This is a genomic window from Halomonas sp. SCS19 (genome assembly GCF_040147015.1).
Classification (GTDB): Bacteria; Pseudomonadota; Gammaproteobacteria; order Pseudomonadales; family Halomonadaceae; genus Halomonas; species Halomonas litopenaei.
In genome coordinates, this window is sequence record NZ_JAMSHN010000001.1 from 3,376,960 (window position 1) to 3,607,645 (window position 230,686).

The following is a 230,686-nucleotide window of genomic DNA, read 5'->3' on the forward strand; positions in this document are numbered from 1 at the left end:
CCCGGCAGATCGCACAGACCGCAGCGGACCCAAGTGACGTCGATATCGACGTGCTGGTAGCCGGTGAGGGCGTCGCGGGCATCGCCGAGGCGGCGGCAAGGCTTGAGGGCGTCAGCCGGGTACGGCTGGCCGATCAGGCGAGCCTTGCCCATCAACTGGCCGAGCCCACGGGCGATCTGGTGGCGGCGCTGGTCGGGGACTACACCCACGTGCTGGCGGCGGCATCGACCAGCGGCAAGAACGTGCTGCCGCGGGTAGCGGCGCTTGCGGATGTCGCCCAGCTCTCCGAGGTCATCGCGGTCGAGTCCGCCGATACCTTCAAGCGGCCGATCTACGCCGGCAACGCCATCGCCACAGTACAGAGTCTGGACCCGGTCAAGGTCATCACCGTGCGGGTCACCGCCTTCGAGGCGGTGGCCGAGGCCTCAAGCGCAGCACCCATCGAGTCCGTCGACATCGCCATCGTCAATCAGCGCTCGCACTTTGTCGGCGAGACCCGGGCGGTGAGCGAGCGCCCGGAGCTGGGCGCTGCCAGGGTGGTCATCTCCGGTGGTCGCGGCATGGGCAGCGGTGACAACTTTGCCCTGCTCGAAGGTATCGCCGATACCCTTGGCGGCGCCATCGGGGCGTCGCGGGCGGCGGTGGACGCCGGCTTCGTGGCCAACGACCTGCAGGTAGGGCAGACCGGCAAGGTGGTCGCGCCGGAGCTGTATATCGCGGTGGGTATCAGCGGCGCCATCCAGCACCTGGCAGGGATGAAGGACTCGAAGGTCATCGTCGCCATCAACAAGGATGAGGAGGCGCCGATCTTTCAGGTCGCCGACTACGGTCTTGTCGCGGACCTGTTCCAGGCTCTGCCCGAACTCGACCAGGCACTGGCCGAGCGCTGACGCGGCTGGCCACAGCTCCGCGCTTAACGGCGCTGGCCATTTAACCCCTGAATATCATCCATCCCGCGGGCGCCGATGACGGCGCCGGCACCACCGAGCATCGCCCCCGCGGGCGGTGCTCATCGCAAGCCCCACTGGAGACACAACATGAACAATCCCAAGGTGGCAGCCCCTCCGCGCAGCGCTGGCGTGACCTCGCTGGTCGGCAGCCTGATTGGCCTTTGCATCTTCTTTTTCCCCTTCCCGACGGCAGATGGCTCGCTGAAGATCCCGCTGGTGATCATCATCGACTATCTGAAGTCTTCGCTCGGCGGGGCCCTCGAGTATCTGACGCTTGGCCTGGTCGCCCTGTTGTGTGTGACCTGGCTGCTGTCACGCCTGGTGGCTTCCTCCGTGTCGTCGTCTCCATGGCGCCGAGCCGTCGCCGCCTACCATGAGAAGGACGGCACGATGACCGGGCTGACCTTCCTGCTGGCGGCAGTGTTCACCTTCATGCTGGTGTTCCAGATCGGGCCCGACTGGCTGCTGCACAAGGATGTCGGTGGGCTGGCGCTGTATCTGGGGGGCAGCGTCTTTCTGACCGTGGCCATCGCCGGCCTGTTTGTGCTGTTTCTGACCGAGTTCGGCTTCCTGGAATTTGTCGGCACCCTGATGGAGCCCTTGATGCGTCCGCTCTATCGTCTGCCGGGCAAGTCTGCGGTGGACGCGGTTGCCTCCTTCGTCGCCGCCCCGGCGGTGGGCATCTTCATCACCAACAAGCTCTATCTGGAAGGCCACTATACCCAGCGGGAGTCGGCCAGCATTGCCACCAACTTCAGTATCTGCAGCCTGGGCTTCTTCGCCCTGCTGGCGTCCATCGGCGGCATCATGGCCTACCTGCCGCACATGATCATCGTCTCCTTCATCATCAACTTCACCCTGGCGGCGCTGATGGTCAGGATTCCGCCGTTGTCGCGCAAGCTCGACGTCTACCATCAGGGCAACACCCAGACAGCCCAGGATCTTGAGGTTTCCAGTGATGGACACATCCTGGCCCGGGCCTGTGGCGCCGCCGCCGAGCGCGCCTCCCAGACTCGGCTCGATGTGTTCTACAAGGGCTTCTGGGAGGCCATCACCTTTGCCCAGAAGATCGTCGCCTACATCCTGGCCATCGCCACCCTGGCGCTGCTGCTGGCGACCTACACCCCGGTATTCGACTACCTGGGCGTGCTGGTGGAGCCGTTGATCTCTGCGCTTCAGTTGCCGGATGCCGGTGCCATTGCCCCCACCGTGCTGGTGTCGATCGCCGAGATCGCGCTGCCGGCGATCATCATCTCCGGCGCCGACGTCGACCCCATGGCGGTGTTCTTCGTGTGCACCCTGTCGTCGGTGCAGATCATCTTCTTCACCGAGAGTGCCAACGCCATGCTGGAGTCGGACATCCCGCTGACGGTGCGTGACCTGGTCGTGGTATTCCTGCTGCGCACCCTGGTGGCCATGCCCATGGTGGCGCTGGCGACCCACCTGCTGTTCTAAGGCTTGACCAAAGCCTAGGCCTCGTCTCTTTGCATCGCCCATTGGCGCTTCCGTCCTCCGTCGGCAGCGCCTTTTTTTGTGTCGGGCGCAAGGCGCAGGTCATACGCCAGGGTCGGGATAGGCGAGGCTGCCGGCGTGGTGCAGGCGATGGCTTTGCAAGAAAACCGAAAACTGATTGCGGTGCTTGCCGGCTTATCGTCGGCACAGGGCTGCACTAGCATGGGGGAAAACATGTCGCCGCACCGTTATCCGGTGACCGGCGCCGCCAGGAGATTGCCATGAAGACGATATTGATCACCGGGTCCACCGATGGGATTGGCCTCGCCACCGCCAGCGAGCTGGCGCGCCAGGGCCATCGCGTCATCCTGCATGGACGTAATCCGGACAAGCTCGCGGCGGCCCGTGAACAGCTGGCAGCGATCTCGCAAGGCGAGGTGCCCGCAGGGCATGTTGCCGACCTGTCACGCCTGGCCGAAGCGGCGGCGCTGGCGGCGGAGGTCGAGCAGAGCGACGAGCGCATCGATGTGCTGATCAACAACGCCGGGGTCTACCGCACCCCGGACACCCGTACCGCAGACGGCCTCGATGTGCGATTTGCCGTCAATACCCTGGCCCCCTATGTGCTGGCCCGTCGCCTGGCGGCTTTGCTCGGAGACAAGGGGCGGGTGGTCAATCTGGCTTCTGCCGCCCAGGCGCCGGTGTCGCTGGCGGCGCTCGCCGGCACCGCCGACGCCGACGGTGACTTCGACGCCTACGCCCAGAGCAAGCTGGCGCTGATCATGTGGACCCGCGACCTGGCCGCCAGGTCCAGTGCCGGTGATCCCATGGTGGTGGCGGTCAACCCCGGCTCCTTGCTGGCCAGCAAGATGGTCAAGGAAGGCTTTGGCGTGGCCGGCAACGACCTGTCCATCGGCGTCGACATCCTGGTCCGGGCAGCATTGTCCGAGGAGTTCGGCAACGCCGGCGGCCAGTACTACGACAACGACGGCAAGGGCTTCTCGTCACCGCATGCCCACGCCATGGACGATGGCCGATGCCGTCGCCTGGTCGAGGCCATGGAAGAGGTGCTGGAGCACTGCCTGGGCTAGGCCTTGGTTGTTTGGCCCCATTGCACAAGATAAAGCCCCCGCTCACCGTGAAGGCGAGCGGGGGCTTTTGGTTGCCTGCTGTTGGTGACGGCTCAGGTGGTCTGAAATTCGCCGCTGGAGGTGGTCGTTTTCTCGGCGGGCGGGGTCGTGCGCCAGATGGCGATATTGGCGTAGCCGTAGAACAGCGAGATGGCGATGACCAGCATGTGATACCAGAGGAAGGGCAGGTAGGCCATGGTGGACACGCCGAGGGTGGTGGCCATGAACACGCCGCCATCGGTCCAGGGCACCATCGGGGTGGTCACGGTGCCACCGGCTTCGGCGTTGCGCGACAGCACCCGACGATCGATGCCCTGATCATCGTAGTTCTTCTCGGTGATGGTGCTGGCGGTGATCAGCGAGACGTAGGCGGCGCCCCCGAAAAAGTTGCCGAAGAAGCCACCGAGCATGGTCGACAGGGTCAGCCGGCCCGGGTTGTTGGCCCAGCGCAGGAAGCCGTTGCTGATCGCCTTGAGGATGCCGACCCGGTCCATCAGGCCACCGAGGCCCAGGGCGAAAAGGATCAGTGCCACCACGCCGAGCATCGACTGGATGCCGCCGCGATTGAGCAGTGTATTGAGGAATTCCACATCCGAGGCCATGGCGTTGCCGTCATAGGCGATGCGAATGGCATCGACCGGAGACACGTCCTGGGCCCACCAGGCGCAGATGCTGCCCAGCACGGCGCCGAAGGTGATTACCGGGATGGCGGGGAATCGGCGCGTCAGCAGGCCGATCACAATCACCGCCGGCAGCAACAGCCAGGGGCTGATGGTGAAGTGGGTCTCCAGCGCCTGCATGGCGACAGTGGCACGGGAGGTGTCGACGTCGCCGTCGATAAAGAAGAAGCCGACCACCAGAAACAGCACGCCGGCGATCAGGATTGCCGGTGCACTGACCAGCATCATCGAGCGGATATGGTCGATCAGGTTGACCTTGCACAGCGAGGCGGTCATCACGGTGGTATCGGACAGCGGAGACATCTTGTCGCCGACGTAGGCACCGGAGATCACCGCGCCGGCGACCAGCGGCAGCGGGATGCCGAAGCTGTGGCCGATGCCCATCATGGCGACACCGGCAGTGCCTGCGGTACCGAAGGAGGTACCGGTGGCCAGCGAGGTGAGGGCACAGATGATGAAGGCAGCGAACAGGAAGATCTGCGGGTCCATCACCGTCAGACCGTAGTAGATGATGCTCGGCACGATGCCACCGGCGATCCAGGTGCCGATCAGGGCGCCGACGGTAGTCAGCACCAGTACGGCTTCCATGCCGTTGTGAATGCCGTTGATCAGTCCTTCCTGCATGCTGGCGTAGCGGATCTTGAGCCTGACGCCCAGCGCCATGACCAGAAACCAGGAGGCGAACAGGGCAAGCTGGATGGGCAGGCCAAGGACATTGATGCTCAAGAACATGATGGCGATGAAGCCGATCATGACGGCCAGTACCTCGGCCATGCCGGGTAGGCGGATGGGGGTGGAAGACGACGTCATGGGATCTCCTTTGGTGTTGTTGTGGGTTCTGCGGTGCAGGGGCCGAGCGGTCATGCTCAGAAGCGCTCGAGCCGATAGGGCGACAGTGGCGGGAGTGGCGATAGTGGCGGGAGTGACACCGGACCGGATCCGGTCGCTGGGCCCGTCCGCCCCGTCGCCAGGCGGGCGACAAGCTGTGCCGTAACAGCGGCCTGGGTCAGTCCCAGGTGGTGGTGGCCGAAGGCCAGCAGCACGCGGCCGTCCCGGGCGCTGTCGATGATCGGCAGCGAATCGGGAAGGGAAGGGCGAAAGCCCATCCAGGGCTTGGCATCGGTGGCGTCCAGGTCGTGGTCGAACAGACCCTGGCTCAGGCGGTGGAGCTGCCAGGCGCGGGCCATGTTGGGGGGGCGCTTGAGGCCGGCGAATTCGACAGTGCCGGCCAGGCGCAGGCCGTCACTCATCGGCGTCATGATGAAGCGGCGCTCCAGCGAGGTGACCGCCACCGGCAATCGGTGTCGCTCTGCCGGCAGCATCAGGTGATAGCCACGCTCGGTATCCAGTGGCACACGGCGACCGCTGAGTTCGGCGGCCAGGCGGGCCGAGTGGGCGCCGCAGGCCAGCAGTACCCGTTCACAGTCCAGCGCCCCAGAATCGGTCTGGAGGCTGACGCCCTGGCCATGGACACGGGCAGTGCGTACCTCTGCCGTGGCGAAGGTAACGCCTTCCTGGCGGGCGGCGTCGACCAGGGCAGCGGTGATGGCGGCGGGGGCGACCACATGAGCGGTGGCGGGGAAGAATAGGCCACCACGGAGCTTGGCCGAGAGGGACGGCGCGAGCTCGCGTATGGCGTCGCCCGACCAGGATTCGAGGGCTACGCCCTGGGCCGACATGGCGGCGGCCAGCTGGTCGATCCGGGGCTTTGATTGGTCCTGCTCATAGACCAGCAGCGAGCCGTCTTCCTTCATCAGATGGCGACCATCGATCGAATCGAGCAGCTTGCGCCAGGCGTCCAGGCTGGCCTCGTTGAGGGCACGAATCCCGGCCACGCTGTTGGCGTAGGGGGCAGAGCGCAGGTTCAGCAATAGACGAGTGAACCAGGGCAGGGCGCGGGGCAGGTAGCGCCAGTCCAGTCGCAGCGGCCCCATCGGATCACGCAGCATGGCGGGAAGCTGCGTCAGGATCGAGGCGTCGGCGATGGGAAAGACCTGCTCGGTGGCCATATGCCCGGCGTTGCCGTATGACGCCCCCATGCCGGGAGCCTGACGATCCAGTACCTGCACCGAAAAGCCCTGGCGGCGCAGCTCGAGTGCGCAGGCGAGGCCGATGACGCCAGCACCGATCACGGTAATGCGCGTGTCGCCGGGTTGGCGGTCTTGTCGCGAGCCGGGTGAACCCATGGTTTGCCTCTGCAGCGTTTGTCTTTGTCGATTGTATAAAATATAAGATAGGTGCCCTTTCGGATCAATAGCGGCGATATTCAACGTTGGCGTTATCCGCTGGACGGTCTGCATGGGCGACGCACCGAGGGGGAGCGCATGAACGACGTGCTGGGGCCGGAGCGCAAAGGAATGCGCCGTGTTCGGGGCGCAGAGAAAGCCGCGCCGTGTTCGGGGCGCCGAGAAAGCTGTGCTGGGGTCGGAGCGCAAAGGAACGCGCCGGGTTCGGGGCGCCTGGAAATCCGCGCCGGGTTCGGGGCGCCGAGAAAGCCGCGCTGGGGTTGGAGCGCAAAGGAATGCGCCGTGTTCGGAGCGCAGAAAACCTGCCAAGGGGATGGAGCGTCAGGACGGTGCGTTCAGGGCAGGGCCTTGAACAAGCCTGCGCAGGGGGGAACCTTGATGCCAGGCGGCTGGCGACGACGGGGGCGATAACGCCACTGGCAGGCCAAGGGCGACGACAGTGAAAGCGGGCAGCTCATCCGCGGACGTTCAGGGGGCTATGGCGTTGACGCCAGGGTTCTAGCGAGTCGGCGCCCGCAAGGCGCCGACAGGGTAAGCACAAGGGGAGGGATGGCGCTTCAGTCGGCGTCGCCGCGCTGGGCGCGTTCTTCGAGCAGGGTCACGATGCCTTCACAGGCTTCCTGAATATGGCGCTGGAGCAATTCGCAGGCCTCGTCGGCCTTGCCCTGGCGGGCGAAGTCGAGCAGCCCATGGTGTTCGCGCTCGGCCTTTTCGATCTCCTGGGTGTAGAGCAGTTGCATGCGGATGTAGCGATCCGACTTGGTGTTGAGCTGACTGATCAACGCCAGGGTTTCGGGCAACCTGGCCGGTGCATAGAGGGCCTGGTGGAAGGCGAAATTGTACTCGCTCCAGTTGTCGATCTCGCCGCCGCTGTTCAGGGCATCGTCGTACTTCTCGAGGATGCGCTCTGCCTTGAGCAGGTCGTCTTCCGTCAACTCGCTGATGGCATGGCGCAGGACGTAGGTCTCGAGCAGCACCCGCAGGTCGAACAGCTCGCGAATCTTGGCGACCGACAGTTCGGTGGTAAAGGCACCGCGGTGGGCATGGAACTCGACCAGCCCTTCGGACTCCAGGGTCAGCAGGGCTTCGCGCACGGGAATACGGCTGACGTCATAGTCCTTTGCCAGGGCATCCTGGCGCAGCTGGGTACCCCCCTGGAACTCTCCGCCCAGGATACGCCTGCGCAGGTCATCCGCGACGAACTGTGCGCGTGTCTTGAAAGTCGCCATAGCCTCTCTCTGCCCATCGGATGTTATTGCACACTGTATACAAACCGCGATGAATGTCCATGGGCAGGCGGCGGCCCCCGGGGGCCGCCGCCTGGGCAAGGGACCTGATTCAGGCCTCGCGCTTGCCGTCGACCAGGCGGCCAAGGGCCCAGGGGTTGTCGTCGCGCAGTGCCTGGGGCAACAGCGCTTCGGGCAGATCCTGATAGCACACCGGGCGCAGGAAGCGCTGGATCGCGGCGCTACCCACCGAGGTGGTTCGGGCGTCGGAGGTGGCGGGGAAGGGGCCACCATGCACCATGGCGTGGCATACCTCGACCCCGGTTGGCCAGCCGTTGACCAGGATACGTCCGGCCCGGCGTTCGAGGATCGAAAGCAGGCCGCGGGCCGTCTCGGTATCGCCGTCGTCCATCTGCAGGGTGGCGGTCAGCTGGCCCTCGAGACCTTCGGCCAGCGCCTTGACCTCACTTGTATCGGCACACTCCAGCACCAGGGAGGTCGAACCGAATACCTCGGCCTGTAGTGCTTCGTCGCCGAGAAAGTCACTGGCCGTGGCCACGAACAGACCCGCCTGACACTGATTGACACCTTCGCCTTGCGGCCCACGTGCGATTTCTCGGACCTCGTCGCTGTCGCCAAGGGTCTCTACGCCCTGGGTGTAGGCGTCATGAATGCCCGGGGTCAGCATGGTCTGGGCGCCCGCGGCCTTGACGGCTTCGGCGGCCGACTCGATGAAGGCGTCCAGGGCCTCGCCCTTGACCGCGATCACCAGCCCCGGGTTGGTGCAGAACTGTCCGGCGCCCATGGTCAGTGAGCCGACAAAGGCCTCGCCGAGGTCCTTGCCGCGGGCCTTGAGCGCCTCGGGCAGCAGGAATACCGGGTTGATCGAGCTCATCTCTGCGTAGAAGGGGATGGGGTCCGGTCGGCGCTGGGCGCTTTGCCACAGGGCCATGCCGCCAGAGCGAGAGCCGGTGAAGCCGGCTGCCTTGATTCGGCGGTCCTCGACCAGCGCCTGGCCTACCACGCGGCCGGAGCCGAAGATCAGCGAAAACACGCCTTCGGGCAGCTCGCACCGGGCCACCGCCCGTTGTACTGCGCGGCCGACCAGCTCCGACGTGCCGGGGTGGGCCGAGTGAGCCTTGACCACCACCGGGCAGCCAGCGGCCAGGGCCGAAGCGGTGTCGCCGCCGGCCACCGAGAAGGCCAGCGGAAAGTTGCTGGCACCGAACACCGCGACAGGCCCCAGGGCGATCTGACGCTGACGCAGGTCGGCACGGGGCATGGGCTGGCGTTGTGGCTGGGCAGGGTCGATGCGAACGTCGAGCCATTCGCCCGCGCGTACGGTGTCGGCAAACAGTCTGAGTTGTCCGCAGGTGCGTCCGCGCTCTCCGGCAAGGCGGGCCTGGGGCAGGCCGGTTTCCTGCATGGCGCGCTCGATCAGCGCATCGCCGAGTGCCTCGATTTCCGATGCGATGGTCTCGAGAAAACGGGCGCGTGTCTCGAGCGTGGTTTCGCGGTAGTCATCGAAGGCGGCCTCTGCCAGGGCGCAGGCGCGCTCCACCTCGGCCTGGCTGCCGCCCGGGTAGGCCGGCTCCAGGCGCTTGCCGGTGGCGGGGTCGATGGCGTGGATCGGCGCCTGGCTGCCAGTCACGGCGTCCTGTCCGATCAGCATCTTGCCTTCCAGTGTCATTTGACTCTCCTGTCGAGGGGGAAGTGCGGGAAGCAGCATGGGCGAAAGGGGGGTTGTGCCAACGCCCCTGTCGCCCATGCCGAAAACAACAGGAGGCCCGGCGTCGAGCGAGCCTCCCCGGTGGTTTCAGGACATATCGGGCTTCAGGACAGGTCGAGCGAGGCTGACCAGCCGGCGTACCAGGTGCGGAAGAGGTCGTACTGGGTCTCGACGTAGCGACGCTGGGCATCACTGAGGGCGTCGCTCTCGTTGAAGTGCAGGCGATACTCTTCGTCACCGTTGAGCACCATCAGGTGCTTGTAGTAGAGCACCAGGTCGGCACCTTCATCGAAGGAGGACAGCACCCCCAGGGCCTGCTCGAGTTCCTGGGCCCGGCGGCGGGCCTCGACATCGCCCTTGGCAGCCTTCTTGCTGAGGGCCACCAGCGTCAGCACCTCGTGGGGCAGGGCGTTACCGATGCCGGTGATGGCGCCGGTGGCGCCGCAGTTGACGAAGCCATGGAAGACGGTGGTGTCGACGCCGACCATCAGGGTGACCTGATCATCCTGGGAGGTGATGTGCTCGGCGGCGTAGCGCAGGTCATCGGCGCCACCGAATTCCTTGAAGCCGATCAGGTTGGGATGCTGGCGACGCAATTCGAAGAACAGGTCGGCGCGGGTGGCAAAGCCATAGTAGGGGCTGTTGTAGATGACCGCGGGGAGGTCCGGCGCGGCGTCCAGGATCGCGGCGAAGTGTGCCTTCTGGGCGGTCACCGAGGTGCCGCGAGACAGCACCCGAGGAATCACCATGAGTCCATGGGCGCCGACCTTGGCGGCGTGGGCAGCGTGGGATACCGCTTCGCGGGAATTGACCGCGCCGGTGCCGACGATGGTGGGGATGCCGGCTTCCACCAGGCGGGCGACGCCTTCCTGGCGCTGGGCCTCGGTCAGCAGCGGCCAGTCGCCCATGGAGCCACAGTAGACCACGCCGCTCATGCCGGCCTCGATCAGTTCACGGCCCTTGGCGACCAGGGCGTCGAAGTCGGGCTGGCGGTCCTTGGTGCACGGGGTCATCAGGGCGGGGATGCAGCCGGTGAAGATATTGTCGTTCATGTCGGGTCCTTGAGTGGGACGGTGTCACGGGGTCAGGGAGGCGCCGCCCTTCTTGGGCAGCCGCCGGTGGGTAAAAACGTCAATGGCCGTCGTCGGGTACTGGGGCGCCAGCCGCTGGGGCTTCAGCCGCCGATGCCCCAGGCGAAGGGGTCTTGCTCGTCGATCAGCAGGGTGCTGTCGGCGCTCATGAAGGCGCGTCCGGTGATGCTGGGGCGAATCTGATCGCCCTGCCATTCATAGCTCGCCTCGAACAGGCCGCCGCAGACGCTGGCCTGGCGCCAGCGTTCGCCGGGAGCGAGCTTGCCGTCGGCGGCCAGGCACGCCAGCTTGGCGCTGGTGCCGGTACCGCAGGGGGATCGGTCGTAGGCCTTGCCGGGGCACAGCACGAAGTTGCGGCTGTCGGCCTCGTCGTCATCGGCGAACAGCTCGATGTGGTCGATTTCGCCACCGTCATCGCCGGTGAAGCCCTGGCCTGCAAGCGCCTGACGAATGGCCCAGGTATAGCCGGTCAAGGTCTCCACATTGTTCAGGGCGATGCGCTGGCCATGGTCGCTGACCAGAAAGAACCAGTTGCCGCCCCAGGCAATGTCGCCATGGACCATGCCGTGGCCGGGCACTTCCACCGCGACCTGCCGGCGGTAGCGGTAGGAGGGGACGTTGCGTACGGTCACGGCACCGTCGGCATGCAAGGTCGCCTCGACCTGGCCCACCGGCGTGTCGATGCGGTGGTCGCCGGGGCTGAGGTGGCCCAGGTGATGCAGCGAGGCGACCAGGCCGATGGTGCCGTGACCGCACATGCCCAGGTAGCCGGCGTTGTTGAAGAAGATCACCCCGCAGGTTGCGTCCGGAGATACCGGCTCACAGTAGAGTGCGCCGACCAGCACGTCGTGGCCGCGGGGTTCCAGCATCACCGCGCGGCGCCAGTGGTCGTGTCGGTCGCGCAGACAGTCGCGTTTCTCGGTCATGGTGGCGCCGGCAAGCGTCGGAAAGCCGTCCATGACCAGGCGCGTGGGCTCGCCGGCGCTGTGGGAATCGATGACGTGTACGCGTTGCATGGAGTACCCCGGTTTGTTGTCGGTTGTGGTGATCGACGATCATCTGGGCGTCGTTGATCAGGTTTTATATTTTATACAATCTTCAAGAGGCGTTGTGAAGTCATCAAAGAGGATTCTTTGCGGGGGCTGGCGCGAGCAGGAAGAGCGGCAGGCACAGGAAAGACCGGGAGGCCGGCGCGGAAGGACAGCGGTGGGGTACGAAGGGCGAGCAGCAGGCACAAAAAAGGCGAGGGGCAGGGCCCTCGCCAAGTCGTCAAAAGGGGGGGCTGGTGTCATTGAGCGGTGATCACGCTCATCACCAGGTTGCCGTCGACCTTGACCGGGCCGTCTTCGCTGGCGCCCAGGGTGTATTCGAAGATGCCGGTCTGCATGCCGCCGTCCTCGCCGTGGAGCATCAGCATCAGATGTTCGCCGCTGCTGACCTCTTCAGTCAGGATGGCCGCGATATCGGTGTTCTCACCGGCCTTGAGCGGGGCGTGACCGACAACGCGCCCTGGTTTGTGGCTTTCGTCGGTACGGTGGACGACCAGCCAACCGTTGTTCTCGGCGACGATGCGATCGGCGGTGACGGTGCCGCTCTCCACCGACTGATCTTCGGCCCAGACGCCGAGATGGCCGGCTTCGTCCATCTCTCCATGGTGGGCGGCCTGGGCGCCGGTGGCCAGGGTGGCCGCGCCGACGAGGAGGGCTGAGGTGATGAGGGTACGTGCTGCCAATGGCTTGAACATGGTGATGGTCTCCTGGTGTTGCTGATTGGCTTGCCGAAGGTGCTCCACGACAGGATGGCTGCCGAGTTGATAACAGCTACGTGCCGATGCCACGGTGGGTTTCAGGTCATCGAAAAAAAATGTTGTGCCCTGACGCCAAGGCGAGAGCCGACGTCCAGATAAAAAAGGCCACTCGAACGAGTGGCCAAGCAGGGAAGTCGTGGTGCGGGGCGTACGCCTCGAGGGTGTCGAAACGCATGCCCGCCACGATGACCCCGCCATCGGCCGTTGCCGGTGGCGGGGTCATCGACTAGCTACGCAGGGGAGGCGAAAAGGTTTCAGTGAGGACTGAAATTCTCAGAGACGCTGGCCGCCGCTGGGCTCGGTGGGGTACAGGTAGCCGTGGATAGCGGGGCCGGTAGGCTGGCCGGTGGGCGAGCCACCCGGAGGCTCGACGCTGATGCCAAAGGTGGCATGCTTCAGCAATTCAGGTTCGTAGTCGCGCAGGGCGGCCTGGTCGAGGCTCAGGTCATCGTCGAGTACACCGACGGACCGGGGAGCGGAGCCCAGATCATCATGCTTGATCCAAAGTTGATAGGAGCGGTCGGGCAGAGGTTCGGCGCTGACCGGGCGGACATGCAGGCGGCGCTGCTCCAGGTTGACGCTGAGCATGAAGGCGGGCTGGCGATCGTCCTGCTGGAACACCGCCACAAAGTTGGACTCACTGGTGGACGGCGACGGCTGTGCCAGCAGCACCGCCGCCAGGATGACCGCCGCGGCGCTGGACAGGCCGGTGGCGGCCTTCCAGAAGGCCAGGCGGCGGTGCAGCGGCGTGACGCTGGCGGTGCTCGGGGGGGCGTTGGGCGCCGTATCGCCACGCGCGGCGTCCTCGATGGCCTTGATGCGTTGCTGGATAAGCGGCAACAGGTCCGGGCCCGGGGTGAGGTCCTGGATCTCGTCGGCCAGAGGCGCCAGTCGGCTCTCCCATTCACCGATACGCTGCTCGAGTTCGCTGTCGTGTTGACGCTGGCGGCGCACCCTGTCGCGCTCGTCACGATCCAGGGTGCCCAGCACGAACTCGGCGGCCAGCATGTCCTTGTCGTCGCGGTCGCTCATGATCCCAGGCACCCCTTGAGTTGTTTCAGTGCACGATGCAGCCAGGTCTTGACGGTATTGACCGGCTGGTCGAAGTGGCTTGCCAGTTCGGCCCGCGACCAGCCCTCCAGATAGGCCAGGCGCACCATTTGCTGCCGGCTCTCTTCCAGTTCATCAAGGCACAACGTCAGCTGTGTCGACGTCTCGTCCTGGTGACGCTGATCGTAGGCGGAGGGCGTCTCGGCGACCCAGTTCTCGAGGATACTGTCGCTCTCGGTGGGCCGTGTCGGTGCCTTGCGTAGCTCGTCGATGGCCGCATTGCGGGCGATGGTCACCATCCAGGTGATGGCGGAGGCGCGCTCGCTCTCGAAGCGTCCGGCCTTCTGCCAGATGGTCACGTAGACCTCCTGGATGACATCGTTGGCCCAGGCCTGCTGCTTCAAGATACGTAACACCGTGCCGAAGAGTTTCGCCACGCTGGCCTCGTACAACTCGGCGAAGGCCTCCCGGTCCTTGTCGGCGACTCTGGACAGCAGATGAACCAGCCGCTCCGGGGAGGACAGCGGCGGGGATTCCTGGTGCGCCGGGGGCGGGGCGCGAAAGGCATTGGACATAGCGGCGATCTCTGCGCTGCGGAGTGTTGTTGTCGTGGTGGCTGAAGGGTGACGCTGCCTGACCGGCAAGGTCAAGCAGCCTGTATCGACGGTATCGGGCTGCCGTTTAGACGATGCCAGTGGGGTGGGAAGGTCTGCCTTCAGGCTCGAGCCCGGATAGGCGGGCCTCGCGCACCGGCGTATCCCGGGTGACGTGTCGGGGTTCCGCTGCGGCCGCTGCCACGAGGTGACCCTTGGCCAACAGTGCCTTGAGGTCTTCGGCCGGGACCGGTTTGCTGAACAGGTAGCCCTGGTACTCGTGGCCCTGCAGCTGGCGGATAAAGGCCAGCTGTTCTTCGCTCTCGACACCTTCTGCGATGATATGAAGCCCCAGGCACCTGGCCAGCGAGATCACCGCCTGGACGATGGCCGCGTCCTGTTCGCAATCGACCACGCCTTGCATGAAAGTGCGGTCGATCTTCAGACGGTCCACGGGCAGATACTTCAACTGGGTCAAGTTGGAATAGCCGGTGCCGAAATCATCGATGGACAGCAGCACACCCATGTTGCGCAGGGTACTCAGTACTTCCAGGGCGCGATCAGGGTTCTGTACCAGGGTGCTTTCGGTCAGTTCGAGTTCCAGCAGGTGAGGGGGAAGCTCCGATTCGGCAAGCGCAGCCTCGATGGTGGCCACGAAGCCGCGATGATTGAGCTGAATGGCCGAGATGTTGACCGCCACCGGCAATGGCTCGCCGGACTCCTTGAGCCACTCGCTCGAAAACCGGCAGGCGGTGCGTAGCACCCATGCGCCCAGGGGAAGGATCAGGCCACAGTCTTCGGCGACGGGAATGATCTCGTCAGGAGTGACCTGGCCGAGTTCCTCATCGTGCCACCGCAGCAGCGCTTCGACGCCAGAGACCTCACCGCTGTCGACGCGGATCTTCGGTTGATAGGCCAGGCTCAGGCGATCCTCCTCGATGGCCTGGGTCAGGCGTCGCTCGAGGGTACTGCGACGGTCCGCCTCGGAGGTCATGTCCAAGGCGAAGAACTGGAAGTTGTTGCGTCCCTGCTGCTTGGCGCGATACATGGCGGCGTCGGCGTGGACCATCAGGGCATGCTTGCTGCGCCCGTGGTCGGGGTAAAGGCTGATGCCCAGGCTGGTGGAGACCTTGACCATGCTGTTGCCGATCTGGAAGGGCTTGTCCAGCGAACTGACGATGCGCTGGGCCAGCGCTTCAGCGTCGCCGCGCCTGGCAACCTGATGGGTGACCACCATGAATTCGTCGCCGCCCACCCGGGCGACCAGGTCGCTGTCGCGCACCGCCATCTGCAGGCGTCGGGCCGCGCCCTTGATCAGCTCGTCACCCACATGGTGGCCGAGGCCGTCATTGACCTGCTTGAAGCGGTCCAGGTCGACGAAGAACACCGCGAAGGTATCGATGTTGTCCTCGAGCAGTTCATCGAGGTGCTCCTCGAGCTTCAGTCGGTTGGGCAGTTGGGTCAGGACGTCATGATGGACCAGGTCCTTGAGCTCCTGATTGGCCTGCTGTAGCGAACGTGCCAGCTGAGCATTGCGCGAGGACAGATGGGCGTCGTAGATCGACATCATCAACGCTGCCAGCATGATGCAGGTGGCGATCAGCGCCACCACGATGGCCAGCCGGTCGGTGCCGATGCCCGGGGCCGAGGCCGAGTAGCTCAGAGTGCGGTAGCTGGTGGCGGCCATGCCGGTGTAGTGCATGCCCGAAATGCCTGCGGCCATGACCAGCGAGGCCAGGCCACGTTGCCACAGCGGGGAGCGTCCCCCCACCGGGTTGAGTCGAAAGGCCAGGCTGAGGGCGACCGCCGAGGCCAGCACGGCGATGACCACGGACAGGGCAAACAGGTCCGGTCGGTAGCGCAGGCTGTCTACCGACAGCATGGCCTCCATACCGATGTAGTGCATCAGGCAGACGCCGCTACCCATGATCAGCGCGCCGACGGCCAGGCGAGGACCGGTGAGGTGGCCTGACTGCACTGTTGCCAGTGCCAAGGCGGAAGCGAGAAGGCTCGCCAGCAGGGACGCCAGGGTAAGGGGGATCCCGTAGGCGAAGTGCGAGTCGGGGTCCATGGCCAGCATGCCGACGAAGTGCATCGACCAGATGCCGGTGCCCATGGCGAAAGCACCGCCGGCAAGCCACAGGTGGCGGGCAAGGCCCTGGCTCGCTCTGACGCGTCCGGCGAGATCGAGGGCAGTGAGCGAAGCGATGGCGGCGATGCCAAGGCTCAGGGCGACCAGTGCCGGGTTGTAGGACGCAAGCGAGTGGTCCATGCAGGTGAGATCCTTGAGAGTAAAGTATTAGTATCGGCCAGGTGTCGCATTCACTTTACCCTCAGCCTTGTGCAGGAGGTGAGGCAATCTCCTGAAAAGCCAGCTTTTCTTAAGTTTCTGACGGAGTCTGGAGGGGGATCTGTGGGTCGGTGGGGGCGCCGCAGGCCCTGCCGGGTATCCTCGGCGGGACGGGGTAGCAGGAGATAACCGTGCTCCCCGGGAGAAGGCTGCGCTTCTCCCGGGGGACTCAGGGTGTGTACACGCTAGCCATGGGCGGTGCACAGGTACTTGGTCTCGAGGTATTCCTCCATGCCCTCGAGGCCGCCTTCACGACCGAGGCCGGACTGCTTGACGCCGCCAAAGGGGACCTGGGGCCCGGTGATATCCATGGTGTTGGTACCCACCATGCCGACTTCCAGACGTTGCTGGTAGCGACGGATGCGCTGCTGGTCCTTGGCATAGACGTAGGCGGCCAGACCGTAGACCGTGTCGTTGGCAGCGGCGATGGCCTCGTCATCGCTGTCGAAGGCGCGCACCGGGGCGAGGGGCGCGAAGGATTCTTCACTGGCGATGCGCATATCATCGGTGAAGTCGGCCACCAGGGTCGGCATGAAGAAGCGTGGCCCTGGGGCCTGGTCCTGGCCGCGACCGAGCACGCGCGCCCCCCGGGATCTGGCGTCCTCTACCAGTTCGCGGGCCTTGGCCACCGCGTCGCGGTTGATCAGCGGGCCGATCTCGATGTCCTCATCGAAGCCGTTGCCCACCGGCATGTCATTCATGCGCTGGGTGAAGCGCTCGATGAAGGTGTCGTAGAGAGAACGGTGGACGAACAGGCGGTTGGCCGCCACGCAGTCCTGGCCGCTGGTCTGGAAGCGGGCGGCGATGGCGCCTTCCACGGCGGCGTCCAGGTCGGCGTCCTCGCAGACGATGAAAGGGGCGTTGCCACCCAGCTCCATGGCGCTGCGCTTGACCGTGTCGGCGGCCTGAGCCAGCAGCGTCCGGCCGACCTCAGTGGAGCCGGTGAACGACAGCGCGCGAACGCGATTGTCGTCACAGACCTTTTCGGAAAAGCGCTTGCCGGGGCAGGTGAGGACATTGAACTCGCCCCGGTTCAGCCCGGCCTGTTCGGCCAGTCTGGCCAGGGCAAGTGCGCAGAAAGGGGTCTGGCTTGCTGGATTGACCAGGGTGGTGCAGCCCGCTGCCAGCGCGGCCCCGACCTTGCGGGTAATCATCGCCAGCGGGAAGTTCCAGGGGGTAATGATGGCCACCACGCCGACCGGCTGGCGCAGCGTGCCAAGCGAGATGTCGGGGTCATCCGAGGCCAGGGTATCACCGGCGATGCGTCGCGCCTGGCCGGCAAACCAGCGCAGGAAGCTGGCGGCGTATTCGACCTCTCCGCGGGCCTCGGCCAGGGGCTTGCCTTGCTCCAGGGTCATCAGGCGGGCCAGCGCCTCGGCGTTGTCCTGCATCGCCTGGTACCAGGCCATCAGCGCGTCGGCGCGCTCCAGGGCGGGGGTGTCACGCCAGCGCTCGAAGGCCTGACTGGCGGCGTCGATGGCCTCGCCCAACTGGTCCTCGGTCAGCTGGGGCACCTTGCCGATGGTCTTTTCGGTGGCCGGGTCTTCGACCTCCCGGGTCTTGCCGTCACTGGCCTCGACCCAACGTCCGCCAAGATAGGCATGGTCTGTCATCAGCTGGTTCTCAGGGGTGTGCATAGGGGCAATCTCCTGAAGAAGTTCCGTTTCCGACCTCCCCAAACTACGCTGCAACGAGCATGTCCTCAAGCCGGGTTCGGAGTGGTAGGGTGGGGACGAATCGACACCGGACGTCCCTGTGGATCCCCCGCAGGGGCGATGACAGGAGGTCCCATGAACGTTCGCAGTGAAGGCGTGGTGATCGTAGGTGGTGGTGCCGGCGGCCTCGAGCTTGCCATCCGGCTGGCCAAGGCAGGCCACAAGGACGTATTGCTGATCGATCGTAGCGCCACCCATGTGTGGAAACCGCGGTTGCATGAGCTTGCCGCCGGTTTTCGGCGCGGCGAGGTCGATGAGCTGGACTACGCAGGGCTCGCCGAGCACTGGGGGTTCGGCTTCGAGCGCGGTGAACTCGCGGACATCGATCCCGAGGCGCGTACCCTGACCCTGGCCGAGTGGCGCGAAGACGACGGTCGGGTGAGGGTGCCCGGTCGCTGCATCGGCTACCAGGCGGTGGTGCTGGCGATTGGCGGGGTGACCCCGGACATGGGCGTGGACGGCGTGCTCGAGCATGCCCTGATGCTCGACAGCGAGGCCGACGCCGAGCGACTGTTCGAGCGCTTCTCGACGGGGCTGCTGGCGCATCGCGCCGGGCAGCGCAGTGATCCCTTCCATATCGCCATCGTCGGTTCAGGGGCCACCGGGGTGGAACTGGCAGGGCTGCTGGCCACCGAGGCGCGGGCCTCGAGTGTGGCCCCACGAGAGTGCCAGCCCAGGGTCAAGGTGACCCTGCTGGAGGCGACCGATACCTTCATGCCGGGCATGGAGGATGAGGTGCGCCAGTCCATCCGCAAGCGCCTTTTGAATGTCGGCATCGACATTCATACCGAACAACAGGTCAGTCGCGTCGATCGCGACCGTCTTACCACCGATGGCGGCGACGAGTTTCCGGCGGACCTGACCATCTGGGCGGCCGGACGCGTGGGGCCGCCGGTGGCCGATTCGATCGACGCGCTGGCGACCAACAAGAAGCGCCAGTGGCGGGTGAAGCCGACCCTGCAGAGTGTCGACAGTGATCACGTCTTTGCGCTGGGTGACTGCTCGGTTATCGACGACGAGCCCGCACCGCCCACCGCCCAGGCGGCCAGCGAGCAGGCAGAACATCTGGCCAAGGAGTTGCCGCGTTTTCTCGCGGGGGAAACGCCGGCGCCCTTCGTCTACGAGGACAAGGGTACCCTGCTGTCGCTGGGTGAGGCCGGCAGCGTCGGCGAAGTGAAAGGCTGGTTCGCCGATGACGTCCAGTTGCGCGGGCGACTCGCGCGGGCGGCCTACCAGGGACTGCAGCGCCAGCACCAGTTCATCCTGCTGGGGCCGCTCAAGGGTACCGCCGAGGCGCTGAGCGACGTCCTCGGCCGCTCGGTCGGGCCACGCCTGAAGATCCACTGACCACGCGTTGCGTGCGCAGGCGGCCGCCACGCCCCTGGCAAAGCGTCGGCGGCCGCTCGACTCAGCTCGGATCGATGGTCAACAAAAGGCGCGTCTCCCCTGCCTGCTGCGCCGGGCTGCGATGTACCAGTCCGCGGCCCTCGTTGCCGCTCCAGCCGTCTCCCTTCAACAGTGCCAGGTCGCCGGTGCCCAGCCGCTGAATGGCATGGGCCTGGCGAAGCGTCTCGGGCTTGTCCGGCGAGGGTGCGCCGAGCCCGGCGCGATTGACCGCAGACTCGGGCAGCCATTCGCTGCCCGGCCCCCGATAGCTGGTGACCAGTCGCACCGGCAACTTGTCGCAGTGAAAGCGTGGACACATGGCGCTGTCCAGCAGGCGCAGCCGTATTCCCAGAGTGTCGGTGTCGAACAGCATCGCCATGGCCTGGGTCAACAGCACGACGTCGTCTACCAGGGGGCAGGCTTGCTCCGGGGCGGGCATGCTGCGCCGGAGTTCTCGCTTCATGGCGGCGTCGGGAACTCCCAGCCACTGAAAACTCCAGCGACGCTCGGTATCGCACTGTGCCTGGATGCTGTGTTCCAGGCTGGGGGACAGCGCGCGCTGCATCACCGCGATGGTGATGCCTTGCTCGAAGATGCGCGGCAGGATCGAGGCATCGATACCCTGGGCCCAGTGGACACTTGGCTGCGACTCGCAAGACGCGGTCGGGGCGTCTCCGTCGACGCAGGTGGACAGTGAGCTGGACAGCGACATCTTGGCGTCTCCATGGGATGTGTTTACAATGTTATAACGTAACATTTAAAACAAGGAAAGCGCCTCGTGCAGAGAGGGGCTTTCCTTGGCGAGAGCACATGGGGAGAACAGGTTCATGAATGATGCCAGGTTGCCGGTCACGGTACTGTCAGGCTTTCTGGGAGCCGGCAAGACCACCTTGCTGAATCACCTTCTGGCCAATCGCCAGGGGCGTCGGGTCGCGGTCATCGTCAACGACATGAGCGAGGTCAATATCGACGCCGCCCTGGTGCGCGGTGGGCCAGGGGCATCAGACGAGCTGGAGGACCGGGTCACGCTGAACCGCGCCGAAGAGCGCCTGGTGGAGATGAGCAACGGCTGTATCTGCTGCACCCTGCGCGAGGACCTGTTGATCGAGGTCCGCAGGCTGGCCGAGGAGGGGCGCTTCGACAGCCTGGTGATCGAATCCACCGGGATCTCTGAACCCCTGCCGGTGGCGGAGACCTTTACCTTCGCCGATGAGGACGGTCAGTGCCTGTCCGAGATCGCCAGACTCGATACCCTGGTCACCGTGGTCGATGGCGCCAATTTTCTGAGCCAGTACGCTGAAGCCCGCTCCCTCAAGGAGGCGGGGGAGTCGCTGGGCGAGGACGATGAGCGCAATGTTGCGGACCTGCTGGTGGACCAGATCGAGTTCTGCGATGTGCTGGCGATCAGCAAGTGCGACCTGATCTCGGCGCAGCAACTGGCGGAGGTCGAGGCGGTACTGCGCGCCCTCAATCCCGAGGCCGACATCGTCCATATGGTCCAGGGCGAGGTGGCGCTGTCGCGGGTGCTGGATACCGGACACTTCAGCTTCGAGCGGGCCCAGCGGGCGCCGGGCTGGCTCAAGGAGCTGCGCGGTGAGCATGTGCCGGAAACCGAGGAGTACGGTATCTCGAGTTTTGCCTATGAGGCGCGCCGCCCCTTCCATCCGCGCAGGTTTCATGAACTGCTGCATGGCGACTGGTTCGGTGGCACCTTGCTGCGCTCCAAGGGGTTCTTCTGGCTTGCCAGCCGTCCTCAGTTCGCCGGCCAGTGGAGTCAGGCGGGAGGCATCGCTCACCACGGCCTGGCGGGTCGCTTCTGGCGGGCGGTACCCGAGGATCAGTGGCCCGAGGACCCGGAGTATCGCGAGGCGATTCTGGCCAAATGGCAGGAGCCCTTCGGTGACATGCGCCAGGAACTGGTGTTCATCGGCCAGAACCTGGCGGAGCATCGCATTCGTCAGGCCCTGGATGAGTGCCTGCTGAGCGAATCGGAGCTGGCCCTCGGCATGGACGCCTGGGTCGACTCGGATGACCCTTTCCCAGCCTGGTAAAACCAGGCTATCGACGCTGGCTCAGTGAGTCAGCCCAGGCTGTCCGATCAGGCCATCCGCTCAGCCAATCAGGCCTGCTAGAGGGGCCACCTGCCGGCTGTCGGGAAAGACCTGCTCGGCCAGGGGATCGAGATCGAGGCCAAGGTGGTCGCGCAGCACACCCTTGAGGACGGCGCGGGTGTCCTGGGCGGCGATCAGATCACGGTCGTCACGCAACCTGGCGAGCCCCGGCCACTGGCCATGGACGCGCCCCCCTCGAATGGCGCCACCGGCCAGCAGGATGCAGCTGGCGGTGCCATGATCGGTGCCGCCGGTGCCGTTGACGGCCACCGTGCGGCCAAACTCGGTGATGACCACTACGGCGGTGTGCTGCCAGCGTTCGCCGAGCTTGCCGTGCAGCGCCGCAAGCCCGCCATCCAGCTGTTCAAGCTTGCGTGACAGCACCGCATTCTGGCGAGCGTGGGTGTCCCAGCCGTCGTCTTCCACCATGGCGATCTGGGGGCCATCCGCGACGGCCAGGAACTGTGCTGCCGCCGCCAGGGTGTCCTTCAGGAGGCCACCGCTGTCGATATCGGTGGGGGCCATCTGCTGCATCGCCAGGGCGCGTTCGAACACCGGGCCCAGCCGGGGATCCTGTCGATAGAGCGCGGCGACCCGCTGGGCCAGTGACGGCTGGGTGGTGCCGTGCGCCGACGGCGACCAGGTGGCGAAGGGGGCCGGCCCACGGATCAACAACGGGCGGGAGGAGGTGAGGCCCAGTCCCTGGGTGTCGCCTAGGCTGCCCACCGCACGATTCAGCCAGCCGGTGCGGCTTCCTGTGGGGGTGGCGGTGCCGTTTTCCAGGCACTCCTGGGCGTCGAAGTGCGAGCGTCCCTGATAGGGCAGTCCGCAGGCGTGAACCACGGCGAAGTCGCCGGCCTGGTAGAGACGGTGGCAGAAGGCCAGTGACGGATGCAGCGAAAAGGTCCCGTCCAGTCGTGGTGCAACGACTCCTTCCTGCGATGCCAGGCTACCGCGCAAGCGCTGGTAGGCGGGGTCGCTGTCGCAGGGGACGGCGGCGAGGCCATCGAGGGCACCGCGCAGCAGCACGACGACCAGGCGGCGCTTGCCGAGCGGGGAGTCGGCCGCAGCCAGCGAGGGCCACAGCAGCAGGCTGGTGCCTGCGCCCAGTGCCTTGAGAAACTCGCGTCGGTTGAACATGGCGGATTCCATTGGGTGGTGTCGCGACGGCGCTCAGCGCCACTGAAACTCGGGGCTTGCCAGCACCATGGCGAGCGCCTGGTTGCGGGGCGCCTGACTGAGCGCCACGGCGGTGGCTTCACGCAGGCGAGGGCCCAGGCTCTGCTGGGCCAGCTCCATGGCTTCGCCGCTGGCGTCACCGGCGTGGCGCTGGGCCACCAGCAGTCGCTTGTTCAAGGCGTCGGCACCGATCCAGTCGTTGGCATCATCGCTCCATCCGGCCGGGGCGCCGGCGAGAAAAGGTGGCTGGCCCAGCAGTCGAAGCTGCTGGCCCCAGTCACTGCCATCGGGCGAGGGTGCCTTGCCCAGGGCGCGATAGAGCGCGACGAGATATTCCTGCGGACGGCGAAACTTGAGCGCTTGCGGCTGCCACGCCTGGGGGTGGCTGAACAGGGTGCGAAACAGCGCCGACAGGCGACCGTTCTCGCGCTGGAAGGTGGAGGCCAAGGCCGATACCAGCTCACCGGGTGGATCGTCGGCGACAAAGTGACGGGCAAGCTTGGTGGCGACAAAGGTTGCGGTGGCCTCCTGGCCGGCCACAAAGCGCAGCATGTCACGCCCCTGCCTGGCCCCGCCTGCAGCGAAGCGCCGCCCCAGCAGTTCTCGCTCGCCGCCTTGATGGGCCGCGCCATGAAACAGGCTGCCGTAGGGTCCGAGGGCCGGCGCCTCGGTCGATGGCGGCAGTTCGAGCCGTGTCCGCCATCCGGTGATGGCCCTGGCCAGTTCGACCACGTCCTGCTGTTGATAGGGGCCGTCGACGCCGAGGGTATGCAGCTCCAGGATTTCCCGCGCCAGGTTCTCGTTGAGCCCGAGCCGTCCGGCAGAGGCTCTGGCACTTCTGGCCAGCGGCGAATCGGGGCCCACCGACGCTGCATTGTCGAGATAGAGCAGCATGGCCGGATGCTGCTCGACGCCCAGCAACATGGCCGAAAAGCTACTCGACACATAGGGCCGGATGGCCTCGCGCTCGAAGGCCCCGGGCAGCAACTGTACGCCGCCGCGGTCGGCGGACACGGTGAAGTGGTTGCTCCAGAACATCACCCAGCGCTCGAGTACCGGAAACGGACTCAGACACTGCTGGCGCCCCCTGGCCTGGATCTCGGCCTGTTTCATCGCGCCAAAACGCTCGAGCAGGGTCGGCAGGCTCTGTGTGGGCTTGTCATTGGCGGCGGCCTCGCTCATGCGTCGACGGGCGGCCGCGTGGTCGCGGCGAAAGCGATCAAAGCGCTCCAGGTAGGTGATGGTGGATGGCAGGGCGGCGAGAGGCTCGATCAGTGGCGCTCGTTCGGCCTCGTCGATCTGCGCCAGCACCCAGCCCTGGGGGTCCTTGGCGATCTCGGCAAGCTCACCTGGCCCCGCGCCGAGGCCAAAGCGATTGGCGGCGATTTCCGCCTGAACGAGGGTGGTGGTCACAGCTGACGCCTCCTGTTGGCATGGCTGACGAAGCCTGGGGCAGGATGCCGGGGGCCGGCCCTGGGGTGAGGTGCCGGGGATCGCCAACAGTTTGGTCGGTAGGTGGCGGGGGCGTTCAGCCGAGCAGGGGGGGATGATCGAGCAGGCCCAGGTCCGAGGCCAGGGCTACGCTTGCACCGGCCTAAGGCGCACCTTTCGTGCATTTTCGATAGGCGTGTCGCGCCAACTCCAACGCCAACGCCAACGACAACGCCTCAGGTCAGAGCCTTCGGTGGGGGCGCAAGCCGTAGGCTTAGGGGGTGTGCAGGGCAATACTCAACAGCACCCGCTTGCCCTTTTCGATTTTCGAGACGCTGTGCTGGTAGAGGTCGGGACGAAACAGGATCACCCGGTCGAACAGGTTGAAGATCACCTTTTCGGTCTCGAATACCCCGCCGGCCCGAGGGGCCTTCAGGATGAGGTTCAGCTTGTAGTAGCGGCCGCCACCCATGGGGTCGTTGTGGCGATAGACGCTGTGGCCTTCGGGGTAGGTGACCAGGTTGGCGGTCAGCCGCCCCAGATCCAGCAGGGTTCGATTGGTGACGCTTGCCATGGGGACTCCTTGGAAGGGCGCGGGACGACTCGGTGATGTCGTGGGTGGACGCCATTCAAACGCATTTTGAGTAATTGCTCAATAACGGGCGGTCGCTCCGTGCAGGCTGGGACCATCAGGACGATGTCTCGGGGGCGAGCCGAGCCGGCTGGCTGGCCGGTAATGAGGGCGAACGGCGGCGTGGCCGAGCCCTGTGGACTGAACTAGGCTGAAACGAGCCAGGGATAATCGTCCTTCGGCTCCCGGGACTGCCGTCGACAGCGACGGCAAGGGGGAAGCATGTCGGGTCAGATGATGTATCGCCTGCCGGTGGAAGCTGTCGAGCGTGTGCACATGCGCCGCTACATCGCTGCACTGGGCGCGTCCAAGGCTCGACAGGATAATCGAGGCTTCTACCACTACGCCGGCATCCATGGCGCCCCGGGGCGCTGGTGCTGGCATCATCAGTTCTCGCCTCGCACCAGCCTTAGCGCCAGGCTGTTTCTGCCCTGGCACCGAGCCTACCTCCATCGCCTGGAGCAGTCGCTGCAGGATATCGATGAAGAGGTCTCGATCCCCTGGTGGGACTGGACCGAAGGCGAGGGCATTCCCGAGGCCTTCGATGTTGCGCTGATCGATGGCGAGGAGAATCCGCTTCACTCCTCGCGCATCCAGCTTTATCCCCCCCAGGTGCCCGAACCGGTGGACCTGGTCACCGAGCGCAATCCCGACGGCCTGTTGCCGGTGTTTTCCTTTCCAGTGGCCGACGTGAACGGCGATGGCCGGGCGACGCTGGGCGAGATCGCGGCCTTCCTGGTGGAGCGGGTGGACACCTTCGAGCAGTTCAACGACCTGATCGAGACGGTGCATGATCAGCTCCACGTCTATGTCGGTGCGACCATGGCCAGCACCACCTACGCCGCCTATGATCCGATCTTTTATTCTCACCACTGCATGATCGACCGGCTCTGGTCGCTGTGGCAGAAGCGCCACGGCATCACCAACTTTCCCCCGGGGCTCGAGGATATCGTGCTGGAACCCTTCGGCCTGACCGTCGGTGAAGTGCTCAATGTCCAGTCGCTGGGCTACGAGTATGCCCGTTCGGTGGCGGACCTGACCCTGGCCGGCAGCGGTCTGGAGGAGGCCTGATGATCGAGCAACGCTATCGCCTGCCGCGGCTCGACCTGGGCGCGCTTCGCGCCGATGAGTTCGAGGAAGCCTTCGTCGAGCTTTATGGCATCCACCACCTGCGCCCCAGCTACACCGCCTGGCTCTTCTTCAGCGCGCGCCTGCCGGCCAGGGTGACCCCGCAAAGCCGGGGCTATGCCGGCACCTTTGCGCTGTTCGGCCACGCCGAATGCTGGGGCTCGCCAGGACACTGCCATGGCCCGGATGGTCTCAGACGTTTCGATACCCGGCCTTCCCATCCGATGACACCGGCGTTCAAGCGGGTACCGGTGACCCAGGCCCTGAAGCGCCATCTGCACGCCGGCAAGAGCACCCTGGACATCCAGATCTACGCCTATACGCGCGAGGCCTGGCCCGATCGTGGCGACAAGTCACTGGTGTGTTGCAGCGGGGTGCAACTGGTCACCTTGTGATCGAGCGCAGGCGCAGTTTCGGTGTGCGCGGCAGGCTTGATGCTTTCTGGCTTGCCGAGCTGGCTTGCCGAGGCACTGTCCGAAAAGTCGACGAGCGCAGGCACTTTTCAGACAAGCCCTAGGCCTTGGAGGACTGGGCCCATAGATTGACCCCACCATCCACCGCGTAGCGGTCGATGTCGGCCAGCTCCTCGTCGCTGAAGTCGAGGTTGTCCAGGGCCTCGACGCAGTCGCTGACCTGATCGGGGCGGCTGGCGCCGATCAGGGCGCTGGTCACGCGGCCGCCGCGCAGCACCCAGGCAATCGCCATCTGCGCCAGACTCTGGCCACGCCGCTCGGCGATGGCGTTGAGCGCCCTGACACGCTCGAGGTTGTCGTCGGACAGGTGCTGTTCGCGGATCGCACCACCGCGAGCAAGACGGCTGTCGTCAGGCACCCCACCCAGGTACTTGGCGGTCAAAAGGCCCTGGGCCAGTGGCGAGAAGACGATCGAGCCGATGCCTTCATCGTCCAGCACATCGAGCAGCCCGTCGTCCTCGATCCAGCGGTTGATCATCGAGTAGCTGGGCTGGTGGATCAGGCAGGGGGTCCCCAGTTCGCGCAGCAGGCGAGCGGCCTCGCGGGTGCGCTCAGGGCTGTACGACGAGATACCGGCGTAGAGCGCCTTGCCCGAGCGTACCGCCTGGTCCAGCGCGCCCATGGTTTCTTCCAGCGGTGTCTCGGGATCGAAGCGGTGAGAGTAGAAGATGTCGACGTAGTCCAGATCCAGGCGCTTGAGACTCTGGTCGAGGCTCGACAGCAGATACTTGCGGCTGCCCCACTCGCCGTAGGGGCCAGGCCACATGTTATAGCCCGCCTTGGTGGAGATGATCAGTTCATCGCGGTGGCCGGCGAAGTCGGTCTTGAGGATGCGCCCGAACATGGACTCGGCGCTGCCAGGCGGCGGGCCATAGTTATTGGCCAGGTCGAAGTGGGTAATGCCGTGATCGAAGGCGGTACGGCAGATCTCGCGAGCGTTGTCTTCATGGGCGTTGTGGCCGAAGTTGTGCCACAGCCCGAGGGACAGGGCGGGCAGCTTGAGGCCACTGCGACCGCAGCGGTGATAGCGCATGCGTTCGTAACGGTCTTCGGCGGGACGATAGCTCATGGTGGTCTCCTGTCAGGGCGCACGGGCGCCGAGGCTGTCGTCTCAGCACTTTAGCTGTGTTTGTCGAGGTATCCAAAAGGGCCGCCCCGAAAAAGCCAGGTGAAGGCGGGCAGCACGCAGGCAAGGGCGCAGTGCGGGCAAGATGGTGAGCGCCTGGAAAGGCGAGCGGGAGAAGACTCAGGGGGACTCAGGCGACGGTGAAGCTGCGGGCATGAGAAGCCGTGAGGTAACCCAGGGCGCCATGTGCCAGTTAGTGGGCACATGGCGCCTGGGGCGTGACGCCAGGGGCATGACGTCAGGGGGCAGGGGTCAGCCGCCGGCGTTCATGGTCTCCGGCATGGCGGCCAGGGTAGCCTCGTCGGAGAGCAGGTCGTGCAGGGTCTGGGACGCCATCTGGGAGTTGCCGTCCATGACCCCGTCGAGCCATACCAGCGCCTGCTCACGGTTGGCGTTCTCCAGGCCATTGGCGGCCAGGTAGGCCTTGGCCAGCGCCAGCCGCGCGGTCTCGTGGCCCTGACGCGCGGCCTTGAGCAGGTAGTCGGCGCCCTGGCGGGTGTCCCGCTCGAGGTTTTCGCCACGCAGGTACTCGCGGCCGAGGCTGGCCTGGGCGCCGGCGTGTCCCTGGTCGGCGGCGCTGGTCAGCAGCTGTTCGCCCCGGCTCGGGTCCTGAGCCAGGCTCTGGTCGCCTCGCACCAGGGCGGTGCCAAGCAGGGCGCGTGCCGACAGGCTGCCGGCGTCGCTGGCCCGGGTCAGCCAGCGCTCGGCCTCGGCCGGGTCGGCGCTGACGCCATTGCCTTCGAGGTAGGCCTCGCCAAGGGTCTGGGCGGCATACTCGTTGCCGGCCTCGGCGGCTTCGCTCAGCAGGCGACGACCCCGCTCGGGGTCGGCTTCCACGCCGTTTCCGGTCAGCAGCATGCCGCCCAGGTCAGCACGCGCGCCGGCGTGGCCACCGGCCACCGCCACCTGGAGCAGTTCGGCGCCCTTGGCCGGGTCGCGGGCGACGCCTTCACCGTCGAGGTACATGCGGCCAAGCGCGGCGGCGGCGCCTGGATGACCCTGGCGGGCGGCACGCTCGAGCCAGCGGCTGGCCTCGGACAGGTTGCGCCCGACGCCCTGGCCGTCGCGATAGGCGCGGCCGAGGTCCGCCATGGAGTTGACGTTGCCCTGACGGGCAGAGGCGATCAGCGCCTGGATGTCACCGGCCTGGCCGCGATCGCGCTGGGTGCGCATCAGCGCCTCGGCGGCGGAGGGGTGGCCGGCGGCCTCGGCCCGTTCGAGCCACTCGGTGGCCTGGGCAAGGTCACGGCTCACCCCGGTACCGTCGCGGTAAGCGCGGCCGAGGACGACCATGGCGTAGGCGTCGCCCTGCTCGGCGGCGTTCTCCAGAAGGCGCCGTCCGTGATCCACCCGAGAATTTCCTCGCTGGGTCGAAGCACCATCGGCCACGGCCATGGCGTCGCCGCCCGGTTCCTGGGTGGGGTTCGGGCCTGTCGTCTCGGGGCTCAGCTCGCCGCTCAGCTCGCCAGTCAGATAGGCCTCGCCCAGGCGGGTGGCGGCGCTGGTATCGCCGGCTTCCACCGCCTGGGTCAGCAGGCGCTCCGCCTCACGGGGCTGATAGGGCAGGGGGCCGTCCTCGGCCAGATAGGCTTCGCCGAGGGTGCGCAGGGCGCCGCTCTGCCCCTGGTCGATGGCCTCGCGCAACAGCCGTTCGCCCCGGGCTGGATCGGTGGCAACGCCACGGCCGCTGAGGTAGAGCGCGCCCAGCTGTTCGGTGGCAAACGGATGGCCCAGCTCATGTCCGCGCTCGAGATAGCGGGCGGCGATCACCGGCTGGGTCGGCACCACCTCGTCGGCCAGGTAGGCCTGGCCGAGCATCGCCAGTGCCAGCGGATCGTCGTGTCGGGCGGCCTGCTCGAGCAGGCGGATGCCGCGCTGGGGTTCCGCCGGCAGGGCATCGCCTTCCAGCAAGGCGCGACCCAGGGTCACGCGGGCGTCGACCGAGTCCTCGTCGATGGCCTTTTCGAGCCAATTGCGTGCCTCGATTGGCCGTGCCCTGAGGCCGTCGCCCTCCAGCAGAATCCGGCCCAGGCGCTCCATGGCGTCGACGTCACCGTTCTCGGCCGCCTGGGTCAGCAGGGTCACGCCCTGTTCGGCGCGGCCGCTGTCGAGCATCTCGCGGCCCGCCTTGGCCACCGCGTCGGGGTCACCGGCCTGGGCGGCCTGGGTCAGCCAGTGCAGGCGGCGATCGTCGTTGCCGGCCAGCAGGCCGTCGGCCGAGTACAGCTCAGCCAGTTCGGTCATCGCCTTGATATCGCCGCCGCCGGCGCGCTCGCGCAGGCCTTCGGCGTAACGCTCGGCGTACTCGCGCGAGCGTGCCTTGTCGGTGTCGAGCCAACCGCCCTCGGCGTAGGCGTTGGCCAGTGCCAGGATGGCATCCGGATTACCGTTGTTCGCCGCCTGACGATACAGCGCCAGGGCGCGCTGGGGGTCCGCCGCGACGCCGTCGGCGCCGCGGGCCAGCAATGAGGCCATCACCACGCCTTCGTCACGGCCGATTTCCTCTTCCATGGCCTGCTCGAGCAGATAGTAGGCCAGTACCGGACGATAGGGCGCACCCTGCTGTTCCAGGCTCAGCTTGGCCAGGTTGAGCGATGCGTGGCCAAGGATATAGGACGGCGTGCGCACGGCGTCCTCGTAGTAGGCAGCGGCCTTGGCGGGGTCCGCCTGGATGCCCTTGCCCTGATCCCAGATCTTGCCGAGTTCGTAGTAGGCCTTGGGGATGTCCTGGGCGGCCAGCCCCTTGAGCTTGAGGATCGCCTCTCGGGTCTGGCCGGCAGCGACGAGCTGCTGCGCCTCTTCCAGGGTGTTGTCATGCATCCATTCGGGGTTGCGCGGCTGCTCCTTGTCGAAGAAGTCCTGATACTCGGCAGGCAGCGGGTCGACGCCGGTACTCTGGAACTCGGTACCGGGGGCGGCGCAGCCGCCGAGCCACAGCGCCACGGCGACCGAGGCGGTGAGCGGAAAGGCCCGGGACCAGCGTTGGCCCTGGGCGGTGTGGGGGCGAAAACGGGGGAGCATCATAAGCAGGCCTCCTGGTTGATCGTGTGCTGTCACTGCGACGCGCTGTCGTCGTCGAGACCCTCGAAGGCGGTGGTCTCGCGCTCCTGTTCATCGACGACGAGGTGCTGCTGCGCCTCGGGTGACATGAAGTACAACGTCTGGTAACCGCCGGCGCTGCGGTTGTAGACCGGACGCACCTGGGCCAGGAACCGTTCGATGCGCGGGTCATCGAAGCGGCTCTGATAGATCTCCATCCAGGCGAAGTACTGGTTGTCCTTGAGAAAGCCGGTGTACTGCTCGTGGGGCGCCAGGTCTCCAAGCGCCTCGGGATCGTTGAAGATGGTCATGGCGAAGTCCACGGCGTCGTGGATGTCGTGGCCGTTGATCTCGAGTTCGAAGATGTCATAGCCCTGGCGTGCGATGACCTGCATGTTGGTGATCAGGTAGAGCAGCGCATAGTTCTGGTAGTGGGTGGCGCGACGACCACGCTCGATCTCCAGCGGAAAGGCGCCGCGCTCGGTCATGTCGGAGAGCGCCGAATGGATGGCGCTGACGCCGAAGCGAAACAGCTCATCGTCCTCGGTAATCACGCCGATCATGCTGGCGTAGAGGGCGCGGCGGTAGAAGTGGTTGTTGCAGCAGCTGTTGCCGGGCTGCCCTTGAATGGCGGCGTGCTTGTGGGCGAGCCGGTTGAGCCACTGCTCGACACGTTGCTTGGCCTGGTCGCTGCCCTCGACGCGGGGACGCACCACCGAGTAGGCCATGCCCGCGGCGAAGATCATCGATTCGGTGGCGAACCAGGCCTGAGGCTCCTTGGGATCGTAGTGGAAGTCGGTCAGGGCATCGTGCTGGGCCCATTGATCGAGAAAGGTCACCAGGCAGTCGGCGTAGTAGGTGTCGCCGGTGGCCACGAAGGAGCCGGCGAGCATCGACACACTGTCCTCGAAGTCGAACAGGGGTTCGGATGCCAGTTCCCACTCCTTGGGGCTGGGATAATAGCCGGGGATCCGCAGGCGCGTGGTAATCGGCTCCTGGGCCAGCAGTTGCTGGCAGCTGGGTCCGTTGGTCAGTTGATCGAGCTCCTGCAACAGGATCGAGTTGTCGGTGTCGGCCAGTGTTTCCATGCGGGCCTCTACATCGAAGTAGGAGGCGTCAGGTCTGGTCACTCGGTAGTCGCTGAGGTCCAGCTCGGCCCGTTCTTCCAGGGTCATGGCGTGCGCGGACGATACCAGGGCGGCACCCATCGTCAGGCCGAGCGTCAGGCCCGTTGCCAGCTTTCCCGACAACCTGGCCGTCGGCCATCCCATCACTCTGTGTGCCAGACGCTTGAGCGGATTTGCCGAGCGTTGGTCGAAGTGGTGGCACCGGCCGGATTCGAATGCCGGCATCGATGGGCCCAGGCCTCGGGTGGGGAGGGGACCGGGGGATGAGCCATGGGATGGGTGCATCAAGCGTCTCCTTGGCGGCGCCCCTGGGGGCGCCGCGATCATGAACGGGGGGCGTAGAAACGGAAGTCGGCAAAGTCGGCGTGCTGGTCACTGGGGGTGCGCCAGTCCTCACCGTGGCCACCGAAGAAGGTCGAGAACATCAGGCCATCGATGTGCACGTCGTCGTCGGTACGGTAGGTGAGATTGGTCTGCTCGAGCACCGGCCGACCATCGACCCACACCCGGGCAATGCCGTTGGCCTTGCCGGGGTCGTTGAGGATGATCTCCTGCTCCAGGGTGACCCACTGACCGGTGGGGAAGGTGAAGCGGCCTCGGGCCACCGAGTCGCCGTAGTCGCCCTCGCCGCCGACCACGTATTCGTAAAGTTCACCCTGGCCGTCTTCGCGCCACATGTAGCGCATGGAGAAGCCATTCTCGCCGGTGACATCGTCACCGCCGCTGGGCGCTTCGCCGCCGTAGAGCCCCGGCAGCTTGCCGCCCTTGACGAAGTTGAACCCGCTCTCGAAGCGAACCCGGTAGCTCAGGCAGGCGTGATCGCGCCCTTCGAGCGCGGAAGGCTCGGTGTAGAAGCCGGCGCCTCCGGTGTCGGTGTCGCCGGGCGAGGAGGTGTCCTCGGGATAGAGGACCCTGAGCGCCGGTGTCGCCGAATGACCCGACAACAGCTCGACGTTCTCCTCGGTGCCCCAGGTACGGGTGGTGTCGAAGCCTTCGCGGATGGCGTCGTGGGCGCTTTTCTCACCCAGCGCAGGGGCGGGTGAGGCGACCAGCGGATGGCGCGCCGAGCAGGCGGCGACCTGGGGGACGCCGGGGCTCTGCTGATCGGCGTCGCTGTCATTGGCGCCGTTGTCCGCCAGGGCGGGTTGGGTAGCGCAGATGGCCAGCAGGGTGGCGGACAGGCGCGTCGTCAGTGTCGACATGGCGTTCGATCTCCTGTTGGCTCACGACCACCGCGGTGGTCGTGGCAAGTGGGACGGATACGTGTAAAGAAAGAGCGTGGCTCAGCCGGCGGTGTCGGCGGCGTCGTTGTCACCAATGCCCGAGAACAGCTGGCTGGCCTGCTGGACCACCCGGCGGCCGCTCTGCCAGATCCACTCGGCGGTGGCGCCCAGCAGGGCCTGTTCGGTAAAGCGCACGTCCACCGGAGTACCGACGCTTTCCACCGGCAGCGGCTTTTCCGGTACCAGCAGCACGCTGGCGACGTTCTGCTGTTGGCGTACCCAGCTCGGGAAGCCGGCGCGCGGCTGGCGCTCGATGTCCAGCGCCACGCTGCGCACCCGAGCGCTGATCGGGCCGGAGGCGTTGGGCAGCGACAGATAGGCGAGTTGATCGGGCTCGATGCGATCGATGTCGTCCATATGCACCAGCGCCTCGACCATGACCTCGTCGTCGCCGGTACGCATCAGCGTCATGATCTTTTCGCTTTCGTTGATATAGGTGCCGTCGGAGCTCGACAGCGCCCACGCCACCAGGCAGTCGCAGGGGCTGTAGATCTCGTTCTGGGACTGGCGCGCCTGCAGCGCGGTGACCCTGGACGCCTGGAAGTCCCGGGCGGTCTCGAACTGATCGATACGTGCACGAGCGATGTCCGGGGACACCGTCTCGAAGCTCACGGCGTCACCGTTGCCGGGCTCGGCGGAGTTGGCCAGGCTGACCTGTCCGCCATTGGCGCCGTCGAGGTTTTCCTGAAGGTTCTCGATCAGTTGGCTGTTGTAGCGCTGGGCGGCCTCGGCCAGGATCAGGTCAGACTCCAGATCGACGTCCTTGACCCGGGTGAGCTGCTCGTCCCGTGTGACACGGTCACCTGCCTTGAGTTCGTGCGCCATCAGGATGCCGGGGCTCGGTGCACGAATGTCGATGCGTGGCGCGGTGACAGCGGCGAAGTTGGGCTCGATCAGCATGAAGTTGCGATAGGCGGTGGCCGCCGCGACCACCGCGAGCACCGCGAAGCCAATGAACAGCGCCACGTAGCGGCCCATGGGCCTCGGCGGACGAGCCGCCGCCTGGGGCGTGCTGCCGGTGCCGCGACGCTTGCGTGGGGTCTGGGCATCCTCGCCCTGGACCATCTGCTCGACGTCCAGCGGCCGGCCGGCCAGATGGGCGCGGACCACGCGGCGCAGCAGCTCAAGGTGGGAGGGGGAGATGTCGGTGATCTCGAAGCCGGCGTGGTGTGCGCCACCGCGACCTTCCAGCGCCAGGCTATGGCGGCACTGGGCGCTCACGGGTACCAGTAGCTCGCCGCTGGCGGTGGTGATGGCGATGCTGCCGCGCACCCTGGCGTCCTGGCGCATCGGGCGCGGGCTCTCGATGGCGAAGCCGCCCTGGGACAGGTCCAGCCCGCGGAAGCGGTTGCCGTCATCGAAGCGCACCTCGAAGGTCGGCGAAACGCGGATGTAGCGGCGCTCATCGCGGCGCTCATGGGCCAGTCCCGAGCCTGCCGGTGCCTCTTCTTGGCGCGGCTGGGAGCGCGCATCGCCCAGATGGGGTTCGGCGCGCGGTGCGGGTTCCGGCTGGTGTGTGGGCTCGTGGCGAGGTGTGGAGGTGTCCTTGTCGTCGAAGTAATCGCTCATATCGGTGTCCTGAAGTCAGTATTCGCTGAGCCGTGGCGGTGTCTGGCCGTACATGCGGCTCAGCGACAAAGTGTGGCCGTGTCGTCGTTGTCAGCCGTGGCGTGGCTGCACCTGGATGCGCAGGTCACTCAGCGACAGCCTGGTGTCGTGAAGATCAAGCGAGCAGCGCTGCTGGTCGGTGCAGCTCAACAGATCGCCGGGGGCTGGAGTGGTGCCCTGGGCGTCCTTGAGGCGGTCGATCAACGCCGGCGGGACCTCTAGCGTGGTGCCCTGGGGGCTGCCGCTGAGATTGGTGGCCTCGCCGATGCTGCTTGCGCCCAGGCGTTCGATCAGCCGATCGCTGATCCGCAGCTCGCCGGCAGGCAGGCGCAGCTCGCCCGAGCCATCCTCGATGCGGCTGGCCAGCCAGCGACTGGCGTCAGGCAGCGCGGCACTGTCGCTGGGCACCGGGCCTGCACGCTCGAGGATCTTCAGCGAGGTAGCGTCAGGTACCTTCAGTACGCCGGTGGCCAGGGTCAGCACGAACAACATCAGGCACACATGAAAGCCATGCAGCAGGTGACCCATGCGACGCTGGCGGCGAACCGCCTTTTCATCACCTGGCTCGCCGGCGGAGATGCCCTGGCGTGACCACTTCTGACGGTTGAAGCGAAAGCTCACGTAGGTCTTGAGCAGGGCGCCGTAGACCTGGTTGTAGTAGATCAGCGGGATCCACAGAAGGCTGAAGCGACCACGCTGCCAGGCCAGGATCGAGGTGGAGATCCCGCGGGTGAACAGGATCCACAGGGCATAGGCGAAGATGAACGACGGCCGCACAAACAGCGTCACCAGGATCGCCACGATGGGGCCGATCAGGGTCGTCCACATGGACAGCCGCTGGTCGATCAGGCTCCACCAGGTGAATAGCCCCATCGGCCTCGGCCCCAGGGCAATGGCGCGACCGCTGGTGCGCAGCATGTTGCCGTACCAGCGACGCATCAGGTCGGTGGTCGAGGCGAAGAAGCGCTTGCGGTCCGGCAGCTCCTCGAATCCCGAGACGTAGACATCGGGCAGGTAGAGCATCTTCCAGCCGTTCTTGAGCAACCAGTACCAGGTCGACTTGTCGTCCCCGGACAGGAACTTGAAATTGCCGAAGCGCCAATGCTCGACGTGGTCGTTCTCGACCATGTCGATAAAGTCCGGGTGGGTCGCCAGGTCGGCGCGGAAGGCGCTGTAGCGGCCGGTCAGGACCAGCAGCCGCTCGGACACCGACATCGAGCTCATCACCAGATGACGCTGGGCGTAACGCAGGTCGTACCACTCCTTTGTGGCGTCGTTGCCGGTGACGATGGCGCTGTTGTTGGTGGTCAGGGCGCCGAGATCATCGCGCAGGGCAAAGAACGACAGCGAGCGCTCCAGGGTTCCGGGCTCGAGCAGGATATCCCCGTCCATGGACACCAGCAGGGCGTCGGGGGCCGGGGCCCGGCGCGAGATCGCACGCAGCACCTCGGCCATCGCCGAGCGCTTGCCGTCGCCCTTCTGGAACATGTAGCGGACCTCGATGTGCGACGGCCAGCGGTGTTCCTGCAGTACGTGGGAGATGATGTCCACGTCGGTCTGGTCCGAGACCGAGGCAAAGATGGTGGTCGGCACGCCATAGTGCCGCGTCTCCTTGATCAGCGCGTCGTAGACCCGGAAGCAGACGTCGGGGTCGATGCGAAAGGAGGTGCACAGCACGTAGAGCTCTGACGGCTTGCCGGACTCTCCCAGGGCGTCGGCCTCGGCCCGCATCTGTGGAAAGACGCGGCGGTTGTACCACACCGATCGCAGCGCCTGGACGAACCACCATGAATAGCGCCACGCACCGACCGCGCCAATGGCGAAGAAGAAGCTCTTCGACGCCGGCGAGAACACCTCGGAGGGCAACTCGCTGACCAGCACGATCAGCAGCGACAGCAGCAGCGCCAGGGTGGTCAGCTCCGTGGCCTTGCTGGCCACGGAGGTGTGCTTGGGTAGCGATGACATGGTGGCGTCCTTACACCCGGGGGTGTTGCAGGGAGGCGCCGCGACCCATGGCGTAGTATTCGAGACCCGCCGCTTCGACGTCCTCGGGTGAGAAGAGGTTGCGTCCATCGATCACCAGCGGGTGATTGAGGGTGCGCGCGATCTTGTCGAAGTCGACGGTGCGGAAGGCCTTCCACTCGGTGCAGATGACCAGGGCGTCGGCGCCTTCCAGGGCAGCGTCACGCTGCTTGGAGAGACACAGGTCCGAGCGCTCGCCGTAGATGCGGTGACACTCGGCGGAGGCCTCGGGGTCGTAGGCCTGGATCCGGGCGCCGGCTTGCCACAGCTGTTCCATCAGTACCCGGCTCGGCGCCTCGCGCATGTCGTCGGTGTTGGGCTTGAAGGCGAGTCCCCACAGGGCGATGGTGCGGCCCTTGAGGTTGCCGTGGAGCGCCAGTTCCAGCTTGTCGAACAGCCGCGTCTTCTGGGCGTCGTTGACCGTTTCCACCGCCTGCAGCATGCGGGCGGGGGCGCCGACCTCGCTGGCGGTGCGAGCCAGTGCCTTGACGTCCTTGGGGAAGCAGGAGCCGCCGTAGCCACAGCCGGGATAGATGAAGTGGTAGCCGATACGCGGGTCGCTGCCGATACCGTGGCGGACCTGCTCGACGTCCGCACCCAGGTGCTCGGCCAGGTTGGCGATTTCGTTGATGAAGCTGATCTTGGTGGCGAGCATGGCGTTGGCGGCGTACTTGGTCAGTTCGGCGCTGCGCACGTCCATGAACATCAGCTTGTCGCGCTGGCGGCTGTAGGGGGCATAGCACTCGCGCATCAGCTTGCGGACCTTGTCGCTGTCGGTACCGATGACGATCCGCGCCCCCCGCGAGAAGTCCTCGATAGCCGCGCCTTCCTTGAGGAATTCCGGGTTGGAGCAGACGTCGAAGTCGACCTCGGCCTCGGCCTGGCGTCCCTCCAAGGTATCGGCCACCGCCTGATGAACCTTGTCGGCGGTCCCCACCGGGACGGTGGACTTGTTGATGATGACGCGATATCCGTCCATGTGCTGGCCGATGGTACGGGCCACGCCAAGCACGTGGGTCAGGTCGGCGCTGCCGTCCTCGTCAGGGGGCGTTCCCACCGCGATGAACTGCAACAGGCCATGGGCCACTCCTTCCTCCGGGCTATCGGAGAAGGTCAGGCGCTCGTCTTCCATATTGTGGCGGATCAGATCCTCGAGGCCTGGTTCGTAGATCGGTACCTCACCGCGCTTGAGGCGGGCGACCTTGACCTGATCGACGTCCACACACATCACGTCGTGTCCCACATCGGCCAGGCAGGCGCCGGTGACCAGTCCTACGTAACCCGAGCCGTGAATCGTGATTTTCATGAACTCACTCCTTGCCGTCGCTTGTGATATTGGCGGCCTTGCCTCGGGCGTCGGAGGGACGCCGGGAAAGCCTTGTTCTGACCGCAATGAGGGCAAGGATCGATCCAGTTATCTTTTTGTATTTTAAAAACAACAACTTATTTGGATGCGTGCTCTAGTGAGCGTTCTCCGGGATGACCGATGGTCGGCCGGAATGTCGCCATTAACAGACAATGGTGCGCGACGTTCGTATAAAGCATTTAAAATCAGCTAGTTATATGTTGCTCTATGGATACGCCAATGATTTTTTGTGTGATAAGCTTTTGAAAATAAAGTGAAAACACTGTTTTTTTACGTTTCGCCGATCAGCACCCGATCGGAGCATCATGCTTGAGACGGTTTTTGCGGCATGACGATCGCCATGCTGACGTTGTCGACGCCGAGTAGCGGCAGGTCTGCCAGGCGTCGAGCCGCGGCGAACGTCGAGCTGGATGACCCGGCAGTGAAACAGCGCCATCAGCGAATGAGGGGAGGAATGCTTTGTTGAACAGTGGCTTAGGCTTTGAATGTGGGCCGGACAGGGGTGCCAGGAGGGACCGAAGCTCACATGCGTACACAGACGAGTATGAAGTTTCTCGCCATCATTGGTGTTAGTTAAGTGTTAATAGAATGAAGTTATTAGTGTTAAAGGTGTAGGAGAAATATTTAAGGTTTTGCACTAATCTGCACTTAAAAGCAGTGTTCATCAAAATACTGTACCTCAGTCCAATGCTAGTCATAAAAAAGCTTCGCTAATACTGCTTCCACAGTGTGCCGATAAGGTGCGTTATCGAGGGCAGAAATATCCTTGGGCGCGCTCGATAAACGACAACGAGCATCAGGGGAAGCGACATGAGCACGGCGACGGTGGTGATGGTACAGGGGCAGGCTTTTGTTCAGGGCACCGATGGTAGCCTTCGCGAACTCAGGCCGGGAGACGTGATCAGCGACGGGGAGCGCCTGGTGACGTCACAGGGTGGTGAAATCTCTATTTCGCCCGGTGGCGTCGGCGACCCCGTGACACTTTCCGGTAGCGGACAGGTGCGCCTGTTGCCTTCCACCACCGAGCCTGCCGGCCCTTCGCTGGTCGATCAGGGGATTGTGCAGACCACCGACGACTCGGCGCCCATTGCTGCACCCGCGACCCCTTTGGGCAGCCCGGTGACGGCCGGCGCGGCTGTCGGCATTGACGCACCGGTACCCGAGGGAACCCAAGCGTCCGGCTCCACGGACGCTGAGCTCGCGGCCCTCGCCCAGATCGCCGAGCAGGCCGACAACGTGCTGGGTGACGAAGAGCTCAACGAGCTGTTGGCCGCCATCGACTCCGGCGAAGGCGACCTGTTCGATGATCTTGAGGATCCGGCGGCCGGCGGCACCGGCGGGGGAGGGGACGACGAGGGCAGTGGTTTTGTCCGTCTGTTGCGCATCGTGGAGACGGTGGATCCGCTGGCCTTCCAGTTTGGCCTTGAGGGGCGCGATGGTCCCATCGAGCGCGATTTCACCGGTGTCGACGCGGTGGATCCCGGCGATGACGACGAAGGTGTCACCCTGACCGGTCTCGATGGCCCCGAAGATCCCACTGGTCCCGGTGGTCCTGATGGCCCCGGTGGTCCTGACGGCCCTGGTGGTCCTGACGGCCCTGGTGGTCCTGGCGGCCCTGGCGAGCTGCCGATTGGCGCCGCCGGTGCCGAACAAGTGCTGTTCGAAGCAGACCTGGCCGGCGGTAGCCGTGGCGACGCCACCCAGCTGGTTCGCACCGGCTCCTTTGGGTTTGATTCACCTGACGGCCTGGCCACCCTGACGGTGGGGCCGGTTTCCCTGACGCTTGCCCAGCTTGATGCCCTGGGGACCTCGCCGGTCACCATCGTCACCGATCATGGTGTGGTGACGCTGACCGGCTTCACCGGTTCGGCCGCAGGGGGCACCGTCAGCTACACCTATGAACTGACCGACAACGTCGACAATGACAGCGTTGCCGGCGCCACCGATGGCGGCTATCTCGAGAGCCTGAATGTGCAGGCGGTGGACGTGGACGGCAGTAGCGCCAGCGGCTCGCTCGACATTTTGATCGTGGATGACGCGCCCCGCGCCGAGGACGATCCTACCGTCGAGACCACCGACGATACGGCGGTGAGTATCAATGTCATCACCAACGCATCAGGCGCCGATACGCTTGGTGCCGATGGCGCCGAGCTGACCGCTGCAGAACTGGTGGACAGCACCGCCGGCAGCCTGGACTTCGACGCCGACGGTACCATCACCTTTACCCCGGCGGCGGGTTTCGAGGGGACCGCCGAGATCCTCTATACCCTGACCGACAACGACGGTGACACCAGCCAGGCGACCTGGCGGGTGGAGGTGGAGGACGACGAGCCCGAGATCGAGATCAATCCCGAGTCGCCCAATGCCTCGGGCAACAGCGAGGTCGACGAGGCGGGTCTCGATGACGGCGGCAGCAAGGCGCAGACCAACCTGGAGACCACCAGCGGTGCGATCAACATCGACACCGGCAGTGACACCCTGGCCTCGCTGAAGATCGTGGACAAGGATGGCACACAGGTCGACGTGACCAATGGCGGTACTGTGCAAGGCGTCTACGGCACCCTGACGGTGACCGAGTCGAACGGCGACTACAGCTACAGCTACACCCTGGCTGACAACACCGAAGAGCACTCGACCCAGGGCTCCGCCACCGACGGGATCAAGGACGACTTCGCGCTGGTGATCGAGGACAGCGATGGCGACGTCAACGACAGCGCCACCCTGACCATTGACATCAAGGATGACGTGCCCGAGGCCAAGGATGACGAGACTATCGGCGCGTCCGACAATGCTCCGGTCATGTTGAACGTTATCAACGATGGGCCAGGCGCCGATACGCTCGGTGCCGATGGCGCCGAGCTGACCGCTGCAGAACTGGTGGACAGCACCGCCGGCAGCCTGGACTTCAACGCCGACGGTACCATCACCTTTACCCCGGCGGCGGGCTTCGAGGGGACCGCCGAAATCCTCTATACCCTGACCGACAACGACGGTGATACCAGCCAGGCGACCTGGCGGGTGGAGGTGGAGGACGACGAGCCCGAGATCGAGATCAATCCCGAGTCGCCCAATGCCTCGGGCAACAGCGAGGTGGACGAGGCGGGTCTCGACGACGGCGGGAGCAAGGCCCCCACCGACCTCGAGACCACTCTGGGGTCGCTCACCATCGACACCGGCAGTGACAGCCTGGCCAAGGTGGAGATCGATGGTATCGATGTGACCGACGGTACCGAGGCCAATCCGGTCGAGGTCGACGGAGACCTCGGCACCCTGGAGGTGTGGAAGGATAGCGCGGGGACCTATCAGTATCGCTATACCCTGACCGACAACAGCACAGACCACACCAGCCAGGGCACCGCCAGCGACGCTGTGCAGGACGCCTTCAGCGTGGTGGTGACCGACTCCGACGGTGACGCCAGTGATCCGGCCACCCTGACCATCGACATCAAGGACGACGTGCCCGAGGCCAAGGATGACGCCGCCGAGACCGACGAGAACCAGCCGATCACCGTCAATGTGCTCGACGGTACGGCGGGCGAGCCTGACGTGGCCGGGGCCGACGGTGCCTACACCTTCGTCACCGACAGCGTGAGCCTGGAAAGCGGCAGCGGCACCATCACCAACGTCGACGCCAACGGCAATATCACCTTCACGCCGGCCGACGGCTTCGAGGGTGACGCGGTGATCAACTACTCGATCCGCGACACCGACGGTGATATCAGCAGCGCGACCCTGACGATCACCGTGGACGCCACGCCCGAGGTCGAGGTCAATCCCGAGTCGCCCAACGCCTCGGGCAACAGCGAGGTGGACGAGGCGGGTCTCGACGATGGCGGGAGCAAGGCCGCCACCGACCTCGAGACCGCTCTGGGGTCGCTCACCATCGACACCGGCAGCGACAGCCTGGCCAAGGTGGAGATCGATGGTATCGATGTGACCGACGGTACCGAGGCCAATCCGGTCGAGGTCGACGGAGACCTCGGCACCCTGGAGGTGTGGAAGGATAGCGCGGGGACCTATCAGTATCGCTATACCCTGACCGACAACAGCACGGATCACACCAGCCAGGGCACCGCCAGCGACGCTGTGCAGGACGCCTTCAGCGTGGTGGTGACCGACTCCGACGGTGATGCCAGTGATCCGGCCACCCTGACCATCGACATCAAGGATGACGTGCCCGAGGCCAAGGATGACACCGCCGAGACCGACGAGAACCAGCCGATCACCGTCAATGTGCTCGACGGTACGGCGGGCGAGCCTGACGTGGCCGGGGCCGACGGTCCCTACACCTTCGTCACCGACAGCGTGAGCCTGGAAAGCGGCAGCGGCACCATCACCAACGTCGACGCCAACGGCAATATCACCTTCACGCCAGCCGACGGCTTCGAGGGTGACGCGGTGATCAACTACTCGATCCGCGACGCCGACGGTGATATCAGCAGCGCGACCCTGACGATCACCGTGGACGCCACACCCGAGGTCGAGGTCAATCCCGAGTCGCTCAACGCCTCGGGCAACAACGAAGTGGACGAGGCGGGTCTCGACGACGGCGGGAGCAAGGCCCCCACCGACCTCGAGACCACTCTGGGGTCGCTCGCCATCGACACCGGCAGCGACAGCCTGGCCAAGGTGGAGATCGATGGTATCGATGTGACCGACGGCACCGAGGCCAGTCCGGTCGAGGTCGACGGAGACCTCGGCACCCTGGAGGTGTGGAAAGATAGCGCGGGGACCTATCAGTATCGCTATACCCTGACCGACAACAGCACGGACCATACCAGCCAGGGCACCGCCAGCGACGCCGTGCAGGACGCCTTCAGCGTGGTGGTGACCGACTCCGACGGTGACGCCAGTGATCCGGCCACCCTGACCGTCGACATCAAGGATGACGTGCCCCAGGTGTTCTCCGAGGCGGAGCACGCCCTGGAGAGTGGCAACGGCACTTTGGACTTCGGGCCCAACGTCGGAGCCGATGGGGTCGGGGAGGTGGTCTTTGCCGCCGCCCTCGACGGACAGCCGGCGACGGATAGCCAGGGCAACGCGCTGCGAGTCGACGGCAAGCCGCTGAGCTATCGTTTGAGCGCTGATGGAACGACGCTGTATGCCGAAAGCGCCGACGGTGCCGAGGACGGCTTCAGCGTCACGCTCAACGCAGCAGGTGACGGCTACAGCGTCGAGGTGATCGGTGCGATCACCAATGGCGAGGCGTTCGACTCAAGCCCGGCAGATGCCCAGACGATCGGTGACTACCTGGCCTTGCACGCCGGTGATGACGTCGCGGTCAACGACCTCTTGCTGTCGGGAACGACCGACCAGGATAGCGACGGCCGTATCGCCCTCGGTACCGACGGGACCCTGCGCATCGATGCGCTCAAGGGCGTTACCGCTTCCGGGGCGACGCCCGAGTGGCAGGACCACGTTGGCCTGACGAGCTATTCGCAGAAGGTCCATGTGACCAACGGCGTCACCGCCGCTCTGTTGCTCTCTGCCGTCGTGTTCGATGCTGAAGGCGCAGGCAGCGGTGATCCAGGGGCGACCAGCGGTGCCGCCATGGATCTGAGCGTCGATGACGTCAAGGTGTTCGACGCTCGGGGCGTGGATGTCACGGGAAGGGTGTCGTTGGTCGATACCGGCGATGGCATTGAGGTCGACGGCCTCAAGGATGGCTGGGAGGTGCGCTTGAGCACCGGTGACGATCGCCCCTTCGAGGCGGTCTCCATCGAGGCGGAGCAGAGTGGCAGTGAGTCCCCTGGCGATCTGTCACTGGGTGACATCAACCATCGCAGCGGCGAGCAGCGCGAGGACTTCGAGGTGCCCCTCGGTCTGGTCGGTGTCGATGGCGACGGCGATCGACTCGAGAGCACCCTGACCCTTAACGGAGAGGCGCCGGATACCCTGTACGTGGATGACAACGACAACAGCGAACAGGCCGGTGGTGATGGCGACGACGTGCTGATCGGCGACGCCGGCGGGGTGGCCCAGGCGCAGCCGGAGAATTACAACCTGTCACTGATCATCGACAGCTCGGGCAGCATGGGCAATGCGTCGGGCACCGCCGGCAAGACGCGGATGCAGCTGGCCAAGGACGCCCTGGAGAATCTTCTTATCCATCTCCAGACCTACGGTGGGACCATCAATCTGCAGATCGTGGACTTTGACTCCCTGGTGAGGCCTGGGCTCGACGGCACAGGTCAGACGGTTGATTCGCTGATCATTGAGAACTTCGGCCCTGATGATCTACAGGATGCCATTGATTATATCGAGGCCATGGTGGCTTTCGGGGGCACCAACTACGAGGCTGGGTTCAACGAATCCGAGACGTTCTTCGAAGGTATTGCTGGCTCGACCTCGGGTTACAAGAACCTCGCGCTGTTTCTGACCGATGGCGAGCCGACTTACCATGTCAATAGCTCAGGTGGCTTCAGCGGCCCCGGAGGCAACAACAGCACCGCGGTGATGACGCAATCGATCGCCGCCTTCAATGACTTGGTCGCCAATGATGTCGAGGTGGCCGCCATCGGCATCGGCAACGGGATCAACGAGGAAACGCTTGAGTACTTCGACAACAGCAACGTCGATGGCACCGGAGGCCTGACCATTGGCGGTACGACGTTTAATGATCCGGTCGGCCAGGTTCAGATCGTCAACGACGAGGACGGTCTCAACAGTGCCATCCAGGAAGCCGCAGGAGGGCTTCTGGCACTTGGCGATGACGTCCTGTCGGGCGGAGGCGGCGACGACATCCTGATCGGCGATGTGCTCAACAGTGACCACCTGGCCTGGACGAATACCGACACCGGTGAGGTCTTTACCGCGGGTGGGCATGACGGTCTGGGCTACGAAGGGCTCTACGAATACGTCAAGTGGGGAGTCAATGGTGGTACCGAACCCACCGATGGCGAAATGATCGGTTATATCCGGGACAATCTCGATGACCTGATTGACGAGTCGCGTGATGAAGGCGGGATCAACACCCTGGACGGCGGCGACGGCAACGACACCCTGATCGGCGGCGCCGGGGGGGATACCCTCCTTGGCGGCGAAGGTAATGACACCCTGGTTGGTGGCAAGGGCAACGATACGCTCGATGGCGGCGCGGGCAACGATATCATCGATCTGGGCACCGGCGCCGATGTGGTCGCCTGGAATGATGGCGACGCTGGGACCAGTGCTGCGCCTGCCAGTGATGAGATCAATGACTTTACCCTGGGAGACGTCGGCAGTGACGCCGAGGCCGATCGCCTGGAGATGGCGGACCTGCTCGATGGGGCGACCGAGGCCAGCGTCAATGACTACCTCTACGCCGAGGAGGACGGTAGCGGCAATACCGTGTTGTACGTGAAGAGTGACGGTGGCATCGGCGCTGGAGGGGGGGATGCCGATCAGGTCATTACCCTCAACGGTGTCGGCATGGGTGGGCAGGACTCGGCGGCCTTCCTGCAGCAGATGATCGATAACGAACAGCTGCAGGTGGAATAGCAGGTTGAGTTGCAGGGCCGTGGTCTCTCTCGGCGCATCCGGGGGAGGCCGACGCCGGGCCGGGGCGTCCGGTCTCGGCGAGTGAAAAGGAACAGAGCCCGGCTGGCGTCGGGCTCTGTGTCGTCGGGTCGAGGGCGTTTGTGGCGCGGGTGCCTATCGTCGCTCGCGGCGCTTGCTGGTGTCGGGTGTGCTCAGAAGTCGATGCCGCGGCGGGCCTTGAGGCCATTGGTGAAGCCGTGCTTGACCTCCTGCATCTCGGTCACGGTGTCGGCCATGGCAACCAGTTCGCGATGGGCGTTGCGCCCGGTGATGATGACCGTCTGCTCGGCAGGCCGGTTGGCGATGGCCGTGCGCACGGTGTCGATGTCCAGGTAGCCGAACTTGAGCATGTAGGTGATCTCGTCGAGCACCACCAGGTAGACCTCAGGATCGGCCAGCATGCGGCTGGCCTCCTGCCAGACCTCGCGGCATGCCTGGGTGTCCGACTCGCGATTCTGGGTATCCCAGGTGAAACCGGTGGCCATGATCGCCACCTCGAGGTTGTCGTCGGCCTCGAGACGGTCGCGTTCTCCGCACTCCCACAGTCCCTTGATGAACTGCACCACGCCCACCCGGTAGCCGTAACCCAGGGCGCGGGTGACGGTGCCCCAGGCGGCGGTGGTCTTGCCCTTGCCGTTGCCGGTAAACACCAGCATCAGCCCGCGCTCCTCGTCGGCGGCGGCGACCTTGGCGTCGACGTGGGACTTGAGCTTCTCCATGGCCTTCTTGTGTCGGGTGTTTCTATCCTGCTCGCTCATGCCGGCTCCCGCTGTCTGGTCAAAAGCGCAGGGTAGCCGAGGCGGACGCCGGCGTCAGCCCGGATATGCCTTTCCGCCTCAGCCGGGATCATTGGCTGGAAGGCTCTGGCGTCCCGCCTGGGGCGAAGCCGTGTTAGCCGAGCGTGCCTGTCGGCGCGCCTCCATGCGCCTGGCGAAGACCTCCATCAGGCGATCGTAGAGCGCCGCACCCAGCACGCTGTCCTCGATGCCCGCATCGATGTTGGGATTGTCGTTGACCTCGATCACCAGCACACGGTCGCCGACCTGCTTGAGGTCGACACCGTAGAGGCCATTGCCGATCAGCCGGGTGGCCTTGAGCGCCGCACGCAGCACGGCGGCCGGCACCTCGTCGATGGGGTGGCTGCTGAAGCCGCCGCTGCGGGTGCGAGAACCGGAATGATCGTAGATCTGCCAATGGCCACGGGCCATGTAGTAGCGGCTGGCGAACAGTGGAGCACCGTCGAGCACGCCGATGCGCCAGTCGTATTCGGTAGGCAGCCATTCCTGCAGCAACAGCAGGTCCGAGCTCTTGAACAGGGTATCGGCTTCCCGAGCCAGCGATTCGCTGGACGTTACCTTGACGATGCCACGGGAGAAGGCGCCATCGGGGACCTTCAGCACCCTCGGGTAGCTGAGACCCTGCGTCTGCTCGAGGAGACGTGCTCGATCCGAACGCTTGAGCAACAGTCCCTCGGGAGCGGCGACCCCCCGGGTGCGAAGCAGTTCATGCAGATAGACCTTGTTGGTGCAGCGCAGAATGTCCTGGGGCGCGTCGATGACCACCAGGCCTTCGTGTTCGGCACGTCGGGCCATGCGCCAGGTGGGGTGGTCGAGGGCGGTGGTCTGGCGCAGAAACAGAGCGTCGAACTCGGCCAGCCGGGCGCTGTCGCGATGGGTGATCAGCGAGACATTGATGCCCTGGCGCCGACCGGCGCGGATAAATTGCTTGAGCGCGCCCTTGTTGCTGGGCGGCAGGTGTTCTTCAGGGTCGATCAACATGGCCAGGTCGAAGCGATAGCGCCTCCGCGCCCTGGGGGTACGCCAGATCTTCAGCGAATGGCGATTGAGGGCGCGAGCGAAGGCGTCCTGCTCGTCTTCTTGAAGCCGCCCAAGCGCAAGCGGACGCAGCCGCACCAGTCGATAGCCCTGGGCGGTGCGATTCAGGCGCGCCTCCATCAGCGGACAGGGCAGGCGCTCGAACAGGCGGCGGGCGACGCGTGCCAGCAGGGGCTCGACGCATTCGCCGAACAGCACCCTGAAATGGACGTCATCGCCGAGTCGCTCGACTGCAGCGGGCCGGCTCAGCTCATCGAGCAGTCCGGTAAGGCCCTCGAGCTGCATGTCGGTGGTCGACTTGCGGCGCAGGGAGTTGAGGGTATCGACACTGGGGATCACTCTGGCGCCTCGCGCCTGGGCGAGCAGCGAGACATAGTAGCCTCGGCCCAGGTAGCCGAGGTCGGAACACAGGTTGATGACCTGTGCGCTGGTGGCGCCCGAGGTGGCCTTGGCATCGGCGATGTCCGCGGCGTCGACATAGTGGTCGGCGTCGATCACATCGTCACTGGGGTGGTAGGGCTGCCAGTCGCGCTGGCGGTCGACAACGATACGCAGGGCGCACATCGCAAGAATTCCTCGGCAAGGGGCGAGATAGGGGCGAGACAAGGGGCGAAACTGGTACGAAACTGGGACGAGACAACGGCGGAGCAAGGGCGAAGCAAGGCCGAAACAAGGTGATAGCCCGAAGCCGGAGGACACCGCACGAGTCGGGGGAGAGGTCAGGGCCGACGGTGGCAGGATGCGCCTGGGTTGGCGGCAAAGCAATACGGCAAGAAAGTGAAAAATATTCATTCTGTCGGCGGCTGACAGCGGCGTGTGGGCCAGACAGAATCAACAGATAACACACCTCGCCCGAGTCGGGCGTCGGGCTGCCGAGACGGGACCTCTCACTATGCCACTTGCCTTGCGTTCGGCCACCCCAAGCGATCTCGATGCCCTGGAGGGACTGGAGAGTCGCGGTTTTTCGGGGGACCGCTTCACTCGTCGCCAATTGCGCCACCTGCTCAAGCGCGCCCATGGGCTGACCCTGATCGCCGAGGACGCCACCGGCTCCGTTTTGCCGCTCGGCTACGGTACCTTGCTGTTTCGTCGCAACAGCCGCGCAGCGCGCCTCTATTCGCTGTGTGTGGCCCCCGAGGCGCGTGGCCAAGGAGTGGGAAAGGCCTTGCTCGAGGCGCTCGAGCGTGACGGGTGCAAGCGTGGCTGCGAGCGCATGACGCTGGAGGTGCGGGCCGACAATCGTGTTGCTCTCGGCCTCTATCGACGGGCGGGCTTTCGCTTGGCTTGCTGGCTCGACGACTACTACGAGGATGGCTGTGCCGCCTGGCGCATGGTCAAGTCGCTGGGCCTGTCTCGAGAGCAGCCTGCCGTCGTGCCTCGGGGTTCACCTTCCGTGGCAGCTCCAGCGACATCTTCGGCGCCGTCTTCTACACCACCTTCCGAGCCGTCCTCCGTGACATCCGGGGAGGACTCGGTAGTGACACCCTGCGGGTCGCCGTCGATGGTAGACTAGCGTTTTTGTCAGCGGAGCAGAGCGAGCATGCCCTCTTTCGATATTGTGTCCGAATTCGATCGCCACGAAGCCCAGAACGCCGTGGACCAGGCTAACCGTGAGGTCCAGGGGCGCTTTGACTTTCGCGGTGTCGACGCCGGTTTCGAGCTGTCCGATGAATCCGTGGCGTTGCACGCCGAGGTCGACTTCCAGCTCAAGCAGATGCTCGACATCCTGCGCAACAAGCTGATCGCCAGAAGCATCGACCCGCGCATCATGGACGTTCAGGACGCTGAGCTGTCCGGCGTCAAGGCGCGTCAGACGGTCGCCCTCAAGCAGGGGCTGGAGCAGAAGGAAGCCAAGGACATCGTCAAGCGCATCAAGGACTCGAAGCTCAAGGTCCAGGCCCAGATTCAGGGCGACAAGGTACGCGTGACCGGCAAGAAGCGCGATGACCTGCAAAGTGTGATGGCACTGCTGCGCGCTGATGAGGGCCCTGATCTGGCGCTACAGTTCGACAATTTCCGCGACTGACAGGATCGGCGGCTGACATGTCTCTGTTGCCGGCATCGTGAGGCGAGTGGCCCTGCGGATTCGGCAGGCTACTGGCCTGATAGCGGCGTCCGATTGGCCTCGTCGCACCTGCTGCGTTTCAATAAGTGAATTCTTGACCAATTGGCGTGGCGAGTGCGCCGCCGGAGTTCGCCCTTGATTTCCACCACCCGTCGCCTGGCCTGGCAGTTGCTGGCCTGGACCAGCTTTGCCCTCGGTGTCATCGGGGCCTTCGTGCCGCTGTTGCCCAGTACCTGCTTTCTGCTGGTGGCGGTGTGGGCGGCGTCGAAGGGGTCGCCGCGGTTCGCTCGCTGGATTCGCAGTCATCCTCGGTTCGGCCCTGCGGTGGTGGCCTGGGAAGAATCCGGTGCGATTCCCCGTCATGCCAAGTGGATGGCGCTGGCGATGCTGTCACTGTCGGTGGTGGTGCTGTTGATCACGGTGTCACTGTGGTGGTTGAAGCTTGGGTTGACCGTCATGCTGATAGGGATTGCCATCTGGATCGTGACCCGGCCCGAGCCCGCCTCCTCGTCCTGACGTCTTCCGCCTTGATCCGTTTCGCCTGATGGTTCCGACGTGCTCCGGGTCGCGCCGGTTCTTTGAGCCCGGCACGTCCGTACCCGTACAATATCGTCGACTTTTCTGATTGGAGCATCCCCGATGTCCGACCCCCAGCCGATCCATCTGAGCGACTATCGTCCGCCGGCCTACCTTGTCTCACGCACCGAGTTGACCTTCGACCTGGCGCCTGGCACCACCCGCGTCAAGGCACGCCTGCATCTGGAGCGTCATCCCGAGCGCGAGGCGGGTGCACCGGTTTGGCTGGATGGCGAGCAGCTTTCGCTCAAGGCCATCGCCATCGATGGCCAGCCGCTGGAGGAAGGCGAGTACGAACTGACCCGCAAGGGACTGTCGATTACCGGTGCGCCGGAGGCGTTTGTTCTGGACACCGAGGTCGAGATCTCGCCCGAGGACAATACCGCGCTATCCGGCCTCTACCGTTCCGGTGGCATGTTCTGCACCCAGTGCGAAGCCGAAGGGTTCCGCCGCATCACCTTCTACCCGGACCGCCCGGACGTGATGGCGACCTTCTCGACCACCGTGATCGGCGACCTGACCCGCGAGCCGGTGTTGCTGTCCAACGGCAATCCGGTGGAGCGAGGAGAGCTGCCGGATGGCCGCCACTTCGTGACCTGGGACGATCCTCATCCCAAGCCCGCCTACCTGTTTGCACTGGTGGCCGGTGACCTGAAGAAGGTCGAGGACCGCTTTACCACCATGAGCGGCCGCGACGTCACCCTGCAGATCTGGGTCGAGGAAGAAAACCTCGACAAGACCGACCACGCCATGGGCTCACTCAAGCGTGCCATGCGCTGGGATGAAGAGGCCTACGGTCGCGAGTACGACCTGGACCTGTTCATGATCGTGGCGGTCAATGATTTCAACATGGGCGCCATGGAGAACAAGGGGCTCAACATCTTCAACTCGGCGGCGGTGCTGACCCACCCCAACACCGCCACCGACGCTGCCTTCCAGCGGGTCGAGGGAATCGTCGCTCACGAGTACTTCCATAACTGGTCGGGCAACCGCGTTACCTGCCGTGACTGGTTCCAACTGTCGTTGAAGGAAGGCTTCACCGTCTTTCGCGATCAGAGCTTCTCGGCCGAGGTCAATTCCGCACCGGTCAAGCGCATCGAAGAAGTGTCGTTCTTCCGCACCGCCCAGTTCGCCGAGGACGCAGGCCCCACAGCGCATCCGATTCGCCCCGACTCCTACATCGAGATCGGCAACTTCTACACCCTGACCATCTACGAGAAGGGTGCCGAGGTGGTGCGGATGCTGTCCAACCTGGTGGGGCCGGAGACCTTCCGCAAGGGCTCGGATCTGTACTTCTCGCGCTTCGACGGGCAGGCGGTCACCATCGAGGACTTCGTCGACTGCATGGCCGAGGTGTCCGGGCAGGATCTCGAGCAGTTCATGCGCTGGTACTCCCAGGCGGGTACGCCGGAGATCGACGCCTTCGGGGAGTACGACTACGCCAACTCCCGCTACCGCCTGATCCTGCGTCAGCGCACGCCGGCCACCCCCGGCCAGCCGGAGAAACAGGCGCTGCATATCCCCATTCGCCTGGGCCTGGTCGGCACCAAGAGCGGCCGCGACCTGTCGATGACCCTGGACGGCGAGAGCCTGGGTAGAGACGCCGTGATTCATCTGCGTGAAGACGAGCAGGAGTTCATCTTCAGCGATATCGAAGAGGCTCCGGTGCCCTCGCTGCTGCGCGGGTTCTCGGCGCCGGTCAAGCTGTCCTTCCCCTATTCGCGGGAGGATCTGGCCTTCCTGATGGCCCACGACAGCGATGGCTTCAACCGCTGGGACGCCGGCCAGCGGCTGACCCTGCTGGCACTCGATGATCTGATCGCGGCCCACCGCAATGGTGTCGAGAAGGTCATGGATACGCGCCTGGTCGAGGCCTTCCGCGCACTGATCGAGGAAGGCAATGACGACAAGGCGGTGCTGGCCGAGATGCTGCAATTGCCGAGCGAGGCCTACATCGCTGAACAGCAGCCGCTGGTCGACGTGGACGCCATCCACGCCGCGCGCACCTTCATCCAGCAGTCGCTGGCGCAAGAGCTGCGTGACGAACTGTTGGCACTGTATCGCGACAACCAGAGCGACGCCGCCTACGCGCCCACGCCCGAGCAGATCGGCCAGCGCGCCCTGAAGAATGTCGCGCTGTCCTACCTGATGAGCATCGAGGACGAGGTGGCGATCGAGCTGGCCCAGGCCCAGTTCGAGGCCGACCACAACATGACCGACGTGCGCCATGCGTTGACCCTGCTGGTCCACAGTAGCCGCTCGGATATCGCCGATCCGGCACTCAAGGCCTTCGGGCGCAAGTGGTCCCGCGATCCGCTGGTGATGGACCAGTGGTTCAGCCTGCAGGTGACCCGTCCCCAGGCGGACGCCCTGGATCGGGTGCGCTATCTGATGGAGCACCCGGCCTTCTCGCTGAAGAACCCCAACAAGGTGCGCGCGTTGATCGGTGCCTTTGCCGGGCAGAACCGGGTCAACTTCCACCGCCTGGATGGCGAAGGCTATCGCCTGCTGGCCGACGTGGTGATCGAGTTGAACCGGCTGAATCCCGAGATCGCCGCACGCATCATCACGCCGCTGACCCGCTGGCAGCGCTTCGACGAGGCTCGCCAGGCGCTGATGCGCGCCGAGCTGGAGCGCATCCGTGGCGAGGAACTCTCACCCAACGTCTACGAGATCGTGGAAAAGGCGCTGGCCTGATGTAGCGACGACGATCGCTGCTGGAGCCACCGTCATGAATGCCAACGCCGCCCCTCGGGGCGGCGTTGTGCTGTGTGCTACCGGCTCGGCTGGCCTTGAAGACCGTCCCGCGTCAGGGCAGCAGCATGCCCAGGGTCAAGAGGCCCAGCAGAGCCCACAGCAGGGCGGCGATGGGGGAGCCTGTGAGGATCGCGCGTAGACCCCGCCAAAGAAAGAAAAGGCCCAGCACCAGCAGCGCCAGGGTGAAGAAGGTCGGTGCGATGCCCAGCGAGCGAGACAGGCCGTCGATAAAGCCGGCGGCGGCGTCATCGATGCTGTTGAAGAAGGTGCCCAGAGTATCGACCACAAAGCGAATCAGGGTGCCAAGGGCCTCGCCCAGCCAGGTAAAGACGTCTTCCACCGCCATGCATCCTTGTCGTGGAGCTTGCAAAGGGCCTCGGCGCGCGCCTTGAGCACGAGCCTTGGCCATGGGAGCCCCGAGTATCCGCATCCGACCTGTCCACGGCAAGCCCCGTGGCCGAGCGCGTCTGGGTGTTGCACAGGTCTGCGCGCGCCACTTGCTAGGGCTTGTCTGAAAAGTGCCTGCGCTCGGTAATACGGCGTTAAAAATCGGATCAAAATGCTCATTTACACCCCGTAAACTGCGCTGTCTCACCGATTTTTGCCTTGTCTAACCTTCGCTCGTCGACTTTTCGGACAGCGCCTAGCCGAGTTGTTCGGTACGCGAGATGATTCCCGCTTCCTCCGCCGCACTGTCGGCCAGGGCGCGGCCGGCCTCGTCGTAGACGTGGTAGACCGCGTGGGCGCCCAGTTCGCGGATGGTGTCGATCTCCTCCAGGTACTCGACCACGGCGGTGATCTTGCCCGGGAAGTGGCGGCTTCGCAGCTGCTTCAGGGCGAACAGGTTACCTGCATGGTGGGGCATCGCCAGCACCACCAGTTCTACCTGAGAGGACATCAGCATCTTGTCCCAGAAGTCCGAGTCTACGGCGTCGCCCTCGACGATATTGAAGCCCTTGTCGGCCAGCATCTTCACGCTCTTGGGATTGGAGTCGACCCCCAGCACCTTGAGTCCATACTCCTTGGTCAGGCGACGGTAGACGCTGCGACCGATACGGCCCATGCCCAGCACCACCGCTTCGGCGTCGCCGACCTCGATGGGGCGGTCGCTGGGGGACAGCGACGCCTCGTCGACCGGTGGCAGGCGTGGCTCGAGCCAGCGGTAGAACTGCTCGCTGACGGCATTGAGGATCGCCGATACCACGAAGCTCAGCGCGACCGCGAGCGACACCACCACCAGCCACTGCGGCGCCAGCCAGCCGCTGGATACCGCGATGGCACCGACGATCAGACCGAACTCGGAATAGTTGCTCAGGCTGAGGGTGGCCAGCACCGAGGTACGGTGGCGCATGCCGAAACGCATCAGAATAAGCTGGTAGAGCAGGCTCTTCAGCGGCAACAGCGCCACCAGCAGCAGGGCGATGCCGAACAGCGACCAGCTGGGCAGGGCGGTAAGGCCGATGCTCAGAAAGAAGCCGACCAGCAGCAGTTCCTTGATATTGAACATCGAGCGCGACAGCGTCTGGGCGGCGGGGTGGGGCGCCAGCAGCATGCCGATGATCAGCGCCCCGAGATCCCCTTTGACGCCGACCGCCTCGAACAGGCCGTAGCCCAGCACCAGGGCCATCACCACGCCACACAGCATCTGCATCTCGCCGTGGCCCATGCGGTCGAGCAGCCGCCGCAGCAGCGGCGCCAGCGGCAGCAGCGCGAACAGGCCCAGGGCCCAGGGGCTCGGCAGCTTGCCGGTGGAGGCGGTGAGAAAGATCACCGCAAACAGGTCCTGCATGATCAGGATACCGATGGCCAGGCGTCCGTAGGCCGCATGGGTCTCGCTTCGCTTTTCGAGGACCTTGACCACGAAGACGGTACTGGAGAAGGACAGGGCGAACGCCAGCACCAGCAGCGTCGTCAGGTCGAGTCCGGCGAGCAGACCGTTGGGTGACGTCAGCCAGCCGAGGGTGACGATCGCCTTCAGGACAGCCAGAATACCTACGAACAGCACGACGCTTGCCAGCATATGCAGGCTGGCGCCTCCCCAGACGTCCGGGCGCAGCAGGGTCTTGACGTTGAGCTTGAGACCGATGGTAAACAGCATCAGGGTGACGCCAAGGTGGGCGATCAGCGTCAGGACCGGCGTTTCGTCGTAGCCGAGAGCATTGAGGATGAAGCCACCGGCGAGAAAACCCACCAAGGGTGGTAGTCTGAGGGCCATGGCGGCCAGGCCTGAAACAAAGGCGGTCAGCACAAAAATTGGTTCAATCATGCAGGAACTCGGTCGCAAAGGGGGGCGTGTCTTGATCAATTGTAAGGGAAATACGGGTCAAGTCAGCGCTATGGCTGCGATTGTGCCCGTCCCGCAACAGCATAGGTGCGGCGTCGGCAGCAGGACGTGGCTGGAGGCCGGCAGGTATCGGATCGCCGCTGCGGGCCTCCATGCCGGGGGAAGGATGTGATGAAATAGGCGCCGCACAGGGAGGATGTGCGACTTTCATGAACCTCATGTGAAAAAGGAAGCGTCAGGATGACCCAGCCGCCGGGCACCAATCGGCTGATCCTCAACGGACAATCGGCGCAATTGCCGGAAGTGCGAAGCGCTGTCTTCGCCTGTCGGCGAGGCGGCCTCGATGTCGATGTGCGTGTCACCTGGGAAAAGGGCGACGGCGAACGCCAGGCCACCCAGGCTGGACGCGATCGGGTCAAGCGGGTCATCGCCGGCGGTGGTGACGGTACCGTGCATGAGGTGGTCAACGGGCTGATGCAGTTGCCGCGCGAAGAGCGTCCGGAGCTTGCCATCATGCCGTTGGGCAGCGCCAACGACCTGGCCAAGTCCCTGGGCCTGCCGCTCGGCCAGGCAGCGTCGCTGGACGCCGCCTGTCGTCTGCCCAGCCGCTGGGTGGATGTGCCAAGGATGAACGATCGCTATTTCATCAACATGGCCACCGGTGGTTTCGGTGCCGAGATCACCACATCGACACCGAAGCCACTCAAGCGCTTGATGGGCGGGGGAGCCTACTCGGTGTTCGGTGCCTTCAAGGCCTGGCGCTATCAGCTCTACCAGGGCCACCTGGCCTGGGATGGCGGGGAGAGTCGAGCGGGCATCTTTCTGCTGGGTATCGGCAATGGCATCCAGGCCGGTGGCGGTCAGCAGTTGACGCCGGCGGCGCGACTGGACGACGGCCTGTTCGACGTGCTGCTGGTGCGTGACTTCCGCTCGCTGCGCCAGCTTCGGGCGATGATGCAGGAACTGCGGGCCAGGCCCTACCATGGGCAGTACGTCGACGCCTTTCGCAGCGCCTGGTTGCGCTTTGAAGCCGATGGCGAGGCGCGCCTGCCGCTGACGCTGGACGGCGAAGCCTGCTATCAGCGCGCGTTCGAGGCCCGGGTCATGCCGTTGGCGCTGCGTCTGACCATGCCCGACAGCTGTCGCATGGCCTCACCCCGGGGAGAATGATCAGGGCGGGAGCAGCCATAGACGTCGCCCGATAGGCGAGATTGCGGCGTGCTGCAGCGTCAACGCAAGTTGCGTGGCCGGGGTGGCTTTGGTGCAATAGCGCGCGATCAATCATGGAGATTGGGCGCATGGACAAAGGCTTTATGGAGAGAAGACGATGGCAATGACCCCTCGAATGGCGGCGGCCCTGGTGGCGCTGAGCGTACCGCTGTGGCTGGTTGGGTGTGATGGCGAGGAGCCCCCGGCGTCTCAGAGTGAGCCTTCCGCTGTTCAGGAAGAGCCTTCAGTTACTGAGGAAGAGCCCTCAGCTACTGACGAGGAGCCGTCAGCGACTCAACAACAGCCATCCGATTCCGAGAGCGGGATGTCCGCAGCCCAGTCAGAGTCATCGAGTGAAGCGGCGTCGAGCGGGGCCGACGGGGCGCAGAGCAACAGTGACGCCGATGGGGCCGATGTAGACCTCGGCAGCAGTGCCACCGACACCCTGGAGCAGGGCCAGGCGCTGCCGGGGGAGAGCACCGAGTCAGATGTCGATGCCATCCTGGAGGAGACCGAGCGTCGCTTCGAGGAAGCGCAACGCAAGATCGACGAGACCTATAAGCAGGCCGAGGCAACGAGCGCTAGCCAAGGCACACCGGACAGTGAAGGGCAGCAGAGCGACACAGGCGACGGAGAAGCCTCGGTGCCCTCGGTGCCGGACCCTGTCGAGGAACCGGTGCAATTCGAGGGATCGAGCGAGGAGGTCGACGCCATCCTTCAGGAAACCGAACGCCGGTTCGAGGAAGCCAAGCGCAAGATCGACGAGACCTTCGAGCAGGCCGAGCGCCAGGTCCCCGAGGAGGTGCCCGCCGACGCGGACGCGTCCTTCGATGCCGACGTCAACGCCGAAGGCGACGTCGAGACCCGTACCGACAACTCGCCCTGAGCTGGTATTGGCAGGGCATCAGGTCCGGGTGGCTTAATCATGGCTTAGTCATGGGCCCAAGGCGTGCTAGCAAGCTCTTACGGCATCCGATCGGCCCCCCGGCAGGCTCTGCCGACCAACAAGAAAGGCCCACCGTATGGTGGGCCTTCTTGTCGCATGATCGAGGATCGTCACAACTTGCGGCAATCCTGCTCAAGCGCTGTTGCTTCACGGGGTGGCTAGATCACGCAGAATGCGATCTCCCCGTGACAAGGTCAGACAGGCACTAGGCTCAGTCGGCGACCTTGATGTTGGAGGCCTGAAGGCCTTTCTTGCCCTGAGTCACCTCGAAGGAGACCTTCTGGCCGTCCTGCAGGGACTTGAAGCCTTCAGCCTGAATCTCGGAGAAGTGGGCGAACAGGTCGTCTCCGCCGTCGTCCGGAGAGATGAAGCCGTAGCCCTTGGTATCGTTGAACCACTTGACAGTGCCAGTTGCCATTGTCGATTTCCTTAACTCGCTAAATGATGGTGCAGGCTCAACCACCCGGGGAGCTTTTCTCCCGTCGTGTGGTCTGAACCCTGTTGCGTGGGCATGACAAGAAAGAAGGGCGCATTGCGTGTTTCGACAATAGAGCGATCGAACTACCACTGCTGACGTTTCTACTTGCTGTCCTACGCTGCGGTCGAGTTGGCGATTCCGATTACCCGGGAAACGACACCTCTGGTGTCGACCACCCCTGGCAGGCGAGAATGGCTTACCTCGACTCGCCAAGTTACTGTAGATCGAAAGGCCAGCAGCGTCCAGCCGGACGCCCGTTGCTGCCTCTTAACGGAAAAGATGACACAAGGAATTCACATGACTGCCCCCGTGATCCATAGCGACGATACCCACTCCAAGGTGGTGGGCTACCTGTTGTGGCTGTTCGGTTTCCTCGGCGCCCACCGGTTCTATTACGGCAAGCCGGTGACCGGCACCATCTGGTTTCTGACCCTCGGACTGTTCTTCATCGGCTGGATCATCGACCTGTTCTTGATCCCGAGCATGGATCGCGAGGCCGACCTGCGGTTCCGCGGTGGTCCCACCAACTACACCCTGGCCTGGGTGCTGCTGACCTTCCTCGGGGTATTCGGCCTGCACCGTTTCTACATGGGCAAATGGGTGACCGGCATCATCTATCTGCTCACCGGTGGTCTGTTCTTGATCGGCATCCTCTACGACTTCTGGACGCTCAACGACCAGATTTCGCTGAAACACTCCGATAGCCTCGAGTCCGTGCGCTGATGGAAGGCTGGATCGATGCCCAGTTGCTGGGCTTCGTGGTGGCGATCACGCTGTTGAGCGTCACTCCCGGGGTCGACACCTTGCTGGTGATTCGCAACACCGCTCGGGGCGGTCTGCGCGACGGTGTGCTGACCAGCCTGGCGATCTGTTCGGGGCTGTTCGTCCACGCCACCATCTCCGCCCTGGGGGTATCGCTGATCCTGCTGCAGTCGGCCTGGGCGTTTTCGGCGTTGAAGATGATCGGGGCCGGCTACCTGGCCTGGCTGGGAGTCGCCAGCCTGCGTCAGGCCTGGGCCGGCAAGGGGCTCGCGGTGTCGGCGGCGAGTGGCGCCCGCCGCCAGCGCGTATCGCCGTGGCGGCCGCTGCGCGAGGGGTTGCTGTCCAACGTGCTCAATCCCAAGACGGTGGTGTTCTACATGGCCTTTCTGCCCCAGTTCATCGCCCCCACGGATCCGGCCTTGCTGAAGTCCCTGTGGCTTGCCGGTATCCACTTCGTGATTGCCAACCTGTGGCAGATCCTGGTCGCGGTATTGGTGGGCAGCGCCAGCCACTGGCTCGCTCGGCCGGCGTTCTCGCGCGTGCTCAACGGCTTGACCGGCGGTGTGCTGGTGGCGTTCGGGGTCAAGTTGGCGTTGACGCGGGCGCCGTCCTGAGCCGATGCGATTGGCGCGGAGGTCAATAGCCCGAGACACAGGCCAGCGAAGCTACCGCAAAAAACCGGACCTCGACAGCAAGAACCCCCGACCACAGGCCGGGGGTTCTTGCTTTGCGAGGCGATCTCACCTCATCGACGTGCCGGGGCTCCGCCACATCATCGACGTACCATGGAACCGTCGTAGCGCGAGCTCTTCTCGGCCGCTGTCAGCACCTGCACGCCCTGGGTCGAGCCCTGGGCCAGGCTCTCGAACACTACCCGGTACTCGAGCACCGCGCGGACGTAGCGGCGGGTTTCCTTGAAGGGGATCTCCTCGACGAACAGGTCGAATTCGCCCGGCGCGCGGGCAAGCCAGGTGTCGACCCGGTGGGGGCCGGCGTTGTAGGCCGCCGCCGCGGCGATACGGTTGCCGCCGTAGCGCGCGATCATGTCACGGATATAGGTGCTGCCCAGACGAATGTTGGTGGCCGGGTCGAGTACGCCGTAGGGTCCAGGATCACCGATGCCCACCTGGCGTCCCACCAGGGCGGCGGTACCCGGCATCAACTGCATCAGGCCCCTGGCCCCGGCGGGTGATAGCGCCTCGGGGTTGTAGGCGCTCTCGCGACGGGCGATCCCCATCAGCAGGTAGGGGTCGACGTTGTTGGCCTGGCCCCAGCGGCGGAAGTCCTCCCGGTAGGCTTCGGGAAAGCGCCAGGGCAGGGCGTCGAGCATCTTGCCGACGATGGTCGTCTGCACCAGGCGTACGTGCCAACCGCGTCCTGCGGCGTAGTCCGCCAGGCGCCGGGCATCGGTGGGGCCTGCGCTGCGTACCGCATGATTCCACTCGAGGTTGGCAAGCCCTTCCTGTCCGACGCGCAGCAGCGCCTCGGTGCGACGCACCGTCGGCCAGCCGGCGACCTGGGCGCGCTCGGCCTCGCTGAAACGCGTGTCTTCCATGTTGAGATCGTAGGGCTGGCCAAGGCGGTCGGCGGCGACGAAGCCGAAGAAGTCGCGTTGACCCGCTGCCCGGGCGTAGGCGGCCTGCGCGTCTGCCTGCTGCCCGCGCAGGGCCAGCGCGCGGCCCAGCCAGTATTGCCAGCGCGCCTTGGCCTGGGTCTCGGCGGGCATGATGCCAACGGTCCGCTCGACGGCGGCCCAGTCGCGATCGCGGATGGCCAGGCGTGCACGCAGTTCGAACACCTCCGGATCCTGCTGGCCGGCCAGGGCGCCGTCGATCCAGCCGAGCAGGCTGCGCTGGTCGCGGCGCAGGGCGTAATAGATGATCTCGCGCTCCAGCGCCTGGCGAGACTGGGCCGGCAGGCTCACATTGCCGGAGACCTGCTGCCAGGCGGACAGCGCCGCCGCCGGGGATGACTCTGCAGTGGCGATGATGGCGGCCCGCACAAAGGAGGCGGTGCCGGCGCAGTTGGGGCCGACGCAGCGCGCTACGCTTGCCAGCCGCGACGGATTGGCGGCCACGCTTTGCTGTGCTGCTGCAGCGGAGCTCCAGGCGGGTCCCAATTGACGGCCAAGATAACTGACCAGTCCGTCTTCGCCGTTTTCCCAGGCCAGCATCATGCGCTCGAAGATTTCCGTGCCACCGATCTCGCCGCGGGCGCGCAGGGTGGAGAATAGCGAGTCGCAGGCATCCGGCTGGGAGCGACCCACCAGCCATAGTTCGCGGCCGCCCTGAGCGGCGACGGCGGGGCTCTGACCCAGTTGCGCGGTGTAGTAGTAGCACTGCTCGGCGGTGGTCTCGGGAACGCCGCCGGCGACGGCCAGCAGGTCGCCGTAGCGCCCGGCCTTGCCGTAGCGCAGGATGGCCTGCTCACGCATCCAGTCACCCAGCGGTGCATCGGCATTGGCCGAGATGTAGCTGAGAACTTCCTGAGGGCTGGCGTTGGGCAGGCGGTCGCGCAGACGATAGTACGCCACATAGCCGGCCAGTTCGTGGCCACGAATGGCGGCGTCGTTGATGTTGTGGAAGTTGCCGCTACGGGCGGCTTCCAGGGCGCTGCGCATGGCGCCGTCACTGCCCTGGGCGGTAGCCGTCAATGGCATGCACAGTGCCGTGGCTGCCACCAGCGGCACGAGGCGACGAAACAAGGCGAATGGCATGGAGACCCTCCTGGTCTGTGAAGAAGAAGACATTGCTGCCTTTTTGTGCCGTAGACGGCGAATCGATGTCGGATCGAAGCCACATGGTGACCGAACCGGCGGGCCTTGAACAGTTGCCCGGCCAGGTTACGAGACTTGACCCCGGTCAGCTTCGCCCCCATGTTGCGATAAGACGACGTCGACGCCATGAAGATAGCCGTTGACACCCGATAAATACCATCGGCAATCGTTGGTGCTGAATTGAGTCGAGGAGACTATCCATGGCCCTGTTTGATCGAATCCCCGTTATTGGTCGCTTTACCCAACGCACCCGAGCGTTCAAGCATATAATGCGGGCGCTCAAGCTGTTTATCCCGATGCTGCAGGACGTGCTCAGCGGTCGCTACCGCCCGGTGCCCTGGGCGGCTTTCGGCTGGATGGCGGTGGCCTTTGCCTATCTGGTGTCACCGCTGGATCTGATTCCCGATGTGCTGCTGCTGTTCGGTCTTCTCGATGATGTGGTCATCGTCGGCTGGTTGCTGACCAAGGTGGACAATAGTCTGGCCGACTATCGCGCCTGGCGTGGTATTGGCGAGGACGATGCTCCGCGGGAGGAGCGGGATATCCACGACATCTAAGGTGCCTTGTTCTTGATTTTCTGGCTCGAAGTGTGCGGATTCGAGCTTTTTGCGTTTGCTTCAGGGTACGTCGTCTGTTTCTGACGCTTGGCGAGCATTTGGCGGGTAAAAGGTAAAAATGCGGACCAAGGACCTATTGTGGCGTCGGCGGGCTGGGTCTAGATTGTCAGTCAAACGTTTGAATTCGAGCCCGCTCATGTCCTCCTCGCACCGCACCCTGCAGCCACCCTCCGTGTCGCTCTGGCGGCAGGCGCTTCAGCGCTTTGTCGATGTCATTCCACATACCCAGGCGCTCGGCATGCGCGTCGTTGCGGTGGATGCCAGCGGCGTCACCCTATATCTGCCCGGGGGCGCCGAGTTGTGCGGTGATCGCTCGAGAAGCCTGGTGCACAGCGGGGTGCTCAGCGTACTGCTGGACACCGCCTGCGGTGCCTCGGTCCTGCCGGCACTGCCAAGTCCTGAGGTCTGTCCCACCCTGGATCTGCATATCAGTCATCGTCGCCCTGCCTGTCAGGGGGCGTCATTGTGGGTACGTGCCGAAGTGGAGGCCATCACCGACTCGGTGGTGTTCACCGAGGCCCGGGCCTGGCAGCACGAAGGACAGGTGGTGGCCTGCGCCCGCGGGCACTTTGCCCGGCTGGGGCCGCGCAACACGCCAGCAGGTTTTGCCGAGGCCATGTTCGCCGGTCTTGTGGAAGACGAGGGCGATCCCCTTATCGAAGAGAAGGCCCCAGTTGGCGATGCCGACAGTGGTGCGATAGCGGCGGCTCCACACGAGAGTGTCAGCGGCTTGCTGGAACGTGGGCGTGCCAGCGGTGAGATCAACGCCTGGCTTGGCGAGGTGCCCTACGCCGACTTCATCGGGGTGAGGGAGGACCGCGATGAGCACGGCAGGCGCTTTGTACTGGAGACGCGTCCCCACAACGTTGGCAATCCGATGCTGCCGGCGCTGCACGGTGGTGTGGTGTCGGCCTTTCTGGAGACTGCTGCAGCGCTGGATACCCTGGCGCAGACCCGTGAGCCGCGCCTGCCGAGGCTGGTCAACGTCACCGTGGACTACCTCAGTTCGGCCGGGGTGAAGCCAACCTTCGCGCGTTGTCGTCTGGTGCGCGAAGGGCGGCGCATGGCCAATGTCGAGGCATGGGCGTGGCAGGACGACGAAGACGCGCCGGTTGCCCGGGCTCGCTTGACCTACGTGCTGGGGGCGCCGGCGTAGGTGAGAGCCGGCCTGGGCAGCCGTTAGCCGGGTGACCACGGCCAGGGACGTCGGCCCAGGTCTGGCCAGCCTTGATGTGAAGGTGCCAGCCTTGACTTGGTGGCGCCAGCCTTGAAAAGCGCAGCGCGGACCCCATATCGATTGTCATCTTGAATGACGTGCGGCGCGAGCCGTGCACTCTGGACCGCCAGCGACCCATCGCTGGCCCGGAAATCGCCATGTCGAAAGGGGTTCGATCTACCATGACCACCGCTACCCACGAAGAAACCCTGGGCTTTCAGACCGAGGTCAAGCAGCTTCTCAACCTGATGATCCACTCGCTGTACTCCAACCGCGAGATCTTTCTTCGGGAGCTGATCTCCAACGCCGCCGACGCCTGCGACAAGCTGCGTTATCAGGCGCTGGACAATGATGCGCTCTACGAGGGCGACAGCGAGCTGCGCGTCGAGATCGAGCACGACAGCGAGGCCGGCACCGTCACCCTTCGTGACAACGGTATCGGCATGAACCGCGAGGACGTGATCGCCAACCTGGGCACCATCGCCAAAAGTGGCACCGCCGAGTTTCTCAAGCAGCTTTCCGGCGAACAGCAGAAGGACGCCCGGCTGATCGGCCAGTTCGGGGTCGGCTTCTATTCAGGCTTTATCGTCGCCGACGAGATCACCGTGCGTACCCGCAAGGCCGGTGACGCCGCCGATGCCGGCGTCGAGTGGCGCTCGAAAGGCGAGGGCGAGTTTGTGGTCGCCGAGATCGAGCGCGAGAAGCACGGCACCGAGATCATCCTCCACCTCAAGGAGGACGCCAGGGAGTTTGCCGACGACTATCGCCTGCAGAGCCTGGTGCGCAAGTACTCCGACCATATCGAAGTACCGGTGAAGATGCCGCGTACCGAAAAGGCCACCGACGACGATGGCAACGAGGTCGACGGTAGCGAGGTCACCACCTGGGAGACCGTCAACGAGGCGACCGCGCTGTGGGTGCGGCCCAAGAGCGAGGTCTCCGAGGACGAGTACAAGGCCTTCTACAAGCACGTGGCCCACGACTTCTCCGACCCCCTGACCTGGAGCCACAACAAGGTCGAGGGCAACCTGGAGTACACCAGCCTGCTGTACGTGCCGGGCCGCGCACCCTTCGACCTGTACGAGCGTGACGGTGCCCGTGGGGTCAAGCTGTACGTCCAGCGCGTGTTCATCATGGACGACGCCGAGCAGTTCCTGCCGCTGTACCTGCGCTTTATCAAGGGGGTGCTGGACACCCGCGATCTGTCGCTGAACGTATCCCGTGAGCTGCTGCAACAGGACCCGAAGGTAGAGAAGATCAAGTCCGCGCTGACCAAGCGTGCCCTGGACATGCTCAAGAAGCTGGCCAAGGACAAGGAAGCCTACCAGACGTTCTGGAACACCTTCGGTTCGGTGCTCAAGGAAGGTCCGGCGGAGGACTACGCCAACCGCGACAAGATCAGCGGCCTGCTGCGTTTCTCTTCCACCCACACCGACAGCGCCACCCAGGATCAGTCCCTGGCCGACTACGTGGAGCGGATGAAGGAAGGTCAGGACAAGATCTACTACATCGTCGCCGATGGCTTCAACGCCACCAAGAACAGCCCCCACCTGGAAATCTTCCGCAAGAAGGGCATCGAGGTGCTGCTGCTCCACGATCGCATCGATGAGTGGCTGATGAGCCATCTCACCGAGTTCGATGGCAAGAAGTTTGCCGATGTTGCCAAGGGCGATCTGGACCTGGGGGACGTCGAGGACGAGGACGAGAAGAAGGCCCAGGAGGAGACCGCCAAGTCCAAGGAGGATCTGGTCAAGCGGGTCAAGGAAGCGCTCGGCGAGGAGGTCCAGGAGGTCAAGATCACCCACCGCCTGACCGATTCACCTGCCTGCGTGGTGCTACCCGAGCACGAGATGGGCTTCCAGATGCGCCGTATCATGGAGGCTGCGGGCCAGAGCCTGCCCGAGGTCAAGCCGATCCTCGAGCTCAACCCGGACCACGCCCTGGTCGCTCGCCTGGAAGGGGCCGACGGTGACGGCTTCGGTGATCTGGCGCGGATCCTGCTCGATCAGGCGATCATCGCAGAGGGTGGTCATCTCGACGATCCGGCCGCCTACGTCAAGCGTCTCAACGCCCTGCTGAGTGCCTGACAAGCTGGCTGCCTAACTCAAGAGCTCAAGCGCCCCAACGCACTCTGTTGTGGGCGCCTGCCCGGCGGGCAGCCACTGTCTGCATGCCAACAGCGACGCCACCTTCGGGTGGCGTCGCTGCGTTCAGGCAACTGCAAGGCGACGTCCTTGCCGCGCCGATGGCGGTTGTTCAGTGTTTCAGGCTGGCGAAGAGGTCGGGGCACTGGCGCTGAAGCTCCCTGTCGTCGAGCATGGCCTCGCGCTGGCGCTGGATGGCGTGGCCTCGGCGCTTGAGCACCGCATCGATGTCATCGCCGCTGGCGCAGCTCACCTTGAGCAGGTTGATCAGTGCGTCCAGCCGCTGGGGAGAACTCGCCAGGGCCGCCTCGATATCCGCCCGGGCCCTGTCGTACTGGCCCAGGCGGTAGTAGGCGTAGCCGCGGTAGGAGAGCGCGTCGTTGTTGTTCGGGTCGATCGCAAGCGCCCGGGTGTAGTCGGCCACCGCCCCCTCGAAGTCGCGCTCGATGCGTTTTTCACGTCCCGCGCTGACCTGCTGCTGGGCCGACTGCATGGGGGCCTGGCGGGTGATGATGGTCAGGTAGCGCGGGGCCACGTCGCTGCCGAGGGCCAGTGCGGCCTCGAAGTAGCTTCGAGCCTTGTCGAGCTCACCGGCGGAAAAGGCGTTGATGCCAGCGTTGTTGAGGGTCTTCAGGCGCACCTCACGCAAGCCGCCATGACCTTGACTCGCCCTGAGCGCCTGCTCGAACAGCGCTGAGGCGTCGGCGTGGCGGCCTTCCCGATACAGAATCCAGCCCTGGGCGTTCAAGCCTTCCATCCGGGCCAGCGGATCAGGACTTTCGAGCAGAGGACGTAGTTCGCGCAGGGCGGCCTGGTTGTCACCCTGCTGCAACAGCGCCTTGGCCCTGGACAGCGGGGCCTGCTGGGCAGCCACCGGCCACGCCACCCCGACGCTCAGCAGCACGATCAGCAGGGCGTTTCTCGTAGACGTGGGGTGGCGCCGTCGTTTTCCCTTCGCTGGCCCGGCCAGGGCTGTCGCCATCGCGCGCGACGCCAAGGCGCCCTGCCTGTTCTTCATTAGAAGCCTACCTGCGGAGAATCTCGCTCCGCTGCAGCGATGACGTCGGCCAGTTGGCTCTTCAAGGCGTCGCGCTCCTGCTCGATGGCGATCAGCCGGCCGTGCAGATCGTTGTTCAAGATGCGCAGCACATTGTCGTCCTGGACCTTCAGCACGACCGTGCCCCGGCCATCCAGCGGCATGTCCCGCTCCTGCAGACGGATGACCGGCAGCACGCCTTCCGGCGGGGCGATGGAAAGATTGACCTGGCTCGAGGGTTTCATCATCGCCATGGCCAGCCCACCGACGAAGAACAGCAGACTCAGCGCCATGAACAGCCTGGCGTTCTTGGAGATCTCCTGCAAATAGCGAATGCGCAACTCGGTGCCCTCTCGGGTCTCGCCAGAGCGCTCGTTTAGCAACAGGGTGTGGGTCTTGTTGAGCAGGTGGTAGCCGAGGATCAGCAGCACCACGGCGAAGCCTGGCAGACCGTACTCCAGTAGCGTGGGAAAGCTGTTCATCACGGGCACCCGGCGGTGGGACAGGGCTCAGGCCTACGTATGCCCTTGTCAGCATAGCGCAGGCGGCCGTCCTCGCCGCGCGAAATTGGCCTGGTACAGGTTTCTTGGCCGCTTCGCTCGCGCTGTATCGCCGTCCCGTGGCGCCATGATGCGGGTCAAGTAGGGGCGACGAGACTACTGCTAAGGTCGAATTGTGCTCTCGAGGGCAGGTGTTTTTTCGCCGATCGAGAAGCGTGCAGCACACCCGCCGCCTCCGATGCGGCGACCGCTGCTGCCACCGAACAGGCGGGTCGGCTGCCATCTCCGAGGGATGGCCGCCGCTCAGCATGCAGGACTAGCGTTGTCATTTACTCTGTTGAGGTGCAAGTCGATGAAAGAGCAATTCGCGCAAGCGTGGGAAGGGTTTGCCGGGGGCGAGTGGAAGAAGGACGTCGACGTACGAGACTTCTTGCTGGCCAACGTGACCCCCTACGAGGGTGACGAGCGTTTCCTGGTCAGCGAGCCGGCGGCCAGCACTCGCGAGCTATGGGACACTGTGATGGAAGGCGTCAAGAAGGAAAACGCCACCCATGCACCGCTGGACTTCGACACCTCGCTGGTCTCGACCATCACCGCTCATGACGCCGGCTATATCGATCAGCGTCTCGAGACCATCGTCGGACTGCAGACCGACGCGCCGCTGAAGCGGGCGATCATGCCCAACGGCGGCATCAAGATGGTGGAGGGCTCATGCCAGGCCTACGGTCGTGAACTCGATCCTCAGGTCAAGAAGGTCTTCACCGAATTTCGCAAGACCCACAATCAGGGGGTGTTCGATGTCTACACCCCGGACATCCTCAAGTGCCGCAAGTCAGGGGTGCTGACCGGACTGCCGGACGCCTACGGGCGTGGACGCATCATCGGTGATTACCGCCGGGTCGCCCTTTACGGCGTCGACTTCCTGATGCGTGACAAGCAGGCGCAGTTTGCCTCGCTGCAGCAGCGCTTCGAACAGGGCGAGGACCTGGAGGCGGTGATCCAGCTGCGCGAGGAAGTCGCCGAGCAGTATCGTGCACTCGGCCAGCTCAAGGAAATGGCCGCCAAGTACGGCTTCGACGTCTCGGTCCCGGCTGCCACCGCCCAGGAGGCCATCCAGTGGACCTACTTTGGCTACCTGGCGGCAGTGAAGTCGCAAAACGGCGCCGCCATGTCACTGGGACGTACTTCCAGCTTCCTCGATATCTACCTGGAGCGTGACCTGCGCCAGGGCGTGATCGACGAAGCCCGCGCCCAGGAGCTGGTCGATCACTTCATCATGAAGCTTCGCATGGTGCGCTTCCTGCGCACCCCTGAGTATGACGAGCTGTTCTCCGGCGACCCGATCTGGGCCACCGAATGCCTGGGCGGGATGGCACTGGACGGACGCACCCTGGTCACCCGTACCAGCTTCCGTTTCCTCAACAGCCTCTACACCATGGGCCCGAGCCCGGAGCCCAACCTCACGGTGCTGTGGTCCGAACAGCTGCCCGACGGCTTCAAGCGCTACTGCGCCAAGGTGTCCATCGACACCTCATCGATCCAGTACGAGAACGATGACCTGATGCGCGTGGACTTCGCCTCCGACGACTACGCCATCGCCTGCTGCGTGTCTCCCATGGTGATCGGCAAGCAGATGCAGTTCTTCGGTGCCCGGGCCAACCTGGCCAAGACGCTGCTTTACACGATCAACGGCGGCGTCGACGAGAAGCTGAAGATCCAGGTCGGCCCCAGGAGTGAGCCGATCGCCACCGAGGTGCTCGACTTCGACGAGGTGTGGGCGCGCATGGATGGCCTGATGGACTGGCTGGCACGCCAGTACGTGACCGCCCTCAATGCCATCCACTACATGCACGACAAGTACAGCTACGAGGCGGCGCTGATGGCGCTGCACGACCTCGACGTCAAGCGCACCATGGCCTGCGGCATCGCCGGGCTGTCGGTGGCGGCGGACTCGCTGTCGGCGATCAAGTACGCCAAGGTGCGCCCGGTGCGTGATCCTGACGGCGTGGCGGTGGACTTCGAGATCGAGGGTGACTACCCCTGCTTCGGCAACAACGATCCGCGCGTCGACGATATCGCCTGCGAGCTGGTCGAGACCTTCATGAACAAGATCCGCAAGCTCAATACCTACCGTGGCGCCGAGCCGACCCAGTCGGTGCTGACCATCACCTCCAACGTGGTCTACGGCAAGAAGACCGGCACCACGCCCGATGGTCGTCGCGCCGGTGAGCCCTTCGCACCGGGTGCCAACCCCATGCACGGGCGTGACACCAAGGGTGCGGTGGCCTCGTTGACGTCGGTGGGCAAGCTGCCCTACGCCCACGCCAAGGACGGGATCTCGTATACCTTCTCCATCGTGCCGAGGGCGCTGGGCAAGGACGAGGGCGCCCAGCGCAGCAACCTGTCTGGCCTGCTCGACGGTTACTTCCACCACAGCGAGCGTCAGGAAGGCGGACAGCACTTGAACGTCAACGTGCTCAACCGCGAGATGCTCGAGGACGCCGTGGTCAATCCGGACAAGTATCCTCAGTTGACCATTCGCGTGTCCGGCTACGCGGTGCGCTTCAACTCCTTGACCGCGGAACAGCAGCGCGACGTGATCTCCCGGACCTTCACCGAAACGCTCTGAGCCGACAGTCGTCTCGCCCGGGGCCGCGACAGCGGTCCCCTTCCGGGCTCCGGGTCTCTCCCGGAGCCCCTTTTCGTGAGGAGTCTCGATGATGATCACTGGCCGTCTCCATCACCTGGAGAGCTGTGGTGCCGTGGATGGCCCAGGCATTCGCTTTCTGGTGTTTCTACAGGGCTGCGTGATGCGCTGTCAGTACTGCCACAACCGCGACAGCTGGGATCGCCAGGGCGGACGTGAGGTGACGGTGGACGAGATACTCACCGAAGCCAGGACCTATCTGCCGTTTATGCGGGCGTCGGGGGGCGGCATCACCTGCACCGGCGGCGAGGCGCTGCTGCAACCGGCGTTTGTGCGTGACCTGTTTCAGGCGGCCAAGGCCGAGGGCATGCACACCTGCCTCGACACCAATGGCTACGTCTGCCACTACGATGAGGTCCTCGACGAGTTGCTTGCCGCCACCGACCTGGTGCTGCTGGATCTCAAGCATCTCGACGAGGGCGTGCACCGCGAGCTCACCGGTATCCCCCGACGCCGTCCCCTGGCCTTTGCCCGTCATCTGGCGGCGATCGGCAAGCCCACCTGGATTCGTCAGGTGATCGTGCCTGGCTTTACCGACAGCGAGGCATCCATGCACCTGCTGGGGGAGTTCGTCGAGACGATGGACAACGTCGAGCGTATCGAGCTGCTGCCCTATCACGCACTTGGCGAGTACAAGTGGCAGGAGCTGGGAGAGCACTATCCGCTGGCAGGAGTGGCGCCACCGAGTGGCGAGATCATGCAGCGCCTGGTGACGATCGCCTCGCGGTATCATCCGGAGGTCATCGCTGGCTGACGTGGTGTCGTCGCCCGCTCGAACAACACAGCGAGCCCCTCTCAACCTTTGGTGAGAGGGGCTCGCTGTCGTTTCAGAAGAGCTGTTGTTTCAGGAGATGAGCAAGCGTGGCAGCGCCTCTGGGCGTCAGTCGCTCAGTTCGCCCCTGCGGCTGGCGGCGGCGGTGAACAGCACATCGGTGGAAGAGTTCAGGGCGGTCTCGGTGGAGTCCTGGACCACGCTGATGACGAAGCCGATGGCGACCACCTGCATCGCCACGTCGGCGGAAATGCCGAACAGGCTGGCGGCCATGGGAATCAGCAGCAGCGAGCCACCGGCCACGCCGGAGACGCCGCAGGCGGCCAGGGCGGAGACCACGCACAGCAGCAGGGCGGTGACGAAGTCCACGCTGATGCCCAGGGTATGGGCGGTGGCAAGGGTCATGACGCTGATGGTGATGGCGGCACCGGACATGTTGATGGTGGCGCCGAGCGGAATCGAGATGGAGTAGGTGTCCTCGTCCAGCTTCAGACGCTTGCACAGCTCCAGGTTGACCGGGATGTTGGCTGCGCTTGAGCGGGTGAAGAAGGCGGTGATGGCGCTACCGCGCAGACAGCTGAAGACCAGCGGATAAGGGTTCTGGCGAGTGGCCAGGAAGACGATCAGCGGATTGGTCACCAGGGCGACGAACAGCATGCAGCCGACGATCACCGACAGCAGTTGGGCGTACTCCAGCAGCGCACCGATTCCGGCTTCGGCCAGGGTGCCGGCGACCAGTCCGAAGATACCCAGCGGCGCCAGACGAATGACCCAGCGCACCAGGGTCGATACCGCCTGGGACAGGTCCTCGATCATGCCCTTGGTAGCGGCACTGGCGCTGCGCAGCACCAGGCCGAGGCTGACGGCCCACACCAGAATGGCAATGAAGTTGGCGTTCATCAATGCGCTGACCGGGTTGGCCACGGCGCTCAACAGCAGGTTGCGCAGGATCTCTACCACGCCGCCTGGCGGATTGCCGCTGGCCTGAGCGGTATTCAGGGTCAGTTCGGTGGGGAGGGCGAAACTGGCCACCACCGCCACCAGCGCCGCCACCAGGGTGCCGATCAGATACAGCACCAGTACGCTGTGGATCTGGGTCGGCTGGCCGCGCTGATGGCCGGCGATGGCGGCCATCACCAGCACGAAGACCAGCACCGGGGCGACGGCCTTCAAGGCCGAAATGAACACCTGGCCGAGCAGCGATACCGAGGTGGCGAGCTCGGGGGACAGGGTGGCGACGGCGATACCGCAGAGGATACCGATCACGATCTGAGGGATCAGCCCCAGACGATTCAGCGCCTTGAAGGGGGCGCTCAAGGAGGTGGACATGGCTCTGGTCTCGAAGCGTGGAGTGTGCATCGACCGTCGCGTCAGGACGGATGGGCGTCGGCTTGTGGCCGGAAGGAGGGCGATTCTATCACCGTCGGCCACACCCAACGGTTCGACTTAAGCATGATATCAGCAGTAAGAATCTGGCATGGATCAGCAGTTGCATAGATGGTGTGGCTGCATTCCAGGTGTCCGCTGAAAATATTGACTGGGTCGGGGAGATGTTCGGCCCGGTGGCAGCAAGCCCCGCCTGATCGGCGGGGCTTGCGTGGGGAAGAGAGGCTTCCCGGGAGTGGCTTGGCGCAAGGCCTGGCGTGAGTCTCCTCGAGGCGTCTTTCTGTCGAGCAGACGCCGACAGGGCCTTTGTACCGGGATCACGCGATAAGGGGTTCTTTACCGGGGTTCTTGACCGGGGTTCTTTGCCAGGGCTTAGCGGGCGCCGGTCAGCGCCTGGGCCAGCTCGCGCGTCAATTCGAGCACGGCTTGGGTACCTTCGGCGGGAGTGTCGCCGCTGGCCTGGGCATCGATCAGCGCCGAACCTACCACCACGCCGTCGGCGAAGGCGCCGATCTCTCTGGCCTGGGCGGCGGTGCGAATACCGAAACCGACGGCGATGGGAATATCGCTGTGCTCGCGGATGCGGGCTACCTCCTGTTGCACGCGTTCGGCGCTTGGCGCAGCACCGCCGGTGACCCCGTTGCTCGAGACGTAGTAGAGAAAGCCCGAGGTATTGGTGAGCACCCCCGGCAGGCGTCGGGCATCGGTGGTGGGGGTCGCCAGACGAATGAAGTTGAGCCCGGCTTGATTGGCAGGCAGGCACAGCTCGTCGTCATGTTCCGGCGGCAGGTCGACCACGATGAGACCGTCGACGCCGGCAGCCTTGGCCTGATCGAGAAAGCGTGTCACGCCACGGGCGTAGATGGGGTTGTAGTAGCCCATCAGCACGACCGGTGTCTGTTGATCGGTCCGACGCAGTTGGCGGACCATCTCGAGGGTCTTGTCCATGGTCTGGCCGGCATCCAGCGCCCGGCGGGTCGCATGCTGGATGGCGGTGCCGTCGGCCATGGGGTCGGTGAACGGCATGCCGAGTTCGATCACATCGGCGCCGGCCTCGCCCAGGCCCTTGAGAGTCGCGAGGCTGGTGTCATAGTCGGGATCACCGGCGGCGATGTAGGTCACCAGGGCGGCGCGTCCCTGCTGGCGAGTCTCGGCGAAGCGACGTGCGAGGCGCCCCTCGGCAGTAGTGGTCGTGGTCATGGTCTCTCTCCTGGAATCCGGGGTGTCAGTCCTGCTGGTCGGGCTTTCCCAGGCCCAGTTCATCGGCAAGACATTCGGTGGCGGTGGCCATGTCCTTGTCGCCGCGGCCGCTCAGGTTGACCACCATCAGATGATCCGCCGGCAGTCGCGGGGCGCGCTTGATCACCTCGGCCAGGGCGTGGGAAGACTCCAGCGCCGGGATGATGCCTTCCTTGCGACACAGCAGGGTGAAGGCGTCCAGCGCCTCACGATCGGTGGCCGCCACGTACTCGGCGCGCTCGATGGCATGCAGCCAGGCGTGTTCGGGTCCGATGCCGGGGTAGTCGAGGCCGGCGGAGATGGAGTGGGCGTCGCTGATCTGGCCCTCGTCGTCCTGCAGCAGAAAGGTACGGTTGCCGTGTAGCACGCCGGAACGTCCACCCTTGAGGCTGGCCGCATGGCGTGGGGTGTCGAGGCCTTCGCCGGCCGCCTCGACGCCGACCAGCGCCACTTCAGGGTCGTCGAGGAAGGGGTGAAACAGGCCCATGGCGTTGGAGCCGCCGCCGATACAGGCGACCAGCGAGTCCGGCAGGCGTCCTTCCTTGGCGGTGATCTGGTCGCGCACCTCTCGCCCGATCACCGACTGGAAGTCGCGCACCAGCGCTGGGTAGGGGTGGGGGCCGGCCACGGTGCCGATGATATAGAAGGTGGAGTCGACGTTGGTGACCCAGTCTCTCAGCGCCTCGTTCATGGCGTCCTTGAGGGTTCCGTCGCCGGCGGTGACCGGAATCACCTTGGCGCCCAGCAGTTGCATGCGCTGGACGTTGGGCTGCTGGCGATGGATATCGGTGCTGCCCATGTAGATGACGCAGTCCATGCCGAAACGTGCGGCGACAGTGGCGGTGGCCACACCGTGCATGCCCGCGCCGGTCTCGGCGATGATGCGACGCTTGCCCATGCGACGGGCGAGCAGGATCTGGCCGAGGGCGTTGTTGATCTTGTGGGCGCCGGTGTGCATCAGGTCTTCGCGCTTGAGATAGATGCGCGCGCCGCCCAGATGCTCGGTCAGGCGCTCGGCGAAGTACAGCGGGCTCTGGCGACCGACGTAGTCGGCCGACAGCGAGGCCAGCTCGTCAGCGAAGGTCGGGTCCTGGCGTGCGGCGTCGTATTCCTGCTCGAGATCCAGAATCAGCGGCATCAGGGTCTCGGCCACGAAACGACCGCCGAAGTCACCGAAGAAACCACGAGGGTCGGGTCCGTGACGGAGGCTGGGAGTTGGGCGTTGCTGGTTCATGACGGGCTCCAAGGCTGACCAGGCGCGATCTGCGCCCCGAATGGCATGGACAGCAGCGTAGCGCTGCATGCGGCCGGAAAAAATCGAAATAACAGCCAGGATGTGTGAGAAAATCTCACCAGTTGAGGAGCTGCAAGACCACTCGGCCCTTCACTGTGGTCCCGAATGCGGCCGTAAGCCGTGCCCCGGAAGTCCGCCCTGACAGCACGCGGTGGCACCATCAGCTGACCTCTGGGCGCCGGGGCACACCAGGCCCAGCCCAGCCCAGCCCAGCCCAGACAATACAAGACACCCCATGCCAAGCCGGGAGAGACGTTCGCCATGACATCGCACAACCAGGACGTCCCGTTGCCCTCGCTCAGGGCGCTCAGGGCCTTCGAGGCGCTGGGGCGCCACGGTAGCGTGTCGCGGGCGGCGGCCTCGCTGCACCTGACCCATGGTGCGGTCAGTCGTCAGATCAAGCTGCTCGAGGACCAGTTGGGGGTTGCCCTGGTCGAGAAGGAAGGGCGGGGGTTGAGACTGACCGATGCCGGCCGTGAGCTGGCCGACGCCGCAGGATTCCATCTTGGCGCCCTGGCACGGGTCTGCGCCGAGGTCGCTCGCACCAGCGTCCAGTCGCCCTTCGTGCTGAGCTGCCCAGGCTCCTTCCTGGCGCGCTGGTTCATTCCTCGACTGGCCCGCTTGAAGCAGGCTCTGCCGCAGTTGGAGTTGCATCTGACCGCCGGTGAGGAAGGTGTCGCAACGCTATCCGGGGTCGATGGTGTGCTGCGCTTTCAGCGCTTGCCGGAAGGGGAGCCGCCGGGCGAGGTCACCCGTATCCTCGGGCAGGAGCGCATCGGTCCTGTGCTCAGTCGTGAGCTTGAGCTGCATCGGTCCGGCGGGGCTACAGCAAGCCCGCCCGACCCGCGGGTACTGCTCGGCCAAGCGCTGTTGCATACCCGTTCACGTCCCTCCGCCTGGGGCGACTGGAGTCGCCGCCAGGGGATCGCGCCGGAGCGGCTGACGATGGGCCAGGGCTTCGAGCACCTCAACTACCTGCTGGAGGCGACCCTGGTGGGGCTTGGGGTCGGCATTGCGCCGGACTACCTGGTGGAAGAGGACGTGCGCGCAGGGCGCCTGGTGGCGCCTTGGGGCTTTGTCGCCACCGACGCCTGCCTGGTGCTGGAACTGGCTGCCGGGCCTAGGGGGGCGCGCCATCCGCTGGCAAATGATCTGGCCGACTGGTTGGCGGCAGAGCTGGCCGAAGCGCCGGCGCTGGGCTGATACGAGGTGCTGGGCTGATACGAGGTGCGAGCCGGCAATGGCGCGGCTCGCCGCGCTGTGAACGGGTGCTCGGTCACGCTGCTGCGTGCTGATGGTAGAGCAGGATGTCCGAATGCAGTCGTTGTTAATGTTATGTTATAACGTAGTTTTTTATCAGACTGAACCGGCGGTGAAAGGATGAATGACGCACAGATCGAGGCCAGCCAGGCCGTCAACGACACAGTCAGCGATACGGTCAACGACACGGTCAGCGACACAGACGCCCGGGGGAGGGAGCCCATCGACGATCCACAAAGGCTGTCGGATGTGGCCGTGCAGCAGGTGAGCCAGGGCGTCGCCCTGGACTGGGTCGGCATGGAGGGCATCGCGCTGCCCGTCGAGCTGGCGGGACAGCGGATCGAAGCCAGGGTGAACGCAGGGGTCAGTCTTGACGCCCCGGAGGCCCGCGGGATTCATATGTCGAGGTTGTACCTGGCGCTTGACGACCTGACCGAAGAAGCGCTGACGTTGCCTCGACTGGACGCCTGCCTGGCGCGCTTTCTCGACAGGCACGAGGGTCTCTCCCGGTCTGCCAGTCTGTCTCTCGAGGGACGTTTGCTGTTGAAGCGTCCGGCGTTGGTCAGTGACCTGGCTGGTTGGAAGGCCTATCCCTTTCACCTTGAAGTCGAGCAACGAGGTGGCCAGCGGTCGGTAGTCCTGCGTCTGGAGGTGGGCTATTCCTCCACTTGCCCCTGTTCCGCGGCGCTGGCGCGTCAATTGATCCAGCAACAGTTCAACCGTGACTTTGCCGCAGAGCCTCATCCGGCCCGTGATGAGGTGCACCGCTGGCTGGGGCAGGAGTCGGGGATCGTGGCGACGCCTCACAGCCAGCGCAGCCAGGTGATCATGGCGCTCAGGCTGGGCCTCGAGGTCGAGGACGTCCCCATGGTCGAAGTCATCGACAGGGTGGAGCAGAGCCTGGGCACGGCGCTGCAGACCGCGGTCAAGCGTCCCGACGAACAGGCCTTTGCATTGGCCAACGGGCAGAACCTGATGTTCTGCGAGGACGCCGCACGTCGTGTGCATGGTTGCCTGATGACCATCCCGGGGATCGATGGCTTCGAACAGAAGGTGATCCATGCCGAGAGCCTGCACGCCCACGACGCCGTGGCCCGCAGCAGTTGGCGCTGGTAGCGTGGGCAAGTACCTGAAGCGGCCTTGCCCTTGTATGGCCGGCCGGCAGGCTAGCGAGGATGCGTGCTGTGATCTGGTAGCGTGGGCAAGTACCTGAAGCGCACTTGCCCTTGTATGGCCGGCTGGCAAGTTCGCGAGGATGCGTGCTGTGATCTGGTAGCGTGGGCAAGTACCTGAAGTGCACTTGTCCTTGTATAGCCGGCCGGCAGGCTAGTGAGGATGCGTGCTGTGATCTGGTAGCGTGCGCAAGGGCCCGAAGCGGTCTTATCCTGGTATGGCCGGCTGGCAAGCCAGTAAGGATATGTGCTTCGGCACGCGTAGGAGACCACTTGGTGGGAGGGCAGGTCGAAACAGGGGTTTGAGACGTGGTTTTATAGGACGGAACACACCGTTCAGGGCGTGGTCATGACAAGGCCATGAAACATCCATGACGTTGCGAAAACAGCAGGCCATTGTTGCCTGGTGGGTAGACGCGTCCGTGTCGACTGGTGTCTCCCGAGGGTCGTCTTTCACCATGGAAGGGTAGTAGAGAGGCGCTTCAGGTTTCTAAACGTGACGGTTTGTGTCTTTTGCTTTACTCTTTTCACATCATCGGTAGCTGATTCAGCATATAAGCGAAGATTGCTTCCACGCCCAAGCAGGAGGCCATAGGGGGAGATGTGAGATATTGCTGGCGACTCATGGTCCTGGGGCTGACACTGGCGTCGCCCCTGTCGATGGCGCTCGAACCGCCCTCGGGCACGCCTTTGTTGAAGGTGTCCGGTGACATCGGGGTCACCAATGTCGGTGATCAGGCCTGGTTCGACCGCGACATGCTCGAGGCGCTACCCCAGGGCACGATCACGACCCATCTCCCCTGGTTTGACGGTGCCTCTGTCTATCAGGGGCCTCTGCTCGAGGGGCTACTCGATGCGGTCCAGGCGCGCGGTACCGAGCTGCGTGTTTCCGCATTGAACGATTTTGTGGCGTCGGTTCCGGTGCAGGATGCCTCGACCTTCAACCTTGTGCTGGCGATGTGGCGCGATGGCGAGCGCCTGGAAGTGCGCAATCAAGGGCCCCTGTTTGTGATTTATCCCTTTGATCAGCACCCTGAAATCTACAACGCTGTCTACCTGACGCGGTCCGTCTGGCAGGTGGAGTCCATCGATGTCCACTGAGCCGCCGGTGGCCGAGGTCAGATTATGCTGAAACTGCCGTATCGCTCGAGGGTGGCGGCCACCGCAACGGTGCTGTTTTTTGTGGCGGCACTGGTGGCGGGAGGCCTGACCTTCGATCGGCAGCAGGAATTGCAGCATCGCATCCTCGATACCGTCACCTGGAACCTCTACCAGTTCGATCGCATGGTGCGCGAAATGCGCATTCAGGCCGCCGAGGTCAGCGCGGATGATATCGATAGCCTGGTCCTCGACTACGAGATTCTGCACGGACGAAGCGACTTGTTGCGTCAGGGGCAGACTCGGGACTTTCTGCGTCAGACCAGTGCCTCCCAGGAACTGTATCGGCGCGCGGAGCAATTGATCGACGATCTGGGGGGGCGAGTCGAGCCTCTGGAGCAGGGGGGGCGCCTGCTCGACGACGACAGGGATGCACTCAAGCAGACCCTGGGGCAGTTGCAGAACGTCAGTCGCGACATGCTGTTGCAACACAAGGCCAGTGTGGCCGAGTTGCGCACCCAAGATACCCAGTCGATGCTGCGTCTGTATGGTGTCGTACTGGCCTGCATCGTGCTTATCATGGTGACCGGTACCGTGCTGGTGCTGGCGCTGATGCGTGAGGGGCGTGCCCACACCCTCAAGGCGGAGTTGCTGCAGGCCCAGTCGCGAGCACTGAAGGAAGCGGTGGAGCGTGCCGAGAACGCCAGTCGCGCCAAGTCCGATTTCATGGCGATCATGAGTCATGAGATGCGCACACCGCTCAGTGGCGTCATGGGCATGACCGATCTGCTGCGCGACGAATCCCTGAGCGATCAGGGCAAGCGTCATATCGAAGGCCTGGAGGCCAGCGCGACGGGACTGCGCTCGGTGATCAACGATGTGCTCGACTATACGCGGCTGGAGACCGGCCGGATCGAGGTCGAGCGCGAACTGTTTGCGCTGCGCCATATGCTCGACCAGACCACCCTGGGCTATCGTTCGCAACGCCTGGGCGATGTGCAGTTTCTGATGCGCCTGGCCCCGGACCTGCCCGCTTGCGTGGAAGGAGATCAGCATCGACTGCGCCAGGTACTGCAGAACCTGTTGAACAACGCCTTCAAGTTCACCCGCCAGGGGTTCGTGATGTTGAGGGTTTCCTGTGCCCAGGATCAGCGCATTGCCTTCGTCGTCTACGACACCGGGTGCGGGATATCTCAGCAGGATGTCGAGCGCATCTTTGAGCCCTTCGAACAATCCGATCCGGTGATGGCCAGGCGTCATGACGGTGCCGGTCTTGGCCTGCCCATCGCACGTAGCCTGGTGCGCGCCATGGGGGGCGACCTCAAGGTGGACAGCCAGTTGGGCAGCGGTTCCAGATTCTGGTTCGAACTTCCCTTGCCGGCCAGCGATCAGAAAGAGGAGAAGGTCGAGGTGGCGTCTGCCCCGGCGCCGCTGGCGCCGCACCATGTGCTGGTGGTGGACGACAACCTTCTCAACAGGGAGCTGGTGGCCAGTATGCTGGCCCGCCTGGGCCAGTCCTGCGAAGTCGTGTCCAACGGCGAGCAAGCGCTGCAGGCGCTGTCACAGCGTGACTTCGATCTGGTGCTGATGGATCTGCAGATGCCGGTCATGGATGGTCTGGAGACGACCCGGCGCTGGCGCGAGCGGGAAGCGGCGATCCACCGTGGTGATGGCGACGACGACGCTCGGCTGCCGATCATCGCGGTGACGGCCAACGTTCTGCCGGAACATCGCCGGGCCAGCCGCGAGGCGGGGATGGATGACCTGATCGGCAAGCCTTTCACGCGTCAGGATCTAGGCCAGGTGCTTGGTCGCTTTCCCTCTCGGGTCTATCCCTCTCTCGACCCCGACGAAAACTTCTGGACGCCTCCGAGTACATCCGCCCACGAAGGGGCCTCCGCGCCCAGCCAGACGGCGACGGAAGAAAGAGTCGCCAGTGCCGACCTGCTGTCACGAACGACGCTTCAAGAGTTGCGCTCGATGGTCTCGGCGGATGCTCTGGAGCGCATGGTACGCGGCTACCTGGCCCGCTTTCCTGCTCGCATCGCGAGGCTCTACACGGCCCACGAAGAAAGGGACTTCGACATGCTGGTCGGTGAGGCCAGGGAGCTTCATCATGCGTCAACCACCCTGGGGTGCACGGCAGTGGTCGCGGTGGTGGAGGCAATCATCGAGCACGGTGAGATGGGCCGTCACGAGCCGCTGGTGCCGCTGATCAAGGAACTGGAGGACATCGGCACCCGCACCGGTCTTGCCTGGCGAACCACCGGAGTGCTCGACAGCTTTCGCTGAATCCTGAGCGTGAATGCCTTCCCTGGCCGTTGAACTGGCAGTAGCATGTCGCTGGTACGGCAAAAATTCGTCGAGAATGCCGATTTTCAATGGGAGAGGCGTAATGGGATGGCGAACCATCGCGTTGGTGATGCTATGGGGAATGGTCGGACAGGCTCTTGCGCTGGACGCCCCCGGTGGCAGGGTGATCCTCGAGGTGGGTGGGCGCATCTCCGTGACCAATGTGAGTGATGAAGCCCACTTCGACCGCGCCATGCTCGAGGCGCTGCCCCAGCATGTCGTGGTGACCGGCAATCCCTGGATCGATGGTCAGTCTCGCTTCGAGGGGCCGCTGCTCAGCGATGTACTGGCGGCGGTGGAGGCCGAGGGCGACGAACTCAGGGTGGCCGCCATCAAGGACTACGAGACGCTGATGCCGGTGAGCGACGCCCACGAACATGGTGTGATCCTCGCCATGCGCCGCGATGGAGAGCGCATGAGAATCCGCGACAAGGGCCCCTTGTTCGTGGTCTATCCTTTCGACGACCAGCCGGAACTCAAGACCAATATCTACTTCAGTCGATCTGTCTGGCAGGTCGCCCGCATCGACGTCAACTGAGTTCTCATGGCCCATCGTCTGCGCATCAGGATTCCTGCGATCGCCGCCGTCGTCTTCATTGTCGCCGTGATGGTGACAGGAGGGCTGATCTATGACCGCAACAAGGCGATCTACCACCGAGACGTCGACACCGTCACCTGGACCCTGTATCAGTACGATCGCTCGCTGCGCGATCTGCGGCTGGCCATCTGGGAGCGCGGCGATAGCCGGCTGGACGAGACCCTTTTGGATTTCGAACTGCTGTACGGGCGCTTCATGGTGCTGCTGGAGGGCCAGACGAGCAACTTCCTGGATCGCTACGCGACCGGTCGTGAGCTGATCGACGAGCTGGATCGTGGCATGCAACGGCTGGATCGACGCTTCATTGCGGTGGCCGATGGAGACGTTGCCTATGACGCTGCACTGCGACGCGAACTGATAGAGCGTCTCGGCGAAGCGCAGGAACTGAGTCGGCAATTGATGCTGCATCATGGTCGAATCGCCGCGGAAGAGCGCAGCGCGGACATGGGCGTGCTCGGGCGATTGTACATCGCGGTGCTGATCTCGATCCTGCTGTCGCTGATCGCCGGTGGCGTGCTGATTCGTGCGCTGGTGAAGGAGGCGCGTCAGCATCGTCACAAGACCCATTTGCTCGAATCCCAGTCCGAAACCCTGCGCGAGGCCTATCAGCGCATGGAAGTGGCCAATCGCGCGAAGTCCGACTTCATGGCCATCATGAGCCATGAAATCCGTACGCCACTCAACGGCGTGCTGGGCATGGCCGAGCTGCTGCACGACGAACCCTTGAGTGATCAGGGACGCCGCCAGATAGAAGGGCTGCGTGACAGCGCCGCTGGGCTGCGTTCGGTGATCAATGACGTGCTCGACTACACCCGTATCGAGGCAGGGCACCTGGCGGTCGAACGTCAACCCTTCCACCTGTCGAGAATGCTGGAGCAACTCGCGACCGGTTATCAGACCCAGAGCCGCAGCGGGGTGCAGTTCCTGATGCGTGCCGCTCCCGCCTTGCCCACCTGGGTCGATGGCGACGTGCATCGGCTGCGCCAGGTGCTGATGAATCTGCTCAACAACGCCTTCAAGTTCACCGAAAGTGGCTTTGTGATGCTCAGGGTCTCCGACAATGGGGACGGCCGGCTGACCTTCATGGTCTATGATACCGGCTGCGGTATCGCCCAGCAGGACCAGCAGCGCATCTTCGAGCCCTTTGCCCAGACCGATACCGCCCTGTCACGCCGTCATGAGGGTGCCGGCCTGGGGTTGGCGATCTGCTCGCAGCTGGTCGCGGCCATGGGCGGAGAGCTCAAGGTGGAAAGCCAGCCGGAGTCCGGCAGCCGATTCTGGTTCGATCTTCCCTTGCCGGTGGTGGCGGGGGTGGAAGAGGGTGCTGCCAGCACCGGGCAGCAGGAGCCGCTGGAAAGCCAGCACGTGCTGGTGGTCGAGGACAATGCCCTCAATCGTGAGCTGGTGGCCGCCATGCTGACCAGACTGGGACAGACCTGCGAACTGGTGGGCAATGGCGAGCAGGCGTTGGAGGCCCTGGGCCAACGACGGTTTGATCTGGTCTTGATGGACATGCAGATGCCGGTGATGGACGGGCTGGAGACCACGCGTCGCTGGCGCCAGCACGAAGAGGCTCTACGCGAACAGGGCCAGCGGGTCCAGCGTTTGCCGGTGATCGCGGTGACCGCCAACGTCATGCCCGAGCATCATCGCGCCTGTCTCGATGCGGGAATGGACGACGTCATCGGCAAGCCGTTCTCGCGCAAGGAGCTGTCTGCTGCGCTGCGCCGTTACAGCCGGGTGCACGCGGCACCGAGCTCCGCTGACGCGAGTCCATCAGGTGGCGACAATCCCGGCAGGGGTTGCGATGGCAGGGCGAGTGGTCCGGACCGCGGCCTGGATAGCGAGACCTTAGGCGGCACTGTCGAAGCGGCACCCGCCGTCGTTGCCCCGATGCTCGAGGATCGGCCCCGGATCGACGAGACGCTGCTTGCCGGAGACACGGTAGAGGAGCTGCGTCAGGTGATGTCGCCCCAGGGCCTGAGTCGCATGGTGGCCAACTATCTGCAGCGTTTCCCGGAGCGGCTCGAGCAGATGCGAGAGGCGCTGTCGGTCGGCGACCACCAGGCACTCGGTCAGATTGCTCATGACGTCAAGGGCGTCTCTGCTTCGCTGGGCTGCCAGGCCCTGGAGGCGCAGGCCGCCCGAGTGGAGCGCATGGCAAACGACGGCCAGCAGGCGGAACTCGAGACACAGCTCGAGATACTCGCCCGGCTGGGCCCGGCGACCGGCCAGGCTCTGCGATCGGCGGGGCTGTTGCAGACCTGAAAGCGGCCCTGGGCGGGACCCTTCGATGAGGTGACGTCCCGCCGCTGGCGGGGCCTAGACGTCGCCGGGAGCCACGCCGCTGGCCCAACGTTCGTCCGGATGCACCTCATTGGCCGGCATCACCGGATCGTAGCCCTCATGGCGCAGGGCCTCGATGACCTCTCGGGTATGTTCGCTGCCCAGCGTCTCCAGGGTGGCTTCGACCTCGGTGGCGCGCAGCGACAGGTCGGTGAAGGTACGCTGGTGGGTGATGCTGATGACGTTGGCACGCTGCTCGGCGAGCAGTTGGGTCAACTCTGACAGCGAGCCGGGGACGTCGGAGATGCCCACGCGAACGCGCACGATGCGACCAGAGCGCACCAGGCCGCGCTGGATCACCGACGACAACGCCTGCATGTCGATATTGCCGCCGCACAGGACCAGCCCCACCTTGCGACCGCGGAAGCGCTCCGGCTGGCTCAATACGGCAGCGAGTCCCGCCGCACCGGCGCCTTCCGCGACCGTCTTCTCGATCTCCAGGAACATCAGGATCGCCCGCTCGATGGTGGCCTCGTCGACCAGCAGGATGTCACTGACGTGCTCGCGCACCAGTTCTCGCGTGATCTTGCCGGGCTGCTTGACCGCGATCCCCTCGGCAATGGTAGCGAGGCTGCAGTGGATCTTTTCACCCGCCAGCGCCTGCTGCATGGCGGGAAAGCGGGCGGTCTGCACCCCGATGATCTCGATGTCGGGATTGAGTCCCTTAGCGGCCACGGCGTTTCCGCCGATCAGGCCGCCGCCGCCGATGGGGATGACCAGCGCATCCAGATCCGCCACGTCTTCGAGCATCTCCAGCGCGATGGTGCCCTGGCCGGCAATCACGCGCTCGTCGTCGTAGGGGTGGACGAACACATAGCCGTGCTCCTCGGCCAGGCGAGCCGCGTAGTCTCCGGCCTCGTCCACCCCATCACCGACCAGGTGCACTTCGGCGCCAAGGGCCCGGGTATTGCTGACCTTGAGATTGGGAGTGTGGCGCGGCATCACGATGACCGCCCGGATGCCGAGCCTTGAGGCGTGGTAGGCCACCGCCTGAGCGTGGTTGCCGGCCGACATGGCGATGACCCCCCGCTGGCGCTCGTCTTCGGACAGGGACAGCAGGTGGTTGAGGGCGCCGCGTTCCTTGAAGGCGGCGGTGAACTGGTGGTTCTCGAACTTGATGTACAACTCGCAGCCGGCCAGCCGCGACAGCGTGGCGGAATGCAGAAAGGGAGTACGGGCGATATGGCCGACGGTCGCATCGGCGGCACGTCGAATGTCTTCAAGGGTCACACTCATCCGGGATCTCCAGCGGGTAACAGACAGATGGCCGGAGGTCGTCCGGCACAAGGTGTCGCCGGCGGGGTCGCCGGCTCGATCCGAGAGCCAGGCGTGGCCGGCATTGCCGAGGGGAAGGGCGGCGCTCAGTCGGTGGTAGCCGGGTGAGTCGCCGCCTGGCGCATTCGACGGCGCAGGGCGGCCGCCAGGCCGAAGACGTGGTCGTCTTCGCCACCCATGGCGTGCAGGGCGTCTGCCAGGTGCAGCAGGTAGTCTCTGTTGGGGCCGCTGGGGCCATGGGCGTGGGCGATCTGCTCGGCAATGCTGTCATCGGAGGCATCACCGAGATAGGCCGGGTTGGCATCACCGGCGATGTAGACCAGCCCCTCGGCGGTCCTGGCGGTGGTCAGGCCGTCATCGTCGAGCGGGTCATCGACATCAGGCTGATCATTGTCGGCGAGATCGTTGTCCAGAAAATGCAGCGTGACACGCTCACGCAGATAGCCGTTCTTTTCACGCAGGTCCAGGGGGGCCAACACCTCCGGCCCGATCAGGTAGGCCATGCCCAGGCACCGCGAGCCCGGCTGGTGGATCAGCGTCGCGACGCGACCAGGAGCCTCAGGAGTGCCGCGATGATCGTGGGAGCCCTGCCAGAACCGGCGGGCGTAGCCTTCGATCAGCGCTGGACGACGTGCGCGATAGGCGAAGTCCGCCTTCCAGATCAGCGAGCCGTAGCCGAACAGCCAGATCGCCTCGCGAGAGCCGAAATGGTCCTGGCGTCGATTGGCTTCCCGGGTGTCCGCGCTGACAGGCGTTGGCCGGTTGGAAGGGGAGTCCTGCGGGTGCATCGAAGATCCTTGTCGAATGAAGTCAGACGGACTGGTGGTGCTCGAGTCGATACCGCCACGCCGTCACTGCGCCGGGCAACCGGTTTGTCAGTACAGGAGGCGCGGGTATGATGGTGAGCGCCACGCAAGAAGCCACGAGGGCCAGGTTCCTTGGACCGCCAATAGGCAAATTATCAGCTCCGAAGGCCAGGATGAAGCCCGAATGTCCTGGTCCCTCTTTCGGGTAACGGCCGGTGGCGGCGTCCTGGCACTCCGACAATGATTCATGCAAGACCGAGAAAAAGGAAATGAGGCCATGAGTTTTACCGTCTATCTGTCCGGTGAGATCCACACCGACTGGCGTGAAGAGATCAAGCAGGGAGCCAGAGACGCCGGGCTCGACGTGGTGTTCACCCAGGCGGTGACCGACCATGATGCCAGCGACGCCGCCGGAGACATGCTGGGCGTGCCGGAAAGTGGCTTCTGGCGGGATCACCAGTCTTCCAGGGTCAACGCCATCCGGACCCGGACCCTGATCGAGCAGAGCGATCTGGTGGTGGTGCGCTTCGGTGACAAGTACAAGCAGTGGAACGCGGCCTTCGACGCCGGCTACTGCTCGGCTCTCGGCAAGCCCTATGTGACGCTGCACGGCGAGGACATCGTACATCCGCTCAAGGAGGTCGATGCGGACGCCCAGGCCTGGGCCACGACCACCGACCAGGTGGTAGAGATCCTGCGCTACGTGCTGCGGGACTGATGCCGGCGCTGCCTCGAGCCTCGCACGATGGCATCCACTGGCGAGGGTGGGCACTGCCATTGCCCAAGCCCGTGGCTTCAGCGATAACGCTCGGGGCAGTAACGACATGGCCCGGAATCCTTAAGGAGGATCCCGGGCCATGTTTCAGGGGCCTTGGCCCCTGGCTGGACGTCCCGTCTGGTGACGGCAGAGGTCGACAGCGCTGTATCAGGCGTTCTGGTCGATGAACTGGGTCAGCTGGGACTTCGACTGGGCACCTACCAGGGATGCCACCTTGGCACCTGACTTGAACAGCATCACGGTGGGGACGCCACGCACGCCCTGCTCGGCGGCGATTTCCGGGGCATCATCGACGTTGATGCTGACGACCTTGAGGGCGCCGTCACGCTCCTCGGCGACTTCATCGACCACCGGTGCCATGACCTTGCAGGGGCCACACCAGGGAGCCCAGAACTTCAGCAATACCGGGGAGTCGGCCTGCAGAACTTCCTGCTCGAAGTTGGCATTGGTGACATCGACATTGTTAGCCATGTGTTTCTCCATCTACGTTGCGCTTCATCGAGCGGAATGTGGGACATGTCTGCCATGTCCGGTGGGACGATGGTAGCGGTCGGCCCATACGCTGGCAAATATTGGGTCGATAGTTTCTTAGTCAGCTTACGAATCGCTGCATCTCATCTCATTATGCTATAAAGTAATCACAAAGGTGGTTTTTTATGGCGCTTTGGCATGTTGTCATGTCCGAGGTCCAGTGCTTGAACCCGGGCAAGGACGCTGTCACGCCGCCAACGCGATGGCTCCAGTCTAGTCCGCTTCCGCGACCACCGTGCCAATCCGTCGACTTCGGACGAGGTAAGCCCCGGCCATGAAATTACAGCAGCTGCGCTATATCTGGGAGGTTTCCCGCCACAACCTGAATGTGTCGGCTACCGCTCAGAGTCTTTTTACCTCTCAGCCAGGCATATCCAAGCAGATTCGTCTGCTGGAAGACGAGCTTGGCGTAGAGATCTTCGCGCGCAGCGGCAAGCACCTGACTCGCGTGACACCCGCAGGGGAGGCGATCATCGAGCTGGCAGGCCAGGTGCTCAGGCTGACCGCCAACATCAAGGATGTGGCCCAGGAACACAGCGACGAGCGGCGGGGCAGCCTGTCCATCGCCACCACCCATACCCAGGCGCGCTACTGCCTGCCGCCGGTGATCCAGAACTTTACCCAGCGCTACCCGGACGTCGCTCTGCATATGCAGCAGGGGACGCCCAAGCAGATCGCCCAGATGGTCAGCGAGGGACAGGCCGACTTCGCCATCGCCACCGAGTCGCTGGAACTGTTCAACGACCTGGTGTTGCTGCCGTGTTATCGCTGGAACCGCTGCATCCTGGTGCCGCGGGATCACCCCCTGGCCGAGGTCGAGCGTCTGGGACTCGACGAACTGGCCAAGCACCCGCTGGTGACCTACGTGTTCGGTTTCACCGGACGCTCGCAGCTCGACGACGCCTTCCGTGCCCGTGGACTCTCTCCCAATGTGGTGTTGACCGCCGCCGACGCCGATGTGATCAAGACCTACGTGCGTCTGGGGCTGGGGGTCGGCATCGTGGCGCACATGGCGGTGGACGAAGTGCTCGATGAGGATCTGGTAGCGCTGGACGCCAGCCATCTGTTCGAGAGCTCCACGACCAAGATCGGTATCCGCCGCGGCACCTTCATGCGCGGCTACATGTATGACTTCCTACAGCAGTTTGCCGACCATCTGGACCGTGATCTGGTCGACGCTGCCCTGGCAGCGGGACCGCGCCATGAACACGCGCTGTTCGACAAGATCAGTCTGCCGGTGCGCTGACCGCGGCGAGGTGGCGCCAGGCGAGGTTCACTGACGTCGTCATGAACGGCGTCGTCATGAACCGAAAGGCCCCGGACTCAAGCGAGTCCGGGGCCTTTGCGATCTTGTGAGGCTGTGCAGCCAGATACCTCAGAACGTCAACTGGTGGCCGCCTGGGGCAGGTTGAGGGCATGCAGCCCGCATTCCTTGCCACCCTGGTCTTCCCACCACCAGCGACCCTCACGTTCATGCTGGCCCGGCAGAATGGGGCGGGTGCAGGGGGCGCAGCCGATACTGACGTAGCCCTTTTCGTGCAGGGCGTTGTAGGGCACATCGAAGGAGCGAATGTAGTTCCACACGTCTTCGCTGGTCCAGTGGGTCAGCGGGTTGATCTTGTAGAGGGGTTGATCGTCACTGCCGAAGGCGGTGTCGCGCTCGGCGATCTGCAGCTTCGAACGGGTGCCCGGGCTCTGGTCCCGACGCTGGCCGGTGACCCACACCGGCAGGCCTGCCAAGCGCTGGCGCAGCGGCGCGACCTTGCGGATGCCGCAGCACTCGTGGTGACCGTCCTGATAGAAGCTGAACAATCCCTTCTCGCTGGTCAGCGCCTGCACTGCCTGCTGATCGGGGAAGCGAATATCGAGCTCGATATCATAGTGATTGCGGACTCGTTCGAAGAACTCGTAGGTCTCGGCGTGCAGACGCCCGGTGTCCAGGCTAAACACCTTGACCTTGTCCTTGGGCGCGACCTTGAGCGCCAGGTCGACGAGCACCACGTCCTCGGCGCCGGAGAATGACACGGTCAGTTCGCCGAAGGCCTCGTAGGCGGCTTTCAGGATATTCTTGGGTGTCGCCTGGTCATTGGCCAGGACGAACGCATTGGGGTCAAAGGACGTCACGGCGACCTCCACTGGGGGTTTTGCCGATACCCTACCAAAACCCGCCGCCATCGCCCCAATATCGATTGGTTCGGTTCTTATATAGCGTTTATCGATTAGCGGTAAGGTTTCTTATTACTATTTGACAGGTGTGCCCAGGGCGGCCATCAGATGGCGAATCTTGTCCTGGGTCTCTTTATGGTAGGTCCGCCTGTTCCTGTCTAGCGCGAGTCAGTCGCAGTGCCCAGGGCGGCCATCAGATGGCGAATCTTGTCCTGGGTCTCTTTATGGTAGGTCGGCCTGTTCCTGTCTAGCGCGAGTTAGTCGCAGTGCCCAGGGCGGCCATTAGATGGCGAATCTTGTCCTGGGTTTCTGTGTACTCGGCCTGTTCCCGAGAATCCGCCACCAGGCCACCACCGCCCCAGATGTGCAGTCGGCCGGCATCGGCGACCAGGGTACGGATGGCGATGGACGTATCCATATGGCCACGCACATCGACGTAGCCGAGGCTACCGCAGTAGGCGCTGCGTCGATCCGGCTCCAGCTCGTCGATGATCTGCATGGCGCGAATCTTGGGGGCGCCGGTGATCGAGCCACCGGGGAAGGCCGCTTCCAGCAGCTTGAGCGGCGGCGTCTCGTCGGGTAGGCGTCCCTTCACCACGCTCACCAGATGGTGAACATTGGCGTAGCTTTCCAGTCCGCACAGCTGGGGGACCTTCACCGTGCCGGGCTGACACACGCGACCCAGATCATTGCGCAGAAGGTCCACGATCATCACGTTCTCGGCGCGATCCTTGATGCTCGAGGACAGCTCCTGTGCCAGGGCTGCATCCTCCTGCTCATTGGTTCCCCGCGGCCGCGTGCCCTTGATCGGACGCGTCTCCACCTCGCCCTGGCGGCTTTCAACGAAGCGTTCGGGCGACAGCGACAGCAGCGCCTGTTCGCGCCCTGCGTACTGCCAGGCCATGAAGCCGGCGAAGGGGGTCGGCGTCGCGTCACGCAGGCGGAGATAGGCCTGCCACAGGTCTCCCCGGTAATCCGCCGAATACCGTTGAGCCAGATTGATCTGGTAGCAGTCTCCGGCACGGATATAGTCCTGCACCCTGGCAAAGCGATCGCGGTAGCCCGCTTCGCTCAGGTTGGAGGTGAAGGCGGAGCTCAGCGAAAAGTCGCCGGCAGGTGTCGCTGTCGCCAGCCAGGCCTGTACCTGCTCGCGCCGTTCGGGGGAGGCGACGAGAAGGCAGCGGCGCTCCTGGTGGTCCTGAATCAGCGCCCAGTCATACAGGCCGAGCCGGGCCTGAGGCAGGGCGGTGGCGGTCTGTGAAGGCCCTTCGATTCCCGCCAGTTGCCGGCCCAGGTCGTAGCTCCAGTAGCCGATCAGTCCGCCGACGAAGGGAAGATCAAGCTCCTGGCGTGGACGGGGCAGGCGTTCGAGCAGGCGCTGCTGGGCGTCGAAGGCGGAACCCTCGAGGGCCCTGCCGCTCGAGTCTCTGGGCAGACCATGCTGATCGACTTCCAGCCATTCGATGGGGTCGCTCGAGAGGATATCGAATCGTCCGCCGGGGGCCTGGGGCCGGCCGCTGTCCAACAGCACCGCCCCGGGCCTCGAGCGCAGAGCCTCGAAATAGCGCAGGGGGGTCGCGTGGTAGGGCAGGGAGGTGGTCTGGAGCTCGGCGTTCATTCGGGGCCTCGGGCGTTGCAGGCGGCATATTCTACGGGCAACGACAGGGCTTGTCGTTGTGGAAGGATGGCGCGAGTCAACGCTGCATTGTCGACAGGACAAGGAAGATGGATGGCATTGTCTACAACCAATGGTTAAGGTTATGAGCCTGATCAGGCCATTGACCCGCGCCTTGGCGTATCTTACATTTCCGTTATCCCAACATTGTCGACAATGATCCCATGACCAGCGCCGAATACGAGACCCCCGCCACCCCCGAAGTCAGAACCCTCGCCGAGCGGGTCTTTCATCAATTGCAGGACGCCATCGTCCGGGGAGAACTGGCGCCGGGCAGCAAGATCACCGAGCCGGGACTGTCCAAGGCCTACGGTATTTCTCGTGGGCCGCTGCGCGAGGCCATGCGACGACTCGAGGCTCACCGGCTGATCGAACGGGTACCCCATGTGGGTGCCAGGGTGGTCAAGCTGTCGATGAAGGAGCTGATGGAGCTGTTCGACGTGCGCGAGGCGCTGGAAAGCATGGCCGCCAGGATCGCCGCCGAGCATATGACCGCCAGCGAGATCGCCGGCCTCCGAGAAGTGCTGGCGGTGCACGAGAAGCAGGCTGATCTGGCCAGCGGTGAGGCCTACTATCAGCGCGAGGGCGACCTGGATTTCCACTATCGTATCGTGGTGGGCAGCCACAATCGCATGCTGATGGCCCTCTTGTGCGACGACCTCTATTACCTGGTCCGGATGTATCGCACCCAGTTCAGCGCCAGCGGTGCACGTCCGCAGAAGGCCTTCGTCGAGCACCACCGTATCGTCGACGCCATCGAGGCGGGTGACGCCGAGCTGGCTGAGCTGCTGATGCGTCGCCACGTCAGCGCCTCCCGCGAGAACGTGATGGCGCGCTACGCCGCCTCGCTGGAGGGGCGCGACGAACCCCAGGTGGTCGCCGGCAACGGCCTGGTGACCTGATCTTACTTTCCCCTGACTGGAGCCCCCCATGACATCCTCGTCCACTTCGACCCCTGGTGCCCGCTTTCGTGCGGCGCTCAACGCCAATAGCCCGCTGCCCATCGTCGGCACCATCAACGCCTACACCGCGATGCTGGCCGAGCGGGTCGGGCATCAGGCGATCTATCTGTCCGGCGGTGGCGTTGCCAATGCTTCCTTCGGGTTGCCGGACCTGGGCATGACCACCATGAACGATGTGGTGGAAGACGCCCATCGCATCTGCGGGGCCAGTGACCTTCCGCTGTTGGTGGATATCGATACCGGCTGGGGGGGCGCCTTCAATATCGGGCGTACAGTCAAGGAGATGCAGCGGGCTGGGGTCGCTGCCGTGCACCTGGAAGACCAGGTGGCGCAGAAGCGCTGTGGCCATCGCCCCAACAAGGCGATCGTGTCCCAGCAGGAGATGGTGGATCGGGTCAAGGCTGCTGCCGACGCGCGCATCGATCCGGAGTTCTACCTGATCGCCCGTACCGATGCCTTCCAGAAGGAAGGACTCGACGCGGCCATCGACCGCGCCAACGCCTGCATCGAGGCCGGTGCCGATGCGATCTTCGCCGAGGCGGTGCACACCCTCGACGACTATCGCGCCTTCTGCGAGCGGGTGGATGCCCCGATCCTGGCCAACATCACCGAATTCGGCGCCACCCCGCTGTTCAGTCAGCAGGAACTGGCCGAGGTGGGGTGCAGCATGGTGCTCTACCCGCTGTCGGCGTTCCGCGCCATGAACGCTGCCGCGCTCAAGGTCTACCAGAGCATTCACGACAACGGACACCAGCGCGACGTGGTCGACACCATGCAGACCCGCGACGAACTCTACGACGTGCTGGGCTACCACGACTTCGAGCGCAAGCTCGACGCGCTGTTCGACGAGGGCAAGGACTGAGAGACCCTCGGGCGTCCAGCACGCCTTTCATGCCTTTTTTATAACAACGACCAATGACGAAAATGGAGATACGCCATGGCTGATAAACCGATTGGAGGAGCCGGTCTGCGGGGACAGAGCGCCGGTGCGACCGCACTGTGCACCGTGGGCCAGAGTGGCTCGGGCCTGACCTATCGCGGCTACGACATCAAGGAACTGGCGGACAAGGCCCGCTTCGAGGAGGTGGCCTACCTGCTGCTCAAGGGCAAGTTGCCCAACCAGAGCGAGCTGGATGCCTACATCACCAAGTTGAAGGGCCTGCGCGGTCTGCCCGAGGCGCTCAAGACGGTACTCGAGCAGATCCCGGCGGACGCCCACCCGATGGACGTGATGCGTACCGGTGCTTCGATGCTCGGCAACCTGGAAACCGAGGCCGACTTCAGCCAGCAGCAGGACGTCTCCGATCGCCTGTTGGCGGCGCTGCCCTCGATCATCTGCTATTGGTACCGCTTCAGCCATGGTGGCGTGCGCATCGACACCGAGACCGACGACGAGTCGGTGGGCGGGCACTTCCTGCACCTGCTGCGTGACGAGCCGGCCTCCGAGCTGCATGCCAGGGTGATGAACGTCTCGCTGATCCTCTACGCCGAGCACGAGTTCAACGCCTCGACCTTTACCGCTCGTGTCTGTGCATCGACCCTGTCCGATATGCATTCCTGCGTCACCGGGGCCATCGGCTCCCTGCGTGGCCCGCTGCATGGCGGCGCCAACGAGGCGGCGATGGCGATGATCGAGAACTGGCAGAGCGCCGAAGAAGCCGAGCGCGAAATCCTCGGCAAGCTCGAGCGCAAGGAAAAGATCATGGGCTTCGGACACGCCATCTATCGCGAGTCCGACCCGCGCAACGCCATCATCAAGCACTGGTCGAAGAAGCTCGCCGACGACGTGGGCGACACCCGCCTGTACCCGGTGTCCGAGCGGGTCGAAGCGGTGATGTGGCGCGAGAAGAAGCTGTTCTGCAACGCCGACTTCTTCCACGCCAGCGCCTATCACTTCATGGATATCCCGACCAAGCTGTTCACCCCGATCTTCGTGTGTTCTCGGGTGACCGGCTGGTGCGCCCACGTGTTCGAGCAGCGCGAGAACAATCGCATCATCCGCCCCAGCGCCGACTACACCGGCCCGGCCCACAGCGAATGGGTACCCATCGAAGAGCGTGACTGAGCCCGGGGCTCTCCCGAAGGTACCCCAACGGTATCCCGAGGCTCGAGCGGCGGGGCGCGCGCATGGTCATGGTTGTGGTCATGGTCATGCGCAGGCACAAGTGGCTCCGCCGCCTTCCTACCATATTCGCGCCGCGAGGGCCGTGCCCTCGGGCGCCCGAGACCGTGACGCCCATGAACACCGACTATCGCAAGCCCCTGCCGGGGACCGACCTTGACTACTTCGATACCCGGGAGGCGGTGGACGCCATCTCTCCCGGCGCCTACGACCGACTGCCCTACACCTCCCGGGTGCTGGCCGAGAACCTGGTGCGCCGCTGTCCGCCGGAGGATCTCACGGCGGCGCTGTCCCAGATCATCGAGCGCAAGCGCGAACTCGACTTTCCCTGGTTCCCTGCGCGGGTGGTGTGCCACGACATCCTCGGGCAGACGGCGCTGGTCGACCTGGCCGGCCTGCGTGACGCCATCGCCGAGAAGGGTGGTGATCCGGCCAAGGTCAATCCGGTGGTGCCGACCCAGCTGATCGTCGACCATTCGCTGGCGGTGGAGCACCCGGGATTCGAGGAGGGCGCCTTCGACAAGAACCGCGCCATCGAGGATCGGCGCAACGAGGACCGCTTTCACTTCATCAACTGGACCCGCGAAGCCTTCGAGAACGTCGACGTGATCCCCCCCGGCAACGGCATCATGCACCAGATCAACCTGGAGAAGATGTCGCCGGTGATCCAGGCCCGTGACGGCGTGGCCTTCCCCGACACCCTGGTGGGTACCGACAGCCACACGCCCCACGTGGACGCCCTCGGCGTGATCGCCGTCGGGGTGGGCGGGCTCGAGGCCGAAAGCGTGATGCTGGGGCGTGCCTCCTACATGCGACTGCCTGACATCGTCGGGGTGGAGCTCAGCGGCAAGCCCCAGCCTGGCATCACCGCCACCGATATCGTGCTGGCGCTGACCGAATACCTGCGCAGCGAACGGGTGGTGTCGAGCTATCTCGAGTTCTTCGGTGAAGGCGCGGGGCACCTGACACTGGGTGATCGTGCCACCATCTCCAACATGACGCCGGAGTATGGCGCCACCGCCGCGATGTTCTACATCGACGATCAGACCCTCGACTACCTCAAGCTGACCGGGCGCGAGCCGGAGCAGATCGAACTGGTGGAGACCTACGCCAAGGCCGCCGGCCTGTGGGCCGACAGCCTCGTCAACGCCGACTACGAAAGGGTGTTGCACTTCGACCTGTCCAAGGTGGAGCGCACCCTGGCGGGGCCTTCTAGTCCACACAACCGGGTCTCTACGCGGGAGCTTGCCAGTCGCGGTATCGCCGCTCCTTACGAGCAGAAGGACGGCGAGATGCCCGATGGCGCGGTGATCATCGCCGCCATCACCAGCTGTACCAATACCTCCAATCCGCGCAACGTCATCGCCGCGGGGCTTCTGGCCAAGCGCGCCAACGAGCTGGGCCTGACCCGCAAGCCCTGGGTCAAGACCTCGCTGGCGCCGGGGTCCAAGGCGGTGCAGCTGTATCTGGAGGAGTCGAACCTGCTCGGTGAGCTCGAGCAGCTCGGCTTCGGCATCGTCGGTTTCGCCTGCACCACCTGCAACGGCATGAGTGGTGCGCTCGATCCGGTGATCCAGAAGGAGGTGGTCGAGCGTGATCTCTACGCCACCGCCGTGCTGTCGGGTAACCGCAACTTCGATGGGCGTATCCACCCCTACGCCAAGCAGGCGTTTCTGGCCTCTCCGCCGCTGGTGGTGGCCTACGCCATCGCCGGCAGCGTGCGCTTCGATATCGAGAAGGACGCCCTGGGCGAAGACGCCGAGGGCAACCCGATCACCCTGAAGGATCTGTGGCCGGCGGATGACGAGATCGATGCGATCATCGCCGAGAGCGTCAAGCCGGAGCACTTCCGCGACGTCTACATCCCGATGTTCGACACCACCTTCGACAGGTCGAAGGACATCAGCCCGCTGTACGACTGGCGCGAGATGAGCACCTATATCCGGCGTCCGCCGTACTGGGAGGGTGCGCTGGCCGCCGAGCGCTCGCTGACCGGGCTGCGCGCCCTGGCGGTGCTGGGGGACAACATCACCACCGACCACCTGTCGCCGTCCAATGCCATCCTGCCGACCAGCGCGGCGGGGGAGTACCTGGCCAAGATGGGCCTGCCGGAGGAGGACTTCAATTCCTACGCCACCCATCGAGGTGATCACCTGACCGCCCAGCGGGCGACCTTCGCCAACCCCAAGCTGATCAACGAAATGGCGGTGGTCGACGGTGAGGTCAAGCAGGGCTCACTGGCTCGCCTCGAGCCCGAGGGCGAGGTCATGCGCATGTGGGAGGCCATCGAGACCTACATGGCGCGCAAGCAGCCGCTGATCGTGATCGCCGGGGCCGACTATGGTCAGGGTTCCTCCCGTGACTGGGCTGCCAAGGGTGTGCGTCTGGCCGGTGTCGAGGTCATCGTGGCCGAGGGCTTTGAGCGCATCCACCGCACCAACCTGATCGGCATGGGGGTACTGCCGCTGCAGTTCGAGGAGGGGACCACGCGCAAGACCCTCGGCATCGACGGCAGCGAGACCTTCGATGTCCGCGGCGACATCCAGCCGGGGGCCAGCCTGACCCTGGTGATCAAGCGGCGTGACGGAGAAAGCGTCGAGGTGCCGGTGACCTGTCGTCTCGACACCTTCGAGGAGCTGTCGATCTACGAAGCCGGTGGCGTGCTGCAGCGTTTCGCCCAGGACTTCCTCGAATCGGAGGTGGCGTGATGGCCGCTTTTGCTCCGCAGCTCCGCATTCCCGCCATCTACATGCGTGGCGGCACCAGCAAGGGCACCTTCCTGCGCAAGGACGACCTGCCCGAGGCCGCGCGTGAGCCCGGCCCCGTGCGCGACGCCCTGCTGATGCGTCTGGTCGGTAGCCCCGATCCCTACGCCAAGCACACCGACGGCATGGGTGGCGCCACCTCCAGCACCAGCAAGGTGGTCATCGTCAGCGCCAGCGAGTCGCCGGATCACGATGTCGACTACCTGTTCGGCCAGGTGGCCATCGACAAGGCCTTTGTCGACTGGAGCGGTAACTGCGGCAACCTGTCCTCGGCGGTCGGTCCCTTCGCCATCGAGAGCGGACTGATCCCGCCTGAGCGAATTCCTGCCGACGGCGAGGTGGAGGTACGCATCTGGCAGGCCAACATTGAAAAGACCATCGTCGCCCGAGTGCCGATACAGGACGGTCAGGTGCAGGAAAGCGGTGACTTCGAGCTCGACGGCGTGGCCTTCCCCGCCGCCGAGATCGGCCTGGCCTTCAAGGATCCCGCCGACGGCGAAGGGCGGATGTTCCCGACAGGCCAGGTGGTGGACGAACTCGAGGTTCCCGAGGAGGTGGTGGCCGGAGGTCGCATCCAGGCAACCCTGATCAATGCCGGTATTCCGACCATCTTCGTCAGCGCGGCCGACCTTGGCTATGACGGCACCGAGCTTCAGGACGATATCAATTCAGACCCCGCCACCCTCGATCGGCTCGAGACGTTAAGGGCCCACGGCGCGCTGAAGATGGGCCTGATCTCGAGACTCGAGGAGGCCGCGAACCGTCAGCACACGCCTAAGCTGGCCTTCGTCGCCTCGCCTCGTGGCTACCGGGCCTCCAGCGGCAAGCAGATCGACGAAGGCGATATCGATCTGCTGGTGCGGGCCATGTCCATGGGCAAGCTGCATCACGCCATGATGGGCACCGCGGCCGTGGCCATCGGAGTGGCCGCCGCGGTGCCGGGGACCCTGGTCAGCCAGGCCGCCGGCGGCGACGAGGGGCGCAGTTCGGTGGTCTTCGGTCATCCCTCCGGTACCCTGCGGGTCGGGGCGCGAGCTGAACAGCTGGACGGGGAATGGACCGCCACGGAGGCGACCATGAGCCGCAGTGCCCGCATTCTGATGGAGGGCAAGATCAGGGTGCCGGCGGACGTCCTCGATTCATAATGCTCTCGACCGATGAAGCCCGCCTGTGTCGATACTGGCGCCAGTGGCGCACCACGACGATACTGACAACGGACCTTTTGCATTAGCGCCGCCGCCAGGCGGCGCTGTCGTTCTCCCCCCATTCTCGAACCTCTCGCCATCCGCCCACGCTGGTCCTCGGACTCCCGGCTCTGGCTCAGGTTCAGGCACGCCGGCAGCGGGCGATAGCGCTCACTGGAAGGAGGCAGACATGAGCACCGTCGAATCCAATGTTCGTCCCGACTACGACGACGAACTCAAGGCCATCGCCGACTATGCGCTGGACGCCGTCATCGATAGTGACGAGGCCTTCGATACCGCACGCCACTGCCTGATGGATACCTTGGGCTGTGGCCTGCTGGCATTGCGCTTCCCAGAATGCACCAAGCATCTGGGGCCGCTGGTGGAAGGCACCCAGGTGCCATGTGGCTCGCGGGTGCCTGGCACGTCCTATCGACTGGACCCGATCAAGGCGGCCTTCGATATCGGAGCCATGGTGCGCTGGCTGGACTACAACGATACCTGGCTCGCGGCGGAGTGGGGGCACCCGTCGGACAATCTGGGCGGTATCCTGGCGGTGGCCGACCATCTCTCACAGTGCCGCGTGGCCAGAGGCGAAGCCCCGTTGGTCATGCACGAGGTGCTCGATGCGATGATACGGGCACACGAGATACAGGGCGTGCTGGCACTGGAGAACTCGTTCAATCGTGTCGGACTGGACCACGTGCTACTGGTCAAGGTGGCGTCCACTGCCGCTATCGCCAGGCTGCGCGGCGCCAGTCGTGAGCAGACGCTGTCGGCGCTATCCCATGCCTTCGTCGACGGTCAGAGCCTGCGCACCTACCGCCATGCTCCCAATGCCGGTTCGCGCAAGAGCTGGGCCGCCGGTGACGCCACCTCGCGGGCGGCGCGTCTGGTGGACATCGCGATGCGCGGGGAAATGGGCATACCCGGCGTCCTGAGCGCTTCCCATTGGGGCTTCTGTGATGTCTCCTTCAGTCACTCCAATCGTGATCTCTCGCTGAAACCCGAGGACACCCGGCGTCTACGTCTGCCTCAGTCGTTTGGCAGCTACGTGATGGAGAACATCCTGTTCAAGCTTTCCTTCCCCGCAGAGTTTCATGCCCAGACGGCCTGCGAGGCGGCGGTCACCCTGCACCCCGAGGTCAAGGGGCGGCTGGATGAGATCGAGCGCATCGAGCTGACTACCCATGAGTCGGCAATACGCATCATCTCCAAGGAAGGGGCGCTGGCCAACCCGGCAGATCGAGACCACTGCCTGCAGTACATGGTGGCGGTACCGCTGATGCTGGGTGAGCTTCAGGCCGAGCACTACGAGGATGACTTTCATCAGGCTCATCCGGAGATCGATGAGCTGCGGGCAAGGATGGTGGTCGTCGAGGACGAGGGCTATACACGGGACTATCTGGACCCGGACAAGCGATCGATCGCCAACGCGGTCAGGGTGGTGTTCACCGATGGTAGTGCGACCGACAAGGTGGAGGTGGCCTATCCCATTGGTCATCGCCGTCGTCGCGAAGAGGGCATGGCGGTGCTCGAGGCCAAGTGTCGACGCCACCTGGCCACCCGATTCGCCCCCGGACGTTGCGACGAGATCATGACGCTGTATCAGGACGCCGAGCGCCTGGCGGCGACGCCGGTTCATCGCTTTGTCGATCTGCTGGTGCTGTAGAGACCAACGAGGGGAGGGCGGTGGCTTGGGCAGCGTGGGCAGCGCTGTCCCCGGGCGTACCCATGGGCCTGCAAAATCCGTCGCCGGGCAGGCTTAGCCTTTGGTCGAAATTTTTTTACACGAAGTGCTTGCCAAGGCCGGCCCCGATCCGTAAAGTACGCATCCGCTGCCGACGACGAGCAAACGTCACAGGCGGTGAAGAGTGGTAAAAGTGATTGTTTTGAAAAGGCTTTTTGAAGTCTTCGAAAAATTCTCCACTTGACGGGCAACGAGAAATCGGTAAAATGCTCGCCACTCGATCGGAGTCGCCAGGACGGCATCGCAGGATGCGCGTCAGGCTCGCTTCGCTTTCTTGGGTCCTGCAGGCATCGCTTGCACGGCGAAAAAAAGAAAGCCTTGACGAAACGCTTCGATTCTGTAGAATACGCCTTCCTCGCAGGGCGCTGCGCCAACAGGCGCTGCAAAGCGAAAAGCTCTTTAAAAATTGATCAGGTAATTCATGTGGGCGCTTGCCGATGAGTCAGTGACACTGTCACTGAAATATCAAGGCAAGCGACTCGTCAAACGAGACGTTTGAACCTTGAGCCAAGTTTGGTCCGCTTAACGGACTATCAGACTTTAAACTGAAGAGTTTGATCATGGCTCAGATTGAACGCTGGCGGCAGGCCTAACACATGCAAGTCGAGCGGAAACGATCCTAGCTTGCTAGGAGGCGTCGAGCGGCGGACGGGTGAGTAATGCATAGGAATCTGCCCGGTAGTGGGGGATAACCTGGGGAAACCCAGGCTAATACCGCATACGCCCTACGGGGGAAAGCAGGGGATCTTCGGACCTTGCGCTATCGGATGAGCCTATGTCGGATTAGCTAGTTGGTGAGGTAACGGCTCACCAAGGCTGCGATCCGTAGCTGGTCTGAGAGGATGATCAGCCACATCGGGACTGAGACACGGCCCGAACTCCTACGGGAGGCAGCAGTGGGGAATATTGGACAATGGGCGAAAGCCTGATCCAGCCATGCCGCGTGTGTGAAGAAGGCCTTCGGGTTGTAAAGCACTTTCAGTGAGGAAGAAAGCCTTGAGGTTAATACCCTCGAGGGAGGACATCACTCACAGAAGAAGCACCGGCTAACTCCGTGCCAGCAGCCGCGGTAATACGGAGGGTGCGAGCGTTAATCGGAATTACTGGGCGTAAAGCGCGCGTAGGCGGCTTGATAAGCCGGTTGTGAAAGCCCCGGGCTCAACCTGGGAACGGCATCCGGAACTGTCAGGCTAGAGTGCAGGAGAGGAAGGTAGAATTCCCGGTGTAGCGGTGAAATGCGTAGAGATCGGGAGGAATACCAGTGGCGAAGGCGGCCTTCTGGACTGACACTGACGCTGAGGTGCGAAAGCGTGGGTAGCAAACAGGATTAGATACCCTGGTAGTCCACGCCGTAAACGATGTCGACTAGCCGTTGGGCTCCTTGAGAGCTTTGTGGCGCAGTTAACGCGATAAGTCGACCGCCTGGGGAGTACGGCCGCAAGGTTAAAACTCAAATGAATTGACGGGGGCCCGCACAAGCGGTGGAGCATGTGGTTTAATTCGATGCAACGCGAAGAACCTTACCTACCCTTGACATCGAGAGAACTTTCCAGAGATGGATTGGTGCCTTCGGGAACTCTCAGACAGGTGCTGCATGGCTGTCGTCAGCTCGTGTTGTGAAATGTTGGGTTAAGTCCCGTAACGAGCGCAACCCTTGTCCCTATTTGCCAGCGATTCGGTCGGGAACTCTAGGGAGACTGCCGGTGACAAACCGGAGGAAGGTGGGGACGACGTCAAGTCATCATGGCCCTTACGGGTAGGGCTACACACGTGCTACAATGGCCGGTACAATGGGTTGCGAATCCGCGAGGTGGAGCTAATCCCATAAAGCCGGTCTCAGTCCGGATCGGAGTCTGCAACTCGACTCCGTGAAGTCGGAATCGCTAGTAATCGTGAATCAGAATGTCACGGTGAATACGTTCCCGGGCCTTGTACACACCGCCCGTCACACCATGGGAGTGGACTGCACCAGAAGTGGTTAGCCTAACTTCGGAGGGCGATCACCACGGTGTGGTTCATGACTGGGGTGAAGTCGTAACAAGGTAGCCGTAGGGGAACCTGCGGCTGGATCACCTCCTTAAACGACACGTCATCTGACTGTCGGTAAGTGCTCACAATGAATTACCTGATCGATAGAGCGGTTAACGGAACTTTAAGTTGGACGTTTGTGCTTCATTAGCAAGCCACAAGCCGCCAGCTTAGAGTTTTGTGCTCTAATGCTCTTTAACAATGTATATCATGCTGACAAAGTAAGATACGTTTCAAGCGTATCCGGCAATTGTCGTGACATCATCGATTGACAGACCCTTTGGGGTTATATGGTCAAGCGATGAAGCGCATACGGTGGATGCCTAGGCAGTCAGAGGCGATGAAAGACGTGGAAGCCTGCGATAAGGTTCGGCGAGGTGGCAAACGACCTGCGACCCGGACATCTCTGAATGGGGAAACCCACCCAAGGTAACTTGGGTATCTCATGTTGAATATATAGACATGAGAGGCGAACCGGGGGAACTGAAACATCTAAGTACCCCGAGGAAAAGAAATCAACCGAGATTCCCCTAGTAGCGGCGAGCGAACGGGGACCAGCCCTTAAGCAACACAACTGGTAGGTGAACAGACTGGGAAGTCTGGCCATAGTGGGTGATAGCCCCGTAACCGAAACCTGAGTGTTGTGAAATCGAGTAGGTCGAGGCACGTGAAACCTTGACTGAAGACGGGGGGACCATCCTCCAAGGCTAAATACTCCTGACTGACCGATAGTGAACCAGTACCGTGAGGGAAAGGCGAAAAGAACCCCGGAGAGGGGAGTGAAATAGATCCTGAAACCGTATGCGTACAAGCAGTGGGAGCCAACTTGTTTGGTGACCGCGTACCTTTTGTATAATGGGTCAGCGACTTATTTTCAGTGGCGAGCTTAACCGTATAGGGGAGGCGTAGAGAAATCGAGTCTTAACTGGGCGACCAGTCGCTGGAAATAGACCCGAAACCGGGCGATCTATCCATGAGCAGGTTGAAGGTTGAGTAACATCAACTGGAGGACCGAACCAGGATCTGTTGAAAAAGATTTGGATGACTTGTGGATCGGAGTGAAAGGCTAATCAAGCCCGGAGATAGCTGGTTCTCCTCGAAAGCTATTTAGGTAGCGCCTCACGTATCACCGCCGGGGGTAGAGCACTGTTTCGGCTAGGGGGTCATCCCGACTTACCAACCCGAGGCAAACTCCGAATACCGGTGAGTGCAAGCGTGGGAGACACACAGCGGGTGCTAACGTCCGTTGTGAAAAGGGAAACAACCCAGACCGTCAGCTAAGGTCCCGAAATCCTGGTTAAGTGGGAAACGATGTGGGAAGGCTTAGACAGCTAGGAGGTTGGCTTAGAAGCAGCCATCCTTTAAAGAAAGCGTAATAGCTCACTAGTCGAGTCGGCCTGCGCGGAAGATGTAACGGGGCTCAAACCAGGTACCGAAGCTACGGGTGTGTTCGCATCACTTAAGGTGATTCGATAGTGTCAGTTCGCTGCCATCGCGAAGCGATGGCAAAGCGCTTCCCGAACGTTGAGTCGGGCAGGGCAAGGTGAACGGCCTGAGTCATTTTAAGGATGCGAACACGCGGTAGAGGAGCGTCGTGTAAGCCGATGAAGGTGTGTTGAGAAGCATGCTGGAGGTATCACGAGTGCGAATGCTGACATGAGTAACGACAAGGGGAGTGAAAAACTCCCCCGCCGGAAGACCAAGGGTTTCTGTTCGACGCTAATCGGAGCAGAGTGAGTCGGCCCCTAAGGCGAGGCCGAAAGGCGTAGTCGATGGGAAACGGGTCAATATTCCCGTACCTCACAGTATTGCGATGGGGGGACGAAGAAGGCTAGGTGAGCCAGGCGTTGGTTGTCCTGGTGAAAGCCGGTAGGCTGAGGATTCAGGTAAATCCGGATCCTCAAGGCCGAGAGGCGAGACGAACTGACTACGGTCAGGAAGTCATCGATGCCACGCTTCCAGGAAAAGCCTCTAAGCTTCAGATACTGTGAGACCGTACCCCAAACCGACACAGGTGGTCAGGTAGAGAATACCAAGGCGCTTGAGAGAACTCGGGTGAAGGAACTAGGCAAAATGGTGCCGTAACTTCGGGAGAAGGCACGCCGCATTAGGGTGAAGGTCCTCGCGACCGGAGCCTGACGCGGTCGAAGATACCAGGTGGCTGCAACTGTTTATTAAAAACACAGCACTCTGCAAACGCGCAAGCGGACGTATAGGGTGTGACGCCTGCCCGGTGCCGGAAGGTTAAGTGATGGTGTTAGCTCACGCGAAGCTCCTGATCGAAGCCCCGGTAAACGGCGGCCGTAACTATAACGGTCCTAAGGTAGCGAAATTCCTTGTCGGGTAAGTTCCGACCTGCACGAATGGCGTAATGATGGCCACGCTGTCTCCACCCGAGACTCAGTGAAATTGAAATCGCAGTGAAGATGCTGTGTACCCGCGGCTAGACGGAAAGACCCCGTGAACCTTTACTACAGCTTCACACTGGACGCTGATGTTGCTTGTGTAGGATAGCTGGGAGGCTTTGAAACCCTGTCGCCAGATGGGGTGGAGCCAACCTTGAAATACCAGCCTGGCATCATTGGCGTTCTAACTCAGGACCGTAATCCGGTTCGAGGACCGTGTGTGGTGGGTAGTTTGACTGGGGCGGTCTCCTCCCAAAGAGTAACGGAGGAGCACGAAGGTACCCTCAGCACGGTTGGAAATCGTGCAGTGAGTGCAAGAGCATAAGGGTGCTTAACTGCGAGACAGACACGTCGAGCAGATACGAAAGTAGGTTCTAGTGATCCGGTGGTTCTGTATGGAAGGGCCATCGCTCAACGGATAAAAGGTACTCCGGGGATAACAGGCTGATACCGCCCAAGAGTTCACATCGACGGCGGTGTTTGGCACCTCGATGTCGGCTCATCACATCCTGGGGCTGAAGTCGGTCCCAAGGGTATGGCTGTTCGCCATTTAAAGTGGTACGCGAGCTGGGTTTAGAACGTCGTGAGACAGTTCGGTCCCTATCTGCCGTGGGCGTTGGAGATTTGAGAAGCGCTGCTCCTAGTACGAGAGGACCGGAGTGGACGTACCTCTGGTGTTCCGGTTGTCACGCCAGTGGCATTGCCGGGTAGCTATGTACGGACGGGATAACCGCTGAAAGCATCTAAGCGGGAAGCCCCCTTCAAGATGAGATCTCCCTGAGGCCTTGAGCCTCCTAAAGGACCCAGCAAGACCAGCTGGTTGATAGGCCGGGTGTGGAAGCGCTGCAAGGCGTTGAGCTAACCGGTACTAATGGTCCGTGAGGCTTGACCATATAACACCCAAAGGGTTTTGGTCGATGATGTCTCGAATTAATTGACGGATACGATGAAACGTATCGCCAGCATGATATACATTGCCTTTTTCCGCCTGACGACCATAGCGAGTGGGAACCACCTGATCCCTTGCCGAACTCAGAAGTGAAACCGCTCAGCGCCGATGGTAGTGTGGGGTCTCCCCATGCGAGAGTAGGTCATCGTCAGGCATTTATTTAGAAGAAGCCCAATTCCGAGAGGAGTTGGGCTTTTTCGTACGCATGGGGAAGACCCCTCTCTTTATATGTGGGGCCGCGCCGATAACCCCCTCGGCGCGGTCCGGCCTGGCTCTGCTCGAGGGCGGGCTCGCGTCGTTCGTCACCCCTTGCAGCTTCGCTGCAGTTCTTCTGAAGAGCGTCGGGGTGACTCACCCCCATGCGAGGGCGCTGTTGTTTGTGTGACGCCCTGAGGTCGTATACCCCTCCAGTGGCATGCTGGCATGACCGGAAAAAGACTCAAGCGTTGAACCATCGCGCTGTTCAGGGGGTGGTCACGCGGCGTCGACATTGTCATGCTTTTTTTACGATACGCCTGGAACGGGTTCCAGGCGCGTCGCCGGGTTCGATTCGCGCATGAGGCGCGGTGAATCCTTTCCCTTCAGCCACAGAGCTGTCATGAAATCGCGGAATCCTCCGTGCTTCCTTCATGCCCATCAGGGCGCCATTCATCTTTCCCAAAAGGAGAGTCCGACAGCCTGACCCTAGTCTGCTGTCGCTACCCACCACATGAGTCATACCACCGCTTCCTCCGACTCGCGGGCTTCTTCGGCCGGTTCTCGACTGGGTGATCCCATCGTGCTCATCTTGAGCATCGGCTTCATCATGGGCTTCGTCGCCCTGTCTGTGTACGACATCGAGATGGTTGCCAACGGCATCTCGGCAGGCTTTGCCTGGACCGCCAAGACCCTGGGCAGCTATTTCCAGCTGTTGTTGCTGGCGACCTTCTTCATCGCCATGGGCATCGCCGTGTCACCCAGCGCCAAGGCGCGTATCGGCAATCTCGAGACGCCAGAGATCAGTACCTTCAAGTGGCTGTCGATGATCATGTGCACGCTGCTCGCGGGCGGCGGTGTGTTCTTCGCCGCCGGTGAGCCGGTCTATCACTTCGTGGTGACGCCGCCGGCCTTCGACAGCGAAGCCGGGACGGCCGAGGCCATTTCAGGGGCTCTGGCCCAGTCGTTCATGCACTGGGGGCTGCTGGCCTGGGCCGTGCTGGGTACGCTGGCGTCGGTGGTGCTGGCTCATGCCCACTACGTCAAGGGACAGCCGCTGCAGCCGCGGACCCTGCTGTATCCGGTGCTGGGCGAAAAGGTCATGAAGGGGCCCTTCGGTGGCCTGGTCGACGCTCTGTGCGTAATCGCCGTGGTGGCGGGTACCGTCGGCCCCATCGGTTTTCTGGCGACTCAGGTCAGCTTCGGTTTTCATGAGCTGTTCGGTGTCAGTGAAGGCTACAGCACCCAATTGATGGTGCTTGCTGCTCTGGGGGTGGTGTACGTGACCTCGGCGGTCACCGGGATCCACAAGGGGATCCAGATCCTCAGCCGCTTCAACGTGTTTCTGGCTCTGGCGATCGCTGCCACGATCTTTATCCTGGGACCGACGCTGTTTCTGACCGATGCCTTTACCCAGGGGGCGGGCGCCTATCTGAGCTCGTTCTTCGAGATGGCGACCATGACCACCCAGACCGCACCGGACTGGTGGATGCAGTGGTGGACGGTGTTCTTCTTTGCCTGGTTTATCGGTTACGGCCCGCTGATGGCGATCTTCGTCGCTCGTATTTCTCGTGGACGCTCCATCCGGCAGATGATTCTGGCAGTGGCGGTGATGGCGCCTGTGGCCACCATGATCTGGTTCACCCTGCTGGGTGGTTCCGGCATCTACTATCAACTGAGCGGTGCCATCGATCTGACCGAGGCGCTGAACAACTTCCAGTTTGATGTCGCGACCCTGACCGTGGCCCAGGCGCTGCCCGGCGGAAGCCTGATGGCCATGGCCATCCTGCTGTTGACCACCATCTTCGTGGCGACGACCGGTGACTCCATGAGCTACGCCATTTCCGTGGTCGGTGCCGGTCACGACGAGCCCAATGCTCTGGTTCGTGCCTTCTGGGGCATCGCCATGGCGCTGATGGCCGCCATTCTGCTGAGAATGGGTGCAGGCCAGATCAGTGCCCTGCAGCAGTTTATCGTGATCACCGCCATCCCGGTGTCGCTGGTATTGCTGCCGACATTGTGGACGGCCCCTCGGGCGGCTCGTCAGATGGCCAAGGAGCAGGGCATCCTGTAATTGGGACATCGCCTCTGTTGGCCGCGGCCTGATGGCTCTGCAGGTTGAGTCCTGATTGCGGCCTCCGCTCCATTGTCTGCCCCCGACGCTTGCGTCGGGGGCAGTTTTGTATAAGGGGTGGCTATCCGGCAGTCGCTACCGGATCGGCAAGTTGTGCGTCTTCCTGCGCGAGCTTGTCTCAGCGTGCCGGGTGTGTCGCACCCGGTGCGTCAAGCTGACCTTCGAGGCTGGGGGAAGGGCCGCGCGACTCGTCGACAGGCGCCGTGACTGCTACCATGATCGACTTTCGTCGATCCTCTGGAGTGCCCCCGTGAACTTGACCACGCCGGCCCTGCTGTTTCCCGCCATTTCATTGCTGTTGCTGGCCTATACCAATCGCTTCCTGACCCTGGCCGGACTGATCCGCAAGCTGGCGGAGCAGGTAAAGGAGGGGGAAGAGGATCACGTCACCCAGATCCGACTACTGCGACGGCGCATCTCGCTGACCAAGCGAATGCAGATCGCTGGGGTTTTCGCTTTTCTGCTGTGTACCCTGTCGATGTTTGCGCTGTTCCTGTCATGGACGCCGCTGGGTATGCTGCTGTTCGGCATCAGCCTGGCATCGCTGTCGATATCCCTGGTGTTTTCGCTGTGGGAGGTGGTGATCTCCACCAACGCCCTGAACGTTCAGTTGAAGGATATCGAACTGACCGCCGAGGGACGCGCCGGACTCGACTGGAGAAAGAGAACCTTTACCCATGACGCCTGATCAAATCCTTCTATTCTGTCGCCCGGGGTTCGAGCCGGACCTGGCCGCCGAGCTTACGGACCGCCTGCACGCTGAGTTCCTGGCCGAAGGCGAGGGCGCCAGCGTCGAGCCCCTGATGGAGGAGGGGCTGGTCAGGGTCAGCATGGACGGCGAGCACCCGGCCAATGACTTGCATCGTCGCCTGCGTCTCGACGAGCTGGTATTTGCCCGTCAGTCGTTGCTGGCCCTGCCGGAGCTCTCGCTGTCCCGGGACGATCGACTCTCGCCCATCTTCGAGCAGCTCAAGGCCTGTGGCTGGAGCTTCGAGTCGATCTGGCAGGAGACCCCGGATACCAACGAGGCCAAGGCGCTGAGTAGCCTGTTGAAGGCGTTGGAACGCCCGCTCAACTCCCAGCTCAAGAAGCGTGGTGCCTTGCGGCGCAAGGCGGGAGGACGACGGCTGCACCTGGTCTGGCGTGACGGTGACCGGGTCCAGCTGGCGATGAGCTTTCCCGGCAATCGCAGTGAATTCCCCGGCGGCATTCGACGTCTGCGCTTCCCCCACGCTGCGCCAAGCCGATCGACCTTGAAGCTCGAGGAGGCCTGGCATGAATTCGTGCCGCGTGACGAGTGGGACGAGCGGCTCGGGGAGGGCATGCAGGCGGCGGATCTTGGTGCTGCCCCGGGGGGCTGGACCTGGCAGCTGGTGCAGCGGGGGATGCAGGTCTACGCCATCGACAATGGCCCCATGGACAAGGCCCTGATGGCCAGCGGCATGGTCGAGCATCTGCGTGAGGATGGCTTCGTGTGGGAGCCGCCGATGCGCCTGGACTGGCTGGTCTGCGACATCGTCGACAAGCCCTCGCGCGTCATCACCATGATGGAGCGTTGGCTGTTGCAGCGCTGGTGTCGCGAGGCGGTGTTCAACTTGAAGCTGCCGATGAAGAAGCGCTGGGAGGAGGTATCGCTGTGTCTTTCCGGCCTCGCGTCACGCTTGCAGGAGGCCGGGGTTCGGGCCGAAATACGCTGTCGTCACCTCTATCACGACAGGGAAGAGGTCACCGTGCACGTTCGCCTCGATTGAGGCGGCGACACGGGCAGCAGATGGGCGTGGGTCAGTAGGCCGGTTCGAAGATCCGGACGTTCTCTGCCTCGGTCAGCAGCGGCTGGACGTGCTGCATCACTCTTTCTCGGGCCTCGCTGTTGTACCATGCCTTCCAGGCGCGCAGATCGCGCCACTTGGTGATCATCAGACGGCGGTCGGAGCGTCCTTGTTCGACCAGGCTCTCGCCGCCGAAGAAGCCATCGGCGCCCAGCGACTGGCGCATGGCCTCTCGTGCGGCCTGCTCGTATTCTTCTTCCAGGCCCGGCATGATGCGGCGCTCGATGATGATCTTGATCATGCTTTCACTCCAACTCCGAGGTATTGATGGTGGATTCTTCCGATGCGCTGCCCGCAAGCGACAAGGAACTGGATACCAGCGGTCTGTTCTGCCCTGAACCGATCATGATGATGCACAACGCGGTGCGGGACATGAGTCCTGGCCAGGTGCTCAAGGTCACGGCGACAGATCCGGCGACCACCCGAGATGTGCCCAAGTTCTGCCAGTTTCTCGGGCACGAGCTGGTGGAGCATCGCAGTCTTGAAGATGGCTCGCACTTCTACTTTATCCGGCTGGGATAAGATTGCCGAGGGAGGGGACTCAACGCTTGAGCCCCCTCCCTGGTGATGACGCTGATCCTGACGCTCCTTCCGACGCTCCTTCTTACGTTATGGCGCGGCTTCCTCATCGTCGTCAGGCATGACCATCATGGCCAGAGCTTCCAGCGTCGCCGGGTCTTCCTGGCGAATACGATTGGCGATCTGGCGCTGGAAGAAGTACACCACCCGGTGTCGGCTGTGGCCCGGGTAGAGGCAGGCGTCGCCGGGCAGTACCGGGACGGTTTCGATCAGGTTCTCGTCGGCCAGCAGGGACTCGATGGTGCCATCGCTGTACAGGCGCCAGCCGAAGACCTGCTTGAGCTGCCAGGGCGCGCCTTCCTCGTCCATGCACAGGGCGTGGGTACCCTGATGATCCGGCAGGCTCTGGATCAGGGTGGTTTCGCGGGTATCCTCGTATTCGAAGTAGGCCGCCGCGTGGGCCAGTTCCATTTCCTTGTGTTCCGGGGGCTGGTCGAACAGCTCCTCGGTTTCCGGATCACGGTAGCCGACGAAGTGACCGTGGTCCGGATCGTCGAGCTGCTCGCATGGCGTCAGCGACTCCATCCACGGGACCAGCCCGACAATATCGCCGTTCTCACGCATCCCCCAGGCCAGTATCGGCATGCCGTACAGGGTATCCGGGTGCGCGTCGAGTCGGTACACCATCTCCAGTCCATCGAGCTCCGGGGCCAGGCGAACCAGGCGTCTGCGGGCCAGTTGGCGTTGGCGCATGCTCTCCAGGTCGATGACCCGAGCGGGGCGGGGTGACAGTGGAATGCCCATGATCTCCCTCCAGCGGCTGCTTGCTTACGGCATCGCATCTCGGCCCGGGGCCGGACGCTGCGCTCTACGTCCCTGTTCTCATCAATAGCACAGACTCATCAACTAGCGTAAGTCCTCGTGGGTATCACAGCGTTGACGCCATTGCTGACGCAACCACAGGTGATCGTCTCGTACGCGCACGAAACTTGCCAGTGGCGTGGTTTCGGCTTCGAGCTCGAGCCATTGCCGGCGGTAGTCCTGAAAGGCCTGGCTGCCCGCCACATGGGCGTCCAGCAGTCGGTCCATGCCTGCGAACCAGCGTAGCGCCTGCGTCTCGAGGCGCTCAAGTGACGCTAGGGTGTCGCCTTCCTCGGGCAGCGTCGTCGTCTGTGAACATGCCGCATCAGCGCCGGTCCGGTCGTTGTCTGAGCCATGGCGGGAGGCGAGGGCGCGCTCTAGCAGTCGACTGGCTTCCTCGAGGCGTTGGCTTGCCAGCATCAGGGCGCGCATCAGCTCGGCACTCAGTGGACGATCCCGCAGGGTGGCAAGCGCCTGTTCCAGTGGCCCGGACTCTGGCGTCCACTGGCGGTCGAACTGGTGGATGACCGCTTCGTTCAGATAGCCAAGCGCCGCAAGCTGCTCGTCGACCGCCGAGAGTTCGTCGAGAGGCAGGGGAGAGCTTGCCCGCGAGAAGCTGCCGGTCCACTCCTCGGAGGAGACCAGGGCGTTGTAGCTGGCCAGCGGTAGCTGGCGTGTCTTGATGTCGGTCAGGCGAGCCAGGCGCTGGCGGTCACCCTCGGCCAGGGCGTCGGCGGCCTCGGCGTTCCAGCAGGCGCTGAGGCGGCGCCACAGACGCAGCTCGTAGAGCCAGCGCTGGCTGGGGGCGGCGGTCTTGCCAAGCTGGTTGTTGCGCTCGGCGACCAGGTTGGCGATATGGCAGCCGCGCAGGGCAAAGACGTCGAGCATGCCTTCCCTGATCGGCGGGATCTCGAGCGTCAACTGACGGCGTTCGGGGAAGTCGCCGATGTTTGCCACCGGCGCGGGCTCCGGTGGTGGCTGGTCGAGTGCCTTGGCTAGCCGCTGTTGATAGGCCAGCAGATCACGTTCCAGCGCCGAGTCGCCACAGCCCACCAGCAGCGACAGGCAGGAGGTGAGCAGCAGCCGCCACCGGCCAGGACGAAAGCCGTTCATGCTCAGCCGTCCTCCGCGCGCCTGGCAACGCTTCGGGCCTTGCGCCGGAAGCGCTCACCGAGCAGCAGCGCGGCGACGGTCAGCCCCGCGATCAGCCCGATCCAGTAGCCGTGTACCCCCATCGGTTCGATCCAGTCGCCAACCCCGTAGCGTCCCAGCAGGTGGCCGCCGCCGAGGCCGACCAGCCAGTACGCCAGCAGGGTGATGAACATGATCACCCGGGTATCCTTGTAGCCGCGCAGGGCGCCGGCGAGGGCCACCTGCAGGGAATCCGATACCTGATAGAGCATCGCCAGCCCCACCAGCGACAGGGTCAGTGTCTGGACCTCGACGTTATGGGTGTAGAGCCCGACGATGGTCTCCGCCGTCAGCCACAGCAGCAGGCTGTTGAACAGCGCCACCAACAGCGCGATCAGGATGCCGTTCCAGGCCACCAGTCGCGCCAGCCGAGGGTCGCCACCGCCGAGGGTGTTGCCGACCCGCACCGTCAAGGCCATACCCAGTGACAGCGGCAGCATGAACAGTACCGAGGTGTAGTTGAGCGCCACCTGGTGAGCGGCCACCACGATCTCGCCGAGGCTTGCGATAAACAGCGCGATCAGGGTGAACAGGGTGACCTCGACAAAGATCGCCACACCGATGGGAACGCCCACGTAGAGCAGTTCGGCGATCATCCGGGGATTCGGACGGGTGGGCGAGTGCCACAGTTCGATACTGCCATAGGCGCGGCTCTTCTGGGTGTAACGGACCATCGCCAGGGTCATCACCCACATGGCGATGGCGGTGGCGATGCCGCAGCCATAGGCGCCCAGTGCCGGCAGGTCGGCCAACCAGCCGGGGGTGGCGTCGCCCAGTAGGCGAGTAAAACCGTCGCCACCGTAGATCAGCACATAGTTGCTGGGAATATTCACGGCCAGCCCGATCAGGCTGATCCACAACGCCGGCCGGGTATGATTGACCCCGTCGGAGAACGCTCGCAGTGCCAGAAAGATAGCGACGCCGGGCATTCCGAAGGCCACTGCGCCAACATAGTCACGCGCGCGTTCTGCCACTTCCGGCGGCACTTCCATCCAGGCGAATACCGGCGCCACCGCCAGGCGCAGCAACAGCGCCGAGACCAGCCCCAGTACCAGGCCCACCCACAGCGCCTGGTGCACGTTGGGGCGAATGCCCGCCTGGCGCCCGCCCCCCAGCAGCTGGGCGACGATCGGCGTCAGCCCCATCAGGGTTCCGGTCATGAACAGCATCAAGGGCATCCACAGACTTGCACCGACGGAGACCGCGGCGAGGTCGGTGGCGCTCTGGCGGCCAGTCATCATGATATCGACGACGCTCATGCCGGCCTGGGCCAGTTGGGCACCACAGATGGGCAATGCCAGACGGATCAAGGGCCAGCTCTCGCGGCGGCTGGTGGCGCCGAGGCCGGTGGGGAAAGGACGCACGTTGGTGGGCTCCATGCAAAGAATACGGGCTTCTTGCCCTGGTGCCTTGAGTCAGCGGGCCGCTGTCGGGACAGACGGCCAAGAGGTGATCGCCGGGCAAGCGCCGACTCGGGACACGGGGTACCGTGAGAGTGTACCAGCGATGCACCATCTTGGCGCCGCAGGCCCTGGTGCCAGAGTGCGAAGGCCGAGCGCCGTCATCGGTGTCTGGTCAATCAAACCAGCGATGTCGCCAGAATCGAATGCTTCGAGAGTTTGGCTGTGCGCCAAGCCTTGGTATCCTTGCCGGCTCGCGCCAATCGGCATCGGCCACTGTTCTCGCCAGGCGGGTTCGGCAATCGTTGTCGGCAGGCGCCCTTGGCAAGCGCCCTCGCCAACATCGCTCGGTAGTGGCGCGCGGGAACAGCCTGCCGCCGCTTTTGACAAACGCCCGAACTGAAGGAGCCCTTGTGGAGCACCGCCTGGAAGACGTGATCGAACTGTTCGATGGGCTGTTTCTGGGCCCCTGCAATACCCGTCTGGTGCGTGGCGGTGATGAGCCCCTGTATCTGCCCGCCGACGAACAGGTGCCCTGGCATCGGGTGATCTTTGCGCGGGGCTTTTTTGCCAGCGTACTGCACGAGGTCAGCCACTGGTGTATCGCCGGGCCGCGTCGGCGACTACTGGAAGACTACGGCTACTGGTACGAGCCTGACGGTCGCAGCGAGATGCAGCAGCAGGCCTTCGAGAAGGTCGAGGTGGCGCCCCAGGCGCTGGAGCGCATCTTCAGCGAGGCGGCCGGGCTGACCTTTCACGTCAGCGTCGACAACCTCGGCGAGGTGGAGGTCGATCGTGAAGGCTTCGCCCGACGGGTGGCCGAGCGTGCCCGCCGTTACCGTGACGAAGGACTGCCGCGCCGTGCGGCAGCCTTCGAAGCGGCGCTGCGCGGCTTCTATCGGCAAGGGCTGGCGTTGAGCGAGGCGATCGAGCTCGGACGAGAGCAGCTCGAGCCTGCCATCGCCTGATGGTGTCGGTCACTCGATGACGTCAAGATCATCGGGTAGCAGCACCCTGCCATCATAGTCGGCGCGAACCTCGTCAAGCACGCTCTCCCGCGGGGCCGAGTAGTGCAGAACATGGGTCAGCACCAGGGTGCCGGGACGCGCTTCCCGGGCCAACTCTGCCAGTTCATCGCTCAGCGTGTGGGCGTATTGATGGTAGGCCTGCCACTGCGGTGACAGTTGTTCCCACCCCTGACGGCTGATCACCTCGTGGATCAGTACGTCTGCGCCGCTTGCCTGGCGACGCACTTCCTCGGAAAGCGACGTGTCGCCCGAGATCACCAGGGTCAGGTCATCGGTGACGACCTTGTAGCCGTAGGCCTGCTCCCAGTCTCCATGAGTTACTCCGAAGGCGTGGATGCTGATGCCGGGTGACTCGTGGACCAGCCCCTCCTTCTCGATTTCGGTCACCAGGGCCCTGGCCGCCGCTGGATTGGTGACAGGGCTCTTGTCGGCCAGGCGCGTATTGGTGTCCTCGGCCAGCATGGTGTAGACCCCTTGGCTCATGGCCTCGGTACCCACCGGGCCGACCACCGAGATGGGCTGTTCGCGGCGCCACCAGTAGGTGCCGAGCAGTTCCGGGTAATCCAGTACATGGTCGCTGTGGAGGTGGGTCAGAAACAGCCGCTCGATGTTCACCGGGGCGAGCGCTTCGATGCCCATTCGCTCCTGGGCCTGGCTGGCGCGCTCGACGACGCCGGGGCCAACATCGAAGAGATAGGCCTCGCCATCATGGATGACCGCGACCCCCGAACCGGCCCGCTCTCCGTCGGGTACCGGGGTGCCGGTGCCCAGCATCACGATACTGGTGTCGGCCTGGGCGGAGGTAGACAGGGTTGCGCTGAAAAGGGCTGCGCTGGCCAGAGCCAGAAAGGTGGCGATGGCGCGGGGGGCAGGTCGGGGTCCGGCAAGACGCCGGGGCTGGGCAAAAGACGTGGCAATGTTCGTAGTAATGGGCATGGGGTCACTCTCTCGAAGCTTATTGTTCGGATGGCGTACTTAAGTTCGATTTGTTGGGAAGAACAAGCCTGGCCCGAGAGGAGGGAGGAGACCAGTCGACCAAGGTATACCGCGACCACCACGCGGGGGTGACGCCAGCCGCTGCTTTGCTTCGCGCCGGGAGGGGCGGTACTGCTTCGTGACCAAGCGATAGTTCGCGAGAACGCCTGAAGCCCTGGTAACAGGGGATGGAGCTATGGGAGGGCTGACGGGAGGACTGCTGGTAGGACTGACGGCCCGAGTCGCACCGTCAGCGGTCGCATTTCGTTTGCGGTCTCAGTCGCTGTCGCTGAGTCGCTTGTGCAGATGCAACATTACCTCTACCTCCTGCTCCGGACGCATGGGCTCGAGGCCCAGTTCGGCAAACAGCTCGTTGCGGGCGCGCGCCCACTCGCCAGGATCCAGGTCGGGATAGAGGGATTCTGCCGGGGCCAGCTCGACGAAGGGGTCGAGACCGTAGGTGTCGAACAGCCGTGAGATGGCCGCCTCGTCGTCGAATACGCCGGCGGTCAGCAGGGTGGCATTGAAGTGATCGGTTTCCAGTTCACGAATCACGTCCAGCGGACTCACGCCGATGCTGGCCAGCTCCTCGCGGCTGTAGTCGCCGAGGGACACCGTCTCGGCATCGAGCCAGTCCTCGTCGGGCTGGATCAGGGTGTGCTTGATGCGGCCATCGTCGAGGCTCCAGGCGATGGCCAGGGGCAGATCGCCGTCGCCGCCGGTCTCCACGGCGATAAAGGCAGGCATGTCGCCCATGTCAGGACTCCTTGATATCGAAGAAGGCGCGGGCCGTCGCGGTGCTGCTGGCGGCAAGCTCAGCTTCGCTTTCGCCGCGCCAGTGGGCGATCTCTCGCACGATCCAGGGCAGCAGCGCCGGCTCGTGGCGGCGGCCCTTGAGCTTGGCCGGCAGATTACGCGGCAACAGGTAGGGACAGTCGGTCTCCACCATCAGTCGATTGGCGGCGATGTCGCCTACCAGATCACGTAGATGATGGCCCCTGCGCTCGTCGCAGATCCAGCCGGTCAGGCCAATGTGCAGGTCAAGATCCAGGTAGCCGTGGAGCGTCTCGCGATCCGCGGTGAAGCAATGTATCACCGCCCGTGAAATATCATCTCGCCAGTCGCCGAGGATGTCACGCATTCGGGCACCGGCGTCGCGCTCGTGCAGGAACAATGGCAGCCCCGACTCGGCAGCCAGGGCGAGTTGCGCCTCGAAGGCGCGTTCCTGTTCGGCCGGGGTCGAGAAGTTGCGATTGAAGTCGAGGCCACATTCTCCCACCGCGACCACTTGGGGCTTTTGGTGTAGCTCGGCCATGGCGGCTTCGAGCTCCGGACCCCATTCGCTGGCCTGGTGCGGGTGAATGCCGGCGGTGGCGTAAAGGCCTTCGTGGGCCTGGCACAGGGCCACCGCCTGTTCGGCATGCTCACGATCGGTACCGGTGAGAATCAGCGTCTCGACGCCGGCCGCGCGGGCACGGGCGAGGGTGGCATCGATATCGTGGGTAAAGCTCTCGTGGGTCAGGTTGGCGCCGATGTCGACCAGAGGGGCAGGCGAGTGAAAGCGCAGCGGCTCCGGCAGCGGGTTCGGCAGCGTCTCGTCTGGGGCTGGCTTGTCTGGGACGGACAACGCGGTCTCCTTGGGGCGGCTATATCGATGGAGGCGCATTGTACCTGTGTGTCGGCGGCACAACCACGTGGTGCGGTGCTCGAGGTGGCCGTGTCGCTGATCGCGTGGTCTCTGATTTTGACTCTCAGGTGGGATCGGTCATGCCAGCAGGAGGGGGGCATGAGGTACACTGTCGCGATGATCAAGCGAAGAGGTGAAGCGTGATCCTGCTACGATTGGAGCAGTTGCAACTGGCCTATGGCCACCATGTGTTGCTCGACGGTGCCGACCTGGTGCTCGAGCGGGGAGAGCGGCTGGCGCTGGTGGGCCGCAATGGCACCGGCAAGTCCACGCTGCTGAGACTGGTGGCGGGCGAGAATCAGGCCGACAGCGGCACCATCTGGCGCGCCCCAGGGCTCAAGATCGGGGTGCTCGAGCAGGACCTGCCGGAGGCCAGCGGCGAGACCATCTTTGATGTGGTGGCCCAGGGCCTGCCCGAGGCCGGCGATCTGCTGTCCGAGTATCACCATCTGGTGCAGTCCGAGGATCCGGACATGAACCGCATGGCGACGCTGCAGACGCGGCTGGAGGCCATCGACGGCTGGTCGTTCCACCAGCGGATCGATGTGGTGCTGACCCGCCTGGGGCTGCCCGAAGACGCCGAGATGTCGTCGCTGTCGGGCGGCTGGCGCCGGCGGGTGGCGCTGGCTCGGGCGCTGGTCGCCGAACCTGATCTGCTGCTGCTCGATGAGCCGACCAACCACCTGGACCTGGACACCATCGCCTGGCTCGAGGAACAGCTTGCCGCCTTTGCCGGCGCGGTGCTGTTCATCACCCACGACCGCGCCTTTCTGTCGCGTCTGGCTACCGGCATCCTCGAGCTGGATCGTGGCAAGCTCGGGCGCTATCCCGGTGACTACGCCACCTACCAGGCCCAGAAGCAGCACGAGCTTGAGGTCGAGGCCCGGGAGAACGCCGAGTTCGACAAGAAACTGGCCCAGGAAGAAGCCTGGATTCGTCAGGGGATCAAGGCCCGGCGTACGCGCAACGAAGGACGGGTGAGGGCGCTCGAGCAGTTGCGCCGCGAACGCAGCCAGCGGCGCGAGCGCCAGGGCAATGCTTCGCTGACGGTAGATACCGGCGAACGCAGCGGCAAGCGGGTGGTGGAGCTGTCTCACGTCACCCAGCACTTCGAGGACGCGACGGTCATCCGTGACCTGAATATCGAGATTCAGCGTGGGGATCGTATCGGCCTGATCGGGCGCAATGGCGCCGGCAAGACCACCCTGTTGAAGATCCTGCTGGGCGAACTCGAGCCGAGCGAAGGCACGGTGCGGCTGGGGACAAAGCTTCAGGTCGCCTACTTCGACCAGCTCCGGGCCGGGCTTGAGCCTGAGCGCACCGTCTACGACAACGTGGCCCAGGGCAGCGATCGGGTCACGGTGGGTGGCAAGGACCGCCACGTGATGAGCTACCTGCAGGACTTTCTGTTCTCGCCGGAGCGTGCGCGTCAGCCGGTCAAGGCACTGTCCGGGGGCGAGTCCAACCGCCTGCTGCTGGCCAAGCTGTTCACCCAGCCGGCCAACGTGCTGGTGCTCGATGAGCCGACCAATGACCTGGACGTCGAGACACTGGAGCTGCTCGAGGAATTGTTGCTCAACTTCGACGGCACCCTGTTGCTGGTATCACACGACCGCGCCTTCATGGACAACGTGGTGACCAGCGTGCTGGCCTTCGAAGGCAGGGGGCAGGTACGCGAGTACGTCGGTGGCTACAGCGACTGGGTCCGCCAGGGCGGCAAGTTGCCGCCGGCGCCCTGGGAGGGTGCGGCGCGCCAGCGGGTGGAGCCGACCGCGGATGACGCGGCACCGGCGCCGGCATCCAGCAAGACGGATACGGTGGACACGGCCGCAGCGCCAGCCAAGGCCAAGCCGGTCAAGCTATCCTACAAGCTGCAGCGCGAGCTCGATGGCCTTCCGGCGGAGATCGAGCGGCTGGAGTCTGAGGTGGCCGAGCTCGAGGCGGAGGCGGGCAAGCCCGACTTCTACCAGCAGCCATCTGGTGTGGTCACCGAGCGTCTGGCGTTGCTGCAGGAGACTCAGGAACGCCTCGACGCGGTCATGGAGCGCTGGATGGAACTCGAGGCCATGGCCGCCGGCGAGTAGACCCGGACGCGCTCTGGCCCCTTTGCGTGGTACCGAGGAGTCGCTCGATAGGCGCCTTGCGAAAGGAGCCTCGCCCGTCCACCGCTTGGGTGGACGGGCGAGGGCAAGCTCCCGGGAATGAACGGGGCAGCGGGCGCGATGCGGTTGCCGCGAGGTGCGATCCGGTCAACCGCTGGGGTTACTCTTCGCTTTCCTTGCCGACGCGCACGGCCAGTACGTCGCACTGAGCACCATGGAGCACGCCGGTGGAGGTGGAGCCGAGCAGCAGGGCGAAGCCATGACGGCCGTGGGAGCCGACCACAATCAGGTCGACGTCGTGCTCATCGGCGAAGCGATGGATCTCGGTATCGGGCATGCCGACGACCACGTGCTGGTCGTCGCGCGCCACGTGGGCATCGGCGATCTCGGCCAGGCGCTGCTTGGCATGGTCGTCCAACTGGTCCTGGATGCTAGTCAGGTCCATGGGGATGTCGCCCCCGTAGGCAAAGCCGAGGGGCTCCAGCGTATGCATGATCGACAGCTTCGCGTGGTTGCGATCGGCGATCTGCAGGGCGCGTTCGAGGATCTTGTGGGAGTCCTTGGTGAGGTCCACGGCCACCAGCACATGACGATATTCATTGCTCACGGGACTACGCCTCCAGCGGCGGTCGGTTGAGAAAAGGTCTGTGCTTCCACTCTAGGCCGCCAGTCCCGTCAAAACAATGCTGATGATCAACGATTTTTCTGAGGAAACCGTATGTTGTGGCTGCTGATCCTGGGGGTGGTAGGAATGGTCTTTGCCCCGGCCATGTGGCTGCGCCCCACCGCCCGAGAGCGTCGTCAGGGGTCGCTGCGCCAGGTGGCGATCGAGGCGGGGGCCAGCGTCAAGCTGGAGACGCCACCGCTGCACGGCGAGACCGACAAGATGGCGGCCTATCGCTGGGTCTATCCGAGCCAGCGGCCTGGCCCACGTTTTGTGCTGGTACGCACAGAACGTGCCAGCGAGGCGCTCAAGTCGTTCGACTACGACAATGGCTGGCGCTGGCGGATTCAGCCGCTGGAGCCGTTGCCATCGGTGATCAATGCGCGACTGTCGCGTCTGCTGACCCAGTTGCCCGAGGACGCCTGCGTGGTCGAATCCAGCGACAAGGCCTTGACGCTGTGGTGGGAAGAGTCGCTGGAGGCCGACGCCTTCGGCAGCCTGGCGGCGCCTGCGACGGCGCTACGCGACGCCCTGCAGGGACGTCCGGATCGTCCCGCCGCCAATTTGCCGAACTCGCCGCCCTGATATTGGCGGCTCTAACTTGGACGATGGCGATCGACCACCCAGGATCGAACAGGGCTGCGGCATGCTGGGTATCCGGCCCAGGTGTCAGGGCGGGCTTTGAAGGCGATCTCGGCGAGGCTCTTGCTGGGCTCTTCGAGCTCAGGTGTCAGCGCTGGCAATCATCCGGCGTCAGCAAGGCCTGACCGTTGGCCTCGATGCGGCTGAGCATGTCGCTGAGTCTTTCCTGTTCCTGCTCGTCCAGCCCCTTGAGCATCTCTTCCCTGGCCTGTTGCACGATGGCATCGATCTTCTCGAGCAGAGGCGTCGCCTGCTTGGTCAGGTGCACGCGTTTGGTGCGGCGATCCTGGTCACACGGACAGCGCTCGACCAGGCCCTGCTCGCAAAGCTGATCCAGCGTCCTGACCAGCGACGGCGCCTCGACGCCGATGGCCCGCGCCAGGTCGCACTGGGGCTGCCCGTCCGGCATGCGCCACAGGTGATAGAGCGTCACCCACCGCGTCTGGGTCAGTCCCAACGGTGCGAGGCGCTGATCGAGCACCGCACGCCAGATGCGTGGTGCCCGAGACAGTTGAAATCCGATGTTCTCGTTCATAGTGATCAAGATCGCAAGGCTGCAAATGATTTGATTGTCCGAACGCAGCGGCGGTAATGCAAGCCAACTCCCTCCTTTGCTTCGAAACTGCGCCTATTCTTCACTCTTCGGGGGTACAGCCGCTCCCTGGCTGTCGCTTGTTCGCGACTCACGACTCACGCCCTGTCTCACCGTTGTCGTGTTCCCCTTCATCGTCTGCTTGCGACGCTTGCTCCTCCTTGCCCTCGCGATCACCTTTCTGTTCAGCCGGCTGCTCGCCTGCCGAATCGCTCTCCCTCGTCTCGCCGCTTTGTCCCGTGTCATCTTTCGGCTCACCCGCATCCTCTTCAGCAGGGGCTGGCTCCTCGTGATTCGGCGGCTCTTGCTGGCGTGCCTTGTCGGATGCCATGTCCGGTGTCTCCTGCTGTCCCTCGGGACGGGCGGTCAACCAGCGCAGCCTGAGGCCGGGAATGCCCGCCTGGGTATCGATGCTGGCGTCGGCGGTGGTCGCCGCCCCAGGGTCTTCGGCAACCTCGAAGCGCAGTACGCCGATACGTTGGCCGCCGGCGGTCATCACATCGATGCGCCAGCTGCCGCTGCTGGCCTCGGGAAAGTTCTGCTTGCGGGTCCAGGCGCGATAGCCCTCGGCGCGTCCGCCGTAGATATTCAGCGCGATGCGGTCGACGAGTTCTCCCTCGTGGCGCCACTCGTGTACCACCTCTTCCTTCAAGCCGCGTGGCGCATGGATTGCGGTGTAGGCATAGAGCCCTCGGGACGACAGCGCCTCCGGTGTCAGCGCCATGGAGCCCTGCGGCGTGCGTGCGGCCTCGTCGAAGGCCGGCGACAGGGCGCTGCCGGACAGCCACAGGGTCGCCGGCGGCACCCACACCCGGCCCAGCCAGGCGACCCCGGCCAATAACGGCAGCAGCGCGAACATCGCCAGCCAGCGGGCGGGACTCATGGGGCGCAGCAGATGCAACAGACTCGGCAGGCTGAATACCACCATGGCCACGGCGGCCGCCAGCATGCTCTGACCGGTACTCAGGTGCAGTACCAGCGGCAGGGTCACCAGCACCACCAGGAACACGCACTGGGCGTGGAACACGAAGTAGAGCCAGCGCTTGCGTTCGGCCAGTCGGTAGTAGAGCGGATCAACGATGGACAGCACCGCCATGCCAAGCATGAACAGGGTGAACAGCGCCTGACCGCTGCTCCACACCGTGGTGGCGACCAGAAAGGGCAAGGCGAAGAACAGCGTCTCCTGGTGGATCATCTGGGCGATGAAGGTGGTGACGCCACGGGGTAGGGCAGGATAGCCGCGCCGCACCATCAGGCGTCCGATCAGGCTCTCCGACAGCAGCAGGGTCCAGGCCAGCAGCATGCCCCCGGCCAGCAGCACGCCGAGCCACTGCTGGCGCTCGACCAGAAAGAAGCTGGCGACGCCGGCAGCAAAGGCCAGCGGTGGCCACAGCCAGTGCCAGGGCCGCAGACGCGCTACCCAGGTCTCGATGAATCGCTGCGTCGCGTTGAGGGTGGTGCGCTGAGGGGGCGAGGAGGGCATGGCGTGGTCCGCGGCGGCTGGGAGGGGCATGCTATCAGTATGCTTAAACGCTGGTGAAGCGCCGCTGCATGCTTCAACGCCTCGCAAGCCCTCTAAGGTATTGGTAGGGGTTGACGGAAGTGAATCTTTGCACCAAGCTGGCGAAATCAAACGGGCGTATGAATGTCGCCTGGCCCATCGATTGTCGGGCCCTTTCCGGATGACACGGCATGACTTCAGTGGAGATGCGTGGATGATCTATCAAGGCAATGCCATTTCGGTGGCTCGCAATGGCGAAGATATCGCCACTCTGACCTTCGACTTGAAGGATGAATCGGTCAACAAGCTCTCTGGCGCGGTGATCAAGGAGCTGGGCGAAGCGCTGGACGCGGTACGCGGCGAGAGCGGCGTCAAGGGCCTGATGCTGAAAAGCGCCAAGGACGCCTTCATCGTCGGTGCCGACATCACCGAGTTTCACGCCATGTTCGGCAAGGACGAGGCGGAGATCCAGGGCATGCTCGAGCAGGTCCACGGCATCTTCAATGGCCTCGAGGACCTGCCCTTCCCGACGGTCAGCGCGATCAACGGCCTGGCCCTCGGTGGCGGCTGTGAGGTGGTGCTGTCCACCGACTTCCGCGTGATGACGCCTGACGCCAAGATCGGCCTGCCCGAGACCAAGCTCGGTATTGTCCCCGGCTGGGGCGGCTGCGTGCGTCTGCCCAGGGTGATCGGCGCCGACAACGCCATCGAGTGGATCGCCGGCGGCACCGAGAACCGTGCCGACGCCTGCCTCAAGGTCGGCGCCGTGGATGCGGTGGTGCCCGCCGATGACCTCGAGGCAGCGGCGCTCGACATGCTGGCGCGAGCCAACGCCGGCGAACTCGATTTCAAGGCCCGGCGCGAGGAAAAGAACAGCGCGCTGAACCTCAATCCGGTCGAGCAGATGATGGTGTTCGAGACCTCCAAGGGATATGTCGCCGGCAAGGCCGGGCCGCACTATCCGGCGCCGGTGGAAGCGATCAAGGTGATCCAGAAGGGCGCCGGTGAAGGTCGTGCGCGGGCACAGGCGATCGAGGCCAAGGCCTTCTGCAAGATGGCCAAGACCGACGTCTGCTACAACCTGGTCGGGCTGTTCCTCAACGACCAGGTGGTCAAGAAGAAGGGCGGCAAGTACGCCAGCAAGGCGCAACCGGTGCGCCAGGCGGCGGTGCTCGGTGCCGGCATCATGGGCGGCGGAATCGCCTACCAGAGCGCCTCCAAGGGCACCCCGATCCTGATGAAGGACATCAAGGAAGACGCCATCGAGCTGGGCCTCAAGGAGGCGCGCAAGCTGTTCGGCAAGCAGGCCTCCCGCGGCAAGCTGTCCGTCGAAGGCGTGGCCGAGAAGCTCGCCAACATTCGTCCGACGCTGTCCTACGGTGATTTCGACAATGTCGACCTGGTGGTCGAAGCGGTGGTCGAGAACCCCAAGGTCAAGGGTGCGGTGCTCAGCGAGGTCGAGCAGCAGGTAGGCGATAACACCATCCTGGCGTCCAACACCTCGACCATCTCGATCACCCGGCTGGCCGAGAACCTGAAGCGTCCCGAGAACTTCTGCGGCATGCACTTCTTCAACCCGGTGCACCGCATGCCGCTGGTCGAGGTCATCCGTGGCGAGAAGACCAGCGACGCAGCCGTGGCCGCCACCGTGGCCTACGCCAAGGCCATGGGCAAGACGCCGATCGTGGTCAACGACTGCCCGGGCTTCCTGGTCAATCGCGTGCTGTTCCCCTATTTCGGCGGTTTCAGCCTGCTGGTCGAGAAGGGTGCCGACTACCAGCGCGTCGACAAGGTGATGGAGAAGTTCGGCTGGCCGATGGGCCCGGCCTATCTGCTCGACGTGGTCGGCATGGATACCGCGGTGCACGCCAACGAGGTGATGGCCGAAGGCTTCCCCGACCGCATGGCGCGTGACGCCAAGACCGCCATTCAGGTGATGTTCGACAACGATCGCCTGGGGCAGAAGAACGCCAAGGGCTTCTACGCCTACGAAGAGGATCGCAAGGGCAAGCCCAGGAAGGTCAGCGACGAGGCCGCCATCGAGCTGGTCAAGCAGGTGGTCAGCGAGAACCGCGAATTCTCCGACGAGGATATCATCGCGCGGATGATGGTGCCGCTGTGCATGGAGACCGTGCGCTGTCTCGAAGATGACATCGTCGGCACCCCGGCCGAGGCCGACATGGCGCTGATCTACGGCATTGGCTTCCCTCCCTTCCGAGGTGGTGCGCTGCGCTATATCGATGCCATGGGCGTGGCCGAATTCGTCGCCCTGGCCGACAGCCTGGCCGAGGAGCTCGGGCCGCTTTATGCGCCCACCGATGGCCTGCGTGAGATGGCCAACAGTGGCAAGACCTTCTACGCCGACGCCAAGTGACCCCACCAGACAGGAGAAGACAGATGAGCTTGAACCCGAGAGATGTGGTGGTGGTCGATGGTGCCCGTACCGCCATGGCCAAGGCCAAGAACGGTGGCTTCCGCCACGTGCGTGCCGAGAACCTGTCGGCGGCGGTGATGAATGCGTTGCTCGAGCGCAACGCCGCCGTTGATCCCGGCGAAGTGGATGACGTCATCTGGGGCTGCGTCAACCAGACCCTGGAGCAGGGCTTCAACGTCGCACGCAACGCCCAGATCATGACCGCCATGCCGCGCAGCGTGCCGGCCCAGACGGTCAACCGCCTGTGCGGCTCGTCGATGAGCGCACTGCACATCGCCACCGCCAACATCAAGGCCGGCATGGGTGACGTCTACCTGGTCGGTGGCGTCGAGCATATGGAGCACATCCCGCTGACCCACGGCATCGACGTCAACCCCAGCGCCAGCAAGCACGCCGCCAAGGCAGCGATGATGATGGGCATGACCGCCGAATTGCTGGGCAAGCTGCACAGCATTTCCCGCGAGCAGCAGGACAGCTTCGGCGTACGCTCCCATCAGCGTGCCTACGAGGCCCAGCAGAGCGGCGCCTTTGACCGCGAGATCATCGGTGTGGAAGGCCATGACGCCGACGGTCGCCGGATTCTGGTCAAGCGTGACGAGGTGATTCGTCCCGAGGCCAGCCTGGACAGCATGGCGGGCCTCAAGCCGGTGTTCGATCCGCGTGGCGGCACCGTCACCGCCGGCACCTCCTCGGCACTGTCGGTGGGCGCCAGTGGCATGCTGGTGATGAGCTACGAACGCGCCCAGGCCCTTGGTCTTTCGCCGATTGCCCGGGTGCTGTCCACCGGAGTGTCCGGCTGCGACGCCTCGATCATGGGCTATGGCCCGGTACCGGCGTCCCAGAAGGCGCTCAAGGCGGCGGGACTGAGCATCGATGACATCGACACGGTGGAGCTCAACGAAGCCTTTGCCGCCCAGGCGCTGCCGGTACTCAAGGACCTGGGGCTGCTCGACGTGATGGACGAGAAGGTCAACCTGCACGGCGGCGCCATCGCCCTGGGTCACCCGCTGGGCTGCTCCGGCACCCGTATCAGCAACAGCCTGCTGAACGTGATGCGGCGCCAGGACACCCGCCTGGGTCTTGCCACCATGTGTATCGGCATGGGGCAGGGCGTGGCGACCGTGTTCGAACGCCTCGACTGAACTCTTGCCGCCTTCGGGCGGAGCAGAGCGGAAAACGCCGGCACTGTCTGACAGTGCCGGCGTTGTTGCGAGAGTGCAGTGTACACGCGCAAGTCATTCAACCGCTGGATGCTGCCGTGGCCATCATCTGATCGTGGCAGATGCGCACCATGGCGCCTCCTCGTCCCAGTGGCACGATCTGATCGACGTTGTCCGGCGGGTTCTGCTGGTCCGATGGTTCGACCACTTCCTCGAATTCCACCCTGTAGCGATGTCCGGCGAGGTGAGTCAACACGAACCGATGGCCCTCAGGCATCTCGGCGGAGGCCGGGAGGAGCCGGCGTACACGATCCCAGACCTCCTCTGACAATACCTCATCCTGCTTTTTGACCAACATCCAGCCAAGCTGCGTCACGATCCCCGCGACGGTAGCGATGGGGCCCGGGTAGAGCTGCCAGAACTGGGTGAAGGTGGGGCCGTGGGCGATCGATACGCTGACGTACTCGGGGCCGAACATGATGATGAGAACAGCGATGATCAAGACAATCAGCGACACCGCAATGATCAGATAGCCAAAGACAGTATCACCGGTGTAGGAGGGACCTTCGAATTCGATCGGTAGGTCCTCCAGCGTCTGCTGTGCATCCATGCGCATCTCCTGTGGCTCCGTTGGTCGGAGCCGTTGTACTTCCCTGTAGACCCCGACCTCGCCGTGATTTACGGCATCCCTTGAACGGACGAGTATCGAGTGAGTGACGCACAGTCCGGGCGACATCAGGCATCTTGCCAAAGGCCCATCTGTACGTTGGTGAGAGTGTCTCCAGAGGGACCGTGGCCTGGCAATGTCGAGGCTTTATGCGACCTATCTAATACGCCATTGGCGATGTGATGGTGCATAGTTGTGAGGTCTTGGCGACATTTCCGTTCGCTGCGGCAAGCAAGGGGGCGGCGAGTCGATCGCGACGTCAGGCCTATTCGAACGTCTCCTCCGGCAGAGCATAGCGCCAAGGCGCTGACCAGACGGCGGCTCGGTAGCGGGGCTTCTCGGCTCTGGGTGGTGATACACGCTACCTGAACTAGCGCTGCTTCTGGAGATGGAAGCTTCATGCTTCCCGCCCGCGGATTACACGATCCCCGCATCAAGTCCCGCCGCCAGGGTCATGGCGAGCTCCTCCACCTGGTCGGTGAAGTCATCCTGCCATTCACCCCGCAGCACCAGTGGCGTCTGGACCCATTTCCAGCGCAGACCGGTGACGATGCCTTCCACCGCCCGCTGCGTGCCGGTGCCGTCGTGACCCGCGCGGATGTACAGTACGCAGGGCAACCCTTGGGTGTGTTCCAGCACGGGGTAGTAGCTACGATCGAAGAAGTCCTTGAGGGCACCGCTCATGTAGCCGAGGTTCTCGGTGGTGCCAAGCAGGATGGCGTCGGCTTTCCTGACATCCTCGGGGCCAGCATCGAGCGGCGCCAGTACCTGGACGTCCACGCCGTCGATGTCCGGGTGGCGGGCGCCACGCTCGGCCGCTTCCCTTAGTGCCAGGGTGTTGGGCGAGGGTGCATGGGCGACGATCAGCAGACGTTTCATGCAGGGCTCCGGCAAGGCTGGTGCGAGGATGGTGGCTAGAGTGGCGAGCGACGGTTCGGTGCGTCGATCTTCCGGCTGCCCCCCTTGAAGCCATGGGGGATCATCATCATGTCAAAGACATGCGGGTTTGACAGCCCGGGGCGACTCGTCAAGGCTGGACATGGCTGCCGCGGTGAAATATCTCCTAGCGGTGGCATGAACATCACGCAGACGCCCTTTGCAGATTGTGAACCATTTCGATCCAGGGAGGATATCACCATGCCCTTTGCGCTTTCTTCGCTAAGAGTGACCAGCACCGCCTTCGACAATGATGGCGCCATCCCCGCACGGCACTCCCAGGAGGCAGAAGACCTGTCTCCGGCGCTGGCCTGGGATGGCCTGCCCGAGGGTACCAAGTCGGTGGCGGTCATCTGTCACGACCCCGACGCGCCGCTGGTCCAGAAGGGATGCTACGGCTTTGTTCACTGGGTGCTCTACAACCTGCCGGCGTCCCTCTCCTCGCTGGAGGAGGCCACCGAGGAAGGCACCCGAGGAATCAACGACGCCGGCAACCTCGGTTTCAATGGTCCGATGCCGCCGGAAGGGCATGGCGTGCACCGCTACTACTTCTGGGTACTGGCGCTGGACACCGAGACGAACCTGCCGGAGGGCCTCGGCATGAATGAACTGCTGTCCGAGGTCGAGCCGCACCTGCTCGGCATGAATCGGCTGGTGGGGAGCTATCAGCGCGACGCCTGAGGCGCTTCGGCCACCATCAGAACATGACGTACTGAAGCCCGTTTTTAACGGGCTTCTCGTTCAAGGATGACGCCCATGTACGAATGGATTTCTGCCCACAAGGACGTATTGCAGACGCTGGCCAGCGTCGGCTCCTTCATGATCTGGCTGATCTACGCGCAGCTTCTGTACTTTGGCTTTCGCCGCCAGCGTCGCCCCCGGCTGATCATCAATCGCGGCAAGCGAAAGAATCTGGATGCGCTGTGCGTGATCAGCAACATGAGCGCCGAGCCCATCTACTTGCAACATATCATGATGACGCTGGAGACCTCGGAAGGAGACTGGACGCTGGATGTCAGTGACCACGAGGCGGATCTTGATGATGATGAAGACCAGCAGGAAGCTGGCCACAACGCCAGTCATTGTACCCACCAGGGTCCGCTGGACAGCGGTGGCTTCGTTCATATCGGTTCGTTCAATGCCTTGAAGGAACGTATTACCACCATCGCCGACATCGACGAGTCGCGGGATGGGCTGGTATTCAAGGCCGTCTGTGTACGGGTGATCGGCACCTACTGTTCGGAGAACCTGCCGATCGGTGCCGAGCGGCGTTTCGTGTTTCACCAGAGCGAGGATTCCTGCACCCTGGTGCCCGAGACCTGGGACACTCTGCAGTTCAGTACACGCCGCCAGCGGCGGGCCCTGAAGGCCGATATCAAGCGTATCCATGAGCGCCAGGCCCAAGGCGAGGGCGAAAAGGCGGAAAAGGAAGATAGGGAGCAATAGGAAGCAATAGGAAGACAGCGCCTGACAAGGCTCTCCTTCCATTGGACGACTGGCAATCCGGCGGGGGGCGGAGTACCGTCTTCGCTTTTCCCACCTGCGAGAGTGTCATGAGCGACCTGCCCCCCTGTCCCGCCTGTGAGTCCCCATACGGCTACGAGGATGGCCATTCCCTGGTCTGTCCCGAGTGCGGCCACGAATGGTCGTTGAACGCCGAGCCCGATGAGAGCGGTGACCAGGTGCGGGACGCCCACGGCAATGTGCTGAGCGACGGCGACAGCGTCACCGTGATCAAGGATCTGAAGGTCAAGGGCTCTTCTTCGGTGGTCAAGGTCGGCACCAAGGTGAAGAACATCCGCCTGCTCGATGGTGACCATGACATCGACTGCAAGATCGATGGCATCGGCGCCATGAAGCTCAAGTCGATGTACGTCAAGAAGGCCTGAATGCGGCCCTTGAGGCGTCATGCAAGGGCAAACGCCAGCGCTTGGAAAGCGCTGGCGTTTTTTTATGCTCGACTTGCGTTGGTTGCCCTGACGCGACCTGTGCTCAGGTGAGGCTGGCGCCCACGAACAATGTCACGGTGGTGACTCCCAGGGTCATCAGGATATAAGGCAGCGCCCACTTGACGAAGCGCTCGTAGGGTATCTTGGCAAGCGCCAGTCCGGCGACCAGATGGGCGGCGGTGGGAGCGAACATGTTGATCCAGCCGCTGGCGGACTGGAAGGCGGTGACCACCAGTTCGCGATCCACGCCCGAGAAGTCGGCCAGTGGCGCCATCAGCGGCATGGACACCGTGGCCAGCCCTGAAGTCGATGGGATGAAGAAGCTCAGCACGATGTGGACCACGTAGGCCACCACCACGAACAGGCCCGAGGACAGGCCGGCTACCGCGCCTTCGGCCCAATTGAGGATGGTGTCGATGATCACGCCGTTGTCCATCACCACATAGATGCCGCGTGCCACGGCCACCACCAGGGCCACGCCGATCAGGTCCTTGGCACCATCGAGGAAGGTCTCGATGAAGTCGGATTCGGACTGTCGATTGATCAGGGCGATCAGGATGGCAGCGCTCAGGAACAGGGTGGAGAGTTCATCGAACCACCACCACAGAGTCGGAAAAGCCGTGATGCCCATGTCTTCCCAGGGCACGACGCCGTAGACCATGATCCCGAAAGTCATGAAAAACACCGTCATGGTCAGCTTGTGGCGCAGGGTGAACGCCTGGGTCGAGGCGGCCTCCTTGGCCTGAGGAGCGGCCGCCAGCTGCAGGTCCGCCAGCACCGAGCGCTGCGGGTCGCGCTTGATCCGCGCGGCGTAGCGCATCACGAACCAGATAGCCAGTGACACCAGGATCACGAACTGCACCAGCCTGAGCGTGATACCGGCGCCGATCGGCAGGCCGGCGAAGCCCGAGGCGATGCCGGTGGCGAAGGGGTTGACGGTGGAGGCCAGCACACCGGTGCCGGAGCCGAGCAGGATGATGCCTGCGGCCACCATGCGGTCGTAGCCGGCGGCGGTGATCACCGGCAGGATAATGGCCCAGAAGGCGACCGTTTCCTCGGCCATGCCGTAGGTGGACCCGCCGAGGGCAAACAGCACCATCAGTACGGGAATCAGGTACTGCTCGCGCCCGCCAAAGCGCTCGACCACCGCGCCGATCCCGGCATCCAGGGCGCCCGAGCGCATCGTCACCGCCAGGAAGCCGCCGATGACCAGCACGAAAAGGGCAACGTCCACGGCCTTGTGGAATCCCTGGATCGGTGCCACCAGCACATCCAGCGGCCCTTGGGGGGAGCTTTCCAGCACCTGGTAGGTGCCGGGAATCGGCAACAGGCGGCCGTCACCCTGATAGTCGAGCACGTCGCTGGCAGCAATGACCTGATCGCTGCCTTCCACATGGTAGTCGTACTTGCCGGCGGGCATGACCCAGGTCAGCACCGCCACCAGCGCGGTGATCACAAAGAGCAGGGTATAGACCGTGGGCATGCGCAGGCCGGAGCGCCGTTTGGAGGAGGTCGCTTGCGTTTCCATCTCGGTTTCCTTGTTTCAGAAGGTCATGGTGTAGGCTCTTTTGTTGTCGGTGTAATCAGGGACTGACGGCCCTTGTCTGACCGCCTGCCTTCGAGTCTACGGGCCTCGACGGTCTGTCGGGACTTGGGTCGGCACAATGCTTGATCCGCTGCAAGGACGGCGACGATGCGGCGAGATGAGAGGTAAATTTGCTGGCCTGGCTCAAGAAACGAGACGACCCCAATGTTTCACCGCACGCGGTCTCGCTGCACGACGAGACACGCGCAGGGTTGTCGTGTGCAGGGCAGTAGGAAGTGGCGCTGGGGTCGGCTGAAAGGGCGGCTGAAAGGGCGGCCGGGAGGCCGGGAGGCCGACTGAGCGAGCGGCCGGCCCTGCCGCAAATGAGGGCCTTGGGTCAGGTGATATGGCCAGGGGCCCGGTGTGGCGGCCCCTGGCGAGTTCATCCATAGCCCAGAGATCAGCCTTCGAAGTTCCATGTCAGGCGGGCGTTGATGCGACCCTCGCGGCTATCGGTCTCGAGGTCACGATCGCCGATGGGCTCGGCGTACTCCAGGGTGAGGCCGTACAGACGTCCTTTGCCCAGACTGACGCCGGCCGCCGCCGAGGCCAGGTGGCTATCCGCGTCGCGCTCCTGAAACTCGGTGCGGGCACCATCCAGCACCAGGTAGGGCTCGACGCGGGAAAGCCAGGCACTATTCACAGGCTGCAGATAGCGTAGTTCCAGCGCCCCGGCGAAACCGTAGTCGCCCTCCGCCTGGCCGGCGTCATAGCCGCGCCCGAAGCGTTGGCCACCGTAGTTGCCGCGCTCGGGTTCCGGCAGCGCATCATCGGAGTAGAAACCGTTGGCGCTGGCAGTAAGGCGCCAGTGATCGCCATACAGGCGTCTGTACTGGGCGTCCAGCTGCCAGCGGGTGAAGTGTAGATCTCCGTTGTCGGCAAGCGGTGTACCGTTGAGCCGGCGCTGCTGCTCGTTGGCCCCCAGATCCATGCCCTGGCGCAGGGCCAGCGAGGCCAGCCAGAACTGACGTCCACGCTGGGTGCGATAGTTCAGGTCCAGATCGGCGGCCGAATACTCGGATTCCTCGACCAGTTGGTTGAGAGTCTGTTCCTCGAAGCTGAGTGATGTGGTCTTGGTCTCGTCGTGGTGACGCAAGGCGCCGCCCAGGGTCAGGCTCGAGGAACGTGACAGCAGCAAGGGGTAGGACAGCCCCAGGCGATAGCGTCTGCGGTCGGTATCCTGATCCTGGCGCAGATCGAAGCGCTGTCCGTCGAGCAGGTAGATCAGATTCTCCTCGTCCTCACCGTCATAGCTGTCGGCGGAGGCGGTCAGGGTCAGGCCGTCGTTGCCGATATCGGTACGATAGTCCAACGCGTAGAGCTCGTTGTCGTTGTCGATGGGCCACAGCCAGGAGAAGCCCAGGCTGTCGCCCCAGGTAGTCAGGCTCTGGGTCGAGACCCTGTTGATGAAGACGGCGTCCTGCTCATCGCCGCCGCTGAGGTTGCCCGAATAGTCAAAATGATCGATACGACGTTCTTCGACACGCAGGGTAGTGGCGCCGCTGGGGGTGCGCGGCACCGGTGCCTTCAAGGTCAGGCTGGCACCGGGAATTCGCTCGATCAGCCCGCTGACACGCTCAAAGGTGCTGCGCGTCAGAGGGCGTTCTTCCAGCAATGGCTGGACCAGTTTCTCCACCCGGCCCGCCACGGGGTCATCGTCCACCACGATCTCGGTACGGGCGATATGCCCCTCCACCAGTACGATGCGCACGTTGCCGTCACGAAAGTTGTTGGTTGGCAGGTAGGCGAAGGACAGCGGATAGCCGCCATCCTGGTAGGCGTCGGTGATCGCCTGGACTTCGGCCTCGATGGCCTCTCGGCTCACACTCTGCCCGATCATGGCCTGAAGTCCCTGACTCAGTTCGGCCAGATCCAGCACGCTGTCGCCGATGAAGCGCACGTGACGCACGGTGACGCGGGCAGGGATGCCGGCGCTGGCGTCGCTGGGCAGGTCAACCTCGGTTTCCACGCTGCGCTGTTGTGGCGCCAGCCGGCGATTTTCGATGATGTCGTCGACGGTCTCCAGCGTCTGCTGGGCCTGGAGGGGGGACACGGCCAGCAGGCTGCCGGCGGCCATCACTAGTGGAAGGGGACTGTATCGCGAACGTGGCGGGGTAGGCGGCTTGGTGTAGGGCGTTGGTTGCGGCGTAGTGCTTGGCATAGGCTTCCTTGTCGATCCCTGGTAGAGGCCCCTCAAGGGGGCTCGAATATTGTTATGAACAGCGTCTGGACTGGTGTTGGGTTTGACCTCAAGAAAAGGCCCGATACCCGCGGGGGTATCGGGCCTGCGTCTGGCATGGCTGGTCAGGCGAGATCAGTTTCTGCCCAGCAGTCCTCCCAGAACGTTGCTGACCAGGCCGTCATTGCTGCTGGAGTCGTTACTGCTGCCGTCCTGGCTGCTACCCATGTCACCGGTAAGCTTCTCGGTCACGCCACCGACGGCGTCCAGGGTGCCGCCGACCAGGCCACCGCCGCTGTCGCTGTCGCCACCGCCGAGGGTGCTGGTCAGGGTGTCGGAGACGCCAGAGACCAGGCCGCCGCCACTGTCGCCACCGAGGGTGTCGCCAAGCCCTGCGGTCAAGCCGCTGCCGCCGCCCAGCGTATCGTTGAGTCCGGCGATGAGGTTGCTGTCACCACCAAGCTGGTCGCCAAGCCCTGCCTCGAGTCCGCCCCCGAGGCCGCCTTGCTGGCTTCCTCCGAGGTCCGAGAGCAGAGCCCCTTGGCCCAGCAGTCCGGCAGATTCCAGTTGACTGAGTCCCTGACCATCGAGGCGCGAAAGCAGTCGAGCCTCATCACCGCCCAGCAGTCTGCCGGTGTTGGCGGCGATGCCTCCGACACCACTGACAGCACCACCCACGCCAGCGGCGAGGTCATTGCCCTGGCCCAGGCGGCCACCCAGTCCATCTACCGCTACGCCGGCCTGGATCAGCACGTTGCCTACCTCGGGGCCGACCACCAGGGCCTGGCTGAGCTGGGTAACGCCGCTATCCGTCTGGATGACAACGGGGCGCAATACCGCCGACACTTCGCGGGTCAGGCCACCAAGGTGCGAGCCATCGTCGTTGAAGTTCAGGGTCAGCACGTTACCGGCCTGGGTCACGCCGCCACCAAGGGCCGCGACGCTGCTGCCGAGCTGGGTGATGGCGCCGCTGCGGTTGTCGAGCTGCATGACCAGGGGGAGCTGGTTCAGGTTGCCGACGGTGGCGCCGAGGCTGGATACCACCTCTCCGGTTTCGGAGACCGCTACACCGCCGTCGGCCAAGGTGGTTCCCACAGCGTTGGGGTTATTCGAGAAGTTGCCCAGACCATTGTCGAGTCCGTTGCTGAGCCCGGATACGGCTTGGCCGCCATTGCTGATGACATTGCCCAGCCCGTCGGTGACGAACTCTCCACGTCCTCCCAGACTTTGTTGCGAAATGCCATCGCCCAGGGCGGTGACCGCGTCTCCAGCACCGGCGCCGGTCTGTCCTGCGCTGGCGACGGTGCGCTCCAGGTCGGTGCGGCCGTCTTCAGGCGCGCTGGTATCGCCATCGAGCAGTCCGCCGAGGCCGCCGCCTGAGCCATTGTCGCCTTCACCCCCGCCGAGCAGCTCGCCGGTCGCGATGACGATATTACCGCTGCCGGTCACGCTATCGCCGGCGCCGCCAAGCAGAGAGTAGCGTTCACCGATACGCTGACCGAGGTCGGCCAGGGTGCCACCGGTGCGTAGCAGCAGGTTGCCGGCCTGGGCCGGCAACACCAGCGCTTGACCGACGCGTGTGACCTTGCCGTCGGTGCCCAGCAGCACAGGACGAAGGGCAACACCAAGCTTGGTAGTGGTGGCCCCGAGCACCTCGCTGGAATCCTCGAAATTAACGCTGAGTGCGTCGCCTGCGCGCTCCACCTTGCCGCCGAGCCCATTGACGGTGGTACCGAGCTTGGTCACCAGTCCTGTTCGGGCGTCGAGTTCCATCACTACGGGCAGTTCGCCCAGGCCGGCAACGGTGTCTCCTGTCGCCGAAACTGCCTGTCCAAGCTCGCCGACACCGTTGGTCACGCCTGCGGCGGTGGTGCCCAGATAGTTGTCATTGGTACTGAGGCTGCCGACACCATCGCGTATGCCGCTCGAGATGTCGCCGACCGCATCGCCCGTTTCGGAGACGATCGTACCTGCAGGTTCGGTGACGCTGGCCAATTGAGGGACGGCGCTCTGCTGGGAGATGCCGTTCCCGATGTCAGTAAGCGTGGTGTCTACACCGTCGCTGGTATCGGCTGTCGCCAGGAATACACCTTCCAGCGATGAGCGGGCAATGCCATCGCCGCCATCGCCGCCGTCGGATCCATCACCATCGCCGCCATCGCCACCGGAGCCATCGCCACCGGAGCCATCACCACCGGAGCCATCACCACCGGAGCCATCGCCACCGGAGCCGCCATCGCCACCTGAGCCGCCATCGCCACCGGCGCCACCGGAGCCATCGTCGCCACCGCTGGTAATCGGGTCCTGGCTGTTACTGGCCAGGGTGCGAGAGTTGCTGGAATCACCAGAGCAGGCGGTCAGGGTCGCCATCGCGCTGGCGAGAGCAATAACGAGTAGTTTTCGTTGCAAAGTCATCGGTTTATACCTCACCTAGTCCGGATGTAATGGTTATCTTGGTGGAAAGGCAATGAAGCCAGTATGGGCTTTCTAAAACTCTTGTAGTTGAATATTTAGCGTAGATGCATCTTTACGCATGATTCCTTTTTATTAGCTTTTTATGGGTTTTAATTGGTGTTTAAGTGTTATCAAACGTAATGAAAGGTGTTATGAAGTGATTGTGCTGAAGGTTGTTTTGAAAAGGGCGGGGCGCTCGGGCGTACACTGAACTAGCACCGTGCTAGGCTCATGTAGCAGCAAGGAGAGGTGATGATGAGCCCTTGGCGTTTTGTAGTAATGTTGGTCGCAGGAGCCTTGGTTGCCGGGGTGCTGGCGGCCTGTGATGGAGATTCAACAGTGAGTCACCCTTCGGAGCCGAGCGGTGAGCGAGACATCGCGTCCGGTTCTGTCGAAAGGGTGACGTCCCGAGCTGATGAACCTGAACCTGAACCGATGACGGTCGCGGCGCTGGACGAGCCGGTGACGGTATCGCTGGATATCCGGCTGGCGTCGGATCGGCGAATGCATGTGGCGGCCACGACCAACTTGCCGGAAGGCACCAGAGTCCAGCTGCGGGTGGTGCGCGAGGCCAGCAATGTGCGTTGGCAGTCACGCACCGAGGTGCGTGAGGGCAGTGTGGCAGCCGGGCCCTACGGTCCCGGTAGCGGGTTGCCCGATGGCTACTATCGTATCGAACTGGTCACCGCTCCTGCTGACGTGCAGCCCGCCGAGGTCAAGGCGCGGATCGGGCCGAGCGGCGAGTACCTTGATGGGCCGCTGGTTGCCACGTCGGAGCATGGACTGGGCAAGATCATCAAGGCTAGCCAGCGGTTTCTGGTAGGGCAGGAAGTGCGACGAACGCTGGACGATGTCGAAGTGCAGCAGAGCCCCTGAATCAACCTTGAAAGCACCTCTTGATAAGTGTCCCTAAGACGCGAACGCAGCAGGAAGTTGTTACAGACCGCTCGTGGAAGTCGCTTTTGGAAATCGTTTTTGGAAATCGTTCCGGAAACGTGTTCTTGAGAAGTGTTCCTGGCAAAGTTCTTGCGAAAAGTTGTTGAGAAGATGTATCTGAAAAGGCTTTGAGAAGTGTTCTCGGAAAACATGCTTGAGAAAAGTTCTTGGGAAGAGTTCTCGGGGCAACGTTCTTGAGAAGAGTTCTTGGAAAAGACTGAGAACAGTTCTGGAGAAGTGTTCCAGAAAAGCGTCCTGGGAGATGGCTGGAAGCGGACGTCATGCGTCGAACGCGCCTGGACGCCATCGCCGACTTATAAGTAAGAGGGATAAACGGCGCCAGGGATAAGAAGCTCAAGAGATAAGAAACGCAAGTGATAAGAAGGGCAGAGGATAAGAAGGGCAAGGCACAGAGAGCGGTGGCGACAAGACTGCCGGGCAGGGCAGAGGCGGCAAGGGACGGTCAGGCCGGAGTGACCGACCTGCCCCGTCGGGCTCGCTCTCGGGGCTTGGGCGCCTGGTTGGATGATCTGGGTAGGCGAGAGATGAAACGTCATGCCCGGCCGACTGCTTTTGGTTTCATCTCTGCTTTTCGTCTCACCTCAGGTCGCTGACTCGCTACGCCATAGCGCTACCACCTTGGCCTTGAGTCGCATGCCGCTGTGATAAGGCATGGTGGTGGTCTGGCCCTGGCGCTGAAAGGTCAGTTGCCCGTTGTTGTCCTGTGCGACCCGGCGCAGGTACAGGGTATCTTCCTCCGCCACAAGATAGAGTCCCGGCTGCCGGAATATCTCGGTCGGAGCCACGGCGGCCAGATCCAGCGGTCCCAGAAAATCGAAGTGCTCATCCGGCGCTGGCGTCACCAGGTGGCAGTCACCGTCCCAACGCTGCTCCGGGATCAGCTCCAGTGGCAGATCGATCCCCTTGTGGGCGACTTCCTGCCAGGGCAGCGGCAGGGTCGATCTCAGGTAGAGGGGAGATGGTCGGCTCGGTTCTCCTTCCAGCAGGTGTGCCAGGGGGCAGTTAAGGGCCTGTGACAGTGCCACCAGGCGTTCATGCCCGATCTGCTTGATGGTGCCGGACTCCCAGTAGGAAATGGTGACGTCAGAGACCCCGACCTGGCGAGCCAGCGCCGCCTTGTTCAAGCCGGCTGCCAACCTCAAAGATTTGATGCGCGGACCCAGCGCGTCCATGGAACCTTCCTGTCGACACATAAAGAGAATTTAGAATACTCATTCATAAGCACCTCTTGTGCAATATCAGGCGTCAACGATATTCGACGGTTCCTATGCCGCACTACCAGGTGATCGGCTCGTTGGACCAGTCGAAGAAGCCGCCGCTGTCGTCGGGGCCACGCTGCTGCACCATGGTCATCAGTCGGTCGGCGACAAAGTCGGCGGTGAACAGCTTGTGCTCAGGGACTCGGGCCTGAAAGGGGCGTGACAGCAAGCTGTCGGTGGTACCCGGGTGGAAGCTCAGCACGCAGGACCGGGGGTTCAATCGCTTGAGTTCGATGGCAGCGGTTTTCATCAGCATGTTGTGGGCGGCCTTGCTGGCGCGGTAGGCGTACCAGCCGCCCAGGCCGTTATCGCCGATCGAGCCGACCCGTGCCGACAGGCTGACCACGGTGGTGGGATGGGAGCCCTTGAGGTGGGGAAGCAGCGTCTGGAGCATCAAGGCCGGCGTGGCGGCGTTGACCTGAAAAAGGGTCGTCAGGGCGGCTTCGTCGAGGTCCTCCAGGCGTTTCTCGGGCTGAATGTTGCTTGCTTCGTCGTGCAACAGGCCAATGGCGTTGACCACAAGGTGAAGAGGAACGGCTTGGCCAGCAGGGCCGTGAAGGGCTCGACCCAGGTCAGCCCGGCCCTGTGCAGTGGTGACATCGCCTTCGATCGCTTCCAGGCGAGAAGAGGAGGCCTGAAAGGAGGTTCGGCTGACGACGGTCGCCTGCCCCAGCCGTGGGTCGGCGAGCAGTCGATCGACGACGGCGCGACCTATGCCTCCATTGCCGCCGATGACGAGGGCGCGATAGCCGTCGGGAAGTCTGTCCATGTCGCTCTCCTGGCCTGGGTGGGGTGGCAACCTGTTCGAGTCCCGCACGGGGTGACGATTTCAGAGTTTCGCGAATCCCGCCGGGTCCTGCGCAATTGCTTCGTCGGTGCGTATAATGCGCCCACGCCGCCAGCTTGGCTTCAACGACTTCAGGATGCAGGACGTTATGACTGTTCGCACGCGTATCGCCCCGTCGCCCACCGGGGACCCCCACGTAGGAACCGCCTACATTGCCTTGTTCAACCTGTGCTTTGCTCGACAGCATGGGGGAGAGTTCATCCTTCGCATCGAGGACACCGATCGTGTTCGTTCCACCGCCGAGTCGGAGCAGATGATCCTCGATTCGTTGCGCTGGTTGGGGCTCGAATGGGACGAAGGACCCGATGTAGGCGGCCCGCATGGTCCGTATCGTCAGAGCGAGCGAGGAGACATCTATGCCGAGCACGCCCAGCGATTGATCGATGCCGGCCATGCCTTCAAGTGTTACCGCACCAGCGAGGAGCTCGACGAGCTGCGTGAGGCGCGCAAGGCCCAGGGGCTGCACCTGGCGCTGAAACCGGCCGATCTGGCGCTTGATCCCGATGAACAGGCCCGTCGCGAGCAAGAGGGCATGCCCTATGTGGTGCGCATGCAGGTGCCGGAAAGCGGCCCCTGCGTCGTTCAGGACATGCTGCGTGGCGCCATCGAGGTGGACTGGGCCCAGGTGGATGCGCAGATCCTGCTCAAGTCCGACGGTATGCCGACCTATCACCTGGCCAATGTGGTGGACGATCACCTGATGGGGATCACCCACGTGCTGCGTGGCGAGGAGTGGATCAATTCGGCGCCCAAGCACCAGTTGCTGTATGAGTACTTTGGCTGGGACATGCCTGAGCTGTGCCATATGCCGCTGCTGCGCAATCCCGACAAGTCCAAGCTGTCCAAGCGCAAGAACCCTACCTCGATCAACTATTATCGGCGTATGGGATTCCTGCCCCAGGCGGTAACCAACTATCTCGGACGCATGGGCTGGTCCATGCCGGACGAACGAGAGAAGTTCTCCCTCGCCGAGATGATGGAAAACTTCGACATTCAGCGGGTATCGCTGGGTGGCCCGGTGTTCGATCTCGAGAAGCTGACCTGGCTCAACGGTGTCTACCTGCGCGAGGACCTGGACGACCGCGCCTTTCTCCAGGCCTTGATGACCTGGGCCTTCAATGAAGACTATGTGGCGCAGATCCTGCCCCAGGTGCGCACGCGGGTCGATACCTTGTCCGACGTGGCGCCTCTGGCGGGGCACTTCTTCTCCGGGCTGCCCGCCATCAGCGAAGCAAGCTTCGACGGGATCAACCTGGAGCGTGAAGATCTCGTCAAGCTGCTGCAGTTCCTGGTCTGGCGGCTCGAAGGTGTGTCCAGCTGGAACAAGGACGCGCTGCTGGCCGAGATCAAGCTGTTGGGCAGCCACTTCGATCTGAAGATGAAGGTACTGCTGGCACCGGTCTTTATCGCCATCACCGGCTCTTCGTCGAGCACCTCGGTGATGGACGCCATGGCGATTCTTGGCTCCGACATGACCCGCGCCCGCCTGCGTCACGCCATCGGCGTGCTGGGTGGCGTCTCCAAGAAGCAGGCCAAGCGCTTCGAGAAGGAATATCGCGAGTTGCCGGCGGAATAGTGACAAGTGATGGCGGTGGGGGAGAGGCGTTATTGCGAGCCCCCATCGCCATGGCGCTTGATACGTTTAGCTCCCCCGCGCCCGCCTGCGTCACGCCATCGGCGTGCTGGGTGGCGTCTCCAGGAGGCAGGCCAAGCGCTTCGAGAAGGCGCGCCGCGAGCTGACCTGAGAAAAAGCGCGAGCTGCCGGCGGCATGATGAAAAAAATGGGGAGGCCTGCTGGCACCCCATCACCTTGGCATCGCCATGGCCGGGACACCGAAAAATTTTGGCGCTTCCGGGGTTGACCAAATCTTATGATATCCGTAAGATACGTCTCGTCTTCACGAGATGGGGCCTTAGCTCAGCTGGGAGAGCGCGACACTGGCAGTGTCGAGGTCAGCGGTTCGATCCCGCTAGGCTCCACCAATCTCGTTTCAGGCTGCGTCCCATTCGTCTAGTGGTCCAGGACACCGCCCTTTCACGGCGGGAACAGGGGTTCGAACCCCCTATGGGACGCCACTTCCTGTGCGTAGCGTCTTCTCCGCATGGATTCATGCTTTCGCATGAATCGTTATGAACTCCGTGGTCTCTCCTCTTGTTATCACCATTCGCTTTGTGAGCTCTTCGTGATTTGCACGAAGCCTCAGTTTGCTTGTGGATGGTTTGCAAAAACTGTCTTGTATGGCTTGACAGAACCTTCCTCTTGTCCACCAGTGACGCATTTTTCCCCCGGTCAGCCTCTGCTACGGGGATAACGCCCGTGGTTGCGCGATTTATATTTTTTTCCTTCAAAATCAACGTGTTGCGACAGGTTAAAAATTAACCAATCTAAGTCCAATGCCCAGTTCATGGCGATTCGAGGGCGGTTTCGATAGGTTGTGAACAGGGTTATCCACAGAAAGTGTGGAAAACGCTGGGCGGGGTGTAAGGGGCTTGAGAAGAGAGGGGGATGTTGGCCCATGAGCGCATGCCGGCGCCGCGGGAAGGTCGGGCCAGCAGGAGGGCGCTGGCCCGGCAGGTATGGAAAATGTCAGTCCTTGCTGTCAGACCTTTCGCGCAGGCGTCGCAGCAATGAGGACGTGTCCCAGCGTCCACCTCCCATTGCCTGCACGTCGGCGTAGAACTGGTCCACCAGGGCGGTCACCGGCAGGCGAGCCTCCAGCTGGCGCGCCTGGTTCAGACAGATATCCAGATCCTTGCGCATCCAGTTGACGGCGAAGCCATGCTCGTATTCGTCACGGATCATGGTCGCGTGACGGTTCTCCATCTGCCACGATCCGGCGGCTCCCTGGCTGATGACCTCGACCACCCGCTCCTGGTCGAGACCCGCTTGCTCGGCAAAATGAAGGCCTTCAGCGAGGCCCTGGACAAGGCCTGCGATGCAGATCTGGTTGACCATCTTGGTCAGCTGTCCGGCGCCGACGCCGCCCATCAAGGTCACGGCTCTGCCATAGTGCTCGAGTACCGGCCTTGCCCTGGAGAAGTGCTCCTCCTGGCCGCCGCACATGATGGTCAGGGCGCCGTTCTCTGCTCCTTGCTGGCCGCCGGAGACCGGCGCATCGATGAAGCCCACATCCTGCTTCTGGCAGGCCTGGTCGAGCTCCTCGGCGAGGCTCGAGGAGGCGGTGGTATGGTCCACCAGGATGGCGCCCTGGGAGAGCGTCGACAGTACCCCGTCGGGCCCGGTGGTGACCTCGCGAACGTCGTCGTCATTGCCCACGCACACCAGTACCAGATCGGCGCCGCTGGCGGCCTCGGCGGGTGTCGCATGATGGCTGCCGTCGAAGCGCTCGCACCACTGCTCGGCCTTGCTTTGGGTGCGATTGTAGACGCGTACCGTCAGTCCGGCTTCGGCGAGATGTCCTGCCATGGGAAAACCCATCACGCCAAGGCCGATAAAGGCGACGGTGGAGATGTCTCGACTCATGAAAGCGCTCCTTTGTTATTTCGCTAGAGGGGGTCAGCATAGCGCCGGTAGGCGTGTCCGTTCATCCGTTGGGCAAAAAAGTTGAGCAAAAAAAAGGGCCGCCCCGGAGGGCGGCCCTTTTCATGGCAATGCGACGCGGGATGTTGCGTCTTCTGGCGTGACGGCGATTGCCTTGCATGGGGCAGCGGGCGTCACGCGAATTGCCTGGTTGGCGAATTACTTGGACGGGTAGTCGCGCTTGGGATGCCCGGTGTAGAGCTGGCGCGGACGACCGATCTTGTAGCTTTCGCTGATCATCTCGTTCCAGTGCGAGATCCAGCCGATGGTACGGGATACCGCGAAGATGACCGTGAACATGTTGGTCGGGATGCCCATCGCCTTGAGGATGATGCCGGAATAGAAGTCGACATTCGGGTAGAGCTTGCGCTCGACGAAGTACTCGTCTTCCAGGGCGATCTGCTCCAGGCGCTTGGCGATCTTGAGTTGCGGATCGTCGGCCTTGCCCAGTTCTTCCAGGACCTCGTCGCAGGTCTCCTTCATGACCTTGGCGCGCGGGTCGAAGTTGCGATAGACGCGGTGACCGAAGCCCATCAGCTTGAACGGGTCATCCTTGTCCTTGGCCTTGTCGATGAAGCGCTGGATGTTCTCTTCGGAGTCGTCGCCGATCTCGTCGAGCATGTTGAGCACTGCTTCGTTGGCGCCACCGTGGGCTGGACCCCACAGGGCCGCGATGCCGGCGCTGATGCAGGCAAACGGGTTGGCGCCGGTGGAGCCTGCCAGGCGCACCGTGGAGGTGGAGGCGTTCTGCTCGTGGTCCGCGTGCAGCATGAAGATGCGGTCCATGGCCTTGGCGTAGACCGGGTTGATCTCGTAGGGCTCGCACGGGTTGCTGAACATCATGTAGAGGAAGTTCTCTGCATAGTTCAGGTCGTTGCGCGGGTAGTTGAAAGGCTGGCCGATGTTGTACTTGTAGGACATGGCCGCGATGGTCGGCATCTTGGCGATCAGGCGAATGGCGCTGATCTCGCGGTCCTGCGCCTGGGTGATGTCCAGGTGGTCATGGTAGAAGGCTGCCAGGCCGCCGATCACGCCGCACATGATCGACATCGGGTGGGCGTCGCGGCGAAAGCCCTTGAAGAAGTTGGCGATCTGCTCGTGGACCATGGTGTGGTTGCGCACCCGGTGCTCGAAGTCCTTGTACTGCTCTTCGTCTGGCAGTTCACCGAACAGCAGGGTGTAGCAGAGCTCGACGAAGTTGGAATGCTTGGCCAGTTGCTCGATCGGGTAGCCGCGATGCAGCAGCACGCCGTTGGCGCCATCGATGTAGGTGATGCCGGATTCGCAGGAAGAGGTGGCCAGGAAGCCGGGGTCGAAGGTAAAGAGGCCTTCCGCTCCGAGTCCGCGCACGTCAACGACGTCGGGGCCGAGGGTGCCTGAATGGACGGGAAGTTCGACAGGTTTCTCCAGACCATCCACCGTCAGGGTCGCTTTTCTCTCAGCCATGTCAGGCCTCCTTCGTGTTCGATATGGAGCGATACGTTGTCATTTCTCACTAACGTGCCGACGAATAGGGGGTCGCCCGGCAAAAAAGGTTCGCCCACTATAGAAGCGTTCAGGATATTGTCAATTCTCCCATTGAACGCTTGCTGTTGTACTATGCTCATTTAGCAGTATAGATGTTGTACAGGTTATGATGCTTTGCATCATAGGCTGTCCTTTTGCAGTGCAGCAACTTGACGAAGTCGCATTTTTATGCAGCTTTGCCGCATTTTCCGACGAAGCGTTCGCCAAATTGCATGGTCATGCCATTTGTCATGGTGGGGGCATGTCCCTATAATTCAGGCCGCGACTGGCAGGAACAGGAGGTCGTGTCCAACTTGTCGCAGGTTGGGTCACGACAGCGCCCTTCCCAAAACCACCGCCCGCTCGGGCCTCTGGCCCGTATGTCGTAGAGTGGGCCAAGAGAGTGTGTAGAGAGCCGTGAATAGCAAACGACCCGTAAATCTGGATCTATCCACGATCCACTTCCCCCTTCCCGCCTTGACGTCGATTACCCACCGGGTCACTGGCGTCATTCTCTTCGTCGGTCTGATCTTCGGCTTCTGGGCGCTGGACGCCTCGTTGTCCTCGCCGGCCGGTTTCGACGCCGTACGTGATGCGCTGGCGCACAACTTCTTCGCCAAGCTGGTGGCCTGGGGACTGTTGTCCGCTCTGGCCTTCCACTTCGTCGCCGGCTGCAAGCACTTCATTATGGACGCCAACATCGGCGTGTCATTGGAAGGTGCGGTGAAAAAGGCGCAGATCACCATCGTGGCGAGCGTTGTCCTGATCATTCTGGCGGGAGTCTGGGTATGGTAACCAACATCACGAGCTTCAGCCGCAGCGGCCTGTCCGACTGGATCATCCAGCGCGCCAGTGCGGTTGTCATGGCGCTCTACACGGTCTTTCTGGTGGTCTATCTGCTGGCTCATCCACAGCTCGACTATGCCACCTGGAGCGGTCTGTTCGAGCAGACCTGGATGCGAATCTTCTCGTTGCTGGCCTTCGTCTCGCTGGCCGCCCATGCCTGGGTGGGCCTGTGGACCGTGACCACCGACTACATCAAGCCGACCGCCATTCGTGTCGGCACCCAGTCCGTCATCATCATTGCCATCTTCGTGTTCCTGGTCTGGGGCATCCAAGTGCTGTGGGGAGCCTGATACATGTCAACCATGCGTAGTTTGACCTTTGACGCCATCATCATCGGTGGCGGTGGTGCCGGCCTTCGTGCGGCGCTGGAGCTGGCCAAGTCCGGCAAGAAGACCGCGGTGCTGTCCAAGGTCTTCCCGACGCGTTCGCACACCGTGTCCGCCCAGGGCGGCATTACCTGTGCCATCGCTTCCTCCGACCCCAACGACGACTGGCGCTGGCACATGTACGACACCGTCAAGGGCGGTGACTACATCACCGACCAGGACGCTGCGGAGTACATGTGTTCCGAGGGGCCGAAGGCGGTGTTCGAACTCGAGCACATGGGCCTGCCGTTTTCCCGTTTCGACAATGGGCGGATCTATCAGCGCCCGTTCGGCGGTCAGTCCAAGAACTTTGGCGAAGGCGGCCAGGCGGCCCGTACCTGCGCCGCGGCCGACCGTACCGGACACGCTCTGCTGCACACGCTGTACCAGAACAATCTGAAAAATAACACCACCTTTCTCAATGAATGGTACGCCGTCGACCTGGTGAAGAACGCCAACGGTGACGTGGTCGGCTGTATCGCCATGGATATCGAGACCGGTGAAGTGGTGCACGTAAAGTCCAAGGCTACCGTGCTGGCCACCGGCGGTTCCGGTCGCATCTATGCCTCCACCACCAATGCCCTGATCAACACCGGTGACGGTATCGGCATGGCGCTGCGTGCCGGTGTGCCGATGCAGGACATGGAAATGTGGCAGTTCCACCCGACCGGTATCCACGGTGCCGGTGTGCTGGTGACAGAAGGTTGTCGCGGTGAAGGCGGCTACCTGGTCAACAAGGACGGCGAGCGCTTCATGGAGCGTTATGCGCCGAACGCCAAGGACCTCGCCGGCCGCGATGTGGTTGCGCGCTCCATGGTCATGGAAATCCTCGAAGGTCGTGGTTGCGGCGAAGACGGCGATCACGTCTTCCTCAAGCTCGACCACCTGGGCGAGGAGGTGCTGTCCAAGCGTCTGCCGGGCATCGTCGAGCTGGCCAAGACCTTCGCCCACGTGGATCCGGCCAAGGAGCCGATCCCGGTGGTGCCGACCTGCCACTACATGATGGGTGGTATCGCCACCAACGTGCATGGTCAGGCGATTGCCCAGGATGCCGACGGCAACGACCAGATCATCAATGGTCTCTACGCCTGTGGCGAGGCAGCTTGTGTCTCCGTGCACGGTGCCAACCGCCTGGGCGGCAACTCGCTGCTGGATCTGGTGGTGTTCGGGCGTGCCGCCGGCATGTACATCGAGAGCGCGCTCAATGAAGGCATCGAGTACCTGGATGCCCGCGAGTCCGACATCGAGACCGCGATGAAGCGCATCACTCGCTGGAACGAGTCCGAAGGCGGCGAGAGCGTGCCTGAGCTCAAGCGCGAGCTGCAGAGCATCATGCAGAACTCCTTCGGCGTGTTCCGCGAAGAGAAGAACATGGTCGAGGGCGTCGAGAAGCTGGCCGAACTGCGTGGACGGATCGCCAACGCCCATCTGGCCGACAAGTCCCATGCGTTCAACACTGCCCGGGTCGAGGCGCTCGAGCTCGACAACCTGATGGAAGTGGCCGAGGCCACCGCCATCGCGGCACTGGAGCGCAAGGAGAGTCGCGGTGCGCACTCCCGCTACGACTATCCGGATCGTGACGACGCCAACTGGCTGAAGCACTCCATGTTCTTCCCCGGCGAGAAGCGGGTCGGCCAGCGCGATGTCAATTTCGCGCCGAAGACCGTCGACAAGTTCGAGCCGAAAATCCGTACCTATTAAGGGGGAGTCAACATGTCCAAGCTTCAGGTATCCCTGTACCGCTACAACCCGGAAACCGACTCCGCGCCTTATATGCAGGAGTTCGAGGTCGATACCCAGGGTCGCGACCTGATGGTGCTGAACCTGCTTGAGATGATCAAGGAGGACGACAGTTCCGTGGCCTTCCGTCGCAGCTGCCGTGAAGGCGTCTGCGGTAGTGACGGCATGAACATGAACGGCAAGAACGGCCTGGCTTGTATCACCCCGCTGTCCGAGGTGGTCAAGAACAACAAGCTGGTGCTGCGTCCCTTGCCTGGTCTGCCGGTCATTCGTGATCTGGTGGTCGATATGGCGCTGTTCTACAAGCAGTACGAGAAGATCCAGCCGTACCTGCAGAATGACACGCCGGCGCCGGCCATCGAGCGCCTGCAGTCTCCGGAAGAGCGCGACAAGCTCGACGGTCTGTATGAGTGCATCCTGTGCGCCTGCTGTTCGACCTCGTGCCCGTCGTTCTGGTGGAATCCGGAGAAGTTCGTCGGTCCCGCCGGCCTGCTGCAGTCCTATCGCTTCCTCGCGGATTCCCGCGATACGGCGACCCAGGAGCGTCTGTCGGAGCTGGAGGATCCGTTCTCCGTATTCCGTTGCCGCGGCATCATGAACTGTGTGGCGGTCTGCCCCAAGGGGCTTAACCCGACTCGGGCGATCGGCAAGATCCGTGAGATGTTGCTGGCGAATGCCACTTAAATCGTGGCGCCGGGCTTGTTATCATGGGCTCGGTCCGGGGCGCGGCATCCTGTCGCGCCCCCGGATGACAGCGTCTGGAGCCGGTGCCATGGGCACCGGCTTTTGAGCATGATGCAAGACCGCTAGGCAGATCGACCGCGGCCCCGATGACCGCGGCAGAACCACCAGGGCGCTCGATGATGGTCAGTGCCAAGGGTGACGATGGGCAGGAAGCCTTCCACTGAGGGGCCTGCGCCACGCCCGCGGTAGATCACGAGCATCGAGCCCACTACCACCCCATCAGTGCAGGGTGACCGAGAGATGCAACAAGGCATAATGGAGTTGATGTGGCGCTCCTCTCACGTGACGGGCAGCAACGTCCACTACGTGGAAGCGCTCTATGAGCAGTACCTCGACGACCCTAGCGCCGTCTCCGATGAATGGCGCGATTACTTCGACGAGTTGTCACGCCAGGAAGGCGCCCCGTCCGACGAGACCCCCCTCTCACCGATCCGTGATCAGTTCTATCAGCTTGGCCGCGAACGTCGCACCGCCGTTGCCGGCAGCACGCCTGTCGACAGCGAAGAGAGCCGCAAGCAGGTCAAGGTCCTGCAGCTGATCAACGCCTATCGCTTCCGGGGCCACCAGAAGGCCGACATCGACCCGCTGGGGCTGCGTGATCCGAAGCCGGTGCCTGATCTTGATCTGGCGTTCCACCAGCTGTCCAAGGCCGACCTCGATACCGAGTTCCAGACCGGTTCCTTCTTCCTGGGCAAGGACCAGGCGCCGCTCAAGGAAATCGTCGATGCGCTGGATCGCACCTATTGCCGTTCGATCGGTTGCGAGTTCATGCATATCGTCGACACCGAAGAGAAGCGCTGGCTGCAGCAGCGTTTCGAGTCGGTGCGCTCGGCTCCGGACCATGGTGATGATCGCCGCAAGCAGCTGTTCGAGCGGTTGTCCGCGGCCGAGGGGCTGGAAAGCTATCTGGCCTCCAAGTACCCGGGCACCAAGCGCTTCGGCCTCGAGGGTGGCGAGACCTTCATTCCGATGATGGACGAGCTGATCCAGCGCGCGGGCAGCTACGGCACCAAGGAAGTGGTCATCGGCATGGCCCACCGCGGTCGCCTCAACGTGCTGGTCAACATCCTCGGCAAGAACCCCGGCGAGCTGATCGACGAGTTCGACGGCAAGAAGCTGATCGAGCGCGGTTCCGGTGACGTCAAGTATCACCAGGGCTTCAGCTCCAACGTGATGACGCCGGGCGGTGAGGTTCACCTGGCGATGTCCTTCAACCCCTCGCACCTCGAAATCGTGGCGCCGGTGGTGGAAGGCTCGGTACGCGCACGCCAGGATCGCCGCGACGATGTCGATGGCGGCAAGGTGCTGCCGATCAACGTCCATGGCGATGCCGCCTTCGCTGGTCAGGGCGTGGTTATGGAGACGTTCCAGATGTCCCAGACCCGTGCCTACAAGACCGGTGGCACGGTGCACATCGTCATCAACAACCAGGTCGGCTTCACCACGTCGCATCCCGAGGACGCGCGTTCCACCGAGTACTGCACCGACATCGCCAAGATGGTGCAGGCGCCGATCCTGCACGTGAACGGCGACGATCCCGACGCGGTGCTCCACGTGACCCAGGTGGCCCTGGACTATCGTCAGCAGTTCAAGAAGGACGTGGTCATCGACCTGGTGTGCTACCGCCGCCGCGGCCACAACGAGGCCGACGAGCCCTCCGGCACCCAGCCGATGATGTACCGCAAGATCAAGGACCATCCGTCCTCTCGTGCGATCTACGCCGAGCGCCTGGTCAAGCAGGGCGTGTTGAGCGAAGACGAAGCCAAGGCGGTGGTCGAGAAGTATCGCGATGATCTGGTCGCCGGCAATCACGTGGCCAACGCCCTGGTGCAGGAACCCAACACCTCACTGTTCGTCGACTGGAAGCCGTACCTCGGTCACGAGTGGACCGGGCACGCCGATACCACCTTCGACATGAAGCGGCTCAAGCAGCTTGCCGCCAAGATGTGCGAGATCCCTGACGGGGTGAAGGTGCAGCGTCAGGTCGCCAAGATCTACGATGATCGCCGCAAGATGCAGGGCGGTGGGCTGGCCATGAACTGGGGCTTCGCCGAAACCCTGGCCTACGCCACCTTGCTCGAGCAGGGACACCCGATTCGCCTGACCGGTCAGGATGTCGGACGCGGTACCTTCTCGCACCGCCATGCGGTGATCCACAACCAGGCCGACGGTTCCACCTACGTGCCGCTTCAGCACATGGCGGACGGTCAGCCGCGTTTCACTATCCATGACTCCTTCCTCTCCGAGGAGGCGGTGCTGGCGTTCGAGTACGGCTACTCGACCACCATGCCCAACGCGCTGGTGATCTGGGAAGCGCAGTTCGGTGACTTCTTCAACGGCGCCCAGGTGGTGGTGGACCAGTTCATCTCCTCCGGCGAGACCAAGTGGGGTCGTCTGTGTGGCCTGACCATGCTGCTGCCCCACGGTTTCGAAGGGCAGGGCCCCGAGCACTCCTCGGCGCGTCTCGAGCGCTTCCTGCAGCTGTGCGCCGAGCACAACATGCAGGTGTGCGTGCCGACCACCCCGGCGCAGATCTATCACCTGCTGCGCCGTCAGGTGATTCGCCCGCTGCGCAAGCCGCTGGTGGTGATGTCGCCGAAGAGCCTGCTGCGCCACAAGGAAGCCACCTCGAGCCTCGAGGACCTCGCCAACGGCAGCTTCAACATGGTGCTGCCCGACCAGGGACAGCGTGATGCGTCCAAGGTCGAGCGGATCATCATGTGCTCGGGCAAGGTCTATTACGATCTGGCCAACTGGCGCGAGGAGAACCTGCGTGACGATGTAGCGATCGTGCGCGTCGAGCAGCTCTATCCGTTCCCCAAGGAAGAGCTGATCGAGACGCTCAAGGACTACAGCGGCGTCACCGACATCGTCTGGTGTCAGGAAGAGCCCCTGAACCAGGGCGCCTGGTATTCCATGCAGCACAATCTGCGCATCGTCGCCGATTCGCTCAAGGACGGCCTGGGCGGTCAGCTGAAGTTTGCCGGACGTCCGGCATCGGCGGCTCCCGCGGCGGGCTACATGTCCGTACACACCGAACAGCAGCGCCAACTGGTGGAAGACGCCTTCAATCTCTAAGGCGACCATCGGGAAGAGAGAGAACACTAAGGATACGACATGGCTACCGAGATCAAGGCACCATCCTTTCCGGAATCCGTTGCCGAAGGCACCGTAGGTACCTGGCACAAGAAGCCGGGTGACAGCGTCGAGCGTGACGAACTGATCGTCGAGATCGAGACCGACAAGGTCGTGCTCGAGGTGGTGGCGGTGGAAGCCGGCACCCTGTCAGAGGTGCTGGTGGAAGAAGGCGACACCGTGGAGTCCGAGCAGGTCCTGGGCCGCATCGGTGAAGGCGGCGGCGAGTCCAAGGAAGCGTCCGAGGAGTCGTCCGAGAAAGACGAGGACGACGCCAAGGAAGCCGCTTCCGAAGCGTCCGACGACAAGGCTGAGAAGAAGCCGGCCGAAGCGCCCAAGGGCGGCGGCGAGAAGCGCGACGTCAAGGCACCGAGCTTCCCCGAGTCGGTGCAGGAAGGGACCGTCGCCAGCTGGACCAAGAAGGTCGGCGAAGCGGTCAAGCGTGACGAAGTGCTGGCCGAGATCGAGACCGACAAGGTCGTGCTCGAGGTGGTCGCACCGGAAGATGGCGCCCTGGCCGAGATCAAGATCGAGGAAGGCGACACCGTGGAGTCAGAGGCCGTGCTGGCGGTGTTCGAGGTGGGGGCAGGCGGTGGCTCTGCCGATACCGCCGACCAGGAAGCGCCCAAGGCCAGCGCCGACGATGGCGACAGCGACGAGCAGGTCGGCGACAAGATCGTGGCGCCTGCCGCACGCAAGCTGATCGCCGAGCACGACCTCGACGTCAGTGCCATCAAGGGCACCGGCAAGGACGGTCGCGTCCTCAAGGAAGACGTGCTCAAGGCGGTCAAGGACGGCGGCGCCAAGAAGTCCGCGCCGGCCAAGAAGGCCAGCTCCGGCGCCACCGCAGCCCCGGCCGTGGAAGGCGAGCGCCCCGAGAAGCGCGTGCCGATGACCCGTCTGCGCAAGACCATCGCCAAGCGTCTGGTCCAGGCTCAGCAGACCGCTGCCATGCTGACCACCTACAATGAGGTGGACATGGGTGCGGTGATGGAGCTGCGCTCCCAGTACAAGGACACCTTCCTGAAGGCCCACGACGTCAAGCTCGGTTTCATGGGCTTCTTCGTCAAGGCGGCTTCCGAGGCGCTCAAGCGCTTCCCTGACGTCAACGCCTCCATCGACGGTGACGACATCGTCTACCACGGTTATCAGGACATCGGCGTGGCCGTATCCACCGACCGTGGCCTGGTGGTGCCGGTGCTGCGCGATACCGACAGCATGAAGATCGCCGACGTCGAGAAGGGCATCGTCGACTTCGGCAAGCGCGGACGCGAAGGCAAGCTGGGCATCGAGGACATGCAGGGCGGTACCTTCACCATCACCAACGGCGGCATCTTCGGCTCGCTGATGTCGACCCCGATCCTGAATCCGCCGCAGACCGCGATCCTCGGCATGCACAAGATCCAGGAGCGTCCGATGGCGGTCAACGGCAAGGTCGAGATTCGCCCGATGATGTATCTGGCGCTGTCCTACGACCACCGCATGATCGATGGCAAGGATGCGGTACAGTTCCTGGTCACCATCAAGGAGCTGCTCGAGGATCCGGCGCGTCTGCTGCTGGAAATCTGAGCCTGACCGTGGCAGCGACAGGGATTTACTGCAGAGCCTCTGCACACAGAACGAACAGGAGCCAACATGGCCGACAAGTATGATGTGATCGTCATTGGCGCGGGCCCGGGTGGCTACGTGGCCGCCATCCGTGCTGCTCAGCTGGGTCTGAAGACCGCCTGCGTCGAGAAGTGGATCGGCAAGGAAGGCAAGGTGGTGCACGGCGGTACCTGCCTGAACGTGGGCTGTATCCCGTCCAAGGCACTGCTCGAGGCCTCCCACAAGTTCGTCGAGGCGCAGCACGACTTCGACGACATGGGCATCCAGGCCGGCGACGTCAGCATGGACGTGTCCAAGATGATGGCGCGCAAGGACAAGATCGTTAAGCAGCTGACAGGCGGCATCTCCGGGCTGTTCAAGGCCAATGGCGTCACCGCCATCGAAGGTACCGGCAAGGTCGTGGCCAAGAACAAGGTCGAGGTCACCGACAAGGACGGCGAGTCCAGCACGGTCGAGGCGGACAACATCGTCATCGCCGCTGGCTCGGTGCCGGTGGAGATCCCGCCGACCCCGCTGACCGAGGGTCTGATCGTCGATTCCACCGGCGCCCTCGAGTTCCAGGAGACGCCCAAGCGTCTGGGCGTCATCGGCGCCGGCGTCATCGGCCTTGAGCTTGGCAGCGTGTGGAGCCGCCTGGGCAGCGAAGTGACCGTGCTCGAGGCGCTGGACAGCTTCCTGCCGATGGTCGACTCGGCCATCGCCAAGGAGACCCAGAAGCTGCTCAAGAAGCAGGGTCTGGACATCAAGCTCAACGCCCGCGTGACCGGTTCCGAGGTCAAGGGTGAGGAAGTCGTCGTCAAGTACGAGGACAACGAGGGCGAGAAGGAACTGACCTTCGACAAGCTGATCGTCTGTGTCGGCCGTCGTCCCTACACCAAGGGCGTGGTAGCCGACGGCCTGGGCGTCGAGCTGGATCAGCGCGGCTTCATCCACGTCGATGACCAGTGCCGCACCAGCGTGCCGGGCGTCTACGCCATCGGTGACTGCGTGCGTGGCCCGATGCTGGCCCACAAGGCCTCCGAAGAGGGCGTGATGGTGGCTGACATCATCGCAGGCCACAAGGCGCAGATGAACTATGACGCCATTCCCAGCGTGATCTACACCCACCCCGAGGTGGCCTGGGTCGGCATGAACGAGCAGGACGCCAAGTCCGCCGGTATCAAGGTCAAGACCGGTAGCTTCCCGTTCGCCGCCAGTGGCCGTGCCATGGCCAACAACGCCACCGAAGGCCAGGCCAAGATCATTGCCGACGCCGAGACCGATCGCATCCTGGGGATGCACATCGTCGGTCAGCACGCCGGTGAGCTGATCGCCCAGGGCGTCATCGCCATGGAATTCGGCTCCAGCGCCGAAGATCTGGCGCTTACCTGCTACGCGCACCCGAGCCTGTCCGAGGCGGTGCACGAGGCGGCGCTGGCGGTGGAAGGTCACGCCATCCACGTGGCCAACCGCAAGAAGCGCTAGCAAGACAACAAGCGCCCGGTAATTCTAGGCAAGCCTGTGCAGTTTTGGCAGGCTTGCCGGTGTTTTCCGCGAGCGCATCGCCGCCGACCATGTATCGGTGGCGGTCGGTGGCGACCCGATGACTTTCGTCCCTCGGGGCAGGGTGGGTCGCCGTTCGAGTCACATGCAACCAATGGCATGAATCGATGAACCTTCACGAGTATCAAGGCAAGCAGCTGTTTGCCGACTATGGTCTGCCCGTTTCCAAGGGCTTCGCCTGCGACACCCCCGAAGAAGCCTATGAGGCTTGCAAGAAGATCGGCGGCGACATGTGGGTCGTCAAGGCCCAGGTCCACGCCGGTGGCCGCGGCAAGGCCGGTGGTGTCAAGCTGATCAAGAGCCCGGACGAGGCCAAGGCCTTCGCCGAGCAGTGGCTGGGCAAGAACCTGGTGACCTTCCAGACCGACGAGAACGGTCAGCCGGTCGCCAAGATCCTGGTCGAGAACTGCACCGACATCGCCAATGAGCTGTACCTTGGCGCGGTGGTCGACCGTGGCACCCAGCGTGTGGTCTTCATGGCCTCCACCGAAGGTGGTGTCGAGATCGAGAAGGTCGCCGAAGAGACGCCCGAGAAGATCCTCAAGGCCGAGATCGACCCGCTGGTCGGCGCTCAGCCCTACCAGGCGCGTGAGCTGGCCTTCGCCCTCGGCCTGGAAGGCGCGCAGGTGAAGCAGTTCACCAAGATCTTCCTGGGTCTGTCCAAGATGTTCCACGACAAGGATCTGGCGCTTTTGGAGATCAACCCGCTGGTGATCACCGACGAAGGCAACCTCCACTGCCTCGACGCCAAGATCAACCTGGACGGCAACGCCCTGTACCGTCACCCGGACCTGCAGGAAATGCGTGACCCGTCCCAGGAAGACGAGCGTGAAGCCAACGCTGCCCAGTGGGACCTGAACTACGTCGCCCTGGAAGGCAACATCGGCTGCATGGTCAACGGCGCAGGCCTGGCCATGGGCACCATGGACATCATCAAGCTCCACGGTGGCCAGCCGGCCAACTTCCTTGACGTCGGCGGCGGCGCCACCAAGGAGCGCGTGGCTGAGGCGTTCAAGATCATCCTGTCCGACGACAGCGTGCAGGCCGTGCTGGTCAACATCTTCGGCGGCATCGTTCGTTGCGACATGATCGCCGAAGGCATCATCGGTGCCGTCGAGCAGGTCGGCGTCAATGTGCCGGTCGTGGTGCGTCTGGAAGGTAACAACGCCGAGCTGGGTGCCGAGAAACTGGCCTCCAGCGGTCTGAACATCATCGCTGCCAAGAGCCTCACCGATGCGGCTCAGCAGGTCGTCAAGGCAGCGGAGGGCAAGTAATGAGCATCCTGATCGACAAGAACACCAAGGTCATCTGCCAGGGCTTCACTGGCGGACAGGGGACCTTCCACTCCGAACAGGCCATCGAGTACGGCACCCAGATGGTCGGCGGCGTGACCCCGGGCAAGGGCGGCCAGGAGCACCTGGGCCTGCCGGTGTTCAACACCGTCAAGGAAGCCGTCGAGCAGACCGGCGCCGAGGCCAGCGTGATCTACGTGCCTGCCCCGTTCTGCAAGGATTCCATCCTGGAAGCCGCCAACGCCGGCATCAAGCTGATCGTGTGCATCACAGAAGGCATCCCGACCCTCGACATGCTGGACGTCAAGGTCAAGTGCGATGAGCTGGGCGTGCGTCTGATCGGTCCGAACTGCCCCGGTGTCATCACCCCGGGCGAGACCAAGATCGGCATCATGCCGGGTCACATCCACAAGCCGGGCAAGGTCGGTATCGTGTCGCGTTCCGGCACCCTGACCTACGAAGCGGTCAAGCAGACCACCGACCACGGCTTCGGCCAGTCCACCTGTGTGGGCATCGGCGGTGACCCGATCCCGGGCTCCAACTTCATCGACATCCTCGAGATGTTCGAGAAGGACCCGGCGACCGAGGCCATCGTCATGATCGGTGAGATCGGCGGTACCGCCGAGGAAGAGGCTGCTGCCTACATCAAGGAGCACGTCTCCAAGCCGGTGGTGTCCTACATCGCCGGTGTCACCGCTCCTCCCGGCAAGCGCATGGGCCACGCCGGCGCCATCATCGCCGGTGGCAAGGGCACCGCGGACGAGAAGTTCGCCGCCCTGGAAGCCGCGGGCGTCAAGACCGTGCGCTCCCTGGCCGAGATCGGCGACGCCCTGAAGGAAGCGACCGGCTGGTAAGCGGTCCTACCGTCAGAATAAGCGTCAGAATAAAGGCCACCTCCGGGTGGCCTTTTTTGTGGCTGGAACTCCACCAGATGCGACGAAGGGGCGGGTCGAAGGGGGAAGTACGCGGAAGGCGTTAGGGACGAGGCGACGATTGATTGGCCCGCGTGCGCCACCAGCCGACCACCTGTGCCACGAACACCGGCGCGCCCGCCACCAGATAGAGGTGGTAGCTGACCAGGCGCCAGACGATCACCGCCGCCGCGGCCTGCTCTCGGGCCATCAGCGGCAGCAGCAGGGCGCCTACGCTGACCTCCGCGGCGCCGGCGCCGCCCGGCAGCACGCTCAACTGGCTGGCGGCCATGGCCAGCATCTGCACCAGAAAGGTCCAGGCCCAGTCGGCGCCGCCGCCCACCCCCAGCACCGCCAGATACAGGAGGCTATAGCGCGCAAGCCAGTGCAGGCAGCACAGCGCGAAGATCGCCATCAGCACGCCCTTGGGCAGCGCAAGCGTACTCGCCAGGGTCCGGCGACAGCGCAGCAGGCGTCGGGTCATCCAGCGCCTGGGCCCCGAGCCGACAAAGGGAGGGGGAGGGACATGGCGCAGCAGCCAGGGTAGCCACACGATCACCACCGCAAACACCACAAGCGCCAGCAGCAGCGCCGCCAGGGAGGCCTCGACCAGGGTCTGGTGAGGCCAGCTGGCCAGTCCGCTCATCGACAGCGACACCAGTACGCCCAGCATCAGGCTGAAGAACAGCATGTCGGCGAGCTGATCGACCAGAAAGATGGCCGAGGCCTGGGCCGGCGGATAGCCCCGGCGTGCCAGCAGCCACAGCAGGGTGGCGACGCCTCCGCCCCCGGCCGGGGTGGCACATAGCGCGAACTTCGACGACATCTCGATCGCCAGGGCACCGCCCTGACCGAGGCGGCCGGCTCGTCCGTCGAGCATCAGCCGCAGGCGCGCCGCGTTGAGGTTCCAGCAGATCACCGCCAGGGCTACCATCAGCGCCAGCAGGGGCAGCGGGAAGGCGATAACCGCAGTGAAGGTGCCGGCGCCCCCCAGCCACCACGGCAGCAGCAGGGTGATGGCCAGGGTCAGGATCAGCAGGGCGGCCTTCCACCACAGGCGTGATCGCATCCCGGCAGGGGCACGCAGGCGCCTGTCCAGCGATGGTGTTGGCCCAAACCTAGCCATGGCGCCGATCGCGCGGGCAGACCGGATCGATGACGGCTTCGTAATGGTTGAGCAGCGAAATCATCACCTTGTCCCAGTCGAACTGGCGCTCGACGAAGCGCCGAGCGTGGCGCCCGGCCGATTGCGGATCATTGGCGAACAGCGCCTCGGTGGCCTCGGCCATGGCGGCTGCCGAATGTGGCTGACATAGCACGCCGCCGCCCAATGGCACGTTCTCGATCAGCGCACCGGCCCTGGCGCCGATCACCGGGATGCCGCTGGCCATGGCTTCCTGGGCGATCAGCCCGAAGGTCTCGCGGGTGCCCGCGTGCAGCAGGGCATCACTGGAGGCGAGCGCACGGGCGACCTCATGCACGCCGACGCAGCGATTGATGACGCTGACGTTGGCGGGCACCTCGGTGGGCATGCCGGGGCCCATCAACAGCAGGTGGTAGGGAGGCCCAAGGCGCCTGGCGGTGTCCAGCAACACCTCGATGTTCTTCTCTCGTGAGTAGCGCCCGACGAACACCAATAGACGGCTGTCGTTGCCGAGCCCCAGCTTGCGCCTGAGCTCGGGATCGCGCCTGTCCGGGTGAAAGGTCGCCAGATCGACGCCAAGGGGCTGCACCCGCACCCGTTTGACGCCCCAGGACGTCAGACGGTCGGCCATCGCCTGGCAGGGCGCCAGTACGCTGTCGAAGCGGCGGTAAAGGTCGACCACGTAGCGCTCCAGCCGTCGCTGCACCATCGGCCCGAAGCGATCCCCCATCAACCGAGGAAGGTCCGAGTGGTAGAAGCCCACCACCGGCACGCCGAGGCGCTGGCCGGCGTCCAGTGCCGCCCAGGCGGTGACGTAGGGGTCGCCGGCTTCGATCAGATCCGGCGATAGCTCCACCAGGGCGTCGCGCCAAGGCCGGCGGCGCAGCGGAAAGCGGTAGCTCTGGCCCAGCGGGATGCGCAGTGCAGGCAACTGGTGATGGTCGCCGAGGCTGTCTCGCTCGGCCCCCGGCACCAGCAGACTGGAGCGCAACTGCGGGAAGCGCGAAAACACCCGGTGTTTGGCTTGAAGGTAGGTGCGCACGCCGCCGCTGGCGGGGGCGTGAAACATGGTGACGTCGGCGAGATGCAAAAGGGGCCTCCATGGCGAGCGCGTCATTGCCATGAGCCTACGAGGGAAATAAGTCAGTTCAGCGACAGGGGTGGGCAGTACGTCATCATCCTCGACATGAGCTGGGCAAGAAGTAAGCGAGGTGGACTGACCCCTGCATCGGATGTGCCTTCCGTCGCTGGCGCCTTGATCTCGATACGCTCCGGAAGCGCGCTTGTCGAACCGGAGTAGTGGTTAGGTGTTCTCGTACAGAAGTTGGAGGTGGCGACCCCTTATGCTGAGAGAAACAGCGGCGGCAAGGTCCAAGCCGCGTTTCATCGCCACCAGCACATGGAGCGGGAAGGCGACTTCAGGGAAGGGGGAGAAGTATGGCGGACGTCAGGATTAGCGAGATTGCCGACTGGCTCGAGGCACTGGACGACAACAGCCCGCTGCCAGGAACGAAGCAGCAGGGCTGCCCTTGCTGCGACAGGGTGGGACTACCCATCCTGCCGGTGCGCTACGCGGTATCGGACCGTCACGTCAGCGACTGGTCGCAAGACCTTCCCAGGTCGATGGCGGTGCACGCCAATCGCCACTTTCCTGCCCCGCGTGAGACGCGCTATGTCCTGCGCCTGATGCGCGAGGGCTATCTCTACCTGTTCGACGAGAAGCGCCAGCGCTGGCAAGCCTGGCGTATCACTCACGACTCCCGTTTCGAAGAATTTGACCCCTATGGGCGCGGGCCGAGAGAGGCGGCCTACGGGGACTCGCACATCGACGCGCCTTGCAATATTCCCGAGAATAACCTCTCGGCGCGCCTGATTTCTCTACCGAAGGCTCAGGAAGCTGGCATCGTTCACGTTGGCTATAGTGACCATCCCTTCACGCAGGCGATGCTGGGGCGGCTGGAGCGCAACGACAGCGGTCTGCGTGATCGCCTGCTTAGCCCTTTCGATGTGGCTGCCTGGCTCGGTAAGGGAGAGGCCGCTGGCGTGATTCCCTCTACGCAACTCGGCACGCATGTCATGGAGTTCAATGACGCCTGTCCCGAGGAACTACTGGAGAACAATGGTTTTCCCCTTGTTGGTGTCTGCGAGCGATTGCCGTCGACGGTGCGCCAGCTTCGCGATCGGATGAACTGGATGGTCCAGGACGCTCCTCAGTGGATCGACAGGACACCGATACTGGCGGTGGCTGACCCTATCGGTATATGCATCTCCGTCAATCATTACCGGAACCAGGCCAAGGCTCGCCTCGATCGCTATGCCCGCCGCAAGGATGTTGTGGAAAGGAAGGTGACGTCGGAATTGATCGAGGGCATACGAGAAGCGGTGAAAAGCAAGGCCGAGCACCAGGCTGAGAAACATATTGAACGGGCACGTCGAGCCGAGGTATTTGGTGACCAGAGGCTCGCTCAGGAGTTCGATGCGCTGACGGACGCATCAGAAAAGGCAAGGCGCTGGGCGCTGATGGGCGATATCGACAGGCGAAGAGTCGAGCGGGGTCGCCGCGAGCTCGAATTGCTGCGCGCTCAGCAGGCTGATAACGCGCTAGCCTATCAGCGTCGTGCCATCGAGCAGAGCTGGGAAAAGTATCAGGCCTGCTACGACGAGCAGCGGCGTCTGGAGTTCGAGTCGCGCTATAGCGCCCATCTTGAACGTGACAGCCAGGCGGTGGTGAAGCTGGCCGAGATTCACCGTGACTGGTTGATGTCCGATCTGGTCCGTGACGCCATGCTGGGCTACGACGACCAGGATCTGGACAATGGGGCGGCCTATGAGGTGGCAGTGGCCGCCATGACGGTGGGCATGACCACGACAGAGACGGGGCAGGAAACCGTCGCCGAGTTGATCGAACGATCGATCGACGAGGTGGATTCCTACTTGTGGCGTGCCACCTTCGCCAATCACGCCCCGGCCATCGACATGGTCAAGGATCTGGTCTTCGAAAGTGCCTTCTGGGGCAGCAAGATTCTGGGCCCCTTGAGGCGGGTGCTGGGGGCTGACATGGACAACCGCTCCCAGACCGAGCAACTGCTGGCCACCATGGCCAGTCAGATCGCGCAAAAGCTCGGGCTGGTCAGCTACACCAATATCGCCAACGATTCGCTGGCACGACTGTGGCAGGCGGTTGGCTGGGTGCGCTATGGGTTCAAGACGTCCTTGATGGTGTTCGATGCCACCCCCAGACAGCTGTTGTCCATGTACGACCAGGTGCTCTGGCGTGATGAACTGGCCTTGCGCAATATCCGGCATGACCTGCGCCACTTCTTCCCACCCTTGCCGGAAGGGCCTCCTGATGTGCCGATACGTCTGTGGGCCTTTGTTCCCACCTCCGTGGACCCGCTGCAGCGCCCGATCATCCAGGCGGAACTTGCCCAGTCGATCGAGATGCGGCGAATAGCCGTCGCATCGGCAATGACGCCCGGCTCCTGGTTGGGGGTCTTCGCTGCCAGCCTGGAGCTGATCAATTCGGTGTATCTGGGCGAAGCCGTGTTTGACGAGAACTCCGCAAGGAGTCAGGCGGAGCTAAACTGGATGTTTGGCGGTGGACTGCTGTATCTGGCCAGCAGCCTGGTCGGGGTGGCCAATCAGATGATCCACCCGGTGGCGGCGCCGGAGAGCCGTCTGTACAAGGGTCTGGCCTGGGGCGGAGGAATTTCCGCAGCGCTGGGGGCCTGGATTTTTGGCGTATGGCATGCGGTAAAGGCTATGCAGGTTTATCGAGATGGTAGCAAAGGAGTGGCAGCACTCTATTTTTCATCTTCGCTAGTTTTCATTGCCTCTGGTGCATCAGCCCTAGCTGCTGTCGCTCAACAGGTGGGCAAGATATCGAGAACAGAAGCGGCGATGGGTTCCTTGATCATCAGCCGCTCGGGCTGGGCCTTGGTGGCTGCCCGGCTGGGTTGGATTGGCCTGGCGGTGGCGCTATTGATCGTGGCGTTGGAGAAGAACCAGCTCGAGACCTGGCTGACACGCTGCGTCTTTGGCAATGGAGATGCTGACGTTCGCTACCGGGATCTTCAGGCGGCGCTCGATGCGCTGGACGATATGACGCGCTAGAGGATGGCCGCGATGATCAACGAGTACTTTACCCAGATGTTGTATCGCGACCGGGGACTCGACTGGTTTGCCGAGCCGCTGGATATTCCTGTGGACGATGATGTCCCCTTTGACCTCAAGACTCGAGCAACCGAAGCGCCCTATGACGCCGAGTTTATCTACACAAAGAATGATGTTTTTCTGGAAACCGCCAATGCCGATGAATTCTGTCGGCGTGGGTTTTATACCGCAATGTTCGGGTTTCTTTTCGGTGGTATTGTTCCTTTCTTTGTTTTCTTTCTGGCGATTGTCTTGTTAGATATCTTCAGCGGGGATTATGAATTTGCCTCATTTGTTTTGGTTGCTCTTATTGTTGTGGGGATTACTGGGCTTGTTTACTTGGTCACCCATGTTCACTCCGCCTGGGACTGCTTTACCTATCGCCATGCGGCGATTCGCTTTAACCGTCGTACTCGTCAGGTGCATGTGTTCTATACGCCCAAGCTGGGCGGTCCACGCAGCTATGACTGGGACGATATCCTGGCGACCATCACCCCCTTCGACAACGGCGGCTACTTTGTGCTGAACATCATGGCGGCAACGCCGGACGGAACCCGCTACTACGACAGCTTTCCGGTGGGAGGGGAGTTAGTGAAGCACGAGGAGTGCCTGGGCTGGTGGGAGTATATCCGCCGCTATATGGAAGAAGGGCCGGACCAAGTGCAGGAGCCCGGCTGGTACCACACCGACAGGCTGTCGCTGAAGGAGTCCTTTCTGCGCTGGTTCCCGCTGCGGGAGATGAAGCGTGACAAGGCGCGGGGCCATGATATTCGTTACTCCCAATGGCGCATGGTGCTGATGTCGCCGATGCTGGCGCTGTTCTCGCTGGGGCACTTTGTCTCGATGCTGACCAGCCGCAAGGTGGTCTGGTCGAAGGAGATTCGCGAGGCCTGTGGGGGGCGTTAGCTGTCGGTGCCCGGATGCTGCCAACGGATGGTGGAGGAAGTGGGAGCCAAGACGATGCCGATGGCTATGCAATAAATCTATATGAGTTCGATATACTTCAGGGAAGATGAACTATGCCGCTTTATATTGTTCTTGTCGCCATTCAACTGGCCCTTGTGATTCATGTTTTGAAAACGGGCAGGGCGATGACATGGATCTTTATCATACTGATCTTTCCATTTATTGGTGGGATGGCATACTTCTTCGTGGAGGTGCTGTCTGATTTTAAAAATAGTCGTACGGGGCATTCGGTGAGGAGTGAAGTGTCAAAAACCCTCAATCCTGATAAAGGTTTGAGAGAAGCCTCACGCAATTTTTCTATTGCGAGAACGACGCAGAATGCGTTGACGCTTGGCGATGAGCTACTTGGGCGGGCTGACTTTGAAGGGGCCAGGGATCTATTTAAGGAACATCTGGCGGGAGTTCATGCGAATGATCCGGAGTTGTTGCAAGGTTTGGCCAAAGCGCACTATGGCCTCCACGAATATCAAGAGGTCATCGATACGTTGAATGCCTTGAAAGAGCATAACCCCGACAGAACGACGGCTGATGGACATCTGCTGTACGCGAGGGCCTTGGAAGGGCTGGGACATGACGATGCGGCGATATCAGAATACGAAACGCTTGTTACCTATTACGCTGGACCGGAGCCCCTGTGTCACCTGGCACGACTGTTGCGAAAGCGTGGGGAAACCCTTCGCGCTCATGGCTTGTACGAGGAGGTCGTGAAGAAGAGTGAAGTGGCGGGAAGACACTTCAACAAGATCTACAGAGAATGGGTAGCGCTGGCGAAACGTGAAGTGCGCAGATGACGACTCATCGTCGAAGGTGACGCAATGCGTCCAGGCACCAAGGAAAACGGCGACCCGAAGGTCGCCGTTTTCTGTACTTCCAGGTCGATAGCGGTGTTACCGCCGCGACCGAGCAGGAAGGATCGCTCAGGCGGCGGGCTGGGCCACCAGTGAGCGAGTCTCTTCCTTGGCTTCGGTCAGGGCGACGCGTACCGCGTCGCCGAGCTTGAAGCGCTCCTCGCCCTCGATCTGGATGCGGCCTTCCTTGTCGTCGACCACCACCTTGTCGCGATCCGCGTGCATCAGCGGTGCCGGCACGAAGGCGGTGGCGCCGTTGGCGGTCAGGCGTACCCGCATGCCGCCGCGGTTGATGGCGATGATCTCGGCATCGAACACGTCCTGCTGCTTGGCCGCCGGGGTCAGGTAGCGCACGTAGAGCCAGTCCTTGACGTCGCGCTCGGCCAGGCGGTTGAGGCGACGACGCTCGGTGAGCTGCTCGGTCAGCTCGACGCTGGCCTCCTTCGGCGCCTGCTCGCCCTTGAGCACGCGCTTGATCAGGCGGTGGTTAACCATGTCGCCGTACTTGCGGATCGGCGAGGTCCAGGTGGCGTAGGCGGCCAGTCCCAGGCCAAAGTGCGGGCCCGGCTGGGCGGACATGGCGGTAAAGCCCTGGAACTTGCGCAGGCGGGCGTCGAGCCAGGCATCGTCACGGCTTTCCAGCGCACGCTTGAGCTCCTTGTAGCGCGACAGGTCGGTCAGCGCCTCACGCTCGACGGCGATGTCCTGGGTCGCGAGGAAGCTCTGGGCGGCCTCGGCCTTGTCGTCCTCGAAGGCACGATGGACGTTGAAGATGCCGTGACCGACCTTGTCGGCCAGCAGCGCCGCACAGCAGGCATTGGCGGCGATCATCGACTCTTCGATCATGCGGTTGGCGATGCGCCGCTCTTCGGTGCGGATCGCCAGCACGTTGCCGGCCTCGTCCAGGTCGAAGACATAGTCGGGACGGTCCTTGAACACCAAGGCGTGCTCCTGACGCCAGGCGGTGCGTGCCTCGGTCAGATCGCGGAGAGCCTTGAGCTGTTCACCGATGGTGTCGTCGGGTGCCCAGTTGCCCTGGCCCTCGAGCCAGTCAGAGACGTTGTCGTAGACCAGGCGAGCCTGTGAACGCGCGGTGGCAGCGAAGAATTGATAGTCACCGAGGCTGCCATCGGCGTTGACGTCCAGGCTACAGGCCAGCACCGGGCGCTCCTGTCCCTCGTGCAGCGAGCACAGATCGTCGGCCAGCTGCTCGGGCAGCATGGTGACGTTCTGGCCCGGCAGGTAGACGGTGAAGGCGCGGGTGCGGGCCTCGAGGTCGGCGGCGTGGCCTTCCTCGACGTAGGCGGTGGGGTCGGCGATGGCCACCGACAGGCGCCAGCCGCCGTCCTCGCGGACCTCGACGCGCAAGGCGTCGTCCATATCCCGGGTCTTCTCGCCGTCGATGGTGAAGAAGGGCTCGGCGGTCAGGTCCTCTCGCTCCAGGCCTTCGTCGCGCAGCGGCCAGTCGTTGCCGGCGTCGGGGCATTCCTGCTCGAGGGCGTGGCGGGCCAGGGTGACGCGCCAGGGCACTGCGGGATCATCGGTCTTGGCCACCAGCTCGTCGATCTGGGTAAAGAAGGCGCGATCGTCGGGCTTGAGCGGGTGGCGCACCAGTCGTGCCACTACCCAGTCGCCGTCACCGATGGCGTCTTCCTCGAGGCTGCGCTTGATGCGTGCCTTCATGGCGGTCTTGATCGACGGGTGATCAGGCACCACCGCCAGGCGTCCATCGCGCTTCTGCACCCGGGCAACGAAGCGCTGCATGTTGCTCTCGATCAGGGTGTCGGGTTCCACCGACTTGCGCTCGCCTTCCTCGTGCAGCACTGCCTCGACGCGGTCGCCGTGCAGCACCTTCTTCATGGCGGGGGGCGGCACGAAATAGGACGCACCGTCCTCGCACTCGAGGAAGCCGAAGCCCTTTTCGGTGGCTTTGATGACACCCGTGACGCGGGGGGTGTTATCGCGGATCTGTTGCTTGAGCTGAGCCAGCAAGGCGTTGTTCTGCAGCATGGTCACGATCGAGTGGCGGGAATAAGGGGGCCACTATACGGATTGTTGCAGCCCCGGCCAAACCCCGTGGAGCCCGAGGCCACAAATCAAGGGGTTGGAAACGGTATCCGGCAAAATTTCACCGCTTCCTGCGCGGCATCCTTGCTACGCCTCCTTTCGCTCCCGTGGGAATACCTCGGTAGAGGAGTTGAGGGGGGCGTGTGGGTCGCCGTGAAATGCACAGTCAGGGTTCGACCAATGTGGTATTAGATTGGTATTCAATTGGTCTCTATGTGGAGCTATAGTGGTTATCACCAAGCTCCCAGGGACCACGCCGCCATGGATTCACGATTCGAGCACCTGCACCTCGACGCCTCGCTTGCCACGCCGCTGTACCGCCAGCTGGCCAACGGCCTGGAGGCGGCCATCCGCAGTGGCAGCTGGCGCGCCGGAGAGGCGCTGCCGTCGGAACGCAACCTGGCCGAGGCGTTGGCGGTGTCACGCATCACGGCGCGCAAGGCCCTCGACCAGCTGGAGGAAAGCGGCCTGATCCGACGCGACCGCGGCTCCGGCACCTTTATTCGCCCCAGCATGGATCAGCCGCTGACCCGGCTGGCGAGTTTCAGCGACATGCTGATCCAGCGGGGGTTTTCGCCGCGCTCCGAGTGGCTGAGACGCGAGCGCTGCCAGCCGAGCTCCGAGGAGAATCTGCGCCTGGGATTGTCGAGCAATGCCCAGGTGTCGCGACTCAAGCGTCTGCGTCTGGCCGATGACGTGGTGATGGCGGTGGAGGAGAGCTGCCTGCCGGTCACGGTGCTGCCGGACCCCATGGCGGTCGACGTCTCGCTGTATCAATGGCTCGAGCAGGCTGGTCGCCCCATCGTGCGTGCCCGTCAGCAGGTCACCGCGGTCAATGCCGACGCCGAACTCGCCGGGCTTGCCCAGGTGGCCGAAGGCCAGGCTCTGCTCAAGGTGACGCGGCTGGGCTACCTGGCCGACGACACCCCGGCGGAGCTGACCATCACCTACTGCCGTACCGACTACTACGACTTCACCGTCGAACTCGCCCGCTAGGAGACCGCCATGAGTACCGCTCCCACCCGCCTTGCCGGTAACGTGCTGACCCCCGAGGGCTGGCGCCTGGGTGAGATTCGGCTGGAACAGGGCCGGATCGCCGCCATCGAGGGCTCCCCCGTGGACCCCTCTACCAATGATGCCCCTCGGCTGATCCCCGGCTTCGTCGACCTGCACGTGCATGGTGGTGGCGGAGCCGACGCCATGGAGGGGCGCGAGGCCGTCTCGACCCTCGCCCGCACTCACCTGCGGTTTGGCACCACCAGCCTGCTGGCGACCACCATGACCGCGCGCCCGGAAGAGGTGCGTGCGGTGCTGGGCGAGATCTCAGGCTATATGGAAGCCCCGGACCCCGCGGCTTCCCGGGTGCTCGGCGTACACCTCGAAGGGCCCTTCATCAATCCTGGCAAGCTCGGCGCCCAGCCGGCCCACGCCCAGGTCGCCAGCGTCGCCGAAATGGATGAACTGATGGCGTTGGCGCCCATCCTGCTGATCACCCTGGCACCGGAAATCAGCGGGCATGGCGAGGTGATCCGTCACCTCACCGACAAGGGCGTGCGCGTCCAGCTGGGCCATACCCTGGGCAGCTACGAAGAAGGTGTCGAGGCGCTGTCCCACGGCGCCTGCGGCTTTACCCACCTGTTCAACGCCATGACCGCGCTGCACCACCGCAAGCCGGGCATGGTCGGGGCGGCGCTGGCCCACGCCGAGTACGCCGAGATCATTCCCGATCTGCTGCATGTACATCCCGGCGCCATTCTCACCGCGCTGCGCTGCATTCCGCGGCTCTATGCGGTGACCGATTCCACCGCGGCGGCTGGCATGCCCGACGGTGACTACCGCCTTGGCGAGCAGAAGGTGACCAAGTGCCTGGGCGGCGTGCGTCTGGCCGACGGCACCCTGGCCGGCAGCACCCTGACCATGGACCAGGCGCTGCGCAACTTCGTCAGTGTCGGGCTCAGTCTGGCCGAGGCCTCGGATCGGCTGTCGCGCTTTCCCGCGGACTTCCTCGGGCGCCGTGACATCGGCCGCCTGGAGGCCGGGGCCCGCGCCGATATCGTGACCCTCGACCCCGAACTCACCCTTACCTCTGTCCATCTGGACGGTCGTCTTGTCTCTGGAGAATCCCATGTCACTCATGCTTGAAGAGGCGCTGAACGCGCCGGAACGCCTGCGCGGTCAGTTGACGCGTAACCAGACAGTGCTGCGGGAACTGGGTGATCGCCTGCGTGCCGAGCCGCCGACAGGCGCCGTCACCGTGGCCAGGGGCAGCTCTGATCACGCCGCCAGCTATCTCGCCTACCTGTGCATGCAGAATCGCGGCATTCCGGTGGCTTCGCTGCCGCCGTCACTGTCGACCCTGTCGCGTACGCCCTGGCGATTGGCCGGCCAGCTGTCCATCGCCATCTCCCAGTCGGGCCAGAGTCCCGACCTGGTGGCGAGCCAGGAGGCGCTGAAGCAGGGTGGCGCCACCACCATCGCGCTGGTCAATACGCCGGAGTCACCACTGGGCCGGGCGAGCGATCTGGAAGTGCCGCTGTTTGCCGGTGAAGAGAAGAGTGTGGCGGCCACCAAGAGCTTCCTGGCGACCCTGTCCGCCGGTGCCCAGCTGATGGCGCACTGGAACGAGAGCGCCATGCTGCTGGGGGCGCTCAATGAGCTGCCCGACCGCCTCACCGACGCCGCCGCCCAGGACTGGAGCCCGGCGGTAGAAGCGCTCAAGGACGCCGATCGGCTGATGGTCATCGGCCGGGGTACCGGGCTTGGCATCGCCCAAGAGGCGGCGCTCAAGTTCAAGGAAACCTGCGCCATTCAGGCAGAGCCCTTCAGTGGCGCCGAGGTCAAGCACGGCCCCATGGCGCTGATCGAGCCAGGCTATCCGGTACTGGTGTTCGCCCCCCCCGGCGCCGAACAGCAGGGCTTGCTGGAGCTGGCCGAGTGGCTCGAGAGCGTGGGTGCCAAGGTGCTGCTGGCCGCCGACGACCGTGTGCCCAAGCGCCATCTGACATTGACCTCGGCGGGTCACGAGGCGCTGGAACCGGTGTCGGTGATCCAGAGCTTCTATCCGATGGTGGCCCGCCTGGCCGAGGCTCGCGGTATCGATCCGGATCAACCGAGGCACCTGCGCAAGGTGACCTGCACGCTCTAATCACTACGACAATCATACGGAGCCGATCATGACTTCCAGCAATGTCACTCTGGTGGCGCCGGTCAAGGGGGTGGTAGTCCCCCTGGCCGACGTGCCGGACCCGGTTTTTGCCGAGGGTACCCTCGGCCAGGGCATCGCCCTGGATCCCCTGGGCGGTTGCCTGCACGCGCCCTGCGCCGGCGAGGTGATTCAGTGTGCCCGTACCCATCACGCCTTCACCATCAAGAGCGACGAGGGCGTCGAGGTACTGGTTCATCTTGGCCTCGACACCGTCGCCCTCGAAGGCAAGGGCATCGAGCCCTGCGTCAGCCTGGGCCAGCGCATCGAGGCGGGCGAGCCGCTGTGCTACTTCGATGTAGATCAACTGGTATGCGAGGCGGTATCGCTGGTGACACCACTGGTGGTGCTGGATGCCGGAGGTCGTGAGTGGGTGTCGCTGGACCTGCGTGCCGGCGATATCGTCCAGCGCGGTGATCCGCTGGTGGTGCTGGGCCCCGAAAGGCTTGCCGATGATGTCACCGATGAAGAAGGCGGCGATGACCAGGCGCTGGAGCGCTCTCTGGTACTGGCGATCGAGTCAGGGTTGCACGCCCGGCCGGCGGCACGCCTGCGTGCCATCGCGCGTGATCACCAGGTGAGCCTGAGCCTGCTGCGCGACGCTCGCACGGCCAGTTCGGATAGTGTCAGCGCCCTGATGAACCTGGGGCTCGAGTGCGGTGACGAGGTGGTCATCAGAGTAAAGGGGCGTCAGGCCGACGCGGCCCTGGCGGCAGCGATGGCGCTGTTGACCACCCCGGAAGGGCATGGCCCAGGACAGGCGGAGGCCGCCACATCATCGGCAGCGCCCAGCGTCGATCTGCCCGCCGGACAGCTCGCAGGTCTTGTGGCCAGCGCCGGGATCGCGACCGGTCCGCTGGCGACACTGTCGGTCAAGTTACCCGAGGTACCGCTGGAAGGGCTGGGGCGCAAGCTGGAAAGTCCGCGTCTGAAAGAGGCGCTCGAACGCGTCGGGCGCCAGCTGGAGGCCGCCCGAGAGCGCGCCGAGCGCAGTGGCCAGACCGCCGAGGCGGAGGTGTTCGAGGCGCACCAGGCGTGGCTTGAAGACCCTGATCTGGTGGCCTCGTCGATCAGCCGCCTGGAAGAGGGACTAAGCCCTGGCCAGGCCTGGCGCGAGGCGCTGGATGCCGAGGCCGATCGGCTGCGGGCCACTGGTAACCCCATCCTGATCGGGCGGATCGCCGACCTGCGTGATCTGCAACGCCAGGTGATGCTGGAATTCAGCGAAGGCGAGGGCAGCGGGTTCGGTGATATCACCCCCGGCGCCATCGTCGTCGCAGAGGATCTGACACCGTCCACCTTCGTCGATCTCTGCGCCCTGGCGCCGGCAGGGATATGCCTGGCCGCCGGAGGCACCACCTCCCACGTGGCCATCATGGCCAGGGCCAGGGGATTGCCGTGCCTGGTCGCCATGGGCGGCGGCCTGATGGAAGCGACCGAGTCGTGTCTGGATCGGGCGGTGGTGCTGGATGCCGACAACGGCCGGCTGGAACTCGAGCCCGACCAGGCGCGTCGCGACCAGGTGGTGGCGGACATCGCCGCCCGCCAGGCGCGCGCCGAGGAAGAACGCGCCGAGGCTCACCTGGAGGTGGTCACCCGGGACAACCACATGGTCGAGGTGGCGGCCAATATCGGCAGCGCCGAGGAAGCCCGCCAGGCCAGCGACTGTGGTGCCGATGGCGTCGGCCTGATGCGCTCCGAGTTTCTTTTTCTGGGGCGTGACGCAGCGCCGGACGAGGACGCCCAGCGTCAGGAGTACCAGGCAAGCGTCGATGCGCTGGGTTCCAGGCCGGTGATCATCCGTACTCTGGATATCGGTGCCGACAAGCAGTTGCCGTACCTCACCCTGCCCACCGTCCCCAACCCGGCGCTGGGCGTGCGCGGCATGCGTTTGTGGCAGACCCAGCCGGCCCTGCTGGATACCCAGTTGAAGGCCTTGCTCGGGGTCAAGCCGTTGCGTCATCTGCGCATCATGGTGCCGATGGTCAGCGATGCCAGCGAACTCGAGTGGGTGCGCGAACGCATGGAGGCGCTGGCCGCCGAGATGCGGCTGACCGAACTGCCGCTGCTCGGCGCCATGATCGAGGTGCCCAGCGCAGCGCTGTGCTCCGCCGCCATGGCCAAGGTCGCGGACTTCCTGTCGATCGGCACCAATGACCTGACCCAGTATGGCCTGGCGATGGACCGCGAGGATCCTCAGCTGGCGGCCCAGGCCGACGTGCTGCATCCCGGAGTGCTGCGGCTGATCCAGGCGACCCTGTCGGGCACCGCCAACCGCTGCCCGGTGGGGGTGTGTGGCGCAGCGGCGGGTGACGACCTGGCCGGCCCGCTGCTGGTGGCCATGGGCGTGTCGGAATTGTCGGTGGAGCCGTCGCGTATCGCTTCGGTCAAGGCCCGCCTGCGCAGACTTGATGCCGCCGTGATCGCGCGTGAAATCGACACCCTGCTGGCGATGCCCGATGCAGCCTCGGTGCGCAAGGCACTGGCACCGCTGGTGGACGCCGCCCTCGACGTCGAACCCACTCCCGAGAGGATCCTGACATGACCACCTCCTTTGGTTCACGCCTGATGGCGGCACTTCAGCTGCTCGGGCGCTCCTTGATGCTGCCGATCGCGGTACTGCCGGTGGCCGGCCTGCTGCTGCGCCTGGGCCAGCCGGACCTGCTGGACATCGCCTTCGTCGCCAGCGCCGGTCAGGCGATCTTCGCCAACCTGGCGTTGATCTTCGCCATCGGGCTCGCCGTCGGCTTTGCCGACGACAGCAACGGCGCGGCGGGGCTCGCCGGGGTGATCGGCTATCTGGTGCTGGACGCGGTGCTGCAAAGCCTCAATCCCGAGATCGACATGGGGGTGCTGGCCGGCATCATCATGGGTACCGTGGCCGGGCTTCTGTACAACCGCTTCAAGGCGATAAAACTGCCCGACTATCTGGCCTTCTTCGGCGGACGGCGCTTCGTGCCCATCGCCACCGGCCTTGCCGGGGTGGTGCTGGGGATCGCCTTCGGCTGGGGCTGGCCGCCGATCCAGCACGCCATCGACACCCTGGGACACTGGCTGATCGACGCCGGCGCCTTTGGCAAGTTCGTCTACGGTGCGCTCAATCGACTGCTGATCGTCACCGGCCTGCACCACGTGCTCAACAGCTTTGTGTGGTTCGTGTTCGGCAGCTTCGGTGACGCCACCGGTGACCTCAATCGCTTCTTCGCCGGTGACCCGGCGGCGGGTGGTTTCATGGCCGGCTTCTTCCCGGTGATGATGTTCGGTCTGCCGGCGGCGGCACTGGCCATGTACCACACCGCAGACAAGGGCCGTCGCGCCCAGGTCGGCGGGCTCTTGATGTCGCTGGCGCTGACCGCCTTCCTGACCGGGGTGACCGAACCGATCGAGTTCACCTTCATGTTCCTGGCGCCGCTGTTGTACGCCTTCCACGCGCTGATGACCGGGCTGAGCATGGCGATCATGCAGTGGCTCGACGTCAAGCTTGGCTTCACCTTCTCGGCCGGGGCCTTCGACTACGCCCTGTCCTACGGTCTGTCCACCAACGGCTGGCTGATGCTGCCGGTGGGGCTGGCCATCGGTAGCGTCTACTACGTGCTGTTCCGGTGGGCGATCGTGCGCTTCGATCTGCCGACGCCAGGGCGTGAGCCGATGGACGAGGGCGCCAAGGTACAAGCCGAGGACCTGGGCGAGCGGGGGCCGGCCTTCGTCACGGCGCTCGGCGGTGCCGCCAACCTCGAGGCCGTCGGTGCCTGCACCACACGCCTGCGGCTGGTGCTCAAGGAGCCGGAGCAGATCGACGAGCCGGCACTCAAGGCGCTGGGCTCGCGTGGCATCATGCGCTTAGGCGGAGGTGGCATCCAGGTCATCCTGGGCCCCATCGCCGACAGCGTGTCCGATGAGATTCGCGCCGCCATGGCCGCCGAGGGCCAGACCCCGCCGGTGGGCGCCGACCCCGCACCTATCGCCACCGGCGTCCCCAAGGTGGTGAGCGCCAAGAGTCTCAATGACGAGCAGATAGACGCCTGGACCCGAGCGCTGGGTGGCTCGGACAACGTTCGCGCGCTGGAAGCCCGGGCGGCGACCCGTCTGCGCCTGGAGGTCGGCAGCGACGGTGCGCTGGACGAGCAGGCGCTGGCGCAGCTGGGTTGTCACGGCGTGATGCGAGTAGCCGATGGCGTCTGGCACCTGGTGGTGGGCAAGGACGCCGAGGCCCTGGCCGGTGGTCTGCACCAGGCAGGGCTGGCAGCCCGCTGAGTGGTAGCCCGCTGGGTGGCAGGTGGCGAGTGTGATGCGCCCGCCACCTGCGGTCATCTCGCCTTACCGCCAGCGGCGGCACACTTCAGGGTGTGCCGCCGCTGGCGTTCTACGCCTGGCCATCTGGTGTAGACTTCCCCGTTCCCCCTGAAGACCCGGAGTCGCCATGCTGCCTCACCTGATCGTGTCCGACCTCGACGGTACCCTGCTGGGTGCCAACCATGACCTGGCCGAGCTGACCGTCGAGACCCTGCGTCGACTGGCCGCCGATGGCCACCGTATCGCCCTGGCCTCGGGCCGCCATCATCGCGACATGATCGGCTTTCGCGATCGCCTGGGGGTGGACGCCCATATCATCTCCAGCAACGGCGCCTGGACGCTGGACCCGAGCGACCGCTGCGTGCGGTCGGCACACCTCGCCCCGGAGCTGGTCGAGGCGCTGATCCAGCTGCCGCGTCATCCCGACGTACGCCTCAACATGTACCGCGACGAGGCCTGGGTGATCGATGATCACGCCCCGGGTCTGTTGTCGCTGCACGAGGCCACCGGCTTTGGCTACCGGGTGGAGGGACCGGGAGAGATGGACGTCCAGGGGGTCGGCAAGGTGCTCTATATCGGTGACCCCAGTCTGCTCGCCGACATCGAAGCCGGCGCCCGGGAGGCGGCAGGCGAGGCGCTTCACATCACCTACTCGATGAGTCATTCGCTGGAGATCATGGCCGCCGGGGTCAACAAGGGCACCGCCGTCTCGACACTGCTTGACGACCTCGGCATCCCCGCCACCCGTTGCCTGGCCTTCGGCGACAACCTCAATGATCTGGAGATGCTGGCGCTGGCCGGCGAGGCCCAGGTGATGGCCAACGCCCATCCCAGGCTGGCCGAGGACCTGCCCGAGGCCCGCGTGATCGGTCACCACGCCGAGGCAGCGGTGGCCCAGCACCTGCGGCAGCGGTTTGGACTGGACGGCTGACGGGGCGGCCGAGGCAAAGGCAGCGCGCTACACTGAGGCCACACTTGGGGCAGTGGTGGGGCGGCGGGCTAGCGCCGTCATACCGAGGTCTTGCATCCCCTGTAACAGGAGGCAGTGATGAACGGATTTGACCCGATGTTTCTCGATCGCCATGTGCGCGACACCATGGCGTTCTATCATCCGCGGGCGATCGATCCGCACGGCGGTTTCTTCCAGTATTTTCGTGACGATGGCCACATCGTCGACGCCGGACATCGGCATCTGGTCTCCAGTACGCGTTTCGTGGTGACCTATGCACGCTTTGCTCGCCAGACCGGCAATCCCGAGTATCTACACTGGGCCCGCCATGGTCTGGCCTATCTCGAAAAGGCCCACTTCCAGACGCGCCATCAGGGCTACGCCTGGACCCTGCGCGATGGAAAGGTCGAAGACCCCACCCATCACTGTTACGGCCTGGCCTTCGTGCTGCTGGCCTACGCCGAGGCCTATCGCGCCGGCATCGATGAAGCCTACGAGGGCATCGGTCGGGTACACGCCATGCTCGACAAGCGCTTCTGGGAACCCCAGTGGCAGCGCTTTGCCGATGAGGCAGATGAGCACTGGAATCTCAGCGACTATCGCGGCCAGAACGCCAACATGCATGGTTGTGAGGCGCTGATCGCCGCCTTCGAGGCCACCGGCGAGACCCCCTATCTGGACCAGGCCATGGCCATCGCCCGCGCGATCACCAAGGCCAGCGATGACCATCCCCATGGCTGGATCTGGGAGCACTACAACCGCCAGTGGCAGCGCGACTTCGACTATAACCGCGACGATCCCAAGCATCTGTTCCGTCCCTGGGGCTATCAGGTGGGCCACCAGACCGAATGGGCCAAGCTGCTGGTGCTGCTGGCACGCTATCGCGATGATGCCTGGTTGATCCCCACCGCCGAGCGGTTGTTCTCGAGCGCCTGCGAAGCGGGCTGGGACAGGACCCATGGCGGCCTGGTCTATGGCCTGGATCTCGACGGGCAGGTATGTGACGGCGACAAATACTTCTGGGTCCAGGCGGAGAGCTTCGCCGCGGCCGCCGTGCTCTGGGAGGTCACCGGCAAGGCCAGCTATCGACGCTGGTACCAGCGGCTGTGGGACTACAGTTGGCAGCACATGATCGACCACCACCATGGCGCCTGGGTGCGTATCCTGACGCCGGACAATCGTCGTTACGACAACCTGAAGAGCCCTGCCGGCAAGGTCGACTACCACACCATGGGCGCCTGTCAGGAAGTCATGGAAGTGCTCGAGCGGCTGGATCGCTAGGCATCTGTCTTCGGCGCCGGCCGATGCCATGCCACGGCCGGCGCTCCACACCGTCCTGGGCCGTCAGGCGTCCTTCTTTGGCGCCTCCATGCGCCTGAGCTGGCGCCACAGATCGCGGCGCAGGTCCGCCACTCGGGGGCGCTCGTCAGGGTCGAAGGCCAGCGGGCGCACCAGACGCTGGGTGCGCAGCCCCAGACGTGCCCCCAGCAGCCCCACGCCGAGGCCCTGGGCGGCGCGGGTGGACAGCCGCCCGGCCAGGTCCAGCGACAGCATCTGCATGCTGGCGTCGGCGGCAAGCTCGGTGGCGCCGGCGAAGGCCATCTGATAGAGCACGCTGCGTAGCAGGCGTACCCGGGCGGCGTAGCCCAGCTCCAATCCGTAGAGTCGGCACAGGCGATCGATCATCGCCAGGTGGCGCCAGGCCACCAGTGCCATGTCGACCAGGGTCAGCGGGCTGACTGCCACCATCACGGCGGTCTCTCCGCTCATGCGCGAGATCAGCCGGCGCGCCTCTCGGTCACGGGGGGCGAGCAGATGGTGGGCCACCAGCGCCTGCAGGTCACGGCCGTCATGGTGGTCTTCACGGGCGGCCTCGAAGGCCAGCCAATGGGGATCGTCGTCGCCGAGGGCCAGCTGATGCTTGAGCCGTCTGACCATGGACAGTGCGTCCCTGGGGGAGCGCGACGGCAATTCGGCCAGGGATTCACGCAACTGGTCGTGGCGCTTGAGGCGCCTAAGGCGAAACAGCTCCCGACTCAGGGCGAGCCCGCCAAGACCGATGGTGGCAAGTCCCAGCAGTTGCCAGCCGGTGGCGATCAGGTCACCGCCTGCCAGGGTAGCGGGGACCCCGGTCACCAGTTCGGCGCCGCCTAGTCCCACCGCCGCTCCCAGTACTGCCATCAGGCCCCAGCGGCGCTTGCGTGGGCGTCCCAGAGAGCCCTCCAGATCTACCTTGGTATCGGTTTCCGGCGCCTCGGCTGGGGTCAGCGCTCGGCTATCCAGGTGATCGTCGAAGCGCAGGCCCGGACGCGGGTCACTGAAGGTGGTGTTGTCGACGCCGGCAGCGGAGGGCGCATCGTCGTCATCGGCGAAGCGTACCGCAGGGCGCGGGTCGTCACGGCTATCTCGAGTCATGCGAGCTTGTCTCCAATCAGCCAGTCCAGCGCCAGGTCCATGCGAATATGGGGCAGCGCACCGGTGGTCGAGGGCTGAGGGCGGAAGGCGGTGAAATCGAACCCCTGGCGATCCCAGAAGGCTGGGTCAGGCAGGCGGCTGGGCACCTCGCCGGGGAAGGCCAGCAAGGGCTCGCCTTCCAGGGTGACGCCCTTGAGCGCAGGGGATTTCCTGCCCTGGTGGGTGACCTCGCGGGCCTCGGTGGCGCGAATGGCCGCCAGCGACATGGCCTTGACCGGAATATTGGCGTACTTGAGGTTCTTCAGTGGTTCGGCCAGCAGCGCCTCGAGCAGCCCGACCAGGCGGGCATGCTGTTCCGGGGTCACGTGGTCGGCCTTGGTGGCGGCGATGGCGAGGCGGTCGATGCGTGGCGTGAACAGCCGCGAGAACAGGCTGCGCTGGCCGTAGTTGAAGCTCTGCATCAGACGATGGAGCGCCTTGGACAGATCCTCGAAGCGTTCCGGCCCGGCATTCAGTGCCCCCAGCACGTCCACCAGCACGATCTGGCGATCGAAGCGCCGGAAGTGCTCGCGGTAGAACGGCTTGACGATATGTTGCTGGTAGTAGCTGAAACGTCGGGCCAGGGTACGGTAGACGCTGGTCTCGGGCAGCCGTTCGAGCTCGTCGGGCGATGCCTGCTCCAGCCCCGGCAGGGGGAAGAACTGCAGCACCGGGGCGCCGGACAGCTCCCCCGGCAGCAGAAAACGGCCGGGCTGAAGGTCGGAGAAGCCGGCCTCCCTGGCGGCGCGCAGGCCTTCGGCGTAGCGCTCGCTGATCTCCGCCAGGCGGGCCTCGTCGGCCTCGTCGTCGAGCCGAAGTTCACGCACCGCGCTTTCCCAGTCGGCCAGCATGGCGCGCCTTGCTGGCCCCGCCGCGTCCCACTGGGCGAGGCTCCAGCTCAGGAAGTCGTGGTCCAGCAGCGGCAGGTCGAGCAGCCACTCGCCAGGATAGTCGAACAGGTCCAGGGTCAACTCGGCGGTATCGGGTCGCAACCACTGCTGGCGACCGGGGCGATAGCGAATCTTCAGGCGTAACTCGCTGATGCCACGGGTGGGCTGGGGCCACTCGGGAGGAGTGCTCTCGAGGCTGGCGCGGGCTCGGTCGAAGGGAAACCTGGGGACCGCGAGATCCTGCTGGGAAACGCGCTGGGCGCCCAGCAGGCGCCCCTCGCGGCTGGCCGAAAGCAGGTCGAGCCGCGCCTCGAGCCCGGCGTGACGCAACTGGTCCACCAGGGAGGTCAAGAATGCCGTCTTGCCGGCCCGAGATAGCCCGGTCACCGCCAGACGCAGCTGGCGGTCTCGGCCGCGCTCGATCAGGTCCATCAGATCACGGGTCAGGTCCGTTGGCATTGCCACTCCGTCGGTAATAGTTATTCCTTAATCTGGGGGCGACCGGCGTCAAAGGCAAGACGCTGCGCCGCGATCAGTATCAGCGGCAGGGCAGCCATCGGCAACAGCCACAGATTGAGCGTCTGCCAGCCCAGCCACTGGATCAGCGGGCCGGCCGCCAGGGCGGTGATCGCCGCAGTAGAAAACACCAGGAACTCGTTGGCGGCCTGGACGCGGGCCTTTTCTGCAGGCAGGTGACACTCGGTCAGAAGGCCAGTGGCCGGCAGAAAGGTAAAGTTCCAGCCCAGTCCCAGCAGGATCAAGGTGACATTGAAGCCCGCCAGGCTGGAGGGTGCCAGGGCGCTGAGGGCACTGGCGCAAAGCAGCACACAACCCAGCGCGATCATGCGTGTCGTGCCGAACCGCTGGGTCAGTTGGCCGGTGAAGAACGAGGGCGCGAACATCGCCAGCACATGCCACTGAATCGTCATCGAGACGTGGTGAAAGGCGTGGCCATCGGAGGCCATGGCCAGGGGGGTGGCGGTCATGGCCAGGTTCATCACGCCGTAGCCGATCATGGCGGCGAGTACCGCAAGCCAAAGCTTGGGCTGTGCCAGCAGCTCCCCAAGCGGACGTCTCTTGCCATGACGGGTGCTCGGGTCCAGCGGGGGCAAAGGTACCACCAGCAACAGGGCCAGGGCGATGAGGTAGAGCGCTGCCAGGCCGATGAAGCTTCCGAGAAAGGGCGTCGTGACGGCGTCCTGACTGATACGCGCAAGCCAGGGGCCGAAGAAGGCGGCCAGCACACCACCGCCCATGACCAGACCGATGGCCCTGTCCCTGGCGCCGCTCGGGGCCAGCTCGATCGCCGCGAAGCGATAGAGCTGACCGAAGCCGATGCCCACGCCGATCGCCATGGTCGCCACGGCGAAGGCGGCGAAGTGATTGGCCAGCAGCGCCAGGTAGGCGGCCACCGTGCCGGCGAAGCCGATCAGGTTGCCGATCACGAAGCCTCGCTTGCGCCCCAGTCGGCCCATGATCAAGGAGGCCGGCAGGGTGGCGAGCATCAACCCCAGCCACTGAGTCGCCACCGGCAGGGTGGACAGCCAGGGCGAGGGCGCCAGGCTCTGGCCGATCAGCGGCGAGACGGCGATCAACAGAATGTTGCCGCTCACCAGCAGCGCCTGACACAGCGACAGCAGAAGCACACCGCCGGGGAGGCGGGATGAAGTCACAGGGGGCATGGCGGAGTCTCCGGTAATGAAGGTCGTGGATAAAAAAGACTGAGGCGGTAGCTCAGCGATGGTTCGCTGAATCGGCGCCGAAGCGCGCGCGGTAGATCGACGGCGAAACGCCATAGTGGCGATGGAACTGGCGTCTCAATTGTTCGCTGGTGCCCAGGCGCCAGCGTGCAGCGAGGCGTTCCAGCGAGGTTTCTCCACGCACCAGCTCGCGCCGAGCCGCCTCCAGGCGCAGTCCTGTGAGGTACTCGCCGGGACTGGTGTCCAGGTGGTGGCGAAACAGCCGGGTCAGGTGGCGTGGGGTGATCTTCAGGCTGTCGGCCATGCTCTCCAGGTCGAAGGCGCCGCCGGGGTCGGCGTGCAGTCGATCGATCAAGGGGCGCAGGCGGGGGCCGCAACGATGCTGGCGAGACAGCAGTTCGCTGAACTGGGACTGGCCGCCGGGGCGATGGAGGAACATCACCAGTTCGCGGGCCACCGCTGCGGCGGCTTCTGCGCCCAGATCACTCTCGACCAGCGACAGTGCCAGGTCGATGCCGGCGGTGACCCCGGCGCTGGTGTAGCGCCCGGCGTCATGGACGTAGAGCGCATCGGCCTGGACCCTTACCTGCGGAAAGTCGTTGGCAAGCCGTCGACAGTGGCGCCAGTGGGTGGTGGCGCTGCGTCCGTCGAGCAGGCCCGCATCGGCAAGCAGGAAGGCGCCGGTGCAGACGGCGCCCAGGCGCCCGAGGTGCGGTGCCACCCGCGTCAGTCGTTCGCGCCAGCGCTGTTGCTGGCACTGGACGAAGACGCCGTGGCCCCCGGCGATGAGCAGGGTGGTCAGGTCGCGGCCGTTGCCGCCAGTATCGGGGGTCTTGTCGAGTTCGCTCTCCCACCCTTCCCAGTCAAGATCCGGCAGTAGTCGCAGACCGCCGTTGGTGACCAGTTCGCTCGCACTTCGGCCGATCAGACGTAGCCGGTAGGCAGGCTTGCCCAGCACGTCGTTGGCGCTGGCGAAGACCTGCCAGGGGCCGCTGACGTCGAGCATCTGACAGTCGGGGTAGGCCAGCAGGGCGACGTCTCGAGTCGTGGTCACGATGGGGGCTCCAGAGAAGGGGACGCACCTGAAACGGCGCGACAGCGAGTCTCTGGAGTCTGGGGGAGGTCAGGAATGTCGGCAAGGACCATTACCCCACCGATATGGACATACGGTGTCCACAACAACGACGCCCCGCCTTGACAGGGCGGGGCGTCGTGGTCAGAGCAGACCGTGGTGACCGTCAGGTTCTGGTCCGTCGGAGATCGGGAGCATCAGCCGGCAAAGGCCAGGTAGATGGCGATGACCAGGATGACCAGCACGATGCCCGCCGGCACGGCGCCCTTCCAGGGGGTCAGGTCGACGGCGCCCACGTCTTCCTGCTTCCAGGCCTCGGCGCGCGGGCGCAGCTTGCCGATCACCAGCATCAATGCCACCAGCAGCACGAACACCAGGGCGACGAAGTGGAACTCGTGCATGATCACCGGCAGCTTGTTGAAGGGCGGGATGAAGTAGCCACAGAAGATGGCCAGACAGCCACCCACCAGGGCGATCTTGGCCGCCATGGGGGGCACACGACGGGTCAGCAGGCCGACCACCACCACCGCCAGGATGGGGATGAAGTAGATGGCGTTCATCTTCTGCAGGTAACCGAACAGGCTTTCCTGACCGGCCAGCAGTGGCGCGATGATCATCGCGGAGATGGCCATGATCCAGCCGAACACCTGGCTCGACTTGACCACCTGAGCCTCGGTGGCGTCCTTCTTCAGGACCGCCTTGTAGAGGCCCAGACTGAACAGGGTGGTGGTGGAGTTCAGCGCCGAGTTGAAGGAAGACAGGATGGCGCCGACCATCACCGCGGCGAAGAAGCCGGTGAGCGGCGCCGGCAGCACGTTGAACACCAGGTGGCCGTAGGCCGCGTCAGCCTTGACGCCCTGATCGGCGTACAGGTGGTAGGCGATGATGCCCGGCAGGACCAGGTACAGGGGCCCCAGCAGCTTGAAGAAGCCGGTCAGCAGCACGCCCTTCTGGCCCTCGGCCAGGTTCTTGGCGGCGAAGGTCCGCTGGATGATCTGCTGGTTGGTGGTCCAGTAGAAGACGTTGATCAGGAAGACGCCGGTGAACAGGGTGAAGAAGGGGACGCTCTGCTCGCTGCCACCGATGGAGTTCATCTTGTCGGGGTTGGATTCCTTGAGGATCTCCCAGCCGGCGAGCACACCGCCGCTGTCGCTGACCGCCTGAAGGCCGAAGTAGACGATCACGAAGCCACCGATCAACAGGCCGACGCCATTGAGGGTATCCGACACGGCAACGGTGCGCAGGCCCCCGAACAGGGCATAGATGGAGCCGATGATGCCGACGATCCACACCGTCAGCCACAGCAGGGTGGTGCTGGATTCGATGCCGGTGAGCCCGGACAGGTCGAGCATGCCCTGCAGGCCGATGGCGCCGGAGTAGAGGATGATCGGCAGCAGTACCACCGCGTAGGCGATCAGAAAGATCACGTTGGTGATCAGCTGGGTGCCCTTGTCGAAGCGAATCTCCAGCAACTGGGGCAGGGTGGCGATGCCGCTTTTCAGAAAGCGCGGCAGGAAGAACAGCGCCAGCGCCACCAGCGCCATGACCGCCACCACCTCCCAGGCCATCACGCTGAGGCCATCGGTGAAGGCGGAGCCGTTGAGGCCGACCATCTGCTCGGTGGACAGGTTGGTCATCAACAGCGAGCCGGCGATCAGCGGGAAGGTCAGGCTGCGGCCCGCCAGGAAGAAGCCGCTGGTGCTTGAATGGTCGTCACGGCGGGTGATGCGCCAGGTGATGAAGGCGACCAGTCCTGTAAAGAACAGGAAGGACGCGAAGGTGAGTAGGGGCATGGTGTCATCCTTGCGGTCGTTGTCCGGTGCGGCGTGGTCGTGAGCCACCTCCCACAGGGGGCATGGCGATTACCGCACTTGGGTCGATGTCCGTGCCGAGCGCCAGCTGGCAGACCAGTGGCGCCGACACCCAGGAAGTATCTTTGCAGCGCTTGCGTCATCCTGCCTGCTGCAGTGCATCTTTTGGCGCTGAAGCAGCGCGGGTTCGCGCAGTGTCGCATTGACGTCAAGTCGGTGGAAATTCCGAAAGTCTTCGTCTTTTTCCAGAAAGACGTCGAACTTAAAGGATTAAGTTAACCGACGGTTGCGTATTCCAACTACGTGATCGCAAGTCTAATCGGCTCGCCGTGGCGAGCCATACGTCTTTTGTCGCAGCGGGTCAGTTTGGCGGAGCTGCTGAAATCGGCACAGGCTCGATGATGCCGAACAGTTGCAGCAGTGTCGGCGTTGCCGCGATGATAAAGCCGCACAGGGCCAGTGCACGACCGGGCCATCGGCGCTGCGGGTGGCGTGCCAGGTGAAGGCCGAGCAGGCAGACCAGCAAGCCCGTGAGATGAAACACCACGGCGAGCGATCGAAGCAGTTCAAACGAGGTCATGGGCTGTCCCTGGGCATCCTGTGGCAGAGGGGCGACGTGGCGGAATCCGCGAGCGAAAGGGCGCGGCCGCCTGGGTCACAAGCGAGCGAAGGGGAGTCTGCCATGACCGACAGGGTGGTGCGAGCCGACGAAGTGATCGAGTTCTGGTTTCAGACGCTGACACCAAAACAGTGGTTTGCCAAGGATGATGCGCTGGATGGCCGTATCCGCCATGACTTCGGTGCGACCCTGGCGGCGGCGGCCGCCGGCGAGACCTGGCAGTGGCGTACCTCGGCCCGCGGGCGGCTGGCGGAAATCCTGGTGCTCGATCAGTTCTCTCGCAACATCTACCGCGGCGAGCCGCGAGCCTTCGCCTGTGACGGTCAGGCCCTGGTACTGGCCCAGGAGGCGGTGTCCCAGCGCGCAGATCGGGTGCTCGATCCTCCCTGGCGAGCCTTCCTGTACATGCCCTATATGCACAGCGAGTCGTTGCGTGTGCACGACGAGGCGCTGCGCCTGTTCGACCAACCGGGACTCGAGCACAACCTGCACCACGAACATCGCCACCGCGAGGTACTGGTGCGTTTTGGTCGTTATCCTCAGCGCAATGAGGCGCTGGGACGAGCGTCCACCGCCGAGGAGCTGGCCTTTCTTGCCCAGCCCGGCAACCGATTCTAGTCGCGACGAAGGGGCTGTCATCGGCGCTGACCCAGCGTCACCGGACGGCATTCGTGCTGTCGCGTCTCACATTACGTGACATATCCCTACTTTCGTATGCATTGATGTAATGGTATAGCTGTGAGCGGTGAAGATCGTCCGCGGGCGATCGACGCGGCACCTCGCGCCCTGGTCAAGGGATTTGGTCGAAGGAGCGAGGGTGAATGATTCGCAAGTTTCCATTCAGTGACGAAAGGAGAACGCAATGAGCTTTATCGCGTGGTTGATCATCGGTGGTCTGGCGGGCTGGATCGCGGGCAACATCATGCGTGGCGGCGGCTTCGGCCTGCTCGGCAACATCGGCGTCGGCGTGGTAGGTGCCCTGATTGGCGGCCTGCTGTTCAGCCTGGTGGGGCTGTCCAGCGGCGGCTTTATCGGTTCACTGGTCACAGCGGTGGTGGGTGCCGTGGTGCTGCTGTGGGGTGTGGGCAAGCTACGCGGTTAGCGCGCTCTGATCAGCGACCGAATGGCGGCGACTCGCCGTCATCGCAAGGGGCCCGGTGCACTGCACCGGGCCCTTGTCGTAGGTGGCCCCTGCCAGGGGCCTGATGCACCGCTCAGCCGGCGCGCTGGGCCGGGTCCGGCAGGGTCGGGAAGCGCGGCGGATGTGCCTCGAGAAAGGCGTGGCAGGCGCGCAGTACCCGGGCGTCGTCGAACTTGCCGCCGGCCAGCTGGAAACCCACCGGCAGGCCACGGTCGGTGAAACCGCAGGGTACCGAGGCGGCCGGCTGCTGGCTCAGGTTGAAGGGGTAGGAGAATGGCGCCCACTCCTCCCAGTCGCGCATCTGGCTACCCGGCGGCACCTGGTGGTTGATCTCGAAGGGGCTGATCGGCACCGAGGGCGTCATCAGCAGGTGGTAGTCCTGGTTGAACTGCTCAAGACGCATGGTCAGCTCGGCTCGGGCCGCCTGGGCGCGAAACAGCTCCACGGCCTTCCACTCTTCTGCACGCAGGGCGTTCTCGTAGAGGCCGGGGTCCAGCTTGGCGCGTTCGCTGTCGCTGAGCTGCGAGACCATCTCCAGCGAGGCGGTGAACCACAGCCGCTGAAAGATCCATAGCGGCGAGGGCAGCTCTGGATCCACCTCGCAGATCTCCGCGCCCAGATCGCGCATGCGATCCGCCGCTTCTCTGACCCGTGTGGCGACCTGAGGGTCCACCTCGGCGAAGCCCAGATCGGTGGAAAAGGCGATGCGCAGTCCCTCGAGCCCCTTGCCGATATCCTGGCCCCAGTCCTCCGGCTGGCCCCGGGTGGCGTAGGGATCGACATAGTCGTAGCGGCCAATGACATTGAGCATCGCCACGGCGTCGTCGACGCTGCGGGCGATGGGTCCGATATGGGACAGCGTCGGTTCTTCCGCCGGCGGCCACTGGGGCGTCCAGCCGAAGGTCGGCTTGAAGCCGAACACCCCGCAGAAGGCGGCGGGAATGCGGATCGAGCCGCCGGAGTCGCCGCCCTGGTGCAACACCCCCATGTTGAGGGCCGCTGCGGCGGCAGCACCGCCGGACGAACCTCCTGCTGTCAGGCGGGTATCCCAGGGGTTGCAGGTGGCGCCGAACACCCGATTGTCGGTGACCGCCTTCCAGCCGTCTTCCGGGGTGTTGGTCTTGCCCAGCAGGATGGCGCCGGCCTCTCTCAGGCGTTTCGCCGGTGGCGCGTCGGCATCGCAGGGCTCGCTTGAACCCAGCAGCGAGCCGTTGGACGTCGGCATGCCGGCCACGTTGGTCAGATCCTTGAGCGAGACCGGAACACCGTCGATCGGACTCAGCGGCTTGCCCCGGCCCCAGCGACGTGCCGACGCCTTGGCCGCCTTTTCGGCACCCTCGGCGTCGACGTAGGTGTAGGCATTGACGGCGTCGTTGAAGCGCTCGATGCGCGCAAGCGCCGCCCGTGTAGCTTCCAGGGGGGAGGCGTCGCCGCTGCGATAGTGCTCCGTCAGCGCGGCAACGCCCAGAATGCCCAGTTCGTCCTCTTGCATGGTCGGGTCCCTCGCGTCCATGGATGGACCCTTACCCTAGCTTGATTCGGCATAGTGTTGCCAACCCCCACAAACGATGACGCCACCGGCGGGACCGGTGGCGTCATCGGCTGACGGCTCAGGCCGTCAAGGCTTCACGATCAGGCGGTGGCGGCGGCTTCGCTGCCGACCAGGGCCTTGAGGTTCTGCTCGACGATGTCCAGGCCTTCCTCGAGTACCTTGTCCTCGATGGTGACCGGCATCAAGAAGCGGATGGTGTTGCCGAACATGCCGCAGGACAGCAGGATCAGGCCCTGCTCCCGGGCACGCTTGCACAGGGCGGCGGCGAGATCCGGAGCCGGCTGACCGTCCTTGCCGTTGAGTTCGAAGGCGGCCATGGAACCCAGGTTGCGCGGGTGGACCACGGCGTCGAAGTCGCTCGCCCACTGGGCAAAACGCTTGGCCAGCTTGTCGCCCAGCGCCTGGCTCTTGGCCAGGATGTCCTCTTCCTCGAACACCTCCATCACCGCCAGGGTCGCGGCGCAGGACACCGGGCTGCCGGAGTAGGTGCCGCCCAGCGAGTTGCCGCCGGAGGCGTCCATGTGCTCGGCGGTGCCGACCACGGCGGAGATCGGCATGCCTGCGGCCATGCTCTTGGCCATGGTCATCAGGTCCGGCTTCACGCCGCTGTGTTCGATGGCGAACATCTTGCCGGTACGACCGAAGCCGCTCTGGACCTCGTCGACGATCATCAGGATGCCGTGTTCGTCACAGATCTCGCGGATCTTCTCGAGGAAGCTCTGCGGCGCGGGGTAGAAGCCGCCTTCACCCAGTACCGGCTCGAGCACGATGGCGGCGGTATCCTTGGGGTTGGCGTCGGTCTTCAGCACCATCTTGAGGCGACGCACCGCCTCTTCCTCGCTGATGCCGTGCTCGGCCACCGGGTAGCCGGCGCGGAACACACAACCCGGCATGGTGCCGAAGTCGCTGGCGTAGGGGGCAACCTTGCCGTTCATCGCCATGGTCATGAAGGTACGGCCGTGGTAGCCGCCGTCGAAGCAGATGACGTTGTTGCGACCGGTGGCGGCGCGGGCGATCTTGACCGCGTTTTCCAGCGCCTCGGCGCCGGAGTTGGCCAGCATCACCTTGGCCTCACCGCGCACCGGGGTGATCGCAGCAAGCTTTTCGGCGACCTTCACGTAGCCCTCGTAGGGCATCACGGTCTGGCAGGTGTGCATCACCTTGTCGAGCTGGTCCTTGACCGCCTGCACCACCTTGGGGTGGCAGTGACCGATGTTGAGCACGCCGATACCGCCGGCGAAGTCGATGAAGCGGTTGCCATCGGCATCCCACAGTTCAGCGTTCTTGGCGCGATCGGCGAAGGCGGTGGCGGGGCTGGCCGCGCCCTTGGCGACGTACTTGTCTTTGAGTTCGTTCAGCTGAGCGTTATTCATGTCGTGACTCCTTTGAGGGCACTGAATGTATAGGGTAGACGCTAGGTCCGGGACACGCAGGGCGTGCCCCGGGGAGACGGGGCTGGCCCTTAGAGGCCGCCGACACAGGCGTACTTCAGCTCTGTGTACTCATCGAGGCCATGGCGTGAACCTTCGCGACCGAGACCCGATTCCTTGACGCCGCCGAAGGGGGCGAGCTCGGTAGAGAGGATGCCCTCATTGATGGCGACCATGCCGTACTCGAGTTGTTCCATGGTGCGCCAGATACGGCGATAGTCGGTGGCATAGAAGTAGGCGGCCAGACCGAATTCGGTGTCGTTGGCCATGGCGATGGCTTCGTCGTCGCTGGAGAAGCGGAACACCGGGGCCAGCGGCCCGAAGGTCTCTTCCCGGGCGACACGCATGTCGGTGGTCACGTCGGCCAGTACCGTGGGCTGGAAGAAGGTGCCCTCCAGGGCCTCACCGCCGGCGACCAGGCGGGCACCGTTGTCGAGGGCGTCAGCGATGTGCGACTGCACCTTGTCCACCGCTGCCGAGTTGATCAGGGGACCCTGAACCACACCGTCCTCGAGGCCGTTGCCGACCTTCAGCTCGCCCACGCGCTTGGCCAGCTTCTCGACAAAGGCATCGTAGACGCCGTCCTGAACCAGGAAGCGGTTGGTGCATACGCAGGTCTGGCCGGAGTTGCGGTACTTGGAGGCGATGGCACCCTCGACGGCGGCGTCCAGGTCGGCGTCATCGAAGACGATAAAGGGCGCGTTGCCGCCAAGCTCCATGGAGGCCTTCTTCACGGTGTCGGCGCACTGGGCCAGCAGGATCTTGCCCACCGGGGTGGAGCCGGTGAAGGACACCTTGCGTACTCGGGCATCGCCGGTCAGTACCGGGCCGACTTCGCGCGGGGAGCTCGAGGTCACCACGTTGAGCACGCCGGCGGGGATGCCCACGTCTTCAGCGAGCTTGGCCAGCGCCAGGGCGGTCAGCGGGGTGGCCTCGGCCGGCTTGACCACCACGGTGCAGCCGGCGGCCATGGCCGGGGCGCACTTGCGGGTGATCATCGCCAGCGGGAAGTTCCAGGGGGTGATGGCGGCGACCACACCGACCGGCTCGCGGAACACCAGGATACGCTTGTCGGGTCCGTGGCCCGGCAGGGTCTCGCCAGCCACACGCTTGGCTTCCTCGGCGTAGAACTCGACGAAGGCAGCGCCGTAGGCGACCTCGCCACGGGACTCGGCCAGCGGCTTGCCCTGTTCACGGGTCATCAGTTCGGCCAGGGCTTCCTGGTGGTCCATGATGCTGTTGAACCAGGCGCGCAGCAGGGCCGAGCGCTCCTTGGCGGTCTTGCGCTTCCAGCCGGCCCAGGCCGCATCGGCGGCACCGATGGCTTCGCGGACTTCCTCGGCGTTCAAGTCCGGCACCTCGGCCAGGGTCTCGCCGGTGGCGGGATTGGTGACGCTGAAGTGGCGATCGGCGTCACGCCACTGGCCGCCGATGTACGCCTTGTCGATGATCAGGTCCTGAACGTGGGACATGCGGGAGCTCCGGAAAGGGTCAGAGAAGAGGGGTGTTATGTCATGATTGACGAGTGTGCATTATTTGAAACATCTCGCCAAGGGCTGTGATCGGAATTTTTTACGCCCGTTCGAAGAATGCATCGATGAGGCTTGCCGGGCCCTCGAGGCCCAGGTCTGGAAGATCTATCGGCAACAATCGCCATCGGCGTGGCGAACAGTTTCCGGTACACTGTGTCGCCGACTTCTAGCTGCCCGAAGCGATGGTCCTTGGCGCCTTGTGTCAGGCCGGACCGGGCTGGCCTGACTCCGTGTTTCTGCGAGGTGAGACTTGGTTGATCCGCTCAATGCCTGGTGGGCTCAGCAACTGGTGCTGTGCGACTGGGCCTTTATGCCTGACCCCTTGATGCTGCCTGAAGAGGCGGCACGTGAGCGATTGGCCGCCCTCGAGATCCCCGACCGGGGCGAACTGGGGTGGCGCCTGCTCGAGCTCAATGCTGCGAACACGGTGCCTGCCTCCCACCTGCTGGGAGCGCTTGAGCTGGTGGCCCTGGCAGGGGCGTCGGGATGGATGTCGGCCGAGGTAAGTCGTGGCTGGGCAGCACGCCTGTGCAGCGACATCCACCATCGTCACGCAAGCCTGGATGAATGGCTGGAGGCACTCTGCGCCTCCCGCAGCGGCGAAGGCTGGCTTCGCGGCGATGAGGGCTTGCTCGATACCTGCCGGGCGCTGTCGAAGCTGGAAGGCGAGGGCGCCGGCATCACCTGGCCGTTGCTCGGCACTGCGCTGAGTCGCGAGCCTGCCGCCGCCCTCTGGCCCGACAGCCCGGAAGATCGTGTCTGGCGATTGCGGGCGGCCTTCTCGCCGGTACTGATGACGCCGGCCAGCATCGATGACTGGGACGGGGTCGAGGCCTGGCTGGGGGAAGTCTGGCAGATTCACGGCGCCGAGGATCTCAAGCGCGCCTTGCTGTGGCTGACCAGTCAGGGGGATCGCCAGGGCTGGGATATCGACGCCGCGCGGTTGATGGCGGTCAGTGCCGGCGAACGCCAGGCCTGGTGTGAGGGGCTGGCGCCTCAGGAGCGCCCATACGGCCGCCTTCTGTGCCGCTACGTGGATCAGGGGGAGCCGCTGGAGTGGGCCGCCTGGGACTGGCTGAGGGCGGTGGATCTGGCCTGGGCCGGCAGCTGCATCGGCTGGCTGACACCCCAGGAAGCGTCGCTGCTGGCGCATCACGCAGGCGATCTGGTCCAGCGTCGCTACAGTGACTGGAGCGCCCTGGCGCGCTCCTATCAGCGCGGCCGTGGTCTGTTCGAAGGTCAGGACCGGCTGCCGACCCTGGCAGCCGACTGGCAGTTGCTGATGGGCTCGCCGGTGAGCCCTTGGCATGGCTCGTTGCAGGAGTTGCTCGACCAGGAGCAGGTCGAGGCATCACGCCAGGCGGCCAGGCAGTGGCGCGCCTCACCTCGCCACTGGGTGCTGGCGCTGGCCTCGGTGCGTGAACCCGAGCTGGCGGCACGTCAGGGGCCGATTCCGCCGCTGCCCCAGGCACGTCGTGACGAGGCGCGCAAGTACCTGGCGGAGACCCTCGATCTGCACCCCGACGAGGGCGCCCGCTCACTGGTGCGCTACTGGCTGCCGGCCCAGGCCCATCATCTCAATCAGCTGGCGGCTGACGCGGCGCATCGAGCGCTGCCATCGGCCAGAACCCCCTTTGGTGATGCGCCCCAGGCGGATCTGGCAGGTCGTGATGGCCTGGCCAGGGCGACCCGCCATTCGGCGACCATCCATATGGCCGAGAAGTACGCCTTCTACTTGCTGATGAGCATGGACAGTGAGCAGTTCGACGAGGACAGCCTGACCGATATGGCGGCGTCCCTGCGCGATGTGCTGTGTCGGTTCTACAGCACCCCCAAGCGCCTGCTCGAGGCCTGGGCGACCTGGGATGCGCTGTTGCCGGAACCGGATCAGCCTTCCTTGACCTACGAGATTCGCTGGCACCTGGACGATCCGGGTAGCCTGTTTCACTGGCTCGAGTGGCGCAGCGGCGATTGGCGCGAGCCTGGCGAGCGTCCGAGCCTGATGCACTTTACCGCGCTGTCGCTGGTGGGACCCTTGAACACCGCCGCCTGGAGCCTGCCGCAGCCGGAAAGCGACCGGGAAGGGGCTTCGATCCTGGAGTGGATCGATGGACACTACGGCCTGCACTCCGCCACCGAGCTGATCGATTTCGTGCGCTTTCTGTTGGACGCCGGTGATCGCCAGGAATATCAGATCAACTACGCGCCCTACACCCTCAACAGCGCGCGCCTGAATTCCGAGATTGCGACCCTGGAGTCCGGTGAGTGCAACGAGGAAGAGCGCAACCACCTGGAGCGCCTGCTGCGGGTACGTGACAACGCCGACCAGTGCAATGACGTCGACATGTGTGCCTGGGACCTGGCCCAGGCGGTCGACCTGGCGATCGCCGGTCGCCAGCTGGGCTGGCTGGCTCAGCAGGACTTCCTGGCACTGCTGGAGCGTGCGCACCAGTTGGCGTCGGAGCACTACGCCGGTTGGCAGGAGTATGCCCGGGGTCTCTATGCAGGATTTTCGTTCTTCATGGGGGAAACCCCTGAGCGCGAAGCGTTTCTGGCCAGCTTCCGCCAGGCGCTGGTGGCCTGGCTGTCGGGCGCTCCGCCCCTCGCCGGCACCTGGGCCAGCCTGGATTTCCCGGGTGCGCGTCCCCGCCATTGGGCACCGCTTCACATCGATACCTTGCCGGGAGATGGACGAACCCTGCACTGATCGTCGCGAAACAGCAGAAAAAAACGCCAAAAAATTGTCCTGATCTATCGTCAGATCGGATAATTTTGGCTAGTATCGTATTGATCTTTCGTCAGGCCTCCCATCAAGAAGGAGGCCGAATTGTCAAACTTGCAGCTGAGGGGCGTTATGGTAGTGACACGAGTGCGTCACTTCCACAGCGGCTCTTGGGCGCCGGCAGGCCGTCAGCCAGGCCGGTTCAGGGAATGAGGTGTGTGTCGCATGAGCGTCGCCCAGACAAGCCGCGTGACAGCGGCGATGGTGTTGCTTGGCCTGCTGTCAGGCTGTGCGGCATCGAACTACCAGAATACCGCCGATAACGACTACTTTTCCCGTGATATGCCGAGCCTGGCCGAACGCGCCGCCTCGCGCATGTCCCCGCTGGAGGACCCAGCGGCAGGGGGAAGCTTCCTTGAAGATCCCGCCGCTGCCATCCGCGAGGCGCTGATGGCGGAGCACGATCGCTGGGCGGGTACGCCCTATCGTTTCGGCGGCACCGGCATGAGCGGCATCGACTGCTCGGCGCTGGTGCAGAACATCTTCAGCGACGCCTTCCAGGTGCAACTGCCGCGCACCACCGGCAGCCAGGTGCATACCGGCGAACCGATCACGCGTGATCAGCTGTCTCCCGGCGATCTGGTGTTCTTTCGTCCTCCGGGCAACCGCCACGTCGGCATCTACGTCGGCCAGGGGCGCTTTCTGCACGCCTCATCGTCGCGCGGTGTGATGATCTCCAAGCTGGATAACAGCTACTGGCGCCGCTACTACTGGCAGGCGCGTCGACCGCTGGAACCCACCCGGTTGAGCATGCGCCAGTTCGCCTACAGCCCGGCGGGCATGGGCGGCTGAAGCGTCCTCGGCGCCATCGACGTCGCCACCACAACGGGGCGAGCCTTGTACTGGGCTCGCCCCGTTTGCGTTCGCAGGCCCTGGCTAGCCCTCGACGACTCCTGGTTACAGGGAGTCGCGTTGCGACAGGGCGTAGTCGATAAAGGCGCGCTCGGCGCGTGACAGGTAGCCCTGTGGCTGCCAGGCCAGCGACAGGGTCAGCCAGGCGGCGGGGTCAAAGGACACCGCCGACAGGTCATCTTCCTCGATCACCCGACGCAGAAAGGTGGTGATGCCAAAGCCCTGGCGGACGATGGCCTTGGTCAGCGGGATCAGATTCGACTGGAACGTCAGGCGGGGCTGGATATCCAGCCGTCGGGCCATGGCGTCGACAAACTCGCGGTGAAAATAGCCGTCCTGAAACAGCACCAGGGGCTCGCTCAGAAAGGCTTCCGGGGTCACGCTGTGGCGTGCCGTGAAGGGATGGTCCCGGGGCGTGCAGACCACCATCTCGGCACGCAGCAGGGCCTCGGTTTCCAGTTCGCAGGTACTGCCATCCTCGACCACGATTCCCAGGTCCAGCTCGCGAGCCTTGATCATTGCCTGCAGTCGGCGGGCGCCCGCCTCGATCACCGTCATGCGGATGCCAGGGTGGCGTGCGGCAAAGCCCATCAGCAGCGGCGGCAGATAGTAGGAGCCCAGCATCGAGGGGATGCCGATGCGCACTTCGCCCTTTACCAGGCCGTTGAGTTCCTTCAGCGCCAGTTCGGTGGCACTGGCGTCGGCGAGTAGCCGTCGGGCATGTTCCAGCAGCACCTCACCTTCTGGTGTCAGTCGAACACGCCGATCGTGGCGTTCGAACAGACGAGTGTCGAGGCGTCGCTCCAGGCCCGCGATGGTCTGGCTGACGGCGGACTGGGCGATGTGACGGACGCGGGCGGCGGCGCTGAAGCCGCCGTGCTCCACCACCGCGACAAACAGCGACAGCGAGCGCAGGTCAAAGGGTAGCGACATAAGCGAATGTGATGGATAGCATCATTTTCTTCTGTTGGTGTGATGGTAGTGAAGCATGGAAGATGGGCGAGGCCAACCGGAGACCACCATGATTCACGCCAATACCCCTGCCTGGCGCAGGGCGACCCTCGCCCTGTGTCTGGGCTCGATGCTGGTGTTCATCAACCTCTACGCCCCCCAGCCATTGCTGCCGCTGCTGCGCGATATCCATGAGGCTTCAACCCTGAAGGTGGGCCTGGTGATGTCGCTTGCCACCCTGACCCTGGCGCTCTCGTTGCTGGTCTACGGGCCCTTGTCCGACGCCATCGGGCGGGGCGGTATCATGCGTGCGAGCCTGTCGGTGGCAGCTCTCGCGACACTGTTGGCGGCATTTGCGCCTGGGCTCGACTGGCTGCTGGTCGCGCGCGTGCTGCAGGGGGTCGCCCTGGGAGGGCTGCCGGCGGTGGCGATCGCCTGGATGGGCGACGAGTTCTCGCCGGAGGCGATGAGTCGAGCCGTGGGGCTCTATATCGCGGCCAATACCCTGGGCGGTATCGGTGGTCGCGTGCTGGGAGGCGTCATCGGTGAATGGTATGGCGTCCAGGCGAGCTTCGTGGCGGTTGGCGGTTTGACCCTGGTAGGCGTGGCGGTGTTCTGGTGGCTGCTACCGGCGGCCAGCGCCTTTGCCCCTCAACCCTTTCGAGTGGGGCACGCCTGCCGCCAGATGCGTGGCCACCTGGCCAACCCATGGCTGCTGTCGGCCTATCTGATCGGTGGTCTCAACTTCCTGGTGTTCATCAACCAGTACAGCTACATGACCTTTCGTCTGGCCGAGGCACCCTTTGCTCTCGGACCCCGCTGGCTGGGCCTGCTGTTTCTGACCTACCTGGGCGGCACTCTGGGCTCGACGTTATCTGCCAGGGTCGTCGCCAGAGCGGGAGCGCCCGCCACCATGGGGTTGGGCGTTGTCATCATGATGCTGGCGCTGGGTCTGTCCCTGATACCGATGCTCGCCGTCATCATTGCCGCCTTGACCCTCAGCGCCTTCGGCTTCTTTCTGTGCCACGCCACCGCTTCGGGCTGGGTCGGTCGCCAGGCCCGCGAAGGACGAGGCGGCGCATCGGCGCTCTATCTGGTCTTCTACTACCTGGGGGCGAGTCTCGGGCCGCTGTGGCTCGAGCCGTTCTGGCTGTGGCGGGGCTGGCCTGGGGTGGTGGCAGCCAGCTGGCTGGTGCTGGCGACCACGGGCTGGCTGTCCTGGCGGCTAGGAAAGCGGCTGCAGCGTGTACAACACCAGCGCGTCGTCGAGCGTCGACTCGAACACGTATGAGTTCGCTACAGCGACGCGGTTGCTGATAGGTTGCAGATGCGTTGCAGAGACCGATCGACCTTGGCTCGCACCAGGGTCGATCGGTGTGTCATGACGTTGCTGTCAGCGCCGCGCCCTCAGGATGCTGCGGACGAGGCAGGCACGTCGTGGGGCATGGCTTCGTCTCCCCAGATTTCCTCGAGTCGATCAGGACGGCCGCAGGCGTTCTTGTAGAAGGTGTAGCGCACCTTGTTCTTCTGGTAGTAGTTCTGGTGATAGTCTTCGGCCGGATAGAAGGTGCCGGGATCTTCGATGGTGGTCTCGATCGGCTGGTCGAAGCGCTCGGCGATGTCCGCCTTGCTGGCCTCGGCCAGTTCGCGCTGTTCATCGTTGAGTGGCAGCAGGGCGGAGCGATAGGAATCGCCTTCATCGCAGAACTGACGGTTGGCGACGAAGGGATCGATATTGCGCCAGAAGACGTAGAGCAGATCCTGGTAGCTCACCGTGTCGCTGTCGAAGGTGACTTCCACCACTTCGGCGTGTCCGGTGCCCCCCGCGCTGACGGTTTCGTAGGTGGGATTGTCGGTGTTGCCCGCCGCATAGCCAGAGACGGTAGCCTCGACGCCATCGATCTTGTCGAAGGCGTCCTCGACACACCAGAAGCAGCCTCCAGCGAAGATGGCCTTTTTTTCGGCGGCGAGGGCGGGGGTCGTGGAAAGCACGGCACCAGTCAGCAGGCCGGCCAGCAGGAAGGTACGCTGATTGAAGGGATATCGCATTCGTAGGCTCCGTCAGGATGGCGTCATTGTAAGGTTCGAGTAGGGCAGTTCCCGGTTGGTTCAGTCATTGTGGCAGGCGCATCCTTACATGCGCTGTCGATAAGGGGATGATTTTTTGCATTTTCGGTCGTAAGGCTCGGTCGCCTGTGCGCGACTCAGGCAGACTGCTACTCTCGATTGCATCCCGATAGCCGGCCGCACAGCTCCTGGTAAGGTCATCGTCTCGTCGCAGGACGGGCGCAGGACAACGGGCGCCGCTGCTGCTGGCCACGGCTACCCATCGATCATCGACCCGATCATCGACACCAGTTGACCTAGAAGGAGACGCGGGTGACCCGTAACAAATGGATCTTGCTGGCACTGATTGCCGTCGCCGTGGTGGCGTTCTTTGTCACCGGCGCCAACGAGGCCTTTACGCTGGACGCGATCAAGGCCCAGCAGGCGCAATTTCAACAATGGTTCCACGAGGACCCCTGGACCGTGGCCGGTGGCTTCTTCGCGGTCTATATCCTGATGGCGGCGCTGTCGCTGCCTGGGGCGGGGTTGCTGACGCTGCTGGCGGGGGCCTTGTTCGGCTTCTGGATCGGTCTGGTGCTGGTGTCCTTTGCCAGTTCGCTGGGCGCGACCCTGGCCGCGGTGATCGCCCGAACCCTGCTGCGCGAGACGCTGGAGACGCGCTTCTCGCGCCAGCTGGCGCGAATCAACGGCGGCATCGAGCGCGAAGGCGCCTTCTACCTGTTCACGCTGCGGCTGATTCCGATCTTCCCCTTCTTCGTGATCAACCTGGTGGTCGGCCTGACCCGCATGCGTCTGTCCACCTTCTATTGGGTCAGCCAGCTCGGCATGCTGCCGGGTACCATGGTGTTCGTGAATGCTGGTCGGGAACTGGGTGAACTCGAGTCGCTGGCGGGCATCCTGTCGCCAGGGCTGATCCTGTCCTTTGTGTTGATCGGCTTGTTTCCCTGGATCGCCAAGGCCGTGGTGGCGGTGCTCAAGCGTCGCCGGCTCGCCGACGATTACCAGCGCCCGTCGCGTTTTGACCGGGATATCGTGGTGATCGGTGCAGGCTCGGCGGGCCTGGTGGCAAGCTATATCGCCGCGGCGGTGAAGGCCAAGGTGACCCTGGTGGAGCGCCACCGCATGGGCGGCGACTGCCTCAATACCGGCTGTGTGCCGTCCAAGGCATTGATTCGCGCCGCTCGCGCCGCCGAGGACATTCGTCGGGCGCCGTCCTATGGTGTCAGCGCCGGTGAGCCAAGCGTCGACTTCGCCGCTGTGATGGGCCACGTCCACGGCGCCATCGCCGAGGTCGAGCCTCATGATAGTCCGGAACGTTATCGGGGCCTGGGCGTCGATGTGGTCGAAGGAGAAGCCAGGCTGCTCGATCCCTGGCGGGTGCAGGTTGGCGAACAGGTGCTGACCACCCGTCACGTGATCATCGCCAGCGGTGCCCGCCCCAGAGTCCCGCCGTTGCCGGGGATCGAGGATATCGAGGTGCTGACCTCCGACAACCTGTGGGAGCTAAAGGCATTGCCGAAGCGCCTGGTGGTGCTTGGTGGTGGTCCGATCGGCAGTGAGCTGGGCCAGAGCTTCGCCCGGTTGGGTAGCCAGGTCACCCTGGTGGAGATGGGCCCGCAACTCTTGCCACGCGAAGACGAGGACGTCGCCAGGGAGGCGGCTCAGGGGCTCGAGGCCAGCGGCGTGACGCTGTGCCTGTCGACCCGGGCGCTCAAGGTGGTGGCCGGTGACGGCGATCTCCATCGACTCGAGATCGAGGTCAACGAGGCAGGCGAGACGCGTATCGAGCAACTGGAGTTCGATCAGTTGCTGGTGGCGGTGGGTCGACAGGCCAACGTCGAGGGGCTCGGGCTTGAAGAACTGGGCGTGGGCACTCGCGACAACGGCACCCTGGACGTGGATGGCGGGCTGCAGTCTGTGCTGCCCAATGTCTGGGCCTGTGGCGATGTGGTCGGGCCCTTCCAGCTGACCCATGCCAGCGCCCTCCAGGCCTGGCACGCCACCGTCAATGCCTTGTTTGGCGAGTTCAAGCGCTTCAATGTGAGCTATCGGGCGCTGCCGGCGGTCACCTTCTGTGACCCGGAGGTGGCGCGAGTGGGGCTCAACGAGCGCGAAGCCAAGGAGCAAAAGGTGCCCTTCGAGGTCACCCGCTATTCCTTGTCCGAGCTCGACCGGGCCATCGCCGAGGGCGATACCACCGGATTCGTCAAGGTGCTGACCGTGCCGGGCAAGGATCGCATTCTCGGTGCCACCATTGTCGGTGCTGGCGCTGGCGAGATGCTGGCGGAGTTCACCCTGGCAATGACCCGCGGTATCGGACTGAACAAGCTGTTGGGGACCATCCACCCGTACCCGACCCATTCGGAAGCCGTAAAGGCCGCCGCCGGGGTGTGGAAGAACGCGAACAAGCCCGAGCGGGTCCTGGGGTATCTGGAGCGTTACTTCAATTGGCGGCGAGGCGGGGGAGACGACGCCGATTCCTCAAGCCAGCCGGTGACGGGAGACCGAGCCGGTGCGAGCCCCGAGCGACACGAAGCATCGTCGCTGTCCTCTGCCCAGTCCAACGACTGAGCGAACCGCCCAGGTAGTAGCCTGGACCTGAAGACACAAGCGGTGGGCCCTGGCCCGCCGCTTGTGCTTTCCTTCTACCGAACCGACGTTTTACTGCTGACGAGACTTTTATGCTGGATCGCTGGACCATGCCCAGAACCCAGGCGCCCCTGGCGCCTCTGGTCAAGATGCTGGAGCGCTGCAAGGTGACGCCTGATCAGGTGACTCTGGCGGGATTTCTTATCGGCTTGCTGGCACTGCCGCTGCTGGCCGTTCAGGCCTATGGATGGGCACTGGCGGCGATCCTCCTCAATCGACTCGCCGATGGCCTGGACGGGGCGCTGGCGCGCCGTCGGGGTACGCCCAGCGATGCCGGGGGATTTCTCGATATCGGGCTGGACTTCGTCTTCTACGCCGCGGTGGTGCTCGGCTTTGCCCTGGCCGACAGCGAGCGCAACGCCTTGCCGGCAGCGCTGCTGCTGTTTGCCTTTATCGGCACCGGGACGTCCTTTCTGGCCTTCGCCATCATGGCGGCGCGCCATGATCTCGAGCGCCCACGCTTCCAGCGCAAGGCCTTCTACTATCTGCACGGCCTGACCGAGGGTACCGAGACCGTGCTGGCGCTGGTGGCCTTTTGTCTGTGGCCGGCGCACTTTCCTGTGCTGGCAGGGCTGTTCGCCGCGGCCTGTCTGCTGACCACCGCCACTCGGCTATGGGGCGGCTATCATACCCTCAGGGCAATCGAGCGAGGCGCTGGCGTCGAGGACAGAAGCTGATCCCCGGTCGTGGCTCGCGAGGCGAGGGGCCTTTCATCAGACGTGATACTCAGACACGCGAAAGGGCAGCCTGGGCTGCCCTTTCTCTTGACCATGCCGGCTCTTGATCCTGCTGGCGCTCGATCCTGCTGGCACCTGATCTTGCCGGCACTTGATCATGCATGCTCGTGGTGCTTCCGACGAGCGTAGCGCTGATCAGTGCTCGTGGCCGCCTTCGCCGTGCACGTGGCCGTGCTCGATTTCTTCCTGGCTGGCTTCACGGACTTCGGCGATCTCGACGTCGAAGTTCAGGTTCTGGCCGGCCAGCGGGTGGTTGCCGTCGACGGTGACGGTGTCGCCTTCGACCTGGGTCACGGTGACCATCAGCGGACCGCCCTGGGTCTGCGCCTGGAACTGCATGCCCGGCTCGATGCTCTCGACACCCTGGAAGGCGTCACGCGGCACTTCCTGGACCAGCTGCTCCTGTACTTCGCCGTAACCTTCGGCGGGGGCAACCTTGGCGTTGACCTTGTCGCCGGCGGCCTTGCCTTCGAGTTCCTTTTCCAGACCCGGAATGATGTTGCCGGCGCCGTGGAGGTAGGTCAGCGGCTCGCGGCCTTCCGAGCTGTCCAGCACTTCACCTGCATCATTGGTCAGGGTGTAGTGGAACGCGACAACGGAATTTTGCGCAATTTGCATTGATGAACCTTTGGTGAGTGCGTGTGAGGACGCATGGTAACGCGTGGGTGCTGGGGCTGTCAGGGGCGTGGGACATTTTTCACCTTGTGTGGTCATATCCTGAACGGTATTCACGCGCGCCCTCTGCCACCTTCGGGTTGTTGCGCAGTATCGGTGGTGGGGATACCCTCTTGTGAGATTTTTCGATTCTGCCTTTCACGCTTTTCTTGCGGAGCTGAACATGACGCTATTTGTGATCTGGGTGCTGGCCTTTGCGGTACTGCTGGCGGTGATGATCAAGGCCTGGGACAAGGGCCTGAGCTGTGCCCTGGACAGCCTGCTGCCGGCGGTACTGCGCAGTGACGATGACCAGTGGATCTGGTGCCCCGCCCTTGCCGTGCTGGGGGCCACCTTCATCGTCTTCCCCATCGATATGCTGATGACACTGCTGGTGATCGGCATCATCGCCCTGGTGGGCTGCAAGCTGGGCTGCTGGGTGATGGGCAAGGTCCACTAGTCGGTGGTGACGTGAATCACCTGGCGTTCACCTGGTGATCACCGAAAGGGCCCTGAGGCGGATACGCCTCAGGGCCCTTTGTATGTAACGCAGAGATGTTTGCGGCGGAGCGAAGTGCTGTTGTCGCTTACAAGGACAAGCCCCTTTCGCGAGCGCCTTCGTCAAGCCCTCAGTAGGGGGCAACACTCTGACGTGAACCGCTGCCGATCAGGCGAACACGCTGCCCCACCTGGAAGGCCTGGTCTGCCTTCTGCACGACGACCACGGTCTGGCCGCTGTCCTTGCGAATCTCCATCTCCCAGGCGTCGGTGCGGTTGACGCCTTTCTCGATCTGGTTGCCGGCCACGGCGCCACCGATGGCACCTGCGGCGGTGGCGATGGTGCGACCGGAACCGCCGCCGACCTGGTTGCCGAGCAGGCCACCGATCACCGCGCCACCACCGGTGCCGAGGATGCCGCCGGCGGAGCTTTCACCCTGGATCTGGACGCGACGCAGGGCGGTGATGGTGCCGAACTGCACGTTCTGGGCGGTCTGTGCCTGGTTGCCGGAATAGACGTTGCCCGAGTACTGATTGGTGGCGGTGCAGCCGGCAAGCACCACGACGCTCAGCGCCAGGACAGGAAGGATGGAAGTTTTCATGGCGATTCTCCTTGAATGTCTTCTGCGCCGCATTCTGAACGCATCGGTTCGGGTCACATTCGCTTGTAGTGGTACCGCACCAAAGTTCGCAAACGCTGTTCGAAAATAGTGTAACGCCTGTTTGGAGGCTTTGACAGGGCGATGGTTCCCCGGATCCAACGATGATCGGGTCTCGTCCGTCCCATGGTGGCCGTCCGCCTGTCGCCCTTGTCGCCCCGCGACTGCCACTGAGTCGCGCCGACAGCGCTTTCCTGACATTCATCATATGCCGAACCGGACCTGCCAGGCCAATGGGCATCGGAGGGAGTCGCATGGCTGCAGTTGTCGGACTCGCTGGAGCCAGACGTGCTAGTTCGAGAGTAGGCCCTTGCCAGGGAAGAAGGAAAGGCTGGCTTGGCAGGGCAAGATCACGGACAGCAAAAAGGGAGGCCAACGGCCTCCCTTTCTCACAGTCACAGGGCTCAGTGTCTGGGCTCAGTGACTGGGTGCCGCCGGCCCGCGATCCTTAGCCGAACTGGTTCATGGTGTTGTCCTTGCCGCCGGCCTTGAGCGCCGCATCGCCGTGGAAGAACTCCTTGTGGTCGTCACCGATATTGGAGCCGGCCATGTCCTGGTGGCGAACGGTGGCAATACCCTCGCGGATCTCGCGGCGCTGCACACCCGCCACGTAGGCCAGCATACCCTCGTCGCCGAAGTAGCCCTTGGCCAGGTTGTCGGTAGACAGGGCGGCCGTGTGGTAGGTCGGCAGGGTGATCAGGTGGTGGAAGATACCTGCCTCGCGGGCGGCGTCACGCTGGAAATTGCGCGTCCACTCGTCGGCCAGTTGGCCAAGCTCAGTGTCGTCGTAGCGTGCGTTCATCAGGTCGGCACGCTCGTAGGCGGAGACGTCCTTGCCTTCGGCTTCCCAGGCGTCGAACACCTGCTGGCGGAAGTTCAGCGTCCAGTTGAACGACGGCGAGTTGTTGTAGACCAGCTTGGCGCTGGGCACCGCCTCGCGGATGCGGTTGACCATGCCGGCGATCTGGCCGACGTGGGGCTTTTCGGTCTCGATCCACAACAGATCGGCACCGTTCTGCAGGCTGGTGATGCAGTCCAGCACCACCCGGTCTTCGCCGGTGCCAGGCTTGAACTGATAGAGGCCGGAGGCGAGACGCTTGACCTTGACCAGCTTGCCGTTCTGTTTGATCACCACGTCGCCGTTGTCGATATCGGAGGCCGAGGAAATCTCTTCACCGTCGAGGAAGCTGTTGTACTGATCGCCCAGGTCGCCTGGCTCGTTGGTGACCGCGATCTTCTGGGTCAGGCCGGCACCCAGGGAGTCGGTACGGGCCACGATCACCCCATCATCCACGCCCAGTTCGAGGAAGGCGTAACGTACGGCGTTGATCTTGGCGATGAAGTCCTCGTGGGGCACGGTGACCTTGCCGTCCTGGTGGCCGCACTGCTTCTCGTCGGACACCTGGTTCTCGAGCTGGATACAGCAGGCACCGGCCTCGATCATCTTCTTGGCCAGCAGGTAGGTGGCCTCGGCGTTGCCGAAACCGGCGTCGATGTCGGCGATGATCGGCACGATGTGCGTTTCGTGGTTGTCGATCTGGTTGGTCAGATCGTCGACCTTGGCGCTGTCACCGGCTTCCTTGGCTTCTTCTCGGGCACGGAACAGGTGGTTGAGCTCCCAGGTATCGGCCTGGCGCAGGAAGGTGTAGAGCTCTTCGATCAGCGATGCCACGCTGGTCTTCTCGTGCATGGACTGGTCGGGCAGCGGACCGAACTCGCTGCGCAGGGCGGCGACCATCCAGCCGGACAGGTAGAGGTAGCGGCGCTTGGTGTTGCCAAAGTGCTTCTTGATGGAAATCAGCTTCTGCTGACCGATGAAGCCGTGCCAGCAGCCCAGTGACTGGGTGTAGTTGGCGGTGTCGGCGTCGTAGGCGGCCATGTCCTCGCGCATGATGGCGGCGGTGTAGCGAGCGATGTCGAGACCAGTGCGGAAACGGTTCTGCACGCGCATGCGGGCGGCGCTTTCCGGATCGATGTTGTCCCACTTGCCGCGCTGGGCTTCACGAAGCTGGGTCAGGGTCTTCAGTTCTTCACGAAAGGTCATGATCGGGCCGTCCTGATGTTGAATCGACTGTTTGGTTCGACGTTCTGATACGACTTGCCTGGCATCCATGGTCAGGGGCGGTGTCGGGGCGGTCGCTTTCGACCGGCCTTTGGCTCCAGTGGCTTGCAGGCTCTTGCGGTTGGCGTCATTGCAAGAGGATCGACTGCTTGCCATGCCATGCTGCACCTGCGAAGTGTAGTCAGGTTCCTGCACCTTGGCCGAGAAGTCTTTACGGCCTTGGTCGAATCTTGGCGGAACGGTAGAGGTCGACTACAAAGTGAGCGATCTGACTCGCCATCGAGGTCTGTCCGCTGCGCCATGGTTGTGACTATGGCCCACAGCGGCGGGGGTTCGCCATTGGTACTTGGGGGGACAAGGCGTTGTAGTCCGACTACAGGAAAGCGCCGTAGAGGCACATTCCTGTAGTCGAGTTTCCTGAACGGAGGAGTTGACGGAGAGGTCAGTCGTTCAGGGAGAGGGTCATATTGCGATGCGGAATGCCGGCGTCGAGGAAGATATCTCCTTCGGCGCGGAAGCCCAGGGCTTCGTAGAAACCGAGCGCATGGGTCTGGGCGGCGAGCTCGACGCTCGAGTGACCACGCTGTCGCGCAGCCTCGATGGTGGCGCGCATCAGCGCCACGCCGACGCCGAGTCCCCGGGCTTCGGCAAGCACCGCCACGCGACCGATATGGCCATCGGGCAGCAGTCTCGCCGTACCCAGTACACGCTCGTCCTGGCTCGCCAGGAAATGCAGGCAGTCAGGATCGAGGCCGTCCCACTCTTCCTCGATCGGCACCTGTTGTTCGATGACGAAGACGCGATAGCGAATGTCACCGGCCGCTTCGCCAAGTTGTTCCCAGCTTCCCTGTTCGATCACCACCTCAGGCATCGTCGTCCTCCATGTCGTCGACCGGCCAGCCAAGGCTGCCGGCGTCGAACAGCCGTGTCAGCACCTCGGCGGCGCCGGGGTAGTCGAGCAGCGAGGCGTCGAACTCGCCGCGGTTGGCGATCTCGCGGGCCAGCGCCAGATCGCAGTCGATGCCGTCGCCGTCGGCAAACAGGGTGGCCCGGTCGTCCGCCAGGGCGTGCCAGGCGAAGCGAGAGCCCGGCGCGGCCACCAGCACCTCGCCTTCCTGTAGTGCAGCGACAAGCTCGTCTGGCGCCGTCGGTGTCTCGCTGGGCTCGAGCTGGTCCACGTACTTGGGCTGGGTCATCACCCGGCCGAACCACTGGGCCATCTGGGCTGGATCGTCCAGGGTCTCGAGGATCAACTGGCGCATGCGTGACAGCGCCGCCTGATCGAGTTCGCCCGGGTCCTCGGCCGGGGTCATGCCGGCATCGCCGTAGCGGCGAGAGGGGGGTTGCTGCTCACCCAGGTAGTCGGCGAAGGAGGTGATCGCCTCGTCCGCCGAGGGGGCGCGAAAGCCCACCGAGTAGGTCATGCAGTCATCGCTCTGGCTGACCCCGTGGTGCGCCCAGCCGGGGGGCAGGTAGAGCATGTCGCCGGGCTCCAGCACCCAGTCCTGATCGGCGTTGACCTCGAAGGTCTCGAGGATGCGCAGGTCGATGCCGCGCAGGATCGGGGCGTCATCGGCCACCTTGCCGCCAAGCTGCCAGCGGCGCTGACCACTGCCCTGGAGCAGGAAGACATCGTACTGGTCCAGGTGCGGGCCGACGCTGCCGCCTGGCGGCGCGTAGCTGACCATGATGTCATCCAGGCGCCAGCGCGGCAGAAAGGTGAAGTCCTCCAGCAGGGCGGCGACCTCCGGCACATAGTGATCCACCGCCTGTACCAGCAGGGTCCAGTCGCGCTCCGGCAGGCGGGCGAAGGTGGCCTCGTCGAAGGGGCCGTGGCTGACCTGCCAGGGTCCGTCGGGGCCCTGTTCCTCGACCAGGCGTGCCTCGATATTGTCCTCGCAGGCGAGCCCGGCCAGTTCGTCTGGCGTCAGCGGGTTGTCGAAGTCGGGAAAGGCGCCACGGATCAGCAGAGGTTGCTGCTGCCAGACATCGCGCAGGAACTCTGCCGATGTCAGGCCGCCCAGCAGGGTGAGGGGGGTATCAGTTGACATGAGGAATCCTGATGGTGATTGGGAGTAGCGGGCTCGGTATCGGCCCCGGCCCCGAAGAGAGGGCTCCAGAAACGCCTCACCCCACCGATTGGCGGGGTGAAGCGGGGTTCTGTCAGCGGCTCCGGCTCAGTGCTGCGGCAGGGCGCGAGCCTGCTCGACGGCATTGCCGATGTAGTTGCCGGGGGTCAGCTGCTTGAGCTCTGCCTTGACCTCGTCGGGCAGTTCCAGGCCATCGATGAAGGCGGCGAAACCGGCCTGGTCGATGCGCTTGCCGCGGGTCAGCTCCTTCAACTTTTCGTAGGGCTTCTCGATGCCGTAGCGACGCATCACCGTCTGGATTGGCTCGGCCAGTACTTCCCAGCTGGCGTCCAGGTCCTCGGCCAGACGCTGGGGGTTGGCCTCGAGCTTGCCGATACCCTTCAGCGAGGCCTGGTAGGCGATCAGGCCGTAGGCCAGGCCGACGCCCAGGTTGCGCAGCACGGTGGAGTCGGTCAGGTCACGCTGCCAGCGGGAGATCGGCAGCTTCTGGGCCAGGTGGGCGAGGATGGCATTGGCCAGGCCCAGATTACCCTCGGAGTTCTCGAAGTCGATCGGGTTGACCTTGTGCGGCATGGTCGAGGAGCCGATCTCGCCGGCCACGGTGCGCTGCTTGAAGTATCCCAGCGAGATGTAGCCCCAGACGTCACGATCGAAGTCGATCAGGATGGTGTTGAAGCGACACACAGCATCGAACAGCTCTGCGATATAGTCGTGGGGTTCGATCTGGGTGGTATAGGGATTGAAGGTCAGGCCCAGGCCTTCGACGAAGGTGCGAGCGTTGGCCTCCCAGTCGATGTCCGGGTAGGTGGCCAGGTGGGCGTTGTAGTTGCCCACGGCGCCGTTGATCTTGCCCAGTACCTCGGCGCTTTCGATCTGCTTGAGCTGGCGGCGCAGACGGTAGGCCACGTTGGCCATTTCCTTGCCCAGGGTGGTGGGGCTGGCGGTCTGGCCATGGGTGCGCGACAGCATTGGCACGGCAGCGTGTTCTTCGGCCAGACGGGCGATCTCGTCGGCCACCTGGCGCATGGTCGGCAGCAGGCTGTCGAGGCCATCGCGCAGCATCACGCCGTAGGACAGGTTGTTGATGTCCTCGCTGGTGCAGGCGAAGTGCACGAACTCGGTGACGGCATGCAGCTCTGCATTCTCGGCAATGGCTTCCTTGATCCAGTACTCGACCGCCTTGACGTCGTGGTTGGTGGTGCGCTCGATGTCCTTGATGCGCGCCGCGTCGGCTTCGCTGAAGTTCTTGACCAGGCCATCCAGGAAGGCTGTGGCGGTGGCCGACAGCTCCGGCACCTCGGTGATCTGCGGGTGCGCGGCCAGGCGCTCCAGCCAGCGGATCTCGACGATGACGCGGGCGCGGATCAGCCCAAATTCGCTGAAGTGTTCGCGCAGTGATTCGGCCTTGCTGCCGTAGCGACCGTCGACGGGAGAGAGGGCGGTGAGAGCGGAGAGTTGCATGGCGGTTTTCCGGTACGGGTAGGAAAGGAAGATCGAGCGATCAGAGGGTGTCCAGGGCGCGCTTGAGGCTGCCCCGCTGGAAGATCAGCTTCCAGCGACGTCCGCCCTGCTGGTGCCACAGCAGGCCGAAGCGAATGCCGGAGAGCAGGCAGGCGCGGACCCGCTCCGGCATCATCCGGCTTTGCAGCAGCGAAGGGTCGCCCTGGACCACGATTCGGTTCTTGAAGGTGGAAAGCGTCTGCTGGTAGGCCTCGCCGAGGCTCGCCACGACGTTCTCGTGGGTCGGTCCGAAGTGTTCGGCCTGGCCCTGGATGCGGGTCAGGTGGGTGCCGAGCGCGTCCATCATGTCGGGCTGGGTGCGCAGCTTGTTCATCAGCAGCATCAGGCTGAAGCCGTAGCGCATCACCACCGGGTTGGCCTGGCGTCGGCCGAGCACTGCCTCCAGGGTCTCGAGCCCCAGGCGCAGATTGTTGGGATGCCCGCCATAGATGGATTCGAAGGTTGGCGGGTTGGTTTCCAGGGTGGCGGTGATCTGGGTGTCCCAGGCGCGGCTGTCGACCTGGCCGGTGCGCGCCAGCTCGTCGACCAGATGGGCGGCCTGAAATACGCCGGCCAGGGCGATCGCCTGGCGAGCCGCCGGGGACTCGGGGGCGCGGTGGATAGGTACCGAATCGGTCATGCCGCTCGCTCCTCGGCGTTCCAGGTGGACCGGATGACGCCGCCGCCGAGGCAGACGTCACCGTCGTAGATGACCAGCGATTGGCCCGGTGTCACGGCCCGCTGTGGGTCGTCGAAGTGTACCGCGACGCCGCCATCGGCCCGGGTCGTCAGCGTGCATGGCACGTCGTCCTGACGATAGCGGGTCTTGGCGCTGAAGCGCCCCTCGGCGCAAGGCGGCTCACCGGCGACCCAATCCATCGCCTCGGTGGCCAGGCTGTCGGTGTACAACAGAGGGTGATGCTTGCCTTGAACCGCGATCAGCACGTTGCGCTCGAGGTCCTTGCCGGCCACGTACCAGGGGTCTTCCGAATAGTTGGCGAGACCGCCGATGCCGAGGCCCTGGCGCTGGCCCAGGGTGTAGTACATCAGGCCCATGTGATCGCCGATGACGTCGCCGTCCGGTGTCTCGATGGTCCCCGGCTGGGCCGGCAGGTACTGCTTGAGAAAGTCGCTGAAGCGGCGCTCGCCGATGAAGCAGATACCGGTGGAGTCCTTCTTCTTTGCGGTAACCAGATCGTGCTGTTCGGCGATGGCGCGAACCTCGGGCTTTTCGATCTCGCCCACCGGGAACAGGGTGCGCGCGATGGCGGCTTCCGGCACGGCGTGCAGGAAGTAGCTCTGGTCCTTGTTGCCGTCGAGTCCCTTGAGCAGTCGCGGGCGGCCGTCGCGCTCGCCGCGGCGAACATAGTGACCGGTGGCGATCATCTCGGCGCCGAGCATCTCGGCGTAGTCGAGGAACACCTTGAACTTGATTTCGCGGTTGCAAAGGATATCGGGATTCGGTGTGCGTCCGGCCTTGTACTCGGCGAGGAAGTGCTCGAACACGTTGTCCCAGTACTCGGCGGCAAAGTTGGCCGTGTGCAGGGGAATGCCGAGCTTCTTGCACACCGCTTCGGCGTCCGCCAGGTCTTCCATGGCGGTGCAGTATTCGGTGCCGTCGTCCTCATCCCAGTTCTTCATGAACAGCCCTTCCACCTGATAGCCCTGTTGGATCAGGCGGAGGGCGGAAACGGAGGAATCGACGCCGCCGGACATGCCGACGATGACTTTGCCGGTGGACGCTGACATAACGACTCTCGGAGTGGTGGGGCAAATGGGCGGTGATTATACACGAATTGCACCCGTCAACCGAAGCCTCAGCGTTCGTGCAGCACCTCCATCGGGAAGGTCTTGCCGGCCAGGGCGTCGCGGATGCGCTTGATCACCAGTGGGCTGCGCAGGCGGCCCTCGCGCTCCAGCGCCTCGACGTCCTCCAGGGTCAGCCAATGGATGGCCATGATATCCCGGTCCAGTTCGGTGCCCAGGTGGGCCAGCGCCATGCCGAAGAAGGCGTGGCTGTGGAAGGTCTTGCCGTCCGGGGCCTCGTACACGTACATGCCCAGGTAGTCGGTGATGCCGACCCGCCAGGCAGTCTCTTCGGCGACCTCGCGCAGGGCGCCGTCGCGGATGCGCTCACCGGGTTCCAGGTGGCCGGCGGGCTGGTTGAACAGGGTATGGGGGCCGCCACGGTCTTCTTCCACCAGCAGGAAACGACCGGCTCGTTCGACCACCGTGGCCACGGTCACGTAGGGGGTCCAGCGCATTATCGGCGTCTCCTTGTTGTAGGGGCTGAGCCCCGGGGGCGCTTTGGCGCGTGCAGCGTCTGGCGCTGCCATTGTCCCGGGGCCAGGCCGTCGAGCCGCCAGGGGCCGATGGCGACGCGTACCAGCCTCAGCGTCGGGTGGCCCACATGGGCGGTCATCCTGCGCACCTGGCGATTACGCCCCTCGCTGATGGTCAGCTCCAGCCAGCAGGTAACGGGATGGCGCTTCGGGTCCAGCGGCGGCGTGCGCTCGGGCAGCCCGCTGGTCGTCAGTCGCCGGACCTTGGCCGGCCGGGTGGGTCCATCCTTGAGAGTGACCCCTTCGGCGAGCGCCTTCAAGGCCCGATCGTCCGGCTGTCCCTCGACGAGCACTCGATACGTCTTCGGCTGCTTGTGGCGCGGGTGGCTGATACGATGAATCAACTCGCCATCATCACTGAGCAACAACAGGCCTTCGGAATCGTAGTCGAGGCGGCCGGCCGGATAGATGTCCGGCACGTCGATCAGCGAGGCCAGGGTATTGCGTCCCTGGTCATCGGTGAACTGGGACAGCACCCGATAGGGCTTGTGCAGCAGATAAAGTTGACTCATGGGCGGGCTCGATGATCTGGCTCGGAAGGCGTGGCGGCGGGCCGTTTAGGCCTTTTCCAAAGATTGTCGACAAAGCCTACTCCGGGCGCGGGGGGTAATGCTATACTCCGCGCTCCACTGAATAGACCTGACAGGGGAGTTCTCAATGGGTTTCCAGAAAATTGTCGTCCCTGAGGGCGGCGAAAAGATCACCGCCAACGCCGACAACAGCCTGAACGTACCGAATAATCCGATCATTCCCTTCATCGAGGGTGACGGTATCGGTGTCGACGTGACCCCGGCGATGAAGATCGCCATCGACGCCGCTGTGCAGAAGGCTTACAACGGCGAGCGCAAGATCCACTGGATGGAAGTCTACGCCGGCGAGAAGGCCACCCACGTCTATGACGCGGACACCTGGCTGCCGGAAGAGACCCTGGAAGCGGTCAAGGACTACATCGTTTCCATCAAGGGCCCGCTGACCACGCCGGTCGGTGGCGGCATCCGTTCACTGAACGTGGCGCTGCGCCAGAAGCTGGACCTGTACGTCTGTCAGCGCCCGGTGCGCTGGTTCGAAGGCGTGCCGAGCCCGGTCAAGAAGCCTGCCGACGTCGACATGGTCATCTTCCGCGAGAACTCCGAAGATATCTACGCCGGCATCGAATGGAAGGCCGGTACCGCGGAAGCCGACAAGGTCATCAAGTTCCTGCGTGAAGAGATGGGTGTCACCAACATCCGCTTCCCCGAGAACTGTGGCATCGGCGTCAAGCCGGTCTCCATCGAAGGCACCAAGCGTCTGGTCCGTCAGGCCCTGCAGTACACCATCGACAACGACCGCGAGTCGCTGACCCTGGTGCACAAGGGCAACATCATGAAGTTCACCGAAGGCTCCTTCAAGGATTGGGGCTACGAGCTGGCCAAGGAAGAGTTCGGCGCCGAACTCCTCGATGGCGGCCCCTGGATGACCTTCAAGAACCCGAAGACCGGCAAGGACATCGTGGTCAAGGACGTCATCGCCGACGCCATGCTGCAGCAGATCCTGCTGCGTCCGGCCGAATACGACGTCATCGCCACCCTGAACCTGAACGGTGACTACCTGTCCGACGCACTGGCGGCGGAAGTGGGCGGCATCGGCATCGCGCCGGGCGCCAACATCTCCGACACCACCGCCATGTTCGAGGCGACCCACGGCACCGCGCCGAAGTACGCCGGCCAGGACAAGGTCAACCCGGGCTCGCTGATCCTCTCCGCCGAGATGATGCTGCGCCACATGGGTTGGGTCGAGGCCGCCGATCTGGTGCTCAAGGGCGTGGAGAAGGCCATCAGCAAGGGCGAGGTCACCTACGACTTCCATCGCCTGATGGAAAACGCCACGCTGTTCAAGTGCTCCGAGTTCGGTCAGGCCGTCGCCGACAACATGTAAGCGACGTACCGATCGTCCGATGACAGCGTCTGGTGCCGGTGATCGCTATCGCCCATACCGGCTGTTTATCGCGGCGCTCTGAAAAGGCCCTCGCCCGCTCGGGCGGGGGCTTTTTGCTTTGTACGTTTTTTGCGTGAAAGCGTCCGTCGGATTTCCGATAATGGGAGACGGAACGGAACCCTGCCGCGCCGCCGACGTCCAATGCTCGACGCGGGTGGGCGCAGGCACCCGATTGACAGTGTGAGGCCTATGTTCAACGCAAGAGAGGAGGATCCTGTCTGGATCCGCGCCCCCTTCGCCGGGATGACCCGTCCGACCAGTGAGCCGGGCGAGCAGGATGACGGTGACCTGGCGACCCAGGAGGCTGACCCCGAGGTGGCCAGACCACCCATGTATAAGGTTGTCTTGCATAACGACGACTTCACCCCCATGGAGTTTGTGGTGGAGGTGCTGCAGACCTTCTTCCATCTGGACAGCGAGACCGCCGTGCAGATCATGCTGACGGTCCACAGCCACGGAAAGGCAACCTGCGGTGTCTTTACCCATGACATCGCCGAGACCAAGAGCCATCAGGTCAACGAGTATGCGAGAGAGTGCCAGCATCCGCTGTTGAGCGATATCGAGGCAGCGGACTGAGACGGGGCGATATCGGATCGCCCTGACAGTGCTGCCGCTGGCGGCGACGAGTGGTCACAGATCCGCACAAGCCGGCCCCGCGTTAACGAGAGACGGCTGCTGCGTTGACGAAGAACTTGCAACGGCGCCATTTGTACCCGATGTTGATGGTGCCGGACCACAAAAGATCCGATGCAAGCCCTATGCGGCGAGAAGGGGACTGCCATGCTGAGCAAAGAACTTGAACTGACCCTGAACACGGCCTTCACCGTGGCGCGTTCCAAGCGCCATGAGTTCATGACCGTGGAGCACTTGTTGCTGGCGCTTCTGGATAATGCTTCAGCATCAGATGTGCTGCGTGCCTGTGGGGCCAATCTCGACAAGCTGCGGTCCGACCTGCAGGATTTCATCAATTCCACCACCCCGCTGATTCCGGAAGACCAGACCGAGCGCGAGACCCAGCCGACGCTGGGCTTCCAGCGAGTGCTTCAGCGGGCCGTGTTCCACGTGCAGTCTTCTGGCAAGAGCGAAGTGACCGGTGCCAACGTACTGGTTGCGATCTTCTCCGAGCAGGAGAGCCAGGCGGTCTACTTCCTCAAGCAGCAGAACGTGGCACGGGTCGATGCGGTCAACTACATCGCCCACGGGATCTCCAAGGTCACCGGCCACGGCCAGAGCCCGTCTTCGGCGGCTCCCGAGGCCGAGGACGCCGAGGAAGCCGGCAGCGAGGCCGGCGGCAATCCGTTGACCGGTTTTGCCACCAACCTCAACGAGCAGGCCCGCATGGGCAAGATCGACCCCCTGATCGGGCGTGATCATGAGCTCGAGCGGGTGGTGCAGATTCTGGCACGGCGGCGCAAGAACAACCCCTTGCTGGTCGGTGAGGCCGGCGTCGGCAAGACCGCCATCGCCGAGGGCCTGGCCAAGCGCATCGTCGAGGAAGACGTGCCCGATGTGATCGGCGACGCCGTGGTGTACTCGCTGGACATGGGCGCGCTGCTGGCGGGTACCAAGTATCGTGGTGACTTCGAGAAGCGCTTGAAGAGCCTGCTGGCGGAACTGCGCAAGCTGCCCAACGCCATCCTGTTCATCGATGAGATCCATACGGTGATCGGCGCCGGTGCGGCGTCCGGTGGAGTGATGGACGCATCGAACCTGCTCAAGCCGCTGCTGTCCTCCGGCGAGCTGCGCTGTATCGGCTCCACCACCTTCCAGGAATTCCGCGGTATCTTCGAGAAGGATCGTGCCCTGGCACGTCGTTTCCAGAAGGTCGATGTGATGGCACCCTCGGTCGAGGACTCCATCAAGATCCTCAAGGGGTTGCGTTCACGCTTCGAGGAGCACCACCAGCTCAAGTACACCGACGCCGCGCTGGACAGCGCCGCGCGGCTGGCGGATCGCTACATCAACGACCGCTTCCTGCCGGACAAGGCCATCGATGTCATCGATGAGGCCGGTGCCCACCAGCGCCTGCTTCCGCCGGAAATGCGCGTGGACACCATCGACGTCGATCAGGTCGAGGCGGTGGTCGCTTCCATCGCGCGGATTCCGCCGAAGAGCGTGTCCAGCTCCGATCGCAAGCTGCTCGAGAATCTGGACCGAGATCTCAAGATGCTGGTGTTCGGTCAGGATGAGGCCATCGACAGCCTGGCGGCGGCGATCAAGCTGTCCCGCGCCGGGCTCAAGTCGCCGGACAAGCCGGTCGGCAGCTTCCTGTTCGCCGGCCCCACCGGCGTCGGCAAGACCGAGGTGGCGCGTCAACTGGCCCATATCATGGGGGTCGAACTGCTGCGCTTCGACATGTCCGAGTACATGGAACGGCACACGGTATCGCGGCTGATCGGTGCACCTCCTGGCTATGTCGGCTATGACCAGGGTGGTCTGCTGACCGAGGCGGTCACCAAGCAGCCCCACTGCGTGCTGCTGCTCGACGAGATCGAGAAGGCGCACCCCGAGGTCTTCAACCTGCTGCTGCAGGTCATGGACCACGGTCGTCTGACCGACAACAACGGGCGCGAGGCGGATTTCCGTCACGTCATTCTGATCATGACCTCCAACGCCGGGGTCGAGATCGCGACGCGTCGCTCGATCGGTTTCCAGACCCAGGACCACTCCACCGATGCCATGGAGGCGATTCGCAAGACCTTTACGCCGGAGTTCCGCAACCGCCTGGATGGCATCATCCAGTTCGCGTCGCTGGCCAAGCCAGTCGTACGCAATGTGGTCGACAAGTTCCTGGTGGAACTGCAGGCCCAGCTCGACGAGAAGCGGGTGCAGCTCGAGGTGGACGACGAGGCGCGCGATTGGCTGGCGACCATGGGTTACGACCCGGACATGGGCGCCCGCCCCATGGCGCGACTGATCCAGGAAAAGCTGAAGAAGCCCTTGGCCGAGATGATCCTGTTCGGCGATCTGGCCGAGCACGGTGGTCTGGTGCACGTCAGTCTGGAGGACGGAGAGCTTCACCTGTCCACCGACGTGGAGATGGCCGACGCGCCTTGAGTGTCGAGGCAGGCTACTGGGGTGTGGCCAAGCCCTTGAAGCCTGCCTGCTGAGACCATCAGCAAGTTGGTTGTTTCGACTGGTCAGGATGTGGAACTACGCGACGCCCCGTCAACGACGGGGCGTCGTCGTTTGTATCCAGCAGGGTCTGGACGGCAACAGCCGTGCGAGTCCCCGGCAGAGGGTCGTTGCCCGGCTTTTGGACGAGGCGGTGCCGCCCTGCTGCGTCAGGCAAAGCAGGGCTGGTGCTGCACCAGAGTCTTGCTGTCTTGCGAAAGGGGGCTGCGCTTGCCGGTGGGGTGGGGCGCTCCGCTAAGGCGCGTTACCGGCAAGTAGCGTCGGCGCTGAAGCGCTGACGCCGGCCGTTCTCAACGGGAACGGTAGACGATGCGACCCTTGGACAGGTCGTAGGGAGTCAGCTCGACCTTGACCTTGTCACCGGTCAGGATGCGGATGTAGTTCTTGCGCATCTTGCCCGAGATGTGGGCGGTCACCACGTGGCCGTTTTCCAGTTCGACCCGGAACATGGTGTTGGGAAGGGTGTCGACGACCACGCCTTCCATTTCGATATGGTCTTCGCGTGCCATATAGGCGAATCCTCGCTGGTGAAATCGAAAAGATGCCTGACCTTGAGGCGTCACTGCCGTTACTGTGGTCAGGATAGCGCGATATTCTGCCGGATGCAGAAGCAGATGGCAAAGGCAGATGGCTGATCGGCCCTCAAGGTGCGCGATATTCTGCTGTTTTCCAGTATCCCCGGAGTCAGAGGGCAAAGGCAGATGGCCATTGAGAGCAGGTTAGACCCTCAAAGTGCGCGATATTCTGCTGCTTTCCAGTATCCCCGGAGTCAGATGGCAAAGGCAGATGGCTGATCGGCCCTCAAAGTGCGCGATATTCTGCCGCTTTCCAGTATCCCCGGAGCCAGATGGCAAAGGCGGATGGCCATTGAGAGCAGGCTAGACCCTCAAAGTGCGCGATATTCTGCCGCTTTCCAGTATCCCCGGACTCAGATGGCAAAGGCAGATGGCAGGTTAGCTCTCAAGGATAAGCAAGGTGCGCGATATTCTGCCGCTCTCTAGAGAGCAGAGAACGTGCTTGAGCTATCGGGTTGGGCGGTTACTCGCTGTCGATCGGTACCAGTCGTCGCCAGAGCCGGCCATCCAGGCGCTCGAGGGGCGAGAAGCTGCTCTTGTAGCTCATCTTGCGGCACTCCTCGATCCAGTAGCCCAGGTAGACATGGGGAAGTCCCTTCAGGGATGCCATCTGGATCAGCGCCAGCACCGCCTGGGTGCCAAGAGAACGGCGCTCGAGGCTGTGGTCCGGGTCGAAGAAGGTGTAGATGGCGGACAAGCCGTGGCGCAGCTCGTCGAAGGCCGATACCGCTACCAGCTTTCCGTCCAGGCGCATCTCCAGCAGTCTCGCGTAGGGCTGATCGAGGCTCAGGAAGGTACGGTACTGCTCGTGACTCGGTGGGAACATGTCGCCGTCATGGTGGCGCGTGCAGATATAGCGGGCGTAGAGGTCGTAGTGGCGGGAGTCGAACTGCGCCGGCACCACCTCGATGGTCAGGTCGGCATTGCGCCGCATCAGGCGTCGCTGGGTGCGATTGGGGCTAAAGTCCGCTACCGGGATTCGCACGGAGATGCAGGCGTGGCAGCCTTCACAGTGAGGGCGGTAAAGATGCAGACCGCTGCGACGGAAGCCAAGTAGCGTAAGCGCGTCATATACGCCCTGTCCCGGGGATTCCTTGGGATCCAGGAACAGGGTGGTCGCTTCCTTGCCCGGCAGATAGCTGCAGGCGTGCGGCACAGTAAGAAAGAACCGCAGGTCGCGTACGGGTTGACGCGGTGTATTGCTGCTCAAGGCTGCCGTCTCCCTGTCGGATGGCGTCGAGTGATGGATCAGGCGTTGGTATGGGTCGTGTCAATGGTGGTCGTCATACATGGCCTTCTGATACCAGGTCATTCACCGATGCCGGTGAATGACCATGCCGGCGTCGTCAGGCTGTCTCGGTCCAGATCATCCAGCCACCTCTCAAGATAGCCGATGAAGGCTGATCGAGCGATACCTCGAGCGCCGAGGCTGGCCAGGTGGGGCGTGTGCATCTGGCAGTCGATCAGACGCCCGCCGCCGGCCGCCATGGCGCGGGCCAGATGCACCAGGGCGATCTTGGAGGCATCGGCCTCGCGGCTGAACATCGATTCGCCGAAAAACACCGGTCCCAGGGCGACACCATAGAGCCCGCCGACCAGCCGGTCGTCACGCCAGATTTCCACCGAGTGAGCGACCCCCTCCCGGTGCAGGTCGCAGTAGGCATCACGCATTTCATCGGTGATCCAGGTGCCTGACGCATGACCATCGTTGCGCGGTGCAGCACAGGCATCGATAACGGCGTCGAACGCCTGGTCGGCGGTGGCGCGAAAGCCCCCGTTGCGTAGCCGCTTGGCGAGGCTTCGGCGCACGCGTAGCTCTTCGGGGTGCAACACCATGCGCGGATCGGGGCTCCACCAGAGAATCGGCTGGTCGTCGCTGTACCAGGGGAAGATCCCGCGGCGGTAGGCCTCTATCAGCCATTCGGGAGATAGCCCGCCGCCAGCGGCCAGCAGGCCGTCCGGGTCGTCGAGGGCAATATCGACCGAAGGAAAGGTCACAGGATGTTCGTTGAGCCAGGGCAGCATGGGGCTCCCTTTGCAATACCGGGTGGAAGATGGGGCAGTGTGCCCCCAGCCCGCGCTTCGCTCAAGGTATGCTGGGCCTATTCGCTCACCGGCTGGCTCGGTATCATGACCTCCAGTCAGAAGGATGGAAGACGCCGTTATGGCGCAAGGGGAAGGCCGTTTGAGTGCCAACAAGAAGTCCATGTCGTCGCGCGCGACGGCGGCAGCCGCCAAGGAGACCGCCCGCAAGGTCGGGTTGCGTCTGCATGGCTCTGCCAGGGAAGGTGTGATCATCGTACTGCTGGCTGCCTGCGTATTCCTGCTGCTGGCACTGTTCAGCTTCGAGCCGGCGGACCCCGGCTGGTCGAGCAGTGGCCCCGAGACCGCGGTGGCCAACTGGATGGGCCCCATCGGGGCCTGGCTCGCCGACGTGCTGTATTCGTTGTTTGGCATCAGCGCCCTGTGGTGGCCAGGCATGCTGGCGTTTGCCGCCTGGTATCTGATCCGTTCCCGTCGAGTGGAGTTCGAGTGGGATGCGACCGCCCTGGCCGTGCGCTGCGGCGGGCTGATTCTGCTGCTGCTGGGGTGCACCACCCTGGGGGCGCTCTACTTCCATCAGCCCGACAGCGTGTTGCCATACTCCACCGGTGGCATCCTCGGGGTCGGGCTGGTCGGCGCCCTGCGGCCACTGGTGGGCGTCGGCGGAACAGGTCTGCTCGCCGTTGTCGCTATCCTGGGCGGAATGCCGCTGTTTACCGGGTTGTCCTGGCTCAATGTCATGGACGAGGCGGGCCATCGTTGTCTGTTGCTGGGACGCTGGCTCAAGTCCCGCTTCGCGTCGTCTAAAGACGAGGACGACGCAGGGCAGAGCGCCGACCAGCACAGTGCACCTGAGCCCAGGGCCAAGGCGTCATCGCCGATCGACAGCGAAGATGGCGAGGAAGGCGATACGACGCCCCGGCCCTCCTGGTGGCAGCGCCTGCGCGGCAAGGGGACTCCGACCGACCTGGATGAGGCCGCGGGGTCGTCCATGGGCGACGACGGCAACACCGATATTCCCTGGGACGTGGCGGAATCCACGCCGTCGGCCAAGCAGCCTGGCGCTGCCTATACCGAACGCTTTGCCGAGGCCGCGCCTCGCCGCCGCCATGAAGGTAGCGTTCAGGACGGCACCACAACGCCGCGGGACACCCGTCCCACCGAACCTGAGGGCGGGCGGCGAGAGCCGACCCTGGCCCCGGAGCCCACGGCTTCCAGAGAGCGGCGAGAGCCGACCCTGGGCGGCAGTTTTGCGGCAGAGGCACCTTCGGCGGCAAGGGCAGAAGAGCCGATGTCGCTGCGTGCAGAGAGGGATGCGCCGGTGCCTTCGCCTGAACGTGCAAGCGAGCCGAGCTCTTTAGAGGCCCCCGAAGCCGGGCCTACTGCTCAGGCGCGCTCTCCACAGGCGCGCTCTTCACAGGCGCCCGGGGCCGCGCCAGCCGCGCAGGGTTCTCAACAGGCGCCCGAAACCGCGCCTGGCTCTCCACAGGCGCGCTCTCCACAGGCGCGCTCTTCACAGGCGCCCGAAGCCGCGCCAGCCGCGCCTAGCTCTTCTCAGGCGCCCGAAGCCGCGCCAGCCGCGCAGGGCTCTCAACAGGCGCGCTCTCCACAGGCGCCCGGGGCCGCGCCCGCCGCGCCCGCCGCGCCTGGCTCGTCTCAGGAGTCCGAATCTGCGCCGTCCGCGCCGGCGACTGGCGCTCCACAGGAGTCGCGTCGGGAAGAGCCCGCTCGCGGGGAGGAGCCGTCGAGCCACCAGACGCAGCCTCGTCGAGAGGAGCGTCGTGCCGAGGAAATCCCCGAGCCGGTGCTGCCTGATGATGGTGGCGCCCTGGCTGGCGGCGCCATCGCTGCAGGGGCGGGTGCCGGTCTGTTGGCGGCCACCCATGAGGCGCCGCGTAGTGTCTCGAGCCAGGCCCCCAGTTCTTCTCCCCGTCCGTCTTATGCTGAGGACGCTGGTCAGGATGCTGGCCAGCGCGTGCAGCAGGAAGCGGACCGCAGCGACGCCGGCACGCCGGCCGAGCCTCCCCGCGCTGAGCCAGGTCACGACGCCGCGGGCGCGAATGTTGCCGGAGGCCACGACAGCGTGGGCGAAGGACGTGTGGCTACCGCCGAGCAAGCCCGTGAGGCCGCCGACAACGACGGCCCGACGCTGTGGACGGTAGAGCACCTGCAAAGCCAGCGTCCCGGTTTCGATGACCTGCCGGAACCCGACGGCGAGCTGCCAAGCCTCAGGCTATTGACCCCGCCGGAGCCGCATCAGCCCAACTACACCGAGCAGCAACTGGCCGACATGGCGGAGTTGCTCGAGATGCGCCTGCGCGAATACGGCGTCAAGGCCGAGGTCGTCGATACCTGGCCGGGCCCGGTCATCACCCGCTTCGAGATCAAGCCTGCGGCGGGGGTGAAGGTCTCCAAGATCAGCAACCTGGCCAAGGACCTGGCGCGTTCGCTGATGGTCAAGAGCGTACGCGTGGTGGAGGTGATACCCGGGCGTCCCACCGTGGGTATCGAGATCCCCAACCCCAATCGCGCGATGATCCGCCTGCGCGAGGTGATCGACTCGGACCGCTACCAGCACGAGGCCTCTGGTCTCACCATGGCGCTGGGTCAGGACATCGGCGGTGCCGCGGTGGTGGCCAACCTGGGCAAGATGCCCCACGTGCTGGTCGCCGGTACCACCGGCTCGGGCAAGTCGGTCGGGGTCAATGCCATGCTGATCTCGATGCTGCTCAAGGCGACCCCCGACGAGCTTCGGCTGATCATGGTCGACCCCAAGATGCTGGAGCTGTCGGTCTATGACGGTATCCCGCACCTGCTGGCGCCGGTGGTCACCGACATGAAGGAGGCCGCCAACGCCCTGCGCTGGTGCGTGGCCGAAATGGAGCGTCGCTACAAGCTGATGGCCGCCATGGGAGTGCGCAACATCGCCGGCTTCAACAGCAAGCTCGATGAGGCCGAGCGGGCCGGTGCCCAGGTTGCCGATCCGTTATGGGAGCCCCAGCCCTGGGAGATGCACCAGACCCCGCCGGTGCTGGAAAAGCTGCCCTACATCGTGGTGGTGATCGACGAATTTGCCGACATGTTCATGATCGTCGGCAAGAAGGTCGAGGAGCTGATCGCCCGACTGGCGCAGAAGGCCCGCGCCGCCGGTATCCATCTGGTGCTGGCGACCCAGCGTCCCTCGGTGGACGTGGTCACCGGCCTGATCAAGGCCAACATCCCCACCCGCATGGCCTTCCAGGTGTCGTCGCGGGTCGACTCCCGCACCATCCTCGATCAGGGCGGCGCCGAGAACCTGCTGGGCCATGGTGACATGCTCTACTTGCCGGCGGGCTCCGGTCAGCCGACCCGCGTGCACGGCGCCTTCGTCGATGACGATGAGGTGCACCGGGTGGTGGAAGACTGGAAACGGCGCGGCGAGCCCGAGTACATCGACGAGATCCTCTCCGGTGGTGTCTCCGCCGATGCCCTGACCGGGCTTGAGGCCGAAGGCACCGGCGATGACAGCGACGCCGAGCAGGACGCCCTCTATGACGAGGCCGTGGCCTTTGTCACCGAGACGCGCCGGGCCTCGATCTCGGCGGTCCAGCGGCGCTTCAAGATCGGCTACAACCGCGCCGCACGCCTGGTCGAGGCCATGGAGATGGCCGGGGTGGTATCGTCCATGGGCAGCAACGGCGGGCGAGAGGTGCTGGCACCGCCGCCCACCGCAGGCTAACCCGATCGGCGCGACACTGTCTCCATTTGGGGACAGTGTCGCGTCAGGATGTAATCACCATGCAAGAGGGTGTCACGACCGGGTTCAGCGGCAACTTGCCAGGCATACTGGACTCAAACGGACATCCTCCCGGCGCCGGAGCCGCTCCGGCGCGACAAGGATTTCGACGATTTCGACGGAGAGACGCTATGCCCGCACGCCTTACCTTGAGTTCCGGTCTTGCCACGCTGGCCCTGGCGCTGGCGATTCCCGCCACCGCGCTGGCCGACGGCGCTGAGCGCCTGACCCGCATGCTGGAGCCGTTGAACACCTATTCCGCCGACTTCGAGCAGCAGATCCTCGACGGCAGTGGCCAGCGCCTGCAGCAGACCGAAGGGCACATGTGGTTGTCGCGCCCCGGCAAGTTCCGCTGGGAGGTCAAGGCGCCTTACGAGCAGATCGTGGTGTCGGACGGCGACGAGGTCACCCTCTATGACCCCGATCTTGAGCAGGCCACCATTCAGCCGCTGGATGAGCGCATCACCCACACCCCGGCTCTGCTGCTGTCCGGTAGCGCAAACGAGCTCACCGACAGCTACGAGGTCAAGAGCTCGCAGCAAGGCACCGCCGAGACCTTCACCCTGGAGCCCAAGGCTTCGGACACCCTGTTCGAAAGCCTGCGCCTGACCTTCTACAGCGAGCAGCTGGCGGCGCTGGAGATGACCGACAGCACCGGTCAGCGTACCGCCATCGCCTTCGATAACGCCGAGCAGAACGGCAACATCGATGACCAGCGCTACCGCTTCGCGGTGCCTGAGGGTACCGACGTGATTCGCCAGACCCGCTGATCACACCTGCCGCCGCCGATCACGCTCGGCGGCGGCCTCCCTTCCGCACCTTTTCCACGGCCTCCCATTTTCTGTCCGTTCCCTCCTTACCGTGCGCTATCGAGCACGCCGCTTGTCCCCGATCAACCCTGAAGTCTACTGCGACCTTGGCCCAATAGTGTGAGCCGACTAGGGAAACTACTATCCCGGGTATCGTTTTCACGAGGTGCCCCATGTATCCCTACGCCGCTCCCCTGCGAGACCTGTCCTTCGTGCTGTCGGAAATGCTCGAGCACGAGTCCTTGAACCTGGCCCCCTTTGCCGAGGTTGGCCCCGAGCTGGTCGACGCTGTGCTCGAGGAGGCCGCCAAGCTCGCCTCTGATGTCTGGGCGCCGCTCAATGCCAGTGGTGATCGCCAGGGCTGCAGCCGGCTGGAAGACGGCAGCGTGACACTGCCCGACGGCTTCGCCGAGGCCTACCAGGCCTACGCCGAGGGCGGCTGGAACGGGATCGGTGTGTCCGAGGAGCGTGGCGGTCAGGGGCTGCCCGAGGTGGTGGCCAGCAGCGTGCAGGAGATGCTGCATGGCGCCAACATGGCGCTGGGCCTGTGTCCGATGCTGACCGCGGGTGCCATCGAGGCGCTGGCTCACCATGGCAGCGACGAACTCCAGCAGCGTTACCTGGCGCGTCTGGTAGAAGGCAGCTGGACCGGCACCATGAACCTGACCGAGCCTCAGGCCGGCTCGGACCTGTCTCGGGTGCGCACCCGCGCGGTGCCGGAAGGCGATCACTACCGGCTGTTCGGCCAGAAGATCTTCATCACCTGGGGCGAACACGAGGCCGCCGAGAACATCATCCACCTGGTGCTGGCGCGCACCCCCGACGCCCCCGAGGGCAACAAGGGCATCTCGCTGTTTCTGGTGCCCAAGTTCCTGGTCAATGAGGACGGCTCGCTTGGCGAGCGCAACGACGTGGTATGTGCCTCCATCGAACACAAGATGGGCATCCACGGCAGTCCCACCTGCACCCTCAGCTTCGGCGAGAAGGACGGCGCCGTCGGCTATCTGGTGGGGGAGGCCGGGCGCGGCCTCAACCACATGTTCACGATGATGAACGAGGCTCGCCACAAGGTCGGTATCCAGGGTATCGGTGTCGCCGAGCGTGCCTGCCAGCACGCCCTGGCCTACGCCAACGATCGCTCCCAGGGACGCACACCTGCGTCCCGCGGAGGCGAGCCCTGCACCATCGGCGAGCACCTGGACGTGCGCCGCATGCTGCTGTCGATGCGGGCGCGCACCGACGCCCTGAGGGCGCTGGCGCTGCTGTGCGCTCAGCAACTCGACGTGGCCCGTCACCATGAGGACGAACCGCGCCGTCGCGAGGCCCAGGCGCGGGCCGAGGTGCTGATCCCGGTGGTCAAGGGCTTCTCCACCGACCAGGCGGTGGACATCGCCTCGTTGGGTGTTCAGGTCCACGGCGGCATGGGCTTCATCGAGGAGACCGGCGCCGCGCAACTGTTGCGGGACGTGCGTATCGCACCGATCTACGAGGGCACCAACGGCATCCAGGCGCTCGATCTGGCGGGGCGCAAGCTCCAGCGCGATGGCGGCGCGGCCTTGTCACTGCTGATCGACGAAGTGCAGGCCACCGCCGAAGCGCTGTCAGCCCATTCTTCTCTTGCTCCGCTGGGGGCAGAGCTTGCCGTCGGTGCCGAGGATCTGCGTGCCTGTGCGGCCCTGGTGCTGGAGGCGGGGGCAGACGCCGAACGCGGCGCCGACGCCATCCAGGCCTACGCCACACCGCTTCTGTCGCTGACCGGCCACGTACTGTGCGCCTGGCAGATGGGTCGCGCGGCGATCATCGCCCGGGCCGCGCTGGACGCCGGTAACGACGACGACTTCTACCGGCGCAAGCTGGCCTGTGCCGACTTCGCCGTGCGCCAGTGGCTCCCCGAGGGGCGCGCCCAGCGTCGCGTCATCGAGGCTGGCTTCGACGAACTGCTTTCCGTATCGCTTGGCTGAACCGATTGGCCGTCGGTGTCCACCGGCGGCTATCTTCTGTTCAGGATCGGCCATCGTCATTTCCCTCGTAGCGAGGCGCAGGCCGCCAGTGGCTACGCATGCGACCTTTAATCAGGAGTGTCTAATGAGCAACATCTACGACCAGGGCATGCCGCGCAACGCGGCCAACCACGTGGCGATCTCGCCGTTGACCTTCATCGAACGAGCGGCCAGCGTCTATCCGGACCTGCCGGCGGTGGTCCACGGCCAGACGCGCCGCGACTGGGCCACCACCTGGCAGCGCTGCCGGCGACTGGCCTCGGCGCTGGAGCGTCGTGGGCTCGGCAAGGGGGATACGGTGTCGGTGATGCTGCCCAATGTGCCGGCGATGTTCGAGGCTCACTTTGGCGTGCCCCTGGCCGGTTGCGTACTCAACACTCTGAATATCCGTCTCGATGCCTCGGCGATTGCCTACATGCTGGAACACGCCGAGACCCGGGCGATCCTGGTGGACCCGGAGTTTGTCGAGGTGGTACGTGAGGCGATCAAGGGCCTCGATAAACCGCCACTGATCATCGACGTGCTGGATCCCGAGTTCGAGGGCCAGGCCGAGCGCCTGGGCGAGATCGAGTACGAGGACCTGCTGGCCGAAGGTGACGCCGACTACCCCTATCGCCTGCCCGAAGACGAGTGGGACGCCATCTCGCTGAACTACACCTCCGGTACCACCGGCAAGCCCAAGGGCGTGGTCTATCACCATCGCGGCGCCTACCTCAACGCCGTGAGCAACATCCTCGAGTGGGCGATGCCGCATCACCCGGTGTACCTGTGGACGCTGCCGATGTTCCACTGCAACGGCTGGTGTTTCCCCTGGACCATCGCCGCCAACGCCGGGGTCAACGTCTGCCTGCGCAAGGTCGACCCGAAGAAGATCATGGAACTGATCGCCGACGAGAAGGTGACCCACTTCAGCGGCGCGCCGATCGTGCTCAACGGACTGGTCAATCTGGACGAGTCCCAGCGTCGTGCCATCGACCACCCGGTCAAGGCCACCACCGCCGGGGCGGCGCCTCCTGCTGCGGTGATCGCCGGGGTGGAGTCGCTCGGCATCGATGTGACCCACGTCTATGGTCTGACCGAGGTCTATGGTCCGGTGACGGTGTGCGCCTGGCGCGAGGCCTGGGACGAGCTGCCGCTGGAGGAGCGTGCCCGCATCAAGGCCCGTCAGGGCGTGCGTGGGCACATGCTGGAGGCGCTTTGCGTGGCCGACCCGGTGACCCTGGAGCCATTGCCCAAGGACGGCGAGAGCATCGGCGAGATCATGATGCGTGGCAACAATGTGATGAAGGGCTACCTGAAGAACGAGGCCGCCACCCGGGAAGCGCTGGATGGTGGCTGGTACCACACCGGCGACCTGGCAGTGTGGCACGCCGATGGCTACATCGAGATCAAGGATCGCTCCAAGGACATCATCATCTCCGGCGGCGAGAACATCTCCACCATCGAACTCGAGGATGCGCTCTACGCCCACCCGGCGGTGGAGGAGGCCGCGGTGGTGGCCCAGCCTGACGAGAAGTGGGGCGAAAGCCCCTGCGCCTTCGTCAAGCTCAAGGCCACCAGCGGTGAGGTGACCGAAGAGGACATCATCGAGCACTGTCGGGGCAAGCTTGCGCGCTTCAAGGTGCCCAAGCGCGTCGTCTTCACCGAACTGCCGAAGACCTCGACCGGCAAGATCCAGAAGTTCGTGCTGCGTCAGCAGGCCAAGGAGAGCTGATCGCCGCCTGCCATCCGCTGATGGCAGGGTAAGCCCGCCCGAGACAGGGCGGGGAGCAGATCATCAGACGCCGCCGTCGGGGTGACCGGGGGCGGCGTGGTTGTGTCATGATCGAGGGAAATATCCATCAAGGGAGAAAGCTAGTGAGCGAGACGCGGATCGGTGTGGTCGGTGGTGGAACCATGGGGCAGGGCATCGCCCAGGTGCTGGTGCAAAGCGGCTTCGAGGTGAGCCTTTATGATGTTGCCGAGGCCGCCCTGGAGCGGGCCAGCGCGGCGATCGACAAGGGCCTTGCCAAGCTGGTGGAAAAGCAGCGGCTAAGTGCCGAACAGCGGGACGAGGCCCGCGCGCGCCTGACCACGGTCAACTCGCTTCAGGCCCTGGCCGACTGCGGGGTGATCATCGAGGCGGCGCCGGAAGCGCCGGAGCTCAAGGAACGTCTGTTCCGGGAGCTCGATGAGCTCAACCCCGAGGCGGTGCTGGCCTCCAACACCTCCTCGCTGTCGCTGACCCGTCTGGCGGCGGTGTGCCAGCGGCCAGAACGAGTCGTCGGCATGCACTTCTTCAACCCGGTGCCGGTGCTCAAGCTGGTCGAGGTCATCCGCGCCGAGCAGACCAGCGACGCGACCGTGGCCCGTGTCGAAGCCCTGGCCGAGTCCATGGGCAAGACCGCCGTGGCGATCGGCGACGCCCCAGGCTTCGCGGTCAACCGCCTGCTGGTGCCGATGATCAACGAGGCCGCCTTCCTGGTGCAGGAAGGGGTGGCCAGCGCCGAAGACATCGACACCGCCATGAAGCTTGGCGCCGCCCACCCGATGGGCCCGCTGGCGCTGGCCGACCTGATCGGCCTGGACGTCTGCCTGGCGATCATGAACGTACTGGCCGATGGCTTCGGCGATCCCAAGTATCGCCCCTGTCCGCTGCTCAAGCGGATGGTCGACGCCGGCTATCTGGGACGCAAGAGCGGCCGCGGCTTTCACGACTACAGCGGTTGAGGCGGTGGCATGCGCCAAAAGGATGGCTTGTGAGCCTACCAAGCGTTCGCTAGGGTTGGGCCAAAGGTGACGAACGCGCCAGGCTCCGCCGACGCCAGGCGGGCCTCGCCGACAACTGACAACTCTGACAAGGAGCATTTCGTGAGCGAACAACTGGTCGAGATGGTCGACAACGATGGCGTGGTACGCCTCACCATCAACCGTCCCAAGGCGTTGAACGCCCTGAATCGCGAGGTCATCGAGGCGCTGGCCGAGATCCTTGATCGGCTCGAAGGTCGCGAGGGCCTGCGCGCGGTGCTGATCACCGGCGCCGGCGAGAAGTCCTTCGTGGCCGGTGCCGACATCACCGCGATGCGCGAGATGAACCCGCTCGAGGCGCGCGACTTTGCCGGTCAGGCGCTGAAGACCATCAAGCGCCTCGAGACGCTGCCGGTGCCGGTGGTGGCGCTGGTCAACGGCTTCTGCCTCGGCGGCGGCTGCGAGCTGGCGCTGGCCTGTGACTGGGCGGTGGCCAGCGACAACGCGGTGTTTGGCCAGCCCGAGGTACTGCTTGGGGTCATTCCCGGCTTCGGTGGCTCCCAGCGTCTGCCACGTCGGGTCGGCCCGGCCATGGCGCTTGACCTTTGCACCACCGGGCGCAAGATCGACGCCCAGGAGGCCCTGCGCATTGGCCTGGTCAACCAGGTGATGTCCCAGGCCGAGCTCGAGGACTACGCCGCCACCCTGACCAAGCAGCTGTCCGGCAATGGCCCCGGCGCGGTGCGCAGTGCCAAGCAGGTGATCCACGACGGCATGGACCAGGATCTGGACAGCGCCCTGGCGCTGGAGACCAGCCTGTTTGCCCTGTGCTTCGCCTCCGACGAGCAGCGCGAAGGCATGAGCGCCTTCGTCGAGAAGCGCAAGCCCAACTTCTGAGTCCCTTTCACAAGCCTTCAGCTAGGGCTTGTCTGAAAAGTGCCTGCGCTCGGTAATACGGCGTTAAAAATCGGATCAAAATGCTCATTTACACCCCGTAAACTGCGCTTTCTCACCGATTTTTGCCTTGTCTAACCTTCGCTCGTCGACTTTTCGGACAGCGCCTAGCATTGAAGCGACCATGGCGAATGCCATGGCCGCTTCGTCATTCAGGCGCGAGGATTCTGGGGGGCGCCTAGCGGGGCAATGGTCGCGTGGCCTTGTCCCGGCCCGGCGACAGCATGCCGGTGGCCACAGCGGTGCCTGCCAGGGTGATGGCCATGCCCACCAGGGTGCGCAGCCCCAGGGTCTCGTCGAGCAGCAGATAGCCCCACAGCAGGGCGCTGACCGGTACCAGAAAGGTCACGGTGGAGGCGGCGGTAGCCCCGGCGCTGGCCAGCAGGCTGAAGAACAGCAGAAAGGCGACAGTGGTGGACAGCACCGCCATGGCCAGGGCGCTGCCCCAGGCCTCGATGCTGACGGCTTGCTGCGGCCACATCAGCAGACCGGGCACCAGCAGCATCAGCCCGGACATCGAGCAGCTGCCGGCGGCCAGCACGCGTACCGGCAGATGGCCGAGGTGGGTCTTTGAGTAGTTGCCGGCGATGCCATAGCAGAAGGTGGCCCCGAGAATCGCCAGGATGTACCAGCCATCGCCGCCCAGCTGGAAGTCCAGCCGATCGGCGGACAACACGTAGACACCGACGAAGGCCAGCGCCAGACCCAGGTACTGACGTCGGCGAATCGGCGTGGCGAACCAGGCGGCGCCGATAAGCGCGGTGAAGATCGGAGTGGTGGCGTTGATCAGCGAGGTGAAGCCCGCCTCGAGCTGGGTGGTCGCCAGGGCCAGCAGTGAAAACGGCACCACGTGGTTGATGAAGCCGAGCAGCGCCAGGCGTCCGATATTGTCGCGCACCTGGCGCAGGTAGTGCAGTGATGCCAGCAGGGGCAGCAGCAGCAGGGCGCCGACCCCCATGCGGATCATCACCACCGGGACGGCGCCGAACTCCGGCGAGGCCACCCGCATGAAGATGAAGGACAGTCCCCACAGGCTCGACAGCAGGACCAGCTTGAGGGTGTCTGAGGCCGTCATCGAGATTCCTTGTCGTGGGACGGTGGAGGTAGTGGTAGCACTTTTGCTAGCCCGCTAAGAGTATGCGAGATGCGCGAAACAGGAAAGCCGTTGAGGGTGAGGGTGCTGTGAGCCACCGATGACTCTTGTATGCTGAAGTAGACGGTACCGCAACACTGACTGGGCCAGGGAAGTCCTCGGGAGGGCGCTATGAAGACCATCGGGCTGTTGGGCGGCATGAGTTGGGAGTCCACGGTGAGCTATTACCAGGTCATCAATCGGGATGTGAACCGCGCACTTGGTGGACATCATTCGGCCAAGATTGCCTTGATCAGTCTGGACTTCGCCGAGGTCGAGGCCTTTCAGCATCAGGGCCGCTGGGAGGATGCCGCCGGGCTGCTCGCCGACGCCGCCTGGCGCGTTCAGGAGGCGGGCGCGGACCTTATCGTGCTGTGTACCAATACCATGCACAAGGTGGCCCGAGACATCGAAAAGGCGGTAGATATCCCTCTGTTGCACATTGCCGACGCCACCGCCGATGCCCTGATCGCCGACGGGGTCAAGCGGGTGGGGCTGCTCGGCACCTGTTTTACCATGGAGCAGGGCTTCTACAAGGACCGGCTCGAGGCCTACGGTATCGAGGTACAGGTACCTGAGAAGGCTCAGCGCGATCAGGTTCACCGGATCATCTACGATGAACTTTGCCATGGTGAAATCGAGCAGGCGTCACGCCAGGTGATGCTATCGATCATGGAAGAGCTCAAGGCCGGTGGTGCGGAAGCGGTGATACTGGGCTGCACCGAGATCGCCTTGCTGGTCGCTCAGGCCGACACCGAGATTCCGCTGTATGATACGACGGCCATTCACGCCCGCAGGGCCGTCGAACTGGCGCTAGGCTGATACTGATACTGGTACTGGTTATTAGCACTGGTACTGGCTCCGTGCAGTGCCCGTGCCACCAACTTGAGACGATGGCCCCTGGCAAGGATGCCCATGAAGCTTTCCACTCTCGCCTGTTACCCCGTCAAGTCGCTGCGCGGCATCGCGCTGTCCAGGGCTGAACTCACCGAGCGCGGGCTCGCCTTCGATCGGCGCTGGATGCTGGTCGACGACGACGGGCGTTTCGTCACCCAGCGTGAGATCCCCGCCCTGGCGACCATCGGTGTCGAACTGTCGTCCGACACGCTGCGCCTGGTCCACGACAGGATGGCGCCGCTCGTGCTGTCACTGGACGAACCCCAGGCGGCCATGCGCCAGGTGCGGGTCTGGCAGAGCGAATGCCAGGCGTTGGACGAAGGCGACGGTGCGGCGAATTGGCTGGCAGAAGCGCTGGCAAAGTCCTTGCCAAAGCCCTTGCCAAAGTCCTTGCCAGAACCCCAGCGCGAAGCGGGGCGGTTGCGGCTGGTGCGCCTGCCCCACGAGCAGCGCCGTTGGGTAGAGACCGAGTTTCTGCCGCCGGCGGAGCGCGGTGTGGTGCATACCGCCTTTGCCGACGGCTACCCCCTGCTGATCGCCTCCGAGGCCTCGCTGGCGGCGCTCAACCAGCGGCTGGAAGCCAAGGGGGAGGCGCCGGTGCCGATGGAGCGCTTCCGCCCCAACCTGGTGGTGTCGGGCGGTGATCCCTTCGCCGAACGGGATTGGGCCTCGTTGGCCGGGCCCGGCTATCGCCTCGGCCTGCGCAAGCCATGCAAGCGCTGCAAGATCATCACCCTGGATCAGCGCAGCGGTGAGGCGCCCTCGGCCAAGGAACCGTTGAAGACCCTGGTGGAAATGGATACCCAGCCCGGTTGGAAGGGCGCCTTCTTTGGCCAGAATGCCGTCGTCGAGCAGGGCGTGGGGGCCATCCTGCGTGTGGGCGACGTGCTCGAGAGCCTGAGCTGACGGTTGATCACCGGCGTTGCCGGCCAACGACTCGACGCCGCTGTCCGACTTCTCGATGCTCTCACGTTCTTCCCGTCCTTCCCGTCCTCCATCACGACGTCACTTCCGGTAGAGCCGCCGGTGCAGCTCGCGAATCTCGTCGGCAAACTCCTCAACCGGCCCCTCCACCTCGGCACTCGGCACGATGGTCTGGATCGGCAGCGGGGCGATCGGGGCAGGTGCCACCTGCCACTCGCCTAGCCAGCGGCCGAGCTGTTCTGAGGAGCTGGCGTAGACGATGCGTCCGAGTCCGACCCAGCCATGCGCCGCGGCGCACATGGGGCAGTGTTCACCGGAGGTATAGACGGTCGAGTGCGCGCGCTCTTCGACGCTGAGGTGCTCGGCCGCCCAGCGGGCGATGGCGAATTCGGGGTGGCGGGTCGCGTCACCGCCGGCGACGCGGTTGCGATCCTCGAAGCGAACCTGCCCTTGCGGATCCACCAGCAGCGAGCCGAACGGCTCATCACCAGCCTCGAGGGCCTCCCTGGCCAGGTCAACGCAGCGGCGCAGGTGCTGACGATCGGTCGAATTCATTCAGTATTCCTCATAAAGATGATCCGCGGGCGGCCTCCTGCCTGGGGAAGGATGCCTCCGGGGAGGGATATCTGTGGCCTTGGCTTGACTCTAGCATGGACCAAAGTTGTCCGATGACGGACAGCCAGATACGTGATTCTTCACTGAAATATGCTTCTGGCGTCGGCATTTTCCTACGCAGCGCCCGGCGGATCGACTATTGATGCCGAAGGGTAACCCTAGGACGCTGTAGGTTGTCGGCAAGCTGGCCTGCAAATGAGGTGCGTTGCATGAACACGAGGAATACCATGTTGGCCCAGCAGATGGTGGCGCTGGCCGAGCAGGATAGAGCGTTGCTGGATGAACTCGCGGCCTCGGGGGAGATCCCCTCCGCCGACTATCATCCGCGAGTGCGTGCGCTGCATCAGGCCAACGCCGAGCGCCTGTCTGCGGTCATCGATCGTCACGGCTGGCCGGGCAAGGACACCGTCGGGGAAGACGGCAGCGAAGCAGCCTGGTACATCGCGATGCACGCGGTTTTCGACGTGGATTTCATGCAACGCTGCTGTTCTGCACTGATTCAGGCGGTTGCCGCCGGCCAGGCGCCCGGGTGGCAGCTGGCCTTTCTCGAGGATCGCATAAGGGTCCTGACCGGTCGGCCCCAGCGCTATGGCACCCAATTCGAGATCGGCGACGACGGCTGGCCCGTGCCCAGCGTCATCGAACGGCCGGATGACGTCGATCGACGTCGTCAGGCGCTCGGGCTGGAGCCGCTGTCCAGTCGTCTGGCACGGCTGAGGGGACCGGGGTTAGCGGGTCCGGATGACTGGCTACAGCGTTCGGCCTGAACCGCTTTGCATCACTTCCTGCTGCATGTCGAACTGAGCCGGCTGCCAGTTGGTGGCCTCTCACTCTGCCCTTATCACCAGACTCATGACGGTGCGCCGGCATCTCGGCCGACGTCGCTATCCTGCCTGGGCAGTGCTGCCACCAGTCCCAGCGCCACGGCCAGCCTGACCAGATGCGCCAGGCTATCGGCGCCGAGTGTCTTCATGATGCGCTGACGGTAGACCTCCACGGTCTTGGCGCTCAGCGTCAGCTTCTCGGCGATCTCTCGACTGGTAAGCCCGCGGGCCACCTCGACCAGAATGGCCTGTTCGTTGGCCCTCAGCCCTTCGTATCGCTGTCGCAGCTCTTCGAGATCGGCCTGGGCCCGCTGCCGGTGCTGGTGGTGGGCCAGCGCCTGCTGGATGACATCGATCAATTGCTGCTGATTGAAGGGCTTTTCGATGAAGTCGAAGGCTCCCGCCTTCAACGCGGCGACCGCCATGGGCACGTCACCGTGACCGGTCATCATGATCAGGGGAGGACAACGGTCTCGCTCGGCCAGCCGCTGCTGGACCTGCAGACCGCTGAGGCCGGGCATGCGCACGTCCAGCAACAGCACCTCATGGTGCCGCGACGAGGCGAGAAAGGCGTCGCCGCTGGCGTAGCCCTGACTGCCAAGTCCCACCGACTGCAATAGCCAGGCGAGCGACTCGCGCAGGTCATCGTCGTCGTCGATGATGGCGATGGTTGGCTGGTCAGCAGTGTCGACAGGCATGATGGTCACTTCGCTGGTTGGGCGAGTCTCGCGGGCAGGCCCCTATGCTAGCCGATCCCCCGGCCAAAGGGGACCGTGCCAGGCGATGCCTGGTCGCCGGGTTTTCGTACAAAGCCTGGTGCCTGATCTCCGCCTGGCTGGCGCTTGGCGCCTCAAGTCAGGGGACGCGCCGAGGTATCAGCTGTTCAAGCCCTCAGGCGGAGGGCAGGGTAATGCGAAAGCGCGCACCCTGTGGCGCGTCAGGATCTTCTGGCCGCCTCGCACCGGGACCGGGGGGAAGAGCGTCTGCGCTCGGTGGGTCGCCGTCATCGATCAGCACCAGGTTGCCGCCCATGGCCTCGATCAACGACAGGCTGATCGATAGCCCCATGCCGAGACCGTCCTTGCGGCCGCTGACGAAGGGCGTAAACAGGCCCTGGCGTTGCTCTGGTGCCACGCCGGGGCCGCCGTCGACGATGTCCACGCAGCATTCGCGGGAGCCAAGCGGGTAGGCTTCCAGGCGAATGCACGGAGGCCTGGGCGGAGTGGCGATGTCGCGACAGGCGTCGAGAGCGTTGCGGATCAGGTTGACCAGTACCTGTTCCAGGCCGATGGCGTCGGCCATGACGAGGTCGAGGCCAGGGGCCAGGCGTGACGCCAGATGCACGCCTTCGTGCCGACACTGGGGCTCGCACAGGTCGCAGGCCTGGCCAAT

General features: G+C 64.1%; 176 protein-coding genes, 2 tRNA genes, 3 rRNA genes and 1 pseudogene (2 of these 182 running past the window's edge). 93 read left to right on the forward strand and 89 right to left on the reverse strand.

Translation table 11 applies throughout. From position 1 onward, the window contains the following. The 3 genes from NFH97_RS14680 to NFH97_RS14690 form a co-directional block, all read left to right on the forward strand. Nucleotides 1–890 carry the 3' portion of an electron transfer flavoprotein subunit alpha/FixB family protein gene (locus tag NFH97_RS14680; protein WP_045992536.1) on the forward strand. Its footprint begins 73 nt before the window's first position, so the window shows 890 of its 963 coding nt (coding positions 74–963); the start codon falls outside the window, past its left edge; the stop codon is at nt 888–890. Between the two features lie 147 nt (nt 891–1,037). Beyond that, complete coding sequence (locus tag NFH97_RS14685; RefSeq protein ID WP_349625048.1) at nt 1,038–2,405, forward strand: YjiH family protein; 1,368 nt, start codon at nt 1,038–1,040, stop codon at nt 2,403–2,405. Nucleotides 2,406–2,683: 278 nt separating this feature from the next. After that, on the forward strand, nt 2,684–3,493 hold the full coding sequence (locus tag NFH97_RS14690) for an SDR family NAD(P)-dependent oxidoreductase (RefSeq protein WP_253028507.1): 810 nt from the start codon (nt 2,684–2,686) through the stop codon (nt 3,491–3,493). Between the two features lie 92 nt (nt 3,494–3,585). On the opposite strand, the gene nhaC is transcribed toward NFH97_RS14690, so the two are convergent. The 11 genes from nhaC to NFH97_RS14745 all read right to left on the reverse strand — a co-directional run bounded on the left by nhaC (nt 3,586) and on the right by NFH97_RS14745 (nt 17,941). Beyond that, nucleotides 3,586–5,022 (reverse strand): Na+/H+ antiporter NhaC, encoded by a 1,437-nt coding sequence (gene nhaC / locus NFH97_RS14695; RefSeq protein ID WP_348814625.1) that lies wholly within the window; start codon nt 5,020–5,022, stop codon nt 3,586–3,588. Nucleotides 5,023–5,078: 56 nt separating this feature from the next. Then, on the reverse strand, nt 5,079–6,398 hold the full coding sequence (locus NFH97_RS14700) for an NAD(P)/FAD-dependent oxidoreductase (RefSeq protein WP_349622897.1): 1,320 nt from the start codon (nt 6,396–6,398) through the stop codon (nt 5,079–5,081). Nucleotides 6,399–7,015: 617 nt separating this feature from the next. Beyond that, nucleotides 7,016–7,687 carry a GntR family transcriptional regulator gene (locus tag NFH97_RS14705; RefSeq protein ID WP_045992547.1) on the reverse strand — a complete coding sequence of 224 codons (672 nt, stop codon included), beginning with the start codon at nt 7,685–7,687 and terminating at the stop codon, nt 7,016–7,018. 109 nt (nt 7,688–7,796) lie between these two features. Then, complete coding sequence (locus NFH97_RS14710; RefSeq protein WP_349625049.1) at nt 7,797–9,374, reverse strand: aldehyde dehydrogenase (NADP(+)); 1,578 nt, start codon at nt 9,372–9,374, stop codon at nt 7,797–7,799. A 143-nt stretch (nt 9,375–9,517) separates the two neighbouring features. Further along, nucleotides 9,518–10,465, reverse strand: coding sequence for a dihydrodipicolinate synthase family protein (locus NFH97_RS14715; RefSeq protein ID WP_045992549.1), 948 nt, complete (start codon nt 10,463–10,465; stop codon nt 9,518–9,520). 122 nt (nt 10,466–10,587) lie between these two features. After that, a complete protein-coding gene (locus NFH97_RS14720) occupies nt 10,588–11,520 on the reverse strand; it encodes a 4-hydroxyproline epimerase (RefSeq protein WP_348814623.1) in 933 nt (310 codons plus the stop codon). A 272-nt stretch (nt 11,521–11,792) separates the two neighbouring features. Continuing rightward, complete coding sequence (locus NFH97_RS14725; protein WP_045992551.1) at nt 11,793–12,248, reverse strand: DUF7282 domain-containing protein; 456 nt, start codon at nt 12,246–12,248, stop codon at nt 11,793–11,795. Nucleotides 12,249–12,584: 336 nt separating this feature from the next. Then, a complete protein-coding gene (locus tag NFH97_RS14730; protein WP_045992552.1) occupies nt 12,585–13,343 on the reverse strand; it encodes an anti-sigma factor in 759 nt (252 codons plus the stop codon). Further along, a complete protein-coding gene (locus NFH97_RS14735) occupies nt 13,340–13,936 on the reverse strand; it encodes a sigma-70 family RNA polymerase sigma factor (RefSeq protein WP_045992553.1) in 597 nt (198 codons plus the stop codon). Before NFH97_RS14735 ends, NFH97_RS14730 begins: the two co-directional genes overlap by 4 nt. A 106-nt stretch (nt 13,937–14,042) precedes the next feature. Then, entirely contained in the window at nt 14,043–16,226 is a 2,184-nt protein-coding gene (locus NFH97_RS14740) for a putative bifunctional diguanylate cyclase/phosphodiesterase (protein ID WP_349625050.1), read from the reverse strand. 263 nt (nt 16,227–16,489) lie between these two features. Beyond that, on the reverse strand, nt 16,490–17,941 hold the full coding sequence (locus NFH97_RS14745) for an NAD-dependent succinate-semialdehyde dehydrogenase (RefSeq protein ID WP_349625051.1): 1,452 nt from the start codon (nt 17,939–17,941) through the stop codon (nt 16,490–16,492). Between the two features lie 153 nt (nt 17,942–18,094). On the opposite strand from NFH97_RS14745, the gene NFH97_RS14750 reads away from it, so the two are divergent. After that, nucleotides 18,095–19,366, forward strand: a complete 1,272-nt coding sequence (locus tag NFH97_RS14750) for an NAD(P)/FAD-dependent oxidoreductase (RefSeq protein ID WP_349625052.1) — start codon at nt 18,095–18,097, stop codon at nt 19,364–19,366. A 61-nt stretch (nt 19,367–19,427) separates the two neighbouring features. Here the strand turns inward: NFH97_RS14750 and NFH97_RS14755 are convergent, their stop codons facing one another. Further along, entirely contained in the window at nt 19,428–20,117 is a 690-nt protein-coding gene (locus tag NFH97_RS14755) for a DUF1826 domain-containing protein (RefSeq protein ID WP_124803059.1), read from the reverse strand. Nucleotides 20,118–20,232: 115 nt separating this feature from the next. Between NFH97_RS14755 and zigA the strand changes: the two genes are divergently transcribed. Beyond that, on the forward strand, nt 20,233–21,456 hold the full coding sequence (gene zigA, locus NFH97_RS14760; protein ID WP_349625053.1) for a zinc metallochaperone GTPase ZigA: 1,224 nt from the start codon (nt 20,233–20,235) through the stop codon (nt 21,454–21,456). 60 nt (nt 21,457–21,516) lie between these two features. Here the strand turns inward: zigA and NFH97_RS14765 are convergent, their stop codons facing one another. From NFH97_RS14765 to NFH97_RS14775, 3 genes are all read right to left on the reverse strand, one after another. Continuing rightward, nucleotides 21,517–22,656 carry a DUF1501 domain-containing protein gene (locus NFH97_RS14765; protein ID WP_045992557.1) on the reverse strand — a complete coding sequence of 380 codons (1,140 nt, stop codon included), beginning with the start codon at nt 22,654–22,656 and terminating at the stop codon, nt 21,517–21,519. 33 nt (nt 22,657–22,689) lie between these two features. Further along, a complete protein-coding gene (locus NFH97_RS14770) occupies nt 22,690–24,108 on the reverse strand; it encodes a DUF1800 domain-containing protein (protein ID WP_349625054.1) in 1,419 nt (472 codons plus the stop codon). A 292-nt stretch (nt 24,109–24,400) separates the two neighbouring features. After that, on the reverse strand, nt 24,401–24,700 hold the full coding sequence (locus NFH97_RS14775; RefSeq protein WP_124803051.1) for a 2OG-Fe(II) oxygenase: 300 nt from the start codon (nt 24,698–24,700) through the stop codon (nt 24,401–24,403). Between the two features lie 279 nt (nt 24,701–24,979). Here NFH97_RS14775 and NFH97_RS14780 point away from each other — a divergent pair, with 279 nt between their 5' ends. Together NFH97_RS14780 and NFH97_RS14785 are read left to right on the forward strand one after the other, a co-directional pair. Further along, entirely contained in the window at nt 24,980–25,828 is an 849-nt protein-coding gene (locus NFH97_RS14780; RefSeq protein ID WP_349625055.1) for a tyrosinase family protein, read from the forward strand. Continuing rightward, on the forward strand, nt 25,828–26,280 hold the full coding sequence (locus NFH97_RS14785; RefSeq protein ID WP_045992561.1) for a hypothetical protein: 453 nt from the start codon (nt 25,828–25,830) through the stop codon (nt 26,278–26,280). The genes NFH97_RS14780 and NFH97_RS14785 overlap by 1 nt, the downstream gene beginning before the upstream one ends. A 118-nt stretch (nt 26,281–26,398) precedes the next feature. On the opposite strand, the gene mgrA is transcribed toward NFH97_RS14785, so the two are convergent. From mgrA to NFH97_RS14820, 7 genes are all read right to left on the reverse strand, one after another. Beyond that, nucleotides 26,399–27,427, reverse strand: a complete 1,029-nt coding sequence (gene mgrA, locus NFH97_RS14790; protein WP_124803047.1) for an L-glyceraldehyde 3-phosphate reductase — start codon at nt 27,425–27,427, stop codon at nt 26,399–26,401. A 309-nt stretch (nt 27,428–27,736) separates the two neighbouring features. Beyond that, entirely contained in the window at nt 27,737–30,508 is a 2,772-nt protein-coding gene (locus tag NFH97_RS14795) for an SEL1-like repeat protein (RefSeq protein ID WP_349625056.1), read from the reverse strand. Nucleotides 30,509–30,537: 29 nt separating this feature from the next. Next, nucleotides 30,538–31,794, reverse strand: a complete 1,257-nt coding sequence (locus NFH97_RS14800) for an alginate lyase family protein (RefSeq protein WP_083970380.1) — start codon at nt 31,792–31,794, stop codon at nt 30,538–30,540. Nucleotides 31,795–31,973: 179 nt separating this feature from the next. Continuing rightward, nucleotides 31,974–32,852 (reverse strand): polysaccharide lyase, encoded by an 879-nt coding sequence (locus NFH97_RS14805; RefSeq protein ID WP_205254744.1) that lies wholly within the window; start codon nt 32,850–32,852, stop codon nt 31,974–31,976. A gap of 81 nt (nt 32,853–32,933) precedes the next feature. Further along, nucleotides 32,934–34,502: a PilZ domain-containing protein gene (locus NFH97_RS14810; protein ID WP_349625057.1), complete on the reverse strand. Its 1,569-nt coding sequence runs from the start codon at nt 34,500–34,502 to the stop codon at nt 32,934–32,936. A gap of 90 nt (nt 34,503–34,592) precedes the next feature. After that, complete coding sequence (locus tag NFH97_RS14815) at nt 34,593–36,506, reverse strand: glycosyltransferase (protein ID WP_349625058.1); 1,914 nt, start codon at nt 36,504–36,506, stop codon at nt 34,593–34,595. A gap of 10 nt (nt 36,507–36,516) precedes the next feature. Next, nucleotides 36,517–37,869: a UDP-glucose dehydrogenase family protein gene (locus tag NFH97_RS14820; protein ID WP_349625059.1), complete on the reverse strand. Its 1,353-nt coding sequence runs from the start codon at nt 37,867–37,869 to the stop codon at nt 36,517–36,519. Nucleotides 37,870–38,739: 870 nt separating this feature from the next. On the opposite strand from NFH97_RS14820, the gene NFH97_RS14825 reads away from it, so the two are divergent. Then, nucleotides 38,740–45,408, forward strand: coding sequence for a retention module-containing protein (locus NFH97_RS14825; protein ID WP_349625060.1), 6,669 nt, complete (start codon nt 38,740–38,742; stop codon nt 45,406–45,408). A 191-nt stretch (nt 45,409–45,599) separates the two neighbouring features. Here NFH97_RS14825 and cobO read toward each other — a convergent pair whose 3' ends face one another. Together cobO and NFH97_RS14835 are read right to left on the reverse strand one after the other, a co-directional pair. Then, nucleotides 45,600–46,205, reverse strand: coding sequence for a cob(I)yrinic acid a,c-diamide adenosyltransferase (gene cobO / locus NFH97_RS14830; RefSeq protein WP_045992569.1), 606 nt, complete (start codon nt 46,203–46,205; stop codon nt 45,600–45,602). Between the two features lie 78 nt (nt 46,206–46,283). Then, on the reverse strand, nt 46,284–47,846 hold the full coding sequence (locus tag NFH97_RS14835; protein ID WP_349625061.1) for a RimK family ATP-grasp domain-containing protein: 1,563 nt from the start codon (nt 47,844–47,846) through the stop codon (nt 46,284–46,286). A gap of 328 nt (nt 47,847–48,174) precedes the next feature. Between NFH97_RS14835 and NFH97_RS14840 the strand changes: the two genes are divergently transcribed. The 4 genes from NFH97_RS14840 to pepN all read left to right on the forward strand — a co-directional run bounded on the left by NFH97_RS14840 (nt 48,175) and on the right by pepN (nt 52,620). Then, entirely contained in the window at nt 48,175–48,795 is a 621-nt protein-coding gene (locus NFH97_RS14840) for a GNAT family N-acetyltransferase (protein ID WP_349625062.1), read from the forward strand. Between the two features lie 27 nt (nt 48,796–48,822). Continuing rightward, a complete protein-coding gene (locus NFH97_RS14845; RefSeq protein WP_108133842.1) occupies nt 48,823–49,308 on the forward strand; it encodes a YajQ family cyclic di-GMP-binding protein in 486 nt (161 codons plus the stop codon). A 174-nt stretch (nt 49,309–49,482) separates the two neighbouring features. Further along, nucleotides 49,483–49,863, forward strand: coding sequence for a YbaN family protein (locus tag NFH97_RS14850; RefSeq protein WP_231498735.1), 381 nt, complete (start codon nt 49,483–49,485; stop codon nt 49,861–49,863). Between the two features lie 123 nt (nt 49,864–49,986). Next, on the forward strand, nt 49,987–52,620 hold the full coding sequence (gene pepN / locus NFH97_RS14855) for an aminopeptidase N (RefSeq protein WP_349625063.1): 2,634 nt from the start codon (nt 49,987–49,989) through the stop codon (nt 52,618–52,620). A gap of 112 nt (nt 52,621–52,732) precedes the next feature. On the opposite strand, the gene NFH97_RS14860 is transcribed toward pepN, so the two are convergent. Then, a complete protein-coding gene (locus NFH97_RS14860) occupies nt 52,733–53,026 on the reverse strand; it encodes a hypothetical protein (RefSeq protein WP_045992573.1) in 294 nt (97 codons plus the stop codon). Nucleotides 53,027–53,323: 297 nt separating this feature from the next. Next, complete coding sequence (locus tag NFH97_RS14865) at nt 53,324–54,946, reverse strand: cation:proton antiporter domain-containing protein (protein ID WP_197037166.1); 1,623 nt, start codon at nt 54,944–54,946, stop codon at nt 53,324–53,326. Between the two features lie 258 nt (nt 54,947–55,204). Here NFH97_RS14865 and yegS point away from each other — a divergent pair, with 258 nt between their 5' ends. Together yegS and NFH97_RS14875 are read left to right on the forward strand one after the other, a co-directional pair. Continuing rightward, a complete protein-coding gene (gene yegS, locus NFH97_RS14870) occupies nt 55,205–56,134 on the forward strand; it encodes a lipid kinase YegS (protein ID WP_045993797.1) in 930 nt (309 codons plus the stop codon). A 364-nt stretch (nt 56,135–56,498) separates the two neighbouring features. Next, entirely contained in the window at nt 56,499–57,059 is a 561-nt protein-coding gene (locus NFH97_RS14875; RefSeq protein ID WP_348826862.1) for a hypothetical protein, read from the forward strand. A 271-nt stretch (nt 57,060–57,330) separates the two neighbouring features. Here NFH97_RS14875 and NFH97_RS14880 read toward each other — a convergent pair whose 3' ends face one another. After that, entirely contained in the window at nt 57,331–57,537 is a 207-nt protein-coding gene (locus NFH97_RS14880) for a cold-shock protein (protein WP_045993796.1), read from the reverse strand. A gap of 357 nt (nt 57,538–57,894) precedes the next feature. Here NFH97_RS14880 and NFH97_RS14885 point away from each other — a divergent pair, with 357 nt between their 5' ends. Together NFH97_RS14885 and NFH97_RS14890 are read left to right on the forward strand one after the other, a co-directional pair. After that, nucleotides 57,895–58,320 (forward strand): NINE protein, encoded by a 426-nt coding sequence (locus NFH97_RS14885; RefSeq protein WP_045993795.1) that lies wholly within the window; start codon nt 57,895–57,897, stop codon nt 58,318–58,320. Beyond that, nucleotides 58,320–58,973 carry a LysE family translocator gene (locus tag NFH97_RS14890; RefSeq protein WP_045993794.1) on the forward strand — a complete coding sequence of 218 codons (654 nt, stop codon included), beginning with the start codon at nt 58,320–58,322 and terminating at the stop codon, nt 58,971–58,973. The genes NFH97_RS14885 and NFH97_RS14890 overlap by 1 nt, the downstream gene beginning before the upstream one ends. Nucleotides 58,974–59,131: 158 nt before the next feature. Here the strand turns inward: NFH97_RS14890 and NFH97_RS14895 are convergent, their stop codons facing one another. After that, on the reverse strand, nt 59,132–61,075 hold the full coding sequence (locus tag NFH97_RS14895; RefSeq protein WP_045993793.1) for a transglycosylase SLT domain-containing protein: 1,944 nt from the start codon (nt 61,073–61,075) through the stop codon (nt 59,132–59,134). Between the two features lie 260 nt (nt 61,076–61,335). On the opposite strand from NFH97_RS14895, the gene NFH97_RS14900 reads away from it, so the two are divergent. The 3 genes from NFH97_RS14900 to htpG all read left to right on the forward strand — a co-directional run bounded on the left by NFH97_RS14900 (nt 61,336) and on the right by htpG (nt 65,055). Then, nucleotides 61,336–61,692, forward strand: a complete 357-nt coding sequence (locus NFH97_RS14900) for a YkvA family protein (RefSeq protein WP_045993792.1) — start codon at nt 61,336–61,338, stop codon at nt 61,690–61,692. Nucleotides 61,693–61,888: 196 nt separating this feature from the next. Continuing rightward, nucleotides 61,889–62,908: a PaaI family thioesterase gene (locus tag NFH97_RS14905; protein WP_240184312.1), complete on the forward strand. Its 1,020-nt coding sequence runs from the start codon at nt 61,889–61,891 to the stop codon at nt 62,906–62,908. Between the two features lie 242 nt (nt 62,909–63,150). Then, a complete protein-coding gene (gene htpG / locus NFH97_RS14910; protein ID WP_045993791.1) occupies nt 63,151–65,055 on the forward strand; it encodes a molecular chaperone HtpG in 1,905 nt (634 codons plus the stop codon). Between the two features lie 169 nt (nt 65,056–65,224). Here htpG and NFH97_RS14915 read toward each other — a convergent pair whose 3' ends face one another. After that, entirely contained in the window at nt 65,225–66,130 is a 906-nt protein-coding gene (locus NFH97_RS14915; protein ID WP_349625064.1) for a tetratricopeptide repeat protein, read from the reverse strand. Continuing rightward, the gene (locus tag NFH97_RS14920; protein ID WP_045993789.1) at nt 66,130–66,630 is read right to left on the reverse strand and encodes a hypothetical protein; all 501 of its coding nucleotides are present in this window, start codon (nt 66,628–66,630) and stop codon (nt 66,130–66,132) included. Before NFH97_RS14920 ends, NFH97_RS14915 begins: the two co-directional genes overlap by 1 nt. A gap of 370 nt (nt 66,631–67,000) precedes the next feature. Here NFH97_RS14920 and pflB point away from each other — a divergent pair, with 370 nt between their 5' ends. Beyond that, nucleotides 67,001–69,277: a formate C-acetyltransferase gene (gene pflB, locus NFH97_RS14925; RefSeq protein ID WP_349625065.1), complete on the forward strand. Its 2,277-nt coding sequence runs from the start codon at nt 67,001–67,003 to the stop codon at nt 69,275–69,277. Between the two features lie 88 nt (nt 69,278–69,365). Continuing rightward, nucleotides 69,366–70,109 (forward strand): pyruvate formate lyase 1-activating protein, encoded by a 744-nt coding sequence (gene pflA / locus NFH97_RS14930; protein WP_349625066.1) that lies wholly within the window; start codon nt 69,366–69,368, stop codon nt 70,107–70,109. A 126-nt stretch (nt 70,110–70,235) separates the two neighbouring features. Here pflA and sstT read toward each other — a convergent pair whose 3' ends face one another. The 3 genes from sstT to trpB all read right to left on the reverse strand — a co-directional run bounded on the left by sstT (nt 70,236) and on the right by trpB (nt 73,986). Further along, nucleotides 70,236–71,456, reverse strand: coding sequence for a serine/threonine transporter SstT (gene sstT, locus NFH97_RS14935; protein WP_222515833.1), 1,221 nt, complete (start codon nt 71,454–71,456; stop codon nt 70,236–70,238). Between the two features lie 429 nt (nt 71,457–71,885). Continuing rightward, entirely contained in the window at nt 71,886–72,713 is an 828-nt protein-coding gene (gene trpA, locus NFH97_RS14940; protein WP_045993785.1) for a tryptophan synthase subunit alpha, read from the reverse strand. Nucleotides 72,714–72,738: 25 nt separating this feature from the next. After that, nucleotides 72,739–73,986, reverse strand: coding sequence for a tryptophan synthase subunit beta (gene trpB / locus NFH97_RS14945; protein ID WP_108133831.1), 1,248 nt, complete (start codon nt 73,984–73,986; stop codon nt 72,739–72,741). Between the two features lie 321 nt (nt 73,987–74,307). Here trpB and NFH97_RS14950 point away from each other — a divergent pair, with 321 nt between their 5' ends. The 6 genes from NFH97_RS14950 (at nt 74,308) to NFH97_RS14975 (ending at nt 82,794) form a co-directional block, all read left to right on the forward strand. Beyond that, nucleotides 74,308–75,249, forward strand: a complete 942-nt coding sequence (locus tag NFH97_RS14950; RefSeq protein WP_045993783.1) for a LysR family transcriptional regulator — start codon at nt 74,308–74,310, stop codon at nt 75,247–75,249. Between the two features lie 177 nt (nt 75,250–75,426). Continuing rightward, nucleotides 75,427–76,422 carry a GTP cyclohydrolase FolE2 gene (gene folE2 / locus NFH97_RS14955; protein ID WP_349625067.1) on the forward strand — a complete coding sequence of 332 codons (996 nt, stop codon included), beginning with the start codon at nt 75,427–75,429 and terminating at the stop codon, nt 76,420–76,422. A gap of 680 nt (nt 76,423–77,102) precedes the next feature. After that, entirely contained in the window at nt 77,103–77,579 is a 477-nt protein-coding gene (locus NFH97_RS14960; protein WP_108133828.1) for a putative pterin-binding protein, read from the forward strand. A 24-nt stretch (nt 77,580–77,603) separates the two neighbouring features. Then, complete coding sequence (locus NFH97_RS14965) at nt 77,604–79,868, forward strand: ATP-binding protein (protein WP_349625068.1); 2,265 nt, start codon at nt 77,604–77,606, stop codon at nt 79,866–79,868. Nucleotides 79,869–79,971: 103 nt separating this feature from the next. After that, the gene (locus NFH97_RS14970; RefSeq protein ID WP_108133826.1) at nt 79,972–80,466 is read left to right on the forward strand and encodes a putative pterin-binding protein; all 495 of its coding nucleotides are present in this window, start codon (nt 79,972–79,974) and stop codon (nt 80,464–80,466) included. Between the two features lie 6 nt (nt 80,467–80,472). Next, on the forward strand, nt 80,473–82,794 hold the full coding sequence (locus NFH97_RS14975; RefSeq protein ID WP_349625069.1) for an ATP-binding protein: 2,322 nt from the start codon (nt 80,473–80,475) through the stop codon (nt 82,792–82,794). 54 nt (nt 82,795–82,848) lie between these two features. On the opposite strand, the gene NFH97_RS14980 is transcribed toward NFH97_RS14975, so the two are convergent. Both NFH97_RS14980 and NFH97_RS14985 read right to left on the reverse strand, forming a co-directional pair. Further along, complete coding sequence (locus NFH97_RS14980; protein ID WP_124803013.1) at nt 82,849–84,108, reverse strand: threonine ammonia-lyase; 1,260 nt, start codon at nt 84,106–84,108, stop codon at nt 82,849–82,851. Between the two features lie 125 nt (nt 84,109–84,233). Continuing rightward, nucleotides 84,234–84,935 (reverse strand): gamma-glutamylcyclotransferase, encoded by a 702-nt coding sequence (locus tag NFH97_RS14985; protein WP_045993778.1) that lies wholly within the window; start codon nt 84,933–84,935, stop codon nt 84,234–84,236. Between the two features lie 295 nt (nt 84,936–85,230). Here NFH97_RS14985 and NFH97_RS14990 point away from each other — a divergent pair, with 295 nt between their 5' ends. Then, nucleotides 85,231–85,671, forward strand: a complete 441-nt coding sequence (locus NFH97_RS14990; RefSeq protein ID WP_045993777.1) for a YtoQ family protein — start codon at nt 85,231–85,233, stop codon at nt 85,669–85,671. Between the two features lie 207 nt (nt 85,672–85,878). On the opposite strand, the gene trxA is transcribed toward NFH97_RS14990, so the two are convergent. Further along, entirely contained in the window at nt 85,879–86,202 is a 324-nt protein-coding gene (gene trxA, locus NFH97_RS14995) for a thioredoxin (protein ID WP_045993776.1), read from the reverse strand. 334 nt (nt 86,203–86,536) lie between these two features. On the opposite strand from trxA, the gene cysB reads away from it, so the two are divergent. Continuing rightward, nucleotides 86,537–87,508, forward strand: coding sequence for an HTH-type transcriptional regulator CysB (cysB, locus tag NFH97_RS15000; RefSeq protein ID WP_124803011.1), 972 nt, complete (start codon nt 86,537–86,539; stop codon nt 87,506–87,508). A 137-nt stretch (nt 87,509–87,645) separates the two neighbouring features. On the opposite strand, the gene NFH97_RS15005 is transcribed toward cysB, so the two are convergent. Next, nucleotides 87,646–88,386, reverse strand: a complete 741-nt coding sequence (locus tag NFH97_RS15005; RefSeq protein ID WP_231498732.1) for a phosphoadenylyl-sulfate reductase — start codon at nt 88,384–88,386, stop codon at nt 87,646–87,648. A gap of 289 nt (nt 88,387–88,675) precedes the next feature. After that, the gene (gene pabB, locus NFH97_RS15010; RefSeq protein ID WP_349625070.1) at nt 88,676–90,046 is read right to left on the reverse strand and encodes an aminodeoxychorismate synthase component I; all 1,371 of its coding nucleotides are present in this window, start codon (nt 90,044–90,046) and stop codon (nt 88,676–88,678) included. Between the two features lie 221 nt (nt 90,047–90,267). Here pabB and NFH97_RS15015 point away from each other — a divergent pair, with 221 nt between their 5' ends. The 12 genes from NFH97_RS15015 to rlmM all read left to right on the forward strand — a co-directional run bounded on the left by NFH97_RS15015 (nt 90,268) and on the right by rlmM (nt 108,348). Continuing rightward, nucleotides 90,268–91,005, forward strand: coding sequence for a GntR family transcriptional regulator (locus NFH97_RS15015; RefSeq protein WP_045993772.1), 738 nt, complete (start codon nt 90,268–90,270; stop codon nt 91,003–91,005). 28 nt (nt 91,006–91,033) lie between these two features. After that, nucleotides 91,034–91,927: a methylisocitrate lyase gene (prpB, locus tag NFH97_RS15020; protein ID WP_045993771.1), complete on the forward strand. Its 894-nt coding sequence runs from the start codon at nt 91,034–91,036 to the stop codon at nt 91,925–91,927. Nucleotides 91,928–92,002: 75 nt separating this feature from the next. After that, entirely contained in the window at nt 92,003–93,130 is a 1,128-nt protein-coding gene (gene prpC / locus NFH97_RS15025) for a bifunctional 2-methylcitrate synthase/citrate synthase (RefSeq protein ID WP_349625071.1), read from the forward strand. 173 nt (nt 93,131–93,303) lie between these two features. Next, nucleotides 93,304–95,895: a Fe/S-dependent 2-methylisocitrate dehydratase AcnD gene (gene acnD / locus NFH97_RS15030; RefSeq protein WP_045993769.1), complete on the forward strand. Its 2,592-nt coding sequence runs from the start codon at nt 93,304–93,306 to the stop codon at nt 95,893–95,895. Beyond that, nucleotides 95,895–97,097: a 2-methylaconitate cis-trans isomerase PrpF gene (gene prpF / locus NFH97_RS15035; RefSeq protein WP_108450039.1), complete on the forward strand. Its 1,203-nt coding sequence runs from the start codon at nt 95,895–95,897 to the stop codon at nt 97,095–97,097. The genes acnD and prpF overlap by 1 nt, the downstream gene beginning before the upstream one ends. A gap of 229 nt (nt 97,098–97,326) precedes the next feature. Next, nucleotides 97,327–98,808: a bifunctional 2-methylcitrate dehydratase/aconitate hydratase gene (locus tag NFH97_RS15040; protein ID WP_349625072.1), complete on the forward strand. Its 1,482-nt coding sequence runs from the start codon at nt 97,327–97,329 to the stop codon at nt 98,806–98,808. 620 nt (nt 98,809–99,428) lie between these two features. Beyond that, a 16S ribosomal RNA gene (locus NFH97_RS15045) occupies nt 99,429–100,966 on the forward strand. Nucleotides 100,967–101,206: 240 nt separating this feature from the next. After that, nucleotides 101,207–104,212 (forward strand): 23S ribosomal RNA (locus NFH97_RS15050). Nucleotides 104,213–104,306: 94 nt separating this feature from the next. Beyond that, nucleotides 104,307–104,422 (forward strand): 5S ribosomal RNA (rrf, locus tag NFH97_RS15055). Together the 16S, 23S and 5S rRNA genes form the textbook arrangement of a ribosomal RNA operon. A 555-nt stretch (nt 104,423–104,977) precedes the next feature. Then, a complete protein-coding gene (locus tag NFH97_RS15060; protein WP_045992980.1) occupies nt 104,978–106,537 on the forward strand; it encodes a BCCT family transporter in 1,560 nt (519 codons plus the stop codon). A gap of 310 nt (nt 106,538–106,847) precedes the next feature. After that, a complete protein-coding gene (locus NFH97_RS15065; protein WP_108449027.1) occupies nt 106,848–107,285 on the forward strand; it encodes a DUF2721 domain-containing protein in 438 nt (145 codons plus the stop codon). Beyond that, nucleotides 107,275–108,348 carry a 23S rRNA (cytidine(2498)-2'-O)-methyltransferase RlmM gene (rlmM, locus tag NFH97_RS15070; RefSeq protein WP_045992978.1) on the forward strand — a complete coding sequence of 358 codons (1,074 nt, stop codon included), beginning with the start codon at nt 107,275–107,277 and terminating at the stop codon, nt 108,346–108,348. Before NFH97_RS15065 ends, rlmM begins: the two co-directional genes overlap by 11 nt. A 31-nt stretch (nt 108,349–108,379) precedes the next feature. Here rlmM and NFH97_RS15075 read toward each other — a convergent pair whose 3' ends face one another. After that, the gene (locus tag NFH97_RS15075; protein ID WP_045992977.1) at nt 108,380–108,667 is read right to left on the reverse strand and encodes an antibiotic biosynthesis monooxygenase family protein; all 288 of its coding nucleotides are present in this window, start codon (nt 108,665–108,667) and stop codon (nt 108,380–108,382) included. A gap of 26 nt (nt 108,668–108,693) precedes the next feature. Between NFH97_RS15075 and tusA the strand changes: the two genes are divergently transcribed. Beyond that, on the forward strand, nt 108,694–108,948 hold the full coding sequence (gene tusA / locus NFH97_RS15080; protein ID WP_045992976.1) for a sulfurtransferase TusA: 255 nt from the start codon (nt 108,694–108,696) through the stop codon (nt 108,946–108,948). An 87-nt stretch (nt 108,949–109,035) separates the two neighbouring features. Here the strand turns inward: tusA and NFH97_RS15085 are convergent, their stop codons facing one another. The 4 genes and pseudogenes from NFH97_RS15085 to NFH97_RS15095 form a co-directional block, all read right to left on the reverse strand. After that, nucleotides 109,036–109,749 carry a hypothetical protein gene (locus NFH97_RS15085; protein WP_045992975.1) on the reverse strand — a complete coding sequence of 238 codons (714 nt, stop codon included), beginning with the start codon at nt 109,747–109,749 and terminating at the stop codon, nt 109,036–109,038. A 98-nt stretch (nt 109,750–109,847) separates the two neighbouring features. Next, nucleotides 109,848–110,075, reverse strand: coding sequence for a prepilin-type N-terminal cleavage/methylation domain-containing protein (locus tag NFH97_RS21230; protein ID WP_446718525.1), 228 nt, complete (start codon nt 110,073–110,075; stop codon nt 109,848–109,850). Beyond that, a pseudogene (locus NFH97_RS15090) lies at nt 109,978–110,919 on the reverse strand (DUF3080 family protein); the annotation flags it as partial. The gene NFH97_RS21230 and the pseudogene NFH97_RS15090, both read right to left, overlap by 98 nt. Nucleotides 110,920–110,921: 2 nt before the next feature. Then, entirely contained in the window at nt 110,922–112,361 is a 1,440-nt protein-coding gene (locus tag NFH97_RS15095) for an MATE family efflux transporter (RefSeq protein ID WP_287849243.1), read from the reverse strand. Nucleotides 112,362–112,810: 449 nt separating this feature from the next. On the opposite strand from NFH97_RS15095, the gene NFH97_RS15100 reads away from it, so the two are divergent. After that, on the forward strand, nt 112,811–113,365 hold the full coding sequence (locus NFH97_RS15100) for an elongation factor P hydroxylase (protein ID WP_045992972.1): 555 nt from the start codon (nt 112,811–112,813) through the stop codon (nt 113,363–113,365). Nucleotides 113,366–113,374: 9 nt separating this feature from the next. Here NFH97_RS15100 and NFH97_RS15105 read toward each other — a convergent pair whose 3' ends face one another. The 3 genes from NFH97_RS15105 to NFH97_RS15115 all read right to left on the reverse strand — a co-directional run bounded on the left by NFH97_RS15105 (nt 113,375) and on the right by NFH97_RS15115 (nt 116,027). Next, nucleotides 113,375–114,361, reverse strand: coding sequence for an MBL fold metallo-hydrolase (locus tag NFH97_RS15105; protein WP_287165379.1), 987 nt, complete (start codon nt 114,359–114,361; stop codon nt 113,375–113,377). Between the two features lie 315 nt (nt 114,362–114,676). Continuing rightward, nucleotides 114,677–115,156 carry a hypothetical protein gene (locus NFH97_RS15110; protein WP_108133207.1) on the reverse strand — a complete coding sequence of 160 codons (480 nt, stop codon included), beginning with the start codon at nt 115,154–115,156 and terminating at the stop codon, nt 114,677–114,679. A gap of 1 nt (nt 115,157) precedes the next feature. Next, complete coding sequence (locus NFH97_RS15115; RefSeq protein ID WP_349625073.1) at nt 115,158–116,027, reverse strand: TatD family hydrolase; 870 nt, start codon at nt 116,025–116,027, stop codon at nt 115,158–115,160. A 200-nt stretch (nt 116,028–116,227) separates the two neighbouring features. Between NFH97_RS15115 and NFH97_RS15120 the strand changes: the two genes are divergently transcribed. Then, entirely contained in the window at nt 116,228–118,171 is a 1,944-nt protein-coding gene (locus NFH97_RS15120) for an ATP-binding cassette domain-containing protein (RefSeq protein ID WP_349625074.1), read from the forward strand. A 178-nt stretch (nt 118,172–118,349) separates the two neighbouring features. Here NFH97_RS15120 and NFH97_RS15125 read toward each other — a convergent pair whose 3' ends face one another. Beyond that, a complete protein-coding gene (locus NFH97_RS15125; protein ID WP_045992968.1) occupies nt 118,350–118,796 on the reverse strand; it encodes a universal stress protein in 447 nt (148 codons plus the stop codon). A 111-nt stretch (nt 118,797–118,907) separates the two neighbouring features. On the opposite strand from NFH97_RS15125, the gene NFH97_RS15130 reads away from it, so the two are divergent. Next, nucleotides 118,908–119,438, forward strand: coding sequence for a hypothetical protein (locus NFH97_RS15130; RefSeq protein WP_045992967.1), 531 nt, complete (start codon nt 118,908–118,910; stop codon nt 119,436–119,438). Nucleotides 119,439–119,583: 145 nt separating this feature from the next. Here NFH97_RS15130 and slyA read toward each other — a convergent pair whose 3' ends face one another. Together slyA and NFH97_RS15140 are read right to left on the reverse strand one after the other, a co-directional pair. After that, nucleotides 119,584–120,030, reverse strand: a complete 447-nt coding sequence (gene slyA / locus NFH97_RS15135; protein ID WP_045992966.1) for a transcriptional regulator SlyA — start codon at nt 120,028–120,030, stop codon at nt 119,584–119,586. A gap of 148 nt (nt 120,031–120,178) precedes the next feature. Beyond that, the gene (locus NFH97_RS15140; RefSeq protein ID WP_124804201.1) at nt 120,179–121,570 is read right to left on the reverse strand and encodes a DUF5924 family protein; all 1,392 of its coding nucleotides are present in this window, start codon (nt 121,568–121,570) and stop codon (nt 120,179–120,181) included. Nucleotides 121,571–121,802: 232 nt separating this feature from the next. On the opposite strand from NFH97_RS15140, the gene fadB reads away from it, so the two are divergent. Then, entirely contained in the window at nt 121,803–123,962 is a 2,160-nt protein-coding gene (gene fadB / locus NFH97_RS15145; RefSeq protein WP_222517149.1) for a fatty acid oxidation complex subunit alpha FadB, read from the forward strand. 23 nt (nt 123,963–123,985) lie between these two features. After that, a complete protein-coding gene (gene fadA / locus NFH97_RS15150) occupies nt 123,986–125,164 on the forward strand; it encodes an acetyl-CoA C-acyltransferase FadA (protein WP_045992964.1) in 1,179 nt (392 codons plus the stop codon). 97 nt (nt 125,165–125,261) lie between these two features. Here the strand turns inward: fadA and NFH97_RS15155 are convergent, their stop codons facing one another. Beyond that, entirely contained in the window at nt 125,262–125,792 is a 531-nt protein-coding gene (locus tag NFH97_RS15155) for a hypothetical protein (protein ID WP_349625075.1), read from the reverse strand. A 474-nt stretch (nt 125,793–126,266) separates the two neighbouring features. Then, the gene (locus tag NFH97_RS15160; protein WP_124804193.1) at nt 126,267–126,728 is read right to left on the reverse strand and encodes a flavodoxin family protein; all 462 of its coding nucleotides are present in this window, start codon (nt 126,726–126,728) and stop codon (nt 126,267–126,269) included. 258 nt (nt 126,729–126,986) lie between these two features. On the opposite strand from NFH97_RS15160, the gene NFH97_RS15165 reads away from it, so the two are divergent. The 3 genes from NFH97_RS15165 (at nt 126,987) to NFH97_RS15175 (ending at nt 128,674) form a co-directional block, all read left to right on the forward strand. Next, entirely contained in the window at nt 126,987–127,466 is a 480-nt protein-coding gene (locus tag NFH97_RS15165; RefSeq protein WP_108133225.1) for a YbhB/YbcL family Raf kinase inhibitor-like protein, read from the forward strand. A 75-nt stretch (nt 127,467–127,541) separates the two neighbouring features. Continuing rightward, nucleotides 127,542–128,231, forward strand: a complete 690-nt coding sequence (locus NFH97_RS15170; RefSeq protein ID WP_222517151.1) for a hypothetical protein — start codon at nt 127,542–127,544, stop codon at nt 128,229–128,231. Between the two features lie 107 nt (nt 128,232–128,338). After that, a complete protein-coding gene (locus NFH97_RS15175; RefSeq protein ID WP_222517152.1) occupies nt 128,339–128,674 on the forward strand; it encodes a zinc ribbon domain-containing protein YjdM in 336 nt (111 codons plus the stop codon). A 103-nt stretch (nt 128,675–128,777) separates the two neighbouring features. Here NFH97_RS15175 and NFH97_RS15180 read toward each other — a convergent pair whose 3' ends face one another. From NFH97_RS15180 to NFH97_RS15190, 3 genes are all read right to left on the reverse strand, one after another. Continuing rightward, nucleotides 128,778–130,262: a YfcC family protein gene (locus tag NFH97_RS15180; protein WP_222517153.1), complete on the reverse strand. Its 1,485-nt coding sequence runs from the start codon at nt 130,260–130,262 to the stop codon at nt 128,778–128,780. A gap of 457 nt (nt 130,263–130,719) precedes the next feature. Further along, nucleotides 130,720–132,480, reverse strand: coding sequence for a ShlB/FhaC/HecB family hemolysin secretion/activation protein (locus NFH97_RS15185; RefSeq protein ID WP_124804185.1), 1,761 nt, complete (start codon nt 132,478–132,480; stop codon nt 130,720–130,722). Between the two features lie 153 nt (nt 132,481–132,633). Further along, on the reverse strand, nt 132,634–134,913 hold the full coding sequence (locus NFH97_RS15190) for a collagen-like triple helix repeat-containing protein (RefSeq protein WP_348814590.1): 2,280 nt from the start codon (nt 134,911–134,913) through the stop codon (nt 132,634–132,636). A 378-nt stretch (nt 134,914–135,291) separates the two neighbouring features. Between NFH97_RS15190 and NFH97_RS15195 the strand changes: the two genes are divergently transcribed. Continuing rightward, nucleotides 135,292–135,828, forward strand: coding sequence for a hypothetical protein (locus NFH97_RS15195; protein ID WP_315900885.1), 537 nt, complete (start codon nt 135,292–135,294; stop codon nt 135,826–135,828). A gap of 662 nt (nt 135,829–136,490) precedes the next feature. On the opposite strand, the gene NFH97_RS15200 is transcribed toward NFH97_RS15195, so the two are convergent. Beyond that, nucleotides 136,491–137,081, reverse strand: coding sequence for a helix-turn-helix domain-containing protein (locus NFH97_RS15200; RefSeq protein ID WP_162816469.1), 591 nt, complete (start codon nt 137,079–137,081; stop codon nt 136,491–136,493). Between the two features lie 103 nt (nt 137,082–137,184). After that, a complete protein-coding gene (locus NFH97_RS15205) occupies nt 137,185–137,937 on the reverse strand; it encodes an SDR family NAD(P)-dependent oxidoreductase (protein WP_222517156.1) in 753 nt (250 codons plus the stop codon). Nucleotides 137,938–138,103: 166 nt separating this feature from the next. Here NFH97_RS15205 and gltX point away from each other — a divergent pair, with 166 nt between their 5' ends. The 3 genes from gltX (at nt 138,104) to NFH97_RS15220 (ending at nt 140,091) form a co-directional block, all read left to right on the forward strand. Continuing rightward, nucleotides 138,104–139,591 (forward strand): glutamate--tRNA ligase, encoded by a 1,488-nt coding sequence (gene gltX / locus NFH97_RS15210; RefSeq protein WP_045992955.1) that lies wholly within the window; start codon nt 138,104–138,106, stop codon nt 139,589–139,591. Nucleotides 139,592–139,922: 331 nt separating this feature from the next. Beyond that, nucleotides 139,923–139,998: transfer RNA gene (locus NFH97_RS15215), tRNA-Ala, on the forward strand. Between the two features lie 17 nt (nt 139,999–140,015). Continuing rightward, nucleotides 140,016–140,091 (forward strand) — tRNA-Glu (locus NFH97_RS15220). Between the two features lie 511 nt (nt 140,092–140,602). Here the strand turns inward: NFH97_RS15220 and NFH97_RS15225 are convergent. Then, the gene (locus NFH97_RS15225; RefSeq protein ID WP_348814589.1) at nt 140,603–141,499 is read right to left on the reverse strand and encodes an NAD(P)-dependent oxidoreductase; all 897 of its coding nucleotides are present in this window, start codon (nt 141,497–141,499) and stop codon (nt 140,603–140,605) included. A gap of 216 nt (nt 141,500–141,715) precedes the next feature. Beyond that, nucleotides 141,716–143,002: a citrate synthase gene (gene gltA / locus NFH97_RS15230; protein WP_222517158.1), complete on the reverse strand. Its 1,287-nt coding sequence runs from the start codon at nt 143,000–143,002 to the stop codon at nt 141,716–141,718. A 477-nt stretch (nt 143,003–143,479) separates the two neighbouring features. Between gltA and sdhC the strand changes: the two genes are divergently transcribed. From sdhC to sucD, 9 genes are all read left to right on the forward strand, one after another. Continuing rightward, complete coding sequence (gene sdhC / locus NFH97_RS15235; protein WP_045992952.1) at nt 143,480–143,857, forward strand: succinate dehydrogenase, cytochrome b556 subunit; 378 nt, start codon at nt 143,480–143,482, stop codon at nt 143,855–143,857. Further along, nucleotides 143,851–144,198: a succinate dehydrogenase, hydrophobic membrane anchor protein gene (gene sdhD / locus NFH97_RS15240; protein ID WP_045992951.1), complete on the forward strand. Its 348-nt coding sequence runs from the start codon at nt 143,851–143,853 to the stop codon at nt 144,196–144,198. The genes sdhC and sdhD overlap by 7 nt, the downstream gene beginning before the upstream one ends. 3 nt (nt 144,199–144,201) lie before the next feature. Beyond that, nucleotides 144,202–145,974 (forward strand): succinate dehydrogenase flavoprotein subunit, encoded by a 1,773-nt coding sequence (gene sdhA, locus NFH97_RS15245; RefSeq protein ID WP_045992950.1) that lies wholly within the window; start codon nt 144,202–144,204, stop codon nt 145,972–145,974. A gap of 12 nt (nt 145,975–145,986) precedes the next feature. Further along, nucleotides 145,987–146,697, forward strand: coding sequence for a succinate dehydrogenase iron-sulfur subunit (locus tag NFH97_RS15250; protein ID WP_045992949.1), 711 nt, complete (start codon nt 145,987–145,989; stop codon nt 146,695–146,697). A gap of 300 nt (nt 146,698–146,997) precedes the next feature. Continuing rightward, nucleotides 146,998–149,835, forward strand: coding sequence for a 2-oxoglutarate dehydrogenase E1 component (locus NFH97_RS15255; RefSeq protein ID WP_222517159.1), 2,838 nt, complete (start codon nt 146,998–147,000; stop codon nt 149,833–149,835). Between the two features lie 39 nt (nt 149,836–149,874). Then, the gene (gene odhB / locus NFH97_RS15260; RefSeq protein ID WP_222517160.1) at nt 149,875–151,461 is read left to right on the forward strand and encodes a 2-oxoglutarate dehydrogenase complex dihydrolipoyllysine-residue succinyltransferase; all 1,587 of its coding nucleotides are present in this window, start codon (nt 149,875–149,877) and stop codon (nt 151,459–151,461) included. 66 nt (nt 151,462–151,527) lie between these two features. Beyond that, complete coding sequence (gene lpdA / locus NFH97_RS15265; RefSeq protein WP_213228887.1) at nt 151,528–152,964, forward strand: dihydrolipoyl dehydrogenase; 1,437 nt, start codon at nt 151,528–151,530, stop codon at nt 152,962–152,964. 185 nt (nt 152,965–153,149) lie between these two features. Next, a complete protein-coding gene (gene sucC, locus NFH97_RS15270; protein WP_045992945.1) occupies nt 153,150–154,316 on the forward strand; it encodes an ADP-forming succinate--CoA ligase subunit beta in 1,167 nt (388 codons plus the stop codon). Beyond that, the gene (gene sucD / locus NFH97_RS15275) at nt 154,316–155,188 is read left to right on the forward strand and encodes a succinate--CoA ligase subunit alpha (protein WP_045992944.1); all 873 of its coding nucleotides are present in this window, start codon (nt 154,316–154,318) and stop codon (nt 155,186–155,188) included. Before sucC ends, sucD begins: the two co-directional genes overlap by 1 nt. A gap of 121 nt (nt 155,189–155,309) precedes the next feature. Here the strand turns inward: sucD and gpgF are convergent, their stop codons facing one another. Together gpgF and gpgS are read right to left on the reverse strand one after the other, a co-directional pair. Then, nucleotides 155,310–156,371 (reverse strand): glucosaminyl phosphatidylglycerol flippase, encoded by a 1,062-nt coding sequence (gene gpgF, locus NFH97_RS15280; protein ID WP_260425325.1) that lies wholly within the window; start codon nt 156,369–156,371, stop codon nt 155,310–155,312. After that, nucleotides 156,364–157,479 carry an N-acetylglucosaminyl phosphatidylglycerol synthase gene (gene gpgS, locus NFH97_RS15285; protein ID WP_349625076.1) on the reverse strand — a complete coding sequence of 372 codons (1,116 nt, stop codon included), beginning with the start codon at nt 157,477–157,479 and terminating at the stop codon, nt 156,364–156,366. The genes gpgF and gpgS overlap by 8 nt, the downstream gene beginning before the upstream one ends. Before the next feature lie 347 nt (nt 157,480–157,826). On the opposite strand from gpgS, the gene NFH97_RS15290 reads away from it, so the two are divergent. From NFH97_RS15290 to NFH97_RS15300, 3 genes are all read left to right on the forward strand, one after another. Further along, nucleotides 157,827–160,502: a T6SS effector BTH_I2691 family protein gene (locus NFH97_RS15290; RefSeq protein WP_349625077.1), complete on the forward strand. Its 2,676-nt coding sequence runs from the start codon at nt 157,827–157,829 to the stop codon at nt 160,500–160,502. 12 nt (nt 160,503–160,514) lie between these two features. Next, a complete protein-coding gene (locus NFH97_RS15295; protein ID WP_349625078.1) occupies nt 160,515–161,447 on the forward strand; it encodes a DUF6708 domain-containing protein in 933 nt (310 codons plus the stop codon). A 113-nt stretch (nt 161,448–161,560) separates the two neighbouring features. Then, nucleotides 161,561–162,298 (forward strand): tetratricopeptide repeat protein, encoded by a 738-nt coding sequence (locus NFH97_RS15300; RefSeq protein ID WP_349625079.1) that lies wholly within the window; start codon nt 161,561–161,563, stop codon nt 162,296–162,298. Between the two features lie 126 nt (nt 162,299–162,424). On the opposite strand, the gene NFH97_RS15305 is transcribed toward NFH97_RS15300, so the two are convergent. Then, nucleotides 162,425–164,365 (reverse strand): exoribonuclease II, encoded by a 1,941-nt coding sequence (locus NFH97_RS15305; protein ID WP_349625080.1) that lies wholly within the window; start codon nt 164,363–164,365, stop codon nt 162,425–162,427. A gap of 318 nt (nt 164,366–164,683) precedes the next feature. Between NFH97_RS15305 and NFH97_RS15310 the strand changes: the two genes are divergently transcribed. The 7 genes from NFH97_RS15310 (at nt 164,684) to NFH97_RS15340 (ending at nt 174,147) form a co-directional block, all read left to right on the forward strand. Then, nucleotides 164,684–165,418 (forward strand): GntR family transcriptional regulator, encoded by a 735-nt coding sequence (locus NFH97_RS15310; RefSeq protein ID WP_108133240.1) that lies wholly within the window; start codon nt 164,684–164,686, stop codon nt 165,416–165,418. 9 nt (nt 165,419–165,427) lie between these two features. Continuing rightward, the gene (gene nagA, locus NFH97_RS15315; RefSeq protein ID WP_349625081.1) at nt 165,428–166,564 is read left to right on the forward strand and encodes an N-acetylglucosamine-6-phosphate deacetylase; all 1,137 of its coding nucleotides are present in this window, start codon (nt 165,428–165,430) and stop codon (nt 166,562–166,564) included. Beyond that, nucleotides 166,548–167,567, forward strand: a complete 1,020-nt coding sequence (locus NFH97_RS15320; protein WP_222517165.1) for an SIS domain-containing protein — start codon at nt 166,548–166,550, stop codon at nt 167,565–167,567. The genes nagA and NFH97_RS15320 overlap by 17 nt, the downstream gene beginning before the upstream one ends. Before the next feature lie 28 nt (nt 167,568–167,595). Continuing rightward, nucleotides 167,596–170,169, forward strand: coding sequence for a phosphoenolpyruvate--protein phosphotransferase (ptsP, locus tag NFH97_RS15325; protein WP_222517166.1), 2,574 nt, complete (start codon nt 167,596–167,598; stop codon nt 170,167–170,169). Then, nucleotides 170,166–171,878 carry an N-acetylglucosamine-specific PTS transporter subunit IIBC gene (nagE, locus tag NFH97_RS15330; RefSeq protein ID WP_222517167.1) on the forward strand — a complete coding sequence of 571 codons (1,713 nt, stop codon included), beginning with the start codon at nt 170,166–170,168 and terminating at the stop codon, nt 171,876–171,878. The genes ptsP and nagE overlap by 4 nt, the downstream gene beginning before the upstream one ends. A 166-nt stretch (nt 171,879–172,044) precedes the next feature. Further along, complete coding sequence (locus NFH97_RS15335; RefSeq protein WP_349625082.1) at nt 172,045–172,848, forward strand: Cof-type HAD-IIB family hydrolase; 804 nt, start codon at nt 172,045–172,047, stop codon at nt 172,846–172,848. Between the two features lie 117 nt (nt 172,849–172,965). Beyond that, nucleotides 172,966–174,147, forward strand: coding sequence for an AGE family epimerase/isomerase (locus NFH97_RS15340; RefSeq protein WP_108449058.1), 1,182 nt, complete (start codon nt 172,966–172,968; stop codon nt 174,145–174,147). A gap of 63 nt (nt 174,148–174,210) precedes the next feature. Here the strand turns inward: NFH97_RS15340 and NFH97_RS15345 are convergent, their stop codons facing one another. The 6 genes from NFH97_RS15345 to NFH97_RS15370 all read right to left on the reverse strand — a co-directional run bounded on the left by NFH97_RS15345 (nt 174,211) and on the right by NFH97_RS15370 (nt 181,373). Beyond that, the gene (locus NFH97_RS15345; RefSeq protein ID WP_222517170.1) at nt 174,211–175,281 is read right to left on the reverse strand and encodes a YcjF family protein; all 1,071 of its coding nucleotides are present in this window, start codon (nt 175,279–175,281) and stop codon (nt 174,211–174,213) included. Next, on the reverse strand, nt 175,278–176,669 hold the full coding sequence (locus NFH97_RS15350) for a YcjX family GTP-binding protein (protein WP_108133246.1): 1,392 nt from the start codon (nt 176,667–176,669) through the stop codon (nt 175,278–175,280). Before NFH97_RS15350 ends, NFH97_RS15345 begins: the two co-directional genes overlap by 4 nt. A gap of 20 nt (nt 176,670–176,689) precedes the next feature. After that, nucleotides 176,690–177,892, reverse strand: a complete 1,203-nt coding sequence (locus tag NFH97_RS15355; RefSeq protein WP_222517171.1) for an MFS transporter — start codon at nt 177,890–177,892, stop codon at nt 176,690–176,692. 52 nt (nt 177,893–177,944) lie between these two features. Next, nucleotides 177,945–178,964, reverse strand: a complete 1,020-nt coding sequence (locus NFH97_RS15360; RefSeq protein ID WP_349625083.1) for a GlxA family transcriptional regulator — start codon at nt 178,962–178,964, stop codon at nt 177,945–177,947. Nucleotides 178,965–179,179: 215 nt separating this feature from the next. Then, nucleotides 179,180–180,775 (reverse strand): solute:sodium symporter family transporter, encoded by a 1,596-nt coding sequence (locus NFH97_RS15365; RefSeq protein WP_045992933.1) that lies wholly within the window; start codon nt 180,773–180,775, stop codon nt 179,180–179,182. A 379-nt stretch (nt 180,776–181,154) separates the two neighbouring features. Next, nucleotides 181,155–181,373, reverse strand: a complete 219-nt coding sequence (locus NFH97_RS15370) for a hypothetical protein (RefSeq protein ID WP_045992932.1) — start codon at nt 181,371–181,373, stop codon at nt 181,155–181,157. Nucleotides 181,374–181,475: 102 nt separating this feature from the next. Between NFH97_RS15370 and NFH97_RS15375 the strand changes: the two genes are divergently transcribed. Together NFH97_RS15375 and NFH97_RS15380 are read left to right on the forward strand one after the other, a co-directional pair. Next, complete coding sequence (locus NFH97_RS15375) at nt 181,476–182,030, forward strand: DUF924 family protein (protein WP_108133249.1); 555 nt, start codon at nt 181,476–181,478, stop codon at nt 182,028–182,030. A 244-nt stretch (nt 182,031–182,274) separates the two neighbouring features. Further along, a complete protein-coding gene (locus NFH97_RS15380) occupies nt 182,275–182,514 on the forward strand; it encodes a GlsB/YeaQ/YmgE family stress response membrane protein (protein WP_045992930.1) in 240 nt (79 codons plus the stop codon). Nucleotides 182,515–182,626: 112 nt separating this feature from the next. Here the strand turns inward: NFH97_RS15380 and NFH97_RS15385 are convergent, their stop codons facing one another. The 3 genes from NFH97_RS15385 to NFH97_RS15395 all read right to left on the reverse strand — a co-directional run bounded on the left by NFH97_RS15385 (nt 182,627) and on the right by NFH97_RS15395 (nt 187,007). Further along, nucleotides 182,627–184,045, reverse strand: coding sequence for an amidase (locus NFH97_RS15385; protein ID WP_108133250.1), 1,419 nt, complete (start codon nt 184,043–184,045; stop codon nt 182,627–182,629). A 140-nt stretch (nt 184,046–184,185) separates the two neighbouring features. Next, nucleotides 184,186–185,478, reverse strand: a complete 1,293-nt coding sequence (gene gabT, locus NFH97_RS15390; RefSeq protein WP_108133251.1) for a 4-aminobutyrate--2-oxoglutarate transaminase — start codon at nt 185,476–185,478, stop codon at nt 184,186–184,188. A gap of 89 nt (nt 185,479–185,567) precedes the next feature. Further along, complete coding sequence (locus tag NFH97_RS15395) at nt 185,568–187,007, reverse strand: NAD-dependent succinate-semialdehyde dehydrogenase (RefSeq protein WP_045992927.1); 1,440 nt, start codon at nt 187,005–187,007, stop codon at nt 185,568–185,570. A 310-nt stretch (nt 187,008–187,317) separates the two neighbouring features. On the opposite strand from NFH97_RS15395, the gene NFH97_RS15400 reads away from it, so the two are divergent. Both NFH97_RS15400 and NFH97_RS15405 read left to right on the forward strand, forming a co-directional pair. Then, nucleotides 187,318–189,774: a DUF1266 domain-containing protein gene (locus tag NFH97_RS15400; protein WP_108133252.1), complete on the forward strand. Its 2,457-nt coding sequence runs from the start codon at nt 187,318–187,320 to the stop codon at nt 189,772–189,774. Nucleotides 189,775–190,014: 240 nt separating this feature from the next. After that, the gene (locus NFH97_RS15405; protein ID WP_231498679.1) at nt 190,015–190,641 is read left to right on the forward strand and encodes a C40 family peptidase; all 627 of its coding nucleotides are present in this window, start codon (nt 190,015–190,017) and stop codon (nt 190,639–190,641) included. 105 nt (nt 190,642–190,746) lie between these two features. Here NFH97_RS15405 and NFH97_RS15410 read toward each other — a convergent pair whose 3' ends face one another. Continuing rightward, nucleotides 190,747–191,634 carry a LysR family transcriptional regulator gene (locus NFH97_RS15410; RefSeq protein WP_108133253.1) on the reverse strand — a complete coding sequence of 296 codons (888 nt, stop codon included), beginning with the start codon at nt 191,632–191,634 and terminating at the stop codon, nt 190,747–190,749. 88 nt (nt 191,635–191,722) lie between these two features. Here NFH97_RS15410 and NFH97_RS15415 point away from each other — a divergent pair, with 88 nt between their 5' ends. Then, nucleotides 191,723–192,943: an MFS transporter gene (locus NFH97_RS15415; RefSeq protein ID WP_108133321.1), complete on the forward strand. Its 1,221-nt coding sequence runs from the start codon at nt 191,723–191,725 to the stop codon at nt 192,941–192,943. A 116-nt stretch (nt 192,944–193,059) separates the two neighbouring features. Here the strand turns inward: NFH97_RS15415 and msrA are convergent, their stop codons facing one another. Beyond that, a complete protein-coding gene (msrA, locus tag NFH97_RS15420) occupies nt 193,060–193,701 on the reverse strand; it encodes a peptide-methionine (S)-S-oxide reductase MsrA (RefSeq protein ID WP_108133254.1) in 642 nt (213 codons plus the stop codon). Nucleotides 193,702–194,031: 330 nt separating this feature from the next. Here msrA and NFH97_RS15425 point away from each other — a divergent pair, with 330 nt between their 5' ends. Together NFH97_RS15425 and NFH97_RS15430 are read left to right on the forward strand one after the other, a co-directional pair. Continuing rightward, complete coding sequence (locus NFH97_RS15425; protein ID WP_349625084.1) at nt 194,032–196,290, forward strand: dihydrolipoyl dehydrogenase family protein; 2,259 nt, start codon at nt 194,032–194,034, stop codon at nt 196,288–196,290. Between the two features lie 110 nt (nt 196,291–196,400). Then, the gene (locus NFH97_RS15430; protein ID WP_108133256.1) at nt 196,401–197,045 is read left to right on the forward strand and encodes a CDP-alcohol phosphatidyltransferase family protein; all 645 of its coding nucleotides are present in this window, start codon (nt 196,401–196,403) and stop codon (nt 197,043–197,045) included. Nucleotides 197,046–197,240: 195 nt separating this feature from the next. On the opposite strand, the gene NFH97_RS15435 is transcribed toward NFH97_RS15430, so the two are convergent. Continuing rightward, nucleotides 197,241–197,723, reverse strand: a complete 483-nt coding sequence (locus tag NFH97_RS15435; RefSeq protein ID WP_045992921.1) for an FKBP-type peptidyl-prolyl cis-trans isomerase — start codon at nt 197,721–197,723, stop codon at nt 197,241–197,243. 220 nt (nt 197,724–197,943) lie between these two features. Between NFH97_RS15435 and NFH97_RS15440 the strand changes: the two genes are divergently transcribed. Then, nucleotides 197,944–198,219, forward strand: a complete 276-nt coding sequence (locus NFH97_RS15440) for a hypothetical protein (RefSeq protein ID WP_349625085.1) — start codon at nt 197,944–197,946, stop codon at nt 198,217–198,219. A gap of 169 nt (nt 198,220–198,388) precedes the next feature. Here NFH97_RS15440 and NFH97_RS15445 read toward each other — a convergent pair whose 3' ends face one another. The 9 genes from NFH97_RS15445 to NFH97_RS15485 all read right to left on the reverse strand — a co-directional run bounded on the left by NFH97_RS15445 (nt 198,389) and on the right by NFH97_RS15485 (nt 207,422). After that, nucleotides 198,389–198,859: an outer membrane lipoprotein gene (locus NFH97_RS15445; protein WP_108449068.1), complete on the reverse strand. Its 471-nt coding sequence runs from the start codon at nt 198,857–198,859 to the stop codon at nt 198,389–198,391. Nucleotides 198,860–199,364: 505 nt separating this feature from the next. Beyond that, a complete protein-coding gene (locus tag NFH97_RS15450; protein ID WP_108133257.1) occupies nt 199,365–200,960 on the reverse strand; it encodes an isocitrate lyase in 1,596 nt (531 codons plus the stop codon). A gap of 460 nt (nt 200,961–201,420) precedes the next feature. Next, nucleotides 201,421–201,849, reverse strand: coding sequence for a GNAT family N-acetyltransferase (locus tag NFH97_RS15455; RefSeq protein WP_108133258.1), 429 nt, complete (start codon nt 201,847–201,849; stop codon nt 201,421–201,423). Then, nucleotides 201,842–203,029, reverse strand: coding sequence for a cupin domain-containing protein (locus tag NFH97_RS15460; RefSeq protein WP_108133259.1), 1,188 nt, complete (start codon nt 203,027–203,029; stop codon nt 201,842–201,844). Before NFH97_RS15460 ends, NFH97_RS15455 begins: the two co-directional genes overlap by 8 nt. A gap of 126 nt (nt 203,030–203,155) precedes the next feature. Then, nucleotides 203,156–204,529, reverse strand: a complete 1,374-nt coding sequence (purB, locus tag NFH97_RS15465) for an adenylosuccinate lyase (protein WP_108133260.1) — start codon at nt 204,527–204,529, stop codon at nt 203,156–203,158. Between the two features lie 40 nt (nt 204,530–204,569). After that, nucleotides 204,570–205,208, reverse strand: coding sequence for a high frequency lysogenization protein HflD (gene hflD / locus NFH97_RS15470; protein ID WP_045992914.1), 639 nt, complete (start codon nt 205,206–205,208; stop codon nt 204,570–204,572). Then, nucleotides 205,205–206,317 (reverse strand): tRNA 2-thiouridine(34) synthase MnmA, encoded by a 1,113-nt coding sequence (mnmA, locus tag NFH97_RS15475; protein ID WP_108133261.1) that lies wholly within the window; start codon nt 206,315–206,317, stop codon nt 205,205–205,207. Before mnmA ends, hflD begins: the two co-directional genes overlap by 4 nt. Nucleotides 206,318–206,385: 68 nt before the next feature. Further along, nucleotides 206,386–206,835, reverse strand: coding sequence for an NUDIX domain-containing protein (locus tag NFH97_RS15480; RefSeq protein WP_045992993.1), 450 nt, complete (start codon nt 206,833–206,835; stop codon nt 206,386–206,388). After that, nucleotides 206,832–207,422, reverse strand: a complete 591-nt coding sequence (locus tag NFH97_RS15485; protein WP_108133262.1) for a pseudouridine synthase — start codon at nt 207,420–207,422, stop codon at nt 206,832–206,834. The genes NFH97_RS15480 and NFH97_RS15485 overlap by 4 nt, the downstream gene beginning before the upstream one ends. A 145-nt stretch (nt 207,423–207,567) precedes the next feature. On the opposite strand from NFH97_RS15485, the gene icd reads away from it, so the two are divergent. The 3 genes from icd to clpA all read left to right on the forward strand — a co-directional run bounded on the left by icd (nt 207,568) and on the right by clpA (nt 211,941). Then, nucleotides 207,568–208,824 (forward strand): NADP-dependent isocitrate dehydrogenase, encoded by a 1,257-nt coding sequence (icd, locus tag NFH97_RS15490; RefSeq protein ID WP_045992911.1) that lies wholly within the window; start codon nt 207,568–207,570, stop codon nt 208,822–208,824. Between the two features lie 249 nt (nt 208,825–209,073). Further along, nucleotides 209,074–209,460, forward strand: a complete 387-nt coding sequence (clpS, locus tag NFH97_RS15495; protein ID WP_502878697.1) for an ATP-dependent Clp protease adapter ClpS — start codon at nt 209,074–209,076, stop codon at nt 209,458–209,460. Nucleotides 209,461–209,664: 204 nt separating this feature from the next. Beyond that, entirely contained in the window at nt 209,665–211,941 is a 2,277-nt protein-coding gene (gene clpA, locus NFH97_RS15500) for an ATP-dependent Clp protease ATP-binding subunit ClpA (protein WP_045992909.1), read from the forward strand. Nucleotides 211,942–212,309: 368 nt separating this feature from the next. Here clpA and infA read toward each other — a convergent pair whose 3' ends face one another. The 3 genes from infA to aat form a co-directional block, all read right to left on the reverse strand. Beyond that, nucleotides 212,310–212,528 (reverse strand): translation initiation factor IF-1, encoded by a 219-nt coding sequence (infA, locus tag NFH97_RS15505; protein WP_013332816.1) that lies wholly within the window; start codon nt 212,526–212,528, stop codon nt 212,310–212,312. A gap of 529 nt (nt 212,529–213,057) precedes the next feature. Then, nucleotides 213,058–213,804, reverse strand: a complete 747-nt coding sequence (locus NFH97_RS15510; RefSeq protein ID WP_045992908.1) for an arginyltransferase — start codon at nt 213,802–213,804, stop codon at nt 213,058–213,060. A gap of 98 nt (nt 213,805–213,902) precedes the next feature. Next, on the reverse strand, nt 213,903–214,619 hold the full coding sequence (gene aat, locus NFH97_RS15515; RefSeq protein ID WP_045992907.1) for a leucyl/phenylalanyl-tRNA--protein transferase: 717 nt from the start codon (nt 214,617–214,619) through the stop codon (nt 213,903–213,905). A 160-nt stretch (nt 214,620–214,779) separates the two neighbouring features. On the opposite strand from aat, the gene NFH97_RS15520 reads away from it, so the two are divergent. The 6 genes from NFH97_RS15520 to NFH97_RS15545 all read left to right on the forward strand — a co-directional run bounded on the left by NFH97_RS15520 (nt 214,780) and on the right by NFH97_RS15545 (nt 224,845). Then, nucleotides 214,780–218,355 (forward strand): DNA translocase FtsK, encoded by a 3,576-nt coding sequence (locus NFH97_RS15520; protein ID WP_502878698.1) that lies wholly within the window; start codon nt 214,780–214,782, stop codon nt 218,353–218,355. A gap of 188 nt (nt 218,356–218,543) precedes the next feature. Next, the gene (gene lolA, locus NFH97_RS15525) at nt 218,544–219,182 is read left to right on the forward strand and encodes an outer membrane lipoprotein periplasmic chaperone LolA (protein ID WP_349625086.1); all 639 of its coding nucleotides are present in this window, start codon (nt 218,544–218,546) and stop codon (nt 219,180–219,182) included. Between the two features lie 212 nt (nt 219,183–219,394). Continuing rightward, nucleotides 219,395–221,182 (forward strand): acyl-CoA dehydrogenase, encoded by a 1,788-nt coding sequence (locus NFH97_RS15530; RefSeq protein ID WP_349625087.1) that lies wholly within the window; start codon nt 219,395–219,397, stop codon nt 221,180–221,182. A 124-nt stretch (nt 221,183–221,306) separates the two neighbouring features. Beyond that, nucleotides 221,307–222,935, forward strand: coding sequence for an acyl-CoA synthetase (locus tag NFH97_RS15535; RefSeq protein ID WP_045992904.1), 1,629 nt, complete (start codon nt 221,307–221,309; stop codon nt 222,933–222,935). 143 nt (nt 222,936–223,078) lie between these two features. Further along, on the forward strand, nt 223,079–223,930 hold the full coding sequence (locus NFH97_RS15540; RefSeq protein WP_045992903.1) for a 3-hydroxybutyryl-CoA dehydrogenase: 852 nt from the start codon (nt 223,079–223,081) through the stop codon (nt 223,928–223,930). 141 nt (nt 223,931–224,071) lie between these two features. Beyond that, nucleotides 224,072–224,845, forward strand: coding sequence for an enoyl-CoA hydratase-related protein (locus NFH97_RS15545; RefSeq protein ID WP_045992902.1), 774 nt, complete (start codon nt 224,072–224,074; stop codon nt 224,843–224,845). 235 nt (nt 224,846–225,080) lie between these two features. On the opposite strand, the gene NFH97_RS15550 is transcribed toward NFH97_RS15545, so the two are convergent. Next, on the reverse strand, nt 225,081–225,977 hold the full coding sequence (locus NFH97_RS15550; RefSeq protein ID WP_108133266.1) for a DMT family transporter: 897 nt from the start codon (nt 225,975–225,977) through the stop codon (nt 225,081–225,083). Nucleotides 225,978–226,166: 189 nt separating this feature from the next. Between NFH97_RS15550 and NFH97_RS15555 the strand changes: the two genes are divergently transcribed. After that, on the forward strand, nt 226,167–226,856 hold the full coding sequence (locus NFH97_RS15555; protein WP_222568545.1) for an aspartate/glutamate racemase family protein: 690 nt from the start codon (nt 226,167–226,169) through the stop codon (nt 226,854–226,856). Nucleotides 226,857–226,949: 93 nt separating this feature from the next. Continuing rightward, on the forward strand, nt 226,950–227,837 hold the full coding sequence (locus NFH97_RS15560; protein WP_349625088.1) for an MOSC domain-containing protein: 888 nt from the start codon (nt 226,950–226,952) through the stop codon (nt 227,835–227,837). Between the two features lie 99 nt (nt 227,838–227,936). On the opposite strand, the gene NFH97_RS15565 is transcribed toward NFH97_RS15560, so the two are convergent. Continuing rightward, on the reverse strand, nt 227,937–228,410 hold the full coding sequence (locus tag NFH97_RS15565) for a nucleoside deaminase (protein WP_124804121.1): 474 nt from the start codon (nt 228,408–228,410) through the stop codon (nt 227,937–227,939). A gap of 269 nt (nt 228,411–228,679) precedes the next feature. Here NFH97_RS15565 and NFH97_RS15570 point away from each other — a divergent pair, with 269 nt between their 5' ends. Then, nucleotides 228,680–229,237, forward strand: a complete 558-nt coding sequence (locus tag NFH97_RS15570) for a DUF6624 domain-containing protein (RefSeq protein ID WP_222517181.1) — start codon at nt 228,680–228,682, stop codon at nt 229,235–229,237. 83 nt (nt 229,238–229,320) lie between these two features. On the opposite strand, the gene NFH97_RS15575 is transcribed toward NFH97_RS15570, so the two are convergent. After that, on the reverse strand, nt 229,321–229,992 hold the full coding sequence (locus NFH97_RS15575) for a response regulator transcription factor (RefSeq protein ID WP_124804117.1): 672 nt from the start codon (nt 229,990–229,992) through the stop codon (nt 229,321–229,323). 193 nt (nt 229,993–230,185) lie between these two features. Next, nucleotides 230,186–230,686: the final stretch of a PAS domain-containing sensor histidine kinase gene (locus tag NFH97_RS15580; protein ID WP_349625089.1), read on the reverse strand. Its footprint extends 1,071 nt past the window's final position; 501 of the gene's 1,572 nt are visible here — the last part of the coding sequence; the start codon falls outside the window, past its right edge; the stop codon is at nt 230,186–230,188.

What these genes read in the sequence shown, in the direction of transcription:
- NFH97_RS14685 (WP_349625048.1), top strand. Translation starts at nt 1,038, where the DNA reads ATGAACAATCCCAAGGTGGCAGCCCCTCCGCGCAGCGCTGGCGTGACC.
- NFH97_RS14690 (WP_253028507.1), top strand. Translation starts at nt 2,684, where the DNA reads ATGAAGACGATATTGATCACCGGGTCCACCGATGGGATTGGCCTCGCC.
- nhaC (WP_348814625.1), bottom strand. Translation starts at nt 5,022, where the DNA reads ATGACGTCGTCTTCCACCCCCATCCGCCTACCCGGCATGGCCGAGGTA.
- NFH97_RS14700 (WP_349622897.1), bottom strand. Translation starts at nt 6,398, where the DNA reads ATGGGTTCACCCGGCTCGCGACAAGACCGCCAACCCGGCGACACGCGC.
- NFH97_RS14705 (WP_045992547.1), bottom strand. Translation starts at nt 7,687, where the DNA reads ATGGCGACTTTCAAGACACGCGCACAGTTCGTCGCGGATGACCTGCGC.
- NFH97_RS14710 (WP_349625049.1), bottom strand. Translation starts at nt 9,374, where the DNA reads ATGACACTGGAAGGCAAGATGCTGATCGGACAGGACGCCGTGACTGGC.
- NFH97_RS14715 (WP_045992549.1), bottom strand. Translation starts at nt 10,465, where the DNA reads ATGAACGACAATATCTTCACCGGCTGCATCCCCGCCCTGATGACCCCG.
- NFH97_RS14720 (WP_348814623.1), bottom strand. Translation starts at nt 11,520, where the DNA reads ATGCAACGCGTACACGTCATCGATTCCCACAGCGCCGGCGAGCCCACG.
- NFH97_RS14725 (WP_045992551.1), bottom strand. Translation starts at nt 12,248, where the DNA reads ATGTTCAAGCCATTGGCAGCACGTACCCTCATCACCTCAGCCCTCCTC.
- NFH97_RS14730 (WP_045992552.1), bottom strand. Translation starts at nt 13,343, where the DNA reads ATGAGCGACCGCGACGACAAGGACATGCTGGCCGCCGAGTTCGTGCTG.
- NFH97_RS14735 (WP_045992553.1), bottom strand. Translation starts at nt 13,936, where the DNA reads ATGTCCAATGCCTTTCGCGCCCCGCCCCCGGCGCACCAGGAATCCCCG.
- NFH97_RS14740 (WP_349625050.1), bottom strand. Translation starts at nt 16,226, where the DNA reads ATGGACCACTCGCTTGCGTCCTACAACCCGGCACTGGTCGCCCTGAGC.
- NFH97_RS14745 (WP_349625051.1), bottom strand. Translation starts at nt 17,941, where the DNA reads ATGCACACCCCTGAGAACCAGCTGATGACAGACCATGCCTATCTTGGC.
- NFH97_RS14750 (WP_349625052.1), top strand. Translation starts at nt 18,095, where the DNA reads ATGAACGTTCGCAGTGAAGGCGTGGTGATCGTAGGTGGTGGTGCCGGC.
- NFH97_RS14755 (WP_124803059.1), bottom strand. Translation starts at nt 20,117, where the DNA reads ATGTCGCTGTCCAGCTCACTGTCCACCTGCGTCGACGGAGACGCCCCG.
- zigA (WP_349625053.1), top strand. Translation starts at nt 20,233, where the DNA reads ATGAATGATGCCAGGTTGCCGGTCACGGTACTGTCAGGCTTTCTGGGA.
- NFH97_RS14765 (WP_045992557.1), bottom strand. Translation starts at nt 22,656, where the DNA reads ATGTTCAACCGACGCGAGTTTCTCAAGGCACTGGGCGCAGGCACCAGC.
- NFH97_RS14775 (WP_124803051.1), bottom strand. Translation starts at nt 24,700, where the DNA reads ATGGCAAGCGTCACCAATCGAACCCTGCTGGATCTGGGGCGGCTGACC.
- NFH97_RS14780 (WP_349625055.1), top strand. Translation starts at nt 24,980, where the DNA reads ATGTCGGGTCAGATGATGTATCGCCTGCCGGTGGAAGCTGTCGAGCGT.
- NFH97_RS14785 (WP_045992561.1), top strand. Translation starts at nt 25,828, where the DNA reads ATGATCGAGCAACGCTATCGCCTGCCGCGGCTCGACCTGGGCGCGCTT.
- mgrA (WP_124803047.1), bottom strand. Translation starts at nt 27,427, where the DNA reads ATGAGCTATCGTCCCGCCGAAGACCGTTACGAACGCATGCGCTATCAC.
- NFH97_RS14795 (WP_349625056.1), bottom strand. Translation starts at nt 30,508, where the DNA reads ATGATGCTCCCCCGTTTTCGCCCCCACACCGCCCAGGGCCAACGCTGG.
- NFH97_RS14800 (WP_083970380.1), bottom strand. Translation starts at nt 31,794, where the DNA reads ATGGGATGGCCGACGGCCAGGTTGTCGGGAAAGCTGGCAACGGGCCTG.
- NFH97_RS14805 (WP_205254744.1), bottom strand. Translation starts at nt 32,852, where the DNA reads ATGTCGACACTGACGACGCGCCTGTCCGCCACCCTGCTGGCCATCTGC.
- NFH97_RS14810 (WP_349625057.1), bottom strand. Translation starts at nt 34,502, where the DNA reads ATGAGCGATTACTTCGACGACAAGGACACCTCCACACCTCGCCACGAG.
- NFH97_RS14815 (WP_349625058.1), bottom strand. Translation starts at nt 36,506, where the DNA reads ATGTCATCGCTACCCAAGCACACCTCCGTGGCCAGCAAGGCCACGGAG.
- NFH97_RS14820 (WP_349625059.1), bottom strand. Translation starts at nt 37,869, where the DNA reads ATGAAAATCACGATTCACGGCTCGGGTTACGTAGGACTGGTCACCGGC.
- NFH97_RS14825 (WP_349625060.1), top strand. Translation starts at nt 38,740, where the DNA reads ATGAGCACGGCGACGGTGGTGATGGTACAGGGGCAGGCTTTTGTTCAG.
- cobO (WP_045992569.1), bottom strand. Translation starts at nt 46,205, where the DNA reads ATGAGCGAGCAGGATAGAAACACCCGACACAAGAAGGCCATGGAGAAG.
- NFH97_RS14835 (WP_349625061.1), bottom strand. Translation starts at nt 47,846, where the DNA reads ATGTGCGCCCTGCGTATCGTTGTCGACCGCCAGCGCGACTGGCAGCCC.
- NFH97_RS14840 (WP_349625062.1), top strand. Translation starts at nt 48,175, where the DNA reads ATGCCACTTGCCTTGCGTTCGGCCACCCCAAGCGATCTCGATGCCCTG.
- NFH97_RS14845 (WP_108133842.1), top strand. Translation starts at nt 48,823, where the DNA reads ATGCCCTCTTTCGATATTGTGTCCGAATTCGATCGCCACGAAGCCCAG.
- pepN (WP_349625063.1), top strand. Translation starts at nt 49,987, where the DNA reads ATGTCCGACCCCCAGCCGATCCATCTGAGCGACTATCGTCCGCCGGCC.
- NFH97_RS14860 (WP_045992573.1), bottom strand. Translation starts at nt 53,026, where the DNA reads ATGGCGGTGGAAGACGTCTTTACCTGGCTGGGCGAGGCCCTTGGCACC.
- NFH97_RS14865 (WP_197037166.1), bottom strand. Translation starts at nt 54,946, where the DNA reads ATGATTGAACCAATTTTTGTGCTGACCGCCTTTGTTTCAGGCCTGGCC.
- yegS (WP_045993797.1), top strand. Translation starts at nt 55,205, where the DNA reads ATGACCCAGCCGCCGGGCACCAATCGGCTGATCCTCAACGGACAATCG.
- NFH97_RS14875 (WP_348826862.1), top strand. Translation starts at nt 56,499, where the DNA reads ATGTCCGCAGCCCAGTCAGAGTCATCGAGTGAAGCGGCGTCGAGCGGG.
- NFH97_RS14880 (WP_045993796.1), bottom strand. Translation starts at nt 57,537, where the DNA reads ATGGCAACTGGCACTGTCAAGTGGTTCAACGATACCAAGGGCTACGGC.
- NFH97_RS14885 (WP_045993795.1), top strand. Translation starts at nt 57,895, where the DNA reads ATGACTGCCCCCGTGATCCATAGCGACGATACCCACTCCAAGGTGGTG.
- NFH97_RS14890 (WP_045993794.1), top strand. Translation starts at nt 58,320, where the DNA reads ATGGAAGGCTGGATCGATGCCCAGTTGCTGGGCTTCGTGGTGGCGATC.
- NFH97_RS14895 (WP_045993793.1), bottom strand. Translation starts at nt 61,075, where the DNA reads ATGCCATTCGCCTTGTTTCGTCGCCTCGTGCCGCTGGTGGCAGCCACG.
- NFH97_RS14900 (WP_045993792.1), top strand. Translation starts at nt 61,336, where the DNA reads ATGGCCCTGTTTGATCGAATCCCCGTTATTGGTCGCTTTACCCAACGC.
- NFH97_RS14905 (WP_240184312.1), top strand. Translation starts at nt 61,889, where the DNA reads ATGTCCTCCTCGCACCGCACCCTGCAGCCACCCTCCGTGTCGCTCTGG.
- htpG (WP_045993791.1), top strand. Translation starts at nt 63,151, where the DNA reads ATGACCACCGCTACCCACGAAGAAACCCTGGGCTTTCAGACCGAGGTC.
- NFH97_RS14915 (WP_349625064.1), bottom strand. Translation starts at nt 66,130, where the DNA reads ATGAAGAACAGGCAGGGCGCCTTGGCGTCGCGCGCGATGGCGACAGCC.
- NFH97_RS14920 (WP_045993789.1), bottom strand. Translation starts at nt 66,630, where the DNA reads ATGAACAGCTTTCCCACGCTACTGGAGTACGGTCTGCCAGGCTTCGCC.
- pflB (WP_349625065.1), top strand. Translation starts at nt 67,001, where the DNA reads ATGAAAGAGCAATTCGCGCAAGCGTGGGAAGGGTTTGCCGGGGGCGAG.
- pflA (WP_349625066.1), top strand. Translation starts at nt 69,366, where the DNA reads ATGATGATCACTGGCCGTCTCCATCACCTGGAGAGCTGTGGTGCCGTG.
- sstT (WP_222515833.1), bottom strand. Translation starts at nt 71,456, where the DNA reads ATGTCCACCTCCTTGAGCGCCCCCTTCAAGGCGCTGAATCGTCTGGGG.
- trpA (WP_045993785.1), bottom strand. Translation starts at nt 72,713, where the DNA reads ATGACCACGACCACTACTGCCGAGGGGCGCCTCGCACGTCGCTTCGCC.
- trpB (WP_108133831.1), bottom strand. Translation starts at nt 73,986, where the DNA reads ATGAACCAGCAACGCCCAACTCCCAGCCTCCGTCACGGACCCGACCCT.
- NFH97_RS14950 (WP_045993783.1), top strand. Translation starts at nt 74,308, where the DNA reads ATGACATCGCACAACCAGGACGTCCCGTTGCCCTCGCTCAGGGCGCTC.
- folE2 (WP_349625067.1), top strand. Translation starts at nt 75,427, where the DNA reads ATGAATGACGCACAGATCGAGGCCAGCCAGGCCGTCAACGACACAGTC.
- NFH97_RS14960 (WP_108133828.1), top strand. Translation starts at nt 77,103, where the DNA reads ATGGTCCTGGGGCTGACACTGGCGTCGCCCCTGTCGATGGCGCTCGAA.
- NFH97_RS14965 (WP_349625068.1), top strand. Translation starts at nt 77,604, where the DNA reads ATGCTGAAACTGCCGTATCGCTCGAGGGTGGCGGCCACCGCAACGGTG.
- NFH97_RS14970 (WP_108133826.1), top strand. Translation starts at nt 79,972, where the DNA reads ATGGGATGGCGAACCATCGCGTTGGTGATGCTATGGGGAATGGTCGGA.
- NFH97_RS14975 (WP_349625069.1), top strand. Translation starts at nt 80,473, where the DNA reads ATGGCCCATCGTCTGCGCATCAGGATTCCTGCGATCGCCGCCGTCGTC.
- NFH97_RS14980 (WP_124803013.1), bottom strand. Translation starts at nt 84,108, where the DNA reads ATGAGTGTGACCCTTGAAGACATTCGACGTGCCGCCGATGCGACCGTC.
- NFH97_RS14985 (WP_045993778.1), bottom strand. Translation starts at nt 84,935, where the DNA reads ATGCACCCGCAGGACTCCCCTTCCAACCGGCCAACGCCTGTCAGCGCG.
- NFH97_RS14990 (WP_045993777.1), top strand. Translation starts at nt 85,231, where the DNA reads ATGAGTTTTACCGTCTATCTGTCCGGTGAGATCCACACCGACTGGCGT.
- trxA (WP_045993776.1), bottom strand. Translation starts at nt 86,202, where the DNA reads ATGGCTAACAATGTCGATGTCACCAATGCCAACTTCGAGCAGGAAGTT.
- cysB (WP_124803011.1), top strand. Translation starts at nt 86,537, where the DNA reads ATGAAATTACAGCAGCTGCGCTATATCTGGGAGGTTTCCCGCCACAAC.
- pabB (WP_349625070.1), bottom strand. Translation starts at nt 90,046, where the DNA reads ATGAACGCCGAGCTCCAGACCACCTCCCTGCCCTACCACGCGACCCCC.
- NFH97_RS15015 (WP_045993772.1), top strand. Translation starts at nt 90,268, where the DNA reads ATGACCAGCGCCGAATACGAGACCCCCGCCACCCCCGAAGTCAGAACC.
- prpB (WP_045993771.1), top strand. Translation starts at nt 91,034, where the DNA reads ATGACATCCTCGTCCACTTCGACCCCTGGTGCCCGCTTTCGTGCGGCG.
- prpC (WP_349625071.1), top strand. Translation starts at nt 92,003, where the DNA reads ATGGCTGATAAACCGATTGGAGGAGCCGGTCTGCGGGGACAGAGCGCC.
- acnD (WP_045993769.1), top strand. Translation starts at nt 93,304, where the DNA reads ATGAACACCGACTATCGCAAGCCCCTGCCGGGGACCGACCTTGACTAC.
- prpF (WP_108450039.1), top strand. Translation starts at nt 95,895, where the DNA reads ATGGCCGCTTTTGCTCCGCAGCTCCGCATTCCCGCCATCTACATGCGT.
- NFH97_RS15040 (WP_349625072.1), top strand. Translation starts at nt 97,327, where the DNA reads ATGAGCACCGTCGAATCCAATGTTCGTCCCGACTACGACGACGAACTC.
- NFH97_RS15060 (WP_045992980.1), top strand. Translation starts at nt 104,978, where the DNA reads ATGAGTCATACCACCGCTTCCTCCGACTCGCGGGCTTCTTCGGCCGGT.
- rlmM (WP_045992978.1), top strand. Translation starts at nt 107,275, where the DNA reads ATGACGCCTGATCAAATCCTTCTATTCTGTCGCCCGGGGTTCGAGCCG.
- NFH97_RS15075 (WP_045992977.1), bottom strand. Translation starts at nt 108,667, where the DNA reads ATGATCAAGATCATCATCGAGCGCCGCATCATGCCGGGCCTGGAAGAA.
- tusA (WP_045992976.1), top strand. Translation starts at nt 108,694, where the DNA reads ATGGTGGATTCTTCCGATGCGCTGCCCGCAAGCGACAAGGAACTGGAT.
- NFH97_RS15085 (WP_045992975.1), bottom strand. Translation starts at nt 109,749, where the DNA reads ATGGGCATTCCACTGTCACCCCGCCCCGCTCGGGTCATCGACCTGGAG.
- NFH97_RS15105 (WP_287165379.1), bottom strand. Translation starts at nt 114,361, where the DNA reads ATGCCCATTACTACGAACATTGCCACGTCTTTTGCCCAGCCCCGGCGT.
- NFH97_RS15110 (WP_108133207.1), bottom strand. Translation starts at nt 115,156, where the DNA reads ATGGGCGACATGCCTGCCTTTATCGCCGTGGAGACCGGCGGCGACGGC.
- NFH97_RS15130 (WP_045992967.1), top strand. Translation starts at nt 118,908, where the DNA reads ATGTTGTGGCTGCTGATCCTGGGGGTGGTAGGAATGGTCTTTGCCCCG.
- slyA (WP_045992966.1), bottom strand. Translation starts at nt 120,030, where the DNA reads ATGAACGAGAACATCGGATTTCAACTGTCTCGGGCACCACGCATCTGG.
- NFH97_RS15140 (WP_124804201.1), bottom strand. Translation starts at nt 121,570, where the DNA reads ATGCCCTCCTCGCCCCCTCAGCGCACCACCCTCAACGCGACGCAGCGA.
- fadB (WP_222517149.1), top strand. Translation starts at nt 121,803, where the DNA reads ATGATCTATCAAGGCAATGCCATTTCGGTGGCTCGCAATGGCGAAGAT.
- fadA (WP_045992964.1), top strand. Translation starts at nt 123,986, where the DNA reads ATGAGCTTGAACCCGAGAGATGTGGTGGTGGTCGATGGTGCCCGTACC.
- NFH97_RS15155 (WP_349625075.1), bottom strand. Translation starts at nt 125,792, where the DNA reads ATGGATGCACAGCAGACGCTGGAGGACCTACCGATCGAATTCGAAGGT.
- NFH97_RS15160 (WP_124804193.1), bottom strand. Translation starts at nt 126,728, where the DNA reads ATGAAACGTCTGCTGATCGTCGCCCATGCACCCTCGCCCAACACCCTG.
- NFH97_RS15165 (WP_108133225.1), top strand. Translation starts at nt 126,987, where the DNA reads ATGCCCTTTGCGCTTTCTTCGCTAAGAGTGACCAGCACCGCCTTCGAC.
- NFH97_RS15170 (WP_222517151.1), top strand. Translation starts at nt 127,542, where the DNA reads ATGTACGAATGGATTTCTGCCCACAAGGACGTATTGCAGACGCTGGCC.
- NFH97_RS15175 (WP_222517152.1), top strand. Translation starts at nt 128,339, where the DNA reads ATGAGCGACCTGCCCCCCTGTCCCGCCTGTGAGTCCCCATACGGCTAC.
- NFH97_RS15180 (WP_222517153.1), bottom strand. Translation starts at nt 130,262, where the DNA reads ATGGAAACGCAAGCGACCTCCTCCAAACGGCGCTCCGGCCTGCGCATG.
- NFH97_RS15185 (WP_124804185.1), bottom strand. Translation starts at nt 132,480, where the DNA reads ATGCCAAGCACTACGCCGCAACCAACGCCCTACACCAAGCCGCCTACC.
- NFH97_RS15190 (WP_348814590.1), bottom strand. Translation starts at nt 134,913, where the DNA reads ATGACTTTGCAACGAAAACTACTCGTTATTGCTCTCGCCAGCGCGATG.
- NFH97_RS15200 (WP_162816469.1), bottom strand. Translation starts at nt 137,081, where the DNA reads ATGGACGCGCTGGGTCCGCGCATCAAATCTTTGAGGTTGGCAGCCGGC.
- NFH97_RS15205 (WP_222517156.1), bottom strand. Translation starts at nt 137,937, where the DNA reads ATGGACAGACTTCCCGACGGCTATCGCGCCCTCGTCATCGGCGGCAAT.
- gltX (WP_045992955.1), top strand. Translation starts at nt 138,104, where the DNA reads ATGACTGTTCGCACGCGTATCGCCCCGTCGCCCACCGGGGACCCCCAC.
- NFH97_RS15225 (WP_348814589.1), bottom strand. Translation starts at nt 141,499, where the DNA reads ATGAGTCGAGACATCTCCACCGTCGCCTTTATCGGCCTTGGCGTGATG.
- gltA (WP_222517158.1), bottom strand. Translation starts at nt 143,002, where the DNA reads ATGGCTGAGAGAAAAGCGACCCTGACGGTGGATGGTCTGGAGAAACCT.
- sdhD (WP_045992951.1), top strand. Translation starts at nt 143,851, where the DNA reads ATGGTAACCAACATCACGAGCTTCAGCCGCAGCGGCCTGTCCGACTGG.
- sdhA (WP_045992950.1), top strand. Translation starts at nt 144,202, where the DNA reads ATGTCAACCATGCGTAGTTTGACCTTTGACGCCATCATCATCGGTGGC.
- NFH97_RS15250 (WP_045992949.1), top strand. Translation starts at nt 145,987, where the DNA reads ATGTCCAAGCTTCAGGTATCCCTGTACCGCTACAACCCGGAAACCGAC.
- NFH97_RS15255 (WP_222517159.1), top strand. Translation starts at nt 146,998, where the DNA reads ATGCAACAAGGCATAATGGAGTTGATGTGGCGCTCCTCTCACGTGACG.
- odhB (WP_222517160.1), top strand. Translation starts at nt 149,875, where the DNA reads ATGGCTACCGAGATCAAGGCACCATCCTTTCCGGAATCCGTTGCCGAA.
- lpdA (WP_213228887.1), top strand. Translation starts at nt 151,528, where the DNA reads ATGGCCGACAAGTATGATGTGATCGTCATTGGCGCGGGCCCGGGTGGC.
- sucC (WP_045992945.1), top strand. Translation starts at nt 153,150, where the DNA reads ATGAACCTTCACGAGTATCAAGGCAAGCAGCTGTTTGCCGACTATGGT.
- sucD (WP_045992944.1), top strand. Translation starts at nt 154,316, where the DNA reads ATGAGCATCCTGATCGACAAGAACACCAAGGTCATCTGCCAGGGCTTC.
- gpgF (WP_260425325.1), bottom strand. Translation starts at nt 156,371, where the DNA reads ATGGCTAGGTTTGGGCCAACACCATCGCTGGACAGGCGCCTGCGTGCC.
- NFH97_RS15290 (WP_349625077.1), top strand. Translation starts at nt 157,827, where the DNA reads ATGGCGGACGTCAGGATTAGCGAGATTGCCGACTGGCTCGAGGCACTG.
- NFH97_RS15295 (WP_349625078.1), top strand. Translation starts at nt 160,515, where the DNA reads ATGATCAACGAGTACTTTACCCAGATGTTGTATCGCGACCGGGGACTC.
- NFH97_RS15300 (WP_349625079.1), top strand. Translation starts at nt 161,561, where the DNA reads ATGCCGCTTTATATTGTTCTTGTCGCCATTCAACTGGCCCTTGTGATT.
- NFH97_RS15305 (WP_349625080.1), bottom strand. Translation starts at nt 164,365, where the DNA reads ATGCTGCAGAACAACGCCTTGCTGGCTCAGCTCAAGCAACAGATCCGC.
- NFH97_RS15310 (WP_108133240.1), top strand. Translation starts at nt 164,684, where the DNA reads ATGGATTCACGATTCGAGCACCTGCACCTCGACGCCTCGCTTGCCACG.
- nagA (WP_349625081.1), top strand. Translation starts at nt 165,428, where the DNA reads ATGAGTACCGCTCCCACCCGCCTTGCCGGTAACGTGCTGACCCCCGAG.
- NFH97_RS15320 (WP_222517165.1), top strand. Translation starts at nt 166,548, where the DNA reads ATGTCACTCATGCTTGAAGAGGCGCTGAACGCGCCGGAACGCCTGCGC.
- ptsP (WP_222517166.1), top strand. Translation starts at nt 167,596, where the DNA reads ATGACTTCCAGCAATGTCACTCTGGTGGCGCCGGTCAAGGGGGTGGTA.
- nagE (WP_222517167.1), top strand. Translation starts at nt 170,166, where the DNA reads ATGACCACCTCCTTTGGTTCACGCCTGATGGCGGCACTTCAGCTGCTC.
- NFH97_RS15335 (WP_349625082.1), top strand. Translation starts at nt 172,045, where the DNA reads ATGCTGCCTCACCTGATCGTGTCCGACCTCGACGGTACCCTGCTGGGT.
- NFH97_RS15340 (WP_108449058.1), top strand. Translation starts at nt 172,966, where the DNA reads ATGAACGGATTTGACCCGATGTTTCTCGATCGCCATGTGCGCGACACC.
- NFH97_RS15345 (WP_222517170.1), bottom strand. Translation starts at nt 175,281, where the DNA reads ATGACTCGAGATAGCCGTGACGACCCGCGCCCTGCGGTACGCTTCGCC.
- NFH97_RS15350 (WP_108133246.1), bottom strand. Translation starts at nt 176,669, where the DNA reads ATGCCAACGGACCTGACCCGTGATCTGATGGACCTGATCGAGCGCGGC.
- NFH97_RS15355 (WP_222517171.1), bottom strand. Translation starts at nt 177,892, where the DNA reads ATGCCCCCTGTGACTTCATCCCGCCTCCCCGGCGGTGTGCTTCTGCTG.
- NFH97_RS15365 (WP_045992933.1), bottom strand. Translation starts at nt 180,775, where the DNA reads ATGCCCCTACTCACCTTCGCGTCCTTCCTGTTCTTTACAGGACTGGTC.
- NFH97_RS15370 (WP_045992932.1), bottom strand. Translation starts at nt 181,373, where the DNA reads ATGACCTCGTTTGAACTGCTTCGATCGCTCGCCGTGGTGTTTCATCTC.
- NFH97_RS15375 (WP_108133249.1), top strand. Translation starts at nt 181,476, where the DNA reads ATGACCGACAGGGTGGTGCGAGCCGACGAAGTGATCGAGTTCTGGTTT.
- NFH97_RS15380 (WP_045992930.1), top strand. Translation starts at nt 182,275, where the DNA reads ATGAGCTTTATCGCGTGGTTGATCATCGGTGGTCTGGCGGGCTGGATC.
- NFH97_RS15385 (WP_108133250.1), bottom strand. Translation starts at nt 184,045, where the DNA reads ATGCAAGAGGACGAACTGGGCATTCTGGGCGTTGCCGCGCTGACGGAG.
- gabT (WP_108133251.1), bottom strand. Translation starts at nt 185,478, where the DNA reads ATGAATAACGCTCAGCTGAACGAACTCAAAGACAAGTACGTCGCCAAG.
- NFH97_RS15395 (WP_045992927.1), bottom strand. Translation starts at nt 187,007, where the DNA reads ATGTCCCACGTTCAGGACCTGATCATCGACAAGGCGTACATCGGCGGC.
- NFH97_RS15405 (WP_231498679.1), top strand. Translation starts at nt 190,015, where the DNA reads ATGAGCGTCGCCCAGACAAGCCGCGTGACAGCGGCGATGGTGTTGCTT.
- NFH97_RS15410 (WP_108133253.1), bottom strand. Translation starts at nt 191,634, where the DNA reads ATGTCGCTACCCTTTGACCTGCGCTCGCTGTCGCTGTTTGTCGCGGTG.
- NFH97_RS15415 (WP_108133321.1), top strand. Translation starts at nt 191,723, where the DNA reads ATGATTCACGCCAATACCCCTGCCTGGCGCAGGGCGACCCTCGCCCTG.
- msrA (WP_108133254.1), bottom strand. Translation starts at nt 193,701, where the DNA reads ATGCGATATCCCTTCAATCAGCGTACCTTCCTGCTGGCCGGCCTGCTG.
- NFH97_RS15430 (WP_108133256.1), top strand. Translation starts at nt 196,401, where the DNA reads ATGCTGGATCGCTGGACCATGCCCAGAACCCAGGCGCCCCTGGCGCCT.
- NFH97_RS15435 (WP_045992921.1), bottom strand. Translation starts at nt 197,723, where the DNA reads ATGCAAATTGCGCAAAATTCCGTTGTCGCGTTCCACTACACCCTGACC.
- NFH97_RS15440 (WP_349625085.1), top strand. Translation starts at nt 197,944, where the DNA reads ATGACGCTATTTGTGATCTGGGTGCTGGCCTTTGCGGTACTGCTGGCG.
- NFH97_RS15445 (WP_108449068.1), bottom strand. Translation starts at nt 198,859, where the DNA reads ATGAAAACTTCCATCCTTCCTGTCCTGGCGCTGAGCGTCGTGGTGCTT.
- NFH97_RS15450 (WP_108133257.1), bottom strand. Translation starts at nt 200,960, where the DNA reads ATGACCTTTCGTGAAGAACTGAAGACCCTGACCCAGCTTCGTGAAGCC.
- NFH97_RS15455 (WP_108133258.1), bottom strand. Translation starts at nt 201,849, where the DNA reads ATGCCTGAGGTGGTGATCGAACAGGGAAGCTGGGAACAACTTGGCGAA.
- NFH97_RS15460 (WP_108133259.1), bottom strand. Translation starts at nt 203,029, where the DNA reads ATGTCAACTGATACCCCCCTCACCCTGCTGGGCGGCCTGACATCGGCA.
- purB (WP_108133260.1), bottom strand. Translation starts at nt 204,529, where the DNA reads ATGCAACTCTCCGCTCTCACCGCCCTCTCTCCCGTCGACGGTCGCTAC.
- hflD (WP_045992914.1), bottom strand. Translation starts at nt 205,208, where the DNA reads ATGACCGATTCGGTACCTATCCACCGCGCCCCCGAGTCCCCGGCGGCT.
- mnmA (WP_108133261.1), bottom strand. Translation starts at nt 206,317, where the DNA reads ATGTCAGCGTCCACCGGCAAAGTCATCGTCGGCATGTCCGGCGGCGTC.
- NFH97_RS15485 (WP_108133262.1), bottom strand. Translation starts at nt 207,422, where the DNA reads ATGAGTCAACTTTATCTGCTGCACAAGCCCTATCGGGTGCTGTCCCAG.
- icd (WP_045992911.1), top strand. Translation starts at nt 207,568, where the DNA reads ATGGGTTTCCAGAAAATTGTCGTCCCTGAGGGCGGCGAAAAGATCACC.
- clpS (WP_502878697.1), top strand. Translation starts at nt 209,074, where the DNA reads ATGTTCAACGCAAGAGAGGAGGATCCTGTCTGGATCCGCGCCCCCTTC.
- clpA (WP_045992909.1), top strand. Translation starts at nt 209,665, where the DNA reads ATGCTGAGCAAAGAACTTGAACTGACCCTGAACACGGCCTTCACCGTG.
- infA (WP_013332816.1), bottom strand. Translation starts at nt 212,528, where the DNA reads ATGGCACGCGAAGACCATATCGAAATGGAAGGCGTGGTCGTCGACACC.
- aat (WP_045992907.1), bottom strand. Translation starts at nt 214,619, where the DNA reads ATGCTGCCCTGGCTCAACGAACATCCTGTGACCTTTCCTTCGGTCGAT.
- lolA (WP_349625086.1), top strand. Translation starts at nt 218,544, where the DNA reads ATGCCCGCACGCCTTACCTTGAGTTCCGGTCTTGCCACGCTGGCCCTG.
- NFH97_RS15530 (WP_349625087.1), top strand. Translation starts at nt 219,395, where the DNA reads ATGTATCCCTACGCCGCTCCCCTGCGAGACCTGTCCTTCGTGCTGTCG.
- NFH97_RS15535 (WP_045992904.1), top strand. Translation starts at nt 221,307, where the DNA reads ATGAGCAACATCTACGACCAGGGCATGCCGCGCAACGCGGCCAACCAC.
- NFH97_RS15550 (WP_108133266.1), bottom strand. Translation starts at nt 225,977, where the DNA reads ATGACGGCCTCAGACACCCTCAAGCTGGTCCTGCTGTCGAGCCTGTGG.
- NFH97_RS15555 (WP_222568545.1), top strand. Translation starts at nt 226,167, where the DNA reads ATGAAGACCATCGGGCTGTTGGGCGGCATGAGTTGGGAGTCCACGGTG.
- NFH97_RS15560 (WP_349625088.1), top strand. Translation starts at nt 226,950, where the DNA reads ATGAAGCTTTCCACTCTCGCCTGTTACCCCGTCAAGTCGCTGCGCGGC.
- NFH97_RS15565 (WP_124804121.1), bottom strand. Translation starts at nt 228,410, where the DNA reads ATGAATTCGACCGATCGTCAGCACCTGCGCCGCTGCGTTGACCTGGCC.
- NFH97_RS15570 (WP_222517181.1), top strand. Translation starts at nt 228,680, where the DNA reads ATGAACACGAGGAATACCATGTTGGCCCAGCAGATGGTGGCGCTGGCC.
- NFH97_RS15575 (WP_124804117.1), bottom strand. Translation starts at nt 229,992, where the DNA reads ATGCCTGTCGACACTGCTGACCAGCCAACCATCGCCATCATCGACGAC.